207 protein-coding genes, 1 other RNA gene, 3 pseudogenes and 2 riboswitches are annotated in these 192,301 nt (G+C 47.1%); of the genes and pseudogenes, 150 read left to right on the top strand and 61 right to left on the bottom strand.

What is annotated here, in order from left to right:
- A partial coding sequence (locus KNP88_RS15830; RefSeq protein WP_214893701.1) for a hypothetical protein occupies positions 1-132 on the bottom strand: 132 nt, incomplete at its 3' end.
- 115 nt (positions 133-247) lie between these two features.
- Between KNP88_RS15830 and KNP88_RS10615 the strand changes: the two genes are divergently transcribed.
- Entirely contained in the window at positions 248-523 is a 276-nt protein-coding gene (locus tag KNP88_RS10615) for a GNAT family N-acetyltransferase (protein WP_088836754.1), read from the top strand.
- Between the two features lie 313 nt (positions 524-836).
- Here KNP88_RS10615 and KNP88_RS10610 read toward each other — a convergent pair whose 3' ends face one another.
- Together KNP88_RS10610 and KNP88_RS10605 are read right to left on the bottom strand one after the other, a co-directional pair.
- Entirely contained in the window at positions 837-1,163 is a 327-nt protein-coding gene (locus tag KNP88_RS10610) for an AzlD domain-containing protein (RefSeq protein ID WP_088836755.1), read from the bottom strand.
- Entirely contained in the window at positions 1,142-1,843 is a 702-nt protein-coding gene (locus KNP88_RS10605; RefSeq protein WP_214893693.1) for an AzlC family ABC transporter permease, read from the bottom strand. Before KNP88_RS10605 ends, KNP88_RS10610 begins: the two co-directional genes overlap by 22 nt.
- 167 nt (positions 1,844-2,010) lie before the next feature.
- On the opposite strand from KNP88_RS10605, the gene dhaK reads away from it, so the two are divergent.
- Genes dhaK through dhaM form a run of 3 tightly spaced genes read left to right on the top strand, consistent with a single transcriptional unit; the run spans position 2,011 to position 3,983 of the window.
- Entirely contained in the window at positions 2,011-2,979 is a 969-nt protein-coding gene (gene dhaK / locus KNP88_RS10600; protein ID WP_214771793.1) for a dihydroxyacetone kinase subunit DhaK, read from the top strand.
- Between the two features lie 43 nt (positions 2,980-3,022).
- Positions 3,023-3,625: a dihydroxyacetone kinase subunit DhaL gene (dhaL, locus tag KNP88_RS10595; RefSeq protein ID WP_214893691.1), complete on the top strand. Its 603-nt coding sequence runs from the start codon at positions 3,023-3,025 to the stop codon at positions 3,623-3,625.
- Positions 3,618-3,983 (top strand): dihydroxyacetone kinase phosphoryl donor subunit DhaM, encoded by a 366-nt coding sequence (gene dhaM / locus KNP88_RS10590; RefSeq protein ID WP_214893689.1) that lies wholly within the window; start codon positions 3,618-3,620, stop codon positions 3,981-3,983. Before dhaL ends, dhaM begins: the two co-directional genes overlap by 8 nt.
- A 186-nt stretch (positions 3,984-4,169) precedes the next feature.
- Here dhaM and glpK read toward each other — a convergent pair whose 3' ends face one another.
- The 4 genes from glpK to lexA form a co-directional block, all read right to left on the bottom strand.
- Positions 4,170-5,693, bottom strand: coding sequence for a glycerol kinase GlpK (gene glpK, locus KNP88_RS10585; RefSeq protein WP_214804973.1), 1,524 nt, complete (start codon positions 5,691-5,693; stop codon positions 4,170-4,172).
- A gap of 41 nt (positions 5,694-5,734) precedes the next feature.
- On the bottom strand, positions 5,735-6,436 hold the full coding sequence (locus tag KNP88_RS10580) for an MIP/aquaporin family protein (RefSeq protein ID WP_214893687.1): 702 nt from the start codon (positions 6,434-6,436) through the stop codon (positions 5,735-5,737).
- A 178-nt stretch (positions 6,437-6,614) separates the two neighbouring features.
- Positions 6,615-7,088: a metal-binding protein gene (locus tag KNP88_RS10575; RefSeq protein WP_088836760.1), complete on the bottom strand. Its 474-nt coding sequence runs from the start codon at positions 7,086-7,088 to the stop codon at positions 6,615-6,617.
- Between the two features lie 30 nt (positions 7,089-7,118).
- Entirely contained in the window at positions 7,119-7,733 is a 615-nt protein-coding gene (gene lexA, locus KNP88_RS10570) for a transcriptional repressor LexA (RefSeq protein ID WP_029333297.1), read from the bottom strand.
- Positions 7,734-7,939: 206 nt separating this feature from the next.
- On the opposite strand from lexA, the gene yneA reads away from it, so the two are divergent.
- The 7 genes from yneA (at position 7,940) to KNP88_RS10535 (ending at position 15,449) form a co-directional block, all read left to right on the top strand.
- A complete protein-coding gene (gene yneA, locus KNP88_RS10565) occupies positions 7,940-8,227 on the top strand; it encodes a cell division suppressor protein YneA (protein ID WP_029333299.1) in 288 nt (95 codons plus the stop codon).
- A gap of 46 nt (positions 8,228-8,273) precedes the next feature.
- Entirely contained in the window at positions 8,274-8,927 is a 654-nt protein-coding gene (locus tag KNP88_RS10560) for a YneB family resolvase-like protein (protein WP_214807759.1), read from the top strand.
- A 113-nt stretch (positions 8,928-9,040) separates the two neighbouring features.
- A complete protein-coding gene (locus tag KNP88_RS10555) occupies positions 9,041-9,277 on the top strand; it encodes a DUF896 domain-containing protein (protein ID WP_029333302.1) in 237 nt (78 codons plus the stop codon).
- A 207-nt stretch (positions 9,278-9,484) separates the two neighbouring features.
- On the top strand, positions 9,485-11,473 hold the full coding sequence (gene tkt / locus KNP88_RS10550) for a transketolase (protein WP_088836762.1): 1,989 nt from the start codon (positions 9,485-9,487) through the stop codon (positions 11,471-11,473).
- Positions 11,474-11,581: 108 nt separating this feature from the next.
- Positions 11,582-11,812, top strand: coding sequence for a YneF family protein (locus tag KNP88_RS10545; RefSeq protein ID WP_012370001.1), 231 nt, complete (start codon positions 11,582-11,584; stop codon positions 11,810-11,812).
- Positions 11,813-11,935: 123 nt separating this feature from the next.
- Positions 11,936-13,693, top strand: a complete 1,758-nt coding sequence (locus KNP88_RS10540; RefSeq protein ID WP_029333305.1) for an ABC transporter transmembrane domain-containing protein — start codon at positions 11,936-11,938, stop codon at positions 13,691-13,693.
- Positions 13,683-15,449, top strand: a complete 1,767-nt coding sequence (locus KNP88_RS10535) for an ABC transporter ATP-binding protein (RefSeq protein WP_214767393.1) — start codon at positions 13,683-13,685, stop codon at positions 15,447-15,449. Before KNP88_RS10540 ends, KNP88_RS10535 begins: the two co-directional genes overlap by 11 nt.
- Before the next feature lie 62 nt (positions 15,450-15,511).
- Here the strand turns inward: KNP88_RS10535 and KNP88_RS10530 are convergent, their stop codons facing one another.
- Both KNP88_RS10530 and KNP88_RS10525 read right to left on the bottom strand, forming a co-directional pair.
- Positions 15,512-16,402 carry an SH3 domain-containing protein gene (locus tag KNP88_RS10530; protein WP_214893685.1) on the bottom strand — a complete coding sequence of 297 codons (891 nt, stop codon included), beginning with the start codon at positions 16,400-16,402 and terminating at the stop codon, positions 15,512-15,514.
- Between the two features lie 448 nt (positions 16,403-16,850).
- Positions 16,851-17,045, bottom strand: coding sequence for an aspartyl-phosphate phosphatase Spo0E family protein (locus tag KNP88_RS10525; protein ID WP_029333310.1), 195 nt, complete (start codon positions 17,043-17,045; stop codon positions 16,851-16,853).
- A 211-nt stretch (positions 17,046-17,256) separates the two neighbouring features.
- Here KNP88_RS10525 and KNP88_RS10520 point away from each other — a divergent pair, with 211 nt between their 5' ends.
- Entirely contained in the window at positions 17,257-17,955 is a 699-nt protein-coding gene (locus KNP88_RS10520; protein WP_214893683.1) for a cytochrome c biogenesis CcdA family protein, read from the top strand.
- A 16-nt stretch (positions 17,956-17,971) separates the two neighbouring features.
- A complete protein-coding gene (locus KNP88_RS10515; RefSeq protein ID WP_029333313.1) occupies positions 17,972-18,454 on the top strand; it encodes a CcdC family protein in 483 nt (160 codons plus the stop codon).
- 98 nt (positions 18,455-18,552) lie between these two features.
- Here KNP88_RS10515 and KNP88_RS10510 read toward each other — a convergent pair whose 3' ends face one another.
- Positions 18,553-18,978 (bottom strand): DUF2621 family protein, encoded by a 426-nt coding sequence (locus KNP88_RS10510; protein WP_214893682.1) that lies wholly within the window; start codon positions 18,976-18,978, stop codon positions 18,553-18,555.
- A gap of 92 nt (positions 18,979-19,070) precedes the next feature.
- Here KNP88_RS10510 and KNP88_RS10505 point away from each other — a divergent pair, with 92 nt between their 5' ends.
- Complete coding sequence (locus KNP88_RS10505; protein WP_029333315.1) at positions 19,071-19,394, top strand: hypothetical protein; 324 nt, start codon at positions 19,071-19,073, stop codon at positions 19,392-19,394.
- 38 nt (positions 19,395-19,432) lie between these two features.
- Here the strand turns inward: KNP88_RS10505 and KNP88_RS10500 are convergent, their stop codons facing one another.
- From KNP88_RS10500 to KNP88_RS10490, 3 genes are all read right to left on the bottom strand, one after another.
- On the bottom strand, positions 19,433-20,737 hold the full coding sequence (locus KNP88_RS10500) for a VOC family protein (protein ID WP_214893681.1): 1,305 nt from the start codon (positions 20,735-20,737) through the stop codon (positions 19,433-19,435).
- A 24-nt stretch (positions 20,738-20,761) separates the two neighbouring features.
- Positions 20,762-21,775 carry a hypothetical protein gene (locus tag KNP88_RS10495; protein WP_029333318.1) on the bottom strand — a complete coding sequence of 338 codons (1,014 nt, stop codon included), beginning with the start codon at positions 21,773-21,775 and terminating at the stop codon, positions 20,762-20,764.
- 91 nt (positions 21,776-21,866) lie between these two features.
- The gene (locus KNP88_RS10490; RefSeq protein ID WP_159173733.1) at positions 21,867-22,307 is read right to left on the bottom strand and encodes an RrF2 family transcriptional regulator; all 441 of its coding nucleotides are present in this window, start codon (positions 22,305-22,307) and stop codon (positions 21,867-21,869) included.
- A gap of 151 nt (positions 22,308-22,458) precedes the next feature.
- Here KNP88_RS10490 and KNP88_RS10485 point away from each other — a divergent pair, with 151 nt between their 5' ends.
- The 3 genes from KNP88_RS10485 (at position 22,459) to KNP88_RS10475 (ending at position 25,169) form a co-directional block, all read left to right on the top strand.
- Positions 22,459-23,259 (top strand): hypothetical protein, encoded by an 801-nt coding sequence (locus tag KNP88_RS10485; RefSeq protein ID WP_214893680.1) that lies wholly within the window; start codon positions 22,459-22,461, stop codon positions 23,257-23,259.
- 219 nt (positions 23,260-23,478) lie between these two features.
- Positions 23,479-24,366: an ABC transporter ATP-binding protein gene (locus tag KNP88_RS10480; protein WP_214893679.1), complete on the top strand. Its 888-nt coding sequence runs from the start codon at positions 23,479-23,481 to the stop codon at positions 24,364-24,366.
- Complete coding sequence (locus KNP88_RS10475) at positions 24,363-25,169, top strand: ABC transporter permease subunit (protein ID WP_214893678.1); 807 nt, start codon at positions 24,363-24,365, stop codon at positions 25,167-25,169. Before KNP88_RS10480 ends, KNP88_RS10475 begins: the two co-directional genes overlap by 4 nt.
- 219 nt (positions 25,170-25,388) lie before the next feature.
- Here the strand turns inward: KNP88_RS10475 and KNP88_RS10470 are convergent, their stop codons facing one another.
- Positions 25,389-26,636, bottom strand: coding sequence for an MDR family MFS transporter (locus KNP88_RS10470; protein ID WP_214893677.1), 1,248 nt, complete (start codon positions 26,634-26,636; stop codon positions 25,389-25,391).
- A gap of 410 nt (positions 26,637-27,046) precedes the next feature.
- Between KNP88_RS10470 and KNP88_RS10465 the strand changes: the two genes are divergently transcribed.
- From KNP88_RS10465 to KNP88_RS10450, 4 genes are all read left to right on the top strand, one after another.
- Positions 27,047-28,630, top strand: coding sequence for a peptide chain release factor 3 (locus KNP88_RS10465; RefSeq protein WP_088836773.1), 1,584 nt, complete (start codon positions 27,047-27,049; stop codon positions 28,628-28,630).
- A gap of 133 nt (positions 28,631-28,763) precedes the next feature.
- On the top strand, positions 28,764-29,228 hold the full coding sequence (locus KNP88_RS10460) for a general stress protein (RefSeq protein WP_251137194.1): 465 nt from the start codon (positions 28,764-28,766) through the stop codon (positions 29,226-29,228).
- Positions 29,229-29,348: 120 nt separating this feature from the next.
- Entirely contained in the window at positions 29,349-30,434 is a 1,086-nt protein-coding gene (locus tag KNP88_RS10455) for an MBL fold metallo-hydrolase (RefSeq protein ID WP_214893673.1), read from the top strand.
- 286 nt (positions 30,435-30,720) lie between these two features.
- Entirely contained in the window at positions 30,721-31,374 is a 654-nt protein-coding gene (locus tag KNP88_RS10450) for a hypothetical protein (RefSeq protein WP_214893671.1), read from the top strand.
- 108 nt (positions 31,375-31,482) lie between these two features.
- Here KNP88_RS10450 and KNP88_RS10445 read toward each other — a convergent pair whose 3' ends face one another.
- The gene (locus KNP88_RS10445) at positions 31,483-32,721 is read right to left on the bottom strand and encodes a purine/pyrimidine permease (protein ID WP_214893669.1); all 1,239 of its coding nucleotides are present in this window, start codon (positions 32,719-32,721) and stop codon (positions 31,483-31,485) included.
- Positions 32,722-32,827: 106 nt separating this feature from the next.
- Between KNP88_RS10445 and KNP88_RS10440 the strand changes: the two genes are divergently transcribed.
- Both KNP88_RS10440 and KNP88_RS10435 read left to right on the top strand, forming a co-directional pair.
- Positions 32,828-33,640, top strand: a complete 813-nt coding sequence (locus tag KNP88_RS10440) for a LysR family transcriptional regulator (RefSeq protein ID WP_214804955.1) — start codon at positions 32,828-32,830, stop codon at positions 33,638-33,640.
- 71 nt (positions 33,641-33,711) lie between these two features.
- Positions 33,712-34,902: an RtcB family protein gene (locus KNP88_RS10435; protein WP_214893667.1), complete on the top strand. Its 1,191-nt coding sequence runs from the start codon at positions 33,712-33,714 to the stop codon at positions 34,900-34,902.
- A gap of 91 nt (positions 34,903-34,993) precedes the next feature.
- Here the strand turns inward: KNP88_RS10435 and KNP88_RS10430 are convergent, their stop codons facing one another.
- Both KNP88_RS10430 and KNP88_RS10425 read right to left on the bottom strand, forming a co-directional pair.
- Positions 34,994-35,527, bottom strand: a complete 534-nt coding sequence (locus KNP88_RS10430) for a DM13 domain-containing protein (RefSeq protein ID WP_214845426.1) — start codon at positions 35,525-35,527, stop codon at positions 34,994-34,996.
- Between the two features lie 102 nt (positions 35,528-35,629).
- Complete coding sequence (locus tag KNP88_RS10425) at positions 35,630-36,121, bottom strand: GNAT family N-acetyltransferase (RefSeq protein ID WP_214893665.1); 492 nt, start codon at positions 36,119-36,121, stop codon at positions 35,630-35,632.
- 114 nt (positions 36,122-36,235) lie between these two features.
- Here KNP88_RS10425 and KNP88_RS15665 point away from each other — a divergent pair, with 114 nt between their 5' ends.
- Positions 36,236-36,487: a cysteine hydrolase family protein gene (locus KNP88_RS15665; RefSeq protein WP_251137193.1), complete on the top strand. Its 252-nt coding sequence runs from the start codon at positions 36,236-36,238 to the stop codon at positions 36,485-36,487.
- Positions 36,442-36,732, top strand: a complete 291-nt coding sequence (locus KNP88_RS15660; protein ID WP_353048785.1) for an isochorismatase family protein — start codon at positions 36,442-36,444, stop codon at positions 36,730-36,732. The genes KNP88_RS15665 and KNP88_RS15660 overlap by 46 nt, the downstream gene beginning before the upstream one ends.
- A gap of 98 nt (positions 36,733-36,830) precedes the next feature.
- Here KNP88_RS15660 and KNP88_RS10415 read toward each other — a convergent pair whose 3' ends face one another.
- Positions 36,831-37,538, bottom strand: coding sequence for a hypothetical protein (locus KNP88_RS10415; protein ID WP_214893664.1), 708 nt, complete (start codon positions 37,536-37,538; stop codon positions 36,831-36,833).
- A 698-nt stretch (positions 37,539-38,236) separates the two neighbouring features.
- Positions 38,237-38,731, bottom strand: coding sequence for a hypothetical protein (locus tag KNP88_RS10410; RefSeq protein WP_214845441.1), 495 nt, complete (start codon positions 38,729-38,731; stop codon positions 38,237-38,239).
- Positions 38,732-38,986: 255 nt separating this feature from the next.
- Between KNP88_RS10410 and acnA the strand changes: the two genes are divergently transcribed.
- The 10 genes from acnA (at position 38,987) to KNP88_RS10360 (ending at position 50,158) form a co-directional block, all read left to right on the top strand.
- Complete coding sequence (acnA, locus tag KNP88_RS10405; protein WP_214893662.1) at positions 38,987-41,710, top strand: aconitate hydratase AcnA; 2,724 nt, start codon at positions 38,987-38,989, stop codon at positions 41,708-41,710.
- Between the two features lie 65 nt (positions 41,711-41,775).
- Positions 41,776-42,240, top strand: a complete 465-nt coding sequence (locus KNP88_RS10400) for a DUF3939 domain-containing protein (protein ID WP_214769732.1) — start codon at positions 41,776-41,778, stop codon at positions 42,238-42,240.
- 198 nt (positions 42,241-42,438) lie between these two features.
- Complete coding sequence (locus KNP88_RS10395; protein WP_088836791.1) at positions 42,439-43,146, top strand: hypothetical protein; 708 nt, start codon at positions 42,439-42,441, stop codon at positions 43,144-43,146.
- 76 nt (positions 43,147-43,222) lie between these two features.
- Positions 43,223-45,466 carry an AAA family ATPase gene (locus KNP88_RS10390; protein WP_214893660.1) on the top strand — a complete coding sequence of 748 codons (2,244 nt, stop codon included), beginning with the start codon at positions 43,223-43,225 and terminating at the stop codon, positions 45,464-45,466.
- Between the two features lie 12 nt (positions 45,467-45,478).
- Positions 45,479-45,913, top strand: coding sequence for an acyl-CoA thioesterase (locus KNP88_RS10385; protein WP_034801290.1), 435 nt, complete (start codon positions 45,479-45,481; stop codon positions 45,911-45,913).
- 95 nt (positions 45,914-46,008) lie between these two features.
- A complete protein-coding gene (locus KNP88_RS10380; protein ID WP_214893658.1) occupies positions 46,009-47,052 on the top strand; it encodes a M15 family metallopeptidase in 1,044 nt (347 codons plus the stop codon).
- 17 nt (positions 47,053-47,069) lie between these two features.
- Complete coding sequence (gene plsY, locus KNP88_RS10375) at positions 47,070-47,681, top strand: glycerol-3-phosphate 1-O-acyltransferase PlsY (protein WP_214767442.1); 612 nt, start codon at positions 47,070-47,072, stop codon at positions 47,679-47,681.
- Between the two features lie 205 nt (positions 47,682-47,886).
- Positions 47,887-48,651 carry a DeoR/GlpR family DNA-binding transcription regulator gene (locus KNP88_RS10370; RefSeq protein ID WP_029333368.1) on the top strand — a complete coding sequence of 255 codons (765 nt, stop codon included), beginning with the start codon at positions 47,887-47,889 and terminating at the stop codon, positions 48,649-48,651.
- 24 nt (positions 48,652-48,675) lie between these two features.
- Positions 48,676-49,335, top strand: coding sequence for a copper homeostasis protein CutC (locus KNP88_RS10365; RefSeq protein WP_214893656.1), 660 nt, complete (start codon positions 48,676-48,678; stop codon positions 49,333-49,335).
- Positions 49,336-49,525: 190 nt separating this feature from the next.
- On the top strand, positions 49,526-50,158 hold the full coding sequence (locus KNP88_RS10360; protein WP_214893654.1) for a DUF975 family protein: 633 nt from the start codon (positions 49,526-49,528) through the stop codon (positions 50,156-50,158).
- Positions 50,159-50,876: 718 nt separating this feature from the next.
- Here KNP88_RS10360 and KNP88_RS10355 read toward each other — a convergent pair.
- Both KNP88_RS10355 and KNP88_RS10350 read right to left on the bottom strand, forming a co-directional pair.
- Entirely contained in the window at positions 50,877-51,758 is an 882-nt protein-coding gene (locus KNP88_RS10355) for an NAD(P)-dependent oxidoreductase (protein ID WP_214893652.1), read from the bottom strand.
- Entirely contained in the window at positions 51,755-53,503 is a 1,749-nt protein-coding gene (locus KNP88_RS10350) for an ABC transporter ATP-binding protein (RefSeq protein WP_088836798.1), read from the bottom strand. Before KNP88_RS10350 ends, KNP88_RS10355 begins: the two co-directional genes overlap by 4 nt.
- 130 nt (positions 53,504-53,633) lie before the next feature.
- On the opposite strand from KNP88_RS10350, the gene KNP88_RS10345 reads away from it, so the two are divergent.
- The 4 genes from KNP88_RS10345 to KNP88_RS10330 all read left to right on the top strand — a co-directional run bounded on the left by KNP88_RS10345 (position 53,634) and on the right by KNP88_RS10330 (position 57,870).
- Positions 53,634-54,071, top strand: a complete 438-nt coding sequence (locus KNP88_RS10345) for a YaiI/YqxD family protein (protein WP_088836799.1) — start codon at positions 53,634-53,636, stop codon at positions 54,069-54,071.
- 70 nt (positions 54,072-54,141) lie between these two features.
- The gene (locus KNP88_RS10340) at positions 54,142-55,791 is read left to right on the top strand and encodes a sensor histidine kinase (protein WP_251132542.1); all 1,650 of its coding nucleotides are present in this window, start codon (positions 54,142-54,144) and stop codon (positions 55,789-55,791) included.
- A 19-nt stretch (positions 55,792-55,810) separates the two neighbouring features.
- Positions 55,811-57,565, top strand: a complete 1,755-nt coding sequence (locus KNP88_RS10335; RefSeq protein WP_214893650.1) for an EAL domain-containing protein — start codon at positions 55,811-55,813, stop codon at positions 57,563-57,565.
- Between the two features lie 59 nt (positions 57,566-57,624).
- Complete coding sequence (locus KNP88_RS10330; RefSeq protein WP_214845452.1) at positions 57,625-57,870, top strand: hypothetical protein; 246 nt, start codon at positions 57,625-57,627, stop codon at positions 57,868-57,870.
- 109 nt (positions 57,871-57,979) lie between these two features.
- On the opposite strand, the gene KNP88_RS10325 is transcribed toward KNP88_RS10330, so the two are convergent.
- The 3 genes from KNP88_RS10325 to KNP88_RS10315 are packed head-to-tail and all read right to left on the bottom strand — an operon-like array spanning position 57,980 to position 60,125.
- A complete protein-coding gene (locus KNP88_RS10325) occupies positions 57,980-58,549 on the bottom strand; it encodes a class I SAM-dependent methyltransferase (RefSeq protein WP_214893648.1) in 570 nt (189 codons plus the stop codon).
- Between the two features lie 24 nt (positions 58,550-58,573).
- Positions 58,574-59,548 (bottom strand): DUF4003 family protein, encoded by a 975-nt coding sequence (locus KNP88_RS10320; protein WP_214893646.1) that lies wholly within the window; start codon positions 59,546-59,548, stop codon positions 58,574-58,576.
- Positions 59,549-59,603: 55 nt separating this feature from the next.
- Positions 59,604-60,125, bottom strand: a complete 522-nt coding sequence (locus KNP88_RS10315; RefSeq protein WP_214893644.1) for a DUF1836 domain-containing protein — start codon at positions 60,123-60,125, stop codon at positions 59,604-59,606.
- A gap of 115 nt (positions 60,126-60,240) precedes the next feature.
- Between KNP88_RS10315 and trhA the strand changes: the two genes are divergently transcribed.
- The 3 genes from trhA (at position 60,241) to KNP88_RS10300 (ending at position 62,022) form a co-directional block, all read left to right on the top strand.
- The gene (trhA, locus tag KNP88_RS10310) at positions 60,241-60,888 is read left to right on the top strand and encodes a PAQR family membrane homeostasis protein TrhA (protein WP_088836805.1); all 648 of its coding nucleotides are present in this window, start codon (positions 60,241-60,243) and stop codon (positions 60,886-60,888) included.
- A 109-nt stretch (positions 60,889-60,997) separates the two neighbouring features.
- Positions 60,998-61,696, top strand: a complete 699-nt coding sequence (gene rpiA / locus KNP88_RS10305; RefSeq protein ID WP_214845454.1) for a ribose-5-phosphate isomerase RpiA — start codon at positions 60,998-61,000, stop codon at positions 61,694-61,696.
- Between the two features lie 68 nt (positions 61,697-61,764).
- A complete protein-coding gene (locus tag KNP88_RS10300) occupies positions 61,765-62,022 on the top strand; it encodes a hypothetical protein (RefSeq protein ID WP_088836807.1) in 258 nt (85 codons plus the stop codon).
- 43 nt (positions 62,023-62,065) lie between these two features.
- Here KNP88_RS10300 and KNP88_RS10295 read toward each other — a convergent pair whose 3' ends face one another.
- The 3 genes from KNP88_RS10295 to KNP88_RS10285 all read right to left on the bottom strand — a co-directional run bounded on the left by KNP88_RS10295 (position 62,066) and on the right by KNP88_RS10285 (position 63,836).
- The gene (locus KNP88_RS10295; protein WP_214767465.1) at positions 62,066-62,470 is read right to left on the bottom strand and encodes a DUF350 domain-containing protein; all 405 of its coding nucleotides are present in this window, start codon (positions 62,468-62,470) and stop codon (positions 62,066-62,068) included.
- A 12-nt stretch (positions 62,471-62,482) separates the two neighbouring features.
- Complete coding sequence (locus tag KNP88_RS10290) at positions 62,483-62,659, bottom strand: hypothetical protein (RefSeq protein ID WP_214845455.1); 177 nt, start codon at positions 62,657-62,659, stop codon at positions 62,483-62,485.
- A gap of 64 nt (positions 62,660-62,723) precedes the next feature.
- The gene (locus KNP88_RS10285; protein WP_214893642.1) at positions 62,724-63,836 is read right to left on the bottom strand and encodes a GGDEF domain-containing protein; all 1,113 of its coding nucleotides are present in this window, start codon (positions 63,834-63,836) and stop codon (positions 62,724-62,726) included.
- A gap of 287 nt (positions 63,837-64,123) precedes the next feature.
- Between KNP88_RS10285 and KNP88_RS10280 the strand changes: the two genes are divergently transcribed.
- The 3 genes from KNP88_RS10280 to KNP88_RS10270 are packed head-to-tail and all read left to right on the top strand — an operon-like array spanning position 64,124 to position 66,359.
- Positions 64,124-64,870, top strand: coding sequence for a methionine ABC transporter ATP-binding protein (locus KNP88_RS10280; RefSeq protein WP_214845456.1), 747 nt, complete (start codon positions 64,124-64,126; stop codon positions 64,868-64,870).
- On the top strand, positions 64,863-65,525 hold the full coding sequence (locus KNP88_RS10275) for a methionine ABC transporter permease (protein WP_159173698.1): 663 nt from the start codon (positions 64,863-64,865) through the stop codon (positions 65,523-65,525). The genes KNP88_RS10280 and KNP88_RS10275 overlap by 8 nt, the downstream gene beginning before the upstream one ends.
- An 18-nt stretch (positions 65,526-65,543) precedes the next feature.
- Positions 65,544-66,359, top strand: a complete 816-nt coding sequence (locus tag KNP88_RS10270; RefSeq protein ID WP_214893640.1) for a MetQ/NlpA family ABC transporter substrate-binding protein — start codon at positions 65,544-65,546, stop codon at positions 66,357-66,359.
- A gap of 159 nt (positions 66,360-66,518) precedes the next feature.
- On the opposite strand, the gene KNP88_RS10265 is transcribed toward KNP88_RS10270, so the two are convergent.
- Positions 66,519-67,463 (bottom strand): DUF2268 domain-containing putative Zn-dependent protease, encoded by a 945-nt coding sequence (locus KNP88_RS10265; RefSeq protein ID WP_214893638.1) that lies wholly within the window; start codon positions 67,461-67,463, stop codon positions 66,519-66,521.
- A gap of 149 nt (positions 67,464-67,612) precedes the next feature.
- Between KNP88_RS10265 and KNP88_RS10260 the strand changes: the two genes are divergently transcribed.
- The 3 genes from KNP88_RS10260 (at position 67,613) to KNP88_RS10250 (ending at position 69,571) form a co-directional block, all read left to right on the top strand.
- Entirely contained in the window at positions 67,613-68,353 is a 741-nt protein-coding gene (locus tag KNP88_RS10260; RefSeq protein ID WP_214893636.1) for a hypothetical protein, read from the top strand.
- A gap of 17 nt (positions 68,354-68,370) precedes the next feature.
- Positions 68,371-69,078 carry an AAA family ATPase gene (locus KNP88_RS10255; protein WP_214893634.1) on the top strand — a complete coding sequence of 236 codons (708 nt, stop codon included), beginning with the start codon at positions 68,371-68,373 and terminating at the stop codon, positions 69,076-69,078.
- A gap of 172 nt (positions 69,079-69,250) precedes the next feature.
- Positions 69,251-69,571, top strand: coding sequence for an antibiotic biosynthesis monooxygenase (locus KNP88_RS10250; RefSeq protein WP_214767482.1), 321 nt, complete (start codon positions 69,251-69,253; stop codon positions 69,569-69,571).
- 42 nt (positions 69,572-69,613) lie between these two features.
- Here KNP88_RS10250 and KNP88_RS10245 read toward each other — a convergent pair whose 3' ends face one another.
- Both KNP88_RS10245 and KNP88_RS10240 read right to left on the bottom strand, forming a co-directional pair.
- On the bottom strand, positions 69,614-70,612 hold the full coding sequence (locus KNP88_RS10245; RefSeq protein WP_214893632.1) for a FecCD family ABC transporter permease: 999 nt from the start codon (positions 70,610-70,612) through the stop codon (positions 69,614-69,616).
- Positions 70,612-71,619, bottom strand: coding sequence for a FecCD family ABC transporter permease (locus KNP88_RS10240; RefSeq protein ID WP_214893631.1), 1,008 nt, complete (start codon positions 71,617-71,619; stop codon positions 70,612-70,614). The genes KNP88_RS10245 and KNP88_RS10240 overlap by 1 nt, the downstream gene beginning before the upstream one ends.
- 104 nt (positions 71,620-71,723) lie before the next feature.
- Between KNP88_RS10240 and KNP88_RS10235 the strand changes: the two genes are divergently transcribed.
- The 9 genes from KNP88_RS10235 to KNP88_RS10195 all read left to right on the top strand — a co-directional run bounded on the left by KNP88_RS10235 (position 71,724) and on the right by KNP88_RS10195 (position 82,412).
- A complete protein-coding gene (locus tag KNP88_RS10235; RefSeq protein ID WP_214893629.1) occupies positions 71,724-73,208 on the top strand; it encodes a helix-turn-helix domain-containing protein in 1,485 nt (494 codons plus the stop codon).
- An 87-nt stretch (positions 73,209-73,295) separates the two neighbouring features.
- Positions 73,296-74,213, top strand: coding sequence for an ABC transporter substrate-binding protein (locus KNP88_RS10230; protein WP_214893627.1), 918 nt, complete (start codon positions 73,296-73,298; stop codon positions 74,211-74,213).
- Positions 74,214-74,658: 445 nt separating this feature from the next.
- Positions 74,659-76,386, top strand: a complete 1,728-nt coding sequence (locus KNP88_RS10225; protein WP_214893625.1) for an IucA/IucC family protein — start codon at positions 74,659-74,661, stop codon at positions 76,384-76,386.
- Positions 76,343-77,992 (top strand): IucA/IucC family protein, encoded by a 1,650-nt coding sequence (locus KNP88_RS10220; protein ID WP_214893623.1) that lies wholly within the window; start codon positions 76,343-76,345, stop codon positions 77,990-77,992. The genes KNP88_RS10225 and KNP88_RS10220 overlap by 44 nt, the downstream gene beginning before the upstream one ends.
- On the top strand, positions 77,979-79,187 hold the full coding sequence (locus KNP88_RS10215) for an AMP-binding protein (protein WP_214893621.1): 1,209 nt from the start codon (positions 77,979-77,981) through the stop codon (positions 79,185-79,187). Before KNP88_RS10220 ends, KNP88_RS10215 begins: the two co-directional genes overlap by 14 nt.
- Positions 79,184-79,438: a phosphopantetheine-binding protein gene (locus KNP88_RS10210; protein ID WP_214767498.1), complete on the top strand. Its 255-nt coding sequence runs from the start codon at positions 79,184-79,186 to the stop codon at positions 79,436-79,438. The genes KNP88_RS10215 and KNP88_RS10210 overlap by 4 nt, the downstream gene beginning before the upstream one ends.
- Positions 79,438-80,436 carry a DUF6005 family protein gene (locus KNP88_RS10205; protein WP_214893619.1) on the top strand — a complete coding sequence of 333 codons (999 nt, stop codon included), beginning with the start codon at positions 79,438-79,440 and terminating at the stop codon, positions 80,434-80,436. The genes KNP88_RS10210 and KNP88_RS10205 overlap by 1 nt, the downstream gene beginning before the upstream one ends.
- Entirely contained in the window at positions 80,384-81,211 is an 828-nt protein-coding gene (locus KNP88_RS10200; RefSeq protein ID WP_214893617.1) for a sugar phosphate isomerase/epimerase family protein, read from the top strand. Before KNP88_RS10205 ends, KNP88_RS10200 begins: the two co-directional genes overlap by 53 nt.
- A 94-nt stretch (positions 81,212-81,305) precedes the next feature.
- Positions 81,306-82,412: a glycerol dehydrogenase gene (locus KNP88_RS10195; RefSeq protein WP_214893615.1), complete on the top strand. Its 1,107-nt coding sequence runs from the start codon at positions 81,306-81,308 to the stop codon at positions 82,410-82,412.
- Positions 82,413-82,458: 46 nt separating this feature from the next.
- On the opposite strand, the gene KNP88_RS10190 is transcribed toward KNP88_RS10195, so the two are convergent.
- Together KNP88_RS10190 and KNP88_RS10185 are read right to left on the bottom strand one after the other, a co-directional pair.
- A complete protein-coding gene (locus KNP88_RS10190) occupies positions 82,459-83,388 on the bottom strand; it encodes a peptidoglycan DD-metalloendopeptidase family protein (RefSeq protein ID WP_088836826.1) in 930 nt (309 codons plus the stop codon).
- Between the two features lie 410 nt (positions 83,389-83,798).
- Positions 83,799-84,533 carry a peptidoglycan DD-metalloendopeptidase family protein gene (locus KNP88_RS10185; RefSeq protein WP_088836827.1) on the bottom strand — a complete coding sequence of 245 codons (735 nt, stop codon included), beginning with the start codon at positions 84,531-84,533 and terminating at the stop codon, positions 83,799-83,801.
- Positions 84,534-84,866: 333 nt separating this feature from the next.
- On the opposite strand from KNP88_RS10185, the gene KNP88_RS10180 reads away from it, so the two are divergent.
- From KNP88_RS10180 to KNP88_RS10140, 9 genes are all read left to right on the top strand, one after another.
- Positions 84,867-85,331, top strand: coding sequence for an NUDIX hydrolase (locus KNP88_RS10180; protein ID WP_214893613.1), 465 nt, complete (start codon positions 84,867-84,869; stop codon positions 85,329-85,331).
- 363 nt (positions 85,332-85,694) lie between these two features.
- On the top strand, positions 85,695-86,570 hold the full coding sequence (locus tag KNP88_RS10175; RefSeq protein WP_214893611.1) for an SDR family oxidoreductase: 876 nt from the start codon (positions 85,695-85,697) through the stop codon (positions 86,568-86,570).
- Positions 86,571-86,583: 13 nt separating this feature from the next.
- Complete coding sequence (locus tag KNP88_RS10170; protein ID WP_214893609.1) at positions 86,584-86,772, top strand: hypothetical protein; 189 nt, start codon at positions 86,584-86,586, stop codon at positions 86,770-86,772.
- 63 nt (positions 86,773-86,835) lie between these two features.
- Positions 86,836-88,845: a catalase gene (locus KNP88_RS10165; RefSeq protein ID WP_214893607.1), complete on the top strand. Its 2,010-nt coding sequence runs from the start codon at positions 86,836-86,838 to the stop codon at positions 88,843-88,845.
- A gap of 224 nt (positions 88,846-89,069) precedes the next feature.
- Entirely contained in the window at positions 89,070-89,360 is a 291-nt protein-coding gene (locus KNP88_RS10160; RefSeq protein WP_214811125.1) for a hypothetical protein, read from the top strand.
- 213 nt (positions 89,361-89,573) lie between these two features.
- Complete coding sequence (locus tag KNP88_RS10155; RefSeq protein ID WP_029333419.1) at positions 89,574-89,954, top strand: GntR family transcriptional regulator; 381 nt, start codon at positions 89,574-89,576, stop codon at positions 89,952-89,954.
- Positions 89,947-90,627, top strand: a complete 681-nt coding sequence (locus tag KNP88_RS10150; protein WP_159172669.1) for an ATP-binding cassette domain-containing protein — start codon at positions 89,947-89,949, stop codon at positions 90,625-90,627. Before KNP88_RS10155 ends, KNP88_RS10150 begins: the two co-directional genes overlap by 8 nt.
- Positions 90,624-91,436 (top strand): hypothetical protein, encoded by an 813-nt coding sequence (locus tag KNP88_RS10145; RefSeq protein ID WP_214893605.1) that lies wholly within the window; start codon positions 90,624-90,626, stop codon positions 91,434-91,436. The genes KNP88_RS10150 and KNP88_RS10145 overlap by 4 nt, the downstream gene beginning before the upstream one ends.
- Positions 91,437-91,446: 10 nt before the next feature.
- Entirely contained in the window at positions 91,447-92,532 is a 1,086-nt protein-coding gene (locus tag KNP88_RS10140; protein ID WP_214811128.1) for a hypothetical protein, read from the top strand.
- A gap of 93 nt (positions 92,533-92,625) precedes the next feature.
- On the opposite strand, the gene KNP88_RS10135 is transcribed toward KNP88_RS10140, so the two are convergent.
- Both KNP88_RS10135 and KNP88_RS10130 read right to left on the bottom strand, forming a co-directional pair.
- A complete protein-coding gene (locus KNP88_RS10135) occupies positions 92,626-93,123 on the bottom strand; it encodes a C40 family peptidase (RefSeq protein ID WP_214804889.1) in 498 nt (165 codons plus the stop codon).
- Positions 93,124-93,340: 217 nt separating this feature from the next.
- Positions 93,341-94,528: an MFS transporter gene (locus KNP88_RS10130; RefSeq protein WP_214893603.1), complete on the bottom strand. Its 1,188-nt coding sequence runs from the start codon at positions 94,526-94,528 to the stop codon at positions 93,341-93,343.
- 205 nt (positions 94,529-94,733) lie between these two features.
- Here KNP88_RS10130 and KNP88_RS10125 point away from each other — a divergent pair, with 205 nt between their 5' ends.
- From KNP88_RS10125 to KNP88_RS10065, 13 genes are all read left to right on the top strand, one after another.
- Positions 94,734-95,159: an OsmC family protein gene (locus KNP88_RS10125; protein ID WP_029333427.1), complete on the top strand. Its 426-nt coding sequence runs from the start codon at positions 94,734-94,736 to the stop codon at positions 95,157-95,159.
- Entirely contained in the window at positions 95,156-96,385 is a 1,230-nt protein-coding gene (gene nagZ, locus KNP88_RS10120) for a beta-N-acetylhexosaminidase (RefSeq protein WP_214893601.1), read from the top strand. The genes KNP88_RS10125 and nagZ overlap by 4 nt, the downstream gene beginning before the upstream one ends.
- 66 nt (positions 96,386-96,451) lie before the next feature.
- Positions 96,452-96,554, top strand: a riboswitch (TPP riboswitch).
- A gap of 89 nt (positions 96,555-96,643) precedes the next feature.
- Positions 96,644-97,234, top strand: coding sequence for a thiamine phosphate synthase (locus KNP88_RS10115; protein ID WP_214893599.1), 591 nt, complete (start codon positions 96,644-96,646; stop codon positions 97,232-97,234).
- Positions 97,231-98,235 (top strand): NAD(P)/FAD-dependent oxidoreductase, encoded by a 1,005-nt coding sequence (locus tag KNP88_RS10110; protein WP_214893597.1) that lies wholly within the window; start codon positions 97,231-97,233, stop codon positions 98,233-98,235. The genes KNP88_RS10115 and KNP88_RS10110 overlap by 4 nt, the downstream gene beginning before the upstream one ends.
- On the top strand, positions 98,219-98,422 hold the full coding sequence (gene thiS / locus KNP88_RS10105) for a sulfur carrier protein ThiS (RefSeq protein WP_214893595.1): 204 nt from the start codon (positions 98,219-98,221) through the stop codon (positions 98,420-98,422). The genes KNP88_RS10110 and thiS overlap by 17 nt, the downstream gene beginning before the upstream one ends.
- A 2-nt stretch (positions 98,423-98,424) precedes the next feature.
- Complete coding sequence (locus tag KNP88_RS10100) at positions 98,425-99,189, top strand: thiazole synthase (RefSeq protein ID WP_214893593.1); 765 nt, start codon at positions 98,425-98,427, stop codon at positions 99,187-99,189.
- On the top strand, positions 99,186-100,196 hold the full coding sequence (locus KNP88_RS10095; protein ID WP_214893591.1) for a ThiF family adenylyltransferase: 1,011 nt from the start codon (positions 99,186-99,188) through the stop codon (positions 100,194-100,196). The genes KNP88_RS10100 and KNP88_RS10095 overlap by 4 nt, the downstream gene beginning before the upstream one ends.
- Before the next feature lie 126 nt (positions 100,197-100,322).
- On the top strand, positions 100,323-100,685 hold the full coding sequence (locus KNP88_RS10090; protein WP_214893590.1) for a hypothetical protein: 363 nt from the start codon (positions 100,323-100,325) through the stop codon (positions 100,683-100,685).
- Between the two features lie 179 nt (positions 100,686-100,864).
- The gene (locus tag KNP88_RS10085) at positions 100,865-101,986 is read left to right on the top strand and encodes an exonuclease SbcCD subunit D (protein ID WP_029333435.1); all 1,122 of its coding nucleotides are present in this window, start codon (positions 100,865-100,867) and stop codon (positions 101,984-101,986) included.
- Positions 101,968-104,979: an AAA family ATPase gene (locus KNP88_RS10080; protein WP_214893589.1), complete on the top strand. Its 3,012-nt coding sequence runs from the start codon at positions 101,968-101,970 to the stop codon at positions 104,977-104,979. The genes KNP88_RS10085 and KNP88_RS10080 overlap by 19 nt, the downstream gene beginning before the upstream one ends.
- A gap of 12 nt (positions 104,980-104,991) precedes the next feature.
- A complete protein-coding gene (locus tag KNP88_RS10075; protein WP_214811144.1) occupies positions 104,992-105,783 on the top strand; it encodes an AAC(3) family N-acetyltransferase in 792 nt (263 codons plus the stop codon).
- A 59-nt stretch (positions 105,784-105,842) separates the two neighbouring features.
- Positions 105,843-106,580, top strand: coding sequence for a Bax inhibitor-1/YccA family protein (locus tag KNP88_RS10070; RefSeq protein WP_088836843.1), 738 nt, complete (start codon positions 105,843-105,845; stop codon positions 106,578-106,580).
- 600 nt (positions 106,581-107,180) lie between these two features.
- Positions 107,181-107,396: a hypothetical protein gene (locus tag KNP88_RS10065; protein WP_214767553.1), complete on the top strand. Its 216-nt coding sequence runs from the start codon at positions 107,181-107,183 to the stop codon at positions 107,394-107,396.
- 103 nt (positions 107,397-107,499) lie between these two features.
- Here the strand turns inward: KNP88_RS10065 and KNP88_RS10060 are convergent, their stop codons facing one another.
- Positions 107,500-107,805, bottom strand: a complete 306-nt coding sequence (locus KNP88_RS10060) for a hypothetical protein (RefSeq protein WP_029333444.1) — start codon at positions 107,803-107,805, stop codon at positions 107,500-107,502.
- Between the two features lie 132 nt (positions 107,806-107,937).
- Here KNP88_RS10060 and KNP88_RS10055 point away from each other — a divergent pair, with 132 nt between their 5' ends.
- The 5 genes from KNP88_RS10055 (at position 107,938) to KNP88_RS10035 (ending at position 112,593) form a co-directional block, all read left to right on the top strand.
- Positions 107,938-108,672 carry a nuclease-related domain-containing protein gene (locus KNP88_RS10055; protein ID WP_214811145.1) on the top strand — a complete coding sequence of 245 codons (735 nt, stop codon included), beginning with the start codon at positions 107,938-107,940 and terminating at the stop codon, positions 108,670-108,672.
- A gap of 42 nt (positions 108,673-108,714) precedes the next feature.
- A complete protein-coding gene (locus tag KNP88_RS10050; RefSeq protein ID WP_214893588.1) occupies positions 108,715-110,370 on the top strand; it encodes a M3 family oligoendopeptidase in 1,656 nt (551 codons plus the stop codon).
- Positions 110,371-110,401: 31 nt separating this feature from the next.
- Positions 110,402-111,004: a VanZ family protein gene (locus tag KNP88_RS10045; RefSeq protein ID WP_214893587.1), complete on the top strand. Its 603-nt coding sequence runs from the start codon at positions 110,402-110,404 to the stop codon at positions 111,002-111,004.
- A 65-nt stretch (positions 111,005-111,069) separates the two neighbouring features.
- Positions 111,070-111,492: a MarR family winged helix-turn-helix transcriptional regulator gene (locus KNP88_RS10040; protein WP_088836853.1), complete on the top strand. Its 423-nt coding sequence runs from the start codon at positions 111,070-111,072 to the stop codon at positions 111,490-111,492.
- Between the two features lie 72 nt (positions 111,493-111,564).
- Positions 111,565-112,593: an ABC transporter permease gene (locus KNP88_RS10035; protein ID WP_214769615.1), complete on the top strand. Its 1,029-nt coding sequence runs from the start codon at positions 111,565-111,567 to the stop codon at positions 112,591-112,593.
- Positions 112,594-112,636: 43 nt separating this feature from the next.
- Here the strand turns inward: KNP88_RS10035 and KNP88_RS10030 are convergent, their stop codons facing one another.
- Positions 112,637-113,278 (bottom strand): SDR family oxidoreductase, encoded by a 642-nt coding sequence (locus KNP88_RS10030; RefSeq protein WP_214893586.1) that lies wholly within the window; start codon positions 113,276-113,278, stop codon positions 112,637-112,639.
- A 207-nt stretch (positions 113,279-113,485) separates the two neighbouring features.
- Here KNP88_RS10030 and KNP88_RS10025 point away from each other — a divergent pair, with 207 nt between their 5' ends.
- From KNP88_RS10025 to KNP88_RS10000, 6 genes are all read left to right on the top strand, one after another.
- Complete coding sequence (locus tag KNP88_RS10025; protein ID WP_214893584.1) at positions 113,486-114,307, top strand: transporter substrate-binding domain-containing protein; 822 nt, start codon at positions 113,486-113,488, stop codon at positions 114,305-114,307.
- An 85-nt stretch (positions 114,308-114,392) separates the two neighbouring features.
- The gene (locus tag KNP88_RS10020) at positions 114,393-115,340 is read left to right on the top strand and encodes an ATP-binding cassette domain-containing protein (RefSeq protein ID WP_251137191.1); all 948 of its coding nucleotides are present in this window, start codon (positions 114,393-114,395) and stop codon (positions 115,338-115,340) included.
- Position 115,341: 1 nt separating this feature from the next.
- Entirely contained in the window at positions 115,342-116,109 is a 768-nt protein-coding gene (locus KNP88_RS10015) for an ABC transporter permease (RefSeq protein WP_029333453.1), read from the top strand.
- 191 nt (positions 116,110-116,300) lie between these two features.
- Entirely contained in the window at positions 116,301-117,071 is a 771-nt protein-coding gene (locus KNP88_RS10010; RefSeq protein ID WP_214893581.1) for a hypothetical protein, read from the top strand.
- Positions 117,068-118,297 (top strand): glycosyltransferase family 2 protein, encoded by a 1,230-nt coding sequence (locus tag KNP88_RS10005; RefSeq protein WP_214893579.1) that lies wholly within the window; start codon positions 117,068-117,070, stop codon positions 118,295-118,297. The genes KNP88_RS10010 and KNP88_RS10005 overlap by 4 nt, the downstream gene beginning before the upstream one ends.
- Positions 118,294-119,256 carry a glycoside transferase gene (locus tag KNP88_RS10000; protein WP_214893577.1) on the top strand — a complete coding sequence of 321 codons (963 nt, stop codon included), beginning with the start codon at positions 118,294-118,296 and terminating at the stop codon, positions 119,254-119,256. Before KNP88_RS10005 ends, KNP88_RS10000 begins: the two co-directional genes overlap by 4 nt.
- Before the next feature lie 41 nt (positions 119,257-119,297).
- Here the strand turns inward: KNP88_RS10000 and KNP88_RS09995 are convergent, their stop codons facing one another.
- The 4 genes from KNP88_RS09995 to KNP88_RS09980 all read right to left on the bottom strand — a co-directional run bounded on the left by KNP88_RS09995 (position 119,298) and on the right by KNP88_RS09980 (position 122,940).
- Complete coding sequence (locus KNP88_RS09995) at positions 119,298-120,170, bottom strand: hypothetical protein (RefSeq protein WP_214893575.1); 873 nt, start codon at positions 120,168-120,170, stop codon at positions 119,298-119,300.
- A gap of 55 nt (positions 120,171-120,225) precedes the next feature.
- Positions 120,226-120,819 carry an undecaprenyl phosphate transporter UptA gene (gene uptA, locus KNP88_RS09990; protein WP_214845496.1) on the bottom strand — a complete coding sequence of 198 codons (594 nt, stop codon included), beginning with the start codon at positions 120,817-120,819 and terminating at the stop codon, positions 120,226-120,228.
- A gap of 104 nt (positions 120,820-120,923) precedes the next feature.
- Complete coding sequence (locus tag KNP88_RS09985) at positions 120,924-122,246, bottom strand: Na+/H+ antiporter family protein (protein ID WP_214893573.1); 1,323 nt, start codon at positions 122,244-122,246, stop codon at positions 120,924-120,926.
- 142 nt (positions 122,247-122,388) lie between these two features.
- Positions 122,389-122,940: a beta-class carbonic anhydrase gene (locus KNP88_RS09980; RefSeq protein ID WP_214893571.1), complete on the bottom strand. Its 552-nt coding sequence runs from the start codon at positions 122,938-122,940 to the stop codon at positions 122,389-122,391.
- Positions 122,941-123,272: 332 nt separating this feature from the next.
- On the opposite strand from KNP88_RS09980, the gene adhE reads away from it, so the two are divergent.
- The 13 genes from adhE (at position 123,273) to KNP88_RS09915 (ending at position 141,671) form a co-directional block, all read left to right on the top strand.
- Positions 123,273-125,867: a bifunctional acetaldehyde-CoA/alcohol dehydrogenase gene (gene adhE, locus KNP88_RS09975; RefSeq protein WP_214893569.1), complete on the top strand. Its 2,595-nt coding sequence runs from the start codon at positions 123,273-123,275 to the stop codon at positions 125,865-125,867.
- A 148-nt stretch (positions 125,868-126,015) separates the two neighbouring features.
- Positions 126,016-126,116, top strand: a riboswitch (TPP riboswitch).
- 137 nt (positions 126,117-126,253) lie between these two features.
- On the top strand, positions 126,254-127,006 hold the full coding sequence (locus tag KNP88_RS09970) for a 3-oxoacyl-ACP reductase (RefSeq protein WP_214893567.1): 753 nt from the start codon (positions 126,254-126,256) through the stop codon (positions 127,004-127,006).
- A gap of 37 nt (positions 127,007-127,043) precedes the next feature.
- Complete coding sequence (locus KNP88_RS09965) at positions 127,044-128,363, top strand: LLM class flavin-dependent oxidoreductase (protein ID WP_214893565.1); 1,320 nt, start codon at positions 127,044-127,046, stop codon at positions 128,361-128,363.
- 165 nt (positions 128,364-128,528) lie between these two features.
- Positions 128,529-129,944 carry a hypothetical protein gene (locus KNP88_RS09960; protein ID WP_214893563.1) on the top strand — a complete coding sequence of 472 codons (1,416 nt, stop codon included), beginning with the start codon at positions 128,529-128,531 and terminating at the stop codon, positions 129,942-129,944.
- Between the two features lie 218 nt (positions 129,945-130,162).
- Positions 130,163-132,880 (top strand): bifunctional 2',3'-cyclic-nucleotide 2'-phosphodiesterase/3'-nucleotidase, encoded by a 2,718-nt coding sequence (locus KNP88_RS09955; RefSeq protein ID WP_214893561.1) that lies wholly within the window; start codon positions 130,163-130,165, stop codon positions 132,878-132,880.
- 85 nt (positions 132,881-132,965) lie between these two features.
- Complete coding sequence (locus KNP88_RS09950; protein WP_214893559.1) at positions 132,966-133,481, top strand: GrpB family protein; 516 nt, start codon at positions 132,966-132,968, stop codon at positions 133,479-133,481.
- Complete coding sequence (locus KNP88_RS09945) at positions 133,474-133,920, top strand: DinB family protein (RefSeq protein ID WP_214893557.1); 447 nt, start codon at positions 133,474-133,476, stop codon at positions 133,918-133,920. The genes KNP88_RS09950 and KNP88_RS09945 overlap by 8 nt, the downstream gene beginning before the upstream one ends.
- Positions 133,921-133,932: 12 nt before the next feature.
- Positions 133,933-134,802 (top strand): alpha/beta fold hydrolase, encoded by an 870-nt coding sequence (locus tag KNP88_RS09940; RefSeq protein ID WP_214893555.1) that lies wholly within the window; start codon positions 133,933-133,935, stop codon positions 134,800-134,802.
- 110 nt (positions 134,803-134,912) lie between these two features.
- Positions 134,913-136,031 carry a GTP-binding protein gene (locus KNP88_RS09935; RefSeq protein ID WP_214893553.1) on the top strand — a complete coding sequence of 373 codons (1,119 nt, stop codon included), beginning with the start codon at positions 134,913-134,915 and terminating at the stop codon, positions 136,029-136,031.
- A gap of 112 nt (positions 136,032-136,143) precedes the next feature.
- Complete coding sequence (locus KNP88_RS09930) at positions 136,144-137,667, top strand: cardiolipin synthase (protein ID WP_214893551.1); 1,524 nt, start codon at positions 136,144-136,146, stop codon at positions 137,665-137,667.
- 174 nt (positions 137,668-137,841) lie between these two features.
- Positions 137,842-140,217, top strand: coding sequence for a glycoside hydrolase family 31 protein (locus KNP88_RS09925; RefSeq protein WP_214893549.1), 2,376 nt, complete (start codon positions 137,842-137,844; stop codon positions 140,215-140,217).
- 277 nt (positions 140,218-140,494) lie between these two features.
- A complete protein-coding gene (locus KNP88_RS09920) occupies positions 140,495-141,397 on the top strand; it encodes an acyl-ACP desaturase (protein WP_088836876.1) in 903 nt (300 codons plus the stop codon).
- 19 nt (positions 141,398-141,416) lie between these two features.
- On the top strand, positions 141,417-141,671 hold the full coding sequence (locus KNP88_RS09915; RefSeq protein WP_251137189.1) for a hypothetical protein: 255 nt from the start codon (positions 141,417-141,419) through the stop codon (positions 141,669-141,671).
- A 116-nt stretch (positions 141,672-141,787) separates the two neighbouring features.
- Here KNP88_RS09915 and KNP88_RS09910 read toward each other — a convergent pair whose 3' ends face one another.
- Both KNP88_RS09910 and KNP88_RS09905 read right to left on the bottom strand, forming a co-directional pair.
- Positions 141,788-142,369, bottom strand: a complete 582-nt coding sequence (locus tag KNP88_RS09910; protein WP_029333471.1) for a DUF1643 domain-containing protein — start codon at positions 142,367-142,369, stop codon at positions 141,788-141,790.
- Between the two features lie 13 nt (positions 142,370-142,382).
- Positions 142,383-143,066, bottom strand: a complete 684-nt coding sequence (locus KNP88_RS09905; RefSeq protein ID WP_029333472.1) for a lytic transglycosylase domain-containing protein — start codon at positions 143,064-143,066, stop codon at positions 142,383-142,385.
- 315 nt (positions 143,067-143,381) lie between these two features.
- Between KNP88_RS09905 and KNP88_RS09900 the strand changes: the two genes are divergently transcribed.
- On the top strand, positions 143,382-143,804 hold the full coding sequence (locus KNP88_RS09900; protein WP_088836877.1) for a hypothetical protein: 423 nt from the start codon (positions 143,382-143,384) through the stop codon (positions 143,802-143,804).
- Positions 143,805-143,913: 109 nt separating this feature from the next.
- Here the strand turns inward: KNP88_RS09900 and KNP88_RS09895 are convergent, their stop codons facing one another.
- The 3 genes from KNP88_RS09895 to KNP88_RS09885 all read right to left on the bottom strand — a co-directional run bounded on the left by KNP88_RS09895 (position 143,914) and on the right by KNP88_RS09885 (position 145,358).
- Complete coding sequence (locus tag KNP88_RS09895; RefSeq protein WP_159172632.1) at positions 143,914-144,813, bottom strand: hypothetical protein; 900 nt, start codon at positions 144,811-144,813, stop codon at positions 143,914-143,916.
- 92 nt (positions 144,814-144,905) lie between these two features.
- The gene (locus KNP88_RS09890) at positions 144,906-145,112 is read right to left on the bottom strand and encodes a DUF2922 domain-containing protein (protein WP_029333475.1); all 207 of its coding nucleotides are present in this window, start codon (positions 145,110-145,112) and stop codon (positions 144,906-144,908) included.
- Between the two features lie 18 nt (positions 145,113-145,130).
- On the bottom strand, positions 145,131-145,358 hold the full coding sequence (locus KNP88_RS09885) for a DUF1659 domain-containing protein (protein WP_029333476.1): 228 nt from the start codon (positions 145,356-145,358) through the stop codon (positions 145,131-145,133).
- 70 nt (positions 145,359-145,428) lie between these two features.
- Here KNP88_RS09885 and KNP88_RS09880 point away from each other — a divergent pair, with 70 nt between their 5' ends.
- The 4 genes from KNP88_RS09880 to KNP88_RS09865 all read left to right on the top strand — a co-directional run bounded on the left by KNP88_RS09880 (position 145,429) and on the right by KNP88_RS09865 (position 149,061).
- Entirely contained in the window at positions 145,429-146,424 is a 996-nt protein-coding gene (locus KNP88_RS09880; RefSeq protein WP_251137188.1) for a potassium channel family protein, read from the top strand.
- 68 nt (positions 146,425-146,492) lie between these two features.
- Positions 146,493-147,185, top strand: a complete 693-nt coding sequence (locus KNP88_RS09875) for a hypothetical protein (protein ID WP_159172631.1) — start codon at positions 146,493-146,495, stop codon at positions 147,183-147,185.
- A 59-nt stretch (positions 147,186-147,244) separates the two neighbouring features.
- A complete protein-coding gene (locus tag KNP88_RS09870) occupies positions 147,245-147,658 on the top strand; it encodes a hypothetical protein (protein ID WP_088836881.1) in 414 nt (137 codons plus the stop codon).
- A 59-nt stretch (positions 147,659-147,717) separates the two neighbouring features.
- A complete protein-coding gene (locus KNP88_RS09865) occupies positions 147,718-149,061 on the top strand; it encodes a S8 family peptidase (RefSeq protein WP_214893547.1) in 1,344 nt (447 codons plus the stop codon).
- A 52-nt stretch (positions 149,062-149,113) separates the two neighbouring features.
- Here the strand turns inward: KNP88_RS09865 and KNP88_RS09860 are convergent, their stop codons facing one another.
- On the bottom strand, positions 149,114-149,566 hold the full coding sequence (locus tag KNP88_RS09860) for a hypothetical protein (RefSeq protein ID WP_235195231.1): 453 nt from the start codon (positions 149,564-149,566) through the stop codon (positions 149,114-149,116).
- 135 nt (positions 149,567-149,701) lie between these two features.
- Here KNP88_RS09860 and rnpB point away from each other — a divergent pair.
- Together rnpB and KNP88_RS09850 are read left to right on the top strand one after the other, a co-directional pair.
- An RNA gene (rnpB, locus tag KNP88_RS09855) (RNase P RNA component class B) lies at positions 149,702-150,075 on the top strand.
- A gap of 109 nt (positions 150,076-150,184) precedes the next feature.
- Positions 150,185-151,330: a THUMP domain-containing class I SAM-dependent RNA methyltransferase gene (locus tag KNP88_RS09850; RefSeq protein ID WP_088836883.1), complete on the top strand. Its 1,146-nt coding sequence runs from the start codon at positions 150,185-150,187 to the stop codon at positions 151,328-151,330.
- A 481-nt stretch (positions 151,331-151,811) separates the two neighbouring features.
- Here KNP88_RS09850 and KNP88_RS09845 read toward each other — a convergent pair whose 3' ends face one another.
- Positions 151,812-152,057 carry a hypothetical protein gene (locus KNP88_RS09845; protein WP_088836884.1) on the bottom strand — a complete coding sequence of 82 codons (246 nt, stop codon included), beginning with the start codon at positions 152,055-152,057 and terminating at the stop codon, positions 151,812-151,814.
- 363 nt (positions 152,058-152,420) lie between these two features.
- Here KNP88_RS09845 and KNP88_RS09840 point away from each other — a divergent pair, with 363 nt between their 5' ends.
- From KNP88_RS09840 to KNP88_RS09820, 5 genes are all read left to right on the top strand, one after another.
- Positions 152,421-152,705, top strand: coding sequence for a hypothetical protein (locus tag KNP88_RS09840; RefSeq protein ID WP_214893545.1), 285 nt, complete (start codon positions 152,421-152,423; stop codon positions 152,703-152,705).
- 342 nt (positions 152,706-153,047) lie between these two features.
- Positions 153,048-153,662 carry an SMI1/KNR4 family protein gene (locus KNP88_RS09835; RefSeq protein ID WP_214893543.1) on the top strand — a complete coding sequence of 205 codons (615 nt, stop codon included), beginning with the start codon at positions 153,048-153,050 and terminating at the stop codon, positions 153,660-153,662.
- Between the two features lie 66 nt (positions 153,663-153,728).
- Positions 153,729-154,016, top strand: a complete 288-nt coding sequence (locus tag KNP88_RS09830; protein ID WP_214893541.1) for a hypothetical protein — start codon at positions 153,729-153,731, stop codon at positions 154,014-154,016.
- 38 nt (positions 154,017-154,054) lie between these two features.
- On the top strand, positions 154,055-154,528 hold the full coding sequence (locus tag KNP88_RS09825) for a GNAT family N-acetyltransferase (RefSeq protein WP_214893539.1): 474 nt from the start codon (positions 154,055-154,057) through the stop codon (positions 154,526-154,528).
- A complete protein-coding gene (locus KNP88_RS09820; protein ID WP_214893537.1) occupies positions 154,525-154,929 on the top strand; it encodes a cytidine deaminase in 405 nt (134 codons plus the stop codon). Before KNP88_RS09825 ends, KNP88_RS09820 begins: the two co-directional genes overlap by 4 nt.
- 337 nt (positions 154,930-155,266) lie before the next feature.
- Here the strand turns inward: KNP88_RS09820 and KNP88_RS09815 are convergent, their stop codons facing one another.
- Complete coding sequence (locus KNP88_RS09815) at positions 155,267-155,506, bottom strand: hypothetical protein (RefSeq protein WP_214893535.1); 240 nt, start codon at positions 155,504-155,506, stop codon at positions 155,267-155,269.
- 65 nt (positions 155,507-155,571) lie between these two features.
- Complete coding sequence (locus tag KNP88_RS09810) at positions 155,572-155,901, bottom strand: hypothetical protein (RefSeq protein WP_214893534.1); 330 nt, start codon at positions 155,899-155,901, stop codon at positions 155,572-155,574.
- A gap of 167 nt (positions 155,902-156,068) precedes the next feature.
- Between KNP88_RS09810 and KNP88_RS09805 the strand changes: the two genes are divergently transcribed.
- A complete protein-coding gene (locus tag KNP88_RS09805; protein ID WP_214893533.1) occupies positions 156,069-156,686 on the top strand; it encodes a hypothetical protein in 618 nt (205 codons plus the stop codon).
- A 107-nt stretch (positions 156,687-156,793) separates the two neighbouring features.
- Here the strand turns inward: KNP88_RS09805 and KNP88_RS09800 are convergent, their stop codons facing one another.
- Complete coding sequence (locus KNP88_RS09800) at positions 156,794-157,762, bottom strand: DUF2268 domain-containing putative Zn-dependent protease (RefSeq protein WP_214893532.1); 969 nt, start codon at positions 157,760-157,762, stop codon at positions 156,794-156,796.
- A gap of 252 nt (positions 157,763-158,014) precedes the next feature.
- On the opposite strand from KNP88_RS09800, the gene KNP88_RS09795 reads away from it, so the two are divergent.
- Positions 158,015-158,233 (top strand): hypothetical protein, encoded by a 219-nt coding sequence (locus KNP88_RS09795; RefSeq protein WP_214804841.1) that lies wholly within the window; start codon positions 158,015-158,017, stop codon positions 158,231-158,233.
- Between the two features lie 73 nt (positions 158,234-158,306).
- Positions 158,307-158,783: a glutathione peroxidase gene (locus KNP88_RS09790; RefSeq protein WP_214893531.1), complete on the top strand. Its 477-nt coding sequence runs from the start codon at positions 158,307-158,309 to the stop codon at positions 158,781-158,783.
- An 83-nt stretch (positions 158,784-158,866) separates the two neighbouring features.
- Here KNP88_RS09790 and KNP88_RS09785 read toward each other — a convergent pair whose 3' ends face one another.
- Positions 158,867-159,331, bottom strand: a complete 465-nt coding sequence (locus KNP88_RS09785; RefSeq protein WP_214893530.1) for a hypothetical protein — start codon at positions 159,329-159,331, stop codon at positions 158,867-158,869.
- Positions 159,332-159,343: 12 nt separating this feature from the next.
- Positions 159,344-160,249, bottom strand: a complete 906-nt coding sequence (locus tag KNP88_RS09780; protein WP_214893529.1) for an EamA family transporter — start codon at positions 160,247-160,249, stop codon at positions 159,344-159,346.
- A gap of 170 nt (positions 160,250-160,419) precedes the next feature.
- Here KNP88_RS09780 and KNP88_RS15750 point away from each other — a divergent pair, with 170 nt between their 5' ends.
- The 4 genes from KNP88_RS15750 to KNP88_RS09760 all read left to right on the top strand — a co-directional run bounded on the left by KNP88_RS15750 (position 160,420) and on the right by KNP88_RS09760 (position 161,866).
- Positions 160,420-160,548: a hypothetical protein gene (locus KNP88_RS15750; protein WP_285801728.1), complete on the top strand. Its 129-nt coding sequence runs from the start codon at positions 160,420-160,422 to the stop codon at positions 160,546-160,548.
- A 67-nt stretch (positions 160,549-160,615) separates the two neighbouring features.
- Positions 160,616-161,032: a hypothetical protein gene (locus tag KNP88_RS09770; RefSeq protein ID WP_029333503.1), complete on the top strand. Its 417-nt coding sequence runs from the start codon at positions 160,616-160,618 to the stop codon at positions 161,030-161,032.
- Between the two features lie 19 nt (positions 161,033-161,051).
- On the top strand, positions 161,052-161,324 hold the full coding sequence (locus tag KNP88_RS09765; RefSeq protein WP_214893527.1) for a hypothetical protein: 273 nt from the start codon (positions 161,052-161,054) through the stop codon (positions 161,322-161,324).
- 314 nt (positions 161,325-161,638) lie between these two features.
- Positions 161,639-161,866, top strand: a complete 228-nt coding sequence (locus KNP88_RS09760) for a DUF2188 domain-containing protein (protein WP_214893525.1) — start codon at positions 161,639-161,641, stop codon at positions 161,864-161,866.
- A gap of 152 nt (positions 161,867-162,018) precedes the next feature.
- On the opposite strand, the gene KNP88_RS09755 is transcribed toward KNP88_RS09760, so the two are convergent.
- Positions 162,019-162,183, bottom strand: coding sequence for a hypothetical protein (locus KNP88_RS09755; protein ID WP_214893523.1), 165 nt, complete (start codon positions 162,181-162,183; stop codon positions 162,019-162,021).
- Between the two features lie 81 nt (positions 162,184-162,264).
- Between KNP88_RS09755 and KNP88_RS09750 the strand changes: the two are divergent.
- The 13 genes and pseudogenes from KNP88_RS09750 to KNP88_RS09690 all read left to right on the top strand — a co-directional run.
- Positions 162,265-162,830: pseudogene (locus KNP88_RS09750) on the top strand (helix-turn-helix domain-containing protein); the annotation flags it as partial.
- A 127-nt stretch (positions 162,831-162,957) separates the two neighbouring features.
- Positions 162,958-163,479, top strand: a complete 522-nt coding sequence (locus KNP88_RS09745; RefSeq protein WP_214893521.1) for a DUF421 domain-containing protein — start codon at positions 162,958-162,960, stop codon at positions 163,477-163,479.
- 494 nt (positions 163,480-163,973) lie between these two features.
- Positions 163,974-164,141 carry a hypothetical protein gene (locus KNP88_RS09740; protein WP_214893519.1) on the top strand — a complete coding sequence of 56 codons (168 nt, stop codon included), beginning with the start codon at positions 163,974-163,976 and terminating at the stop codon, positions 164,139-164,141.
- A gap of 14 nt (positions 164,142-164,155) precedes the next feature.
- Complete coding sequence (locus KNP88_RS09735) at positions 164,156-164,296, top strand: hypothetical protein (protein ID WP_214893517.1); 141 nt, start codon at positions 164,156-164,158, stop codon at positions 164,294-164,296.
- Positions 164,297-164,711: 415 nt separating this feature from the next.
- Positions 164,712-165,401, top strand: coding sequence for a hypothetical protein (locus tag KNP88_RS09730; RefSeq protein WP_214893515.1), 690 nt, complete (start codon positions 164,712-164,714; stop codon positions 165,399-165,401).
- Between the two features lie 66 nt (positions 165,402-165,467).
- Positions 165,468-166,151: a hypothetical protein gene (locus tag KNP88_RS09725; protein WP_214893513.1), complete on the top strand. Its 684-nt coding sequence runs from the start codon at positions 165,468-165,470 to the stop codon at positions 166,149-166,151.
- A gap of 496 nt (positions 166,152-166,647) precedes the next feature.
- On the top strand, positions 166,648-167,919 hold the full coding sequence (gene sstT, locus KNP88_RS09720; RefSeq protein WP_214893511.1) for a serine/threonine transporter SstT: 1,272 nt from the start codon (positions 166,648-166,650) through the stop codon (positions 167,917-167,919).
- Between the two features lie 329 nt (positions 167,920-168,248).
- Positions 168,249-168,506, top strand: a complete 258-nt coding sequence (locus KNP88_RS09715) for a hypothetical protein (protein WP_214801365.1) — start codon at positions 168,249-168,251, stop codon at positions 168,504-168,506.
- A 66-nt stretch (positions 168,507-168,572) separates the two neighbouring features.
- Positions 168,573-169,187, top strand: coding sequence for a hypothetical protein (locus KNP88_RS09710; RefSeq protein ID WP_214893509.1), 615 nt, complete (start codon positions 168,573-168,575; stop codon positions 169,185-169,187).
- Positions 169,188-169,204: 17 nt separating this feature from the next.
- The gene (locus KNP88_RS09705; protein ID WP_214893507.1) at positions 169,205-169,861 is read left to right on the top strand and encodes a UbiA prenyltransferase family protein; all 657 of its coding nucleotides are present in this window, start codon (positions 169,205-169,207) and stop codon (positions 169,859-169,861) included.
- 41 nt (positions 169,862-169,902) lie between these two features.
- Positions 169,903-170,652 (top strand): ankyrin repeat domain-containing protein, encoded by a 750-nt coding sequence (locus KNP88_RS09700; RefSeq protein WP_214893505.1) that lies wholly within the window; start codon positions 169,903-169,905, stop codon positions 170,650-170,652.
- 32 nt (positions 170,653-170,684) lie between these two features.
- Positions 170,685-170,915, top strand: a complete 231-nt coding sequence (locus KNP88_RS09695) for a hypothetical protein (protein WP_251137186.1) — start codon at positions 170,685-170,687, stop codon at positions 170,913-170,915.
- A gap of 106 nt (positions 170,916-171,021) precedes the next feature.
- Positions 171,022-171,876: a hypothetical protein gene (locus KNP88_RS09690; protein ID WP_214893503.1), complete on the top strand. Its 855-nt coding sequence runs from the start codon at positions 171,022-171,024 to the stop codon at positions 171,874-171,876.
- Positions 171,877-171,959: 83 nt separating this feature from the next.
- On the opposite strand, the gene KNP88_RS09685 is transcribed toward KNP88_RS09690, so the two are convergent.
- Positions 171,960-172,865 carry a TerC family protein gene (locus tag KNP88_RS09685; RefSeq protein ID WP_014970243.1) on the bottom strand — a complete coding sequence of 302 codons (906 nt, stop codon included), beginning with the start codon at positions 172,863-172,865 and terminating at the stop codon, positions 171,960-171,962.
- A 156-nt stretch (positions 172,866-173,021) separates the two neighbouring features.
- On the opposite strand from KNP88_RS09685, the gene KNP88_RS09680 reads away from it, so the two are divergent.
- Entirely contained in the window at positions 173,022-173,765 is a 744-nt protein-coding gene (locus tag KNP88_RS09680; RefSeq protein WP_214893501.1) for a class I SAM-dependent methyltransferase, read from the top strand.
- A 75-nt stretch (positions 173,766-173,840) separates the two neighbouring features.
- On the opposite strand, the pseudogene KNP88_RS09675 reads toward KNP88_RS09680, so the two are convergent.
- Positions 173,841-174,401 (bottom strand): annotated as a pseudogene (locus KNP88_RS09675) (MFS transporter); the annotation flags it as partial.
- A gap of 163 nt (positions 174,402-174,564) precedes the next feature.
- Here KNP88_RS09675 and KNP88_RS09670 point away from each other — a divergent pair.
- Both KNP88_RS09670 and paiA read left to right on the top strand, forming a co-directional pair.
- A complete protein-coding gene (locus KNP88_RS09670) occupies positions 174,565-175,017 on the top strand; it encodes a MarR family winged helix-turn-helix transcriptional regulator (protein ID WP_214893499.1) in 453 nt (150 codons plus the stop codon).
- A gap of 24 nt (positions 175,018-175,041) precedes the next feature.
- Complete coding sequence (paiA, locus tag KNP88_RS09665; protein ID WP_214893497.1) at positions 175,042-175,560, top strand: spermidine/spermine N(1)-acetyltransferase; 519 nt, start codon at positions 175,042-175,044, stop codon at positions 175,558-175,560.
- A gap of 109 nt (positions 175,561-175,669) precedes the next feature.
- On the opposite strand, the gene KNP88_RS09660 is transcribed toward paiA, so the two are convergent.
- Both KNP88_RS09660 and KNP88_RS09655 read right to left on the bottom strand, forming a co-directional pair.
- Positions 175,670-176,293, bottom strand: coding sequence for an FMN-binding negative transcriptional regulator (locus tag KNP88_RS09660; RefSeq protein WP_214893495.1), 624 nt, complete (start codon positions 176,291-176,293; stop codon positions 175,670-175,672).
- A 150-nt stretch (positions 176,294-176,443) separates the two neighbouring features.
- The gene (locus KNP88_RS09655; RefSeq protein ID WP_214893493.1) at positions 176,444-177,271 is read right to left on the bottom strand and encodes a dihydrodipicolinate synthase family protein; all 828 of its coding nucleotides are present in this window, start codon (positions 177,269-177,271) and stop codon (positions 176,444-176,446) included.
- Positions 177,272-177,502: 231 nt separating this feature from the next.
- On the opposite strand from KNP88_RS09655, the gene pdxR reads away from it, so the two are divergent.
- Positions 177,503-178,888 (top strand): MocR-like pyridoxine biosynthesis transcription factor PdxR, encoded by a 1,386-nt coding sequence (gene pdxR, locus KNP88_RS09650; RefSeq protein ID WP_214893491.1) that lies wholly within the window; start codon positions 177,503-177,505, stop codon positions 178,886-178,888.
- A gap of 37 nt (positions 178,889-178,925) precedes the next feature.
- Here pdxR and KNP88_RS09645 read toward each other — a convergent pair.
- A pseudogene (locus tag KNP88_RS09645) lies at positions 178,926-179,579 on the bottom strand (MFS transporter); the annotation flags it as partial.
- 202 nt (positions 179,580-179,781) lie between these two features.
- On the opposite strand from KNP88_RS09645, the gene KNP88_RS09640 reads away from it, so the two are divergent.
- Positions 179,782-180,111 (top strand): winged helix-turn-helix transcriptional regulator, encoded by a 330-nt coding sequence (locus tag KNP88_RS09640; RefSeq protein WP_214893489.1) that lies wholly within the window; start codon positions 179,782-179,784, stop codon positions 180,109-180,111.
- Positions 180,112-180,624: 513 nt separating this feature from the next.
- Here the strand turns inward: KNP88_RS09640 and KNP88_RS09635 are convergent.
- A complete protein-coding gene (locus KNP88_RS09635) occupies positions 180,625-180,981 on the bottom strand; it encodes a hypothetical protein (RefSeq protein WP_214893487.1) in 357 nt (118 codons plus the stop codon).
- A gap of 265 nt (positions 180,982-181,246) precedes the next feature.
- Here KNP88_RS09635 and KNP88_RS09630 point away from each other — a divergent pair, with 265 nt between their 5' ends.
- The 5 genes from KNP88_RS09630 to KNP88_RS09615 all read left to right on the top strand — a co-directional run bounded on the left by KNP88_RS09630 (position 181,247) and on the right by KNP88_RS09615 (position 187,217).
- Positions 181,247-182,119, top strand: a complete 873-nt coding sequence (locus KNP88_RS09630; RefSeq protein ID WP_251137185.1) for a type I restriction endonuclease — start codon at positions 181,247-181,249, stop codon at positions 182,117-182,119.
- Positions 182,088-182,357 carry a hypothetical protein gene (locus tag KNP88_RS15655; protein ID WP_251137184.1) on the top strand — a complete coding sequence of 90 codons (270 nt, stop codon included), beginning with the start codon at positions 182,088-182,090 and terminating at the stop codon, positions 182,355-182,357. The genes KNP88_RS09630 and KNP88_RS15655 overlap by 32 nt, the downstream gene beginning before the upstream one ends.
- Positions 182,358-182,862: 505 nt before the next feature.
- Positions 182,863-184,803: a glycoside hydrolase family 3 protein gene (locus tag KNP88_RS09625; RefSeq protein ID WP_214893485.1), complete on the top strand. Its 1,941-nt coding sequence runs from the start codon at positions 182,863-182,865 to the stop codon at positions 184,801-184,803.
- Between the two features lie 142 nt (positions 184,804-184,945).
- The gene (murQ, locus tag KNP88_RS09620) at positions 184,946-185,830 is read left to right on the top strand and encodes an N-acetylmuramic acid 6-phosphate etherase (RefSeq protein WP_214893483.1); all 885 of its coding nucleotides are present in this window, start codon (positions 184,946-184,948) and stop codon (positions 185,828-185,830) included.
- Positions 185,831-185,843: 13 nt separating this feature from the next.
- A complete protein-coding gene (locus tag KNP88_RS09615) occupies positions 185,844-187,217 on the top strand; it encodes a PTS transporter subunit EIIC (protein WP_214807988.1) in 1,374 nt (457 codons plus the stop codon).
- 91 nt (positions 187,218-187,308) lie between these two features.
- On the opposite strand, the gene KNP88_RS09610 is transcribed toward KNP88_RS09615, so the two are convergent.
- Entirely contained in the window at positions 187,309-187,797 is a 489-nt protein-coding gene (locus KNP88_RS09610) for a DUF4825 domain-containing protein (protein WP_214807990.1), read from the bottom strand.
- Between the two features lie 136 nt (positions 187,798-187,933).
- Between KNP88_RS09610 and KNP88_RS09605 the strand changes: the two genes are divergently transcribed.
- Complete coding sequence (locus tag KNP88_RS09605; protein ID WP_214893481.1) at positions 187,934-188,983, top strand: DUF871 domain-containing protein; 1,050 nt, start codon at positions 187,934-187,936, stop codon at positions 188,981-188,983.
- Positions 188,984-189,111: 128 nt separating this feature from the next.
- Here KNP88_RS09605 and KNP88_RS09600 read toward each other — a convergent pair whose 3' ends face one another.
- On the bottom strand, positions 189,112-189,978 hold the full coding sequence (locus tag KNP88_RS09600) for an alpha/beta fold hydrolase (RefSeq protein WP_214893478.1): 867 nt from the start codon (positions 189,976-189,978) through the stop codon (positions 189,112-189,114).
- 113 nt (positions 189,979-190,091) lie between these two features.
- Between KNP88_RS09600 and KNP88_RS09595 the strand changes: the two genes are divergently transcribed.
- The 4 genes from KNP88_RS09595 (at position 190,092) to KNP88_RS09580 (ending at position 192,269) form a co-directional block, all read left to right on the top strand.
- Positions 190,092-190,769: a glyoxalase gene (locus KNP88_RS09595; protein WP_214893476.1), complete on the top strand. Its 678-nt coding sequence runs from the start codon at positions 190,092-190,094 to the stop codon at positions 190,767-190,769.
- Positions 190,770-190,833: 64 nt separating this feature from the next.
- On the top strand, positions 190,834-191,193 hold the full coding sequence (locus tag KNP88_RS09590; protein ID WP_214893474.1) for a hypothetical protein: 360 nt from the start codon (positions 190,834-190,836) through the stop codon (positions 191,191-191,193).
- A gap of 154 nt (positions 191,194-191,347) precedes the next feature.
- A complete protein-coding gene (locus KNP88_RS09585; protein WP_214893472.1) occupies positions 191,348-191,734 on the top strand; it encodes a hypothetical protein in 387 nt (128 codons plus the stop codon).
- A 295-nt stretch (positions 191,735-192,029) separates the two neighbouring features.
- Positions 192,030-192,269: a hypothetical protein gene (locus KNP88_RS09580; protein ID WP_214893470.1), complete on the top strand. Its 240-nt coding sequence runs from the start codon at positions 192,030-192,032 to the stop codon at positions 192,267-192,269.
- Positions 192,270-192,301: the final 32 nt, after the last annotated feature.

The following is a 192,301-nucleotide window of genomic DNA, read 5'->3' as shown; positions in this document are numbered from 1 at the left end:
CTGTCTCCATCTGAGTAGGGTCGATTGTGTGACCCCGAAGAGTCTTGCGACTTCCCACAACGTGGACACTCCTTCTTCATAAGTTTGGATGGCATATAGTTTTTCACTAGCGGAACGCTTGAATTTGGACATAGAAAAAAGCTCCTTTCAAAAGTAAACAGTTTTTCTTATTTCAACTGTCTACTTTTTGGGGAGCATATCAATGGCTGTCCAAGTGGTGCTTTATCTTATGAACGGAGGGAAGCAAATGGAACTGAAACGAGCGGAACGTAAAATCGAAGCCCATCAGGAAGGTGCAGTGATTGGAGAAATCACCTACAGCGACACGAACAACGGCATGTGGATCATCGATCATACGTATGTCGATCCCGCGCACCGGAACCAGCAAATCGGCGAACAACTCGTTGCTGAAATCGTCAACTGGGCACGGGAAGTTAACGTCAAGCTACTGCCATTATGTCCGTTTGCGAAAAAAGAGTTTGAACATCAATCGGATTATCAGGACGTACAAGCAAATACGTGAACACAAAAATCTCCTCCAGTCTCTCAAGAACAGAGGAGATTTTTTCGAGTCATTGTTTGTGAGCCCTGACTTTCATTTTGCGAGAAACAACCATCGCACAGAAATAGGCGACGACGTACAACGCGACCAGTCCTTGTTTTAGCATATAGGGTAGATCCATTTGACTCGCGATCAGAAAAATCGCGCACAGCAATATCAAATAGGATACAAACTGCTTATTCGGCACATCAGGACCTCCTTCACTATCCATTAATTTCTATTTTAAAGATAACACAAAGGATGCATCGAAACATGTTAAAGATGAATGAAGTGCTTACAGATACAATCGTAGAAATGCCATGGTGACGACACCGGTCACGACCGTCCAGGATAGACTTTTGCTGAAAATTGCCACCGCCATCGTCGGTAGTGCTGCGAAGACATGAAGCGTCGAAATCGTCGGAAACGCGTCGTCTTGCGCGATGAGTAGATTTTGAAAAAAGAGGGCACCAAGCAGGCAGACCGGAATGAAGGAGAGCCATTCCGTTACGAGGCGTGGTAACGTCAGTCCATGAAGGACAAGAAACGGTAAGACGCGTGGAATCCAAGTGACGAGTCCACAAGCTAAAAAAAGAGCGATTAATTCTGGACGGATTTCCATCGTGTGATCACGACTCCTATACTTGCACCACCGAGCGTCGCGCAAAGAACGGCGACTTCTGGAGAAAAGTAGCGCATGGTGATGTAAAGCAATAGTAAGACGATCAGTAAGAGGCAACTGTTCACGGCAATGCGGGAACGTTCTCCTTCGAACTGTAAGTACAATAAGCCGATGAACATCGCCGTCAGGGCAAAGTCGAGACCGAAGCGCTCAGGATCAGGGAACCAACTGCCGACGAGTGCTCCGAGAACAGTTGCGACGATCCAGCTAAGGTATGCAGTCAAGTTCAGGCCATGCATGAATGACGGAGAGAGTTTGCTCTTTTGAGCAACATTCATCGCGACAGCGAACGACTCATCTGTCAGTAATGTCCCGACGCCGATCCGATCACGGATATGCCGGGTCTCAACATGCGGTGCAAGCGTCAGACTCATCAATAAGTGCCTGAGATTGACGATGAACGTCGTCAGGATGATGGCAGAAGCGGGACTATTTAATAATAAAAGACTTGTGATGATGAACTGGGCGGCACCGGCGTAAATGAAGACGGACATGAATCCGACTTCAAGAGGGGATAAACCGGAGGCACGACCGACGATGCCGGCAGAAAAGCCGATTCCGAGATAACCGAGAACAGTTGGTAAACAGGCTTTGATTCCTGCTTGGAATGAAGAAGACACGATACAATTCCTCCTTTTTTGACATGTAAGATGAGCATAGCATCCGTACTCAAAAATGGACACTAAGTGGTCAATATTTTCATATGTTTTCTTGACATAAGTTTGCTTGAATTGTGGTAAAGACTAAGTGGTAGTGCAAAAATTCGTTAGACGAAGGAGCGTTCAAGATGGATAAATTAATGCAAGATGCCAACCGATTCGTATCAGATATGGTGGAAGGTCTCGTTTTAGCTCATCCGGATTTATATGCGAAAGTCGACGGCGTCAATGTCGTAAAACGAAAAGAACCACTGAACGGAAAAGTTGCCCTCGTTTCGGGTGGCGGCAGTGGGCATGAGCCAGCCCATGCTGGTTTCATTGGTGACGGGATGTTAGCTGCAGCAGTTTGTGGAGAGGTCTTCACCTCACCGACACCAGATATGGTCCTTGAAGGGATCAAGGCAGCAGATGCTGGTAAAGGCGTACTTCTCGTCGTTAAAAACTATTCCGGGGACGTCATGAACTTTGATATGGCGAAGGAACTGGCAGAACTTGAAGAGATCGAAGTCGAGACGGTTGTCGTAAAGGATGACATCGCCATCAAAAAAGAAGAAGATCGCCGCGGTGTCGCGGGTACAGTCTTTGTCCATAAAATTGCCGGTGCGGCAGCGGCGGAAGGCAAGTCGCTTGCTGAAGTCAAAGCAATTGCCGAGAAAGTCATCGGAAGCGTGCGTTCGATTGGGATGGCACTTTCACCGTGTTACATGCCGGAAAGCGGAAAACCTGGTTTCGACTTACATGAAGATGAGATGGAAATCGGAATTGGAATCCATGGTGAAAAAGGAATCGACCGGAAACCGGTTGCGTCCGTTGAAGCAATCGTCACGGAACTGCTCGACCGACTGACAGCAGAAGTAACAGACAAAAAAGTCGCTGTCATGGTCAATGGTATGGGTGGAACGCCGGAATCGGAACTCTACATCACCTACAAGTATGTCGCGGAACAATTACAAGCAAAAGGCTACGACATCGTCCGTCCATACGTTGGAAACTATATGACATCGCTTGAGATGCACGGTTTCTCGATTACGTTACTTCCGGTCGACGACGAGCTCGTCGGTTACCTTGACGCAAAAACGAATGCAATCGGTTTTTAATCAAACTAAAAATTTTTAAAAGAAATAGAAGAGGTGGATTGAAATGAAGTTAACGACAGAACAGTTTCGTGAAAGTTTACTGAAGGCAGCAGCACAGATTGAAGCCCATAAAGATGAACTGACCGATCTTGATCGTGAAATCGGCGACGGTGATCACGGGATTAACATGTCACGTGGTTTTCAAGCCGTCCAAAAAGAATTAGAAGCACATGGTGAGTATGAAGATTTAGGTGATTTGTCAAAACAAGTTGGGATGACGTTAATCAAGACGGTCGGTGGGGCGTCTGGTCCGTTATACGGAACAGCGTTCGTCAAGTTCGCCGGAGCCTTTAAAGGGAAAAAAGAAGTGGAAGGGCAAGAACTGGCACAAGCTTTTGTTGAAGCGACGGAAGGCATCAAGATGCGTGGAAAGTCTGAATTCGGTCAGAAAACAATGGTCGACATTTGGACACCTTTCAATGAGGCCTTGAGCAAAGAGGCGGATTTAAACGCTGCACTCGAACAAGCGCTCCGTGATACAAAAGAACGTGTCGCGACGAAAGGGCGGGCTTCCTACTTTGGAGACGCGACAGTCGGCGTGCAAGATCCAGGTTCTTTATCGAGTGCACTCTTGTTACAAGAAATCGTGGAGGTGCTACATGGTTAATGTAATTCTCGTTTCACACAGTGAAAAACTGGCGACTGGTCTAAAGGAACTGCTTGCCGAAATGGCACCGGATACACCAATCCTGCTAGCGGCCGGTTTAGTGGATGGAAGCATCGGGACAGATGCTTCGCGCATTGAAGAGACGTTGAATGCGCTCGACGATGACGGTGTCATCTTGACGGATATCGGTTCTGCAACAATGAATGCGGAGTTGGCCCTTGAACTGTACAGCGGTGATAAAACGGTCCAATTCGTTGAGGCGCCGCTCGTCGAAGGGGCATTCCTCGCGGCTGTCTTAAGTGGTCAATCGAAGTCACTGACTGAAGTCGTTGACGGATTGAAAAATGAATTCGCCTAAATGATTCGCGTAAGACCGGTCTCCCTTCTAAGTCAGGTATCTGCCTGTTCGCTTAGAGGGGAGTTCTTTGGTGTGGGATTGAGAAGGTGTATGAATTAAAAGGTCAAAGACAAAAAAGAAGCGATTTCGAGTGATATCGAAATCGCTTCTTTTTAATAGAGTGGTGCAAAAGTCATCGTTATTCGATTAGACGTTTGCGTTGGCTTCTTTTTTATTCGGTGTGAAGGCCATTGTCGCTTCGACCGCTTTTTGCCATCCGGCATAACGTTTTTCGCGATCGTCTTCTTTCATTTCAGGTGTGAATTGATGGTTGAGTTTCCACTGCTTTTTGATTTCAGCTTTATCTTTCCAGTAGCCGACAGCGAGTCCAGCGAGGTAGGCTGCACCGAGTGCCGTCGTCTCATTGATTTCCGGGCGGTCAACTGGAACACCGAGAATATCCGATTGGAATTGCATCAAGAAGTCGTTCGCGACGGCTCCACCGTCGACGCGTAACGTTTTCAGTTCGATGCCGGAATCTTGCTGCATCGCTGTCAAGACGTCGCGTGTTTGGTAAGCGAGTGACTCGAGTGTTGCACGGACAAAGTGTTCTTTTTCCGTTCCGCGTGTCAATCCGAAGATGGCACCACGAACATCGCTATCCCAGTACGGTGCACCGAGACCAACGAAAGCAGGAACGACGTAGACACCGTCTGTTGAATCGACTTTCAAGGCGTAGCCTTCCGAGTCTTTCGCATGTTTCAGCATCCGGAGACCGTCACGTAACCACTGGATTGCAGAACCGGCAACGAAGATTGAACCTTCGAGTGCGTATTCCACTTTGCCGTCGACGCCCCAAGCGATCGTCGTCAGGAGTCCGTGGTCTGAAGAAACGGCTTTTTCGCCCGTATTCATCAACATGAAGCAACCTGTACCGTATGTGTTTTTCCCTTCGCCCGGTTCAAAGCACGTTTGACCGAACAAGGCAGCTTGCTGGTCACCGGCGATGCCGGCGATTGGAACTTCGAAGCCGAAGAAGTGATACGGGACTGTGTTGTCGTAGACTTCACTTGATTGACGGACTTCTGGCAACATCGATTTAGGGACAGTCAGGATTTCAAGTAACTCGTCATCCCATTGTTGTTCGTAAATGTTGTACATGAGTGTCCGTGAGGCATTCGTGTAGTCTGTGATATGTGTTTTTCCACCTGAGAGCTTCCAGACGAGCCACGTATCGATTGTACCGAAGAGCAGTTCCCCGTTCTCTGCTTGCTCACGTGCACCATCGACGTTATCTAGAATCCATTTGACTTTTGTTCCTGAGAAGTAGGCATCGATGAGTAAGCCGGTTTTATCGCGGAATTTTTGATTGAGTCCTTGTTCTTTTAGCTCATCACAAATGTCGGCCGTTTGACGCGATTGCCAGACAAGGGCATGATAAACTGGTTTTCCCGTTTCCTTGTTCCAAACGACTGTCGTTTCACGTTGGTTCGTGATTCCGATGCTCGCGATTTGACTCGGTTTGATGTCAGCCGTTCCGAGTGCATCCGCCATGACTGCTAAAATCGAACCCCAGATTTCATTTGCATCATGCTCGACCCAGCCTGGTTGTGGGAAGTATTGTTTGAATTCACGTTGAGCAGAGTTGACGATTTGACCATCATGATCGAAAATGATGGCGCGTGAGCTTGTCGTTCCTTGGTCGAGTGCTAAAATATACTTGTTTTCCATCTGTGAGTCCCCCTTGAATAGTTAAGATACCTAATGCTCAATCAAAATAGCAGTTGATAGATGAAGACGGCGATTGCGCCTCCGATGATTGGTCCGACAATCGGAATCCATGAGTAACCCCAGTCTGATGATCCCTTACCCGGAATCGGTAAGATCGCGTGGGCGATACGTGGACCAAGGTCACGGGCAGGGTTGATTGCATAACCCGTCGTACCACCGAGCGAAAGACCGATGACGACTACGAGGAGACCGACAATCAATGGATTGAGTCCGTCTGCAAACGTATTCGCTCCAAGCGCCAAGATACCAAAGACGAGAACGAATGTCCCGATGATCTCAGATACTAAGTTTGATCCCGTATGACGGATCGCTGGACCTGTCGCGAATACACCGAGTTTTGCGGCTTGATCTTCTGTCGCTTCAAAATGTTTCATGTAATGAAGCCAAACGAGTACTGCGCCAAGGAATGCTCCGACAAGTTGAGCAGCGATATAGATAGGTACATCTGCCCACGGTAAGTCAGAATTGAGCGCGAGCGACAAAGTAACCGCTGGGTTCAAGTGGGCACCACTGGATGCCGCGACGTAAACACCGGTCATAACGGCGAGACCCCAAGCGAGCGTGATGACAATCCAGCCACCATTTTCAGACTTGGTTTTCTTCAGAACGACACCGGCGACGACGCCATCCCCGAGTAGGATGAGAATCAATGTTCCCATCATCTCACTAATAAAATTACTCATGCAAAAACCCTCCCTTTGGATTAAAGCGAATAATGCCTTTCTATTTAAACCTAACCCGAATTGATAACGTTTTCAATACAAATAATTGAAATATAGGAATAGAAATTTTCAATATTTAGGTTTAAAAAAATTAGAATTGGATAATAAAAAGACTTTTTCCATGATTGAATGGAAAAAGTCAGGATCGACGTTTTTTTCGTTTCTTTTTAGGGCGGAACCAACTACTCGTATGATCAAGGATGATATGAATCGTACTTGCGGTCATTACACCGATAATAAAAGCAGGCATGACGTCAATCAATGAGTCGACCGTGCTTGCTTGAATGATTTCACTATAGAAGGCTAAAAAGAGAAGCGGAATCAATAAAGCAGCACTGTAGAGTAGGCGGATGACATCTCCGATGATTAAGCCATGCGACCAGATGGAGCGGTGCGGCATAATTTTGACGTATGGCATCCAAAGGACACGCAAAGGGCCAAAACGATAGTAAGGTTCCGATTTTAAGTCTAAGTCGGGCGAAAGCCATAATGTCCCGACGGCGATTCCGACAGCGGTCGGGAGCCAATCCGTTTGGTTCGTTGCGACCGAATAAACAACATATCCCGTGAGGGCAACGGAGTTGACCGTATCATGTACATTTCCAGAAGGCATGAAAAAAGACCAGCTCAGCTGGTCCCTCTCTTAGTGAATCGTCCGGTAAACGCCGATGACCTTGCCAAGAATCGACACGTTATCGAAATACATCGGGTCCATCGAGTCATTTTCTGGTTGAAGACGTACCTGTTGATCTTCTAAGAAGAACCGTTTGACTGTCGCTTCACTATCTTCGGTCATCGCAACGACAATCTCCCCGTTTTCTGCTGTGTTTTGTTGACGCACGATAACACGATCGCCATCAAGAATACCTGCATTAATCATCGATTCGCCATCAATCGTCAACATAAAGACGGTTTCATTTCCTACATAATGTGCAGGGAGTGGGAAATGCTCTTCTATGTTTTCAATCGCAGTGATCGGAAGTCCGGCAGTTACCTTGCCGATAACGGGGACATGGACGATCGCTTCGTTGATTTCTTCAGGTTTATCAAGCAATATTTCAATCGCGCGTGGTTTCGTCGGGTCACGGCGAATCAGTCCACGTTTTTCTAGACGATCCAAATGACCGTGTACCGTTGAGCTTGAAGCAAGACCAACAGCTTCACCAATTTCGCGAACTGAAGGTGGATAGCCCTTTAACTTCACTTCAGCGATGATGTAGTCAAGGATTTCTTGTTGACGTTTAGACATTTTCCGCATACGAATTGCCACCTCTTTCCGGATTGGTTTTTTTAGGATTTAGGAATATATGTTTCTAGAATTACTATAACATAGAACAAATGAGCGTACAAACAATTGTTCGATGTTTTTGTGTTGACCGAACACTGGTTCTGTGTTTATTATAGATTATGCGAACAATTGTTCCGAGAACATTTATTCTAATAACCTATTTGGAGGGATTCATGATGATTCATTCTATTCGTACTCATGCCTTTTCAATTCTGTTTTATACGCTCAGTTTTGCCTTCATTCTTTTTCTTTTAACACCACGACCGGATGAAAAGGTCCACCAATTACTCACGGCGTCAGTCACGGTCGATGAGAACGTAACGGTCGAACAAGTTGCAGAAGTCTACAATGATGGTTCGATGACGAACCAGGAATACATTGACTGGCTGATCAAGAACAATGAGCTCGAAACAAAACATGTCATTTCGAAAGACAAAATCGTTGTACCAATCGCACAACAATGACAGAATATAAAAGTTGTTGAATGAACGAACAGGGGTGTGAGGTACGATGAAAGTAGTAATCTACTGTCGCGTCTCGACGGAAAAAGAAGCACAAGAGAGCTCACTGGAGCGGCAAAGAGCAGAACTGTCGGGACTCGCTTTAACAAAAGGATTTGAAATCATAGATATCATCGTCGAAAAAGAAAGTGGCTATGATGTAGAGCGAGAAGGGATGTTAACCGTTCTGGATTATGTAACGCGTCATCTGGTGGAAGCGGTGCTCGTGACGGACGATACACGAATCGGACGAGGAAACGCCAAAATCGCGATTTTGCATACGTTCAAAAAACATGATGTCCAGTTGATGACGATGGAGTCAGACGGTGAATACAAACTGGCGGATGCGGAAGCAATGGTCCTCGAGATCGTTTCACTCGTTGAGGAATACCAGCGTAAGCTCCACAATGCAAAAATTGCACGCGGCATGCGACGGGCTGTCGATAATGGTTTTAGACCCGAACAAAATCTCAATCGGCAAGGCGAGAATGCCGGCCGCAGTCGAAAGGAAGTCCCGATTGAAGAAATCGTTCGATTACGTGAACTTGGTTTGACGTTTGCTGACATCGCGACGACCTTACGCGGCATGGGGCATGATATTTCGAAAGCGACGGTCAACCGGCGTTATCTTGAATATAAAGAAGTTGTCCAGTCTTATGAATGAAAGCAGGTGTTGTGTCATCTTGACGCGACAAACTTGCTTTTTTTTTTCGGGTCTTTTACAGTAAGGTTACTATTAAAGTGCTCCGCGTTGAGTCAAAGAGAAAGAGGGATATTATGTTATCACAAGAACAACTCGATCGAATTAATGAACTTGCCAATAAATCAAAAGTCGAACCGTTAACGGAAGCTGAGACGGCGGAACAAAAAGAATTAAGAACGGCCTATTTAGAAGCATTTCGTGGTTCGTTCAAAAATCAAATGATGGGCATCAAAATCGTTGATGAAGAAGGAACGGATGTTACGCCTGAAAAATTGAAGCAAGCACAAGAAGAAGAACGCAATAAACAGTAAGCAAGTTTTGTATGAACGAAAGCTGCGTCGCTCAATCCGTGAGCGAGGTAGCTTTTTTAATGGGAAAATCAGTAATGTGTATCATGAAAGTTGCTTGAAAAGGGCAATAGAGAGCGCATTCATTTTAATGTGACATACTATTTAGAAAAGTTGTATCACATTTCTGTGTGTGCTAAAATGATATAGAATTTGTGAAAAAGAGAGAGGATGATTGTTTTGACGAACATGACAACAGTAGAATTATTAGCAGTAAATACGATTCGTACCTTATCAATTGATGCAGTACAAAAAGCGAACTCGGGCCACCCGGGAATGCCGATGGGTGCAGCACCGATGGCATTTACATTATGGGCGGATCATATGAACCACAACCCTAAAAATCCAGAATGGTTTAACCGTGACCGTTTTGTACTTTCAGCAGGACACGGTTCAATGCTTCTCTACTCACTCCTCCATTTATCAGGATACGACCTCGCGATGGATGACTTGAAGTCATTCCGTCAATGGAACTCAAAAACACCGGGTCACCCGGAATACCGTCACACAGCAGGTGTCGATGCGACGACTGGTCCACTCGGGCAAGGCATCGCGATGGCCGTCGGGATGGCGATGGCAGAACGTCACCTCGAAGCGAAATACAACCGTGACGACCTAAACGTCGTCGACCACTTCACATACGGCATTTGCGGAGACGGTGACTTAATGGAAGGTGTCTCTGCAGAAGCGGCTTCACTCGCAGGACATTTAGGTCTTGGTAAACTCGTCGTCCTGTATGATTCAAACGATATCTCGCTTGATGGCGACTTGGACAAGTCATTCTCTGAAAACGTCCAACAACGTTTTGAAGCATACAACTGGCAAGTCATCCGTGTTGAAGATGGAACGGATATCGATTCGATTTCAAAAGCACTCGACGCGGCGAAAGCGGAAACAACAAAACCGACATTGATCGAAGTCAAAACGGTTATCGGATTCGGTTCGCCGAACAAATCAGGGAAATCGGCTTCACACGGTGCACCACTCGGCGATGCGGAAATCAAGTTGACGAAAGCAAGCTACGTTTGGGATCATGAAGAATTCTATGTACCGGAAGAAGTCAAAGACTTGTTCGAGGAGCGCATCGAAAAACGTGGCGCTGATACAGAAGCAGCATGGACGGAAAAAATGGAGCAATACAAAGCAGCACATCCGGAATTGCACGCTGAGCTTGTTCAAGCGATCAACAATGAATTGCCGAGCAACTGGGAAGCAGATCTTCCGACATATGATCTGACATCGAAAAAAGCAACACGTCAGACGAGTGGAGAAGTCTTAAACGCTCTTGCGAAAAACATCCCATCAATCTTCGGGGGATCAGCTGACTTAGCTGGTTCGAACAACACGATGCTAAAAGGCGAAGCTGACTTCGATATCGATCCAAGCGGCCGTAACATTTGGTTCGGTGTCCGTGAGTTCGCGATGGCAGCAGCTGTTAACGGAATGGCACTTCACGGTGGCGTCATCCCTTACGGTGCGACATTCTTCGTCTTCTCAGACTACTTGCGCCCGGCAGTCCGTCTTGCAGCATTGATGGGGATTCAATCAATCTTCGTCTTGACGCATGACTCGATCGCAGTGGGAGAAGATGGTCCGACACACGAGCCAGTCGAACACTTGATGAGTTTCCGTGCGATGCCGAACTTGACGGTCTATCGTCCGGCAGACGGAAAAGAAACGATTGCCGCTTGGAAAACAGCTGTTCAATCGAAAAACAAACCGACGTTGCTCGTTATGACACGTCAAGGTTTACCTGAACTGGAAGGCACGACAGTCGAAGGTGCTGAAAAGGGTGGTTATGTTATCGCAGGTGACGTAAACACAGCAGATACAATCTTGATGGGAACGGGTTCAGAAGTTCACTTGCTCGTCGAAGCACAAAAACAACTGGGTGAAAAGGTTGCGGTCGTTTCACTTCCATCATGGGAGTTGTTCGAAGCGCAAACAGCTGAGTACAAAGAATCTGTCTTACCAAAACGGATCACGAAACGTCTTGCGATCGAAGCAGGCGCGTCACTCGGTTGGTACAAGTACGTGGGAACAGAAGGACAAGTCATCGGAATCGATCGTTTCGGCGCATCGGCTCCAGGAGACCTTCTATTAAAAGAGTACGGCATGTCTGTCGAAAATATCTTAGAAACAGTCAAGCAACTCGGATAAGTGGAACAGGTGCGCGTTCATGCGCACCTTTTTCATGCATTATCTATGCAAACGGTTAGAATTATAGTATAGTAAAAAGCGACGTTTTAAGTTAGAGGAGGAAGCAACTTGGCTACATGGATTTGGATTTTAATTGCCCTTCTTTGCTTGGTAGCAGGTGTCGCCCTTGGTTTCTATATCGCTCGTCGATACATGATGAACTATTTGGAGCAAAACCCGCCAATCAACGAAGATATGATTAAGACATTGATGATGCAAATGGGTCAAAAGCCATCACAAAAGAAAGTTAACCAAGTGATGCGTTCAATGAGTGGTTCGATGAAATCACCTAAAAAATAAGCAGTTTCAAAAGGAGGCCCTTGTGGTCTCCTTTTTGTTTGCTATTTACTGGAAAGATGGCTAATCTAAAATGTGAGACTATTTAAAATACTCAATTGATTTGAAAAAGGGGGGGAGACTTGAATGGGAGTCTTCAAGAAATTGAGTTGGTTTTTCCGACTTGAATGGAAAGCATATAGCATCGGCATCATTTGTTTGATTTTTGTCGCAGGTCTCGAAGTGATTCCACCAAAAGTCATCGGGACGACGGTCAATGGATTAAGTGACGGTACATTGACGAAAGAGCGATTGTTTACACTCGCCGGGGTGCTCGTGTTGATCGGAGTCTCGACCTACGTCATCCGTTACTTTTGGCGTTTTTACATCTTCGGCGCATCGATCCGATTGGGCCGGTTGTTGCGGAGTCAGCTTTATGGTCACTTTTCAGATTTAGACCAATCGTTTTATAAGAAATATCGAAGTGGAGACTTAATGGCGCATGCGACGAATGATGTCCAAGCGGTTTCAATGACGGCAGGGGCAGGGATTTTGACGCTCGTCGATTCTGTGACAATGGGAAGTTTTGTCGTTGTCATGATGGTGACGACAATCAGTTGGAAACTGACGCTCGTTTCCCTTCTGCCGATGCCGTTGATGGTCTACTTGACATCGCGTTACGGAAAGATGCTGCATTCCCGTTTTCATGATGCACAGGAAGCCTTTTCTGACTTGAATGACAAAGTAGCAGAAAGTATCAGTGGCGTCCGTGTTTTAAAAGCGACGGGTGAAGTCGAGTCAGACGTGACGACATTCACATCGTTATCGGACGACGTCGTTCAAAAAAACCGTCGTGTCGCGAAAATTGATGCGTTGTTTGATCCAACGATCTTTGGACTCGTCGGTTTATCGTATATCATCGCCGTCGGATACGGAGCATATTTGTTACAACAAGGGGAAATCCGGATCGGTGACATCGTCGCCTTCACTACATACTTAGGTCTCTTGACGTGGCCGATGCTCGCATTCGGCTGGTTATTCAATATCGTCGAACGAGGACGTGCTTCGTATGATCGAATCGAACGGATGCTTGCCGTGGAGCCGGAAATTAAAGATGCGAAGGAAGCGGTGACGACCGTCGATTCACCACGACTCGATATCGCGATTGACCGTTTTATCTATGACACACAGCCGGTTCTCGAACAGATTGATGTCACACTCGAGCCTGGAAAGTCGCTCGGAATCGTCGGGCGGACAGGTGCTGGAAAGTCGACGTTTGTCCGGTTATTAACCCGCGAATATGATGTCAAACAAGGGGCTATTCGAATGGGAGGGCAAGATATTAAACAACTCCTCCGCGAAACGGTCCGGAAGCAGATCGCCGTCGTCCCGCAAGACCATTTCTTGTTCTCAGCATCGATTGCGGACAATATCGCTTTTGCGAAACCGGACGCTTCGATGGAACAAATCATGGAAGCAGCTCGTGTTGCTGCTGTCCATGACGATATTCTTGGTTTTAAAGAAGGCTACGCGACGATGGTTGGAGAACGTGGCGTGACGTTATCCGGTGGACAAAAACAACGGATTTCGATTGCCCGGGCGTTACTCGCCGACTGTCCGATTTTAGTGCTCGATGACGCGTTATCGGCCGTCGATGCGAAGACAGAAGAGGCGATCATCGATCATTTCCGCACGGCTGATAACGAACAGTCGCAAATCATCGTCGCCCATCGTTTGTCGGCCGTTTCCCATACGGACGAAATCATCGTTCTCGACGCGGGACGGATCATCGAACGGGGGACACATGAGCAGTTATTGCGGCGAAAAGGCTGGTATAAAGAAACGTATGACCATCAACAACTCGAATCATTAGTTGAACAAGGGGGTGGACCGTTTGAATCATGATATCAATGAAAAAGACGTCTTGAAGCGTCTGCTTCGGTTTGTCGGTCCCTTTAAGAAACAAGTCTTTGTGGCGTTCCTTCTCTTATTGGTCACGACGGGTGCGAAACTCGGAGGACCTTATTTAGTTAAAATCTTCATTGACAACTATGTCACGACTGGTAATTATCCAGTCCAGGAAGTCGCCTTATTATTTAGTGCCTACCTCATCTTGCATACGACAGGGATTATCGTCGATTATTTGCAAGCATTTGAATTTCAAAAAATCGCGTTAAAAGTCATTCAGCGCTTACGGATTGATGTGTTTCGTCACGTCATGCACCTGCGACTCGCTTACTTTGACCGGACACCGGCTGGGGTTTTAGTCTCGCGGATCACGAATGATACGGAAGCGATCAAGGAACTCTACATCGGCGTCCTCTCGACGTTTGTCCAAAGTGGTGTCCAATTGATCGGAACTTATATCTTCCTCTATTTCTTGGACCCGACGCTTGCGACAATCGCACTTGTCTTACTGCCTGTATTTTATTTCGTCATCTGGATCTACCGCAAGTACTCGACGAAATATTATGCAGAAGTCCGCGATTTGTTATCGAAAATCAATGCGCAGTTAAATGAATCAATCAACGGGATGGCGATCATTCAGCAATTCCGCCAAGAAAAACGATTAATGGCGGAATTTGAAGAGACGAACGTCGCCCACCAAAATGGTCGTTATAAAAACTTAAAGCTCGACAGTTGGTTACTTCGTCCGATCATTGAACTGATGCTGGCGCTTTCAATCGCGACACTCGTCACGTACTTTGGATTCTTATCATTTACGGAGACGGTTCAAGTCGGTGTCGTCTATGCCTTCATTAGTTATCTTGAACGCATTTTCCAACCCGTTCAACAAATCATGCAACGGTTGTCTGAATTCCAACAGGCGATTGTTTCGGCCGACCGTGTGTTTAAGGTTCTCGATACGGATGAGCCGGAACCGACGAAAGGGTTGCCTGGTGCAGCGAGCGTCACGGATGGACATATCGTCTTTGAAGACGTGCGGTTCAGTTATGATGGAGAGACGGAAGTCTTGAAAGGGATTACCTTTGAAGCGAAAAAAGGACAGACGATTGCCCTTGTCGGTCAGACGGGAAGCGGGAAAAGTTCAATCATCAACATCTTGATGCGGTTTTATGCCTATCAGTCGGGACGAATTTTGATTGATGGAAAACCGCTCGAACAGTTACCGGAAGATGAATTACGGCGTCACGTCGGACTTGTCCTGCAGGATTCGTTCCTCTTTACGGGAAGTGTCGCTGATAACATTCGGTTGTTTGACGATCGGATTTCGTTCGGAACCGTTGAAGAGGCGGCCCGTTTCGTTCAGGCGGATGGTTTCATTCACCAACTTGACGAGGGATACGATAGCCCGGTCGCCGAGCGCGGGGCAACGTTCTCAGCCGGAGAACGGCAATTGATTTCATTTGCACGAACGATGGCGCGTGATCCAAAAATCTTAATCTTGGATGAAGCGACAAGTTCAATCGATACGGAGACGGAAGAGAAAGTCCAGACGGCATTGAAACGAATGCGGGAAGGGCGGACGACGATTGCAATCGCTCACCGATTATCGACGATTCAGGACGCCGACTTAATTCTTGTGTTACATCAAGGGGAAGTCGTCGAACAAGGAAATCACCAAACGTTGATTGCGAAAGACGGACTCTATAAAAAAATGTATCAATTACAGTCGGGTCATGTGACTTCGATTACGTAAATGCACACAAAAAGGCCTGCCAGGCGATCTCGCCCGGCAGGTTTTGCTGTTACTTTTTTTAATTAGTAGACAGTTACTGTGACGTTTTGGCGTCCCCAGTTGATTGCTTCTTGTTGTGAACCAACGAGAAGGTCAAGTTTGTTACCTTGAATTGCGCCACCACGGTCGAGAACGATTGCTTCACCGATACCTGAAATGTGCATCCGTGTGCCAATCGGGTATTGTGAAGAAGCTGCTACGATACGCATACCATTGTACGTGATCGTGTTTGTTACATCATAACCGCTAGCAGTCAATGCACGACCGTTGTAAAGCTGGCTACCGTTGCTTGATGGATCGTTCGTGTATGCACTTACGTTCATCGTCACTTTAGTACCAGACTTCGCTGAAGTCGTTTGTTTAGTTGCAGTAGCCGGTTTAGCCGCTGGTTTTGGTGCTGGTTTTGCTTCTGCTTTAGGAGCTGGAGCTGCTGAAGTCGAAGCAGTAGAACCAGAAAGTGTAGTGTAAGCACTATGCACATAGCGCGTTTTACCATCGATTGTTGTTTTAATCCAAGAACCGACTTTACTTTCTACGTTTACTGTTTCACCTTTATACAAGTTACCTACATCTTTCGAGTTCGTAGTAGGTTGTGTCCGAACGTTTAATACTGCCGTAGTGACTGTAGCTTTTTTAAAGTCGAATGATGAGGCAGCAGTAGTATATGCGCCATGTACATAACGTTTTTGGCCATTGATGCTTGTTTTGATCCATGCACCAGAACGTCCTTCGACATTTAATGTTTGCCCTTTATATACGTTACCTACGTCTGCTGATGCTGTTGTAGGTGCTGTGCGAACGTTGAGTACTGCTGTGTCTACTTTTACCGTCTCTGAGGCAGCCTCTGTCTCTTGGGCGAATCCTACTGATAGAGCCGTTGCTGCAAGTCCTGCAGCGAAAACTGCTTTTTTCATTATTGATGTCCTCCTGACATATGCTGTGTTTACTGTTCCTACTCTACACCCCGAAACCGGGTAGTGCGTTTACAGGTCAATGTCATTAAAGTTACAAAAGAGGTCAGTGTGACAAACAGATTGCAAAAAGCGTGTTTTTGTCATTAGTAGGTCATAAAGCATGGTTTTTAAGTCGGTTCATAAGTCTTTATGCCTATATAAAGAATAAACGGAAGCAATTGTAATGTACAAAAGTCATGAATCAATCCCTTGTCTAAAAATAAGTTGAACCATCTTCTAATCAGACCGGAGGCGAAGTTTGAGAGAAGAAGGGGGGCATGACAATGAAAAAGCGATTGAACAAAAACAAACCCTCTGAATGGAAAGAGGGTTTGCTTAAAAAGGATTAGTGATCAAACAAGTACACTTAATGGAAGGTGCCACGAAATGACTGCATTGAATTTTCGTTTTATGTGAGGAGCCGCTCATTTGAAGAGCCAACGGCATAAGTTTGCATAATCCGTGTGTACTCGACTAATAACAGATCGAGTTCATGACTGAGCTTCAATACATGTGGGGAGGTGAAACTAGACCGATCTGCTTGAAGATACAGTTCGCTTCGTTTTGCTTCAATTGCTAAGGTCAGTAATTGTTGGCTTGTCATAGCAGTCTCCCTTACATTGGTGTCGTATCCATATTCTAGCAAGTGATTATTCGGAGTGCAACGAAATTTTAGTAAGATAAAGTAAATGTAATTTTTTTGTAATTTGAGAAGTCACGAATCTTTCTTATCTTTTGTGAGATAATAGGTGCTAAATGATGCGGAGTTTGGCAAAATAGAGAAGAACTTCTTCTTATAGAAAGGAGCTGCTGAAATGGAGCTCTCGTTGTGGTTAGCATTTGGGGCAGGGTTACTGTCATTCGTGTCTCCCTGTACGCTACCGTTGTATCCGGTATTTCTTTCGTACATTACCGGAGTATCTATAACGGATTTAAAAGAAAAAGGTGTCCGGGAAAGACGTTCACTTTTCCATACACTCGCCTTTTTAGTCGGGTTCGCACTCGTATTCGTCGTCCTTGGATTATCGACGTCACTCTTTGCGGACGTCTTCATCACGTATCGCGATACATTACGGATGGTTGGGGCCCTCGTAATTTTCGTCTTCGGGATCGTCTTAGTCGGTTTATGGCAGCCGACGTTCTTGATGCGTGAAAAAAAATTGAATCTTGGTGAACGCAAGGGCGGTTACATCGGTACAGTCCTCGTCGGAATCGGATTTGCGGCAGGCTGGACACCATGTACAGGTCCAATCCTTGCTGGTGTCATCGGTCTAGCGGCGACGAATCCGAGCCAAGGTATGCTCTACATGCTGTTTTATGTCCTTGGATTTTCGATTCCCTTCTTATTAATGGCCTTTTTTGTTGGACGTTCGAAACTCCTTGTCCAGTACAGTCTCAAAATGACGAAATTCGGTGGCGCCTTGATGATGGTCTTCGGAGTCATGTTGTATTTCAATGGCTTGAGTAAATTTGCGGCCTGGATGAGTGATATCGTTGGATTTACAGGATTTTAATCGAGGAAGTGATGAGATGATTTGGATATCAACAGGGGTTGCGCTCGTGATGGGGTTACTCATCAGCTTCATACGGGTGAAGGCGTCGGCGAAACCGACAAATGCCAAAAAGATTTTAATCCCTCCGTTCGCGATGTCGACCGGGATGTTGCAATTTTTATACCCGGCATCTCGTCTGACATGGACGGAGGTCGCGGAAGCATTGATTGTCGGGATGATTTTCAGTGTCTTCTTGATTAAGACGTCAAATTTTTATGAAGCAGAAGGTCAAATTTATTTGCAACGTTCAAAAGCATTTTTTATCGTCTTATTCGGAATCTTACTCGTACGGACGGTCGCAAAATTTGTGATCGGGGGTCAAATCGATATTTTTGAGACAGGTGGAATTTTCTACCTCGTCGCGTTCGGAATGATCGTCCCGTGGCGGATCGCCATGTATCTGAAGTACAAACAAGTCAAGTCGGGGATTGTTCCCGTCGAACATTTACCACAATCATGAAAAATGACCGTCTTGTCCGATTTAATGGACAAGGCGGTCATTTTTTGAATACATCACATAGAATCTCGTTCACTCAAAGTAGATTGATTCTGCCATCATTAACTTTGGAAGTAGAGTTCGTATTCACGCCAATCGATTGCGTGTTCTTTTAAGGCTTTTTTCAAAAAATTATGATCACGTTTTGGAGTCGCTGAAATATATCCTTTGACGACAAGCTCTGACGTCATGACCGATGCACGTTCTTCAAGTGCGAACTGACCGATCCGTCCGGCAATTTTCCGCCGTGCGACGTCACGAAACGCCGCCGGAACAGGCATGACGAGGGCATTCAATAACTCCATTGTCTCGTCCGTCCACAAGTGTCGTGTTTGGTCGATGTACTCATCTTCCCAATCCATCATCGATTTGCCGTCTTCTTTCGGGAGTTTTTTTAAGAACTTCCGGAACATGAAGAAGCCGCCAATCGCCATTAGTGTAATCATGATAAAGCCCCAGAGCAAAATTCCGTTCATGAACCATGCCATCCGTGACTCATCCCCCTTTCAACATCATTTATAGATTAGCATAAATGGTTTTCTCATGCTATGATGAATGACGGAGAAAGTGAGGAGAAGAGATGTTACAGCCATATGTACAATTAGATGAATCCGGACGACCGCAAAAGGGGAACTTACCCGAGACAGCAGACGGTCGCGTCGTCGAATTTTATTATGATACGAGTGGAACGGAAATCACGGTCGTATTCGTGACAATTCCTGCTTTTGATGCCAGTCGCAAGCGGGCATTTACCGTCGGGAAGACGTTTAAGACAATCTCGACTCTTGAAGATTTTACATTAGTGAAATATGACCTTATAGATCATCAGATCCTCGCGACACTTGAAATGTTCGCCGATGGATCGAAGCGCCAAATCGACGCTTCGAGATTGCTCGACTATTAAAAAAAGAAGGAGACGCGGATTGCCGCGACTCCTTCTTTTTATTTCGCGTTTAGCGTGATTTGATCATGGTCAAGCTCGGCGATCCCGCCAATCGGGAACGTAAATAAAGGTTCCGTGTGACCGAAATCCGCATTCGCGATGACGGGGATGGTTTTAAGTTGCGGGTAGAGACTGACGAGATAACGTAAATGTTCTTCCGTCATCTTCGTTGTCAGTTGGAACCGGCCGAAGACGATCCCGCGGATTTCGTCAGCGCCCGGTTGTGCCAGTAACGAAGCAAAATCACGGGCAAACGTCGCCGGATGGACTTCGTAGTCGTCTTCTAAGAAGAGGACGGCTTGACGTAAATCGGGGAAAAACGGCGTTCCTTGTAATAAGTTCAACGTACAAAGGTTCCCCCCGAGAATCCGACCACTCGCTTTTCCACTCGCTAAAACGAGGTGCCCGTCGTTCAACGACGTGACGGTCCGGCCGTCAAACGAGTCATGCCAGTTGACGCTCGGACGAACGGAGATCGCTTGGACGTCGAAGAACATTTTTTTGAAGTAGTCGAGCGTATAGGCGTCACGCGAACTGAGTACGCGTAGCATCGGTCCTGAGTAGGTGACGAGACCTGTTTTTGTGAAAATCGCATTACTGAGCGCCGTAATGTCAGAGAACCCGCAAAGAATCTTCGGGTGGGTCCGAATCAAATCGTAGTCGAGTCCCGCAAGCAATTCGTTTGAACTGAAGCCACCGCGTACGCAAAGAATCGCGTTGACGTCGCTGTCGGCGAAAGCGGCATGTAAATCGTCGATTCGGCAAGCCGGGTCGCTCGAACCGAACGGATTGACGGCGCGGGCATGTTGACTGATTGAGACGCGGAGTCCGAGCGTTTCTAACAGTTCGATGGCGTCATTGATGATTTTTTCATCGACACTCGCTAAGCTCGAAGCAGGCGCAAGGAGACGGACATGCGAACCTGCCTTTAGTTTATCCGGAGTAATCGGCGTCAACTGGCTTTCGATACACTCGATCCGGTTTCCGAACGGATCCTCCGTAAACAATCGCCGGCGCGGTGCAAGCCGATCGTCAAACGTGACCGGATGACCGGCTTTATTCAAGCGCTCGGCGACACCATCCAAGTCGGGAAACGTGAGGCCGGGATGTGCTTTTTTAGCCGGCTGAAAATTTTGTTCGATGCCAACGTGAATCGCTGCAGCGTGACTTGTAAACCAAACGCCACCCGTCGCACGGACACCGACGGGCTTTTCGACTTCTTTCATATGTAGTAGCCCGGCATAAAAAGCCCGGGTCGCATCTTCTGAAGCAGGTGGCGCAGCTAACTGAACATGATCAAGCATGACGACACTTCCTTTCGTGGTGCATCAACCGACAAATTGTGTGACCCGTTTAAGTTCACGTTCGACAAAGTCTAGATAGAAGGAACCGTCAATGCGGTGGTCAAGACTTTGGGCAATTTCATAAATATTCGAACGGAGCAATCCGAGATAGCCGGCTTCTTCTTTACGGGCTGATCGGTAAGAGGCTGCGTAATGAGCGAGTAAGAACTGAAGGTAGCCGCGATCTGTCAAAAGCGGAATCAATTGTTTTTTCTCTTCCATCGACCAGACGTAATTCGGGTTGTAATACATTTCGGCATAAAGATGATACGGTTCGTCACCACCTGTGAAGAGGGGCTTGACGCGGCGTACTTCTTGTGTGAGTTTCTCCATCCAATCGAATCGGTCCTGTTTACGACTGATGAACAATGGCAAGATGTACGGATGTGCCTGGTCCGGCATCCGTGAACAACCGCGCTCGTGTCGGATTGCTGCATACAATAGAAGTGCCCGGTCTTCGAAACCACGTTCAATCGCATACGTCATCCGGCTGAATCCTTCACACGACGGACAGTCACTCAGTTCATCGGAAGGGGCATCAATCCATTCTTCCAAGTATTGATCCGCTTGTTCTTCGTCACCAAGTTTACTGTAAATCATGAAACCGATATAATCACGGGTCCGCGCAAATCCGTTGGCGTCACAAAAGTCGCTAAAACGTTCATAATCCGCCTCTAACAAAGCGATCGAAACGTCTTCTTGTTCAGCGGCATAAATCAAATACGATTTATAGTTCCAGTACAGGTCAAGCTCCTGTTTATGTGTCAGTGTCAGTTCGTCCTTACGAATCCAGTCCATCAATAATGAAAACGAGACGAGGAACGAGCGGAAATGTCCGAGATCAAACTGGTTTTGAGAAAAGGTCCATAATGCTAAGGGGCGAAGTGAATCGTCGGTCGTATCTTCAAAAATCGTCCAAAGTGATTCGCCACGTTCGAGTGACGGATTTTCCTCTTTCAATCGAAGATATAGGCTATTGAGTTCTTCATGAGGGTTCATCTGTACCCCTCCTTTCTTATATGAGTATACCACGCAGCGGATGAGAAATCGTTGATGATGCGGGCGCAACAAAAAATGATTCCGCTACGCATCAATTGCGCGTTGGAATCATTTCAAGAATTTGTGGATGCAGTTCATTTGCCGGATGCAGTAAATCCTGGATCGTATAACTATTAAGTACCTGATGGAACGCTTCAATCGCTTCATCAAAGGCAGTTCGTGCAGGGTCAAGAGATGGATGTTCCACCATTCCCTCTTGCGGGTCCAAAAAGTGAGTCGTTGGTTCGAACAACTGCACGACGTCACCGAGATAAATTTCATCCGGAGGACTTGCTAAGCGAAATCCACCACCACGACCACGGACAGAATGAATCAGACCATTTTGTCCTAAACGATAGACGACTTTCATCAGATGATTTTTAGAAATGTCGTAACAGTCCGCTACTTCCTGGATTCGGACAAGTCGATCCGCATGTGCGCCTGCGAATAAAAGCGACCGGATCGCATAATCCGTATAACGTGTCATGCGCATATATATCACCTACTTACCCTAGATTCTAAAATGGACAGGAGAGAAGAACAAGTTTAAATGTGTTGGATGAAACAAGTATTTACTATACTTTTTTGAAGATTGTTTTTACTTAGGGGTTCGGGCATAATGAGGGGGAAAGGTAGGTCATGGTATGCATTTTGATCAAGCATTACACCTCTTACAAAAGATTGGTCCGGAAGTGGATAAACGCGGTTTCCGCATCGCGAGCCGGTTTTATGATCAGTTAGAAAAAAATCATAGCCGACAGCTTGAACAAATGGGACAGCAGGACATGCGTTTACAAAATCGTGAACTTCGGATTTTACGCCTCAGTCGCCTGTTGCATCACGTGACGAACCAACAAGAACCGAGTGAGTTGTTTAAACTCATTTTACTCGAAGAAATCAATCAAACGAAATCGTTCATTCTGTCTTACCCAGAAATCGTCAGTCAGGAGATCCTGCTCGCCGTGCAATGGGAATTTGAGCTTGAAGCGACAGACCCATTGCTCGAGGCATGGTCTGTCGTCCATCACCAACTCGTCGATACGTGTCGTCATTTTTGTAAGTATTCTTCTCGTGACGACTCGAGGCAGCTTGAAGTGCTGTTAATCGCAGAAACACATCATTTAGGTGCTGTCATTGACGAAGCAAGGTATGCTTTGACGAATCAACGGAAAACGACGCTCGTCCATTTTAACGACATGAAGGTGCTCTCGGCTAAGTTGATGATGACACTCGAAGGACTTATTCAAAAGGGACTTGTTTTCCATACTATACACCAAAATAGTACGGATGAAGGGGCGGCTGAATTTTTAGAGATGATTGCAAGCGACGACCCGATCGTATTCGTCAGTGGATCGAGTCGGTTCATTGCGGACGTCCAACAGATCCTCGAGCCGTTACCGGTTATCTTTGGTCCATTTGTCGCCGATAATGCATTGCCATCTTAATGAAGGATTGCCTGAAACGAGTTATTTTAAGTACGAGAGCGGATACCCCTGATGTTTTCGAGGGATATCCGCTTTTTTTGTCGAATTAGCGTTGCTCGTGCGCAAGCTGGTTGGAATAACGGACTTTTTCAGCTGAAAGAGGAGAACTGTTCGTTTTTCTTGAAAGGTATTAAAAGTATCAATGCCGGAGAATTCTTTCAAACTTTCAGGAGGGGTGACATGATTAACATCGAGAATCTGACGCAACAGTTTTCAAACGGAAAAGGAATTTTTGATGTCACGATCAATGTGGAGAAAGGCGAAGTATTCGGGTTTCTCGGACCGAACGGTAGCGGAAAATCAACGACGATTCGCCATTTGATGGGATATATGAAGCCGCAACGCGGGCGGGCGACGATAAAAGGGCTCGATACGTGGGCAAATCAGGCGCAAGCGCGAAGTCACGTCGGTTATTTACCCGGCGAAATGGCGTTCCTCGACGGAATGACGGGGCTTGCGTTCCTCAACATGATGGCCGGTATGCAAGGATCAGACAATCCGGACAGACGTGACGAGTTGATTAAAAAGCTCCAATTCAACCCGAACACACCGATTCGCAAGATGTCAAAAGGAATGAAGCAAAAGATTGGGATCGTCGCGACATTCATGCATGACCCGGAAATCTATATCCTCGACGAGCCGACGTCGGGACTCGATCCATTGATGCAGAACTTATTCATCGAACTCGTCCTTGAAGAAAAAGCACGTGGCAAGACCTTCTTGATGTCGTCTCATAGTTTTGCTGAAATCGAGCGGACATGCGACCGGGCAGCGATTATTCGTGACGGAAAAATCGTCGCGACAAAAAATATTCATGAGTTGCAGACGATGCAACGAAAATCATTTAACGTCACGCTCGATGAAGAAGTGGCTGTAGCCGCTCTGCTTGCTTCCGCCTTGACGACGGAGCGAATCGACGTGCGGACGGTCCGGATCGAACTCCGTGGGAATTATGATTTACTCATCCAAACGCTCGCCCCGTATCACGTCAAGAACATCAGTGCCGATGACCAAAGCTTGGAACAAATTTTTATGGATTATTATAATCAAAAGGAGTTGGGGAAATGAATCTCGCCCTTTATCGTCATATGATGCAGCTCCATCTGAAGATGTTTTTTGGTTTCGGGGTCGGCTCAGCCATTTATGTCACGTTGATTACCTCCCTTTATCCGTTGCTCGACGACAACATGGAACAGATTGACGACATGATGCAGATCTTACCGGAAGGAATGATGCGGGCATTCGGAATGGAGTCGATCAGCAACTACGGTCAATTCATCTCGGCCGAATACTATGGTCTGTTTTATCTCTTAATCCTGGGTGTCTTTAGCGTGATGGTCGCGATTCAACTCGTCGCACGGCTCGTCGATCGCGGCTCGATGGCCTATCTTTTATCGACGCAGGTTTCACGAACGAAAGTCATCGTCACACAAATGCTCGTCTTAATCAGTGGTTTAATTGTGATTCATGTTTTGACATTCGCAGGCGGGGCGCTCGCAGCACGGTTCTTAATCGATACGGACCGAATCGCACTCACTGAGTTTTTCCAAATCAACTACGTCGGGTTTTGCTTGTTCTTAGCCGTCAGCGGTTATTCGTTCTTGATTTCCTGTTTGTTCAACGATGAAAAAAATGCTTTTGCGGTCGCCGGTGGTGTAACTTTTCTATTTTACGGCATGAACATGATGGGGAAAATCGTCATGAAAATCGACTGGATTCGGCATTTTACGCCGTTTTCGCTTTATGAACCTGGAAAAATCGCCAGTGGGGAAGGAGAGGTCCTCGTCTCAGTAATCATTTTAATCTTGATTGGTCTGCTGAGCTATGGTCTTGCCATCGTCCTTTTCCGGAAACGAAACTTGCCGTTGTGACTTTTTCTTGTGTGAGACACAAGGTGATGTCCCTTGCTCCTAACAGAGAACGAGCAAGAAACGGGAGAGAAACACCGTTCAATGCAACTAAAAAGACAAGCGATTGATTTGATTAAAATCTAAATCGCTTGTCTTTTAGTTTTTTACAGGAACAGGTTAAAGCAACTATTTAGTATTTTTTTAAGTTTACTACCAACTTCTTCTTTAAGACCATTCACCTTACGCCGACTCGGACAATCGTTTCGCACGGCGAATCGAACGATCGAGTGCCAAGTAGACAAGTCCGGATAAACAACACGCGACCCCGATGGCGCCAAGCGCATAGTCGCCGTGACCGGATTCGAGGAACAACGACCCGAGGAGCGGTGCCGTTACGCCACCAATCAACCACTGCACGCTCGCGGCACCATTATACGTTCCCCGTAAGTGAACCGGCGCAATTAAAGCGATGAACGTCATTTGGACCGGTGACATGATCATTTCGCCGATGGTATAAAGGGCATAAATGACGAGTAAGAGAATGACGATGACGATATAATCCGTTCCGAGCGAGAAGAAGTAGGACGGGACGAAGGCGAGTAAAATCATGCCGAGTCCGAAGACGCTTGCGCCGAGTAACATGACTTTCCCGAACGATTTTCCGGATAGCTTCGCAGCAATCGGAAATTGGAACAGGACGACCATGATGCCGTTCAGTCCCATCAAGTACGGGAAAGGATTTTTTTCGTCCGGCAATCCCGGTAAGGCTTCTTTTAAGAAGACGGGTAACATGTTTTCGACGAGCGTGAAGCCCATCGAGATGAAGACACCAGCCGCAATGAAGATTAAAAAGACATGGTCCTTTCGTAAGACGGTCAGTGAAGAAAGTTGTGGTGTATCCACCGGATGCTCGATTTTTTTAGGTTTCGTCTCACCAATGAACAGCAGGAGGACGAGGGCATAAAGTACATAAACAATAGCCGCTCCATAGAAAATCAAGGACCGATCGATGAAGAGGACGGCACTGCCGATCAATGGACCGAACGCGGCCCCGATGTTATGTCCCATCCGTAAGAGACCAAACGATTCATTCAACCGTTCCGGTGGTGTGACATCAGCGACCATCGCGCTCGCTGCCGGGTGGAACAGAGAATTTGTCAGGCCGAGCGTCGCGTTTAAGATAAGCAACGGCCAAAATGTATCGGCAAACGTAAAACCGATTAGGGCGAGCGCATCCCCGACGATGGCGATGACCATCAACGGTTTGCGGCCGTAAATGTCGGCGAGGTGCCCTCCGAGGAACGACCCGAACAACGCGGAGATCGGACCGATCGCCATGATGACGCCGACGAGGAGGTACGAATCGAGTTGGTCGGCGTAATAGAGTACAAGAAATGGTGCAATCATGAACATCATGATGCCGGTTAACGTTTCCCCGACGAACCGGATCCAGATGTTACGGTCGAGCAGTTTTAATGAGTTGAACATAAATAAAACCCCTTATTATTCCGTTTTTAGACAATAGAAAAGACGGATACGCACAAATATGGGCATACCCGTCCTGATATAAGGGGGCAGCATGTACGTATACGCATACGCACACCCTGCTTAATTTTAAAAAAATTAAACGATTGGGTGACGTACAATGATCGCAGATGAGTTTGATACCTGAATCTGTCGCTGTGCTTGTGGCTGTTTCATGTGTACGTCTCCTCCTTCTAGTTAGTTAACTTCCTCGTCATCGTATAGAACATCAGGACGAGTTGTCAACTAAAAATCTGAAAATTAAGTCAATCATGTGAAATAGACGAACAGCTGAAAATTCGGTATGATAGACTAGTTGCGAAAAATGAGCTGGTTACAAGTATTGAATTTATCGTGAAGGGACTTAATCATACATGACAAAATTACAAACTGAAGTCGAGAAACGCCGGATTTTCGGTATCATCTCCCACCCGGATGCCGGGAAAACGACATTAACAGAAAAATTCTTACTCCACGGAGGGGCAATCCGGGAAGCAGGGTCGGTCAAAGCCCGAAAAAATTCGAAATTTGCCAAATCCGACTGGATGGAAATCGAGAAACAACGCGGAATCTCGGTCACGTCATCGGTCATGCAATTCGAATACGATAAAAAAATCGTCTCTATCATGGATACACCGGGTCACTCGGACTTCGGGGAAGATACGTACCGGATCTTGACGGCCGTCGACTCGGCAATCATGGTCATCGATGCGGCGAAAGGGATCGAGTCACAGACAAAAAAACTTTTCCAAGTCTGCCGGATGCGCGGTATTCCAATTTTTACATTCATCAACAAGATGGACCGTCAAGCACGTGATCCACTCGAATTGATGGAGGAGCTTGAAGAAGTCCTCGGGATCCCGTCTGTTGCCGTCACGTGGCCGGCAGGATCAGGACAACAGTTCGAAGGGGTCTACGACCGGGTCAACGAGAAGTTCCACTGCTTCAAACAGGACCGGAAGACGATTGAACTGGGGGAAGAAGGGCTCGCAAACGACGAACTCGCTAACTCAATCAACAACGAAATGTACGACACGCTCGTCGATGAAGTTGATTTACTCGACGGTGCCGGCAATGCCTATGACGAGGAATTGATTGCAAAAGGTGAACTGACACCGGTCTTCTTCGGTTCAGCTCTCGTCGACTTTGGTGTCACACCACTGCTCGAACACTATCTCAACTTGTCCCCGTCACCGACACCACGGGAATCGAACAAAGGGAAAATCGAACCGGCACAAGAATTCTTCAGTGGGTTCGTCTTTAAAATCCAGGCGAACATGAACCCGAACCACCGGGACCGGATTGCCTTTATTCGCATCTGTACCGGGAAATTCGACCGTGGGATGGATGTCGTCCTGACGCGGACAGGTAAGAAAATGAAATTGTCGCAATCGACGCAGTTCATGGCAGATGAGCGGGAAACGGTCAACGAAGCCTTTGCTGGAGACGTCATCGGTCTCTACGACTCGGGCAACTATCAAATTGGCGATACGATCACGAATGGTGATCCGTCACTCCAATACGAAGCCTTGCCGACATTCGCACCGGAATTATTCTTGAAGGTCTTTACGAAAAATGCCCTGAAGTCAAAACAGTTCCAAAAAGGGATTGAACAATTGGCACAAGAAGGAGCGATTCAAGTCTATAAGACGGAATACAACGAGGTTATCCTCGGTGCGATCGGTCAACTTCAGTTCGAAGTCTTCGAACACCGCCTTAAAGGCGAGTACGGCGTCGATATCTTAAAAGACGCGGCGAACTTCCAGGTCGCGAAGTGGGTCAAGGTGACAGAAATCAATGAAGTGAAGAAATTGACGGATTCACGGACAGTTCTCGTCTATGACCGTTGGGAAAACCCGGTTCTCCTCTTTGCGAATGATTTCGTCTACGAACGCTTCGTCCAAAAAAATGAAGGTACGATTACATTAGTCGATTCACCGCAACAGCTGAACGATTAATCAAATCTTGAGAGAGCTTTTCCGCGTCAGCGGAGGAGTTCTTTTTTTGCTTCGCTGTTTTGCTTCAGAAGAACATGGGTAAAAAAGGAAAGTAGTCCGATTCATACATTTTGTGAGAGGGATGGTGTTAACGATGGCGAAAAAATTCGTAGGCGTTTTTCATGATCAATCCAGCTTGGAGCAAAAAATGCATGCTTTAAAAGAACAAGGACATAAGGACTCCGACTTTTCAGTCGTCGGACGAGATGAAGCGGCCGAAGAGACATCGGGTGCGTCTTGGGTCGATGAAATGAAAGCGAAGTTCAGCAAAGAACCACCGTTACGCGAGACATTGAAACGCGTCGGGCATTCGGACGACGAAGCGGCGAAACATTATGAAGAAGTCGAGCGTGGTGGGATCGCCTTGTTCGTCAAGGAACGAGAACACCATGATCACGACCACAGTCACGATCACGATCGGGAACATATGCACGATGAAGGACATCGGCATGAGGGGAAAGTCGAAAATCCTGGCGTCAATGACTATGAATCGGAACATGAATCCGACCATGAAAAAAGTACGCGGACGAAATGGGACGCGGACGATTTGAATAAATAAGGGGCGAACACGGATTGCTTTTTTTAAAGTAACCCGTGTTTTTTGTTGGAGAAGTGTCTTCGCTACCGCCAGGAAAAAGGCGAGTGCTATACTGGAAGCACTTATTGAAGAGGTGAAAACATGAAAAAAACAGTCGCAACACTTGTAGGGCTCGGTTTACTCGGAACGGTCTTTATGACGCGTTATCCGTTATTCGGTCGCCGACCGTCTAAAGCCGATCAACAGGATTACAGACGATCCGCCCAGTTTAAAAATGGAAAGTTTCAAAATGAACTGCCATTTCAACTGAAGATGGAATGGGAGACAACAAAAAGTATCTTAAAAGATTATGGGCGGGAATTGCCATCTTTAAAACCGGTCAAGCCATTACCTGTCGTACCGTTTGAGCGACGGACGGACGGGACAGAACCGCGTGTGACCTGGTTCGGGCATTCGGCGTTCCTGCTTGAACTCGATCAACAGACGATTTTCTTTGATCCGATGCTCGGTCGTGCGCCGTCGCCATTCCCGAAACTCGGAGGCGGACGGTTCCAGACGACGGCACCGGTCGACCTTGATGCCTTGCCGCCGATCGATCTCGTCATCTATTCGCATGACCATTATGACCACTTGGATTATCATTCGGTTCTGGCATTAAAAGACCGGGTCGGCCGATTCATCGTCCCGCTTGGTGTCGCGAGCCGCCTGAAAGGCTGGGGTGTCGACGCAAGCCGGATTACGGAACTCGATTGGCACGAATCGATTGAGACGAATGGTCTTCGTCTGACGGCGACACCGGCTCGGCACTATTCGGGACGAAACGGGCTTGATCAATTTTCGACGCTTTGGGCCTCATGGGTCATCGAAGGCTCGAAAAAAGTCTTCTTCAGCGGTGACAGCGGGTATGGTCCACACTTTAAGGCAATCGGTGACCAGTACGGTCCGTTTGACTTGACGATCATGGAGTGTGGGCAATACGACACCCGTTGGTCGAGCTCGCATATGTTGCCGGAACAGACGCTTGCGGCACACCTCGATGTCAAAGGGGATGTGATGATTCCCGTTCACTGGTCGGCGTTTACACTGGCGTTTCACCCGTGGTTCGAACCGGTCGAACGGCTGTTGAAGGAAGCGGCGAAACATGACGTACCGGTCGTGACACCGATGATCGGTGAGAGCGTAACAGTTGCGAGTCAGACCCGTAAATGGTGGAGAGAAGTACGGTGAAGTGAAGTGAAACTCGTCTTTTTTCCTGTAGGAGTCAACGAAACGTGACGCTTTTTAGGTAATACCGTGATGGAAAGCCTGTCATGCAGACGGTTTAGAGCGCAATTCGTCTCGAATCGCTTTGAAGACGAGGCAAGACAGGGAAGCGCGAACGAACGGGCTCTCGATATCGCATGTTTACGCTTCATAAGAGTTTGTCTACAGCCTGAGACGAGAATGATTTTTAATCGTTCTCGTTTTTTTTTTTGTTAGATGTACTCATCTTTTTTGAAAGGGGAGATTAATTTTGAAAGAACAATTGAGTTTGTTGGATGACTTGTCTCAATATAGAAATGCTGAAGAAATGTCGACCTATTACAAGTTTATAATTACTCAAGCTAAAAGAGATTCTTCAATTTTGAAACTGTTAAGATTAAAAAAAGGTCGCTTTAAAGAATTTTGCGAAGAGTTTACTCCAGCCTATATTTTTTCAATGTCGACGTTCTTTCCTAAAGACGCACAAATAAAAGTTATTTTAGGAAACCAAGGGTACGATTTTTTGATGAAAAGATCTGACGGAACAATTGAGAAATTTGAAGTGAGTTCGTACTTAGACGGGCAAGAAGATACAAAAATTTCACAGAAATTAAATGAAGTCGGAAGATGGCAATCACGGTTAAGCAGTTTAGAGTCTCTTGAGGAGAAAAGAAATATCTTTCTTGAAAAGACAAAGCAGAATATCATCAAAAAATCTCAAAAAAACTATGACGATGTGACATTGATTTTTTCTACGACGATATTTACATTAGAACACTTTCCCGAAGATCACGAGTACTTGCTTCAGGAAAAAATTATCGGATATATAAAAGAAACAACCTTTCATGCTAAAGGCGTTTACTTGATAACAGATGATGGACATTCAATTGAACACAGTGCTGCACATATGCTTCAGATTAAATAGATTATGGTTAAAGTTTTAAATCACTGTGCTTGAATTAATTCGATACAAAAAACATCCCCGTTCTTTCGCTTATTGCGAGAGAACGGGGATGTTGTGTTTTTAGATACGTCAGCCGGCAATCCGTTCTGACTGAGTGTCACGTCGCACGCGCAACCGCTCGATGACTTCAAAGCCGAGGACGAGCATCGTGCCGATCAATAAGCCGTTACTGAAGAACGGACGTAACGTCAGTGGCAGGATTTCTGCCAGGACCGTTGATTGCAACAGAATGCTGATACCGATGACGGCACAAATCGCAAAGGCGTGTTTCCGGCGGCTGGTCGTCATGCTGCTTTCAGCCGACTGCCAGGCAATCAGGAACATATGCGGTAACGTCGCGAGCAACGCCGCACTGGCGACACTGCGCGGTAGTGTCGCGATGATGCCGATAATGCTCGGGAAAAAACCGACCAAGGCAATGACGAGTGAGGCAATCAAAAACGGTCGGCGGTCCTTACTGCCTGTCTGGGCGATAAAGCCACTCGTGATCGGCAAGGGAACCGGAACGAGCGTCGAGAACGTCGCCGCGATCAAGTGAATGATCCCTTCGATCGTCAGTCCTTGATGCAAGGCGCCTTGTTTCTGAATCGTCGCTTCGACGGCGCTGAGCGCAGCAATCAAGTTGACGATTAAAAGAATTGCAAACGGAATCGCGACGAGAAACGCACTGCCGTCAAATTGCGGCATCCCGAACGGTAAAGCGGTCGGGACGGAAAAGACACCGGATGCTTCTGGTAGTGACGGGCGACTGACCAACCAGCCGACGACAATGCCGATCATCAAAGCGAACGGACGGAGCCGTGCCGGACCAAACTGGCTCAGTCCGAGGACAAGCAGGAATGTCAGAACGCCGGCAAGACGTGTCGCTTCGACGGCGAGAACGGCACCCAGCATGACGCCGGTCAGTTGAATACATAATAAAAGCAAAAACGTGCCGCTGACGAGCGGGGTGAAGACCGGTAATAAAAAGCGGGTCCATCCTGTCACCCCGAGGAAAATCAAGACAACACCGGCAATGACGACAGCAGCCATCGCAATCGTGAAGGCCGTCTTTGAATCGACCGGCAGAGCGGCGATGACAACAAAGATACTGACCCATGAACCGGCAGGGCCGGACACGATCGGTAACCGGTGACCGAACACACCATGGAGAAAACAGGCGATCCCGCCGACAAAAAAGGATCGCTGGACAAGCGCGGCCGTTTCTACACTTGAGAGATCAAATAGGCTCGCGACGACGATCGGCAAGGCAATCGTATTGGCTAATAAGAAAATAATCCACTGAACTGTGGACGTCGTACGTTTCACAAAAATCGTCTCCTTTAAAAATCGCTGATTTCAGCATCGTATCATATGATTGATGTTATGATTCATACATATTTATGACTGAAAACATATGAAAGAGATGATGAATATGGATTTACGGCAATATCGCTATTTTTGTGCAGTCGTCGAAGAACAATCGGTCACGCGGGCAGCAGAACGCCTGCGGATGGCTCAGCCTGCCTTGACGCAACAAATTCGGAAGATGGAAGAGTTGCTTGGCGTACGGCTGATTGAACGGGCGGGACGCGGCATCCGGATTACAGCGAGCGGTGAGCGGCTCTATGAACGGGCCGTCTCACTATTGCGCTATGAAGCGGAAACGCGGATCGAAGTCAGTGACATCAAGGAAGGGCGGACCGGCATCTTACGGATCGGCGTCAATACGTTGTCCGCCGGCCGCTTGACAGGCTGGGTGCAAGAGATGAAACGCCGCCATCCGCGGATTACGCTACAAATCCATCAGGGCGAGTCTGCTGCTTTGATTGATCGTTTGAAGGATCATGCGATCGACGTGGCACTCGTCCGGCTGCCGATTGAGGCGCAAGGCGTCACGATCGAGTGGATGGAAGAGGAACCGTTTTACCGAATCCATCATCCTGATTTTCCGGATGCCGATATGATCATTCCGAGTCAGGAAGGACTGGGTGTCTTTCAGACGCTCAGCCAACAGTTCGGGGTCGTCTCACAGGAAACGTGTTCCGACGTCTTGACCTTGATTGGCCTCGTCCGGTGTGGACAAGCGGTGACGCTGTTACCGGAAAGTACGCTCCGCGAGCTCGACATGACGGGACTGGTGCAGGAACGGTTACCGGACGCGACGAGTACGACGGCTCTTGTCTGGTTGACGGAAGACGGTCAATCGGCGCTGACCCAACAATGGATCTCGATTGTCCACGAGTAAGAACGAATTGTTAAAAAAGGGATTTTATAGGATGCTTGAACAAGTGACAGGAAGGTAAGGGGGAGGATGAAATGAAGACGATTCGCGGAAAGTACGGCGAAGCGAAGATTTTTACACACAATGTCGATGACATGACGATTGAGCAAGTGACGGGGATGCTGAACGAAAACATTGCCGTCGACGGCAATGTCCGAATCATGCCCGATTGTCACGCTGGCAAGGGCTCGGTCATCGGAACGACGATGCGGATTCACGATAAAGTGGTTCCGAATCTCGTCGGTGTCGACATTGGCTGCGGCATGTTATGTACACAAATCAACCGTGAAGGAACAGCCGGCGTTGATTATGAGAAGTTGGATGCTGCGATTCAGGCACTGGTTCCGAGCGGCATGTCCGTCCGCAATCAGCCGCACCGCTTATCGGAACAGATTCCGTTTGACCAAGTGTTGGCACCGTTCAACGAAACACGCGCCCGGTTGTCGATTGGCACGTTAGGCGGCGGGAATCACTTCATCGAGCTGAACGCGGACGACGAAGATAATCTCTATCTCGTGATTCATTCCGGCAGCCGGAACCTCGGGAAGACGATTGCTGAACATTACCAAAAGCTGGCGGAAAGCTCACAATTCACTGTCGATACAGCGTCGGTCGTCGCCTCACTGAAAGATCAGGGACGGGAGCAGGACATCCAATCGACGTTGGTCGAGCTGAAGAGTCAGTTCAATGAAACAAATAAAGATTTAGCGTACGTGTCCGGTTCCGATATGGACAGCTACTTACATGACTTAAAAATCGCTCAAACGTACGCGGCACTGAACCGTCAAGCGATGACCGACGTCATTGTTGAAGCGATGGGCTGGTCGGTCACGGAACAGTTCGATACGATTCATAACTACATCGATCTCGAGCGGATGATTCTCCGCAAAGGTGCGATTTCAGCGCAAGCCGGTGAAGTCGCCATCATTCCGATGAACATGCGTGACGGTTCACTGATCGTTAAAGGAAAAGGTAATCCGGACTGGAACTATTCGGCGCCGCATGGAGCAGGACGGATCATGTCCCGTTCGAAAGCCTTTAAATCCGTTGATCTGAGAGAATTTGAAGCGACGATGCAGGACGTCTGGTCGAGTTCGGTCGTCGAATCGACACGTGATGAGTCGCCATTCGTCTATAAACCGATGGAAGAAATCATCCGGAACACGATGGATACGGTCGAGTTACTTAAAGTCATCAAGCCGGTCTATAACTTTAAAGCGAAGTGAGCCGGCAGGCGTCTGCGACTTTGAGACAGACAAAACCCCCGACCTTCTGATTGGAAATGAATCAGTGGCGGGGGAATCGGTTACATAATATTTACTCGTTGTTAGTCTTTACTACTGCCGTACCAAAGTCGGCATTGAAGGCACGGCACCAAATCACGACGGTATTGTACTTCGTGAAATCGACATCTGGAGGGACAGCATAATTTTGATTGCCGGTATTCCCTTTTAATGCTCCTAAGTTGATGCCTTCTTTTGGTTCCATACCCGGTTGAATGAGGTAGACGAATAAATCTGGACCGTTCGTCGTCTTGAAATCCTCAAACCGGAGATACTGACCGTCCTCTGCTTGAATCGTTTTGAGTGTTCCTGAGGTTTTGTAGTTTTTTTCTCCATCGACGAACATCCCGGAGAACGTAGGCTCGTCCTGATCCTGCGTACCAGGTGTCGTAGCTTCCGTTTCATCTTCAGTATCCGGTGTCTGTTCTTCCGTTTTGACGTCAGAGGAAGTCGGGGGAAGTCCTTCGTCAACTGCTTTATCAAAAAGAAGCGGCGAGACTAACCACCAACTGATTGCTAGGATACCGACGATGACGACACCAAGAAGAATCTTCGTGATTGTTTTCATGTGCCTCACTCCACTTCAGAGTTTTTTCAGTGCAGCGTTCGGACATCTGCGTCTTGTTTAAATTTTATCATAAAATGAAGATCATCCGTTCATCCGAAGACGCTAGTTACTTAGATATTTGTAAGTCTCCCCCTCATCAGCGTTGCGGAGAAAACCTGCTTTTACAAGCACGGATTGGGAGGCACGATTATCATGTTCTGTATAGGCACAGACCTGTAAAACCTTCATCTCCTGCAGTCCAAACTCGGTAACGGTCTTGACGGCTTCCGTCATATAGCCGTGACCGCGGAAGTCCGGTTTCAGGACATAGCCGATCTCAGCAATGTTGTTTTTGTAGCCGCGGCAAAAACAGCAGTTCCCGATGAATTCACCGGTCGACTTTAAATACAGTCCCCACGTGATTCCGTCCCCATTAAAGTAATCGCAGGCAATCTGACTCAAGATGTTGACTACATCAATGCTGGTTTTTGCCTGTTGACCATCATAGGCCGTAATCTCAATCATCTGGTTCGCTTCACTGAAGCGAATTTCTCTTAATAAAAGCCGTTCGCTCGTCAGTTCAGGAAAGACGTCAAAGTAGTATTTTTCTTTCATGGGGCATGCCTCTTTGAATTTGCTTCTTACTTCAAGTGTACGATATCCGATCCGGATCGGAAGCGAAACATCATCAAGACTAAAAAATCCGTTCATTGATCAGGAGGAATTCATATGCAAAAGAAAGCCTTAGTCGTCATTGATATTCAAAATGACATGACAAAAAACTACAAAGAAGTCATCGGTACAATCAATCAGTCAATCGATTGGGCAGTTGAACAGGACTTGCATGTGGTCTACATCCGGCACGAAAATTTATCAGCCAGGACACGAACGTTTAAAACCGGGACACGTGGTGCCGAGTTAGCACCCGATTTAAAATCGTTTCCGAAAATATCTTCACGAAATACAAGGGGAATGCTTTAACAAGCGAAGCGTTCGCAGCATTTATTAAGAAAAACGAGATCGCCGACTTTTATCTGACCGGTGGAGACGCGACGGCTTGTGTCAAATCAACGTGCTTTAACTTACGTAAATTGGATTACGACGTGACGGTGATTACCGACGGGATTACCAGCTATGACAAAAAGAAGCTTCCGGAGATGATTGAATACTATGCGAAAAAAGGCAGCCACATCGTTCAGTTCAATGATTTAACTTCTGTAAAATAAAATATTTTAAGAAATGAAATTATCATATTAGTAACGCTCCAGAAAATAATAGTTATGATTCATATGACAAACCATCATATATTTAAAATAGCTTGCTTTTAGTCGTTTTTTTGAATACGTATAAGTTTTCCGGTCTGATATTCAACATCTTTTAAAACTTTATATTTGATAAAATACTTTTTTTGAGGCATCTTACAGCATAAAAATTCATCAATTTTATCTTTACCACTTGTTTTTCTATTAAATTTTCTCCAGTAATATTTCTTTCCGTTTAAATCATTATGTTTTGACAGGATTTCTTCTTTTTTTATTCGTTGCTTTTCTTTATATCTACTATCCATGACATTAAATTCATCATCATTTGTCGACAAAAAACTTACCCAGTGTAGAACATTTTTATTTCTATCCCATTTAGCCCAAGGGAGCCATAATCTTTTAATAAATGTTAATTTTTTAGGGGAAATCGAACAAATAAATAATCCTTCCATACTATTATTTAAATTTTTAATTGAACATTCTTCGACGTTAAAACTGATTTTTTGTTCTGTAACTTTATGTATTTCTTTAATAATATAGTCGTAGTTATTTTCTAAAAAAACCAAAAAATCTCCTACTGTAAAAAATTCTCCAACAAATGTTTTACCTTTCTCATCTTTATTTCCATAAGTGAGTTCATTTTTGTTTAAAAGCATCAAAACAATCTTATCCATTTCATCTGAAGTCAGCTTATTTAAAGAGAAAAGTGTTCTTATACCATTAAGAAATGCATAAATTCCGCATGTCGGTCCCTTTTGTACTACTACCATAGATAATTACACATCCTTAAATTCTTATTATAGTTACTTTGTATGCACCTGATTTTTTATACACTTGTTTTTCATCTCGTCTTTTATCATTAAGATGTGTTTGATGTGTTTGATGTGTTTTTTTTGTAATTTTAATCCAAGTTAAGAATACGATGAGCAAAAAACATTAGCCATTAATCAGCATATGTATTTCTTATATGTTGGTTTTATAATCATGTTTTCCAATAGATTTAATTTTCTTTGTTATATAAGTGATGATCCTATACTAAACTTGGGTACATTCGCAATAGGGTTCAGTATTTATCTGAGTCTATAAGTTAAATCACCAATAATCGCATTTTTATAATATTATGTTTTTCCTAAAATGTTGAATTTTTCGAATGAAATATCAGCTGAAAAAATTTGACTTTATAAGATTATTGATATCTTACAGGCGTTTTGAGAATGTTAAATCATCTATCAATATCTTTTAATATACTTTCCTATTTTTTCAAAGAAGAAGAAACGTAGTCGTATTAAATATTCTGAATTCACCTTTTATACAGTATCATATTATAATATTGACTCATTTTATTTTATACTATTGCATTTAGTAATACCGATGCTAAAAAGTAAAACGAACAAGTTGCGAATAGGATTTTCAAAAATAAAAAGCCCCCGAAAAAGGGGGGGCGAAGCAAACACCTTAAATTTTTAAATCACACCGTCTCATCCGTAAACGTTTCACCCGTCCGGCGCACGGTCGCTCCGAGTTCAGCCGCCAGTGCATTGATCGCTTCTGAATCTTCATTGACTTCACTGATGATGATGACGCCATAGTGATCGGCACTGATTTGGTTCAGCGTCCGGTTAAACAAATCAAACGAATCGCGTTCGTTTTTTTCGTCCCGGTTTGCGCCGATCAAGTATCCGGCAACAGAACCGACGAGCATCCCGAATGGTCCACCGACAACACCGACTGCCATCCCGATCATTGAGCCTTTGAACGATTGATCCTGTTGCGTAAAGTCAATTGCATCGATGAACGAAAACCCGTCCGTCTCATCGCGTTTCGCTAAAACCATCTGCTCCATCTCGATTTCTTTAATCGCTTCGAGGTCCTTGATCATCTCAAAGCCAGTTTTGGCTTTTTCTAAATCGTTGAAAATAATCGTCGTAACGACGTGGGTTGCATCATTTTTATATTCTGCCATAATTTCCGCCTCCAGAAAGTTCTGATGTCGTTCTACAGTTTAGTAGTACCCGGAACGGAAGTATCGAAAACTAGAAACGTGAACTCCGCCTAAGCATATGATTGATATAACTTCTCAATTAGGCGATAAGGAAAACTTATCACAAGTCTTTTGTTCTTTCAAATTGTAACGAGACCCATATTATACTATGATAGAGCTGTACAAGTAAGCGGTATCAGGGGCTTGATGTCGTCAACACTTAAAGGGGGAATCAGCATGAAACAAACGCAATCAACGCAAGACGTGTTTGGTGCACGCCGTTCGTTTGAAGCGAACGGTAAAAATTACAACTATTACAGCCTGGAAAAATTAGAAGAACTCGGATTAACGGAAGTCAAACGTCTTCCATATTCAATCCGTGTCCTGCTTGAATCGGTTCTTCGTCAACAAGATGGTCGCTCAATCACGAAAGAACACGTCGAAAACTTGGCGAAATGGGGAACTGCCCAAGTTTCGAACGATATCGACGTCCCGTTCAAACCGTCACGCGTCATCTTGCAAGATTTCACAGGTGTTCCGACTGTCGTCGATCTCGCATCACTCCGTAAAGCGATGCAGGACCTCGGTGGAGATCCATCAGTCATCAACCCGGAAGTTCCAGTTGACCTCGTCGTCGACCACTCGGTCCAAGTCGATGCCTACGGATTTGCCGGTGCACTCGCTGAAAACATGGATTTAGAGTTTGAACGTAACGAAGAGCGTTACAAATTATTACGCTGGGCAACGACGGCATTCGACAACTACCGTGCCGTTCCACCGGCAACAGGAATCGTCCACCAAGTTAACCTCGAGTACTTGGCATCGGTCGTCCTTGAAAAAGAAACGGCAGACGGCACAGTCGACGTCTATCCGGATACACTCGTCGGAACAGACTCACATACGACGATGATCAACGGTCTTGGTGTCCTCGGATGGGGCGTCGGTGGGATCGAAGCGGAAGCCGGCATGCTCGGACAACCGTCATTCTTCCCGGTTCCTGAAGTTATCGGTGTCCGCATCACAGGTGAAATGCACCCGGGAACAACAGCAACGGACGTCGCACTTCGCGTGACGGAAATGCTCCGTCAACAAAACGTTGTCGGTAAATTCGTTGAGTTCTTCGGTCCATCACTTCACTTGATGTCATTATCTGACCGGGCGACGATCGCCAACATGGCACCAGAATACGGTGCGACATGTGGATTCTTCCCAGTCGATACAGAAACGTTGACGTACCTTCGCTTGACAGGTCGTGAAGAAGAGTTGATCGAGAAAGTTGAAAACTACTCGAAAGCAAACGGCTTGTTCTACACACCACAAAACGAAGATCCAACGTTCACGAAAACAGTGGAACTTGATCTTTCAACGATCGTTCCTGCGCTTGCTGGACCAAAACGTCCACAAGACCGGATTGACTTGACAGACGTCCACACGTCATTCGAAAAAGCGTTGACAGCGCCGCAAGGCAATGCTGGATTCGGTCTTTCTGAAGACGAAAAAGATAAAGTCGCAGTCGTCCAGTTCGAAGACGAAGCGGTCGAAATGCGTACAGGGGACCTTGCGATCGCAGCCATCACAAGCTGTACGAACACATCAAACCCGTACGTCATGATCGGTGCCGGACTCGTTGCGAAAAAAGCGATCGAGCTTGGATTGACGGTTCCAAAATACGTCAAGACATCACTTGCTCCAGGATCAAAAGTCGTAACAGACTACCTTGAGAAATCAGGACTTCAACCGTACCTTGATGAGCTCGGATTCAACACGGTCGGTTACGGCTGTACGACATGTATCGGGAACTCGGGTCCACTCGACCGTGCTGTCGAAGACGCGATCCTCGGTTCAGACCTGCTCGTCTCGTCTGTCCTCTCGGGAAACCGGAACTTTGAAGGCCGGGTTCACCCGCTCGTCAAAGCCAACTACTTGGCATCACCACCGCTCGTCGTGGCATACGCAATCGCGGGAACGGTTGATGTTGATATCATGAACGCATCACTCGGAACAGGTAAAGACGGACAAGAAGTCTTCTTCGCTGACATCTGGCCGTCACGTGACGAAATTCAGACGATCATCAACACCGTCGTCACACCACAAAGCTTCCGTGCTGAATATGATTCAGTCTTCACTGGAAACGAACGTTGGAACAACCTCGACGTTCCGACTGGCGATCAGTATGATTTCGACGAAGCATCGACATATATCCAAAACCCGCCGTTCTTCGAGAACTTGGCGAAGGAAGCGGGACATGTTGAAGCATTAAATGATCTCCGTGTGTTCGGTAAATTTGCGGATTCTGTTACGACAGACCACATTTCACCAGCCGGATCATTCTCGAAAACGACACCAGCCGGTCAATACCTCGTCAATAAAGGCGTTGCACCAAAAGACTTCAACTCGTACGGTTCACGTCGTGGTAACCACGAAATCATGATGCGCGGGACATTCGCGAACATCCGGATTCGTAACCAAGTCGCACCGGGTACAGAAGGCGGATTCACGACCTACTGGCCAACTGGTGAAACGATGGCGATGTACGATGCTGCGATGAAGTATAAAGAAGATGGCACAGGCCTCGTCATCCTCGCCGGTAAAGACTACGGTATGGGCTCGTCACGTGACTGGGCTGCAAAAGGAACGAACCTCCTCGGCGTCAAAGCCGTCATCGCCGAGAGCTTTGAGCGGATTCACCGTTCGAACCTCGTCATGATGGGTGTCTTACCACTTCAATACGTCGCAGGTACGTCTGCTGAGTCACTTGGTTTAACAGGTGAGGAAGCAATCAGTATCGCAATCGACGAATCGGTCCGTCCGCGTGACATCATCCAAGTCACAGCGACAGCTGCAGACGGAAAAGTCACGAAGTTCGAAGCGATTGCCCGCTTTGACTCGGAGGTCGACATCGATTACTACCGCCACGGTGGAATCTTACCGATGGTCCTTCGCGAACGTCTTCAAAAATAAGGGATTGTCGTTGATTGAAAAGGTGGGGGGAACCCCGCCTTTTTCTATAGGAGGGAGGCCAGCCGATGAGTCGGTTCAAAAAGTGGTTTCAGCCGAAAGAGGAAGAACCTTTACCGATTCGTGATGTTACGCTCGATGAAGTCAAACAAGCGACCCACGAATTTGAGTTGACGTTACCGAAAGGGACGAACCGGACGGTCTTACTCGACGAAGCACAGAAAATTGATTTAGACCGCCTGGCTGTCCACCTCGGTGTCCGGTCGACACAAAGCTTTTACATGTCGCGGGAGACGTTCGCGATCATGGAAGCAAAAGACCGGGACATCGTCTATGAGATGGATCACGTCCAGCTCGCCGTCGATCGCTATTTTGATAAAGAGGGTAAGTTACCATTAAAGAAGTATTCGAAAACGTTTCAAGTTGATTGTGCGATGTTGTTTGCGACAGGCTATTTACGCGAATTGCCACAGCATTCGTATTACCTCGTCGACGAATCGATGATCATCGCACGTGAACCAAAAGAAAATTAACCGAAGACGGGATGAATCGCGCGCACGTGATTCATTTCGTCTTTTTTTGTCAATTTGTATGTTCGATGAACGGAATCGTTCAAAAGTCTGCCGTATTTCCTTAGAAATCAGTTGAACTTAGACAAACCCTTTGTATTCTAGGCGTAAAACCGATACCATTAACTATGAATCGAGACTGATTAGGATGGTGTACATGGCATGACGAAACGAACGAGTACATGGATTGCTGTAGCAATCGTGGCAATGGCGATACTCCTTGCCTATAATTTTTATTTACTGAATACGACACAGACCTCTAAAGAGGATGAAGCGACTCCCGTCAAACCGTTCTATACGATGTCCCGCATCCAGTATGTCGAAAAGAAATTATCGACGAAGGAAGATGCACTGGAAGCACGGACGTACGAAGTCGTATTTGACGATCAGGGTCATTTCCGGACGGAAGTCATTGAAGGACCTTCGACAGGCACGACGGCGATTTGGGACGGTGAAATGTTCCGGGAATACGACGCTGACGGCAAGCTAGTCAATGAGACGGAAGCATCGAAAAGTGTCAGTGCGCCGCGCCCATTCTTATCGCGTGGCTTCAATGAACAAATCCTCGACTTCATCGATAAAGGTGACTTTGGTCAAATCGAGGGCGAGGCGGATATTGCCGGCAATGCAGCAGACGTCTACGTCAAAAAAGAACCGGCAAGCACGGTTCCGGATGAGTGGATTAAACAGTATCCATCGTTTTTCGATAAAGAAGACAATCAAGAAGAAGCGACATATTATGTCGCATCCGACCGTTCGAAAGTCTTAGGGGCGGAGTCACGGAATAACGGTAAGTTATTCTATTCCGTCAAAATGAAAAAAATCGAGTCGTTGGATGAATTTGATCCAGCTTGGTTAAAAATGAAGTAATCGAAAAACCGACTTGAACGTCGCACATCGTGGCGACAAAAGTCGGTTTTTTCGAGAAGTAGGAGGGACTAAAGCGATGGAAGCATTCTCGAAAGAGGAGATGTTCAAACAAATTGAAGCCTGGGAACAGGGTGAAAAAGTCGAGGAGGTCCGCGCCTTACGCTACGCACAAAGTAGTCGGCTGTTAAAAGAGACGGAAGCACTCGTCCGGATTCTCGCGCTACTCGTCGAACACCGGTACATCATGACGGGACGGATTGATGCGCTGGCAGAAAGCTGGATTCAAGAAATCAAACAACACGGTCGCTTACCGGAACGCTTGGAGCAATTGATGATTGAACAACAATTACAAGGCAGTTATCAACTGCTCGTCGCGAACACGTTCCCGACGATCCGTGAGACGGATAATGCCAATGCGAAACGATCGGCGACAAAAGATATGATTCAGCAGGCGAGTCAAATCGTACAAGAAACAGAACAAGTCGTCGAATTGACGGAACGGCTGCGGCGGATCGATGCGACGCGCTGGACGGAGTTGTTTGAGGCGGCAAAAGCGCTCCTCTTGTCGAGTGCCCGACTCGAACAGACGGCGACGGACTTTGTCAACAGTTTACAGGAACGCTTTTATTCACGCGAAGCCTTTCGGGAGATGACAGAGCTGAAGGTGACGGCGACGGAAGAATTACGCCGTGTCGTCTCACTGCTCCCGATTGAGATCAAACAAGTCGAACGCTCGGCACTCGAGGAACTCGATGCGATGATTGGACTCGAAGACATCAAGTTACGTGTCCATCAAATGTACCGTTTCTTGAAGTACCAGCAAAAACGGACGGAAGATGGTTACCGGTCGAGTGACCAGCCGTCACTGCACATGATTTTCATGGGCAACCCCGGTACCGGGAAAACGACGCTCGCTCGTCTGATGGCGAAAATCTATCATGAACTCGGACTGCTTGAACGGGCGGAAGTCGTCGAGACGGACCGGTCGTCGCTCGTCGGTGCATTCGTCGGTCAGACAGAAGAACAGGTCATGAGTAAAGTCCGGGAGGCGGTCGGTGGTGTCCTCTTCATCGATGAGGCCTATGCCTTGAAACGGTCCGGTCAAAGCGGGAATGATTACGGACAGGCGGCAATTGATACGCTCGTCGCGGCGATGACGAGCGGGGAATACGCGGGACGTTTCGCCGTTGTCCTCGCCGGTTATCCGGAAGAGATGCGTGACTTCCTAAAAGCGAATCCGGGACTCCGGAGCCGTTTTCCGGAATCGAACCATTATCTGCTCGCCGACTATACGGATCAGGAATTGCTTGAAATCGGTCGGTCGATTGCGACGTCTAACGATTATGTCCTGACGGATCAAGCGGAGCGGACGCTACTTGCGCGACTCGAGCGCGAACGGGTCGACTCGAGTTTCGGAAACGGGCGTGCCGTCCGTAACATCGTCCTCGATGCAATCTTCAAAAAGGGTGCGAGTCTCGGCGAAAGTGCGAGTCATGAAGACTTTGCCCTGCTCGAACAAGCGGATTTCGAACTCGCGGCACCGGAAGACGAGTCGATTGATGCAAGGTTAGCGTCACTCGTCGGTCTGACGGAGCTAAAAGCAGAGCTCAAACAAATCCAGGCACTGCTCTCGATGCAACAGCGGCGCCAGGAAGCAGGCTTTAAAGTCTTACCGGTCGAACTGCATGCCGTCTTTAGCGGCAACAGCGGAACGGGTAAAACGACGGTCGCCGCCCTTTATGCTGACGTTTTGCGTCAAGCGGGATATTTGAAACGTGGACATTTGAAAGTCGTCAGTCGCGCCGACCTCGTCTCCGGTTATGTCGGACAGACGGCGCAACAGACACGGGACGTCATCCGTGACGCACTCGGTGGTGTCCTCTTCATCGATGAAGCCTATTCGTTGAACGGTGGGGCGAATGATTTCGGCAAGGAAGCAATCGATACGCTCGTCGATGAGATGACGAAGCATAACGATAATCTCGTCGTCGTTCTCGCCGGTTACGAGCAACCGATGCAGACACTGCTTGCAAGCAATCCCGGTCTGAAATCACGATTTAAGCGGGAACTTCACTTCCCGAACTACGCGAAAGACGAGTTGATTGAAATCATCGTCAATTACGCGGAACGCTACGGGTATGTCTTGACGGAAGAAGCGCGTCTGGCGTTAGATGAACAGATTCAGGTCGTGCCGAACGGAAACGCCCGTGCCGCGATTACGATCGTCGAGCGGGCAATCGCGAAACAGTCCGTCCGATTGATTGACAAAGCGAGTGTCAGCGGTTCAGAATGGTCCTATCTTGAAAAAGAGGATTTTTAAGGGGGAAGCTACATGCACACGATTGAAATACCGGTTCGCTATGCGGAAACGGACATGATGGGGATCGTTTATCACTCGAACTATCTCGTTTATCTTGAAATCGCCCGGACGGAGCTGATTAAGTCGCTCGGTCTTGATTATAAGGAAATGGAAGAGGCAGGCTACGTCTCACCGGTTACGAACGTCAATCTCGACTACAAACGGTCATTGACGTATGGCGATACGGCGACAGTCTCGGTCTGGATCAGCCATTACGACGGACTTCGGACGATTTACGGTTATGAAGTCAAGAATGCGGATGGTCAACTTGCCGTCGCCGGAAAAACGACGCATGTCGTCGTCAAAAAAGAGAATTTCCGACCGATTCGTTTACCAAAGGTCTTTCCGAACTGGCATGCCATCTATGAACAGATGAGTGCTGAGGATGCACGACTCGTTTCGAACTAAGCCTAAGCCCTCAGCAGGATTTCTTGCTGGAGGGCTTTTCTATTGCGTCAATTAGAGGTAACATAGAATAGCACGAAGGAAGAGGGGAATACACGATGAAGAAAATCGTAGCAGTCAGCACGTTAGCGCTCCTCCTTGCAGGATGTAATCCTGGGGAACAAGGCGCAGAAGATGCCACTAAAACAGAAGATGCGACAAAAGAAAAAACGGATGACAACGTCGCCCAAGAAGATAAGAAGACAGACGCAGAAGTAGCGAAAGAAAAAGAAGCAGAAGAAGCAAAAAAAGAAGCGGACGCGAAAGCAGCTGCTGACAAGAAGGCTGCGGAAGAAAAAGCAGCAGAAGATAAGGCGGCAGCAGACAAGAAGGCAGCAGAAGAGAAAGCCGCTGCTGATAAAAAAGTCGCAGACGATAAAGCGACGGAAGATAAAGCAACTGAGGATAAAGCAACTGAGGATAAAAAGGATGATGGTAAAACAACATCGTCGCAAGATCCTGAGCCGGATAAAAAGTCTGAACCGGAATCAGAGACACCGGACGTCGATAAATCGGATACGAAAGCCGATTTAGGACTCAATGAACTCGTCGTCGTCAACAAGAAATACAGTCTGCCAATCGACTACAAACCGTCTGATCTCGTCGTTCCAGACATCAGCTTCTCTTATTCGGGTGTGCTCGAACAAAGTTACATGCGCGCACCTGCCGCAAAACAAATTGAGAAGATGTTCGCAGCCGCTAAAAAAGACGGCGTGACATTGAATGCGGTCAGTGGTTTCCGGTCCGGTCAACGCCAGACGGTCCTCTACAATAACTATGTCGCACGAGACGGGAAAGCAGCAGCCGATCAATATTCGGCACGTCCTGGTCACAGTGAACACCAGACAGGGCTCGTCTTCGATATTTCAGCACCGAGCGTCGGAAACGGCTTGACAGCTGAACTCGGCAACACAAAAGAAGGTAAGTGGATTGCGAACAATGCGGCGAAGTATGGTTTCATCGTTCGTTATGATAAAGGGTTCCAAGCGCGGACAGGGTATACGTATGAACCATGGCATATTCGTTACGTCGGTGTCGGTCCTGCAACACAAATCAAAAATAATGGACAGACTCTCGAAGAATATATGAAGGTCGGTCATTAATACTTTGGAGGTTGACCATGATTGAAATCATTGGGATTTTGATTCTCGGCTATCTGCTTGGATCGATACCATTTGCGTTACTTGTCGGAAAATGGGGACACGGGATAGATATCCGCCAGCACGGGAGCGGTAACTTAGGAACGACGAATACGTTTCGTGTCTTAGGTAAAAAAGCCGGGATCATCGTCTTGATTGGGGATCTCGGTAAGGGGGCGGTCGCGAGTCTCGTCCCAATTCTGCTCGCGTCAGAACTCCATCCACTCTTTGCCGGTATTGCGGCAGTCATCGGACATATTTATCCGATCTTCGCAAAGTTCAAAGGTGGAAAAGCTGTCGCGACATCAGGTGGGATGTTGCTCGTGACGAGTCCACTCTTATTCTTGATTTTGCTCGTCTCGTTCTTAACGACGCTTCGTTTCAGTCGAATGGTGTCGCTCAGCTCGATTGTCGCGGCAAGCATCGGAATCGTCGCTGCCGTGTCGATCGGCATCGTACAACACGACTGGATCGTTCCGACGTTCTTTACCGTACTTGCTTTGTTCGTCATTTTCAAACACCGCGATAACATCGGTCGGATTCGTCAAGGGACAGAGTCGAAGATTCCGTTGTTCGATAAAGAAAAGCAATAACAGTCTGACTTTAGTCCACCTTTATTCATGTCATCCGTGAATAAAGGTGGACTTTTTTTGTATGAGGGACGTGTTAATTCTGAAAAAATGAGGAATTCAACAACAATTCATAGGAAGCACACGTTTTTTTACACCGGATTTACAAGACCTTTACAGACGTTCGGTACACTAGAACTAGTACTCGTTAATGAAGGGGGAAGGTCGTGTGTCGTTACTCGGAGAAGAACGAAAAGGACAAATCATGAAATGGCTTGAAGAAGAAGGGAAAGTCATGACGAAAGATTTAATTGATCGATTGGATGTTTCAGGGGAGACCGTCCGTCGCTACCTGGAGGAACTCGAGCGGGACCGCCAACTCAAACGTGTTTATGGGGGAGCCATCTATCAAGGCGGGAAACCGGAATCGCCGATTTCCCGTCGGACGGATCAATTGTCGCGTCGTCTCGCGCGTTACGCGAAAGGCTGGCTCAGTGAATACTCCTGTATCTTTTTAGGAAAAGGGGAACCCGTCGAGCACTTATTGCCGTACTTAACGGGAACGGCGACGATTGTGACGAACTCGCTCTCGATCGCAAACCATCTGGAACAATGTCGCAAGAATGGACCGTTCAGCGGTGAAATCCGCTTACTTGGCGGAACTGTCGACACCTATGGTCAAACGGTCGGTGTCGAAGTGTTGCAAGCACTTGATTCCTATGCGTTTGATGCCTGTTTCCTTGCATTTGACGGCGCAGAAATCGAACGAGGCTTCGTTAGTGACGACATCGAGTCATCCTTGATTCAAAAAGCCGTCATCGGTTGTACGAAAGACGTCTATGCCTTTTTAGCATGTGACGAGTTTGAGGGGAACCGCAAGTATAAAGTCGCCGAGTTCCGACGGGCTAAAATCGTCCTCAGTCCTTCGACCTATCCACCATCATGGGAGATGAAGTTGTTTAATGAACGGGTGAACTGGACCGTCGTCTCGTGATACACTGATGCGGGAGGGATGTACATGTTAGAAGTAATCGTTGCAACCGTCGAAGAAGCGACGGCTGCAGAACAAGCAGGCGCAGATCGACTCGAGCTCGTATCTGCCTTATCGGAAGGTGGACTGACACCAAGTTACGGATTGATTCGTCAAGTTCTCTCGGCAGTAGAAATCCCGGTCCATGTCCTTGTCCGGCCACATAGTAAGTCATTTGTTTATTCAGAAGCGGATCAAGAAACGATCATCACCGATATCGACTTGATTCGTGAATTAGGGGCTGCCGGCATCGTCGTCGGTTCGTTGACAGCGGATGGACGGATTGATGAAGGATTCCTCGGTCGCGTCATCAAACACAAAGGGGAGCTGTCGCTGACGTTCCACCGGGCAATCGACAGCAGCCGTGATATCCACGAAGCAGCAGAGGTCTTAGCCGACTTCCCGGAAGTCGACCGCATTTTAACGTCAGGTGCTAAAGCAACGGCGCTCGAAGGACAAGCGGTCATCGCGGAACTCGTCGAACGACACGAGGAATTGACGATTTTACCGGGCTCCGGCATTACCGTCGAAGCAGCAAAAGAGTTGTTGGAAACGACGAAAGCGACCGAACTCCACGTTGGTTCAGCAGTTCTCGTTAACGGAAAAGTCGATGCATCAAGAGTATCGGCCTTGAAATCATTTCTTTAAAAAAGCATCGGTAACGAGAGGTGCATCTTCCCTGAGTGGGAGGGTGTGCCTCTCCTTTTGTTTGCTGCTGTCGTCCGTCCATCTTTCAGTAGTTTGTCACAACTTTCTCTGAAATCGAAGCACGTCCCTATTTTTTCAAGCGGGACTACGTTAAAATCAAATGGGAAAGTGAAGTGAGAAGGGGTTTATGATGACAAATTCAGCGTACAAAAAAACAGCACTCGCGACATTAAAAGGCAACTGGTTTGTTGGGCTAAGCATTTCAATCGTCTATTTTGCGATTTTTGCCTTAGCGGCCAGTCGAATGTCGTTTGATCAAGAAGACATCGGAAGTATGATGAAGTTCGTTGGCTTGAACATCGTCGTCACGATTATTTTGGCACCGGTCACGGTCGGACGGACGATTTCCTACTTACGGTTCGCTCGAGGTGAAAAAGCCGGCATCGGAACGTTGTTCGAAGGATTCGCTTCGTTGAAATCATATGTCCGGACGATTCTTTCGTACACGGTCGTCACACTGCTCGTCTATGCAGGATCATTTTTGATTTTACCGGCGATCTATTTCTATCTTGTTTACCGACTCGTCCCGTATATTCTCGTCGATCGTCCGGAACTGTCGTTTATTCAAGTATTAGGAGAGAGCCGACGGATGATGCGTGGACAGAAACGACGTTTAATCAAACTCTACATCAGCTTCATCGGTTGGGGAATTCTCGCCTTGTTGAGTACGGTCGGTGTCATCTTCCTGACGCCGTATTTCGATACGACGATGGCACATTTTTATGAGAAATTAAAAGCAGAACGACCGACAGCGGTCGAATGATTGGCACGGATGGGTCCTCTGAGAAATCGGAGGACCTTTTGAGTTGGACTGGATTTGGATGTAAGGCGATCGTTCGTGCCTTCCTGCCTTGCCTCGTTTCCCAAAGTGGTACAAATTTACTGCTATTCGCCAGGGAGCGATTCAAGACGGACGGCTCGGTTGAATCGTTCTGTTTTTCAAGAAGGCAAAGATAATATGCTCAGAGGTATGCTGTTTGTGAGTCATGTAATGGTAAATTCGGAGTAAACCGACCGTTCGCGCCTCCCTCCCTTGTCTCGTCTCCCAAGCGGCAGTGAATTTGTGCCGCTTCGCTGCGCTGCAGGGTCACAAACGCACTGCTATTCGCTAGGGAGCGATTCAAGACGGACGGCTCGGTCGAATTGTTCTATTTTCAAGAAGCCAAAGATAATATGTTCAGAATCGCTTCGCTTTTCGTGACTCCTACGGGAAAAAGCGCAAGGTCACCTTGCGCTGTCAGAGCCAGGCGAGACCCTGCTCCTTGTTCGTCAGAAGCAAGGAGCAACGGCTTGCGGCTCGCCCGAGGAAAGCACGGGAAGCAAGAAGCGATTGCCGCAACAAACAGAGTTCGCCATTTATAATTTCTACATAAAAAGCACAGGAAGCAAGAAGCGGTTGCCGCATACGATTTCTCATTAACCGATATCAATTGATCAAAAAAGGTCCACCCAACTGAATCGGGCGGACCTTTTTGTTACGGTTATTGTTGCGGTGACTTTTCAGCGAGTAATAAATAGAGTGCTTGTGTACCAGCCTCACCGTGCCCCATCGCTGCGAGCTCGTCATACAGTGATTTGACGAGCGCAAGACCCGGTGTCGAAATTCCCATCTCATCCGCCCGTTCAAGTGCCAGACGCATGTCTTTGATGAAATGTTTGACAAAAAATCCTGGTGAATAATTCTCCGCGATGACACGCGGAATCAAGTTCTCGAGTGACCAGCTGCCGGCAGAACCACTTTTAATCGTCTCGACGAACTGGGTCGGGTCGATGCCGGAGCGCGTGACGAACAATAACATCTCAGCTGTCCCGATCATCGAACCGGCAATGGCAATCTGGTTTGCGAGTTTCGCCGATTGTCCTTTTCCGGGACCACCGAATAATGAAATCGAGCGTCCCATCGCCTCAAACAATGGTTTGACGTCAGCGAAAGCCTGTTCTTGACCACCGACAAGAATCGCGAGTGTCCCGTTTTTCGCACCAAGGTCACCACCTGTGACAGGTGCATCGAGTGAAACGAGCCCGTTTGCTTGTGCCTGCTCCGCGATTTTGACGGCGAGCGCCGGGCTTGATGTCGTCATGTCGATGACGATCGTCCCGGGCGCAGCATTCGCTAAAATTCCGTCTTCACTGAAGTAAATCTGTTCGACGTCTTCCGGGTACCCGACGATTGAAATGACGACGTCTGCGCCGGTGACGGCTTCTTTAATCGTGTCGACGATCGTCGCCCCGTCCTGTTCGAGCGGTAAGCCTTTTTCTTTTGTCCGGTTATAGCCTTTGACGGCAAAACCGGCTTTCAGTAAGTTCCGCACCATTCCTTGCCCCATGACACCGAGTCCAATAAATCCTATTGTTTTCGTCATCCGTGATTCCCCCTGATTGCATCGGTCTGACCGATGAATTGTTGCGTTACGAGTTTATTATACAAAACATTCGTCTCGACGAGGGTGTCGTGTGTCCCGATGCCGGAAACCCGTCCGTCCTCAAGAACGATAATTTGATCCGCGTGACGGACTGTCGCCAGGCGGTGAGCGATGACGAACGTCGTCCGTCCGCGCATCAGACGTTCGAGTGCTTCCTGGACGACACGTTCCGATTCTGAGTCAAGGCTCGACGTCGCTTCGTCGAGTAGCAAGAGTTCCGGATCACGCAGCAAGGCACGGGCGATCGCAATCCGTTGCCGTTGTCCACCCGACAGTTTGACCCCACGTTCGCCGATTTCCGTCATGTAACCATGCGGGAACGACTCGATGAAGGCATCGGCATTCGCCATTTCTGCGGCGTCCCGAATTTCCTGTTCCGTCACGTCACGGACGAGTCCGTACAGTAAATTATCACGAATCGTTCCCGACAAGACGGGTGAATCCTGCGCGACGTAGCCGATTGCCCGGCGCCAGCTTTCAAGTCGGAACGTCTCGATGCCGTCCGGTCCGAGTGAAATATCACCTGACGTCGGTTGATAAAACCGTTCGAGCAACGCAAACAACGTCGATTTTCCAGAACCGCTTGGTCCGACGATCGCCGTCGTCTGGCCGTGCGGCAAAGAAAAGGACACGTCATGCAGTAACGTCGTCTCATCATAGCCGAACGAGAGCTGATTGAATTGAACCGCTCCGAACGGACGGGTGACGTCACGCGTTCCTTGTTGCTCCGGCTGTTCTTCGAGCAGTTCCGAAATTCGTTCTGTCGCTCCGCGTGCTTTCTGGAGCTTCGAAATGAATTCCGTCATCGTCACGAGCGGGGTCATGATTTGGAACAAGTAGAGTGAAAAGGCGACGAGCTCACCGGCAGAAATTTGATTCGTGGAGACCCGGTAAGCACCGAAGCCGATGATGATGATCAGCATCGATGTCAGCGTCACGTTGAACAGCGGTAACAGAATCGCTTGAATCCGACCTTCTTTGACGCCGAAGCCGAAGAGATTCTCAATCTTTTCGTTTCCACGGTCCATTTCGTAAGACTCGGTCGCTTGCGATTTGATGAGCCGGACTTCGCTCAACATCTCGGCGAAGAAGCCGGATAATCCGGCGAGTTCTTTTTGTGTCGCCCGGGAAATCTCATGCAGTTTCCGGACGAGCGGGATGATGATCAGTAACGTCAACGGAACGGCAATCACCATGACAAGCGTCATCTGCCAATCGAGGAAAAATAAAATCGTGATGGCCCCGATGATGGAAACGACGGATGTCAACAGGCGGACGAGCTGCTCCGACAACAACTGTTGTAACGTCGTCGCGTCATTGTTGAGGCGGGAGACGAGCTCCCCTGATTTTGTTTCATCATAAAACGGAACCGGTAGACCGAGGAGATGTTTCCACAGTAATGTCCGTAAGTTGGCGACAATGCGTTGCCCGGCAATCTGGAGCCAGTAAATCGAAAAGGCGTTACTGACGAGTTGGACGAGAAAAACGACGATGAATAAGGAAATCAGTCCGGGTGTCAGCCGATCGACCGAGAAATTATCAATCAGTGATTTCAGAAACCACGGAATCATCAGTGCCGCTAATGCCTGGATGACCGAGACGGCGACGGCTGCTGATAGCAGACCGACCGGGGGATTACTTTTTTTGAGAAGATGTAAAAATGATTTGAATGTAGCTTGCTCCATACGGGCACTTCCTTTCCTGTCTATTGTCTTGCGAAATCGGACTCGGGTCAACTTATAGCGATTCGCTTGACAGTGTTTCTGTTTCTCGCGGACACTTAGGACAGATAGGTAAACAGAGAGGAAGAGGGAAATGAAAGTATTAGTCGATGCCGATGGGTGTCCAGTCGTTGATTTGACAATCCGGTTAAGCGCCGGGGTGGACGTGTTTTTAGTCTGTGATACAGCGCATGAATTTAACCGGGCGGGGGCGACGACGATTACAATTGGACAAGGTCCGGATGCGGTCGATTATGCAATCGTCAACCGGATTTCACCGGGTGATATCATCGTCACACAAGATTATGGACTGGCGGCACTTGCCTTAGCGCGTAAAGGACGGCCGATTGACCAAAATGGACGAATCTTTACAGATGACAATATTGATTTTCTCTTGCATACGCGGCATGTCGGCCAACAAATTCGTCGGGCCGGCGGACGGACGAAGGGACCGAAAAAGCGGACGCGCCTAGAAAACGAGCAATTTGAAGTGTCCTTCCGCTCCTTACTGAAGCAAGAAGAATTCAAATGATGTATGCCCGCCTTCTCATACACGTGGTATAATTTTAGAAACGATTTTTCAGCTAGGAGGAAGAAATTCATTGAAAAAAGTCATGCGGTACCGTCCAACTAAAAAAACACGACCATATCGTTTGAAGAGTGGATCGTTTCCTTCGATCGAGCAAAGTGCGGACGTCACGACGGATCAGCAACAAATCGGTCAGCTGAAACACGACTTGCTCGCAGCCGAAGATAAATTAAAACACCGAAATGAAATCATGGAAACACTCGCGACACAAAACGTCGAATCTGCGTGCGAGACGCTTCTGTTGAAGCTGCTTCCACTCATCGGATTGACGCGTGGTGCAATCATTCTCTACCGGCGCGAACAACTCAGTCATGTCGTGACAGAGGCAGTGGAAGAGATGGAATTGATTGAAAAGGACTTAGATCAATATTCCGTTTTGCGCCGTGCATTCGTGATGCGAAAGTCCGTCCAACTGCCGATTGAAACAGGAGGATATGAGTCCGCGATTCCAATCCAGTCACCGAGTAACAACAATGTCGTCGGGTTGATTTATTTAAAGCATGAGTTCGAGCAATTTAATTTAGAACAAGTCGGAGACATCTTAGACTTGTCACGCAAGCTCGGGATGACGTTAGAGCGACACCTCTTGTTCCATCAGATGGAGCATGAAAAAATCAAGACGTACCAGTTACTCGATTCGATTCGCGAAGCAGTCCTCTACATTGAGAGTAGTGGCGAACAAATCTATGCCAACCAAGCGTTGCTCGATATGTTCCCGCCAAAACTGTTGAATCAAGCGCAAGGATTTCGGCATGCCTACGAGCGGGCGACATCGCTGTTTGAGCACGTCGACCAACCGGATGCGTTGCACGATTATATTGGTCAGCTGATGAACGGTGATATACCGGGTGAAACGATTGAACTGTCAGCATTTCGAGGCAATCTCTTGCTCAGTGCCTATGCGGAGCGGATTGCGATTGCGAACGTCGAGTGGGGCATGATGCTCGTCTTGCGCGATGTGACGAAAGATAAAGAACTCGACTTGAAGCAAGCTGAATTCGTGTCCATCGTCTCTCACGAACTGCGGACGCCGCTCTCTTCAATCATGGGATTCACAGAATTGTTGATGAAGCGTTCCCTCGACGGGCCCCGTCAAAAGAAATACCTCGAGACGATTTATTCCGAGACCGTCCGTTTGTCTGAGCTGATCCACGACATCCTCGAAATTCAAAAGGGTGAAGATTTGACGCAAGGGGCAACGAAAAGAACGATTGATTTAAAGAAACTGCTGATTGAAATGAAAACGATGTTCGAGTTAGCGAGCAGTGAACATACAGTTCGGATGGCGTTCGGTTCAGGGGCGCATCTCTTGATGGCAAGCGAAGAAAAAATGAAGCAATTGTTTACGAACTTAATCATGAATGCAATCAAATACTCACCGAATGGTGGAAACATCGAGATACGTACTGAAGTGACAGCGCAGGACGTCCGAATTGAAGTCGAAGATGAAGGAATTGGAATTCCAGATAAGGCGTTACCATTCATTTTTGATAAATTCTACCGGGCCGATAACTCGGATACCCGGAAAATTGGCGGAACAGGTCTCGGACTTGCGATTTGTAAAATGATCGTCATGGACCATGGGGGTTCGATTTCTGTTCAGTCAGAAGTTGGTGTCGGAAGTCGCTTCATCGTCGAGTTCCCGATTCATCCGATGTCATGATACGAAAGGAGGCAGCAAGATGAAAAATGCTCAAAGCCGCTACGAAGCCTTACATCCGCTCGTCGAAGAGATTTTAGGGAAACTCAGTGAAAAAATTGGCGTCAATTCGTTATTTTTCGCACTGAATGATTCAAGTAGCAACTTCATCGTCAAAGCAATCAATCAAGATCAAGAATTGATTGAAGAAGGATCGACGCATGTGTTCAACCACGTCCTTTGTAAACTGGTCATCGATGAAAATGCAGGGAAACTTCAAATCAATGAGTTGTTGACGAGTCCGTTGACGGTCGACCATCCCGTCACGAAGGCATTAGGAAACGGGAGCTTTCTTGGCGTCGCGATCAAAAACGCCGACAATGAGAAAATCGGGACGCTTTGTGCCTTTGACGATCGACCATATGACTTCTCGGCGGGCGATTTAGCATTGATTGAACATTACGCTGATATCATCAGCAAATCGATCAGTGTCGAAACATACGTCATTAAAGATGCCTTGACGGATGTGTACAATGAACGGTACATGAACCGTTTGATTTCAAGTGTGACGATTCATCCGGCATTTTTAATGGTCTTGAACCTGGATAACTTTCACGCTGTCAATGCCAAATTCGGATACCGTGTCGGCAACCGGGTTTTACAAGTCCTCGCCGACCGGCTGAAATATGTTCCGATTCCGAATCATGTCGTCGGACGGAAGGACGGCAATGAATTCATCATTCTTGCGCCGCTTGATGAACGAGAGTTTGAACAAACGGGTGCGATGTATGCCGATTACATCATGGCAGCAATCGAGGCGCCGATCGCGGACATCGGATTTGAACCGATTCATTTGACGGCGTCGTCCGGTGTCAGTTTGTTGACGGGGGATTATACGAACCGACAGACGCAAGTCTATGCGGCAGAGGCCTTGATGCAACAAGTGAAGCTCGATGGGAAAAATGGAATGCTGTTCGTCAATCAACAGCGGGAGTTCGAACAGCATCCGTTCGCTTCCGTTCTTGAAGAAGAGTTGACGCATGCGTTAGAACGCGGGCAATTCGAACTGTATTACCAGCGGATTCTTGATATGAAGCGAGGGATGACCGTTGCGGTCGAAGCCTTATTACGCTGGAACCATCCGGTGCTCGGATTCGTCAGCCCGACTGACTTCATTCCAATTGCAGAACGTATGGGGGTCTTTGGCGACATCGGTCGATTTACGATTCGCCAAGCGATTGCCGATCGCGAACGGTTCGAAGCAGAATTCGACTTACCCGTTTCGGTTGCGGTCAATCTTTCCGCGAGTCAATTTCAGTCGAATCAACTGTTAGAAGAACTCTTGTCCTTTTCGAAGCAAGCAAACTTTAAACAAGATCGTGTCGTCCTCGAGATTCGGGAAGAAGTATTGCAGACAGGACGGAAAAAAGCAATTGAGCGCCTTGAACTGTTACGAAGCGCGGGATACCGCTTGACGGTCGATCATTTCGGTAGCCATTATGCATCGCTCAATTCATTGCTTCATCTACCGGTCCAGGCGGTCAAGCTCGATCCCATCTTCACCCGACGTTTGGCTCAAAATCAGCTCGAACAGTCGATGATCCGGTCGGTCTATGCCTTGACGGAGGCGCTCGGTGTTTCGCTCGTCATTCAAGAGGTCGAGACATTATCGCAATACAAGCAGGTAGAAATGCTAGGCGAACGTTTATATGTCCAGGGGCACTATCTGCATCATCCGCAACCGCTCGATAAGTTGATTACGGACTTTGCGAAGAAAATGCAACCTCTTGATGTTTAACGGAAATCGTTCAGGGAATACTCTTAACTGTAGCTTAATTCAGTTAAGGGGGATTTCTCATGAATGAACAACACGATAAAGAAACAGATCCGATTACATCAGGTAATCAGATGACGAACGATGAAATTGCGGGACGTGATAAAGACGCGGCACCGGATACTCGCGATAAGCACGATCAAGCAAAAAACCAAAAAGCGGATGCTGAGAAATCAGACGATGCGTCCGATGAACAACCGGATCTTTCGCATGAAGCAGACGATGACTCTGACGTCGAAGCGAACGAGGAAACGAATCAAGATAACTAAGTGAGCGAATCGTATTCGTTCCACGCACTTAAAAGGCATCCACTCTTTCAGATGAGTCGATGCCTTTTTGAATGCAAATAAAGAGGTCTGGCAAACACTTCTTTTTCGTTCAATCGGGCGGAACGGGACCTCGCTTTTTTACGGCGAGCAGATGGAATGTTGCATTTGCTTCTGCATATTCGGTATATGTGTCAGCGAGCGTTTCCCATTCATAAAGAGAATCAGAAAGAATATTTTTTAATACCTGTTCGCGGTTTGTCCCTTGCAACATACAATTGACGAAGACTGCGCCTTCGCGCAACTGGTTCAAGATGTGGTTTACGAACGTCGTTTCGTTCTTTAAATCAATTTTATTGAAGTGCAGCATCGAGTCTAACAATACGACATCGATCTGTTCGGAAATCGGAAAGGCATAAGCGTTGCCGACGATGCCTTCGACAGCATAGCCCTTTACTGAAGCGTGTTGGTTGAGCTGGGTGATACCGACGACGGAATGATCGACACCCGTCACGGTATAACCCAACTGTCCGAGTAACAAGGCGTCCCGTCCTTGACCACATCCTAAATCGAGCACGTGTCCCTTCGGTTGATATTCACTGAAAAAAGAGACGAGTCCCGGATAAGGCTGTCCAAAATAATTTTCATCTAAATAATACGTATCGTACGCAACTTTTTTCATAGGAAACCTCCTGTAGGATCATCGTCAAGCATCGCTACTGCTACTCCCCGCATCGCCGTCAAATCCGCCGTCGACCATTCCGCCATCTGTCGCATGCGACGTGTCAGTAATATCGATTGGAAACAGTAAAAAGGGGACTGTTTCCGTCGCAATGTCGTCGATCGTCGGAGCGAGTTGAGCAAACAGTTGTTGCAGTGTCGGATGATTCGCGAGATAGAGCCGGACAGCCATTAAAAAAAGTAAGTCTTTTCGATGCTTGAAGTGGACATCCGAGCGGAGTTGCTCGACGATTTGATCGAGTTTTGAAGCATGTTCGGCAGGATCACCGAGTAAGGCGAGCAGACCGTGGAACGCAAGTGGGATGTGAGATTTACGATAACGTGCGCGCGACGCCCGTAATTGGTCGACATACGCCTCGAAATCGTCTTCAGGTAAAAGTGAAAATAGGAGAGCGACGATATAGGTCTGTTGGGCGCGACCAAACCGTTTCTTCAACAGATCGTAAGCATCTTCCACTCGTGCAAGAAGATGCTCGACCTCACCGCGCTTGTAACATTGGAAAAAGAAGAATGAGCCGAGTAAAGGGGAAACGATGAAACGGTGTTGTTGTTTGGCGAGTCGGTAAAGGGATAACGTCCGATGTAAGTGAGCGTCTGATGGATTAAGCCGGCTGATCAGCAGAGCGGTCGAGAAGGCATTTGCAGGATGCGTCATGCGATGCGTCGCAAAAAAACTTTGAATCGACATCATTTCCGTGATGCGCTCAAACGGAGACGCATCAAAAGCGTGGATTTTCGATGCGAGGAGCAGTGCCTGGGTCTGGTGCGAATGTAAGTGAAGTTCGATGTAATCAGTAGTCTGTTCGAGCGTCGAAAATTCTGTCGCATAATGGCCAATCGTTTGATCAAAAGCGAGTTCGATCAAGATATTGTCTTGGTAGCTAACAAAATACTGTCCTACGTCTTCGAGCTGATGCAAAAAGCGTGTGCTTTCCTCCATCACAGCCCACCCCCATCTTCATTTTCCCTATTTTACCATGAGCACCCGGTAGAAGTTAACCGTCGAGTTGATCAATCATCCGTTCGGCGGCACGTCGATAGAGATTGCTCATATGTGCAAGTGAAAGGATTTGTTGCAGCTGATCGATTGGTTCGTTTTCATCAGCCGACGCTTGCTCAGCTTTGAATGTCTCGAGATTCCGTACCGTGTTTTCCAGGTAGCTTGCATAAAAGGCTTCCAGATTAAGCGTCTCGTTTGCGACACCTTGATTCAATTCAGTCAATGTTGCTTTGATGTCATTGATTGAGACGGTTCCTTTCAGTTGATAAATCAAGCTGATTAGAATGAGATGATTCTTCGTATACTTTTTATTCGTGACGGGGAAAAAGAGTTTCTTTTTCGCGTAATTGTTAATCATTGTCTTCGTCAAAATCGTTTCGCCTTCTGTCCGCGTCGTTGCTTCAAACGTCCGTTCGAACAGTTGAATGACTTGATCCATATATAAGTCGATGTTCGGAATATCGTCTAACTGGAGTTGGCGATCGAGCGGTCGCAATTTGTCGTCATCGTGTGTCATTAAAAAAACCTCCATGAAATTTACAGGTAATGCTTTCTATTTCTCTACTATATGATAAGATATCTATATAACGCCATGTAGTATTGAAAACTACATAACTTTTGGAGGGTAACTTATGAAAACGTATATGCGCGAACCGATTAATGGATTGACTCATCTCGGGGGAGCCGTCTTTGCCTTTGTCGGACTTCTTGCTCTAGTCATCAAGGCCTCACTTGAACGGGGCGCGGCCATCGCCATTGTCGCGGCCATCATTTTCGGAGTCAGTATGATCGCCCTGTATTCCGTCTCGGCAACTTATCATATGGTACTTGCAAGTGACCGGGCGATCGCGATTTGGCGCCGCCTTGATCACTCGATGATTTATTTATTGATTGCCGGATCCTACGCACCGTTTTGTCTCATCAGTTTGAACGGACCGACCGGTTGGGTATTGTTCTCGATCGTCATGTTGATTGCCGTCTTCGGAATCACATTTAAGTTAGTCTGGTTCAACAGTCCGCGTTGGTTATCGACGACGCTTTATATCGGAATGGGCTGGATCATGGTCTTCGCGATCACGCCGCTTGCCGCAGTTCTGTCGCCAGTCGGAATCGGCTTACTGTTCCTCGGCGGAATCTTTTATACTGTCGGTGGAGTTATTTACGGATTGAAACCAAGCGCATTATCGTTCAAGCACCTTGGTTTCCACGAAATTTTCCACGTCTTTGTCTTACTTGGAAGTCTCGCACACTTCTGTTGCGTCTATTTCTTCGTCATTTAACGTTCATGAACCGGGTACGACGGAGACGTCGCACCTGGTTTTTTGATTAAAAGGCGCAGGATTCGGGAAAACTATCAGTGAACTGGAATTAGAGAATGGAGGGTGAACGATGCAAGAACAGGAGAAAGCATTGATTGCGCAAGCTGCACTCGCATATGTAAAACCCGGCATGACACTCGGTCTCGGTACGGGTTCGACGACACGCTATTTTATTGATGCTGTAGGAAAAGCAGTGGACGAAGGATTAAAAATCGAAGCGATCGCGACGTCGATTGAGACGGAAGAACAGGCCAAGCGGCTCGGAATACCTATACGTCAGTTACGTGATGTCGAACAGCTTGATCTCGTCATCGACGGGATTGACCAGATTGATGAACAGTTCCAAGTCATCAAAGGTGGCGGCGGCGCATTGTTCCGGGAAAAGCTCGTCGCGCTGCAAGCACGCGAAGTGTTGTATCTCGCAGACAGCTCGAAGTTCGTCCGCCAGTTGACGGGACCTTTAGCGGTCGAAGTCGAACCGTTCGGACAGACACACATCGAACGACTTCTTGCGGACAAAGGAATTTCCTATACACACCGCGAAACGACGGGACAACCATTCATGACGGATGGAGGCCATTTGATTTTGGATGTCGCCCTGGATCGTGTCCCGGACGTCGCCCATTTCGTACGGGAATTGAAGTCATGGAGCGGTGTCATCGAAACCGGTTATTTTGAGCGGCAACCGGATCATGTGTTGACTCTAGAACACGGAAATATCAAACTGCTTTCCCACCCAACGCTGCGGAGCGGTGGCGGAATCGTTTGAACTTGACTCAACGTAGTCGGGATAGATAAGTAGTACATTATTACTCGTTTTTTTAAGGAGGAACAGTCATGAAGCTACGGAAGCGATTTTTATTTGGAGCCGGTGTATTGGCAGGTACAGGACTTGTCATGAAAAAAATAAAATCACGCCGCCCGCCGAGTCATTTGAAGGAGTATTTGGACCACCTCGATCAAGATGAGAGTCAAGATGCGGATAAAGACGAGGATGAAGTAGGATTGACGAAGCTTGATTCGATATACAGATCAGAGTGGCAAGCGAACGGATTCCCGCGTTCGCAACAAGAACTCGATGAATTAGATAAATAAAAAAATGACAGAAGTCCGCTTCCCGGATTTCTGTCATTTTTTTTTAGTATGTAAGAGACCCGGCGATGATTAAGCCGATTGATAACGAGAGGAACAATAACAATAAACCAACGGCTTCGTTGTTGGCATCGATTTCCTTCGTCATGCTGAGACGCGGAATGAGCAGATCGGCAAGATAAAACAGGACGATTTGGAAAACGATCGCGAGAGCCCCCCACAAAACCATATCAAGGATGCTGACAGAGTTTGCGATACTTGAATAAAGCACGATTGCAAGTCCGAGGATCCGTCCGCCGAATGCATAGACGGCTGCTTTTTTACCTTGACGAATCAATTCCATTTCCTTTGATTTCGTCGTCACTTCAAACAGGACAACACCGATTGCGAGCAAGACCGTCGCTACACCGATATAGGCGAGTGTTGATAAAAACAAGTCACTGAATGCCATACCATTTCCCCCTTAAGAATGTTTCTTGTTGTTGCGGTCTTTTTTTTGCTGAATCGCGACATAAAGCTCAAGTAAAGCACCTACTAAAATCCCAGCCGATACATACAGATAAAAATTATCTCCGATAAATCCAAACAATAAACCGAGGAGAAGACCAATGAAAATGTACGGTCCTTTTGTTAACTTCATATTCTTCACCTGCCTTACTATCAAACGTAGCTGATTTTTTTGATTACGTCCATCCTTAATTGAATCACGTCGTCGTCGCGATCTCTTCTTTTACGGAATGGAGCGTGACTTGGTTTCGACCGGATTGTTTAGAAGCATACAGTGCTTGATCGGCATGGCGGACTAAATGATCAATATTTGCAGTCGTCTCTTCAAAGCTTGCGACACCAAAGGATGCCGTCACATGAAGGGTTTGACCGGTCTGTGTCGTGAAAGGGGCAGTTTCAATGCGCTCACGCAATTCTTCAGCGAGGGTCAAGACGCGCGTTAACGCAAGATTTGTGATGATGAGTGAAAATTCTTCACCGCCGTTTCGTGACAGGTAGCCAGTATCTCCGACTCCATCACGTAACCGTTTTGAGAATTGACGTAACACGTCGTCACCAGCCTCATGCCCGTACGTATCATTGACCGACTTAAAGTGATCGATGTCAATCATGACGAGGGCGACCTGCTGCTCATTGAAGATACTTTGCCGTTTAATGTCCGTTAAGTAATCTGAAAAAGCACGCGAATTGTGAAGACCCGTCAAAAAGTCGATTTGCGCTTTATGTTGGAACGTCCGTAACGCAAGCTTCGTCATCCGGATGTCTTGGATGATGAGTAAAGTCAACCAGCTACTGACGAAAGACGCAGGGGTGATGACTGACAGGATTTCGACGATTTGACCGGTATCGCGTAAGACGATGCCTAAAATGACAGCGTGCAGAAGTGTCGCATAAAGCGTCACCGTCATGAAGGTCTTTTTTGAATACAAAGGCATCAGTTTGACAATCAGGGAGATACCGACAGCGAGACTGATGATGAAAAAACATGCCGCATAAGCTGCAAAATTCGTACTGATGGTAAAGCGGTAAACGATGATGGCGACAGTCACGATGAACGTCGGCAATGGGCCAGCGAAATAGGCGGCGACAATGACCGGGATATGCCGTAAGTCGACTAAAATTCCAGGGGCCGGTTCAATCGTCATCTGCATCAACACAATCGCGAGGACACTCAAACATAGACCATATAAAATACGCAGTGACTGTTTAGAATCCTGTGTAATCGGTTGAGAAGATAATTTTCCGAGTAAGTAAAAACTACTCATTAAAAAAGTGATATTGTGAAGAACATCATAGATGATTGTTTTCATATGTCGCGGACTCCTTTTAAACCAATTATGTCTATTGTACTATAATGCCGACATCGATTTTCAAAAAAATATCATTAGTGCTTCGTCTGATCGTTAAGAAGTGGGCATATGCTCTCATGACTTCAAAAAATACAGGTGTCCTCAACAGTGAACTTGAGATGTATGTGTTTATTTGACTAAATGGTTTATTTAATTAGTGAGATAACGCGGGAAAGAAAAAAAGCATTCAGCATGACAAGGAATGGGAGCTTACGATAGAATGGAAAATGGTAAAAGGGGGAGGGCACATGATTACATTACATACGGTCAGTAAAGCATTTTCCAAACAACCCGTCATTCAATCAGTATCCTTAATGATTGAACAGGGTGAGATTCATGGCATCATCGGCGCGAGCGGAGCAGGTAAATCGACACTGCTTCGGCTGATGAACCTGCTCGAACGACCGGATGAAGGCGACATTGAGTTTGATGGCATCGATTTGCTTGCTTTACCGCACCATAAATTGCGGGGTGTTCGCCAAGACATCGGGATGATTTTTCAAAACTTTAATCTGGTCGCGAATAAGACGGTCGAGCAGAATATTTTGGTATCCCTCGAACTCGCGCGCGTGCAGAAGCAGGAGCGTTCCGCGCGGGTTCAGGACTGCCTCCGGTTCGTCGGATTGGAATCCTTTTCTGACAAGTACCCAGCCGAACTGAGCGGCGGTCAGATGCAACGTGTTGCAATTGCCCGTGCGCTTGCCAATCGGCCACGTGTACTCTTATGTGACGAACCAACGTCCTCCCTCGACCCAAGTACGACGTCGGAGATCTTACGGGTTCTTCAAAACATTAATCGGACGCTTGGTGTCACCATCGTGCTCGTCAGCCACGAAATGAACGTGATCCAGAGTATTTGCAATCGCGTCACGATTATGGAGAACGGTCAGATTCGCGATACGGTCGCGACTGAACCTGCAGGTGTTGCCGAAATCACGAGTGATGCGGGTTGGTTCTTAACGCAGCTGACCGAACGGGGGAACGCGGATGCCTGACATATTAATCGAGTACGCAGGGGAAATCAGACTTGCCATCGGACAAACGTTCGTGATGGTAGGGGTCTCGATTCTTGCTGCAGTGCTGATCGGACTGCCGGTCGGAACGTTGCTGTTTTTATCGCGGAAAAATCAGTTACTCGAAAATCGTTTCCTGTTCTCCGGTTTGAATCTGCTAGTCAACACGGTCCGCTCCTTTCCGTTTTTGTTACTTGTCGTCTTTTTGATTCCGTTTACACGGTTGATTATCGGTACAGCCATCGGGACGGCAGCAGCGACCGTTCCACTTGCGATTATCGCGATCGCCCATTATTCCCGGCTCGTCGAACAATCGTTACTTGATGTACCAAAAGGCGTCATCGAAGCAGCGATCTCAATGGGCGCGTCGACACGAGAAGTTGTCGTGAAATTTTTATTCGTTGAGGCCCGGTCCGGACTCGTTCTCGGTCTGACGACATCGATCGTCAGTTTTATCTCCTACTCGACGATCATGGGAGTGGTCGGTGGAGGGGGCATCGGAGATTTTGCCGTACGGTACGGGTATCAGCAATTCCAGACTGAGTTGATGATGTACATGATCCTGATTATGGTCATCCTCGTCCAATTGATTCAATTCATAGGTACGACAGTAGCGCGATTGATTGACAAACGTTAAAAGAAAGTAGGAAATGAAATGAAAAAACTGATGATGATGTTGACAATAGTTGTCCTGGCCTTAGCAGGTTGCGGAAATAGTGATGACAGCGATACCGGTTCTACGGAAGAGACGAAAACCTTGAAGGTCGCGTCACTGATTAAACCGATGACGGAAATTCTTGATCTCGTGAAACCACAGTTAAAGGAAGACGGGATCAACCTGGAAGTCGTCGTTCTGAGCGATAACGTTCAGCCAAACAGTGCGCTGGCAGCGAAAGAGGTCGATGCAAACTTCTTCCAACACGTTCCGTATATGGAGGAATTCAATCGGAATAACGATGCGAAGCTCGTTCCGATCGAGCCAATCTATTTTGCCAATTACGGTGTCTACTCGAAAGAATATAAATCAATCGATCAACTACCGAAGGGGGCCGTCATTGCGATGGCGAACGACGTCTCGAACATCGACCGTTCGCTGTCGTTACTCGCCCAGCATGACGCGATTAAATTGAAAAAGAAGACAGGATCTTACTATACGATGAAGGACGTCGTTGAGAATAAACAAGATTACAAGTTCAAGGAAGTGGATTTATTGATGCTCGCGCGTCTTTATGATGATGCTGACGCGGTCGTCATGACACCGGCTTATGCAGCACCGCTCGGTCTGACGCCGAAACAAGATGCACTCGTCACGGAAGGCATCGAGAATGACTTTGCGATTACCCTCGTTGCCCGGAAGGACAATCAGGATGCGGAAGCGATTCAGAAGCTTGCGAAAGCGATGACGAGTCCGGAAGTCAAAAAGTTCTTAGAAGAAAATTATGATGAAACGGCGATACCGGCTTTCAACTGATACTCAAACAAAAGTGACTTGTCGGACAATCGCTAGAACTCAGTTTAAAAATCACCCGCCTCACACGTCCGCTTGGCGTCGTGTAAAGCGGGTGATTTTTTTAAAACGATTGTTGATTAAAGCACAACAGACGGTCTGCCTGATCAACTCAAAACCGCTTCATTGTGCCGTCAATTGTTTTGCATAACCGCTTTGCTCTAAAATATCGCCTGTCGGTAGATGCGTCCATTTTTCAACGGAAGTGTCGGGATTTTTCTGAATGAAGTCGGTCATAATCGTATTTCCGATTGCATAATTCGACCAACCGGGGATCTGCAAATCAGAATTGCCGTTCTGTAAGTCTGAAAATTTGGCGTGATACGTGTTTACTTCATGCAGAACATGCTTAAAGGAATGGTCGAGCAGCGGTTCTGTCCAAGGTGGGTTGACATCTGGATAAAGACCTTTCGCAAATAAGTCCGCTTTTCCTTCCGAAATGATATTATCGGCAATCGATGAAATTCCAAGCTTTTCGAGTAAAACGGTGTGATGGTATTCATGGGCAACTGTATAGGCAAGCATCGATTGATCGACATCACGATCGATATAAAGCACTAACAGATTTTTAGCGAGTGCAATTCCTGTCACACCACCCATCCGTTTGTTATTCACGGGATTATCTGAATTAACTGGAGCGACTAGAACGACTAAATCGTTTTGGCGGGGTAACTGTTTTGATGCTTGTTGTAACGATTGTTTGATTTGTTGCTGTATCTCGGTTTGATGCTGCTGTAAGTAGGTAACATTTTCTTTTAAGTGTTTGAGATCGTTCATCGGTCGGTCGAGCGGATTATAGACACCAAGCTGTTCCGAAACCTGCTCCTGCTCACGGATACGATCGTTTTCCTTTAAAACGTATTTTTCGAACAGCGCTCCATTTTCAGTCGGAGCTTTCAGTGCTGCATCGACATATGACTGATAGACATCGTAAAGTGGGAGGATCTTAATTGTTTTATCATCTTGCGTGAAGGTAATACCCGTCGGCTTGGTTTTTTGTGCTTGCGGTTCCTCGGAGCACCCGGCGAGTAAGCTGGCCAAGACGGCACTCACGATCAATCGTTTCATTCCGATCACATCCTTTCTTTTGGTCTGTGGGAGAACGTTCGAAGAAACCATTTTTTGAAACATTTCTTCTTTTGTTAGCGTATAGTAAGATAATGTAAGAATCAATTTGATTATGGATTTTATTGGATTACACACTAGGAGGGAACCGCGTGCGGAAAAGTTATGAATTCTTTTTGCTTTACAACAAAGAAATGTTCTTCAATAAGTTTGCTTACCTCTATACGCTCGCCGTACCCCTCGTCATCATTCTCCTCAATCACTTCGACTGGTTCAAGGATTCCCCGACGTGGACGGTCTTTCAGTCGGCGATGATTCAATTCTTTGCGATCATGATTGTGTTGACTGCAATCAATGGAATTGGCATATCATTACTCAACCAACGGGAGAGCGGTTTTTTGAAGATGTATACGTTTTTGTCCGGGCAAAAATTCCCGGTCATCTTCGGGCGTCTCATGTCGCAATGGTTTTTCCTCAGTCTCAACATGTTCGCTGCCAGCCTGATGATGGCGGTTTTGTTTCATCAACCGTTGCTGAAGACTATGCTGATGACCGGATTGCTTGCGCTGATTGTCCCACTGCCGGTCTTTGCCTGTAGCCTGCTGATTGCAGCGCTCCCATTGAAGCCGGAGACGATGACACCGCTCGGGACGATTTTAATTTTTGCCGTCTTCATTTTCATCGATGTATTTGAACTGACGGATAATCGATTGCTTGCGTATTTTTCATTCCTGAATCCGGCGAATTTAATCTTGAATGAAGCCCGCTTCCTGACAGGCAGTGTCAGTGACGGGATGATGGGCTTGTCGATTCTGACAGGTATCATGGTTTATTTAGTAGTCGGCTACGTTGCCTATCAGCGGTTGTCGATTACGTCAAAAACAAATCGTTAACGGAAGGGGACGGACAGATGCAACTCGGGACAATCGATTACAGTTATGATGGAACACGGATGATTTTAGATAAAGCGGATCTTGAGCTCGATCCGGAACGGTTGAACGTCGTGATTGGTTTAAACGGTTCAGGTAAATCGACTTTGTTTGACGTCGTCGCCGGGGCGCTCCCGGCGGACGGGTTTCATCCGCCGTTTGAACGGGCGGAGATTCTTTATCAGTTGCAGCAGGCACCGCTTCCGCCGATGCTGAAAGGAAAAGATTTGGTCCGGTTGATTTTGAAAAGTGACCGGACGGAGCCGTTCCGTTCGTTATGGGATACATATGTCGCCTCGTTACGAGAACAGGAGCGAAGCCGGTTAGAGCGTCTGCAAGACTTACGGCTCGGTCAGATGTCAGCCGGTGAAAAACGCTGGCTGGTCATCCGGACGGTCTGTCATCTCGATCGTACACTCTACATCTTTGACGAGCCGACGGTCGGGCTCGACCCGGAGTCACGGCGTTTCGTCGTCGAGGCGATTGGTGCGCTACTCGACCGTCAAAAAATCGTGTTATTGTCGACGCACATACTGCATGAAGTCGCCCACCTGCCGTGCAAGATGCATTTTCTCCATCACGGAAAAATCGTCTACAGCGGCTCCTATCATGCCTTCATCGCGCGTTATGAGACCGATAATCCAGACATCGCGTTTGAGCGTTTCTTGTCGGAGCAACCAACCGCCTAAACTAACCTGTTCAAGATGCATTCGAACGCGAGTGTATCTTTTTTTTGCGTTGAATTACTCGAATTTCAAAAAAATGAAATAAATTTTAGTACGGGATTGACAAATTTAAGGAGTATAATGCTATATTGATAATGAAAATGAGATTCATTATCAATTGAGGAGAGTGAGCCATATGTTTATCCAACTGAAAACCATTCGTGTTGAGCACGGCTACGCGGAGACAATGATTGAACGATTTGCAGGAGAAGGCATCATCGAACAGCAGCCAGGATTCGTTGATTTGAGCGTTTTGAAAAAAAAGCGGACACGCGGCGATGAGGAAGTCGTGATTTTAATCCGCTGGGAATCCGAAAAGGACTGGAAAGCCTGGGAAACAAGCGATGTCCATCTCGCAGGTCATCGGGAGCGCCGTGGTCAGCCGGCACCGTCCTATATACTCGACAGCAGTCAAGTATATTATGAGATGCTCGGTCAAAAAACGAAAAGTGTGTAACATGTGACCGATTCGTTAAAATCTTGACGAATCGGTCACACTTCATTTACGAAAAAGCAATACGATAAAGTACGGTGCACCGAGAACGGCGATGACGATCCCGACCGGAATATCGGCCGGGGCCAACAGATTTTTTCCGATTAAATCAGCTAACAATACGAGCAGACTACCGACAAGCGCGGCAACCGGAATCAGACTGTAATGGTTCGGACCGACGAGTCGTCTCGCGATATGAGGGGCGAGCAGACCGATAAATGAAATCCCTCCGCCAGCCGCCACGCAGGCTCCAGCAAGAGCCGCAGCCACGAACAGAATACGTTTACGGGTACGTTCAACCTGAAGTCCTAAGGTTTGTGGCAGTGAACCGCTCAATTGCAATAAGTTCAACGAACGGCTTTGCATAAATGCGAGTGGGATGAAAAGGACGATCCAGGGCGTAAGCATGAAGACGGACGACCAATCTGCCTGCCAGATGCTTCCGGTCAGCCAGACGGTTGCTTGCTGGAAATCTCTTGGATCCATCTTCAACTGAAAAATGATTAAAAGGGCACCGCATAAAGCATTGATCCCGACGCCGACCAACAACAGGCGGGCAGGCTGTAGTGAAGTCGCTCCTGCCAGCCGATAAATCGTCCAGGCGACGAGTATTGCACCGAAAAAAGCGACGAATGGCAAAAGCGGGAGCTGATGTAAAGCGGAGCGAAAATAAAACAGGGTCATGACGACAAACAGCCCGGCCCCTGCATTAATCCCGAGAATACCCGGATCGGCCAAAGCATTGCGTGACATGCCCTGAAGCAGTGTCCCGGAAACAGCAAGACCTGATCCGATCAAGAGAGCCAGCAGCATCCGGGGCAGTCGCAGGTCAATCAAGACTAACCGTTCTGCATCCGTTCCTTGCCCGATTATGGTCCGGCTGATTGAACTGAACGAAACGGGAAGAATGCCGGTTGAGAGGCTGTATAAAAATGTAACGATAAGAAGAACACATAAGCTAACAAACGTAAAACGTGATTTTTGAAGAGCGCTCCACATATCCATCAGATCGCCAACTCCTTCCGTCGTGCAAGGTAAAGAAAATAAGGAACCCCGATTACGGCCGTAATGGCTCCAAGTGGTGTTTCAAACGGGGGATTGACCAGTCGTGCGAGTAAATCGGAGACAATGAGAAGTGTCATCCCGAATAATGCACTGACCGGCAGGAGAAGATAATAATTCGTTCCGACAAGAAAACGACTGATATGTGGAATGACAAGACCGACGAAACCTATGACACCAGCGATGGATACGGCACTCCCGGCAAGCAGGACGATACTGCAAAGTCCGAGAACCCGGACTTTCGTTAACGACGATCCAAGACCTGCCGCGACCTCTTCTCCAAGCGAGAGAACGGTCATGCTTCTCGCGATATGTAGGGAAATCGCCATACCGATTAAGACGATGGGAAGAAGAACATGGACATGTTCCCACTTAGAGCCGGATAACCCGCCGGCATACCAGAAACTTAAATCTTGGGCAACTTGATGAAACAAAGTGATGCCTGTTGAGAGCGCACCGAACAATGCACTGAGTGCGGCTCCGGCGACGGTCAACGTGACAGGTGAAAAACGGCCACGTGCAAAAACCGTAATTAGAACGATGAGCCCTGTACCAAGGGCTGCACCGCCAAAAGAGAACATCAGCGAACTGAAGAAGGAATGGGCAGAAACAAAAGCCAGGGAAATCGCGACCCCAAGACCAGCCCCGTGGGTAATGCCGAGCAGGGACGGGTCGGCCAATGCGTTACGGGTCAATCCCTGCATCATCGTTCCTGACAAAGCCAGGGCAATTCCGACAAGTCCTGCGCAGATTAAACGCGGCAGGCGGACTTCTTGAATCAATTGGTGCTGCAGGTTATTGGCATCAAACGAATGGAACGATGCGAGGACTGTATCCGAAGAAACCGGAAAAGCTCCATAAAAGAGTGATAATCCGCTACATAAGAAAAACAGAAAAAGCGTAATCAAAAGAACGATAGCTGTAGGGTGAGGGCGTGCAGATGCATCCATAATCGTCTCTCCTTTTTAAATGAGAATTATATTCATTATCAACGCGATTAAACTTACATCGAATAGCAAATTTTTGTCAAATGTTTTTTTAGGGAGCAAACACTATGGAAGTGAATTTAAAGCCATTAATCATCCAAAAATACTGGTTGCTGGAAGGGGACCGGCAACCGGTCAGTTCGGGCATCATCATTGTTGTTGTCGGCAAGGCGTTTTTATATGACGACCGCCAACGGTTACATCCGGGTGAAAGCGCCTGGGTCGATCAAACGCAGGAGGTACTGGCAGCTACGAAAGAGAGCAGTCTTGTTTATCATCTTGCCGTAACCGGAGACCGTTGCCCACTTTACCGGCAAAATCCGGAACAACTTCACGCACAGTTGCGAAGAATGAGTACGAGTCCGACGACCGTCAAGGGGATGCTACGCCAACAGCGTCTCGTTTATGAGTTGCTTGAGACATTAAGCCACGAACAGGAAAAACATGTATTCGAACAAGTGACGAAAGAATGGCTACAACAACTAGGCGATAACCGTCCCGTCAACGAACTGGCAGTGGAGCTCGGGATGTCTGTGCCGACATTTAATCGGCTGTTTAAGGAGCGATATGCCGAAACACCTAAAGCGTACTTAAATCAACTCCGCATTCGAACAGCGAAAGAGTGGATGCTGACGTCGCCGGACATGACGTTGGCACAAATCGCTCAAAAGGTTGGTTTGCAAGATGAATTTTATTTTAGCCGTTTATTCAAAAAGCGGACAGGTTCGTCTCCCACCCATTTTTTGAAGCGTGCTTCACCCCGCATCGGTATCGCCAGCCGTCTTTTATTGCAGGACCACTTGCTGGCGCTTGGTCTGCAACCGATTCTTGCTCCAAGTTATCCGACGGAATACGGTGCGAGTGGCCTACCTGTATTTTTAACCGATTTGGAAGGTACACAGTTTTATGACGCCAATCGCCCCGCACCGCGGGAAGTGTTTGAATCGATGCAACTGGATTTGATCATCAAGACACCAGATCTCGATAAACAGCATGATGTCAGCTGGTCGCCGCCAGAACACGTCCTCGAATTGCCCCGCCAGACGTGTTGGAGCGAGTATCTGCGTCTGCTGGCAATCGCAACAGATCGGGAAGAGCGCCTCGAACCGATTATGAAAGAGGTCGACCGGTTGGAACAAACCGTTCGGGAACGGATAGCGTGGCACCGGACGGGGACGTGGGCGGTAGTTTGGATTCGCCCGGACGAGGTGCGGCTTTATGGAACGGGTCAGCATACGATGCTTGATTTTTTGTTTCAAGATGTAGGGATGACAAGTGCGACCGGTTTACCGGAGACGGTTTACCAATCTGTCACATTATCAGAACTGAAAATGATTGAACCGGACAATCTATTGATTTTATGGAGCCAACAGACGGATATCGAACGGATTCAACATGATGCCGCCTGGCAAACGCTCAAAGCAGTCAGCACGCATCGCGTCTTTTGTCCGGACAGTGTTGACTGGGATCCATGGGGACCGCTCGGACGGATTCATATGTTACGCCAATTCCTGATTTACATCGAACAGGACAAACGATTGATTTGTCCATGAAAGTTGACGGGTTCGTCCATGTCGTTTTTAAGTGATAATGATTATCATTACTAATGAAGAACGAGTTTGAGAGGAGAAAAGAAAATAATGAAAAAAATCATAGGGGTAACATCAGTCCTTGCGACATGTGCAGTTTTAGCTGCATGTGGAGGGGAAGCAAGCGAACAGCCGGCTAAGCAGAAAACAGCCGTCCATACGGTCGAACATATTTTCGGGAAAACAGAAGTTCCGGATAATCCGAAGAAGGTCGTCGTCTTATCGCACGTCTCATGGGAAGGCTCACTTGTTTCAGTTGGCGTTAAACCGTATGCGGTCATGGCGTATGACAATGAGTTTCCGCCCCACTTGACGGAAGAACTGCAAGGAACGAAAACCTTACCATATGCCGACGAAATTAATCCGGAAGAAATCGTTAAGCTCAATCCGGACTTACTGATCATCAGCGACCGTTACAAACCACTTTACGATAAACTGGCAAAAACGATTCCGACTGTCGCAGTCGAAGTCGGCGGGGACTGGAAAGAAGATCATTTGAAAGTTGCGGAAGCTGTCAACAAAAAAGCGGAAGGGCAGGCAGTCATCGATGACTTGTCGGAAGAAGCGAAGAGTATCGGACAACGCATCAAGGACAGTGTCAAAGACGAAACGTTTATGGCCGTATCGGTCAATAAAAAAGATATTCGCGTTTACGGTCTGACAAATCATGCGACAAATTCATTGTTGTTTGACGATATCGGATTAACACCGACGAAAGGTTTACCAAAAGATTTCGGGGAGAACATTTCCATCGAAGGATTGGCGAAATACAATCCGGACCATATCATCGATTTGTCCTACTTCAGCAGCGGTCCTTACTACGATGAAGTAACAAACGGAAAGGTTTGGAAAGGATTAACGGCAGTTAAAAAAGATCAAGTTCATCAGCTATCAACGACATGGGGCTTTTGGGATCCGATTGAACGTGAAAAAGGGTTAAAAGAACTGGAAGACGTCTTACTGAAATAATCAATTACAGAGCAGGAAGAGGAACGGGGGAAACCTGTTTCAAACTGTAGACAAAGTGCTATCGGGAGCAAAAAGCGTCTTATTTCGTTGCTTTCCTCGGGCGAGGCGCAAGCCGTTGCTCCTTGATCCTATCGGACAACGAGCAGGGTCTTGCCTGCCTCTAACAGTGCATTAAAAACGCACTTTTTCCCGTAGGAGTCAACGAAACGTGACACTTTTAAGGTAATATCGTGACGGAAAGCCAGGTATGCAAACGATTTAGATCGCAATCTGTCTTGAATCGCTTTGAAGACGAGGCGAGACAGGGACGCGCGAACTGGTCGCTTTTCGATATAGCATGTCCACTCTTCATAAGAGTTTGTTTACACGCTGGAACGGGGAAACCCGTTTTTCTCTTTTCTTACAATGAGAATCGTTATCAATTGATGGAAGGATAGTGGCAGTCATGACAACACGACAAGAACGTATCGATGAGATTGCAACCCGGGCAACGCTCCAGGCATTTGCGAATAGTTATCTCCGTGAAGTCAAAACAGTTGATTGGTTCATTCCGAAAGAGGAGGAGAGAGAGAAGTGCGGTAAGAGTGGTTGCCGAATTGATGTGACAACAGTCTATATCCTCGAAATCCGTCATCGTTCACGCATTGGACGACATGAAATCGGGCGGATTTATCGCCAGACTCCGAGCGGATTGGTGGAAGAAGCACCTCTTGTCTTCATCATAGCGTGTTGCCAACATCTTCAACGGCTTGTACCGGGATTAACGGATTTACTATACCGGGTCCTCGATAGCCATCGGGTAATGTGTCAAATCATCACACATCAGTTGGACGAGACGACGCGAGCTCAGACATTCCTTGAACATGAACAGACAGTTCGGTTCGGACATTGGTTTCACCCGACGCCGAAAAGTCGGGTGGGAATGCATGACTGGGAACAAATCGCATATGCTCCGGACTTTAAAAACGGTTTCCAACTCGATTATTTTGCCGTCGATCGGACTTTACTGATTGAGGAAAGTGCGACGGATCGGCTGATCAGTGAGCAGATGTGCAAGCAACTCGAATCAACGGTAAAACTTTCAGCTGGGGAAGCGCTTCTGCCGGCACACCCTCTGCAAACTCAGTTTTTGTTGACGCAAACGACTGTTAAAGCATTAGTGGCACACGGACGGATTCGCCACCTCGGGCAGCTCGGTCCACTGTATTATGCGACATCTTCAATCCGGACGGTTTTACATACCGACGGCCTGCACATGTTGAAGTTTTCAATTCCCGTCCAGGTAACGAATTCACGACGAGTCAACAAACGACATGAACTAACGGCAGGGATAGTCATGAAACGTCTCGCCGGGCATTTGACGTTGCCCCGAGGATTTTCAATTACGCATGATCCGGCATACGCCACACTTTGGACGGATACGGAAGAATCCGGTTTTGAAGTAATTTACCGGGAAGCACAAGCCGACGCGGTCAATGTCGCTGCACTCGTCCAGGAACCGCTGGACAATGAACCTTCCGTTTTGATGTCGCTCGTCCTCGAAGCGAAACAAGCGGATCAGTCATTGGAAGAAGCTGCATGGGACTGGTTTGCAACGTATATCGAACTGACACTCGGGGCGTTGCTCGAGGTGTACGACAACTACGGCATCGCGCTTGAGGCACACCAACAAAACAGCCTGATTACTGTTGAACAGGGACGGCCTATCCGTTATCAGTTCCGCGATAACCAAGGGTATTATCTCGCCCTGTCCTGCGAAGAGAAATTATTGTCTTTGGAACCATCATTGGATCAGGCACGAGAACTGTTTTATGACGAGTCGACGATTGAGGAACGGTTAACGTATTACATGGTCTGGAACCATTTGGGCGGACTGCTTCACCGTTTTGACCGAGACGGACTCTTACGGGAACAGGACATGCTCGATTGGCTCGGAACTTGGCTTGATCAACGACAGCAAACATTGTCGGGTCCGGCTCAAGACTGGATTCACTATGTCCGCTCACGTCAGACGCTACCGTACAAGGCGAACTTGCTGACGCGTCTGCATGCACTCGACGAGCTGGAAGTCAGCGGGGAACGGGTCAACTTTATTGAAATCGCTAATCCATTACAACGGGAGGTCCCTCATGAGGCAAACGAGCGAACAACGTGTCTGCAAACAACTTCTTGAAGCACTTTTATTCGAACGGATCGAGCCGTTCAGTGAACATCCGCGACAAGACGGCAATGCGACGTTTCGATTCATCCGTCCCCCGTATGAACTGACGATTAACGGGAGGCGTGGGGCATTTGACCGGATTTGGCTCGAACTTTCTACAGGTGTGCTGACCAAAAACAATCAAGTTCAACCGATGACACTGGCGCAAATCATCGCGTGTTTTCAAATTAAGGATTCGCTTAGGCAAGAGCTCGAGCAAACGGTCGCGCTTGATGAGAGCTGTCCCGTCCCCATCGTTGCACGAACGCAAATGACATACAGTGCTTTAGAGCAGGCGTTAATCGAAGGACATCCGTATCATCCATGCTTCAAGTCCCGCATCGGATTTTCGCGCGCCGATCATTGGCGATATGGACCGGAGTCAGGACAGCGGTTTCGTTTACGGTTCGTCGCACTTCCGGCTACTACTGTCCACATGACACAAATGAATGGCGTGATGGAACAGGCATTCGGTCAAGCGACCCTTGAGTGCTTAAATGTACTTCTAATCCGCGCAACAAATGATTCCGCCGATTATCAAATTGTTCCGGTCCACCCGTGGCAATGGAGATGCGTCGGGATGGACGTCCTCGAGTCGGGCGGCATTGACCTTGGAGAAAGCGGTCCCCTGTTTCAAGCGACTCAATCAATCCGGACTGTTTTCCAACCAGGCGTACCGGATGCTCCGCATATTAAGCTCCCGCTTGATCTCATCCAGACGTCGGCGAGACGGACGTTTGACGTCCCGAGCATTGTTGCGGCACCGGTGTTATCCGATTGGCTGATCAGAAGAGCGGAAAAGCTTCCCGTAACGTTGCTCCGCGAATTCGCCAGTCAGGTCGTCGAGACGAAGGACGGAAAATTATCAGGGCGTATCGGATGTCTCTATCGCGACAATGTCCTGACGAATGTCACAGCTGAGGAAACAGTCATCCCTTTTACGGCGCTTGCCCTCAACGAAGCGAACGGGGAACTGTTTCTTGACCCGTGGTTCAAGAAATACGGGATGGAACAGTGGGTAAAACAGTTTCTGACCGTTTATTTACAACCGGTCTTCCGTCTCGTCGCCGAAGAAGGGCTTGCTCTCGAAGCACATGCCCAAAATAGTTTACTCGTGTTAAAAGACGGCTGGCCAACGCGACTGATTCTGCGGGATTTTCATGATAGCGTCGAATATGTCGGGAAATTTGTCCGGCATCCGGAGGAGGTACCTGATTTTAAGACCGTCCATCCCGCTTTTAATTCGCCAGTCGGGACATATTACGAAATGAAAGACGTCGAGGCATTGCGCGAGCTCGTCAGCGATACGGTATTTGTATTTCATTTGACGCAATTATCGCATCAGTTGGAGGACAAGTACGGCTTGAAAGAAACAACGTTTTTCAAATGGGCTGCCGCGGTACTCGACCGACTCGAGCTGTCGCCGGATCGCTTTGCCGTCTTAGGATTCGGCGAACCGACCATGTACACGGAGTCCCTCTTCGCGCGTAAATTCGAGATAGGGCAGTGCCGGCATCTTGTTTGCAATACATTATATACAAGGACGCAGAAGGGAAGCGAAACGCATGTTATACATTGAAGAGACGCTTTATACCGAACAAATGCTGACAGATCATCCCGTTTGCCAGTTAAGTTGGCTCGCTGACCCCGGGACTACAGTTGTTGCAGTTTGTACTAAAGACACGGCGGCCTGGATTGCCTTTTGTTTACTTATGAAAAGAACACAAGGAACGGTCGTGCCGCTTCATCCGGACTTACCGGAAGCCGGTGCACGCGATATGGCGGAACGAGCAGGGTGTGACTTTTTAATTTATGGTGATTTTCAACAACCGGTTCGATTGACGCAGGCAAAACCTCGTCCGGGAGGTATGATTCAATTCAGCTCCGGTACGACCGGAGAGGCGAAAGTGATTCACCGGACATGGTTGTCGATTGAACAAGAAGTGACAGCATACAATCAATGTTTTCCGTTACCGCATGCAACAGGAACGATTGTTGCCTGTCCGACATCACATTCATTCGGCTTGATTTGCGGTGTCATGGCGACGCTATATCGGGGGGCAGTACCCGTCATTCTCGAACATACGGCACCGCGACATGTCTTGCGTGTCTGTCGGGCACATCCGGATGCGATTTTGTATGCAGGACCGGGGCTTGTCTATCTGCTCAGTCAATTTAAGCAGCGGCTATTTGCAGTGATGATTTCCGGTATGACGTTGCCGAATAGTTGGTTTGAAGCGATTCAGGACGTGACCGATCATCTTTTACAGCAATACGGATGCTCAGAAACCGGTTGCATCGCATTACACCCTAATCCGAAAACAGCGCAGGCGATCGGCTATCCGTTACCACATCTTCAAACGGAGGCTGGAACTATAAATCAACCGGCTGAATTGCTGGTCGAATCAGATGGAACCTGGACGGGGACGAAGGATTTGGTCGGAGCGTCGGAAAACGGCGAATTGTTCTTTTTCAGCCGGTTGGACGAAATGATAAATGTATCTGGTCTATCCGTTTATCCAGCAGATGTTGAAGATGTATTACTACGTCGCGCCGACGTCAACGAAGCCGTCGTCTTTAAGAAAAGTGATCGTCTGCAAGGCGAACGAGTCTGTGTCCAGATCGTCAGTTCGGCGACCGAGGAGACATTACGTTCGTTTTGCCATGCGCATCTTGCTCCACATCAATGTCCGACTGACTGGACGTTTGTTACGGAAATAAAAAAACTGCCGAACGGAAAAATCAGTCGAATCCGACTGGGGGTGACGTCATGAGTTCCTTCCTCGACCAGCAGACATTTCATCAAATCGTCGAGGCGCAACTCGATGTCATCTTACCGATGGAAGTGACGGGACAGGAGCGGCTTCGCGATGAACTGCAACTGGATTCGATGCGATTGTTGCAGTTGCTCGTTCATTTGGAGCTTGAATACGGTCTCGTTCTAGCCGACGAGCAACTCGGACAGCTTCCACAGATGACGGTTGAAATGTTCTTAGCTGCGCTAACAAAAAAGGAGGTGCTTTGATGATAAAAGTTCACTGTCTCGTCAGTTGTGTCTGTGAAACAATCAAACGGTCGCAAGCAGATCATCATCCGTATTATTTCGGGATTTGGGACGCCGACTTTGGCTTGACGTCCGATTTTGTTTTATCGCATCATGCCCCGGAGATTAATCATGAAGCGATGCTCGAGTGGTACCGTTTACTGTACGGGATCACAGTCCATCAGTGGTATGACCGGACCCTGTCACGGGCTACGAATATCATGAACCTCGAACGACTCATGAAAACGAAACGACCGGAACAATCGATTATCGTCATGCTGGATCTCGCGCAGTTACCGGAGCGGGAAAACAAGTTTCACCATGACGTGTTTCCACATTATGTGATGCTTGAACCAACGGATGACGAAGAGACATGGCGGATGATGGACCCGGATTTTAGATATGAAGGTGAAATGGATCGCGTACGGGTCATCCAGGCAATCGATCAGCCGACTGTCGCCGGAGGGTTCTGGTTTGACGGGAGTCACGTCAAACTTCCGGATCGGGAAACGGTCGCAGCTTACTTCATGAGTGGTCTCAAGCGGCACCACCCGTTGACGGAAGCAGTCGGAAAAATTGTCTTGCATCATAAGAAAACACCAAATCGCTTACCTTCTGCGCTAAAACAACTTCCGGTCATCGCGATCCGTAAATATGCCTATGAACATGCTTTTGCTTATTTTTATGAACAGTTAGGTCTCGATTTAGGCTCTTCCGATTTCGACGGGTGGTGTGATCGAATCGAACGACTCGTCAATCAATATACTGTCATCCAGCATCGGACAATTAAATACAGTATGACGTGCGATCCAGCTGTTTTGACTGAGATTCAAGCGTTGCTCGCAGATCAGGCGATCTTAGAAGATACGATCAAACAACAGCTCATCGGATTATTTAACGAATACTGCCGGAAAGAAGGGGAAACAGATGAAAATTGCACTGTGTACCATCAGCTATCGCCATCATCTCCGCTCGTTTGACGACTTATTATCCTACGCATTGGCGGAGCAGTTTGATGCGTTAGATGTTTGGGGGGTTCATGCGAAGCATTTACAGGACGATGAAATATTGCGTTTACGCGACCATCCTATAGAGGTCAGTATGCTGAGTCATTATCTATCGTTTGACGCACCATTATCGGTGTTGCTTGAACAGACGAAAGCGCTATCCCGTATAGGACAACGAATCGGAACAAGGCGTATTCGGATTTTTGCGGGCAACAAGTCAAGTCAGCAGTTGACCGAACCGGAACGGGTCCGGCTCGTCTATCAGTTGCAGGGCGTTTGTAAGGTTCTAGATCAAAGCAAGCAACTGCTGTTAATTGAAATTCATCCAAATACGGCAGCGGACACGATTGAATCGACGGAACGGTTAGTACGCGAAGTGAACCATCCGGCTTGCCGGCTGAACTTTGATGTGTTGCATGTCGTCGAATCAGGTGCTGATCCGGTCACTGCTTACCGTCGTCTTGAACCAGTCATCGAACATCTTCACTTGAAGTCCATTGCCCGAACGGATCAATTCGAAGTCTTTAATCCGGCAAACGTATATGCGGCAGGTGGAACACGTGACGGTATGGTACCGCTGTTTGATGGAATCATTGATTACGAAAGATTTTTCGAAGAACTGAAGCAAGCGTTAACATTGAAAACGGCCAGTCTTGAATGGTTCGGTGATAGTCCGGATGAACAATTAAAAACAGATTGTCGTAAAGTACGCGATGTATTAGAAAAATCACAACTGCAGTTCATGTAATGGTCATACAGATCAGCGTTTAAGAAGCGGCGCGAACAGGGAAACACTATTGTGTACGTCATTGTTTCGTGTTTTCTCGGAAAGGATGTTGATTATGTCAGAACGTGTCTTCATCAGCCCAAGCAAGTACGTCCAAGGAAAAAACGTCATCGACCGGCTCGGTACATACGTGAGCCCGTTCGGTGACAAAGCTCTGTTGATCGCAGACGATGTCGTCTTTAAAATCGTCGGGCAACGGATTCATGACTCCTTTGAAACAGAAAAAATTGGTATCGAACAAGTCGATTTTAGCGGCGAAGCATCGCGCCATGAAGTCGAACGGATCACGAAGCAGGCGAAAGAAGCGGACGTCCGCTTTGTCGTCGGGGTCGGCGGCGGGAAGACGCTGGATACGGCGAAAGCCGTCTCAGACGAACTGACGGTGCCTGTCGTCATCGTGCCGACGATTGCTTCGACCGATGCACCGACGAGCGCGTTATCAGTCATTTATTCAGACGCCGGGATTTTTGAGAGCTATCGCTTCTATAAAAAGAATCCCGATCTTGTCCTCGTCGATACGAAGCTGATCTCGGAAGCACCGGCGCGATTCTTCGCGTCCGGGATTGCCGACGCGCTCGCGACCTGGGTCGAGGTCAGAAGTGTCATCGCATTCGGCGGGAAGACAATGGCAGGTGGTCGGCCGACGATTGCGGCAGAAGCAATCGCGAAACGCTGTGAGGAAGTCTTGTTCGAACATGGTCGACTCGCGTATGAGTCGGTTCAAGCAAAAGTCGTCACGCCGGCTCTTGAAGCAGTCGTCGAAGCGAATACGTTACTGAGTGGACTTGGTTTCGAAAGTGGGGGACTAGCCGCGGCACACGCGATTCATAACGGCTTTACAGCACTTGACGGTGACATCCACCACTTGACGCACGGGGAAAAAGTTGCATTCGGTACGCTCGTCCAGCTGGCGCTTGAGCAACACAATCAAGAAGAAATCGAGCGGTATATCGCATTTTATATGGATCTCGGGTTACCGGTCACGCTCGAAGACGTCAAACTCAAAGATGCCTCGCGCGACGACATCTTGAAAGTCGGGGAAGCGGCGACGGCAGATGGTGAGACAATCCATGATGGATTCGACGTGACGGCGGAAGAAGTGGCTGATGCGATCATCGCCGCGGACCGTTACTCGAAAGCCTATCAAGCAAAATTAAAATGAGTCAGAAAACAAACACCCCCGACCGGATGTGGTCGGGGGTGTTGTCTTATAAGTAATCGAGCGGATTGACACTGCTTGCAGCGGAGGTTGCGCTGTAGACATATGTACCACGATGAAGCTCGAAATGAAGGTGTGCTCCGAAAGCATTCCCTGTTTCGCCGACCGTTCCGATCAGTTGTCCTTGCGAGACCGTTTGACCGACAGAGACGCTCCGGCTGTTTAAGTGAGCATAGAGGCTTGTGAAGGAAGATCCGTCAATTGTATGAGTCATCATGATGTAGTTCCCGTACGCGCCGTAGTTTTTAGACGTCGTGACTTTACCGGCAGCTGTCGCATAGACGGGCGTTCCTTTTGCTGCACCATAATCGATGCCGTTATGGAACGTATAACCGTAAACGCCGCTCGCTGCCCCGTAACCTTGTGTAATCGGTCCGCTTGTCGGTGTGACGAAATCTTTTGAGGCTTTACTAGCACCTGAATTCGTTAATTTTAAGACCGCGTATTTTTTTACATAGTCGGCGTGCACATAACGCTTATCGCCATTATAAAGGAACTTAATCCAGTCGCCTTTTTTGCCGAGGTAGCGGTACGTTTCTCCACTATCGACCGAACCGACCTGCTGGCTGCTTGTCGAAGAACTTGTACGGACACGAAGGTTATCCGCCATTACCTTGATTTTATAATAACGTGTGACTGAATATTTTTTGACATAAGACGAAGAAACATAAACTTTACTTGACCCGTATAAAATTTTTGTCCAGTTGCCGGTACGCCCGAGATACTTGTAGGTTTCTCCCTTAGCAACACCCGTAATGACGCTTGATGAAGTAGAGGGGCCGGTCCGGACGCGTAAACCGTCATCCATGACTTTAACTTTATAGTAAGTTGTCGCAGCATCGACTTTCGGGACTGCAAATGTTGTCAGTCCAGCTACTGCAATGGCAGATACTGTTAAAGTCGTTAATAATTTGTTCATCTATGTATGTCCTCCTTGAAAATCAACACGATAGGTCAGTTGTTTGTTGAAAATATGTTCTACTAAATTTCATAAATGAGTATAACATTACTTAAAATGTTTAAATATTACATTAACATTTCGGAAATGTTTCAATAGAATATATTTAAGCTATCCAAAAATAACGTATGACATTTATTGGTTTTTCTATATATATCAACACATTTTAGATGTTTAAAAAATGTTCATACACTGGGGAATTAATAAAAAAGTGTGACAAGTTGAGGTCGTTTAAGATAAAGTTGAAATGGAAATAATAGTATTTTTTAAAATTTTAATTTTTGTAATTTTGATGTTTAAAAAATTTTTTAAGTTTTCAAAATAGGAATCCAAACAAAAAAGACACCTGATTAGAGGTGCCTTTCTTTGGTTTAAAGTAAGTTGAGTGGGTTGACACTACTTGCGGCTGAAGAGCTGCTGTAGACGTAGCTGCCACGATGAAGTTCGAAGTGAAGGTGAGCACCGAACGCATTACCTGTGCTACCGACTGTTCCGATCTTCGTTCCTTTTGCAATCGTTTGACCCGCATAAACTTTACGTGAATTGAGGTGGGCATAAACACTTGTGTAGGTTAAACCGTTCACCTTATGTGACATCATGATGTAGTTTCCGTACGCGCCTTGATATTTTGAGGAGATGACTTTCCCAGTGGCTGTCGCATAGACAGGAGTTCCTGTCTTCGCTCCGAAGTCGACACCGTTATGGAACGTATATCCGTAGCGGCCGCTTGCATTGCCATAGCGTTGCGTCAGAGTCCCGCTTGTCGGGCGAATGAAGCTAGACGAGACGGATGCTTTTTTTGCAGTGCTTGTTTTAGACTTGAGGCTGTACTTTTTAACGTATCCTGAGTATACGTAGCGTTTTTCTCCACCGTAGATGATTTTCGTCCAGTTTCCTTTACGTCCAAGGTACTTAAACGTTTGGCCCGAGTTGACGCCTCCGATGATTCGGTATTTTGTTGAAGGGCCGGTCCGAACGCGAAGTCCGTCTGCCATGACTTTTACTTTATAAGAAGTTCCAGCCGCTTCAACCTTACCTGTACCCGTAGCTGCAAATCCTGAAACGACAAGTGCGCTCATCGTCATAGTTGTCAAAATACGTTTCATGTTGTAAATCCTCCTGATGTGAAAACAAAGTGACGGGTTAATGAAAAATGAAATGACTGAGTCATTAAATAGGTTGTGTTGTATATAGAGTAGATTGAGTTAGTAGAATGAGTGGTGCTTTCGAACAAACCGAGTATAGCATTCGGAATTTACAAATCGATATTTCAATTTTATTTCTAAAATATCTCTAGATAATATATATTGTAATCTTTATTTTTGAATAATTACGCAATCCCTTGAGACGAGGGTTCATCCATGTCATCTGTTTGACTTTTTTATTACAAAGTCAATTATGGGGAATTGTGATATCGTATCGAAACATAACAAAGGAGTGTGAAACAGTTGGATATTAACTTTAAATTTGAGAAGCAACGATTCAATCATCGGGCGGCTGCCGTGATCGTCAAGGAAGGGTGCCTCTTAATCCATCGGAATATTCGAGATGATTTTTGGGCCTTAGCCGGAGGGCGGATTCAACTGATGGAGAGTGGGGAGACAGCGGTTGTCCGTGAAATCAAAGAAGAATTAGGATTAGAAGCACAAGTTAAACGTTTTTTGTGCGTTCACGAAAATTTCTTTACATATGAAGACGTCGCTTTTCATGAAGTCGGTTTTTATTACGAAGTCGAGTTGTTAGATGAGATCAATGTGACGACGGAAGATTTTTACGGTGTCGAGGGCGAGGAACTGATTTACCGGTTCGTCCCGATCGACGAATTGCCAACGATCGAATTCTATCCCCTACAGTTAAAAACGATGCTGAAGACAGGTGAGTGGGACCGTCTGATAAAAGAATGAATTCCTGGAGTAAGACTTGTATGCACACTTTTTTGAAGGAGATTCTGGCTGTAGACAACGGGCGATTGGGAGATTAAGCGTCTTTTTTCGTTGCTTTCCCCGAGCGAGGCGCAAGTCGTCTCGAATCGCTTAGAGCCGCGAAAAGCAATCGGTCGCGACCTTGCAGCTTTGGAGACGAGGCGAGATAAGGCAGCGCAAACGAATTGCCTCTTTTTATAGCCTGTTCACGCTTCATAAGAGTTTGTCTGTAGTCTGTTATCCCCTTTTTGAAGGGGATTTTTTTTATGGAATGACGTTTATTCATACATGGCAAGGGAATGTTAACTAAGGAAGTCAATTATCACAGTAGAGGGGATGAGTGAGATGCGCGAAAAGCAACTGAGGGATATGCATGAAGAAGCAAAAGGGCAAACACAAGATCATCAACCAGGAATTGAGTCCGAAATGAATCCTGAACCGATTTATGACGATCCCGAGTATGTCGGCTCGGGGAAGCTGAAAGGGAAAGTCGCGCTCATCACTGGCGGTGACAGCGGGATTGGTCGCGCCGTCGCGGTCGCTTACGCAAAAGAAGGCGCAAATATCGCGATCGTTTACTTAAATGAAGGACAGGACGCGGAAAAAACGAAGCAGTTAATCGAAGGGTACGGAGTTAAGGCCCTTGCATTTGCGAAAGACGTCAGCCGACCGGAAAACGCAAAACCAATCATTGATCAGGTACTTGAGGAATTCGGTCAACTGAATATTCTCGTCAACAACGCAGGAAAACAATTTCCGCAAGATGATTTTTTAGACATCACACCGGACCAGTTACAGGAGACGTTTGAAACGAACATCTTCTCGATGTTTTATTTGACGCAGGCTGCCGTGCCGCATCTGAAAGAAGAAGATACAATCATCAATACGTCGTCCGTGACGGCTTATCGCGGGGCACCGACGTTGATCGATTATTCGGCGACAAAAGGGGCGATTACGACGCTTACACGTTCGCTTGCATCGAGCCTCGTCGAAAAAGGCATTCGTGTCAATGCCGTCGCACCGGGTCCGATTTGGACACCGTTAATTCCGGCGACGTTCTCGAAAGAGAAGGTCGAAGCGCACGGGGAAGACACGTTACTGAAGCGTCGGGGACAACCTTCAGAAAATGCTCCGGCTTATGTTTACCTCGCGTCACGCGACGCAAGTTACGTCACAGGACAAACCATCCATATCAATGGCGGCGATTATATTACATCATAAGGAGGTCTTTTTTATGAAGAAGAATCCGAACGAAGTACCGGAGCACGAACCGAATCACGAACCGAATGAAGTGCCGGGAACACCACCGTCGGAAATTCCGGACACGCCGCAAGAAGATCCAATCCGTCAGCCGGAGCCGGATACGTTCCCGGAACCGACTGAAATACCGGATGCACCAGAAGAAGATCCGACACCGTATTAATGGCAGCGATGACCTAACTAGCTGATTGACACCGATTGCTTTTACTTATGGGGAGGTAACAGTATGACGAATAAAAAAGAAGAACAAATGAAGGCGCACCAAATCGATAACACGAAAAAAGCGGGACTGACGACGAATCAAGGGTTGAAAATGGCGGAAGATGAATTTTCGCTAAAGGCAGGACTACGGGGACCGACATTGATTGAAGACTTCCACTTTAGAGAGAAAATGACACACTTTGACCATGAACGGATTCCGGAACGAATCGTCCATGCTAGAGGTGTCGGGGCACATGGTGAATTTCAGGTATACGAACCGCTAGCTGAGATTACGAAAGCGGGCTTTTTGAACGATCCCTCGAAAACGACACCGGTCTTCGTCCGTTTTTCGACGGTCCAAGGGTCACGCGGTTCAGGAGATACGGTCCGTGATGTCCGTGGTTTCTCGACGAAGTTTTATACGGATGAAGGCAACTACGATTTAGTCGGGAATAACATTCCGGTATTCTTCATTCAAGATGCCATCAAGTTTCCTGATTTCGTCCATGCTGTCAAACCGGAGCCACATACGGAAGTTCCGCAAGGCGCAAGCGCGCATGATACGTTTTGGGATTTCATCGGTCAAAATCATGAGACTGCACATACGGTCATGTGGGCGATGAGTGACCGTGGAATTCCACGGAGCCTTCGGATGATGGAAGGGTTCGGCGTCCATACATTCCGACTCGTCAACGCACAAGGGAAGGCACACTTTGTTAAGTTCCACTGGAAACCAAAACTTGGTGTTCATTCGCAAGTCTGGGATGAAGCACAAAAAGCACTTGGTAAAAATCCTGATTTCCACCGCGTTGATTTATATGAAGCAATCGATAAAGGGGATTTCCCGGAGTGGGAGCTCGGACTGCAATTGATTGCGGAAGAGGATGAGTTCAAGTTTGATTTTGACATTCTCGATCCGACGAAACTATGGCCGGAGGAAGAAGTACCGGTCCGACTCGTCGGTAAAATGACATTGAACCGCAATGTCGACAATTTCTTTGCGGAAACAGAACAAGTAGCGTTCCACCCAGGACACATCGTTCCGGGAATTGATTTTTCAAATGATCCGTTGTTGCAAGGGCGGTTATTCTCATATACGGACACACAGTTGTCCCGACTCGGAGGACCGAACTTCCATCAAATCCCGATCAATCAGCCGGTTTGTCCGTACCATAACAATCAGCGGGACGGCATGCATCAGATGGCGGTCCATAAAGGACAGACGAGCTATCACAAAAACGGTTTGAATGAAAATCAGCCTGAGCCTGTCCCGGTCGAAGAAGGCGGTTTTGAACATTACCAGGAAAAAGTCGACGGCCATAAAGTGCGTGGCCGGAGTGAAAGTTTCCTCGACTTTTATTCACAGGCGAAGCTCTTTTACAACAGCATGACTGCTGTTGAACAACAACACATTCGTGATGCCTACAGCTTCGAGCTCGGAAAGTGTGAATCTGATGTCGTCAAAGCGAACGCCGTCGATTTGCTGAATCATATCGACCATGCCCTCGCGAAAGAGGTTGCGGAGAACATTGACGTTGCGGTACCGACGACGGATGAAGGGGTTCAATCAGAGAAACGCTCAGATGCCCTCAGTATGGAACATACGATTCGAAAAACGGATACGCGCAGTGTCGCCTTGTTGCTTGCAGGGGACGTGGATGCAAATCAGGTGAAGGCGTGGGTCGAAAAACTGGCGGAGCATAACATCAATTACAGCCTCATTGGTAAAAAAGCCTATACACTAGGTGAAATGAAAGTAAAAGAAACGTATGATACGGTCGATTCAAGTTTGTTTGACGCCGCATTCTTAATCAGCGCATCTTCAAAAGTAGCGGACGACGTGCTCGAATTTATCGAGAACACGTATAAACATGCTAAACCGCTGGCGTTACATCTCCATGATGACTCAGTACTCGATAAGTGCCGTGTTGAAACGGATCAGCCGGGTGTCTTCTTATTCAAAGAACATAACTTGGATCATTTTGATTCGTTCATCGAAGGCATCGCCCAAGCACGTTTTTGGGACCGGAAATAAGAATAGTCAAGGACCTCCAGCGTTGACGGGAGGTCCTTTTGACGTCGTCAAAAAAACGTATGCCTTCAATCATTATGTAGATAAGGCTATTTTTTTTGATGCAGACGCTTCAACCCTTCATAAAAGAATCGTGTAAGTCTTTAGTAAATGACAAAATAATCAAAAAAACAGGAACTTTTTAGGTAGGTATCCGTAGAATAGGTTAAACAAAGGGGGAAGTTCAGATGGAAATCATTTTGGGGATCATTGCAGTCGGGGCAGCATTTTGGTTTTTCTTCAGTTATTTACTTGGCTTCAAAAAGAAAAACATCACGATGACGTTTGACGATCGTTTTTATACGCTCGATGAGCATGTCAAAGCAATCGAGCAGAAATTAAAGCAGGACGGAAAATTAGTGGAGTACTTAGGAAATCGTCGCTTTTTAGTGAACGGGAAACGATATCTGTTCGTTGAACGGACGGTTCCGATGTCGGGCGTTCCGATGCAACAAACGATTTTAGAGTTCGAAAAATAAGTAAAAAAGGTGATTCCGACTCAGAAATGAGATCGGCATCACCTTTTTTATGTCGATAGATAATTGAGACTACCGATTCTACGAGACTGGTCAAAAAGAAATAAAATCAATAGATGGGAAATGATTGACAGTCAACTGTACTATCGATATGATACAGAAAGAAAGTGTATTACTGTTTTAATACAACGAACGGTGAAAGGTGGTCGAGGGCACGTGCAATTTGACCAAAGAAGCCCGGTTTATCTTCAAGTCGTCCGCTGGTTCAAGGAACGAATCGCGACAGAAGACTTAAAATGCGGGCAAGAAATTCCATCGCGGCGGGAAACCGCTGCGCAACTCGGAATTAATCCGAATACGGCTCAAAAAGCATACAAAGAAATGGAGGACCAGCAATTGATTACGACAGAACGAAACGTCCCGAGTAAAATCACGATGGATCAAAACATTGTAAAAAAAGTCCGGACGGAGATGTTGGACGAAGCAGTTGCGCAATTCATCGAGGCGGTCCAAGCGATTCAGATACCGCTCGGCGAAGTCGTTACGAAAGTCGAAACCGTTTATCAATCAACGGAACGGAGGAAAATTGATGCTTGAAGTCCATGGATTAAAGAAACGATATGGTCGTAAGAAACCGATTTTAGAAGGGGTTTCCTTTTCAGTTCGCCCAGACAGTATCACCTGCCTGATCGGTTTAAACGGGGAAGGGAAATCGACGATTTTAAAAGCGATTATGGGTCTTGTGCCGATCGACGCCGGAACAGTGCTGGTTGACGGTGAAGTATCGCGTGAAAAAATTGCTTTTGTTCCCGATCTTCAAACGATGCCTTCTTACATGACGATTGGAGATGCTTTGCGTTACATGAGTGATTATTATCCGGACTGGAATCCGAAGGTCGCTGAAGAATTAATGGGGCTGTTGAAGCTGTTATCGACCGACCGGATTTTAGAACTGTCAAAAGGAAATCAGGCGAAGTTCAGTTTGGTGCTCGGTTTTGCACTTGATCGTCCCTATTTGTTGCTTGACGAACCATTCGCAGGAATTGATTTATTTACGAAAGAACAAATTGCCTGGCTATTTTCGAGTCATTTCATGGAAGGACGTGCAATTTTGATGACGACGCATGAAATCGTCGAAGTCGAACATTTGATTGATCGGGTCGTCTTTTTACAGGATGGTCGGATTATCGATGAACACGATACGGAAGAAATGCGGGAAATGTACGGGAAATCAGTCCAAGACCGCATGCGGGAGGTCTATCAACGATGAAACAATATCTGATGCTGACGAATGAAGAGTTAAAACGAAGCTGGAAAATCATCGTATCGTTCATTCTTGCGATTGCGAGTATCGAAATCTTAATTGTTGTCGGACGAATCATTTACCATGAACGCCAAGTCCAAAGTTACATGAAGAGTGCAAAACTGTCTGAAGTCGAAGCGATTCAAGAAATCGGGAAATTATCGTTTGAACAAGCCAGTTCTTATTTCAGTTATATCATTATGATCGGGGTTGCGTTTGTTTTGCTATATGCGATTCAAATCTGGTATCGGGATTGGCTAGGCGAATCCAAGTACATATATCGGTTATTACTACTACCAGGTAGTCGCGCAAAAATCTTTTTCGCAAAATTTACTTCTCTCGTACTCGTGATTGTCAGTTTCCTTGGTTTACAGTGGACGGTGATTCAACTCAGTCATGGGATCTTCAACTGGTTAATTAAAGATGGGTACAGGGAGTCAGGTTCGCTCGGTCTCTCAAGGAGCCTCAATAAATTATACATGATGAACTTAATCGATTTATTTGTGCTGGTTATCTTATCGCTGTTCATCGTCAGTTTCTTGTTCCTGTTCGTTCTGCTTGAACGGTCATACGGGAAGTCAAAAGGAATGCTGTTCATCATCATTGAACTAGTTGCTTTAATAGTTATTTTAATTAGTATACAGTATAGCTTAGAAATGATTGACGGGTTGCTTCAAGAAGAATTCGGAGCAATCGTTCTGTCAGTATTTACGTTGTATTTTATTTATACAATTTGGAGAAGTTTGCGTTTGTTAAAATGGAAAATCACAGTTTAAGGAGGAAACCATGCGAAATTTTAAATTTGTACTCATTCTGACTGTCGTCAGTTTCTTGACGATTGGCATTTACGGATGGTTCATTCATTCGATGGATGAATCAGAATTTGTAATCGAGACGGTCAAAGGTGATCCGAAACAACAAGCTGTCCAGTCCATCCACGCTGAAATCTTAGATCGTGGTCTAAAGCCAATGGATTATGAGATCACGCTGAATGGTCGTGTGCAAAAAACAACACATGATTTTGTGGATCAACTCTTCAAAAATCCTTTTGACATCATCGACGCTCCCCGTGCGTTCCGCCGCTTTATTGCCCCTAATTCGGTTAATACGTTAGAGCAAGATGGTATTGTCTATGCGATGCGTCTGCAGAAAGAGGGACGATGGGAACTACAATATTTTAATCAAAAAAAACAACGCCTCTTTAAAAAAATAGTATCAGCACCAGCTGGAATCAAGTACAAAGGGGAAGTGCAATTCAATCCGTTCCAACGTTCTGGTGACAGCCTGTATGTTTATGTCGTAGATGAAGATCCAACGAATGTAGGAAATCATTTCTTTAAGTTCGACTTAAAAGCAGATACGATTCAAACAGTCGATTTACCGAAGACATCAAATGAGTACTTCAATGTTCTTGGGATTAACGGTGAGAAAATCGTTTATCAAACAGAAGGAGATATCAATGGATTGGACGCGACTAAACGAAACACGTACATCAGTGATAGAAAAACGGTTCAATCTCTGACTGCGCTAGATTCAATCGATCTGTATCAATCTGAACTCATCGAGGATGGAACAAAACTTGTTGCGCTTATAGATGCTGATCAGGAACGCTTCAAATGGATTGTATATGATATCGATAGTAAGAAGCTGACTCGTCATTCAAATGATTTTAACAAATGGCAGGGGGCTGACGGCTCAAGTACATATTTCCGACTAGAAAACGGAGTAATCTACACGGGGTTGAATACAGGGACCGGCATCTTCAACGTCCAAGTGATTGATCCATTGTCGGGAAACGTAATTTATGAAGGCAATATCAAAGATCGATTAAAGCGACAAGACATAATATTAAATGAACTCGTTGTAAAATAATTGTGATTAAGGCTGAAAACTTGTTGCATAGAGTTCGAAAAATAAGTAAAAACGCGCGGCTGACTCTGCATTGAAGTCAGCCGCGCGTTTTTGTCATTGGTACGATTTAATGAGGATGTCCTGTTTCGTATAATAACTCCATGTCAGGTCCTGGGCTTCGACCTTCTTCGTCGTCACGGCGACAAACGTGTTTTTGCCCGTATAGATCCCGACGAAGTTCGGTGTCTTTGCTTTTTTCGCCTGGACGAACAACAAGTCACCCGGCATCGCTTTTTTAAGTGTGACGGTTTTCAACGGCATGGCAGCCTGTTTTGCAACCGTCCGCTCCAGCGTCAAGCCGCTTTTTTGATAGACGTATTGCGTGAAGCCTGAAGCATCAAATCCTTTTGTCGTCGTGCCGCCTTCTTTATACGGCGTACCGATCAGTGACGTGGCGAGTTTTGCGATCGCAAGTTTCTTATTCGCGAGTGCTTTTTCGGACAACGGTTTTTTCGTCTCGACTTTTGTTGGTGTTGCGGCAGACGCAACGACTGGACTGACGGAAGCCGTTACAAGTAAGGCCGTTAATGTGATGGCATAATACGGTTTCATGAAAAAAACTCCTTTAATTAAGTTAGGGTGAAAAGCTAGTTTCAGCGTACCATGTAGATTTACAAATAAAGCAACAAGTTGGCAACGAGTCCCTAACAATCTTGTAAGGTTCGGGCTGAGAAACTACTTTTTTGAGGATACAAGGCACAAAAAAAGATTCCCTTCACGTTGCATCCTAGGAAACAAGTGAAGTGAGAATCCTTTAGTTTCAGTTCGTTTATGATGCGCGTCGGTCGAGTCGGAAGCTGACCGCAGTCAACAGTGCAGCGACCAAGGCGACGAGTCCGCCGACGAGCGCCGTGTTCATCATCGGTCCGCTCGCGTAAACAAGTCCACCGAGCGCGGAGCCGAAGGCGATCCCGACGTTACTTGCGACCGGCATCAAGGACGCAGCGAGTCCTTTTGCTTCCGGGTTGAACTTTTCCGCCAAGTCAATCAGATAGATTTGTGTCGACGTCGTCAATAAAATCGACATCAGTGACATCAAAGCGATGTTGATCAGTCCGAGCGTGACGGAGGACGTCGTGACATATAAGGCCGCCAAGACGAGCGCTTGCACGACGAACACGAACCGTAACCGACCGATTGGATTATGACTGGCAATCTTCCCGGCCAGAATGTTACTGAAAATCGAGACGACACCGTACGCGAGGAGGATCGGACTGATCCAGGCCCGCGGCAGCGCGAGTTCGAGTTCGAGGATCGGCACGAGGTACGTGTAGACGACATAGGTCGCACCAAAGCCGAACGACGGGATGAAGAAGGCAATCATGATACGTGGGTTCGCGAGCAGGCGCAGTTGATCCTTAACCGAACTTGACGCCGTCGCCTGTTGCCGTGGGACGACTTTTAAAACGGCGAGAAAAGCAACCAGTCCGAGGGCTGTCGTCAGCCAAAACGTCGCTTCAAAACCGGCGTGTTGCCCGATGAACGTGCCGATCGGGACACCGAAGACGTTCGCGAGCGTGAAGCCGCCGAAGATGAATGACACGGCGACACCGCGTTTCGCGACCGGGACGCTGTCACTCGCGACGACCATCGCAAGCGAAATCAGGACACCGGTCAGGACGGCCGTGACGATCCGTGTTGCGAGCAGAAGCGAGTAGGTGTCGGCGATGCTGCTGCAAAAATTCAAGACGACCCAGACGAAGATCAGGCTGAGCATCAATTTGCGACGCTCGAACCGTCCCGTGATCGACATCGTGACCGGTGTCCCGATCGCGAAGGCAATCGCAAAGGCGGAGACGAGTGTCCCGGCTTTCGCAATCGTAATCCCGAGGGCCGAAGCGATTTCTGATAAAATCCCGACGATGACGAATTCGCTTGTGCCTAAGACGAACGTCAGCAGGGAAAGGGTGGCGATTAAAAGCCAGTCCGTTTTACTTAAACGGGTAGTAGATGACATATCAATTCCTCAATTCTAGCGCCAAGCGGCGCGAAACTATCGTTTTTCAGAATAGCATGATTCGCGTGTCAGGTGAACGGGAATCGGATGGAAACGGAAAAGAAGAATTATTTTGAATAGCATGTCAATTTTCTTCAGGCAAGACTACGCTATAATGAAGGAGAGCGAAGCGAACCGAACTAAAAATCGAAAGGTAGTGAGGGAAATGCAAGCGACGATTACATGGAATCACAAGATGGGCTTTAGCGGCATGACGGAGTCCGGACATCAACTGGCAATGGATGCAGCACCTGAAAATAACGGGGAGAACGGCGCCCCGCGACCAACCGAGTTGTTGTTGCACGCGGTCGCCGGGTGTACGGGGATGGACATCGTCTCAATCTTAGAAAAAATGCGCTTGCCGTTAACCTCGTTTGAGATGGACATCGAAGGCGAGCGGGCGACGGAACACCCGCGCCGCTTTACGACGATCTCGATTCATTATCGTCTCGAAGGCGACTTGCCGGACGATAAAGTCCGTCGGGCCGTCTCGTTATCAAAAGACAAATACTGTTCCGTCTCGAAATCACTGAATGCTGAAATTGAAGTCTATTATTCAATCAATGGCGTCCGAAACGAGGAACCGCTTTGAAACCGATTTACGTGCTTTTAACGGCTTGCTTTTTGACGGCATGCGCGAGTGAACCGCCCCAAACCGAGACGAAACCGGAACCGAAGACGAGTCAGCAACAGCCGGTCGCTGACGAACCGACGGCTGCCGACCAGGCGGAGCAAGACATCAAACGTCAGCTCGCCAAACTCTCGACTGCTGAAAAGGTCGATCAATTGCTGTATATCGGGATCAGCGGGACAACGTTATCGGACGCGGACCGAAGTCTGTTAAGCGATCACGCGCTGGGCGGTGTCCTGTTACTCGGAGGCAATATCACGTCAGACGCCCAGCTAAAAACCTTGACGGCAGCGATTGAGGACGCACAAGCCGCCGAACCGCTCGCGTTCCTCGGTTTCGATGAAGAAGGAGGACGGGTCAGTCGTGTCCCGGATCAAGCGTTTCATTTACCTCCGAGTTTGACGCTCGGTCAGAAAAACGATCCGGCATTGATGCAAAAGACCGGACAGGCATTTGGTGCGATGTCACGGTTTTATGGATTTAATATGGATTTTGCCCCGGTTCTTGATGTCAACAGTAATCCGGCGAACCCGATCATCGGTGACCGGGCACTCAGTGCTGAGCCGGATGACGTCGCCCGGCTCGGTGTCCCGTTAATGCAGGGAATTAAGTCGGAAGACGTCGTGCCGGTCATCAAACATTTTCCCGGACACGGGGATACGACCGTCGATTCGCATGTCGGCTTACCGACCGTGACGAAGACGAAAGCGCAACTCGAGCAACTGGAACTCGTCCCGTTCAAAGCGGCAATCGATGCCGGAGCGGAGATGGTGATGGTCGCACACATTTTATTTCCGGCGCTCGACCCAGACAATCCGTCGTCGTTATCAGAGCCGGTCATGCAACAGCTGTTGCGTGAAGAGTTGAAGTTCGATGGCGTCATCGTGACGGACGACCTCGTAATGGGCGCGATCACGAAACAATATGGTCTCGCCCAAGCTGCGCGCCTCGCCCTCGAACGTGGTGCCGACATGGCGATGTTCTCGCAAGCCGGTGCTTACACGGATGTTCATGCGGCGATCATGCAGGGAATCAAGGACAAGTCACTATCACGGGCTGACCTCGACGCGAAAGTGACACGTGTCTTACGATTAAAACAAACGTATGATTTAGCAGACACGAAGCTGATTCCAACGCGTGAACAATTGACGGAACAGGTCAAAACGGTCACGGATCGGCTGAACTGACAAGTCAGACTAGAAATCAAGCGAGCGGTCATGGTAGACTACGAATGAACCAACCAACACTAAATAGTTCTACACTAGGGGAGTCTCGCAGCAGACTGAGACGGAAATATCCGGACCCTTTGAACCTGATCTAGTTCGTACTAGCGGAGGGAAGTGGCTTCTGATTATCATCCTGTCTCGGGTCTTACCTAGACATTTTTCGGACCACTCCATCATGTTCATGGGGTGGTCCTTTTTGTGTAGCAAGGAGGAGAAGGTATGCGTCCGAAGTTACATATTGTGACGACCGGGACAAAAGAGCTGACACATCTTCTAGAAGTCTTGCCGGCTGTTGTGCCTTATGTCGACATGATTCATATCCGGGAACCGGGTTGGTCGGCGGACCGACTCGTCCAATTGATCGAGGCGCTAGTATGCGCCGGTGTTCCACGTGAAAAACTAATCGTCCATGACCGGCTCGATGTCGCCCTCGTGACGAAGGCAAGTGTCCAGTTGACATCACGCAGTATTCCCGTCGCTGTCGTGCGGCGTCAATTCAGCGAGCTACAGATCGGCCGATCAATCCACTCCTTGACGGAAGCGCTTGAGACGGGCAGCGACTTCGTCATGTATGGTCATGTCTTTGCGACGGCGTCAAAACAGGACGTCGCTCCGCGCGGACTAGCGGCACTCGCGCAAATCGTCACATTTTCAAAAGTCCCCGTCATCGCGATTGGCGGGATTCAGCCGGAGAATGTCGCGGGTGTCCTTGCGACCGGCGTTGCTAGCATCGCTGTGATGTCAGGGATTCTCGGTCAGGCAAATCCGGTCGAAGCAGTCCGGTCGTATCGCGAGGTGCTTGATCAATGAAAGCAACAGAGACGTTAATCGTCGGCGCAGGCGTAATCGGTTTGACACTCGCCTACGAATTGCTCAAACGAGGACAACCGGTACGCGTGCTTGAGCAAAATCGTTCCGGTGAAGGAGCGACGCGGGCAGCAGCCGGCATGCTTGCGACGGATCATGAACTGATTCCTGCCTTACATCAACTGGCAGCAGCGAGTCGACAGCTTTATCCCGACCTCGTCCGTGAGCTGTTTAATGAGACCGGCATTGATAGTGGCTATAAAGAAAATCCCTTTCGGTTGATTCGGGGGCACGAGGAATTTCAATTTGCATCCGTCGGTCAAATCGATCCCGTCCAGTTGACGCGTTCGCTCCGTCACGCGATTAAAGCCCGCGGAGGTGTGATTGAAGAACAGACAACGGTCACGGGACTGCTCCGGTCAGGGGCGACCGTCGTCGGCGTTGCGACGAGTAACGGTAAGCGCGAAGCCAGTAACGTCGTGGTCGCAAGCGGTCGGGGATCAGAAGCGTTACTCGCGACGAGCGGTGTCAGCATCGCGACCATCCCAGTCAAAGGAGAGTGCCTCGCCGTCCGGCTTCCGGGGCATGTCTTGACGGAGACGTTGTTTAGCGATGATGTCTATCTCGTCCCGAAGTTTGACGGACGGATCATCATCGGGGCGACGGAACGACCCAGTGACGAGACGACGACGGTCAGCGTCGGTGGAATCGCACAGCTCTTACAGTCAGCGATTCGGCTGTTCCCGGCAATCGAAGAAGCGGAAATCGTGGACATCTGGTCCGGGATTCGTCCACAAACAGCGGACGGATTGCCTTATCTCGGGCAGGTCCCGGGAGTCGGGCACCTATTCGTCGCGACCGGGCATCATCGGCACGGGATATTACTCGCCCCGATCACGGCGTCCGTCCTGGCAGACGAGGTAACGGGAATCACGCCGAAATATGAGCTTCGTCCGTTTTCATTACATGAATCGAGGAGGAACACGAATGCAACTCACCATTAATGGTCAACCGTATACGCTTGACGGATCGATTTCGACAATCGACGGATTGATTCATCATCTCAATTTGACGGGAAAAATGGTCATCATCGAACAGAATCGACAGATTGTCGAGCGGACAGCATACCAAAACACACCCATTCAAACAGGCGATTCTTTTGAAATCGTCCACTTCGTAGGAGGCGGTTAATCATGTTAACGATTGGTCAAACGACATTTCAGTCGCGGTTATTACTCGGAACGGGCAAATACCCCGACGTGACGACACAGCAGCAAGCAGTCGAGGCATCGGGAGCAGACATCCTGACCTTTTCCGTGCGCCGGATGGATATCTTCGAAGCGAGTCAACCGAACTTTTTAGAGGCGCTTGATTTGAGTCAGTATCATTTATTACCGAACACGGCGGGGGCGAAGACAGCGGAAGAAGCGGTTCGGCTGGCAAAACTCGCCCGCGCGTCCGGACTGTGCGACATGGTCAAAGTCGAAGTCATCGGCTGTGATAAAACACTGTTACCGGACCCGATCGAAACGTTGCGGGCATCGGAAGAATTATTAAAAGAAGGATTCACCGTCTTACCGTATACGTCAGACGATCTGTTGTTGGCACGAAGACTGGAAGAACTCGGGTGTCAAGCCATCATGCCTGCCGCGTCCCCAATCGGATCCGGACAAGGAATCCTTAATCCACTGGCCTTAAGCTTCATCATCGAACAGATGACGGTCCCGGTCATCGTCGACGCAGGAATCGGTTCACCGACCGATGTCGCCTATGCAATGGAACTCGGCGCAGACGCCGTCTTACTTAATTCGGCTGTCGCCCATGCGAAAGACCCGGTCAAGATGGCGCAGGCGATGAAGCTTGCCGTCGAAGCGGGACGACTTGGCTTTGAAGCGGGACGGATCGAAAAGAAACGGTACGCGACGGCGAGTAGTCCCGAGACAGGGATGAGTCGATGACGGATCGTTATTCACGGCAAACCCGGTTTCGTCCGATCGGTCAGGCGGGACAGGATGAGCTGACAAAAAAACATGTTCTCCTCATCGGTATGGGGGCACTCGGAACGGCAAGTGCCGAACAACTCGTCCGGGCCGGAATCGGCAAGCTGACGATCGTCGACCGCGATTACGTCGAGTGGAGTAATCTCCAGCGGCAGCACCTTTACACGGAGGACGATGCCGCGCAGCATGTCCCGAAAGCGATCGCCGCGGAGCACCGCTTAAATGCCATCAATCAGGAAGTCGAGATTATAGCCCATGTCACCGATGTCACGCGTTACGAATTACCGCAATTGATCTCAGGTGTCGATTTGATTCTTGACGCAACCGATCACTTCGATATCCGGATGCTGATCAATGATGTGGCAGCGCAACACAAGATTCCGTGGATTTACGGCGGGTGCGTCGGGAGTTACGGCATGACCTATACGGTCCTCCCGGATGAGACCCCGTGCCTGCATTGTTTGCTCGAACATTTACCGCGCGGGCAAGCGACGTGCGAAACGGCGGGGGTGATTGGTCCGGCGATTCAACTTGTCGCCGCGTATCAAGTCGCGGAAGCCTTGAAGCTCCTCGTCGGTGCGACGGACGCGCTACGGCAGGAATTGCTCGCGTTCGACGTCTGGACGAATGAACAGAGCCGCATCAATGTCGCGTCTTTGAAGAAGGCATCATGCCCGTCCTGCGGCGAGAACCGGACCTATCCGTATTTGACGCACATGCCGGTGCAGTTTACAACATTGTGTGGACGTGACGCCATCCAGGTCCGTGGAGATGAGGCGCGTGACTTAGAACGTCTTGAACAGAATCTGAGCCCGGTCGTCAGTATCGTCGCGAAAAATCCGTACTTACTCAGTTTTAAGACGGAGACGCATCGATTCGTCGCCTTTCGTGACGGACGCGTCCTGATTCATGGGGAACAGGAACTCGTCCGTGCAAAACAGCTCTATCACGCCTTTTTTGGTTAAAAAGTCACAAAAAAATCAAACTAACATTCAAAATATATGTTTTAGATGTTTTGAAAAGAGGTAAATAAGACTTCAAGACACAAAATGGCGTTTTAGGTAGACTGAAAGCGAAGAGGAGTGATTAGGATGAAACAAGAATTCGATAAAGTGGTCCAATCATCGGACCAGACGAAGCGGACAGAACAGACAGCTGAACCGGTTCAGCAGGCGAATTGGAATCCAGATCGGTACCGGACGAACTTAAATCCGTTCTATCTGTCACCTTGTAGCGTCGAACGACGGGAAGATGTTGAAGCACATGCCAATCATCTGATCGAAGTTGAACCAGACGCGTCCCCTCTTGCCCAAATTTTCGAACAACAACAAACAGCCCATATACCGAACAAACATCGTAGCTCAAAATTCACGACAGGAATTGTAGTCGGTGCTATCATCGGAGGATCCGTCTCCATCATCACTTCTGTCAAGCGGTTGCGGCACAAACATTAAGGAAATGAATGCATGGAATGTAAAGGATAGTAAGGTCCGGTCGCGTCCGGTCTTTACTGTCTTTTTTTTGATTGCAGACGCATGCCGGATCGAAGCGTATGCGCGGACGAGAGTCGTCATTGCCGTTTAAGACGTGTTAAACTGGACTTAATATATTAGTAAAGTGAGGGTGAGGAAACATGAAGTGGATTCATACAGCGGATTGGCATTTAGGGAAAATCGTCCACGGCGAATCGATGATTGACAATCAACGGGCCGCGCTCGAAGCATTTTTAGCATTACTCGACCGGGAACGTCCGGACGCGGTGGTCATTGCGGGCGACTTATATGATCGCGCCGTCCCACCGACCGAGGCGGTCGAACTGCTCGACGCGACACTCGCGGACATCGTCCTCGACCGCGGGATTCCGGTCATCGCGATCAGCGGTAACCACGATTCGGCGGAACGGCTCAGTTTCGCGACGACCCTTCTCGAACGGTCAGGTCTGCATCTCGCCGGTAAATTAACACCGGTGATTGAACCAATCGAGATTAAAGGCGTCAAGTTTTATCCGGTCCCGTTCGCAGATCCGGCGATCGTCCGTTACGTCTATCAGGACGACACGATTCGGAATCATGACGAAGCGATGCGAAAAATCATCGAACCCTTAACAATTACAGGACCAAGCGTCCTCGTCGGTCATGCTTTCGTCATCGGTGGACTTGAGACCGACTCGGAGCGTCAACTGTCGGTCGGGACGGCAGGGCAAATCAGTGCCAGTACGTTTGCGCCGTTCACTTACACGGCACTCGGTCACCTACATAACCCGCTCGCGATCCGTTCCGAGACGATCCGGTACAGTGGATCACTTTTAAAGTATTCGTTTTCGGAAGCGAGTCACGTCAAAGGCGTTGATATCCTGACGCTCAATGACGCAGGAACGTTTGAACGTCGCTTTGAGCCGATTGCCCCGAAACGCGATTTACGGGAGGTGACGGGAACGCTCGCCGAGCTGATGGATCCGACGTTCGTCGCGACACAATCGACGGACGACTACATCAAAATCAACTTGACGGACGCGGAAGCGTTGATTGATCCGATGGGTAAGCTGAAAAAAGTTTATCCGAACATCCTGCATCTCGAGCGGACCGGTTTTACTAGGGAGAGCACACGATCCGTCCAAGCATCGCGCGACCAGGTCAAGACGGCGACGCTAACCGATTTATTCAGTGAGTTTTATGAAGCAGTCCGGGAAAAACGACCGACGGATGCGATGCAGACCGTCCTAGAGGAGGAAGCGACATGCGGCCAGAACGATTGACCTTACGGGCGTTCGGCCCGTTCGCAGAAGAACAGACGATTGATTTCACGGCACTCGCCGGACGGACGATGTTCGTCATTTCCGGTAATACGGGAGCCGGCAAAACGACGATTTTTGATGCCTTGACGTTTGCCCTTTACGGGGAGACGTCAGGCGGCGAACGGGAGATGACGGATTTACGGAGTCATTTCGCGCGCCCTGATGTCAAAACGGAAGTCGAACTGGAATTTTTACTGAAAGGTGAACGCTATCGTGTGATTCGCCAACCGAGCCAACCGCATCCCGTCAACAAAACGGACTATGCGCATGAGGCAGAACTGGCACGGTTCGACGGGACGGCGTGGCAACCGCTCGCCGTCAAAATCCCGGAAGTCAAGCAACGGGTTCAAAGTCTGCTGCAGCTCGACCATAAACAGTTTTCGCAAATTTTGCTGTTGCCGCAAAATAAATTCCGGGAGCTGTTGATGGCAGAGTCAAAAGACAAACTGCAAATCCTGAAGCAACTGTTCAAGACGGAGCAGTACGGTGAGTTCCAGCAACGCTTGCACCGGAAAGCACTCGATCTTGCTGCCGCGATCAAAGAGACAAAAACGAAACAGCTCGCAAAACTGGAGGAATTGCCGCTGGAAGTCGATTGGGTCAATCAAAATGAGACGACGATCCGGAGCGTGACGGATGAATTGTTAGCGTCGCTCGATGAAACGATCACTGCCGCCAAAACAGTCGAACAGCAGGCACGTCAAGACGTCAATCAGGTTAGCGAACGCTTCCGCCAGGCGGAACAACTCGAACATGCCTTCGTCGAACATGAACGGCTGTCGCGACTCGAGCAAGAACTCGCCGTGACGTTACCCGACATCACGCGACAAGCGAACCGGTATGAGATTGCGACACGTGCCGCGGCCATCACGGGACGATACGATGCCTTCTTGTCAGAGCAGCAGACGGTCGTCCGCCTGGAGACGGCGCAAACGCAATTGACGTCAGAACTGACGACGTTGCAAGGACGTCTTGACCAAATCACCGGTCAAGCGGAACAGTTAGCGAGTCGCGAACAAGAAATCCGCGACGGGGCCCGACGGATCGACCAAATCGAGACGGAATTGAAGCAACTGCGCGAACAGGAACACCTGCAACAAAAACAAAAAAGTTTAGCGGAGGACGTCGCACGCCTGAACCCGCAAGCATTACTGACAGAGCGTGAGACCAAACGTGCGGAACGGACCCGCATCCAAGCAGAACTCGCGGCACTGGCTGACGTCTCGGACACGCAACTGACGTTGCAGGAACGGCGCTTCAGCCTTCAGACTCTCGAACAAAAGCTGCTCGAGTGGCAACGGAGTGAAACGGAACGGCAACAATTGATTGAACGCGGGACCCGTGTCCGGAAAGAAAAGGATGAAGCGGAAGCGGCCTATGCGGAAGGGCGGCGAAAAGAACGGATGCAACTCGCGTCCGAGCTTGCTGAACATCTGCACAACGGGGAAGCGTGTCCCGTTTGCGGGAGCCGTGAGCACCCGGAACCAGCGGTGAAGACACAACTGGATGACGTCGAAGCGTTGCATCAGCTGTATTTAAAAGCGCAGACGGCCCACCAGGAATTACAGGCGACGTACCGGACAATCGTCGAACGGAAACGACAACTCGAGCACGATATCGCAACACTCGGGCAAGAACAGACGCTGCCGACGGAACTCGATTTGATTCGGACGGAAATCAACCGCCTCGTCGAAGCAGAAGCAGAACAAAAACAGCAACAAGATAAAAAACGTCAGCTCGAACAACGCTTGCGGACGCTCGAAACAGAACTTGAGACACTGACGAGTCAAATCGATCAGCAGCTCGCGGCACAAGGGAAACTCGAACTTGAGCTTGCCCGACTTGATGCATTGCTGACGAAAGCAGGCGAGCCGTCAGCGTCGAAAGGGGTTCTCGAACAGGAACAACAGACATTGCAGGCGAAACAGACACAATATGAAACCGACCGGGCGACGGTCGATCAACAAAAAAATCAACTCAATCGGGAAGTCGCAGAACGACAGGGACGCCTTCAACACATTACCGAAGAGGCGACGACACATGTTGCAGCGCGGACGCAAGCGAAGGCTGACTTGGAACAGGCCCTGTCGGAAGAGCATTTTGAGACGTTAGAACAATTCGAACAGGCGCGATTGTCCCGGCAGGAGATGCAACAACTCGCAGCGATGCTTGAAGCGGATCGTGTCAAGCGCCAGGAAGTCGCGACAGGACTCGAACGCTTGAAACAACAAATCAATGCCGCGGCACGTCCGGATCTCGCGCATTTACGGACGCTTGTCGAAACAGCGGAAGGACGCTTGGCGGAAGCGACAGACCAACGTGTCGGTGCCGAGAAGGAACACATCCATGTCAAACAGCTGATTGATGCCTGGGCGACGCTCCAACAAACGATTGAAGTCGAGGACGCCCGGTACGGGATCATCGGGGAGCTGGCACGGGTCGGAGTTGGTGAAAATGCGCAACGGATGACGTTCGAAACCTACGTCCAGACGGCGTACTTCGATGAGATTCTCCAGGCGGCGAACCGCCACTTGACGGAGATGACGTCAGGTCGCTTCCAGCTCGAGCGGAAGACGGAAGCCGGTAAAGGCTTGAAGAAGTATGGCCTTGACCTGAATGTTTTTGATGCTTATACGTCACAGACACGGCATGTCAAAACATTGTCCGGTGGCGAAAGCTTTAAAGCGTCGCTTGCGCTCGCGCTTGGTCTCTCGGAAGTCGTCCAAGAAGCGAGTGGCGGCGTTTCCCTTGAGACGATGTTCATCGATGAAGGATTCGGGACACTCGACCCTGAGTCGCTCGAACAAGCGATCGAGACGTTACTGTCGATTCAAGCGAGCGGACGGATGGTCGGGATCATCAGCCACGTCCAGGAGCTGAAGTCACGGGTTGATGCTAAAATTGAAGTCACGCAAGGAAAAACAGGCTCGACGATACAGCTTGTCGTTGAATAAGGAGTGAGACGGATGGAAGTCAATCAAATGGTAACGAAGTCGGATTTAATCCGCGACCTGAAACAGCTCGGGGTCGAGCCAGGGATGAAAGTGTTCGTGCACAGTGCGATGAAACAGATCGGCTGGGTTCCGGGCGGGGCGCAAGCGGTCATCGAAGCCGTCCAGGAAGTCGTCACCGAGACGGGCTTGATTATGATGGCGACACAAAGTACCGATAACTCGGACCCGAAAAACTGGAGCCGTCCTGCGGTACCGGAGGAGTGGTGGGAGACGGTCCGTCAAGAAATGCCGGCGTACGATAAACGGAAGACGCCGACCCGCAGCGTCGGGAAGGTGCCGGAGTTGTTCCGGACATTTCCGGATGTCGAGCGCAGCGACCACCCGATGTGGTCGGTCGCAGCCTGGGGTAAAGATGCGGCCGGGTTCGTCGCGGGCCACACGATTGAAAACGGGTTCGGTCCCGGATCACCGATTGAACGATTCATCGAGGCGGACGGTCAGATTCTGCATATCGGTTCACCGTGGGATGCGACGACGGTTTGGCATTATGCCGAGTACGGGATTGATCGTCCGGACATTGAGAGCGGGTGTAAAATCAAGCAAGGTGATGACGAAGTATTCGTTCACTATTGGCACCGCTTGATTGATAGCGACCCATTCGGTCCGATTGGCGAAGGCTTCACGGACGAACCGTTCGTGACGAGCGGAAAAATCGGTCGTGCGACGTCACACCTCGTCTCCGCCAAGGAATCGATTCCAGTCGTCATGTTCCAGTTGAGTGCTTTAAATAACTGGTTAAGCTGAAACTTTTTCGGGAACGATTCGTAATAAGACACAGAGAAATTAAAAGGAGTGAACGCAAGATGGCATCACGATTTAAAGTTAACCCAGCGCTGCGCCGAGGTTTTGAGACGGCACGGGCTGGCGAACGGTCGATGACGAAAAGTGGGACGATGAGTAAGATTTTCTTAATGCTCGCCCTCGTCACGGCAGCAGCCGGAGGAACATGGTTCTTTTTAGCCGCGAATCCGCAATTTTTATTCCCGGCTTTGATTGGCGGGATTGTTCTTGGACTGATCCTTGCTCTCGTCATCACCTTTAAACCGGCTACGGCACCTGTTCTTTCACCGGTCTATGCGCTTGTCGAAGGGGTCGCAGTCGGTGCGATTTCCTTGATGTTCGAAAGCATGTACCCAGGCATCGTCGGAAAAGCCGTCGTCGCGACGTTCGTCGTATCGTTCGCGATGTGGTTCGTCTATACGACCGGCATGATTAAAGTCACACAACGGTTCCGTTCCGCTGTCACGGCAGCAATCCTGTCGATTCTCGTCTTGTACGGTGTCAATTTCCTGCTCGCCTTGTTCGGTGTCGACCTCCCGTTCATGACAGGCAGCTCGCCGCTCGCGATCGGGATTCAGTTTGTCATCGTCATTGTCGCCTCGCTGTCACTCGTGATGGACTTCGATTTCATCTCGCGTCAAGTCGAGGCACGGGCACCGAAGTCGATGGAATGGGTCGCTGCGTTCGGTTTAATCGTGACGATCATCTGGCTGTATATCGAGTTACTCGATTTATTGTATCGTTTAGCCGCGCGTGACTAAAACCTGTTTAACGCATCGTTTCCGTTTTGACGGGGACGGTGTTTTTTTATGAAAAGTTGCTGGGTAAATGTTTTTTCTTCCCATGCTTTCCTCCGGCAAGGCGCAAGGCGGCAGGGTTGATCCATAAATTATCCCCAGACAAATCCTTGAAACGGATGTTTCCGCCATCCTCGCTTTCCATGGGCGGAAGGTAAGCCGCGGCATCCCGCATTTCATGCTCGCATGCCGGGTCTTACCTATTCCTGACAGAAGCGCGAACCGCGCTTCTTTTTCCCATAGGAGTCGAGAATGGACGTTTCCATCCCGCTTCAATCGAATAGCCGATGAGCTCACTTTTCACAAGAAGCAAAACGAGCTGCTTTGAATCTTGTTAGGGAATAAGACACGCGCAATTACAAGTTTAAAAAGACTCGTCCTGATTTAACGCAAACATTTATAAGCTTATAAGAATGGTCGGGTTTTGACATATAAGGAAGTCTATCATTTGCTTGGAAAGAATCAATCGCGTTGTCATTTTTGGATATTTTTGTAACAATGGATAGGTTGAAGAAAGTAATCGCTAACGCGTTTGACTGACAAATCGAAGAAGGGAAGAATGACATGGATTTAATCTTCATGATGAAGGAACGGCTCGGTCTATTTGCATTTTTATTCGGATTCCTACTCCTGAACGCCCTGCTCCTCGTGGCAATTTGGAAAGTAAAAGTTCAGCTGCCAAAACCGTTGTTGGTTCTGTTGACAATGTGTTGTACGTTTTTCATCTTTGCGACGATTGGTTTCATCGTCAGCACGTTATCATTTGGTTATAATTCATAATGATGTTTTAAATTATGACAATAATTGAAGTAAAGCAAATAATTTATCCACCGAATTAAACAGGCAAACTTTCCACTCACTTAGGGAAGGTTTGCCTGTCTTTTTAGTTTGATGAATCAAAATGAAGAGAATCGACATACTGCTTAGCTTCGAGTAATGAATAACCAAGTTGATTTCGGACTAGTTTAACAGCTTCCACCATCTGATCCTCTTGAAGAAGGTGTTTAACTTGATGTTGGAGTTTAACCTCATCCGCATCTACTCCTGGCATTCCAAGGTGAATTTGAATACGTTTAATTTCCTTCGTTAATTGCTGTTGCTGGATCCGCTGCTTGGCTAGTTGTTGTGAAATCGATTGCCAAATGATGGCAAGAAGCAAGACGGGCAACCATGTGAATAAAGCATCCATCAATGCCTCCACCTCCTTTTGTTCACCGTAGCATAGACTGTACCATGTAACAAATAGTGGAAAAGTCATAAGAATACGTTTATTCTTAATAAGTGGTAAATAAAGGTTTTTTAGGTGAAAGGAATGAAAAAAGTGGAAAAAATCATTGTATCGTTAATTCCGTTGTTAGTCCTCATAGGTGGTGTCATGTTCGGTGGTTTCGTCGTGACGCTCTCAAGTCTGTATTACTTACGGCGCCGCTCATTTGAACGAAGTACATATAAGCAAGTAACACAAGAACGATTCCTCAAAGCGGTCCGTGACAAAGGGCTGTGGGGCGAGTATTTGACGACACGCCAACTAGAAAAGATCGACGGATACGGAAAGTTTGTCATCAATACATATGTACCAAAAGCACGGGGGAAAGGCCTGACGGAAATCGACGTCACGTTCATTCATGAGAGCGGGATTTACGTCCTCGAATCGAAAAACTACAGCGGCTGGATTTTCGGGAAAGAAGCGGACCGCCAGTGGACACAGATGTTCAAGAATCGGTTCAAGCAAAAATTCTACAACCCGATCAAACAAAATGAACAGCACTTGAAGAGTCTTCAAAAGTTTTTGTCTGAAACGGTTGAGGCAGATGTCTTTAAATCACTGATCGTCTTCAGTGAACGGTGCGAACTGAAGAAAATCACGGTCGATTCGAGCCATGTCCATGTCATCAAGCGGAATGAGTTACGCCGGACCATCAATAAACTGGCGACGGTTAGTCGTTTGACACCAGCACAAGTCGATAACGTTTACGAGGAGCTCAAGCAACGGTCACAAGTCGATCAAATGATTAAAGACGCGCATATCGAATCGATAAAATCGTTTACGTCGTAAGTAACTGTATACATTTTAAATGCGTGAGGGGGATTGCTTTTAATGAAAGATGCTTTGAGCACACTTGAAGCTAGTTATACAACATTGATGAGGGAAGACGAGTCGGATTGTTTAGATATTGAAGCCTTTCTTGAACGTCATTCAAAAATCATTGATACATACGAAGAGCTGATTACCCAAAAGTACATTGCTTTTCAACGAGATACTGCAAACCAACTGTATGAAGAAGAACTGGATTTTGTGCAAACTAACATAAAACCGTTGTTATCGAAGTTTAAGCACGAAATGGATCAGAAGACTTTACAGTATATTGGAGATAAACCGGACTACATCAGACTGCGAGAGAAACTGAATAGTAAGCAGAAAAGTTATTCGGAATCTAATACAGCAGTACGTCTAAAAGAAGATCAACTCGTAAATCGATACTTAAAAATTACAGGTGGATTAACTTCACCGTCCAATCAAAACCAAGATCTAAACGACTTATACAATCTTTTATATGACAAAAATGAAGACGTTCGAGAGCGTGCATTTTGTAATATAGCACTTGCTTATGAGGGAATTGAACAAGACGTTAACCTGATTTTTGATCAACTCATTAATTTACGGATAAAAAAAGCTGACAATGTAGGTTTAAATGCTTTTTCTGAATATGCATTTACAGAGCTCGGGCGAACTGATTATACACCGAAAAATTGTAGAGAAATTGCCGGAGCGATTAAACAGTATTTCCTGCCAATCAAAGAGAAGCTACAAAGAGAACAGGAAAATTACTTAGGAAAGAAATATCTTTCACCTTGGGATAGCAAAGTGTCACCTTACTCTGACATAACGAATGTTTACGGTGATTCAGAAGACGTATTGCTAGAAACGGTGGGCAATATCTTAAGAAAAATTGATCCGTATTTTTACACCGTCTTCAACGAGTTACATAGCAAAAGAAACTTTGATTTAAAACCTAGAGCGAATAAAGCACCAGGTGGGTTTTCAGAATTTCTCCCGGCTTCTCGTGAATCGTTTATATTTATGAACTTGACGGGGACATTTGATGATCTTGTTATTTTAATGCATGAAATCGGTCACGCCATCCACCATGACTTAATCAAGGACATTCCGTTCAGTGAAGACAAGCGAATTACGATGGAAGTGGCAGAGTTTGCTGCGATGTCGTTAGAGCTGCTCTCAATGGAACACTGGAATCTCGCAGTCACTGATCAGTTCTCGCTCTACCAAGCTAAAATGGAACACTTCAGATTAATTGTCGAATTTCTTCCTCAAACCATCATCGTTGATCAGTTTCAAGATTGGGTCTATCATCATCCTACTCACAGCCATGAAGAGCGAAGAAAAAAATTCGAGTCGCTCACCGACATGTATGATACGGGTGTCGTCGATTGGGGGACTGTATCAGCATGGAAAGGGCAAGAGTGGATGAGCGTCATCCATATTTTCGAAACGCCGTTTTATTATATAGAGTATGCGATTGCTCAAATTGCTGCGCTCCAGCTGTTTATGAACTACAAAAAAAATCCGATGGAGACGCTTGAACGGTTCAAACGGGCGCTCGCTATGGGCAACAGTCGTTCAGTTACAGAAATTTATGAGCTTGCCGGAGTCAAATTTGATTTTTCTGAAGCGACGTTACATCCTTTGACACAGTTCATTACGAGTGAATTAGAAGCAATTCATCCTGAATGAAACAACCATTTAAGAAAGGACTACATTTTACATGCTGACCTTCGAACTTCCTTGTTTTTTGATGATTACGATCTGTTTACTTATTCTTTCTTACCGCGTCACACAAGGTGAAATTTCAGGACGACGCTTTAGTTACTGGATGATATTTTCCGTTTATCTTGCCGGCGTCGTGTCACTTACGTTATTCCCATTACCCGTTCAACGAAGTTTGATTGATGATGTAATTCGTGAACAGCATGGGGAACAGCATAACTTCATTCCGTTCAAACTGCTACTTGATACGGTAATGTCAGGACAAGGCGAAGCTTTTTTGATCCAGGTCATGGGAAATGTTCTTTTGTTTGTACCGTTAGGAATCTTTTTGTTAGTTCTCTATCCGATGATGAAGCGACGGAACGTCATCATGCTGGGGTTGTTGATGAGCGTAGGCATTGAATCGACTCAAGCGATAATAGGTCTGTTCCTCGGCTACAATTACCGTAGTTTTGACGTCGATGATTTGTGGTTGAACACATTAGGAACGGCGTTCGGCGTGCTAATCATATCTGGATTTTTGAAAAGGATCCGTTCCGCTAACCAGAAAAATAGAAACATCGACGATTCAAGAAAGGTCATTGACAACTCCTCTTCCTGACCGGTATAGTGAGTAAGTCGAAATAATAAGTAGTGCAACTAGTTATCGGAAAGAAGGGGAAGCATGTGAAGGAAGTCGATTGGTCGCTTGGCATGCAGCTGTCGCGCAGCTATCATTCATTCAAACGGGCGGCGACGAAGCGGATGGACGTGCACGGTCTGACACCGGAACAACTCTCTGTCTTAAGTGAATTGCATAAGCAAGAAGGTGTTTCCCAAAAACAGTTAGCGCTCGTGACGGAACGGGATCAAACGACAGTTGGGAAGATTCTTGATAAGCTTGTCAAAAAAGGGTTCGTCATGCGAACGTCTGATCCGAGAGATCGCCGTGCTTTCATTCTTTTGACGACAAAAGAGGGTGTCCACGTGCTTGAATTGCTTGAACCGACGCTTGATGCGTTGCAAGAACAAGCGTTTCAAGGGCTGACGAAAGCAGAGATTGAACAGTTCATTCGGACGCTTGAAACCATTCACAAAAATGTGACGTGAGTGGTTTTCTTTTTTGATTAAATAGTTGCACATGCTATTATAAGTAATGCATATAAAAAGGGGATACAAAAAATGAAGACAATGAAAGACGTATTTGCAATCACACAAACAAAAGTCGGGCTGATGTTCGCCCTCGTCGTACCGGTTCTCTTCCTCGTCGTCTGGATGACAGGGTACCAGGGTGCGACGGAACGACTGGATCAATTACGCGTCGCGGTCGTGGCGGATCAAGGCTCGGCAGATTTCTATCAACAGTTCAAAGCTGAAAGTCCATTTACCGTCTCGCAAGTCAATTCAACAGAAACCGGACTGAAGCAACTTGACCAGGGTGATGTCGAAATGGTCCTCGTCGCGGATTTGACGAATGAACAGCGTTTGACGTTCCATGTCAACCAAGCCAATGCAGAGTTCGCTAATGGAATCTTGAAACAGGGAGCGGGACAAATCGTCAATCAACTGAATGGAGACGTCCCGTTCACATCCGATATCATCATCGAACATCACGTGTCAGAATTCTCGACGTCGATGTTACCGATCATCCTTGGCTTCGTCATTTACATCGCTGTCATGACGATGGGGATTCAGTTTAATCTCGTGACGCAAATTCTTCAGAAGCAACATCAAAAGTGGTCGCTCTTTTGGAGTAAACAATTGTTGCATGGCATCGTTCTTGTCGTCGTTCCACTTGTCATGGTGACGATTGCCTTCTTGTTCTCGGATAGTGCAGCATCCTTTTTAAAAGTCTGGGGATTCCAAGTCTTATTAACAGCAGCCTGTATCAGTGTCACGCAAATGAACTTTGCGATATTTGGACCAATCGCTCCGCTCGTCAACGTCGCGTTGATTCCGTTCCAGTTGATGACGGCAGGAAATATCGTGCCACCATCGATGCTCGCACCGTTCTATCAGTCGCTCGGTCAGTTTCTTCCCGTCCCGAATGCAGTCGCAGGACTGACACGATTAATTTACTTTGATGGAGATATCTCGAAGTATGCCTTTAACCTGGTAATCATTTTAATTGTGACGTTAGGCATTACGTTGATCGTAACGGCAATCCGTCGCGAACAAGCACACATCGTTGAAGTGAAACAAGCGTCATGAAAAAACGAGCGACCTCCGGAATCGGGGTCGCTCGTTTTTCGTTTTATGCAAATACGTCAGCGATTGGTGTTTCGCCTTCGAGGAGTGTGATCGTTTGACGGGATGCCGTTTCTTGTCCGATTGAAGCAACGATGACGGCTGCGACATCTTCGCGGGCAATTGATTTTGTATCCGCATCAGACGGATCAGTCGTGACGGCACCTGTTCCGGCATCGTCCGATAAACCGCCGGGACGCAAAATCGTATAGTTGAGTTTGCTGTCACGTAACAACCGGTCGGCATAGTGTTTTGCGACGTAATACGGTTTCATGCTGTCAGACCAAGTCTCCGGCGAGTCGGCGTTCAAGGCACTGACCATGATGAATTGTTTGACGTCTTGCTGCTCTGCTGCCGCAATTGATTTAGCGGCACCGTCTAAGTCAATCAACATTGTCTTATCGGCACCGGTGTGTCCGCCGGATCCCGCTGTGAAGATGACGACGTCGCTATCTCCGAGTGCGTCCTGGATCGATGCCATGTTCTGCTCGAGATCAAGCAGGACAGGAGTCAGTCCGAGTGCTTCAAAGTCTGAAAACTGGTCAGGTGACCGCAGACCTACGCGGACTTCATGAGTTGAGTCACTCAATTGTTTGGCGACGTGCCGTCCTACTTTCCCGTTCGCTCCGATAATGAATACTTTACTCATCTTACATTCCTCCATTTCGCTTCATGATTTTTTTTTATTATGGAAGAACGGTAAGCCGGAATGCAATCGAGAGGGCTTGGCACAACGCATCGAATGGAACCGATTTGACGAAATAATCAAAAAAATCTTGGATAACATAACGCAATATGATACTGTTTTGAGTATTACACAGAAAAAAGCGTCAGACAGAGAGAGGAAGCGAGCAGAGTGAATAAAAGAGGATTAGCACTTGGAGGAAGTCTGTTGCTTTCTGGTCTATTGGCAGCAACACGATTAAAAGATGTCACCGGTTCGTTCAGTGTCGGGAAACAAAACGTCTTCATGACGAAAAAGATCGTCGTCGGGACGACCGGGGATTATAAACCGTTTACGTACTTGAACCGTCAGACGAATCAATATGAAGGGTTTGATATCGACGTCATCCGCTCGTTTGCCGAGAAAGCCGGACTGGAAGTCGAATTCGTCCCGACGACATGGGGGACGCTGACACGTGACTTACGTGCCGGGAAATTCCATATGGTCGTTGGCGGCGTCACGAAGAACATCGAACGGGAGATCGTCGGCGACTTCACGAAAAGCTATCTATCGTTTCAAAAGACACCTCTTGTCCGCGCTTCCGATCTCGATGTGTTGACATCAATCGAAACAATCAATCGTCCCGATGTGACAATCGGCTTGAATCCGGGCGGTACAAATGAACAGTTTGTCCGGCAGACGTTTGATCAGGCGCATATCGTCATGTATGCGGATAATTTGGCAATTCCGGCGGCAGTCGCAACGGGAGAAGTGGATGTGATGATCACGGATACCGTCGAAGCGATTTATTACGCATCGCTTGATGTCCGGTTAGGTGCCCCGAAAATTAAGGAAAAATGGATTCCGGCCGAAAAAAGTTATCTCATTCAAGATCGGCAAACGGAAGTCCTGGATGTCATGAATCTTTGGATGAACTCCTATGAAGGAAAACAACGGATTGCGCAATTAAAAGACAAGTGGTGTGTCGCTTCGGTCGCACACGACGTGGTATAGAGAATCAAAGCAACGGGCAAATCCATTTGGGGTTTGCCCGTTGTTGTGCTTCAAAAGGGGGTAAAGGTAATGAAGCAACGTAAAGATGGTCTTAGTGCAGAAAGGACGGATGACCGTGATTGAAGTAGAGCAGTTGACGAAGGAGTACAACGGGAAAAAAGTAGTCGACCAGATATCGTTTCACGTAAAAAAAGGAGAGATTTTTGCTTTTCTTGGACCGAACGGCGCCGGCAAGTCGACGACGGTTCAAATGCTGACGACGTTGATTGCCGTCTCGTCCGGTCACGCGACGATCAATCAATACGATATCGAACGTGATCAAAAAAACGTCCGGCTCCAAATCGGCGTCGCTCTGCAGGAAACAGGTATCGATAATGATTTGACGGGGCAGGAGTTGCTTGTACTGCAAGGAAAGTTGTTTGGTTTTTCCCAAGAGAAAGCAGTCGAACGAGCCCATGAATTATTGGAGCTTGTTGGTTTAGCAGCAGATGGCAAACGCCGGTCCGGGACGTATTCCGGCGGGATGAAGCGGCGGCTCGACTTGGCACTGACGCTCGTTCACCAACCGACCGTCCTGTTTCTCGATGAACCGACGACGGGTCTTGATCCGGCAAGCCGGTTACAGATTTGGACGGAAGTCCGGCGCTTGAATGAAGAATACGGGACGACGATTTTCTTGACGACACAATACTTGGAAGAAGCGGATCAGCTGGCGGACCGGATCGCGATCATCAATGACGGCAAGTTGATCGCCGAAGGAACAGCGGCAGAACTGAAAGCGATGAACGGAGCTGAACGAATTGAAGTTGTCCTTGAAGACGAATCCGCCAGTGAAGCGTTTCGAGCGGCATTTTCGGGACGGATTGAAAAAGAGACCGTTCTCCTGCCGTCGGATGGAACAGAGACGCTCAAACAAGTCGTCCGCTATTTGGATGACCATCAGCTGACAGCACGATCGCTTGTCGTCAAACAGCCGTCACTCGATGATGTTTTCATTCAGTTGACCGGTCAAGCGTATAAGGAGGACAAGTGACATGTGGCGGGAAACCTTGATTTTGACAAAACGCAGTTTACTCGTGACGTTACGGAATCCGTTCTCATTCATCCCGAATTTAATCATCAGCGTTTTTTTCCTGCTCGTCTATACGAGCGGATTATCCGGCATCTCGAGTCTGCCCCAGTTCGGCGGCGTTGATTACTTGAACTTCATTTTGCCGGTCTCAATCGTCTCCGGTGCAGTCGGCGGGGCAGGGGGTGCCGGGCAGGCGCTCGTCAAAGATATCGAGAGCGGTTACTTCGCACGGTTGCTGTTGACGCCGGTTTCGCGGACAGCCATCGTCCTCGGACCGATGCTTGCCGGGATGTTGCAATTGTTCGTCCAAACACTGTTGATTTTCGGGATGGGCTTTTTACTTGGATTATCGATTCCTGCTGGAGCTGCAGGTTTTTTCTTGACGATCGTCCTTGCGCTCGGCTTCGGACTTGCCTTTGCCGGCTATTCGGTCGGGGTCGCCCTGAAAACACGCAATGCACAGGCGGCGCAAGCCGGAACGTTGCTGTTCTTCCCGCTGATTTTCTTGTCGACGACGTTCGTCCCGAAAGAGTTGATTGAAGCGGAATGGTTAAAAATCGCGGCGACACTCAATCCGACGACGTACATCATGGAAGGGATGCGTGCCGTTTTATTACGTGAGACGATTGACTGGAGTGTCTATACGCAAGGGGTGCTTGTCGCGGCCGTTCTCAGTCTTGCGATGGTCGTGTTTGCGGCACTGAATGCACGGGGAGCGTTAAAAAAATGATTTGATCAGCAAAATATAAATCTCGCCTACATCGAATAAATATTTATTCGATGTAGGCGAGATTTTTTGTAAAAATTAACATCAAATGTACGTTTTTAAAAAATTAGTATACTAAACCCATAAATGCCTTTAAAATAAATTAATGTCAGTAATAATTAATTGATAAAAATTTTCAGGCTGGGAGATACCTTATGAAGAAATATGGTTTTTCATTACTTATTTTGATTGCTCTGTTAACTTGCTCTATTTATGTATTGTATGTATCGAATGAAGAATCAAGAATTTCAATTTCAGCTATACTAGTGTTGCCTGTTTTAGTATTAATGACTGCACTAAATGGACGGAAAAATTTTGTGATTCTTGTTACTTATGTATTGTCGCTAGGTTTTGTTTATCTTCTTATTACCTGGTTTGTAAAGTCTTCAAATGAAACTCAGCTCTTTTATATTTTTGAACATCTTTTATCCTCTATAATCGTGTTTTTATATTGGTTATTGCTTCGACAACTCAGAGGGGTCTTCGAAGAAAATCAAGTACTAGAAAACCGTGTTAAAATTCTTGAGGGTTATTCTGAAACACCTCAACTCCTGTCTTATAGTGAATTTTTAGATAGAACGGATTTTTTAATTACTGGAGCAAATCGACGGAATGAACTAAATTATTTAATCCACATCCACCTTAATCCTTCCACTTTAAATAAGAAAACGATTATCCAAACACTAACAGTTGCCGGATTAAATGTATTTCGCGCAAATTATGATGTAATGTCACAACGTAACAAAACAGAGTTTATTATATTTTTGCAAAATACTACGGAAAAAGGTGCTACTATTGCCTGGTCACGTTATTTAGAAAACCTCCGTACCGATTTTACCTCGATCGAATATCCGTTCGAAGCAAAAATTATTCTAGTCGAAGAATCTGTGGAGAGTTCATTGGAAAAAATTGAGGTGGCGCAATGAATCTTTTATTAAACGGGATTATGGCTATTTTTTGGTTGATGCTTATTTATTATTCTTTTTTAACAGTCGCCGGAATTGTTGATAGATTTTCGAAATCGAAAGTTAAAACCATGACAGACTATCCCTCTGTAGCTATCTTAATTCCTGCACACAATGAGGGAATTGTAATGAGACAAACACTAGAAGCGATGATGACAATTGATTATGCAGGTCAACTTGATGTTTTTCTGCTCGATGATCAATCAATTGATGATACGAAGACTATTGCTCTAGAGTTTACTCAAATGTTTAGTCGGATTCATTACATTCCTGTTCCTAAAGGTGAACCGATTGGTAAATCAAGAGTATTAAATTATGGATTAAAAATCACTGACTCGGAATATTTTTTAATTTACGATGCTGATAATCAACCTAAACCAGATGCTGTTACAAAATTAGTAGAGGCTGCCTTTCAAACTGAAGGTGCCTGTGGCGCAGTAGGTGTTGTAAAAACGATTAATGCGAATACGAATATACTTACAAGAATGATTGCCATAGAGTTTCAAGTATTTCAATTAATTATGCAAAGCGGCCGATGGAAAGCTTTTAATACCGGTTCACTAGCCGGGACGAACATGTTATTAAAAAGAAGTGTTATTGAAGAATTAGGTGGATATGATCCGTATGCACTAGCTGAAGATGCAGAATTAACTATGCGGATAACAGCACTTGGTTACAAACTACCTGTCGTATACGAGTCAGAGACATGGGAGCAAGAACCTGAAAACTTGAAAGTGTATATGAAACAACGAACACGTTGGATGTTAGGGAATATATATTTATTGGAAAAAGCATTTGTGACTAAAGAATTTTGGAAGGGACGTACACTTGTCCATTCATTGCAACATATCTTGACCTACCTTTTATTTATTTTCTTACTGCTTATTTCAGACACAGTCTTGATACTAGGGTTGTTTGGCTACGCTTTTGATGAAGTGAGCACCCCATTAATCATGTTTTGGTTTATGACTTATTTAGTCTATACTATTCAAATTTTAGCAGCACAAGAATTAGAAAAAACTGCGACACCACTTAATGTATTGATTGGCCTGATAATGTATTTTACATATGCTCAATTATTTGTCGTACTTTTATTCCGAGGTGTTTTTGCATATGTGAAAAGTAAGCTCAATAATGAAGTGATTGTATGGGATAAAACGAAACGTGTCAAAGTAGAGCAATCATGAAACGAATTATCTTAGGTGTTATCGTAATTATACTGTGTATAGCTGCTGGAGGCGTTTACTTTACTATGAAAAATCAAGATGAAATCGTGAATCAAATTGAAAATTCCTACATGGAAAAAGGTCTGATTCGTGATTATGATAAAGTCGAATCTATGCATCTCGCTGAAAGTATTGGACAGTATATAACTTATTTAGTTGAAATCAATGACGAAAAACGATTCGAGGAACAGGTGAAAGTATTAGAAAACAATTTCTTTGTTAACGAATCAGATAATCTATTTATTAAGTGGGAATTAAATAATAAAACTTCAACTAATGCCATCGTAGATGATTTTAGAATAAGTAATGCATTACATTTAGCTGCTAAAGTGTTTGAAAAGCAAAAATACAAAGAAATTGCTACAAAGATTGACGATAGCGTTAAAAAAAATATGATTCGGTCAAACGTTTTGATTGATTTTTACGATTGGAAGTTTCAAGAAAAGGCGAAAACGCTCCATATTAATTATTTGGATAGTCAATCAGTAAAGCGATTGGGTCAATTTGATGAGATGAAAAAAATTGTTCTAGAATCTAAAAGAAGTGGACCGTTTTTTTCAGAAATATATTTTCCGGATAAACAAACATATCAGTTCGCGAATGATGCTGAAGTTAATATGATTGATCAAGTTTTAATAGCAATTGCTTATAAGGAACTGACTGGTAGGAAGGATAAATCTTTCGATCAATTCATCAGTAACGAATTATTAAAAGGTAAAATCTATACGCGTTATGATTTAAAAACAGGAGCTCCAAAATCTAATGATGAATCGAGCACAGTATATGCAATGTTGCTTTCGTATTTAGACGGTGACTTAAAAAATAAGACTGAGCAACGTCTGAAAACAATCGACTTAACCAATGCTAAAACTACACATGTATTTGATTATTTAAATGCTGCGATTGAATCAAATCGTTAATCAAAAGTACCTCGATGACTTCAAATCATCGAGGTACTTTTTTACGCGTCAAAAATCATATCACTTAAAGCACCTGTGTAAAGGCGCGTTTCTGTCGTTAAGACAATTTGATTCTTCCGCATCTTGATGGTTCCGGACAAGCGTTCATCCTGCTCCGACATGAAGGACATCCGTCCTTGCTCGACATACCGTTTTCCTTGTTGCTGTAAGACGTGGGTCTGCGTATTATCCGTCGAGACGAGATAGTCCTTATAGATAGCAAAATCCGTGAACGGCCGTTTCGGTGCGAGGAACGCCTGACTCGTTCCTCCTTGCAGTTGAACGATCCGGTAGTCGGAGTAATAAAAGAACCAGACATCATTCGCTGACGAGACGTTCATTGCGTAACAGTCATCGATGGGATAGTCGCGATTTTTAAAGACGACTTTCCCCTGGTCGTTAAAAGCGACGAGACCGAACGATCCAACTGAATTGGTCGCGGCGTCAGCAAAGACGCCTTCATCGAAATAGCTGACCCAAATGTGGTCACGCTCATCGACTTGGACATTTTGAATTCCGTCGTCGAGACAATAACTGTCAATCAGATGACCGACTTGATCGTAAATAAAAGCATTCGGTAACCATGATCCGTCGACATCGTCGTCGCACCGTGAGGCGACGAGCAGGATCCGTCCGTCGGAAAACGATTCGACATAACTGAATTCAACGTCTTCCTGGGCGATGATGATTGTATTGCGCCACTGGTCATGGATCCGATGGACATGCAAGACGGGGCGGTGCCGTTTTTCATCGTAGATTTGTTCGACGAGTAGAATATGACCGGCAATCGTCAGTCCCGTCGCGATATGCGTTCCACGGATATGTGAGGCAGTGACACGATCCAGATGCATGGTTACGGTTTTCGATGTCTCCAATAGATATCACTCCTTTTAAAAAAAGCCTGTCGCAGTAGGACAGGCTGTAAACAGATTACGTCGTACGTTGGCGTTTCTTGAGGGCGACGTACAAGACGATCATGACGACCGCTGCGATTAAGATGCCGTTCGTATAGGGAGCGGCGACGTCTTTAATCGAGCGCCAGTTCGTTCCGAGCGTCTCACCGAGATAGAGAAATAAAATCGACCACGGGATGATTGCGAGAATCGTGTAGATTGAGAACTTTGTTTGATCCATTTTGGCGAGACCTGCCGGAATGGAAATCGCATGGCGGACGACGGGGATGAATCGTGCCCCGAAGATGACACCTTGTCCGTATTTGACGAACCAACGTTCCGCGAGATCAAGATGGTGTTCCGTAATCAATACATATTTTCCGTACTTCAAGATGAGGGGACGACCGCCGTAACGGGCGAACCAGTATAAAAACAATTGCGAGAACAATCCACCGATGACGGCGGCGACGATAGCGAGTGGCCAGCCGATCGTTCCTTGAGAAATCATGAACCCACCATAGGATAAGACGATCTCACTCGGGATGATTTCAATCATCAAGCCAAGCGCGATTCCGAAATAACCTAAGTCAGCTAAATATAGTAAGACGGTATTGACGACGCTAGATAACACGTTCCACACTCCTTTAATTGCACTTCATCCCTTCATTTTAGAGAAGTCCGCGCGAAATGAAAAGAAAAAAATCATCCCGTCGTTAATACGAGATGATTTCTTCATTAAAGAATGACGGCAGCGATTGTACCGAAAATCAGCAATGGTAAGTTGTAGTGTAAGAATGTCGGAATGACCGTTTCACGCATATGATCGTGTTGTCCGTCAGCATTCAATCCGCTCGTCGGTCCGAGTGTTGAATCACTTGCCGGACTACCGGCGTCACCGAGTGCACCGGCTGTTCCGATGATGGCAATTGTCGCCTCGAGACTGAATCCGTACTGGATGCAAAGCGGGACGAAAATGGCGGCGATGACCGGAATCGTCGAGAAACTTGAACCGATTCCGACCGTGACGAGAAGTCCGATCGATAACATGACGAAGGCAGCGACGAGCTGCGAATCCCCCATCAACGATTTTGAGTTTTCGACGAGTGGTTCGATATCACCTGTCTCACGTAAAACGTTTGAGAAGCCGTTCGCTGAAATCATGACGAATCCGATGAACGACATCATCCGCATACCGCGTGTGATGACATCGTCTGCTTCACTGAAGCGGACGAGTCGTAACACGAGGAAGAGCAGGAGGCCGGTTGTCGCGGCGATGATCATCGATTCCGTCGTCAACTGGACGACGAGCGTCGCGATGACGACAATTGAACTCAGTAATAATTTGGATTTCGTGACGACGGGAATCTCGTAATCGTCCGGTGCGATGTTCCGCATCTCATATTCACGCGGTTTCCGGTAATTGTATAGACCGAGTAACAATCCGAACAACATCCCGAGCGCCGGGATTGCCATCGCTTTGATGACCGATGCGCCAGCGGTGTCCATCCCGTTTTCTTGTAAGTTCGGTAACAGAATCTGATTGAGATAGATATCACCGAAACCAATTGGTAAAAACATATACGGTGTGACGAGACCAAACGTCATGATGATGGCCATCCGGCGCCGGTCAATCTTCAAATCATTGAACAGACCGAGTAACGGCGGGATGATGATCGGAATGAAGGCGATGTGAATCGGCAAGACGTTTTGTGAACTGATTGCGAGTAATAAAATCGCGAACATGATGAACCCTTTTAACTTCTTGACCGATGTCGCATCGGCACTTCCTTTTGAGCGAGCGATTAAACTGTGCGCAAGCGCGTCCGGCAAACCTGTTTTCGACAGGGCGACGGCGAACGCACCAAGCAAGGCATAACTGAGGGCAATTTCTGCGCCGGCTCCAAGGCCGCCCGAAAAGCTTTCAATCGTTTTCGTTAAACCAAGACCACCGAGCAATCCACCGACGAGAGCGCTGATGACCATCGCGAGGACGATGTGGACACGGAAGATGGCTAAGACGAATAACAGGATGACAGCTAAAACAACAGCATTGAACATAACTTTAAAACCACACTTTCTTTTGGTATCACTGTACTATACTAAAGTATCATACAGACCGTTCTTTTTGCTGTCAAGAAAAAAACATGAAAAGGCACGACCGGTGTCGGTCGTACCTCCTTTCTACTATATAAAGACAGGTTTAGCAATCGACGCGGTCGAGTTTCCCTGTCCCGGGGTCGATGACGAGTCCATGGACGTTCGTGCCCGGTGGTAACAACGGATGGTTTTTAATCAGACCGACGGAATGGCCGACGTTTTCTTCGACTGACGTAAACCCGCGTAACCATTGTTTCAAGTCGACGCCGGATGCTTCGAGTGTCTTTAGGACTTGCGGATTGATGCCGCGTCCTTCCATCTCGGCAATCATGTTTGCCGGATCGATCGTACTCATGCCGCAGTCGTGGTGACCGATGACGATGACTTCTTCCGCCCCGAGTGCGTACAAGGCGACGAGGATCGAGCGCATGACGGAACCGAATGGGTGTGACAGAACGGCCCCTGCATTTTTAATGATCTTCGCATCGCCGTTTTTTAGACCGAGCGCGTGCGGGAGGAGTTCCGTCAAGCGGGCATCCATACACGTTAAGATCACGACCTTTTTATCAGGGAATTTATCCGAGATGAATTGTTCGTATTGTTTTTCTTCGACGAATTGTTCGTTGAACGCAAGCATTTGATTGACGATTGTCATGAAACTTCCTCCTTCAAAACAAATAAATATGTATCTTTTAATAGATTACACGATGTTTTGTCCGTCAGACAAGCAAAGAAAATAGGTGCTGTGAGAAAAGTCACAGGCAAGGGATTCAAAAAAGATGCCTTGTCCGACAACACCTTTTGAGAATGAGAACGTTTTCAATGATGTGAAATAGTTCACAGGATGGTCATGCACAAATCATCAAAAAGGCGGTATGATTGATTTGTGAAGGAAAGCACAAACTATTGAATATCAGCTTGGCATTCCTAACATCTAGTAGGGAAATGCAGACTCAGATTCGTTCCAAAATAGGGAGGAAACCAAACATGGCTGTCAAAGAAAAAATCAAACAAGACGTATCACCTGTCGAACAAACAATCAATAAAATCGTCGCAAAAGGTCAAACCGCATTACAAGAATTATTAACATTTGATCAAGAGAAAATCGATACGATCGTCCGTGACATGGCGCTTGCCGGTCTCGAACGTCACGTTGAACTGGCACGACTCGCCGTAGAAGAAACAGGACGTGGTGTCTTTGAAGATAAAATGATTAAAAATATGTTTGCGACGGAATATATCTATAACAGTCTCCGTGAAGAAAAAACGGTCGGCATCTTAGAAGAAGATGTTCAAAACGGACTAACATATATCGCAGAACCGGTCGGTGTCGTCTGTGGCGTCACACCTGTGACGAATCCGACATCAACGACGATGTTCAAAGCGTTGATCGCGATTAAAACACGAAACCCGATCATCTTCGCCTTCCACCCGTCAGCGCAAAACTGCTCACTCGAAGCAGCGAAAACATTACGTGACGCGGCTGTCAAAGCAGGCGCACCGCGTGACTGCATCCAGTGGGTCGAACAACCGTCACTCGAAGCAACAAAAGTCTTGATGAACCATACGGATATCGCGATGGTCCTTGCGACCGGCGGAGCCGGCATGGTCAAATCAGCCTATTCAACAGGTAAGCCGGCACTCGGTGTCGGACCAGGGAACGTCCCATGTTACATCGAAAAAACAGCGAAAATCAAACGTGCCGTCAGTGACCTTGTCCTCTCAAAAACGTTTGATAACGGCATGATTTGTGCATCGGAGCAAGCGGTCATCATCGATCAGGAAATCTACGCGGAAGTTCGGGCGGAGATGGAAGCACTCGGTTGCTACTTCTGTACAGTAGATGAGAAAAAACGTCTCGAAGCGCTCGTCATCAAAACCGATACATGTGCCGTCAATGCCGACATCGTCGGGAAACCAGCAACCTGGATCGCAGCAAAAGCCGGCATCGATGTCCCGAGCAACACCGTCATGCTCGTCGCGGAACTTGAAAAAGTCGGCTCAGAAGAACCCCTCTCACACGAAAAACTAAGCCCTGTCCTTGGTGCGTATAGCGTCCAGTCAACGGAAGATGCGTTCCATGTCGCCGAACGGATGCTTGAAATCGGTGGCCTCGGTCATACGGCAGTCATCCACACGACGAATGACGACTTGATGACGGCATTCGGAATGCGGATGAAAGCCTGCCGGATTCTCGTCAACAGCCCGTCAGCACACGGTGGGATTGGTGATCTGTATAACGAATTGACACCATCACTGACACTCGGTTGCGGCTCTTACGGGAAAAACTCCGTCTCTGAAAACGTAACGGCGAAACATCTACTCAATGTCAAGAAGGTGGCGAGACGACGCGTGAACATGCAGTGGTTCAAAGTACCGGAAAAGATTTTCTTTGAAAAAAATTCAGTCCAATACTTGAAATCGATTCAAGATGTCTCACGTGCGTTGATCGTCACCGATCAAGCGATGGTCGAGTTCGGCTACGCGGATAAAGTCATCCGCAACTTACCGGCAGGCGTCAGCTACCGGATCTTCGACCAAGTCGAACCGGATCCATCGGTTGCAACGGTTCAGACAGGAGCGCAAGCGATGCGCGACTTCAAACCGGACTTGATCATCGCCCTCGGTGGCGGATCAGCGATGGATGCAGCGAAAGGCATGTGGCTCTTCTACGAGCAACCGAACGAAACGTTCTCGAACTTACGTCAAAAGTTCCTCGATATCCGGAAACGGGCCTATAAATTCCCGGCGCTCGGTAACAAAGCGAAGTTCGTCGCCATTCCGACGACGTCCGGAACAGGATCTGAAGTCACACCGTTTACCGTCATCACGGATAAAGAGAAAAACGTCAAGTATCCGATTGCTGACTATGCGTTAACACCAGATGTCGCGATCATCGATCCGGAATTCGTCATGACGGTCCCGGCATCAATCACGGCGGACACCGGAATGGACGTCCTGACACATGCGACAGAAGCCTTCGTCTCCGTCCTCGCGAACGACTATACGGATGGACTGGCGCTAAAAGCGATCAAGATGATCTTCGACTACTTGCCACGCGCTTATGCGAATGGTGACGATGCCGAAGCACGCGAAAAAGTTCACAATGCGTCAACGATGGCCGGAATGGCGTTTGCCAATGCCTTCCTCGGGATTAACCATTCGATCGCACACAAAATCGGTGGGGAGTTCCACACGCCACACGGTCGGACGAATGCAATTCTGATGCCACACGTCATCCGTTACAATGCAGCGAAACCGACGAAACTTGCTTCGTTCCCGAAATATGAATCATTCATCGCTGATGAACGGTACGCAGAAATCGCACGTTATCTCGGACTACCGGCAGCGACGACGGAACAAGGTGTCGAATCACTAATCCAAGCGATCACAGAACTCGGACAACAGTTGAACATCAAAATGTCGTTCAAAGCCCAAGGCATCAAAAAAGCCGACTTTGAAGCAAAACTCGATAAGATGGCAGTCGATGCATTCGAGGATCAATGTACGACAGCGAATCCGAAAATGCCGCTCGTGACGGAACTTCGGAACATCATGGAACTTGCCTACGAAGGCGTATAACAGAGAAATAAATCATGGCAATCAAAAGAGCCTTGCTTCCGGTCGACGGAGGCAAGGCTTTCGTTCGTAATCGAAAGAGACACCGACAAAACTGTCCTGTCATTATTGACAGATATTTCTAAGACCGCTAAAGTGAAGGTAACTTGAATAGAATCACTAGGGGTGTTACTAAACTGAGATGAGTAGATACTCAAACCCTTTGAACCTGAACTAGTTCGTACTAGCGTAGGGAAGTGTAGACTCTAATAAACAAGCGAAGACCAGTCTGTCGGTTTTTTGTTATGTGATTATTTAGACGTGCGCAACTTTCCTTTTGGAGAGTTGCGCTTTTTTTGTTTACGACTTCGCTATTTAAGTTGCAAAAGACGATGAAGGAGTGGAAGACAGTGAACAGAACAGTGTTAGTGACGGGAAGCAGTCGGGGACTTGGCGCGACGATTGCAAGAGTATTGGTGAACAACGGGTTTAAAGTTGTGATTAATTATTATAAGAGCAAGGATGCGGCAGAGGACCTCGTAAATGAGCTCGGTGCAGAACATGCCATTGCCCTGTATGCGGATGTCACGAAGCGACAAGACGTCGAGACATTGATGCAGTTAGCGACAGCTCATTACGGACAAATCGATGTCGTAATCAATAATGCCTTAGTCGATTTTAAGTTCGATCCACGCGCTCAAAAATCATTCATCGATTTGGAATGGGAAGATTATCAAAAACAGTTGGATGGCACGTTGAAAGCAGCGTTCCACGTCGTGCAAAGTGTCCTGCCGCAGTTCATTGAACGAAATAGCGGCACCATCATCAGCATCGGCACGAATCTGTATCAAAACCCGGTAGTTCCTTATCACGAATATACGACGGCAAAAGCAGGGTTGATCGGCTTTACGCGTAATCTTGCATCAGAGCTAGGACAGTACGGCATAAACGTGAATGTCGTCTCCGGCGGCTTGTTGAAAGTGACGGATGCCAGCGCTGTGACGACTGCTGAAGTATTCGAATTGATTGCCCAATCAACTCCGTTAAAAAGAGTGACGACGCCGGAAGAGGTGGCGCAATTGGTCGCCTTTTTAGCGTCAGAAGCCGCCTCTGGCATTACCGGTCAAAATCTAACCGTAGATGGCGGATTGACGATGAACTGATGTCAGCGCTCAGGAGAAAGGAGTCAGGGACCTAAAGATGACGAAAACAAAGCAGTTAAACATCGGTGTTTTATTGTACGGCTGTGGCCATCATCAAGCGGCATGGTTAATGCCGGATTCTGCGATTGAAGAAATCGGGGAAAGCGGTTATTATCAGCGATTGGCTCAACTAGCGGAAGCGGGTTGCCTGGATGCTGTATTTTTTGCTGACAATCAATCTTTTCCTGCTGCAAATGCAACTGAACTACCGGCCTTTTGGCTCGATCCTGTAATCAATTTAACCGCTATTTCTCAAGTAACCCGTCATATCGGGTTAGTTTCAACGATATCGAGTACGTTTTCAAATCCGTATACAGCGGCGAGACAACTGTTAAGCCTTGATCACGTGACGAACGGGCGTGTCGGCTGGAACCTGGTTACGTCGATGACGGACTGGGAAGCGTTAAATCATAGTATGGATGCGCTCCCTGCAAGGGACGAACGGTATCAAAAGGCGGATGAATTTGCGTCTGTAATGGAAAAATTATTTTTATCCTGGGATCGAGCTGATTTCCTTTCGAGCCGGACGGACAACCGGTTGATTGATCCTGAAAAGATTCAACCGATCCATCATAGCGGGACATACTTCAACGTAAAAGGTCCTTCGTCTACACCGCGTAGTCCTCAAGGGAAGCCGGTGGCAATGCAGGCGGGTGCATCTGCCCAAGGGATTGCACTTACATCGAAGCACGCGGATGCCGTCTATTCGGTGTCGTGGAATGTAAAGCAAGCGAAAGCATTCCGGGAAAGTCTACAGAAACAAATCAAAGAAAGTGAGTCACCGGAGCGGCAGATTAAAATCTTTCCAGGATTGGTTACATACGTCGGTCGAACACGGGAAGAGGCGCTGGCGAAGAAAGCCGAACTGGATGAAAAATTACCGGTCGCGAATGCCTTGAAGCAACTGAGTTTCTTTTTGCAACAGGACTGTTCTGATTGGGATCTTGACAAAGCGGTGCCGTCCTTACCGCCTGTCGATGCGTTTTCAGGACCGGTCGGACGCTATAAAACGATTCTTGAAATCATCGATGATACAAAGCCTACACTAAGAGAACTGTTAGGTTATCTGGCAGCTGGTGGGGGACACCTGACACTGATAGGTACACCGGAAGAAATCGTCGATCAGATGGAGCTGTGGTTTGAAATGGGTATCGCAGACGGATTTAATCTGATGCCGCCGTCACTCCCGTCAAGCTTAGAGGATTTTGTAGACCTGATCGTTCCTGAACTGCAAAAAAGAGGATTGTTTAGAGAAGCCTATCAAGGGACTACGCTTCGGGAACATTTTGGTTTAGATCAGGTGGGGAGTCGGACGTGAAAAAAATCGTAAACTAAGCGTTCTTGCCAATCAGAGTCGGAGTCAGGGAAGTAGCCCGTTCGTCATGAACGGGCTACTTTTTATATTTACTGCAGAAGATTCGTTTTCAAATCACCCGGAACAGGAATAACTATACAAACAATCTAGTCAAGGGGAGGCGCTTTTATGGAGCGGAGGCAACAGCGAAAGGAACGCTCGCATATGTTACGCAATATCTTGTTTGGTATAGGACTCGCTTGTATTGGTTTTCTCGTCCTGTTCGGTGTCATGACCGTTCTCGTCCAACAAATCGAGAAATCTGCCGATTACCAGGCGTTCGTGGAACTGATGCAGGACGCGGACGTCTCGTGGACGACACTCGAATTGACCCTCGTGTTCCTCCTGTTTTTCATCAGCGGAATGGCTGTCACGTTGCCGGAAGCCGTCAAAGAGGGATTGACGAATCAACTGATTGGCGCAAATGATACGGGGAACATCTTGTCGATTTTCGGAATCGATCTCAATCAAGTCTTGGAACCGCTATCCTTCCGCGCCGAATACGGCAGTCCCTTTTTATCGATTTTCGGAATCGGTCTATTCCTAATCTTATTCTTAGTTTTACGGATCGGCGCAACGCGTGTGACCTGGACGATTCGAACAGTCAGCTTTTTAGCGGCGAGTTTCGTCTTGTTTGCATTTACGTTCAACATAGCACTCGGGATTGATGTGCTGACAATTGATCAAGCGACCGTCTGGAACGGAATCTTCATTTTACTCTTTTTGACAGGTCTATTTTATCTCGCGTTTTATCCACGACAACTGTCCGGTATGTCAGCCGCCGCCCGTGCTGCGATCATTATCCTGATGGTCGCAAGTAGTGCACAACTGTTCTTTACGGTGACGGATGAAGCGAAATATGAGGGGGACGCCTCGACCCGGACCTGGTTGACTGTTTCGAGTTTAAACGCAGGCAGTGACGGCTGGTATGATTTGATGCACGGCAGTCAAGTGACCTACAAGGCAAATGTCCTTGGTGCAAGATTAAATGTCCCGGTGACGTTTTTGAACGGGGAAACCGACGTGACGCGGTTGAAACAATCGATGGAGGACGTCGTCAACCGAATCGACGCCGAGCGCGTCACGAATCAATTGTTGACCGTCATCGGTGGCGAACGTCCCGATTTATCGAATACACGTTTGACGCTTGACGCAGTCGATTACGGGACAGCGCGAAATGTCGTCCTTGCGATGGACGCCCGGTCGGCCGGGCAAACGGCGGCCGCTGATCAAGTTGAACAGGACAAGCCGTTCCCGTTTTGGCTGTTCCTGGTTGTCCCGTTCGCCGTCTATCTCCTTGTCAGCATCCGGGCCTTTAACAAATTATACGATCCCGTCGTTTTCGCTGTGGCGACCGGTTTGATTAGCTGGTTCATCTGTTCGCTGACGGGAACATCGTTTGCACTCTTATGGCAGGACGAGGCTCTCGTCCGGTTCAGTCAAGAGACGGCGACAGTGACGACGATTCTTTATGCGACGGTCCTCGCTTTGATTGGTGGATTCATCGGGTACGCGTTAAAGCGACAGCATCATGGTGATAGATGATAGATGAAAGGTGAAAACCGTTTCCCGTAAATTCGGGGAGCGGTTTTCTTTTTTACAAGTAAATTTGTAAAGGTTCAAGGTTAATGTAAAGCCAGTTTGTGGAATTAGTTAAGAAGGTTAAATAAGACGGATGTCCGACCTATTCAAAGAAGCTATAAGCTACAATCAAAGCGTGTTAAATTAATTGAGCAGTCATTTATTTCTTAGGGGGAAACCAGATGAAACAGGCTACAAAAATTATTATCGCTACCACGTTGATCGCACCGATGTTAGCACCCGTCATCCAAGTCAAAACACTCGCAGCAGATGACAGTGTCGTCAAACTACGTTTTCTAGAAACAACGGATTTACATACGAACTCGATGAATTATGATTACTTCAAAGACGCGCAAGATGAGTCAATCGGTCTCGTCAAAGCAGCGACGGTCATCAAACAGCAACAAAACGTCGTCGGCGAAACGAACAGCTTCCTGTTCGATAACGGGGACACACTCCAAGGCACGCCGTTCGGGGATTATGTCAAAAATCAGTACGATCAAGGCAACAAAGGCAAACACCCGATGTATGAATTAATGGAATACCTCGGTTACGACGCCGTCACGCTCGGTAACCATGAGTTCAACTTCGGACTCGACTTCCTGAAGTCAGCGATGAGTGCTTCAAGCGGTTCAATCAAGTTCGTCAACTCAAACGTCCTCGACGCCGTGACGAAACAACCAATCGTCGCGGAATACAATGAAGACGGAAAAGACTATCAAATCATTGAACGGCAAGTGATGGATCAAAACAATCAACCGAAAACAATCAAAGTCGGCGTCTTCGGTGTCGTCACACCACAAATCATGGCGTGGGACGCGGGGAACTTAACCGGTAAAGTGACGGCGGAAGCCATCATCCCGGTCGCTAAAGCGACGGCGAAAAAACTAAAAGACGCTGGTGCAGACGTCGTCGTTGCGTTGGCCCACTCCGGAATCGGGGATACGATCGACCAAAAAGACGGCGATGAGAACGTCGGGTATGCGTTATCGAAGCTGGCCGACATCGATGTCTTGATGACCGGTCACCAGCACGGAAAATTCCCGGCAGCTGACTCGGCATTCAATAAGTTACCGAACGTCGATGCCGAAAAAGGGCTGATTAACGGAAAACCGGTCGTCATGGCGAACACGCAAGGGAAAAATGTCGGTGTCATCGATCTGCAATTAAAACAAGTCGACGGCAAGTGGACGATCGATACGTCATCTGCGAAGCTCGCTGACGTCACGAAAGAGACGGTCGCTGATGCCGGTGCGGTCAAACTGATCGAGAAGTCGCATCAAGGAACACTCGACTATATCCGTCAGGAAGTCGGAACGATCAACGACGATATCCAAAGTTTCTTTGCACTCGTCCAGGATGACGATTCCGTCCAGTTCGTCACGAACGCTCAAAAATGGTACGTCGAAAAACAGTTAAAAGACAATGCGGAACTCGCGAAATATAAAGACTTGCCACTCTTATCTGCCGGTGCACCATTCAAAACGGGCGGACGCAATCAAGTCAATGCGGCAGATTACACGTTGATTAAAAAAGGCCCGATCGCACTGAAGAACGTCGCCGATCTATATGTCTATCCGAACACGCTTGAAGTCGTCAAGGTGACGGGCAAAGACGTCAAGAACTGGCTCGAGATGTCTGCCGGTCAGTTTAATGAAGTATCAGGTGAACAAACCGATTTATTGAACAAGGATTTCCGCAGCTACAACTTCGATATCCTCGACGGATTGACGTATGAAATCGACATTACGAAACCGGCGAAGTATGACTACAATGGCGTCGTCGTCAACGCGGATGCGAGTCGTGTCCAAAACATCAAGTACGAAGGCAAGGAAATCACGGAGGAGCAGGAATTCCTCGTCGCGACAAACAACTACCGTGCAGGCAGTGCGTCGTTCCCGGGTCTTGGTGGTGGAAAAAACATCGTCTACAAGTCAGCGTACGAAACACGGAACGTCATCTCAGACTTCATCCAAGCCAAACAGCCGGTCGACTATAAGGCCGATGCGAACTGGTCGCTTGTTGCCAGTAAACCAATGACGGTCAACTTCGATTCAGCGGAAGCGGCAGCAACATATACGAAACGTTACGAAGGGATCACGAATACAGGCGTGACACGTGCCGGTGAAACAGGAACGTTCCTGAAGTTCGAAATGAACGTGCCGATGAAAAACTTCAATGTTAACGTCGCAACCGTCAAACCGGGAGCGAAAGTCGTCACAGGAACAGCTGTTGCCGGAGCGAAGATTACGGTCAAACTCGGAACGACGGTTCTCGGAACGGCGACTGCTGACGAAACAGGAAAGTATGCGGTAACGGTTCGTCCGGTCAAGCTCCGTGACAAACTGACGGTCGTCTCGGAACTCGGATTCATGAAGAAATCAGCAACCGTCACGGTCGGAACAGGCTTCGTCGCGACACCGGCAATCGATAAAAAATCAGCCGTCTACGGTTCGACGGTCTTGACGGGTAAAGCGACAGCAGGACTTGATGTCACGCTGTACAAAGGGTCGACAAAAATTGCCAAAGCAAAAACGACAGCGAGCGGCTTTAAGATTCCAGTCAAAAACGGTTTGACGACAGGGACATACACGGTCAAATCGACGGATATCTCGCACAAAGTCACGAAAAAAGCATCATTCACGATTAAAAACACCTACCCGGTCAAAAAATGGACAGGTAAAAAGACGTTGACGGGCAAAGTCGAAAAACGTCAAATCGTCCGTCTGTTCGAAAAAACAAGCAGCGGCTATCGATTGATTGCTCAAGACGTCGCCGACAACCACGGCAACTACGTCTTGAAAATGCGGACGGGTCTTGCGACAGGTTCGTACAAGATGAATGTCTATACGGCATCGGATCGTCTCGATCAATCCCGTTACTTCATCACGAAAAAATAACCGAACGAAAACGACCTCGCACGCTTGAGGTCGTTTTGTTTTGCTTAAAGAACTGGCATACTAAATAACAGAGGAGAGGATTGGTATGAGACAAGTCATCGTTACACCGTATCAAGAGGTATGGGCAGAAATGTTCGAAACGGAAGCGGCACAACTGCGGGCGATTTTCGGGCAACGGTTGCGCGGCATCAATCATATCGGCAGTACGTCGGTCGCGGGACTGTCGGCAAAACCGATCATCGACATCTTACCGGTCGTCGATACGCTGGGTGAGATTGAGTCGTTCGACACGGCGATGGAAGCACTCGGTTACGAAGTCATGGGCGAGTTCGGCATGCCGGGACGGCGTTACTACCGCAAGGGCGGCGATGCGCGGACGCATCACATCCATCTCTATGCGGACGGCAGTCCGGAAATCAGGCGTCATGTCGTCTTTCGCGATTACTTACGACAGCATCCGCAAGAAGCGACAGCTTACAGCGACATCAAGGAACAACTGGCGAAGCAGCATCCGGTCGACATCAGTGCCTACATCGCCGGTAAGGATGCGTTCGTCAAAGAAATGGAACATCGGGCGTTCACGTGGTGGTCCCGTGGATGAGTGGCAACAGGCGTTACAACGGCACGTCGCCGTTGGTGTCCGGACGACAAGCCGATTGATGGAAGTGATTCAACCGGACGATTGGCAGAAGCAGCCGATTTCGGGGAAGCGGTCCGTGTATGAAGTCGCCGCCCATCTTGCCGTGTTGCTCGAAGCGGATTTGCGGATTGCGACCGGCGCGACGGCAGAAGAGATGGCGCAGTTTTATGCGATTCCGGTGCCGACCGGTCAGCTTGTCGACCGCTTGGACCAGTCGTGGCAGTATTATCAAGACCGGCTGGCAGGTGGTTTTGCGACGGAACCGACCTACTGGGGCGTCAGAGACAGTTCGTCCGGTTGGTTGATGGAAGCAGCCGTCCACTTGTATCATCACCGGTCACAATTATTTGATTACTTAAATCTGCTCGGGTACGATATCGAGCTGGCGTTATTTGAATAAGGGGGGATTAAAGTGGAACGGATTGTTGAGACGGTTGACGGACGGTTTGACACCCGCTTGACGGGAACGGGCGAAGTCACATTCATCCTTGATCACGGGATGATGTCGAACCACCACCAGTGGGGCTGGTTGCGCGGCGAGTTATTGCAGCTCGGACGTGTCTTTGAATATTCACGGCTCGGGTACGGCAAGTCCTCGCGCGGCAAAACGAAACGATTTTTTAGTCAGCAGGCGGCTGAACTCGGACGCGTCCTGGACGTACTCACAATCGACGGACCGTTTCTGTTCATCGGTCATTCGCTCGGTGCCTATATCTCGCTCGAACTCGGGCGCCGTCGCCCGGACGAGACGGTTGGCATCGTCTTGCTCGATCCGTCACATCCGGAAGTCGATGTTGAACTACCGGACTGGTATGAGCGGATGCAGGAAAAGTGGAACCGTTTTTTGTATGTCCTCAGTCATATCCGTCCTCTCGCCTGGTTGATTCCGGACAATCTTGGGGCGCGGATGTTCAAAAGCCTTCCGGAAGCGGACCGTGTCCCCCTGTGGCGACAGTTGAGCCGGACGCATCACTGGCGGGGCACGCTTGACGAGTGGGACACCGTCGCACACAACAATCAGCAGATTCTGCAGCTCGTCCCGCATGTGACGCCGCCGGTTCTTGTATTGTCAGCTTCCGATTGGGCGGGCGGGATGCCTGAAAAATGGCTGAACAAAGATTTGACGAAACGGATCAATGCAGCTCATGAACGGTTTGCCGATAGTTTGCCGGATGCGAGATTCCATCTGATTGCGAATACGAACCATTACACGATTGCCGGTTTTTCAAAAGAGGCTGCCGAAAGAATCGTCCAGTTGATCCGGACGACGTTTTTTGAATGAACGGACGGTCGTTGTCGTGACTTTTTTAATTTTTCGGGACTTGACAGTCTAAATCGGAATCGTTACTATTTAAAACGTAATCATTACGATTTATAAAGGAGACGATTTACATGTCACGCATTCCGATCACGGTCCTGTCCGGTTATCTTGGTGCAGGAAAAACAACAGTCTTGAATCACTTATTACATAATCGGGCAGGGCGGAAGCTCGCTATCATCGTCAACGATATGAGTGAAGTAAATATCGATGCGGCATTGATTGAAAAGGCCGGCTTTTCACAGACGGAGGAGTCGTTCGTGACGTTATCGAACGGTTGCATCTGTTGTACGCTTCGTGATGATCTATTAGTTGAAGTCCGTCGCCTCGTCGACCAAGGCGATTTGGATGGCATCGTCATCGAATCAAGCGGGATCTCGGAACCGATTCCGGTTGCCCAAACGTTTACGTACGTCGATGAAGACAGCCGAATCGATTTGACGGACGCGACGAAAATCAATGCGATGGTGACGGTCATCGACGGGTACAGTTTCCTGAAAGATTTTGAGTCCGGCGAATCACTAATTGAACGGCAACAGGCAGTTGACGAGTCGGACGTCCGGGAAGTCGTTGACTTGCTCGTCGACCAGGTCGAGTTTGCGGATATCCTTCTCTTGAACAAGGTGGACCGACTGACGGCGGAAGAACGTCTCGAAGTCATCCGTTATTTGAAAGCACTGAACCCGGTGGCGAAACTGATCGAGACGACCTACGGACAAGTCGACCCGGCAGCAATTCTTGATGTCGATTTATTTGATTTTGAGCAGGCGGCAGGAAGTGCCGGTTGGATCCGTGAGCTCAATGCCGAGGAACATGTCCCGGAGACGGAAGAATACGGGATTCAATCCTTTGTTTATCGGCGGGAGGTCCCGTTTCATCCGGAGCGCCTGCTTGCGTTGATTGAGACGTGGCCGGAAACAATCGTCCGCGCGAAAGGATTTTTGTTCCTCGCGACACGACCGGAAGTGGCACTCTTGTTTCATCAGGCAGGATATGCGTCGAATATGGAATACGCCGGACGGTTCGAGACGCAAGCGGATCGCCGGACGGAACTCGTCCTGATCGGGATTGGTTTGGATCAAAAACGGCTTGAAGCACAATTCGATGCCTGCCTCGTTCAGCGGGATGAAACTGATTGGGCCTCGCTCGCCGATCCGCTTCCGGGTCGCGCGATGTACGATGAAGTTTTTTAAATTCAGGTCAACTTTTGAAGAAATCACATCTGTGGTTTCTTTTTTTGCTATATTTTTAAAGGAGACAGGGAAATAACGATAAGAGAGTATGTTTCATAGAGGGGGAAGTAAAGTGCGCAATCGGGTTTTACAGTTCGCGCTCGTGTTTTTAGTCGCTGGAGGTATCATTTGGACATTGTATCAATTGGATTACCTCTATTTTGTATTAACGATTTCCGCGGTCGTCGTGCCGCTCGCCGTCATCATGATCATCTTCATCGAAAATCGGACGGCAGAATCGACGATTGCCTGGTTTCTAGTCTTAATCTTTTTACCGATTCTCGGGGTCATCATCTGGATGATGTTCGGTCGGAACCCGCGTCGCCGTCGTCGGAACCGCCGGTCGCATGATGAGCGGATGTTACTCAAACAAGCGACCCGGCCGGTCCGTTCGCTTGCCGTCAGTGAATTGCCGGCAAATCACCTGAAGCTCGCCAACACGATTCGAAACTTCGGTGGCGGTGGGGTCGATGTCCATACGGCAAGTAAAATTTTGACGAACGGAACGGGGACGTTCCCGGCGATTCTTGAGGCGATCCGGAGTGCGAAGCATCACGTCCACATCCAGTATTACATCTACCGCAACGATGAGACGGGGAAGGCGATCCGTGAAGCATTGATTGAACGGCTAGAAGCCGGGGTCGAAGTCCGCTTCATGTACGACGGGCTCGGCAGTTATATGCTCGGGGAAGGATTTTTACGTCCGCTCCGTGACGCCGGAGCAAAAATCGCCGCGTATGATCCGATTTCGAGTCCCTTATTCATCTTCACGGCGAACTTCCGGAATCACCGGAAAATCGTCGTCATCGACGGCAAAGTCGGCTTTACCGGTGGATTGAACGTCGGCGATGAATACGATGGTAAAAACAAGAAATTTGGATTTTGGCGCGATACGCACCTTCGACTCGAAGGGCGTGCCGTCAAGGAGTTGCAGGCGACGTTTTTGGATGATTGGATTTATGCGCATCTTGAAGGGACGGATACATGGGAGACATTCGGTGGCGAGGACGGATTAGCACGCTACTTCCCGAAACATGACGCAAAGACAGACGGGGCGGTGCAAGTCGTCACGAGTGGACCGACGTCAAAAGATCCGGCGATCCGTAATGCCCTGATTGCAGCAATCATCTCTGCCCAGCGCTCGATTTGGATTGCGACGCCCTATTTGATTCCGGACAATGAAACGATGACATTGCTGCGGCTTGCGGCACGGGCCGGGCTCGACGTCCGGATTTTGACGCCGGGACGAGGGGACAGCTTCACGTCGTATTACGGGACACGCTCTTATTTCGGACCATTGCTCAAAGACGGAGTGAAAATTTATACGTATAACCGTCACTTCATCCATGCGAAAATCGTGTTGATTGATGGCAAGATCGGCGTCGTCGGGACGGCGAACATGGATATTCGCAGTTTCGTCCTCAACTACGAAATCATGGCGTTTCTCTATGATACGGAAAGTGCATCGAAGCTTGAGCGGGACTTCATCGATGACTTCGAAGTTTCGATTCAGTTGTCGTCCAATGATTATGTCAAGCGGTCGCTTCGTTTCCGTCTGTTCGAGTCATTCTCGCGGCTGATTTCGCCCTTATTATAAAAAGCAGAGTTCGTAGTCCCGTCGATAATGCATTGGCGAGACTACTTTTTTTGAATAATGGATTAGTTGGAACTTGAAACGGGAACAAACAGTTTTATACACTTAGGGTGTACATCGGTTGCACTACTTACTTTTTGGAAGGAAGTGAAAAGGACGATTTCGTCCTGATCCCGTATGCGAACAATTGACGAATCCCATTTCTATACGCGAGACATGAAACCACTGGCACGACCGGAAGCGATCATTCAAGGTGATCATTACCGCTTCACGATTTTGACGAGTTGGATGATTCGGATGGAATACGCGGAGGATGGTCGCTTTGAGGACCGGCCGACGCAAACGGTCTGGAACCGCGATTTTCCCGTCCCGTCATTCCGAATCGTTGAAGACGATACGGAATTGCAAATCATCACGGAACATGTGCACCTCCACTATACGAAAGGTCCGTTCGCTGAGAATACGTTATATGTCGACGTGCTCGGGAACTTCAGTACGTACTACAGCCGCTATACATTCGGCGGACCGCTCCGGACGCTCAAAGGGACGGCGCGGACACTCGACCATGCGGACGGGGAGATTCCGCTAGAAGAAGGAATCATCTCCCGCCAAGGGTACGCGGCGATTGACGACTCGGCTTCGTTCGTCCTGACAGAAGATCATTTCGTCGAGCCGCGCCAAGACGGGGCAAAAGATATTTATTACTTCGGTTATGGTCATGACTATAAACAAGCGTTGAAGGACTTCTATCATTTAACAGGACCGACGCCGATGTTGCCGCGTCAAGTTCTCGGGAACTGGTGGAGCCGTTACTGGCGCTATAACGAAAAAGAATACAAAGACTTGATGACACGTTTCAAAAAAGAAGACGTCCCGTTTTCCGTCAGCGTCATCGACATGGATTGGCACGTGACCGACATTCCGGAAAAATACGGGAGCGGTTGGACCGGCTATACGTGGAACCGCGACTTGTTCCCCGATCCGAGAGGCTTCCTGAAATGGTTGAAGGATGATGACCGGATGGTGACGCTCAACCTGCACCCGGCGGACGGTGTTCGCGGGTTTGAAGAGGCTTATGAAGCGATGGCTGTCGCGATGGGACTTGATCCGGATACGGAAGACCGGATTCCGTTTGATTTTTCCGACAAGATGTTCATCGAAAACTACTTCACGAAACTGCATCACCCGCATGAGGCGGACGGCGTCGACTTTTGGTGGATCGACTGGCAACAGGGGGCGAACTCGAAGATTAAAGGGCTCGACCCGCTCTGGATGCTTAATCATTACCATGCGCTCGATATCGCCCGTGACGGCAATCGTCCGTTAATCTTCTCACGCTACGCAGGACCCGGCAGTCACCGTTATCCGGTCGGGTTCTCCGGTGACACGATCATCTCATGGGCATCACTCAAGTTCCAGCCGTACTTCACGGCGACGGCGTCGAACATCGGCTACGGTTGGTGGAGTCACGATATCGGCGGACACCAACGCGGTGAAAAAGATGATGAGTTGTCGACGCGCTGGCTCCAATATGGTGTCTTCAGCCCGATCATGCGTTTGCACAGTACGATGAGCATCTTTAACGGGAAGGAACCGTGGCGGTATTCGGTCGAGGCGGAACAAGTCATGAAACGATATTTACGGTTGCGTCATCAACTCGTGCCGTATATCTACACGATGAATGCCCGCAATCATTTTGACGGATTGCCGCTCGTCTCACCGATGTATTATGAGCATCCGGAAGACGAACTTGCGTATGCCGTCCCGAACCAGTATTATTTCGGAACGGAAATGATGGTCGCACCGATCGTCGAACCGATGAATCAGAAATTACACGTCGCGGCGACGACGGCGTGGTTGCCGGACGGGGAATGGTTCGATTTCTTCTCCGGTCACCGTTATACAGGCGGGAAACAAATGCGTCTGTTCCGAAAGCTTGACGAACAGGCGGTTCTCGCGAAAGCAGGCGCGATCATTCCGCTCGGTCGACATGTCGAGCACTCGAACGCCTTGCATAATCCGGAACACCTCGATGTTCACGTATTCCCTGGCGCCTCGAACCAATTCACGCTGTTTGAGGATGACAGTGTCGGTGTCGCCCACCGGGACGGGGAAAACGTCGAGACATCGTTCGAACTCGACTGGGTCGCCCGGACGATGACGATCGCAGCACCAATCGGAAAACAGGAACTGTTGCCTGAAAAACGGGTCATCACCGTGATTTTACGTGGTGTCAACGAAGGGTATATCGTCCGTGACGGAGAAACGTTACCGGGCGAATATGACCCGAAAAAACAATCGTTGACGGTTTCGCTCGGTGAAGTGACGGAAACGGTCACGTTATCGCTCCAAGTCGAAATGTCAACGAACGATAACCGGATGGAACGCTTATATGAGTTCCTCGATCAGGCGGAAATCGGCTACGACTTGAAGGACCGTCTCTATCGTCTGTTGACGCAACGTCTTGAGCCGATCAATTTGATGCATCAGCTCCAGGCACTGGATCTTGAGAAGGATCTCGTCGACTGTTTACTTGAATTGATGCTGTACTGACGCGAAAATGAACGACAGGATGAATAGTATTCAAATCATGTTAGCGATTTTTCTCAAGTGAGTCATAAGCCTGTATGCATGGATTTTTAAAAAATCTGTGAATGCAGGTTTTTTTTCTTGGATAGGACGGCGTCTCACTTTATAATGTCTACAGTAGCTAATACGACCTGCTCCTTAAAATGTTATAGCCATAAACAAGTTTGATTTAAATCATTATAATGGTTAAATACATTTAAATGGGTTAAGGTTAAAAAAACATCTTAAAGGAGACATGATCATGTTAAATTCAGATTTAGATATTCGTTTAGAACCGCGCATTCAAGAATTATATCGATTACATAAGGAACGCTCTGCACATATCGACTGGAGCTATCACGAATTCATTCCTTGGGACAAGGCGATGTCATTTAAACGGGTTCCTTGGGAGGAAAGTCAAGTCACGCTTCCGGAAGGTGTCATCGTTGCGGTGGAAACGGCCTTGCTGACAGAAGTGAATTTACCTTGGTACACGTCGCATTTGGATTACACCTTTAAAAACTCGATGGAGGTCATCAATGATTTCGTCCGTACGTGGACGGCGGAGGAAGATCAGCATTCGAGCTTACTCGAAACGTATTTACTCGTGACACGAAACGTCAATCCGACACGGTTGCATCAATTAAGAAGACGCGTCGTTGAAAGTGGTTGGTTCCCGGACTTTACGAATCCTTTAGCGACAATGGCCTATACGTCGTTGCAGGAACTTGCGACACTCGTTTTCTATAACAACGTCGCGAGAGTGGCAGGGGCGCATGACAAAGACTTGGCGACGCTGCTTCGCCGTTTGGCGAAAGACGAAGCCCTTCATTATGCGTTCTATCGCGACACGGTGAAGGCACACCTGGAACTCGATCCGAACTTCATCGTGTTCTTTGAAGATGTCATCATTAACTTCTCGATGCCGGGTGCCGTCATGCCGGACTTTACCGAGCGTATGAAAACCATCGCCGTCGATACGAATTACGGACCACTCCAATACTTCGACCAAGTATTAGATGTCGTCGTGAAATACTGGGATATCGAGAACTTGGAACCGACGAGTGAAGAAGCCAAACAATCTCAGGCGAACATCATGAAATATCATGGACGTCTAAAACGAATCAAAGAACGCCAATTAGGAAAAAGTAAGCAAGATGTCTGAAAAGGGGAGCGGAATGAACATGACGTGCGAAATATGTGGAAAAGAAACGAATAACCAAGTCAGTTATCTGGAACTGGAGACGTGGGAATTTAAATCTTTAAAGACAGATGAAAAAGACTTTCATGCGGTTTGTTACAGCTGTTTTGATAAACATACGAACCAGTTCATCGACCAAGAAATGGATCTTGAATTGAGAAAAAAACGTTCGCAGATGGTGAATAAAGAAGTCGAAGCAGAAATCGAGGCTATTCTGGAAGTCGAAGTCGAAAAGTGATTCGAACCGCTTTACCGATGAGACAAGACAGCATCCAGACGTAAATGCTTTAATCGTCCTAAAAAAGGTGTTCTCCCGTGTGTATGATCCGGGAAGAACACCTTTTTGTTGACGCATTATTTACGCCGCAGTTTTTTCGCTTTTTGTTGCATCTCACGATACGTAATCATCGGACTGTCGTCGACGGTCAGACGCAAGTGGTTCGGTTCGCCTTTAGAAGTGATGCCGGAGCAGTATAATATGTCGGCATATTCGTTGAACAAATCTTCGAATGCAGGCAAGTGATGCATCAAGCGACCGGGGGAGCCCCATCCGCATAAGACAACACCATTTTTGGCACGGACTTGCTGTAACGTCTGTTCGACGAATTGGTAGTTGATTTCGTCATAGCTCGCCTGAGCGAACGGTAAATCTTCACTGACGAGTAAATCAGGCATCAAGCTGATGATATCGTATTGTTTAACGGGAGCACTGACGTGTTTCTTCATCAAGTTATACGCCCGTTGTGTCGTCGTCCCGGACAAGAAGGCGTCCGTCGTCCGCGGTGTATAAATCATCGCGGCGACGTGCGTTCCTTCCTCGATGTCGTCAAAGATGTAGCTTCGCAAATAACGTTTCGTCTTGTCTGCATCAAATGTCGTCTTGACGCGAATCGACGATTCCTCGATCTGAAGTGATGAAAGATCGGGTTGTGTCATGGTGGTGCCTCCTTTAATTGAGTAAACGTGAGCTGACGCGAAGAAGTAGGGCGAGTGTCTTTTGTTTGAAGTCGAGGTCGTTCGCATCAATCGTCTCGACTTGCTGTTGGTAGTTATCATATTGTGCGAGGACGTCGACGACATATTGTTCACTGCGATTGTATTCAAACAGTGCGGACTCGAGCGTCTGGCGTTCAGATGTTTTCGTGACGTCATGCTGGTTGAGGTACTTCGCTGCCGTATGGGCGCTATCCGTCAGGTTCGTCGGATCGGCTTTGCCGTCCTGGTCAGCATCGACCCCAAGACCGCCATACTTTTCAATTGCTTCCGGATCCGTCAAATCAATCCCGTCGTGCTCGATGTCACCGAGCGACGTACCACCTTCATATCCCCAACCGACCCATGTTTTCGGCATGAATTGGAATGGACCGATGGCGCCGACGGACGACTGCATCGCGGAAGAGTTCGAAAAAATCGTCTCGACCCGATGGATTGCTGCTAACAGCTTCCAATCGATTTCATAACGGTCACCGGCTTGTTCGTAGATGTCGATGTTCTCGGCAGGGACGCCGTATTGCCCGTAATAGGTGCGATACAATTCATTTTGGACACGTTCCCGATTCTGCCAGTAGACGAAGCTGCCGGCGATGAGGACGAACAGTACGAACAAGATGCTAACTCGTAAAAACTTTCGCATAATGTTCTCTCCTCTTTCGATGATTCCACTGAATGGTATCACATTTTTAGTGGGGCTAGTAGCTATTTCTTTACGGGACGGATGGTGTCGCAGGATTCGATCATTTTTTGCCGATTTGCGTCCAGGCGGTTAAAAAAAGCAAGACGCGGGGAATGTTGTTAATTACTGACATCGTCAACAGCGGAAAAGTTTGTTAGACTAAACGTCAGACGAAGGTATCGTTCAGTTTCATTAGTTTGTCACTTGCACGAAAGGTCAATCGGCTTGTAGAATAAGAGAGTAAACGCTTACACATCAAAGGAGATGGACGAAACCATGCGAACGATCACTTCCACTGGCGAACGAAAGAAAACGAGTTGGATTTTGAACATCGGTAGTCAGCCAAAGTTAAAGACGGACGGAGTGATTGAAACGTCGATGGATCATGAGCGACGCATCCTCTTTCAGCAATGGTCGATTCCGACGACGGAGACGTTAATTTTTCGGTTTAAGCAACAATTCCCGAACCATCTCTGCGAGAACGGGTATGATGTGTATGGAGCGGCTGCTTTTGATGAGCAGGTCGTAGAACTGATTTCGAATTGGTTCGTCGAACTCGTCACGGTCCTGACGGCGATTCAACGGACAAAAGGGATTCATCATGTTCATATTAAAGGCGGCGTCGCGAAACGAACGGACTTTTTACCGACGATCCGCAGAACGTGTCGGGCCCTCGAGTCGACGCTCGACATCACTTAATTTCAAAATGCCGCTACCTCGAAGTAAGTGTTCGACGGTAGCGGCATTTTTTTGTTTCGGAAAATCGGTTTCATTTAATAGGTATTTCATGCGTGAGAGTCGAAAGAGGTTACGTACGCGAATCGAGATTCTTTTCGACGGAGCGGCAGGCACGGAGTAACGCGTCCTTGAAGAAGCGATCTTCCTGTGAAGCCAGTTGGCGTGTCGCATCTTCGTCGCCACGCAGTGACTTGCCGAGCATTTGGATGACCTTGACCCAGCGGCGGACATGGTCGAGTTGGGGACGGCCCATTGCGACATAGACCGTGAACCAGTCATTTTGATCGCGGCGGATCATCCGTTGGAACAAGGATTTCGCTAAATCGACTTCTTCTGTCGAAGGCAGCTCGTTCGTTTCGAAAAACTGACGTAAGCCCCGGATGGCCGTCACGTATGCCGCGAGGACTTCAGCCGACGGTTGGTGTTTTCCGTAGTCGGAAGTCGACAAGTGGATCAAGGCCGGTTTTTTCTCGATGCCCGTCACCCAAGCTGCTATCGTTTTACTGCCTTTGAGCGCTTGGCGGTTCGCGACGGGAAGTTTTGCCGTGACTTGTCCGACTTTCCCGATGACGGTCACTTTACTGTTGCGTTCCTGAATCTCCGTGACCTTCATCTCGACGGTGTCACCCATCTCGAACGGGATTGCTTTCGGTTGGAGCTTCTCTCCGGCAGAGAGGGGGGAGCGTTTACGGATCATCCGTAATGCTTCCTGCTCCATCCGGTCGTCGAGCGACCATAAGTGTTCCGGAGGGACGTTACGGAAACGGCGGCGCCGCACCTTGATGTATTGATCAAGCGACTCCGCTGCTTGTTGACGGGTCGCGTCACCGGTCGCGACCGGTCCGATGATGTCTCGGAGCGTGATCGACTCGAGTCGTTCCATAATTCCTTCGAATGGAATCAGTTCCATTACATAGAGACTACAGACGACGAGTTCGCATTCGCGAGGGGTAAGAGGGCGTTTGGCCATAAATTGACTTCCTTTCCAGCTGGTTGATAACACTAGTATACCAAAAAAAAGTCATCATCACCTCAATCGGTGATGATGACAACTGGTGCGTGTTAGAGGACGTAGGCGGATTCCGAGCTGTTTTGCAGTTCGGCTTCACGCAGTTTGATGATGCCGTTATAAAACGGATCGTGTGCGACCATCAAGTTGCCGAGGGCTTTGACCTCAGCGACCGTCGTGTCTGCTTTCGCACCGGATAACCGAAGGCGAAACGGTTTGTTCGTCGATGTGTCGAACGTCAATAAAATGGTATGTTCCATGAGAATCCTCCTTTAAGATTAGGCGTTGAGTAGAGCGTAGTCACGACTGATTTCACTGTGTGTGTATGTTCCTGTAATCATTGCGCCGATGGCTTGACCGATTGCAGCGACAGCTTCAGGAGCTAAGTCTGGACGGAGTCCGTTGAAGCGACGACGGGCGATGAGGGCATCTCCGTTCGGTGAAACTTTATCCGCTCGTTCGAAGACGACGACGAGACTCGTTTTGATTTCTTCCGCTTGTGTCATGTGTATCACCTCCTTCGCCCCTATTAACAGGGTGCGAAGAGATATTGTTCGAAAGGAAGTGAAAAAAAGGATGATTTGGTTTCGATTTTTACGAAAGATGTCCTTTTTAAAGATGCGGACGTTAGGCTATGCGTCGTTTTTCTTTGTGTTCGGCGTCGCCTTGCTGATGTATCTCGTCGAACCGGAGACGTTCGGCTCGTATTTCCGTGCCGTCTACTGGACGATGACGACCGTCGTCACGGTCGGATACGGTGATTTCTTCCCGAATACGGATTTTGGGCGGATGATGACGATTTTTGTATTCATTTTCGGGATCGGGATCGTCGGGAGTTTAATTTCGAAGCTCGTTGACGGAGTCCAAGTGATCCGCGATCAAAAAGAGAGAGGGTTGTTGCAAGTGAAAGAGTCAGGCCATACGATCGTCTTCGGCTACAGCCGCCGGTCGAAACATGTCATCGAGGAACTGCTCGAGACGACGGATGTCATCCTCGTCGATGATTTGGAGCGGGAACCATTCAGTCACGAACGGTTCCACTATGTCAACGGGGACCCGGCACTCGCCTCGACGTTACAACGGGCGAACGTTAAACAGGCGGCGCGTGCAATCGTCCTCGCCGATCATTCAATGCCACCGGCGCTGGCGGACGGCCGGACGCTGCTGATTGCTTCGAGTATCGAACGCGCGAATCCAGATATTTATACAATCGTCGAGATGATGCTTGAAGAACATCTCGACAGCTTTGAACAAATCAAGGTCGACGAAGTCATTCTCGGGGACGAAACGATTTCCCGGATGGCGATTCTCGCCTCCCATCACCCGGGCGTGACGAAAGTCGTGACGAACTTATTGACGAAACACGGGGACGGAATGTTCTCGATTCCGGTACGGCTGGAGTGGACGACGTACCGTGAAGCGTTCCATGCGATGCTCGAAGAAGGTGTGACGATTTTGTCCGACGGAAAGCGACTCGACCTGAACCGGCGGCTCGACGAAACGATTCCGTCCGGCTCATTGTTGATCGTGTTATGTGGAGAAGAAACAGCTAAACGGATTGGTGCTTTTTAAAGAAGAGGATTACATTTATTTCTTTTCGGGTATAGTAAATAAATTTACTATGTAGAGGAGAATTTATTATGACGAACGAACAACCAGAGTGGATTCAAGAATTATTTGAGACTGTCGATCAAGGAGATTTGAAAGATGTCCCGAAATTACTTTATATGGCGCTAACATTAGAACCAAGTTATTTCACGAAAGCAGTCAGTCGACTCAACCAGCGGCTGGAAGTCGAAACGCTCCGTGACGTATCGGAGCTGTTGACGGTGTATCGTCAATTCTTCATCTCGGCGAACCCGTCGGAAGAATATTGGACGGTCGCCTGGAATGAATTGATTCAAACGATGCACCACTTCATCGACCGGACGGAAGCACAACAACTCTTTAAAGAGCACGTCGATTTAATCGACTGGTGGTCAAGTGAATCGTTGTTATCGTTACCGAGCTGGTTGACGGTCCTCGATTTAGCGGAACGTATTGATGCGCTCGATCAATTCAGCAGCTACTTGCCGGACATTTTTGAAAGTTACGCTCTTGAGACGGCGAAAGACGAGCCGTTTGCGCGGCTTGCCTGGTATGCCCTCGCAAGTCAGCAACAAGCGTTGCTTGAGCCACACCGGGCGCGCATCGCCGAGTCGGAAGCGACTGAAATCCGCTCGCTCCAAAAGTCTGATTTACTCGATCAAATTGATACGACGCGCGTCCATGTGTTAAAGTCTAAGAACAACGAACCGATTGAATTGATGTTTGATCGAAAATGGACATTATAAGGCAGTGAACAGCAAGTCACATCAAGAAACTACACGAATTTAATCCAAGGGGTGTAGTGATGATACACGTCAATGTACCGAGCGGTGACTACATCGTTCTAGTTGAAATCAATCGCGAAGTATTACTTTGTCAGACGTTAGAAGACGCGGATCAAGCTCAGCGCGACCGCTATGAACTGGTCGGGAGAATGAGTGAACGCCTCCCGGCAGAAGTAATCGGTCCCTCGATTGCGGATTTCGTCAGATTTTCAACGGGTTTCATTGGCGAATCTGTAATATGGAACGAGGATGAAGAAGCGTTTTTTTGTCAGCAGTTTGAGACATTTGACGGTTCTCCGCTCGGAGAAGACTTGACGGGGATTGACGCCGCGCGTTGGCGCGCCGTCCTGGCACGGTACTATGCGTATGTCACGATTGGGAAAATCACTTCATTTGAAGTCAGCGAAGAATCAGGTGGCACTGTTCCTTTTTAAGTCCGTTGAATCAGCAAATCAATCGAATCGGCGTGTGTTAACAGAAGGGCAGGGTCCATATGAAAAAGCAACTTGTATCACTCACTGTCGCGCTTGCGGTCGGTCTACCGACGACGGCATTCGCTAGTTCCCAATATGTCCAGTACGATCCGACGTTCACTGACCAACAAAAACAAACCTGGTTAAAAGACCAAGGCCTAAAAGAAGTACGTCCGCTGAAACAGGACGGATTTTCGCTCGTCGAGCCACTCGCACACTTCGATGCGGATGAAGTCAAAGTTGACTTGATTCCCGTCACGGATGTCGAGAAGGCGACCGATTCGGCACAATTGCAACAAACATATCTTGATCAATCACGCATCCCTACTTACTGGAAGTACAGTCATGGGAAATCAGATATCCGCGTCGCAATCATCGATGACGCGATCGATACGAAACACTCGGAATTCAAGAACGTCATCTATAAGACGACGACGATTTCCGGAATCCGTAAACCGGATGATCACGGGACGCATGTCGCCGGAATCGTCGCAGCTGCAGAAGACGGAAAAGGCATCGTCGGTGTCGCTTCCGGTGTCAAGCTGATCGGCGCGGACGTCTTTGACGGTGATTATGCCAGTTCGATTGATATCGGTGACGGGATTTTGTATGCGATCGCGCAAGGCGCGGACGTCATCAATCTGTCGCTCGGTCAATATGAATTTGATCCGTACATGGAAAAAGCAATCAAGAAGGCGGAAGCGAATAACATCATTGTCGTCGGCGCTGCCGGCAACGACGGTCGCAATAAATTGCTCTTCCCGGCGTCGATGTCGTCGGTCGTCGCCGTCGGTTCGGTCGGAACGCTCGGTCGGGCATCGACATTTTCGAACTACGGACGTGGACTGAACATCATGGCACCGGGGGAGGGCGTCTACTCGACGATTGTCGGGAACAAATACGGCTACCTCGACGGAACGTCGATGGCGACACCGATCGTCAGTGGCGTCATGGCGCTTGCGAAGTCAAAGAACCCGTTCATTTCGAACCATACGCTCCGCAGTAAGCTTTATGCGGCCGCATCGAAAAAATCAGGCGATACGTCGCTTCATTACGGGAAAGGCCGTCTGAATGCCGGGATGCTGGCGAAAGTACCGGCTCCGATTTCGAAAATCTCGTTGCCGTCCGTCATTAAACCGAACCAGACGTTTTCGTTCTATTTTAATGAGTATTCGAGTGCGTCGACCCGGACCCGTCTGTATAAGGACGGTGCCGTCGTCAAAACGTTTTCCGACTCGAACTTACGCAACGGGCTTCACAAATTTTCCTACAAGCTAAAGGACAAAGGGACGTACAAACTCGTCTTCACGACGTCTGCCGGCCGCCATACACGAACGGTCGAACGTGTCCTGACGGTTAAATAATCAAATAAAAAAAGCCAATTCCTCATGTGAGGAACTGGCTCGAAGAAAGGACTCAAAGATCTTGCTTTGGGTCTTTTCCTTTTTTATAAACAGGAGTCGGCACGGTGAGCGTCTCACCTGTCCACTCGATTTTAGCTTCCATTTTATACCCGGTATCATCCTCATGGACAAACGAGAGGCGTCCCGAATCAATTAGTTGATACAAACCGAATTCAACCTGTTCCGCCCATGAGCGTAATGTCATCGCTTCATCATAGAGTGGAATTTGTTGCGGGAATCGTTCGTTCATCAAAAGAATATCGTGTTGGTCGAAATGATAGCTTCGTTTTGATAACGCATCCGGTTGTTTGACGTTAAATGGCTCGAACGCATGGATGAGTTCTCCTTTACGATAAAAGGCAAAGATGCCGTTGCGGAGATGCAGCGCCTTGATTTCATCGATTTCGATCAAGAACGTCAGCTTCCGGACGGTACGCTGGTTCGTACCAGAGCGTCGTTTTTTCATAGTACATGCCCCCTTCTGAACCATTGTACTATACCGCGAAATCACGTGAACACGCAACTTTTTCGATTGTCCTTTTTGAAAATAAACCTTGCGGGAAACAGGGGAGTGCGCTACACTGTTAAGCAGTGACTATGTTGGTTCGGACAATTGCGGGGCACTTCGGTGCTTTGAGGAAAGTCCATGCTCGCACAACCTGCGATGGTTGTAGTGATCGTGCTACACGAAAAGATAAGTGTAGGCAGCGTCGTGCTGACGGCAGAAGGAACGCCTAAGTCTTCGGATACGGCCGAAACTTCTTGAAAGTGCCACAGTGACGGAGCCTTACTGGAAACAGTAAGGGTGGAACGAGGTAAACCCCACGAGCGAGAAACCCAAATTTGGTAGGGGAATTTCTGGAGCGGAACTGAACGCGAAGGAGAGCGTATGTAAATACGGAGATAGATGATTGTCGCCCACGTGTGAGGGTCAAACCGTTTGCAACACTAGGGAACAGAACATGGCTTACAGGACCACATAGGCTGTTATTTTTACTTTGAACGAGAGTCCAGGTCCAACTGGGCTCTTTTTTTATTGAAATGATTTTGGAAATCTTAAAAACAGGTAGGAGCGTGAACAATCATGGCAAAACGTTTAGTCATCGCGACGGCAGCGATGGGCATCGAGGCATTGGTCGCAAAAGAAGTCCGCGATTTAGGATATGAGTGTACGGTCGAAGACGGAAAAGTTTACATCGACTGTGAGATGGAAGACATTCCACGTTTGAACTTGTGGCTCCGGACGGCAGACCGAGTCAAACTGGTCGTCGCGGAATTTAAGGCGACGTCGTTCGAAAAATTATTTGATCAAGTCAAAGACCTCCCGTGGAGCGAACTGCTCCCGTGGGAAGCGAACTACGTCGTCAACGGCCGCTCAGTCAAATCGAAGTTGTTCTCGATCCGTGACTGTCAGAAAATCACGGAAAAAGCGATCGTCTCGCATATGCAGGAAGCGTACAACAAAGGCGACGAATGGCTGCCGAAAACAGGAGCGAGCTTCCCGATTGAAGTCGCGCTCTTAAAAGACATCGCGACGCTGACGATCGATACGTCAGGCGACGCCCTCCACAAACGCGGCTACCGTGAGTTTCACTCCGCGGCACCGCTGAAAGAGACGATGGCAGCGGCAATGCTGATGCTGACGAACTGGAAGCCGGACATGCCGCTCTACGACGTCTTTACGGGTTCCGGAACGCTGGCAATCGAAGCGGCGATGATCGGACGCAATATAGCACCCGGGATCAACCGTGAGTTCGTCTCGCAGGAATGGGCAGCGATTCCGAAAAAAGCCTGGTTCGACGCAATCAAGGAAGCAAACGAAAAAGCCGAGTGGGACAAGCCGCTCAAAATCTATGCCAACGATACGGATCCGGAGATGGTCAAGCTCGCGAAACAAAACGCTGAGCTCGCGGACGTCCGGGACGCAATCAACGTCATGCAACGGGACGCAGCCGACTTCAAGCCGAAGGAAGACTTTGGTGTCATCATCGGCAACCCGCCGTACGGGGAACGTCTCGAGGACGCACGTGAAGTCCATCAGTTGTACCGGAAAGTCGGTAATGCCTTTAAGGAATTCCCGTATTACAGTGTCTATATGATCACGTCATACGTCGAGTTCGAAAAAGCGTTCGGCCGCCCGGCGACGAAACGTCGTAAGCTGTATAACGGGAACATTGAAGTTCAGTTTTATCAATACTACGGATTGCGCCGGAAACGTCCGCAAGCGTAAGTCGCTCCTGTTGTTTTATTGAAATTTGACTGATATAAGTCAGTCCAAAAACTATGTTTGTGACGGACGTTTCCGCCATCCTCGCTTTCCATGGGCGGAAGGTAAGCCGCGACAGTCCGCATTTCGATGCGGTCATGCCGGGTCTTCCCTCTTCCTGACGGAAACGCGAATCACGTTTCCTTTTCCCATAGGAGTCGAGGATGAACGTTTCCGTCCTCCATCAATCAAATGGCCGATAATCCCACTTTTCACGGGAATATCGGCCATTTTGGTACAAATTCGTAGTGTTCATAGCGGTTTAGTCTGTGACTGAATCACGCATGATAAAGCACGGATTCAGAGATATCCTCCCACATGAGTCAGCCTCAAGAGTTTTCCCGTGAACTGCTCAACAGAGCGTTTTTTGTGTATTCAGTTAGGTATTGTGTTTAATCATACAATTCGTCATACAAAAAAAGCCGTCAAATCGACGGCTAAGCTGTTACCATTCATATCCTTCTTCACTATAAGATCCATCCGAATTGAAGAAGCGTTCTTCTGCTTTACCGCTTGACGTATTCGTATAGATGACATATACATCGAGGTCATCGTGCTGATCCGCCATTTTTTTAGCAGCTTTACGAGCATCGGCTTCATTCGTAAACGTTTCCGTCATAGTTGCTTTTTGATGCTTCTCTACACCATTTTCCTCATAACCTTCGACTGTCCAGACTTTTTTTGATGACATAACCAACATCCTTTCATTGCAGAGCGAGTTGTGTAACGCTTTGCTGTTTATCATTATGCTTGGTTTCATTAAAATTAGTCAAATCATTATCTTTATACGGATAGAGAACAGCATCCAATTAAGTATTTCAGATGGAAGACGGAAAACGATTGTTCTCTTACACGAGAAGAATCGTTTTTTAGCTTTACTTAATTTAGGTGCTCGCTTACATTTTTGTAATCATCAGAAATATCAAATCATTCTTCGTTTTAATATGGTAAATTATTGATGTTGGCAAATGGTTGAAGAAACCTGCCTGGATGTATGAAAAGGCGTTTGACTGTTGAAGATTTTAAAATATGCTCGACTAAGGGAGGAAGAAGAATGGATTTTCTATGGATGGGTTTACTTTATGCCGGCATACTCGGAGTGCAGTATGTATTATCGAGTCAAAAGAATGTGTATTTAGGGGCAATTGTTCCGTTGCTTTTTGTAGCGGGAATGACTTGGCGGTATGTTAACGTAGAGTCCGTCAGTACAATGCACTACCTGCTAATCACAGGGTTTGGTTTGCTTTGTTTGGTAGCGGAATGGGGGAAAGGCCGAGAGGTGTTTCGAAAAAATCAGGAAAAAGACTTAGAGCGCATGAGAATACAGGATTTGAAGTGAGTAAATCCTGTATCATGATTCGACGTTATGGTTCTTTTAAACGCTGTATTATTTAGTTGCCTTCGCTTTAATTAAGTATTTCATTGTGAGTGCAAGATCGATGATGAGATACAAGATCCCGTAAATCCGATTAAGCTTGGTAATCATACACTCCAAAGTAGTCCATCACCACTCACTCAAAGCCCTCCTTCTAAAGATAGAATAGGTAATAAATGTAATTAAGGTATTGCGTTGATCATATCATAAAATCTGTAACCTAGTATCTTTATTTCCAACTAAAGGTATAAAATGAAGGTAATGTTTTTGATGTAATAGGAATTCAAAAAAGTAGGAGCGTATCAAATGAAACCAATTGAAAGAACGTTGATTTTGCTCAAACAAATGTTCAAAGATGAACCGAGATTTATTATGGGGAGATACGGAAGAAATGGATGGGCCACTTGCACCTTCCATACACCGTTAACTTCTAAAGAGATTGATTCACACTTCCTGAAAGATACGTTTTCTTTACCAAGGGACTACAAACATTTTTTAACGTTACATAATGGATGCGGTTTATTTGAAACAGAATCTGATTTAATCCTAGAATTGTTTCCTCTTGAGGAAATGCTCGAAATGTCGGAAGAGCACCATTCAGAAGACGGTATCCTCTCAGAAGGAAACTACTGGATCATAGGTCAAATAGATGAGAAATGGATTTTAATTGATAAAAATCAATGTACAGATGCAGAAGACTCCTTTAAAAAACCATATATCACGGTCGTGCATCCATCAGATGGTCTGGACACTGCAGTTGCGTTAAATTTAAATTTCGAATGTTTTTTAGAACGTGCTATCATCGCGCAAGGCGACTACTTTTGGGAGTGGTCAGAAGACACTGAACTAACTGTAACGTATGGTGATGTTTCGACGTATGAAGAAATCGACGAAACACTTTATCTCGAAGATAAGAAATAAAATATTTGATTGATTGTCGAAAGGAATAACAATAGGAAACACAACAAGGAGAGGAGGAATTGTGTCATGTGGCTACTGTTTGGGATACTTGCCATCTTCGCGACGGCGGTGAATCTGATTTTGTACTTCATCGGCAAGGACTATAAGCTGGCGATGGCTGCCGGGTTATCGCTTACGGCGCTCACACTGTGTGCGGAATACAGTCAACTGGCGAGCTGGGTCGAAGCGGAGGACTGGGCGGCCTTGGCAGACGTTGTTCCCGGAATGGAACGCGCCTGGTGGTTCTTAACGATTGTGTCGATTGGACTGAATCTGACACCACTGTTACTCGAATACAGAAAAAACCGATCCTGATTGATGCATAAATTCCTTTTGAAGGGAGGTCGCTTGCAATGACCTATACCTATTTACCACTGACACAACATCAGGCGGAACAGATTGCGTATGACTGGCAATATGAGGGTGACTTTGCGTTCTACGATATGCCGAATGATCAGGAGGACCTGGCGGAATTTTTGGATCCGGACAAACGGAAAGAACATTACTATGCGGTGATGGACGGTACGCAACTGATCGGATTTTTTGTGTTCGAACCCGGACAGGGCAGCCTTGAATTGGCGTTAGGGATGCGACCCGATTTGACGGGACGAGGAAACGGAACGGCCTTTTTGGAATCCGGTCTTGCCTTTGCGATCAAGCAGTATCAACCACGTCACATTGAATTAGCCGTCGCGACGTTTAACGAACGGGCAATCCGGCTGTACACTAAAAGTGGTTTTGAAACGGTCGAGCAGTTTCATCAGGCAACGAACGGTGGAAGCTATGAATTTGTCAAAATGCGTCTGCATACAGGAGTGATGAAATGAACATCGAACAGCAGTTATTTGAGGCAGCAAAAGAATTAATCGAAACGAGGTATCCGAACGGATGGGGCGGAGCGGCAGCGATGGCGACCGATGACGGACGGATCTTGACGAGTGTCGCACCGGAAGTCGTGAATGCGTCGACTGAATTGTGCATCGAGACTGGCGCCATCCTCGAAGCACACAAGTTGAACTGTCGGATCACACATACAATTTGTGTCGTGCGTGACGATGAACAGGCACCGTTTAAGATTTTGAGTCCATGCGGTGTCTGCCAGGAGCATCTGTTTTACTTTGGTGCGGACGTCAAAGCTGCCGTCACAAATCCCGAGCAAGCACTGGTCTTTAAAGCACTCCATGAGTTGCAGCCGTACCATTGGTTGAGAGCATATCAAACTGAATGACGACGCGTGAGGGAACAAGAGGATGAAACCGGAACGTATCAAAGATCATTAAGAAACATCCATATTAGAAGGTGGGGTTGAAATTGTTACATTTATCAAGTTTTTTGGCGGTGGTATTAGGTATCGGATGTGGTCTGACTGCTCTTGCAGTCTACGTCCTAAAGAAGAATTTGAAAAGCTGAACTTTCGAGTAGTCCTACTTTAATAATGAAAATCAGCTTGATTGATAAAAAGAGGAGTGTACACATAAACTGTTGCCCACTCCTCTTTCGTTACGTTATGTGCCGTTAAATAAGATTCGGCTATGTAGAAAAATCGTCATCGATATTTTCCGTTCTTAAATAAAGACAATCAGCGAAAATCCAATCAGGATGTTGATGAAACTGAGGACATCCGTTGTTTTCGTATAAATCGATCTCCCCTTTTTCTTCGCTTTGTCATTGAAAAACATCAAAACGACAGCAAACAGTGTTGTTAAGCCAAGCGGGGCGTTAAGAAAACTGTCAGAATAGGTGAATGAGTTTGTAATGATATAGAGGGTATTCAGTATGGAAAGATAAAACAAGGTTTTTTGCATAGAATCAGCTCTTTCTTTTTCCGATTTTTAGCGATACAATCATTTACAAAATTTGAACGTTCTTCTTAATCCGATAATTTGATAGCAGTTAAGCTGAAGCGTGGTTTAAACTGTATGTCAACTTCCGTTTTTCCTGAATTGCCTCTGATTTTTAAACACTCATTTTCATTTCTAATTGATTCTATATGATATAATTCAAAATCGAAGAGCGTCCAATTGTACATATCATTACTTAGACTGATGATGCATTTATTTTCAGATTGTGAGATATACAGTAATATCTGAAACCCGAGATTATCGATTTTACTATACATATAGAACCCTGCTCCTTCCTGATAGAGTTCTTCAGGTTCTGATTCGAACAATTCAAGCAGTTCGTATTCATCATAAAACATGTTTTTCTACTCCTTCATTTTGTATGTGTTGTATATAGGTACCACGGTGATGACTTTCATGAGGATTTCGTCCTTAATGTTTAGAAGTAGGCAGATTTGTGGCTAGTTTTGATAAAACTAATGAATCAAGCAAGGTTTCTTTGCTTGACTCATTCTGGAGGTTCCAAATGACAATCGAAGTAATTAAAAATATAAGGGTGTTGTTTCGCGAAGAAGCGAAACGACCAGTTCCATTGTTGGACTATCTTGAACTAAACGATTTACGAATCGATGAACTTCTGAAAGAGGAAGATCGGAATGGTGAATTTATTATTGAATTCGAGCTAGAACAAGACACCATCACGTTGTCTTACGAAATGCATGAGCTGGAAGAAACATCACAAGTCGAATACATCGTGTATTTCATTTGTAAGTGGAAATGGATTTGGCAATGGTATTCGAAACGATTTTTAGAACACGACATACCATTTGACGTTTATCCGACAATCATCGATTACGCGAAAGCCCGCATACGTCCACTCGAATTAATGGAAGAAACGGTTCAAGAATTAGAGGGATATACAAAAGAAGGCTTACTCTTTTATTATGGCTCAGGACCGTTCGATGACTTTGAGAAGGCCGATCAAAATCTGGATCAAATTTTAGAATATGATGAAATGAACAGCAAAGAAACCATGCGAGAACAGGGACTTTATTTTGACCCGGAGATGGAAAGATGGATTCAGATTCCGGCTTCTCTCGACATCATCGAAAAGACAATTCGGCCATTATCAAACGTAATGTAAGGACGGACTTGACGATTAAGAAAGCATCCTGCAACGATATTTTTTTGTATTCACCGAACCTGACTCAATTGAATCTGTGCTCTTTTCACTACTATTTTGCTTACGCATCACTCAAGAAGATCCTGGTACTTGTAGCCTTTTAAAATATCGTGTTGATTTGCAAATGTCCAGTCCGATATGGAACGGTCAGGATTCGTTTTAAAGTAATGATCCATGACATCCCGTCCTAAGATGTAGTTACTCCATTGGGGAATGTCCTTTTGGTGGTTACCGCCTACAACTTCTTCATAAGTAGCTTCACCGCTCTCAATCAGACTTGCTACATGTTTCTTGGTCTTGTCATCCATCGGGACGTTCCATGGCGTTGAAACGTCTTTGACGACACGATCGGCAAAGGCATCGGCCTTGCCTTCGGTGATGATTGAATCAAGAATCGCATTCATTTTATATTCAGGTGTATCATGAAGGATCAAGTGATGGTATTCATGCGCGATTGAATAGGCAAGTATATTTTTATCGAAGTTTGTATCGAGATACAGAATGAACGTGTCTTTATATGCTGCGCCGAATACTCCCTTCATGGATTCACTCATAGAAAAATACTCCGAGTTGGCAGGTGCGATGAAAATCGTACTTTTCTTTTTAGGAAGTACCTTATTTGCAGCGGTATAGTTTTTTATGATGATGTCTTTGATTTCGTCATGGTGTTTCATCAATTCGTTTGTCCGATCCACCAGATCTTGCTCGTAAGCAGTTGATTGCAACATGAAGTAGCCTTTTAAACTGGTCGTATCAAAGTTTTCTTTCTTTCCGATCTCATCTATGTAACCAAGAACATATTTTGCGTAATTTTTTACATCCATTTCTGAAGTATCGGCTTTAAGAGATGCCTTCAAATACGTTTGATATGGCGTGTACAGCGGCACGATGTTTAATTCACTATCCTTACCGATTTTCACAGTTTCCGATTTGAATTCTTTACTTTCAGAATGTGTCACTGCTTTTTCTTTTTCATCTGAACATGCGGATAACAGAAGGAACGGGACACAGAGCAAAGGAACGATTACTTTTTTCAACGGGATGACCTCCATCAGTGTTTATTATTTTGTCAATATGTAGGAATGAATGCTTCAGTGAGCGTAAGTTCAATGTAGTGAAGCGACATCACTTTATACGGGAGACCGTTGCATAAGGTTTCGATAATTCCTTTTATTTACAAAAAATATGATGTATCAAATTGTTTTGAATACTAATCGTATAAGAAATTACCGAAATCGTGAAACCTGCTTTGAGAAGAAGAAGTAGAAGAGAGCAAAGGGGATGATGAGATGGTACGCTGTACGAATTGTGACTACAAGTGGAAGACGAAAGATGTACTCGCTGTCGGTTTTGCGAAGCATGGCAAGCCATGCCCGAACTGTGGCGAGAAGCAGTATCTTTCAAAAGATACGCAGCATTATCTGTCGCTCGGATACGTCAGCCTGTTTTTTTTACTGATCATGCCGTTCGTCATTAAGCTGAGTGACCGGGAAGAATCTGTCTGGTAAGCAGGTCGCCGCGTGTTCAAAAAAGACGGAGTTTTTCTAGCGGCGTATACTTATGGAAAAGGGGCGCGACGAGATGCCATCGCTTTATGAGATTGAAGTACAAGCTGCAGACGGACAGACCGTTTCATTACAAGATTACGCGGGAGAGGTACTTCTCATCGTCAATACAGCGAGCAAATGCGGGCTCGCCGGTCAGCTCGGAGACTTGCAACGGTTGTACGACACGTATGCCGAGCAAGGCGTTCAGGTGCTTGGTTTTCCATGTGACCAGTTCAACCGTCAGGAATTCGCCAATCAAGCGGAAACAATGCAGTTTTGTCAGCGGAACTACGGCGTGACGTTCCCGATGTTTCAGAAGATTGACGTCAACGGACCGACGGAACACCGGTTGTATACGTACTTGAAACAGCAACAGGGTGGACTATTGTCGTCGAACATCAAGTGGAACTTCACGAAGTTTCTTGTTGATCGGCAAGGGCGGGTCGTTAAGCGGTTTGCCCCGGTCGATTCAATCCAGACGATTGAAAAAACACTGGCGCGCTATGTATAATGAAACCACGTCCTGTCCGGCGCAAGCCGTCGGACAGGCGTATCGCATCACCCTACCTTTGGCGAGGTAGGGCTTTTTTTATGTCAACTCTGCTTTGGCAGATTAAAAGAATGTCTGACGGTAAAATCACTCATCTTATGACCAAGGTCCGTAAAGACCGGCGGACGCGGGGACAGGACATGAAAGTCTTGTTCGAATGCCCGGATGGCGTAGTGGGTCCAGTCTCGCGACGGATCCCGCTTCAAGCCCATCCAGGCCGTCGCAAAGGTCAGAAGTGCCGAGTCCTGATACAGGGTGAGCGGAACCGTACTGAACTCCAGTCCGTCATCCAGTTCATGCAAATCCGACGACCGGAGTAAGACACAATCTGCTTCAAACAACAGTTCAAAATAATTGCAGGAATAGTCACCGATGAGCACCATGATTTCGTCCGTATGGCCGCGAAAATAAAGTGCTAACCGATCGCTGTTTTTCTCATCTATGACTAAGTGATCAAGTGCAATCTGATAGTCTTCCCGGTAGAACAGTTTCTCGAATGTGATGTGCATGACTACTCCTCCTTAAGAGTGATTTTCCTTGGCGAGTTCGAGGATATCCGGCTGCCGCACCCGACGTGACGACCAGATGAGTAATCCGATGCCGCAGAATAAAAGTAAAATGCCGATCCACGACAACAGACTGAGCGTTTCCCCGAGGACAAAGACACCGAGTAATGCAGCGGTCAACGGTTCACCAAGCGACAGCGTGACGGCAGTCGAAGACGAGACATACGCGAGCCCTTTTGCGAACAAGAGGTAGGCAAGACCGGTCGCAAAAACTCCGAGATGCAGACTGATACCGGCACCGCGCAAACTGAAGACCCACGACAGGTCGAACAGGAACAGGAGCGGCGACAACAGGACGGCGCTGAGCGTAAAGACGACGGCGACGACCGACAGCGGCGGATGGGTTTTCACCAGATCCCGGCTGACGAACGTGTATGCGGCAAAGGAGAGTCCGGCACCAAGAGCGAGCAAAATGCCGAGCGGATTGACCGAAACTGCCGCTTGATTCATGACGAGCAACAAACAACCGGCGATCGACAGTAATGTCGACAGCCACCAAATCGTACCGGGACGGTTTTTTAGGGCCAACCATTCAATCACTCCGGAAAAAATCGGTGCACTGCCGATCGCGACGACCGTTCCGACGGCGACACCGGTCATGAGGACGGCAGAAAAAAATAACGGTTGATAGGCGGCCATGCTAACAGCGGCAAGAAAGATTGGCTGTAGCGGCCAAACTTTCAGCGTCAACTTTCCCGTCAGTAAGACGAGACACAGTAAAAATAATCCGCCGACCGCTAATCGGACGGCGCCGATCGCAATCGGATGAGCCGCTTCCGGCGCAAAGGCTTGTGACGTGCCGGTCGTGCCCCACAGCATTGCTGCGAGTAGAATCAGCAGCATCGAAGATTGTTTCTGCATGGTTCACCTCCAAATGAATCGGTGACTGATGTGATACAGGCACCGTTATGATTAGAAAAAGAATACCACAGAAACAGGAAGGATGAATCACCCAAATTATTGGTAAAATGGTAGAATCGAGGAAGGCATATCAGTAAGCCTCAGATAGAGATACAAAAAGGATGGAGATCATGAATCAAATTGCTGCAGTACTGGGTGGATTGAAACGAAAAATTGATCACGGATCGACATTCATTCAACGGAAGTATAACGAAATCGGTCAAGCAAAATTTAATTTGCCCGAACCGATGAACGGCTAATTATTTGTCACACTCTTTACTGGGCTGGGAATAAGCCAGAATCACGTTTGAAAAGGAGCATCATGAAATGAAAAAATTACTCATCGTCCCGTTATTGTTCAGTTTAGGCGGATGCATGTCCCTCGATACGAAACCGAGCAGTACAACAGTCGAAAACCGTGTTCAAGGCAGTGTCAAAGAGGGATTTACGTTTGAATACAAACTGTCGAATACAGGTGATTATCCTATTAAAGTCGCCTCCCGTGCCGGACATTTGTTGAACGTGCAAGTGCGCAAGCACGATACGCAAAAAATCGTCTACGATTCGTACCAAGAAGTCGAGCCAAAACGATTGTCAAAAGAAGTTCAACCGCATACAACGGTGACACTGAAGAAAACCGTTGAAGCCGGTGCCATTCCAGCGGGTGTGTACGACATTGACTACATCGTCCGTGACAACATAGGGGAAGCTACAGCCGGCGACGGCGAAATCCGATTAAAATAATTCAATCCAGGAGGAATACGTGTTGAAGAATCCAAATTACCGTTACGGTACGTGGGCATTGATTGTCAGCTTTTTCTTGTTTTTCATCGTTCAACTATTCAGTGCCTATATTGAACTTTCACCGGATTATGCAAGTGAGGAACTCGGGGCGTATCATTTGATGTACTTCCCGGTAACTGCCCTTGCTATTGGCAGTTTCCTGTTGATCAACGGGTGGTGGCAAGAAGATGTAAAGCGGCAGGCAAAAAAGCAGGAACAACTGGAAGCAAAAAAGACGATGGAGAAAATTTAATTTCTTAGACGGGTGAAATGAATAGATAAGGAATGTCCGATGTTTAGGGAGGATAACAGTGGCTGAAATTGTATGTAAGAGTTTTTTCAAATACTGAAATGATTCCATTTCCAAAAATATCTTAACACTTGTCGGGCGATGGTTGGTCAATTTTGTGAATCCCAATCAGCGGGCTGCAGTCTTTTAGAAAAGTAAGCGAGAGGAAAGACATGCAACATTACCGCGAGTTTTCCCTGAATAAAAATTCAACTTAAAGGGTACTTTCTATAAAAGCATTTTTTTCAAGAGAATTTTTAACGATGGGAAGTGAACTCATGACGAAAAAAAATCAGCATGTCACGCCACATCCGGATGGTGGTTATCAAGTCAAAGCAGCAGGGGCCTCCAAAGCCACAAAACGTTTTTCGACGCAAAAAGAAGCTATTGCCGCAGGTCGTGAAATTGCGAAGAAGCAACAGGTAGAATTAATCATTCATAACAAAGAAGGTCAAATCCGCGAGCGGGATTCTTACGGGAACGATCCTTTTCCGCCACGTGGATGACCGAAGTTTGGTAGAACTGCACAATAAAGCACGTCCATACATACTGGACGTGCTTTATTGTGCAATATTTTTCGTGTATGAACTCCTTTGAGTGCGCTACTTAAAGTTAAGAAATACTACAAAGATGAGAGCTCATGGTGCATGAAAGGAAATTACTTTGTTAACACGGGTGAAATGACTGTAGACACCGTATCTAGTCCTTCAGCCGTCACCCGAAGTCCTTTGACGTTCGTGACGTTGATTTCAAAATCGACAGGGTCTGCACCAAATATATTCGTATATCGACCAAGTTCTTTACCATTATTATCAGAAAGCACAACGCGTGAAGCTCGAGTGAAAGTGGGAGATGAATCGCCACCCTCTCTTTCGGGTATATACGTTGCAAGGAGAGGAACATCATGTTGACACACAAGGCCTACAACTTCAGAATATACCCGACAAAAGAACAGGAAATCCTGATAGCGAAGACCATTGGTTGTTCGCGCTTCATCTTCAATCACTTCTTATTGAAGTGGGATGAGACATACAAAATGACAGGAAAAGGACTGTCTTACGGTTCTTGTTCGGAAGAAATTCCGATGTTGAAGCAGGCGTTCGACTGGTTGAAAGAAGTTGATAGCACGTCTATTCAAACGAACGTCAAACATCTTGACGGTGCTTTTGACCGCTTCTTCAAGAAGCTGAACGAACGGCCACGCTTCAAGTCAAAGTGCAACCCTGTTCAATCGTATAGGACGAACATTCAGGGCAAGTCTCAACTTCCCGAAGACGGGCTCATCCGTCGGCGTCGATGTCGGACTCAAGACCTTCGCCATCCTGTCGAATGGCACGGTGTACAAGAATGACCGTTTTTTTTCGTTCGCTTGAGAAAAAGCTGGCGCGTGAGCAACGCAAGCTTTCTCGTCGTCAACGGTTGGCCTTGGACAAGAAAGGAAAACTTTCCGCATGCTCGAATACACAGAGGAATGGTACGGCAAGACCTTAACCACTAAGCGAAGCGTAGGTAGAGGTAGTTCAATTTGAGCCTTTCCACTACAGACTGAACTAACGGTTCAGTAGCATGAAATTTTGAAAAGACAGGGGATGACTAAATGTTTTCAATAACAATAGAGAGTTTTATACGCATTACCACTGTAGGATTTTTAGCTTATATCAGTCTAATAATTTTTTTACGAATTTCTGGGAAGCGGACATTAACTAAGTTGAACGCTTTCGATTTAGTGATTACAGTCGCACTTGGTTCTACTTTATCTACTATTTTACTTAGTAAGGATGTCAGTTTATTAGAAGGATTGACTGCACTTACTCTATTAATTTTAATGCAATTCATAATGACATTCATAGCTGTTCGTTTTGAAAAATTCAATAAACTCATTAAGTCAGAACCACGATTGCTATATTTAAGAGGCGAATTTCTTGAAAGGGCTATGAAAAAAGAAAGAATCAGCAAGAACGAAATCTTACAAGCTATGCGTAATAAAGGAATCGGGGGATTAGAGGAGGTGAAAGCTGTTGTTCTTGAAACAGACGGTAGCTTATCAATTATTAAAGGAGAACTAGAGGATACTTTATCACATGTACAGTCAAATATAGCGAGCCGAAACAAGTCTTGAAATTTAAGCTAAAAACGATTTTTTTACATTCTATATTAAGAAGACACAAGTAAAGCCTTTGCTATGCAACTCTTTTTCTTTTGTATGTATTCCTTTTCTTTGACAAGTTCATTGTGGATTTTTCAGCTAGATGTAGGTAACGAAGGAATGAAAAGTAAAAGATTTCCTCCGTCTATCCTCACTAAAGGAGCATAATTTCAAAAGAAGCAGTTGTCATGACTCGTCCAGTTCCTCCACTTGGATTCATAAAAAGAGAAAAATAACCAGAAAATTAATATGGAGAAAGTTTCTGTTAAAGCGATGATACATGAATTGATTGAACTGGAATTGGTCGAGAACTGTCCTTTAGACATCAGGTCGTTCATTGAATCGAAATCAGAATGGACGATTGAGTACTTCAAAGGACTCAAGCATCGGCAGTGGAGGTCGGTATGTTAATGCAATCGGAGGATTGTTGAAATCCGGACAGACGTTTTCGGTCGTTGAGATTTCGTTTGGTTTGGACGTTATTTTTTTATGCTTTTGAACAGGCGTATCGCATCAGTAAATATGTAACAACGGACCTGTACATCATTCCGGTCGGTACGATCCCGCAAGCAATGAAATTGGCCGTCCGTTTGAGAAAAGCGGGACGCCCGGTCGAAGTGGAACTATCCGGGTAGAAGTCAATAGAGCGATGGAGCGGGTCAACCGGGAAAACATTCCGGAAGTCATTGTCCTTGGCGAAGACGAGCTTCAAAACGGTTTCTTTGACATCAAAGACACGATGACGGGGACAACAACACTCGTCAAGTATCCCGTCGGCACTCTTTCGTAAGGCATTAGAAACAAAAAACGCAGATGCTCTGTTTTTAAGTGAACAGGAGGATCTGCGCTTTTTACATAAAATGCTTCCGTTTATATAGTTTATCTTCAAGTCGTCTCCAAATCCGGGTACCGAGATAGATATTACCAATTGCAACAATGAACAGAATAACGAGCATGATAAGAGCGCTCTTATCCACAGCTAGGCGCGGTTAAAAAACCGTAAAGACGGCAATCAGCAGAAGCGGTAGGGTAATGCAGAGCTAGACAGAAAAAAATCGCTTTCCACATCAAGCTCATCCTTTCAAGGTGAATCTATCATGTAGTATATCAAAGAATAGACTTTATATTAGAAAAAATGGAAACCTTAGACATGTTCCGTTATTCTTTATAGGTAGTGCACATTTTTTTCCGGTAAGGAGCATAAAATGATAGAAGTCCTGATTATAGAAGAACCTGTTACCACAAATTTCATAGAAGATTTAGTGCATCCCCATCGGTTTGATGGAGGTTTACCTGTTGTGCATCGTTTAAGCGGAGAAGGACACGTCGAAGAAGGTCGAGATTTTTTAATGGCATTCTTAACGCATCAAGCGGTCTTTCCGTTGTATGTGCATTTTGTCGACGAGTATGAACTGTCTGAAGACTTTACGACCTTTTTTCAACAACATCAGATTGACTATACGGTTGACGACTGTGGCGGCAACTTGAAATCTTACGGGTATAAACGGTACAACTATTATTCTTGTATTACGGCAAAAATCCAAAATATTGCTGACTTGCGGCTTGTATTAAACAAAACGTACTGGCTCGCATCTGAAAATGTATTCTACTGCATCAGTCATTCAGATTCTTTAATGTTTGAATGGGGAGATTTCTTAGAATGGGGCGTCAAAAGAAGACGATCCATCGCTGTATTTGATTTTAATGCTTCAAAGACCTACATCACCACTGATTATGACGGGGTAGGATTTTGTATCCTCAGCCGGAATACGCAGTATGCTTCTCTTGCTAGACTGATCGCCAGTTTGCCGGATCAAATGGTTGTTACGCAAGTCAACGATGAAATAATAGAAGATGAGATATTACATACAGAGGATCAAGAGAAAGACATTTAAATTTCGTCTTCTGCATCATTTGCACTTTAGAGAATAAAAAAGCTGTGTCTCAGTAAGGAGAACAAAATGGCAGAAATCATGATTACGGAAGAAAAGATTATCGAAAAGGATGCGATGAACTTAAGATACCCGTTTGAAATGAGTGGAGAGTTGAAGACAGCTTATTTCATTGATGTAAGCCGAATTGAAAAAGACGAAGCAGATGAAAACAAAGAGTTTTTAATCGAATTCTTAATCCATCAACAGGTGTTTCCACTCTATATCAGTTTCGTGGATGAGTATGGACTACATGAAGAACATGACGCGTTTTTCAAGCAAAATAAGCTTTCATATGTCGTATTGGATTTAGATACACAGTTTCGAAGTGGAGAGGTGAAAGTCCGTTATAAGGAATACCATCCGTGTTATACGATTACTGTTCAAAATGCAGAAGAACTGCGTCTTGTCCTGAACAAAACCTACTGGCTGGCATCGGAAAATCTGTTTTATACGATCTCGTACTCGGATAACTTGTCATTTAAATTAGGGGAGACAAAATGGTGGCGATTAAAACTGATCCGTCCGATTGGTGTGCTGACCATGCATCCAAACATGACCTGTTTTAAGATTGCCCACGATGGCAACGGTTTTTACCTGCTGTCAAACGATGAAAGCTATATACCAATCGAACACCTGATGCCCCGGTTTCCGAAAGGGACCGTCATTTCGCAAATTAATGATGACTGGTTACTAGATGACGAAACCGATTAATCCTGGTACACGTAAAAGAAGGTTGAAACTGAACATGGAGGAATGAGAGTGGAGCACGTTTTGTATGATCTGTGTATAGCTACCTGTATCGGAACGGTCGTGGCCTTTTTGTTTAATCGGTTGCAATCAAATAGTTTTGTCCGGACAATCAGCATCAGTCTGACTGGCTTGTTATTGGTTCTGGTAAATTGAAGTACAATATCTAACGGGAAAAGAAGAAAAGTCTAGGGAGACGTCTCGCCATGAGATGTCCTCCTTTTTTATTGATGCAAACGATTGCAATCATATTCGATTAAAGCAGCAGATTAAATGAATCGTTTCTCTTGCAAAAAACTAGTTTTTATTTCTTAGGTTTTGTGTAAAAATAGAGGACAACAAACTGAGAGAATTTTTAGAAAAATGAACGAATAGATTATCTGATTTTTTGGATAAAAGAGAAAATCGTCGTTTTTCAAATTCTAAATAATTTATTTGCTTTAAGCCTGGAGGGGAAAGTATGAAAGTGTTGAAGATGTGGAACCAAATCAGTTTAGTGAAACAAATTGCAATCGGCTTGATTCTTGGTATTATTTTAGCTGTATCGATTCCTGAAGCCGCAAAATCCTTAACGATTTTTGGGACACTGTTTGTTTCCGCGTTGAAGGGAGTTGCACCGGTCCTGGTCTTCTTCCTCGTCATGGCGTCGATTGCCCAGCATAAAAAAGGACAGCAGACGAACATGAAGTCAATCGTCTTTTTGTATCTTCTCGGTACGTTCTTAGCAGCAATCGTGGCAGTCGTGTTTAGCTTCCTGTTCCCGGTAGATATTACTCTGACTCAAAATACAGAAGAACTGACTGCTCCAGGGAATGCCGTCGAAGTTCTCCGGACGCTCGTTTTGAACATCGTCGACAATCCAGTCAACGCGTTAATCAATGCGAACTACATCGGTATTCTAGCATGGGCCATCGTCTTAGGGTTAGCGCTTAAAAATGCTTCGGATACGACGAAGACGTTCATCTCGAATTTCTCGGACGCAATCGCTAAAGTGGTCGGATGGATCATCAAGCTCGCTCCGCTCGGTATCATGGGGCTTGTCATCGGAGCGATCACGGAAAATGGTCTCAGCTCTTTGCTTAGTTACCTCAATTTATTACTCGTCTTGATTGGTTCTATGCTCGCTGTTGCACTGATCATCAATCCGCTGATTGTATTCATCAATGTTCGTCAAAATCCTTATCCGCTTGTCTTCAAGTGTCTTCGTGAGAGCGGCATTACGGCTTTCTTCACACGGAGCTCGGCAGCAAACATTCCGGTCAACATGGAACTCTGTAAGAAGCTTGGCCTTGATAAAGAAACATACGGGATTTCCATTCCGCTCGGTGCTACAATTAACATGGGCGGCGCGGCAATTACGATTTCCGTCTTAACGCTCGCAGCGGTAAATACGTTAGGCATCCAAGTCGATCTTCCGACAGCGATCATCTTAAGCGTCCTGGCTGCGGTCTGTGCGTGCGGGGCTTCCGGTGTCGCAGGCGGATCACTCCTCCTGATTCCGCTCGCATGTAGTCTATTCGGTATTTCAAATGATATAGCGATGCAGGTTGTAGCCGTCGGTTTCATTATCGGAGTCTTGCAAGATTCGTTTGAGACAGGTCTTAACTCTTCGACAGACGTTCTGTTTACGGCGACAGCTGAATTCAAAAAACGTTTAAAAGAAGGGAAACAACTGTCAATCAACCGATCGGTCATGGCTGCAGAAACAACTGAAAAAGTCGTCAATAGCTGATTCGATTGTAAATAGTATCGGTGATGCTACAAAAAAGGTTAAAACCACCCGAATGGGATGTGTTTTAACCTTTTTTCTTTAGACGGATCGGCCAGCCTTGATTGACATGGATGTCGTATTCCAAGAATGGGTGTTGACAGGGCCGCTCAACGTTAGCGTGAGGAAATGGTATCGGTAGGGAGCATCATCTGCATGAGTTAAATATTTGGGTTTTTTTTCATAAATGAAACTTAATAAAGGAAAATATCGTATTTGTTAGTAGTATAATGTTTTTATGAAACGAACCGAGCTACTAATAGAACACGATACATATCTTGGAGGAAATATTTATGACCTTACCATTCATCGGTCTTGTTGCCGGTCTCTTCTTATTGATAGTAGGAACGTACTTCATCCGGTCGAAGCATGCGAAGCAGACGCCGTTAGAGGGACATGGGAGTTACGTCGACAACATCGATTCATTCGTTCTTGGCATCCTACTCTCAATCGGAACGATCATTTTTTGTTCGTTGACCGTCAGACAGTATGGTTATATATGTATCGCAGGAGGACTGTTCGTACTGTACTATGTCAATTCTGTCTGGTAAACGATCGAGATGAGGAATTGACTCATCTTGGAAGTAGTACATAAAGCGGAGTAAAGGGAGAGCACGATGATTCAATTATTAAAACAAATCGACGATCAAGTGCACCACATCGTCTATCACCAGGAAGGACGAACGTTGTTTTACCGGGAAGGGATTGCCAGTAAGGAGAAGCAAGAGGGAAGTGACGAACTAGTCCAGGTCAATGTTGAAGCAGCGACCGTGGTAGTCAAATGTCGGCACGTAATAGCAGCATATCGGCAAAAGAAAGAATGGATTCGCCTAAAGAAAGCGGATGGCTACTTCAAGTCAGATTTCCCTTCGTCAAAAACGATGGACAAATGGATTGAACGTCGCAGTAAAAAACGGAAAGTATTTGTCGCACTGTTCACGATGCTTTGTGGACTGTCATCACTGACGGGAGTGTTGCCCGTCCCAGGTTATATTCCGTTATTTTATCTCCCGTGGGTTTGGCCGATGGATGAAGGGAAATCGAGCCGTGCCCGTTTCTATCGCTGGTACGGAGCCATCATGCTGATTCCCTTGGGCGGCACGTCAAAAGACTACTTAAACACGATTAATCTTTCGATCAGCGGTACGGTGTGCCTCGTCTCCGGTTTTCTCTTACTGTTGCATGTGATTCAAACGCTAAAAGAAGAAGAGACGAAGAAAGTTACTCTATGAAGGACGAGGCGAAACAAATGATTTATTTGAAACGGGAAAACGGTCGGCAGGTTGACCACTGGGTCTGTTACCGAATTGGTCGGACGCTGCATCAGGGTTTTATCCAGGAGAACGAAAGCGGTCAATCGAATGACGGCGAAATGACGAAAGAACGGTATCCGCTGTACATCGGCATGCAAAAAAGAATGCGGCACTTGGCGGAAGAAAAGAAAGCACTTGGCTTTCGGTCGTTGACAGCGGAAGAGGAAGCAGCAATCGTCAACGGTGACGAAGGAATCGATTCAACCTTTCTTAAGCAGGCGATTCGTTATGCCTGGTTGATGCTTTTAATGGGTATTTTACTGTTCGTCAGTCCCTATACGATTCCGAACGTCGTGGCATTCAGCTTAAGTTTATATGTCTGGTGGGGGATTTATGGGAAAACCGGTATTCCGAAAATTGTGCGCAAGTATTTCCACCTGACGCTTTTTATCCTGACACTGTTACAAGTTCTGTCAGTCTTCGGACTGAAAAATGTCCTGCAACCGGTTTATGCGACTAGCTGCATTCTGTCGTCAATTGTTCTTCTTTTACTAGTTGTAAAGCATTACTTGTACCCTTCAAAGAAAGCAAATGAAGGTGCACCGACGATTGAAACCAGTCCGTTGCAAGAGTATTCAGAAGAAGATTGGTGATTGCATTCAATTTTTACAATATCTAAAAAGGGGAAATCAGCTTGCCTAAAAAATCACTGCAGGACCATGCTTTTTACGGAAACATCAAAAAGGTAAAAAAGTGTATCGACCGCGGGGACGATCTGGATGCACTGGATGAAGAAGGAAATTCGGCATTGCACTGGGCAATCGAGGAAGGGAATGACGACATCGTCACGCTGTTACTTGACCACCGGGCAGACATCAACCGACGGAGCCGGGACGGGTTAATGCCGTTGCACCTTGCGTTGTATGAAAACCGGTCCGCTATCGCGATGCAACTGATTGACCGTGGTGCCGCTCTTGATTTTGACGGACACGGATTCACGGCGGTGCACTTCATCGCCGCGCGCTCTGGCAACAAACGAGTCTTGCGTCGTTTACTTGAAGATCAGGCACGTGTTGACTGGCAGACGGACGACGGAGCAGGATATACACCTCTGCATTATGCGGCGCAGGAAGGAAAAACAAAGAAGATTGTCATGTTGGCAGCGGCGGGAGCTGATGTCAATCGCATCGAAATGAACGGATTCACACCATTGCACCTCGCAGCGGGAGAAGGGCATGTCAAAGTGGTGGAAGCGTTACTGGCGGCAGGAGCAGACATCGAAATCGAAAATACGTTAGACGCTAACAATACAGCGCTGATGCTCGCCAGTCAGTATGGTATTGACGGACATGCTGGCACACGGTGCAGAGCGGGATCATCAGGATGCAAAAGGGCGAACGGCGCTCGCCTTTGCATTGAAACTCCGGTATCCGGAAATCATTAAGCTGTTACAAACCATACATAGGAGGAAATAAGATGAAAAAATGGATTGGTCTCATCATTATTGTACAAACGATCTTGTTTGGCATGCTGATTATTCAACTCGACAAGATGACAGACACGATTGCAGAAGCAGGAGCATATATCGCTACGAATGACGGGGATCTTGCTTGGGGAGGCGGCCTTCCGGTAATGGATTATGTCTTATTTGGCATCTTAATCATTGTCGGGATTTTTCTCCTCATCCCGGAAGAAAAATTAAAGTAAAAACGGTTAAAAAAGTTGTAGGTCGATTCAAATGTCTGATGATAAAATAAGAGATGGAATATTTATCCTGATATTGACTTAATTTTATTTAAAAGGGTGGGTTCATATGAAAAAAGTAACATTTCGGAATGTGTTAGCAAGCGGTGTCGTGACAGCGCTTGTATTGACAGGGGCTTCCTTTCAGGGGGGAGTCGCGGATGCAGCGACAAAAACAAAGACGACTCAAGTCGTGAAGAAGAAGACGGATTATAAAAAATATCGTGCGAAACAACTGAAAGCTGTTGCTTCATACGATAGCACCCTCTTTCACATGGATCGATTCGGCGGCTTCAAGGTGCCGGACTATGTGACTGATCCTGTCTACCGTGCACAAGTCGAACGGTATAATAAAAAAGTCGAGTCGTATAAAAAAGACCATGCAGCTGCGGTCAAAGAAGTCAAAGCACTAAAAAAATTCATTCCTGAAGTAAACACGGCGAAGGAGAAAAAGATAACGGATCGACGTGTCGCGGCCTTAAAGAAAGAGACGGCACGCTTGAAGGCGAAATCAAAAGCGTTGTTGAAACAGGGCCAAGCTCTGTACAAAGTCATCACAGACTATGAGCAACAACAAGTTCTCTCATTTGAAAGCCAGTACGGTTCGATCAGCAAATCGTTGACGCTGATCAGCTACCGGGACTATCTCACGCGCTTGGACAACTATTTAACGGAAAACCATTACAGCAAGGATGCAAAAGCGGATATTATCGACCTTAACAGTGAACGGATGTTAAACGCACGGGAAGAATCGTCAGAACGGTTGGGGGACACGCGTGGCAAGATGTTCCTGTTGATTTACGCCGGTAAATTCGAAGAAGCGAACGAACTCTTTACGTATGCGAAAGACACAATCGTCGTCAAGGAAAACGCCCGATTAGACGCGTTGTACACGAAAATCATTGAACGGTATATGAAGAAGTAAATATAAAACAGCATCCTGCCGGGGTGCTGTTTTTACGTAAACAAACAGGAAAGGAAGAATCATTCTCCCTTTCCTGTCATCGGTTATTTTCCTGGCTTTGTTTTATAGAAACTGTAGAAGACGCTGATCAGGATGACGAGGACGATCGTACCAAGCGACATCCAGATCGGCATTTTGTAGACATCACCGAGAATCATCTTCGCTCCGATGAAGACGAGCATGAAGCTGAGTCCGTGCTTCAGGTAGTAGAAGCGGTCGATCAGGTTCGCGAGGACGAAGTAGAGACTGCGGAGTCCGAGGATTGCCATGATGTTGGCGTAGAAGATGATGAACGGGTCACGCGAATAGGCAAAGCTTGCTGCGACCGAGTCGACGGCGAAGACGATATCCGAGATTTCGATAAAGATCAACGCGATCAACAGCGGTGTGAAGAACAATTTGCCGTTGATCCGCTGCGTAAACTTACCGGACGAGATGTCTTGCGTAATCGGCAAACGTTTTTCAAGCCAACGGACCGTCTTGTTCTCTTCAAGCGACGTTTCCTGCCCGATGTTCTTAAACATCATGTAACCGGTGTAGACGAGGAACGCACCGAAGATGTAGTAGACCCAAGCAAAGTTATCAAGAAGCGACACTCCGGCGACGATGAAGATGACGCGGAAGAGGATGGCACCGAGAATGCCCCAAAACAGGACTTTGTGCTGATACTTCAACGGAATCGCAAAGTACGCAAAGACGAGTGAGAAGACGAAGACGTTATCAATCGCAAGTGCCTTTTCGATGAAATAGACGCTCGTGTACTCAATTGCAGCGTCGCTGCCTTGCGCATAAAATAACCAACCGCCAAAGGCGACGGCGAGTCCGATCCAGACGAACGTCCACGTCCAGGCTTCGCGGAGCGAGACCTCATGGGCTTTCCTGTGAAACACGCCAAGGTCCAATGCGAGCATGATGAAGACGATCGCTAAAAATACAATCAATAGTGTCAACAGCGCTTCCTCCTTTAAAGTGTGTTCTGTTCATATTTCAATTATAGGTTCAAATGAACTTAAAGTAAAGAGAGAAGTGTGCTGCTTTTGTTTAAAAAATCAGTCAGACACTTTTTCGCCTTAAAATCAAAAGGAACGTCAAAAGGGGAGACTGGTATGGAAAAAACAAGTGCCATCAACAAAACCGCCTGGGAATACCGGGCTTATGAATTTTGGAATCAACGCGACGGGACGCCGACGGACAAGGCGAAAGCAATCCTGGCAGATCCGAAAGCGAGCCTGAAGAAACATCAGCATTATTTTGGGGAAGTGATTGGCAAGCGGATTGCCAACTTGTGCGGCTCGAACGGACGCAAAGCGGTTCCGCTGGCGTTACTCGGTGCTGATGTCACGGTCTTCGACATCTCGGAAGAAAACCGCCGTTATGCGCTTGAGCTTGCCGCCTGTGCCGGGACGCAACTCGAGTATATCGTTGGAGATATCTATGAAATTAATTTGAAGACGTACCGGCATCAGTTCGATATCTTGTATCTTGAAGGCGGGACATTACATTATTTTCATGAACTGGAGGCATTCACGTCGATTTTGTTTGCCTTGCTCAAGCCGGGCGGCAAGCTGATTTTAAGCGACTATCACCCGATCAAACATTGTATTGATGAAGACACGTACATCCCGCGTTATTTCGATCAGGATGTGTACGAAGACAAAATCGCCTATCAATCACATTTTGATCCGGCTGAACAAACGGAGTTTCCGAAGGTGATGTTGCGGCACTATACGATGAGTGAGATCGTAAACACGGTCATCCGAATCGGCTTCACCCTCGCACAACTGGACGAACATCGGGGCTGGAACGGCGAAAACATCCCGTGGGAATTCACACTCGTCGCGACGACATAAAACCCAGCGTCCATTTACGGATGCTGGGTTTGTTTGACGATTATCGGTTTTTGTCGTAAATATGAAAGTTCATTTTTACAGGCGTTCAAGACGACGGGAGACGGCAGTCAGGATGACGGCGAGGATGACCATGATGCCACCGACCCACGGTGTGTGGACGAGTCCGATCGTGTCGGCGACAAGTCCGCCGATCGTCGCACCGAGGGCGATCCCGATATTGAAAGCGGCGATGTTCAACGCGGACGCGACATCGACCGCTGCCGGGACATATTTTTCAGCGAGCTGAACGATATAGAGCTGGAGTCCCGGGACATTCATGAACGCAAGCAGTCCCATCAGGATGATGCCGAGGATGCCGGCGACTTTAAACGGAATCATGAACGACATCGCAATCATGACGATCGCGTGGACGATGAACATATAGAACAACGCTTTGATCGGGTTGCCGTTGGCGAGTTTTCCACCGACGGCGTTGCCGATCGCGACCGCGATTCCGTAGACGAGCAGGATGATGCTGATCAGGCTCGGACTGATTTTCGTCACGTCCTGCATGATCGGCGTCAAGTAGGTGAAGGCGACGAACGTTCCACCGTACCCGAGGGCGGTGATCAGGAAACCGAGCATTAAACGACCGTTTTATATAAATCAAAATTCACATTATCAATTGTAAGCAAACAGATATACCTTTTGAAATCCGCTCTCATTATTTTTATTGCATTTGCAACTAAATTGAGATAAATTCTTTATAGACCTCTTTTTTGTTGCAAATGCAACCATCACTTTTGAAAGGAGATTTGTTATGACAAATATTTTGCGCGAAATCGGAATGATAGCGCGTGCTTTAGATTCTATTAGCAACATCGAATTTAAAGAGCATAATCTGACTAAGGGTCAATACTTGTATGTAATGCGGATTTGTGAGAACCCTGGAATTATTCAGGAACAATTGATAAATATGATCAAGGTCGATCGTTCGACTGCTACTCGAGCCATTCAAAAATTAGAAATGAACGGATTCATTGAAAAGCAAATTGATCCGAAAAATAAAAAGAACAAAAGACTCTTTCCTACTCCAAAAGGTGAAAGTATTTACCCTTTCATCAAGAGTGAGAATACGCATTCGAGTCAGATTGCCTTGCAAGATTTTTCCGAAGACGAAAAAGAAATGGCATTCAATTTGTTACAACGCATTCGGAACAATGTCGAGAAGGACTGGGAATTCGTTAAAAAAGGGAACAAGCGAAACTATTAAAAATTGAAGGAGCGATTGATTGCCATGACAACGATGATAAAAAAATGTACCCAAGAAGAACTTCCGAAACTCCAAAACATTAGCATCACGACTTTTACAGAGACATTCCAAGAGCAAAATTCTCCAGAACACCTGCAGGCTTACTTAGAGAAGGCTTATAATTTGAAACAATTAGGACAGGAAGTAGCCAACCCTTCTTCTCAATTCTTTTTTGTTTCTGTCAATGAAGAAGTTGCCGGGTATCTGAAGGTCAATACAGATGACGCGCAGACCGAAGCAATGGGCAGTGATTTTCTTGAAGTGGAACGGATTTATATCAAGAAGGCATTTCAAAAGCATGGGCTTGGGAAGCTGCTGATGGATAAAGCAGTTGAAATTGCGATGGAACAGCAAAAAAAGAATATTTGGTTAGGTGTCTGGGAAGACAATGAGAATGCCCTCGCATTTTATCAGAAAAAAGGATTTGTACAAACCGGTTCCCATTCTTTCTTTATGGGTGATGATGAACAGATTGATTTGATCATGGTTCGGACGCTCTATTAATTGTTGAGAGAAAAAATGATCACTATCCACAATTAAAACATTAAAAAGGAAAAGGTACTGCTCTGAAAGTTTTTCCAAAGCAATACCTTTTTATCATGTCATGATTAGTTTATAGCGAACCCTTTAAGTTTTTATTCATCGCATTTGCTACTTGTTTTGAGTTCGGATCTTTTTCGTTTCGTAACTTCTCCACGATATTCCGATAATCCTTTTCATTCCTATTCTGACTCATTTTAAAGGCGGCCTGGACCTCCTTTACATGAATCTTAAATCCAACAATTCCCTTCATTTCTTTTTCCAGCAACTCAGGAGATAGGGATTCGAAAGAAATCGGGTTCTCACGGTGTCCTTCATACTTATTCAATAGCTTTGTTAGATCCTGTTTTAAGGCTTCTTCTTTTAAAATGCTGGCAGAACCATAAACATGGACTGCTTGATAGTTCCATGTCGGTACATTCTCCTCTCCATACCAAGAGGAAGAGACGTAAGCATGCGGGCCCTGGAATATGACTAAAACATCTCCAGATGTTTCAAACGTCCGCCATTGAGGATTTCCGTAAGCAACATGACCGGTTATATAGTAATCCTTTTCTTCCTTAATCAATTGTAATGGTACATGGGTCGCGATGGGTCTTCCTTTTCTTGTTGAGACAAGTGTGCCAAATGAATGGTGTTGAATAAATTCACGAATCTCCTCAAAATCTGTTACCTTATAATATTTTGGAATATACATGATGATACGCTCCTTCTATAAGTGATGTAAAAAAATAAGATATATACGAAGATCTACCTCAAAATAAAATCGTAGTTTCAGAAGTCCAATGTATACTCTTGAAAAAATCTAAAGTGTGCTTAAAATTTAGAGGTGATCTCTTCATATGAGTCAAATGTTTCCTATCGGACTTCTACAGATACCCATCGGAGTTCCGTTTTGATTAATGTGTTTCTTCAAATTCACAATTGCATTACCGTCATATATCTCTTTTAAGATGCTATCTACCGTTTTAGTTTCTTGTTCACTCCGCCTTTGATTTTTCATCAATTGTTGAAACCAATGACTAATTTCTAAGGGATAAGCATTTCCCGCTATGGAAGAAAGACGGTCATATCCATAGGTTACTTTTTCTTCAGCATTTTCTTCTCCACCCATATAAAAGTATATATCCTTGCGATGCATACCGTTTTTTATTCGTTCGATTTTTTCTTTATTACCAACGTCTTTTATTCCGACCATCAATTCTTCTTTGCTCAATTCAATGATACTCTTCTCAGATAAATCAAATCCTGTTCTTCTTGGGTTGTTATACAAAATAGCAAGTTTATTGGCAAGTTGTATAATTTTTTTTGTATAAATCACTGCTTCTTCTTGGGAAGGTATAATGTACGGCGGGTATCCGATCAAGATACCGGATAATCTAGTGTGACGAATATTCTCGGCTAACTTCTCAGCTTCTTTTTGCCGGATTGAAGATATCCCAAATATAATTTCCATATTTGTAATAAATTCTTCCTCTATTTCTATTGCATTTATCAGCTCAATCTTCTCCTGGAGATTTAGGCTGTGTTGCTCGCCAGTACTACCAGAGACGAGAACAGACTTAATTCCTTGCTCATAGAGATTTTTTATATGACTTATAGTTCCTTGAATATTCAAGGATTCGTCTTCTAAAAAAGCTGTTGGCACTGCAATATGTATCGTTTCAGTTAGCATCGTATGACTTCCTTTCCATTTCCTACACAGGTCAAGATATTTTCTTAACTCAAAAGTTTTAGATCAGATTTTCATTCAACTCATTAGAGTTTTTAGAGATAAGATAAAACAAAAAACCATTCAATATTCGGTAGTAACATCAGGATTGCTTGCTACAAAGATTCTACTATGCAAGTTGACATCTAAAAAGGTACAGTTAAGAACAATTAAACATGTCAAGGAGTATTGAAAATGAAAAATATGATATTTGTTCTAAATGAGGGTTCCCCTAAGTACGAGCAAATATACGAGCAGCTTAAGTCTTATATTGAGTGTGGCGATCTTCCTTCACACAATCGGTTACCCTCTATTCGGCAATTAGCTGATTCCCTTCAGACTAGTCGTAACACCACCTTAACGGCTTATGAACAGCTCGTGGCGGAAGGCTATGTTCGTGGAGAAGGACGGAAAGGATACTATGTCAACGAACTAGAGCCGCGTTTAATTCAAAAACAAGAGATTCCTAGCCTTATTAATAAAAGCCTGAAAAAAAATGAAGTAGCTGTCAGAATTGATTTTAGAGCAGGAGCTGTCGATCAAACCCACTTTCCTTTAAAAATTTGGCGAAAATTATCAAATCAAGTTCTTACATTATCAGATTGTTTTAAATATGGTGAAGTCTTCGGAGAAATGGATCTACGCCAGCAAATTTCCATCTATTTATTCCAATCACGTGGTGTAAAAATAGAACCAGATGCCATTGTCATCGGTAGCAGTACACAACAGTTATTAATCTATCTTGGTCAAATTCTGAAGGCGGAGTACGAAGGTGTTATTGTTGAAGATCCGGGTTACGACGGAGCGAAGGAGGCTTTTCAATTTCATAGTTATAAAATTGAGACATTGCCGATTGACGAGAGAGGTGCTGACTTTTCTGAACTAGAAAAAATGAAATCAAAATTGATTTACGTCACTCCATCTCATCAAAGTCCACTAGGCGTAAGTATGTCAATCCAGCAAAGACAGTTGCTCATCCATTGGGCGAATAAAGTTAAGGGGTTCATTATTGAAGATGATTATGACAGTGAATTCCGTTACACACAGCAACCATTTCCAGCGTTGGCCGCTATCGATTCATCAAGAGTTGTTTACTTAGGGAATTTTTCTAAATCTTTGCTTCCAGGAATCAGATTGAGTTACATGGTACTCCCCCACTTACTAGTAGAACGATACAAAAGTAATTTTCTTAACTTTGAGAGTACCGTCTCACTACAACACCAATTAACAATGTCGAGATTTATGGATTTAGGTGAATGGGATCGCCATATTAAGCGAATGAGGTTAGTTTATAAGCGGAAAATGCAGTGTTTAGTTTCGGCTTTACGATGTCACTTCAATCAAAGTATCTCTATTATCGGGGAACAGTCGGGTTTGTACGTGTTAGTCAAGGTACATTTGAATTGTTCAGAAAAATGGTTGATTGATCGTGCTTCTATCTACGGGGTTAAAGTGTACGCGACTTCTATTTATTTCATTGATAACCATCCCTCGGAACCTATTATTAAATTAGGCTTTAGCAACCTTTCTTACGAAAATATTGAAGAGGGTGTGAAGCTGTTGAAGGAAGCGTGGACTTAAACTTAGTGAGAAATCATGAGGAAAGAACCATTTATTCTAAACGACCGTTCGTCAACAATTTAAACATGTCGGAAAACTTCGCTGGTGGAGATTGTTTCAAGTCTTTTGGAATTAAGAAGAAACTGGCGATGATTGAGACAAGACCTAATGCGGCGACTGCGAAGAACGTCGCGCGCCAACCGAACGCTTGACCGATGAACGTACCAAGCGGGACGCCGGTAACCGTTGCGACCGTCAGTCCGGTGAACATCAAGGCGATGGTACTGGCTTTTTTATCTGCCGGTACGAGCTGAACGGCAATCGTCGCACCAATCGAGAAGAAGACACCGTGCGAGAATGCGGTGATAAAACGGACGACAATCAACAGTTCAAAACTGGGAGCGACGGCAGAGACGAGATTACCTGCTATAAAGACGACCATCAATGCCATCAGTAACGTTTTCCGGTTCATCCGGTTCGTTAGGGCAGTCAAAATCGGAGCACCGACGGCGACGCCGATCGCGTAACCGGAAATGATCAGTCCGGCCAGAGTGATGCCGATATTTAAGTCGCTGGCGATGGCAGCAAGTAATCCGACCGGGACGAATTCTGTTGTTCCGATGCCGAAAGCGCTGATTGCAAGGGCAAGCAGGGCGAGGCGACCGTTTTTAGGAACCTGTTCCTGTTCGGAACGGGGGTTTAATTGATTCATGATAATTCCTCCTAAGGTTGAAATGAATAAAAAACAGCTTGTTGCCGGCAGACCGGGCCCAGTCTGCTTGATGAAAAGGAGAAGCTTCTGCATCCCATCATAGAGTGGCAAGTTGAATTAAGGAAGTACGCACTTTCAAGTACCATAGGCACTAAAAAGTACCTGTCCCGCTGTACTCCAAGAATCGAAAGGAAGAATCAGCATGGCCTATAACATTCCGGTCGAAGCGACGCTGCAAGTCATCGGAGGCAAATGGAAAGTCGTCATCATGTGCCATCTCATCAAAGGGGAACGCCGGACAAGTGAATTGAAAAAGCTGATGCCGAACATCACGCAAAAAATGTTGACGCAGCAATTGCGCGAGCTTGAACAGGATGGTGTCATCATCCGGACCGTCTACGAACAAGTCCCACCGAAAGTCATCTATTCCTTATCCGACTACGGTTGGTCATTGCGTCCGATTCTCGACGCCATGTGTGCGTGGGGCGAAGGACATATCGATTTGACGGGCGAGGAAGTCGAGACTTCTTAAAGCGGACTATCATACTGCACAGCAAAACGACCGTCCTGATTTCAGGCGGTCGTTTTTGTTAGTCCGATTGGAGTGTTTGACCGTGCGAAAAGAATTAGAGGTTAAAAAGGCGAATTCCTTATTAAGGAAATTCACTTCTTAATAGGAGGTAGTCGGTTTGGATAGTCTGTTTATGCTGTCTGTCGATGCCTGGTTTTACATTTATTTTGCAATTGGAGCAGTGGTTGTTTTTCTCATCGGTTGCGGGATTGCCAAGAAAACATAAAAGCAGGATAGCGGCTTTTCGTTTATCCTGCTGATGAGCGTGGTGTTGTTTGCGGCTCTAACTTACTGGTTCAACGGTGCGGCTAAAGAAGTGTTCACAGGAACATTACCTTGGCTGATCAATCTCATATTCGGCGGCGTACTTCTGATCATGTTCCTTGCCGGTTCGAAAATGATGTTCAAAAGAATATAAAGGTCAGTCGCAATCGACGGACTGTTCCTTTCATAGGACCGTCCGTATGTACGTGGTTAAAGAGGGTAACGACTCCCTCGTCGTTCGATGACGAGAATGTGATCCGTGATCTCTTCCGGTTCGTCGTCGAACGGATCATACGTGATTCGTTCGGACAACCGGATTTCGTATTGCTCCAAACCCTCGATGGTTTGCAAATAGTCCGGCAATCTTTCGGTCGGTTCCGTTAAAATTGAATCGGTAAACGGAAAATTATCGTCGTTCGGATTATTTGTATGGATAAAAACGGCGTCCAATCCTGCATCCAGCCGGGACAGTTCGATCCAGAGCTGATACGGCTGCCCCCACGTTTGAAGGGCGGCGTTTAACTCATCCATCAGATGGAACAGTGCCTGGACATGTGCTTTTCGCATTTTAAGGTGACCGTTCCCGCGTCCGTCAAAATCAAGATGGACATGCCAAAAATCGAACCAGCTGTCGGTACTGAAATCGAGTTATGTAATTATCATTTTTACACGTCAAACTAAGTTAAATAAAGCGAATCGGATAATTTCTGATTAAATATCGTTAATTTCTGTTTTTACTTGGTGGTAAATGGAAAGTCCTATATAATGTGAATTAACATTAGTTCACTTTAAATACATTTTTAATGAACTATGAAATGAGGAGGTTTTTACATTGGAAAAATTTTCTTCAGATATTCGTTTGGTCTCTCAAAGGATTCAGCAAATTCAACATTCGATTTCTACCGAAGAAGCTACTAAAACCGCTTTAATTATGCCGTTTTTTCAAACGTTGGGTTATGACGTATTTAATCCGGCAGAGTTCACTCCGGAGTATATTGCTGACGTCGGAATAAAAAAGGGTGAAAAGGTTGATTATGCAATCATGGATCAGGGACAGCCGACTATTCTTATTGAAGCTAAATCAATCCGAGAACCTCTCACGAAACATGATTCGCAACTGTTTAGGTACTATGGAACGACGCAAGCTAAGTTTGCTATTTTAACGAATGGCGATACTTATCGATTCTACACGGATTTAGAAACACCCAACGTAATGGATACTGTTCCATTCTTTGAAATTACACTGTCTACCATTAAGGATAATGAAATCAAAGAGCTGTACAAATTTAAAAAACAAGAATTTAACGTCAACACGATTCTCTCTACAGCAGAGGAACTAAAATATTTAAGTGCGATTAAAGAACAGTTAAAAACACAATCACAGTTACCGAGCGACGAGTTTATTAGATTACTGATTCAAGACTGCTATCAAGGGATTAAAACGCAAACTGTGGTTGATAAGTTTAGACCTATCGTTTCGAAAGCGTTTACACAGTTCATGAATGAGAATATGAATGAACGAATCAAACATGTGATTTCAGGAGACTCGGAATCATCGACGGTTTCTGTTCCTTCCTCATCAGAGTTAGAAGCAGAAAATAGCATCGATGAACCGGGTATAGATATTCCATCACAGCCTTCGATTGAAACCACACAAGAGGAAATTGAGGGGTATGCGGTATGCGACCGTAAAGGTGTTACTTGAATCGACAGTCGATAAAAATCGAATTTTTTATCGGGATAACGCGAGCTACTTTAACATTCTGATTGATGATAGTAATCGGAAATGGGTCTGTCGTTTGCACCTTAATTCATTAACAAATAAATATATAACTTTCCGTGATGAACCGAATGTGCGACATAAAATTAATGAAGTATATGAAATCGAACAATATAAAGAGCGCTTATCAGATATCGTCAACGAAATCATTGCTTCAACTTAATTTCCTTATTTAGATGTCTGTCTTCACAGAATTTATGGCTAGGAAGCCCGCTGCTTCAGTGGTTGGAATGTCAGTTACAATTCTTACTTTTGATAGCGAGGGCATTGACGTGATTTCCGATATGAATCGCTTTTAAGAGAAAGGGTAACCAAAACCAGCCCTGTATCGTAGCGTAGCGGCGTACAAGATTGGCGCTAAGAGGCGATTTGAGAAAAGAATGAAATGAGCGGCTAAACATTCATGAACACCAGATTTTTAATTGTTCTACAACCTGCCTACCTTTAGCGAGGTAGGTTTTTTTATTTCATTTCAGTAATTTTGTTTTAATTTGATTACGCTTTCAATTAAAACATTGTTTCTTAAATGAGGACTTGCTATACTGTTGGTGAACACGGGGAACTTGCGCACGAATCACGGATCAACGAGCGATGTACAGTCAAAACGATGTTTTTATATTACATTGTCTTATAACGGTCAATGATTTCATTAAAGGGGAGCTGAGCACATGGGACAGAAACTCAACTGGACGGCAACACTCGGATTGACGACGGCGCTACTCGCTGCGTCGCTACCGATGCAACCGGTCGCGGCCGAAACGACACCATCCGTCACGGAGCGGGTCGATGCACAACTCGGTCAGATGACACTCGAACAGAAAATCGGACAAATGATCATGCCGGATTTCCGGCTGTGGGACGGGGTTAACCATACGCAGCTGGCACCGGAAGTCGGACGGGTCATCGACCGGTTTGATTTAGGCGGCGTCATCTTGTTTGCGGAAAATGTCAGTGCAACGGAGCAGACGACGAAACTGGTCCATGACTTGCAGGAAGTCATCAAAAGTGACGCGAGTAACGACATTCCGCTGTTCGTGACGATTGACCAGGAAGGCGGCATCGTCACACGCCTCGGGACGGGGACGAACTTACCGGGCAACATGGCAATCGGGGCGACCCGCAGTCCGGCTTATGCGGAAGCGGCAGGCGGTATCATCGGGTCCGAGTTGAAGGCCCTCGGCATCAACGTCAACTTTGGTCCGGTCCTAGACGTCAACAACAACCCGGGCAATCCGGTCATCGGCGTCCGCTCGTTTTCGAGTGATCCACAGCTGGTTGGGGAACTCGGTTCGGCAATGACACGCGGCATCCAGGAGCAAGGTGTCGTTGCGACAGCAAAACACTTCCCGGGACACGGGGATACGGCGGTCGATTCGCATTACGGTCTGCCGGTCGTCGACAAATCACTTGAAGCATTACAACAGCTTGAACTGATTCCGTTTAAACGGGCGATTGCGGAAGGCATCGACATGATCATGACGGCACATATCGGCATGCCGCAAATCGAGGATGAAGTCGTCGAGTCCAAACAAGGGACGTTCCCGTTACCGGCGACGTTGTCGGATGACGTCATCACCGGTGTCCTGCGCGAAGAACTCGGCTATGACGGACTTGTCGTCACCGATGCCTTGAACATGCAGGCGATTGCCGACAACTTCACGGAGTCGGAAGCCGTCATCAAGACGTTTCAGGCCGGGGGCGATATCGCCTTGATGCCGACGATTTTAAGATCTGCGAACGATGTGACGAAACTGGAAACGATCTTTGACGATGTGATTGCAGCCGTTGAAGCCGGTCAATTATCGGAAGCAACGATTGACGCATCCGTCGAACGAATTTTGACGTTAAAAGCAACGCGCGGCATTTGGAACGAAACAGTCGACGCGGCGACGCTCGACGAAAAACTCGTACAAGCAAAAACGGTCGTCGGCAGTCCGGAGCATAAAGCACTTGAACGAGAAATGACGGAAGCCGCGGTCACGCTCGTCAAGAATGATAAGAAAACACTGCCGCTCAAACCAAAGAAAGGCGAGACGATCCTCGTCCTGTCACCGGCAAAAGATCAGACGGACAGTATGGTCAAGACGATCCGGTCGCTTGAGAAAAACGCCGGTAACCTGAAACACGTCAACATCGTGACAGAAAATTATACGGCGTCGACGCCGCACCTGGAGCAAAACCAGGTCTTGCAAGAAAAGCTGGATGCGGCGGACTACATCATCGTCGGCTCAAACGTCAACAACAGTGACAAGCTGAAAGCGACGGCGGCGGATCATTATGTACCGGCGGAAGTCTTCCGTCAGGCAAAACGGACCAACACACCGTCCGTCCTGCTCAGTCTCCGGAATCCGTATGATGTCGCCGTGCAACCGGATGCGAAAGCGCAACTCCTTGTCTACGGTTTCAAGGGCGATCCAAACGGGCCCGACTCGGAAGCCGGGAACACGAAATCGGCCGGACCGAATTTACCGGCAGGAATCCGTGCCATCTTTGGTGAAGTGAAACCACAGGGAAAACTGCCGGTCGATGTCCCGAAATTTGAGGACGGTCTGTTTAAAGAGGCGCTTCATCTCGAGTTTGGAGACGGGTTCCGGAACTGGAACCGGTAAGTGTGAAGGGAATAGGTGAGCTCAATCAATCGGATTGGGCTTTCGCTATTGACTTTTTTTGCAATAAAATTTTAATGATCTGTTAAGTGGAGTAAACTAAAGTTTTTTAAGGGTTACATAGTGAGTAGAGAGGGTGTTGACGATGTTAGATAAATTAGCGACAGAACGACGAAACGCACGAACGATGCACCTGGACGACATGGCGGTCGAAGAGGTTCTGCGTGTCATGAATGAAGAAGATACGACAGTTGCGAGTATCATCCGACAAGAGATTCCGGTGATTGCAGAAGTCGTCAAACAGGTCATTACGTCGTTTCAGGCCGGTGGGCGCCTGATCTACATTGGAGCCGGGACGAGCGGACGACTCGGTGTCCTCGACGCGGCGGAATGTGTGCCGACGTTCGGTGTCTCGCCGGACATGGTCGTCGGACTGATTGCGGGTGGGGAACGGGCACTGATTCAAGCCGTCGAAGGGGCGGAAGACAGTCAGACGCTTGCCGTCGAAGATTTACAGGCATTTAAAGTAAACGTAAACGACACCGTCATCGGCATCGCGGCGAGCGGACGGACGCCGTATGTCATCGGCGGACTGGATTATGCACACGAAGTCGGTGCGACGACGGCTGCCCTGTCCTGTAACAAACAAGCGGTCATCAGTAAGCACGCGCAGTACAAGATTGAAGTCGAAACCGGACCGGAAGTCTTGACCGGTTCGACTCGACTCAAAGCAGGCACGGCACAAAAACTTGTCCTGAACATGATTTCGACGGCGGCGATGATCGGCGTCGGAAAGGTCTATCAAAACTTGATGGTCGACGTCCAGTCGACGAACGAAAAGTTAGAAGTCCGTGCGAAACGGATGATTGTCGAAGCGACCGGAGTTGACGGAGAGACGGCAGCGCGTACTTTCACTTCGGCGAACGGTCACGTCAAGACGGCGATCGTGATGATTTTAGCCGACATATCGTATGATGAAGCAGTCGAACGCTTGCACCGCGCAAACGGATTCGTCCGTGATGCACTTTAAGGGGGGATAAAAGATGAAAAAAGAAGAAATTTTGGCGGAAGCCATCCTCGCACAGGTCGGGGGAACGGATAACATTCGGCAACTCGCCCACTGCATGACACGGGTCCGGTTGTCGCTGAAAGACCCGACGAAAGCAGACATCGAGGCACTTAAACAAATCGACGGTGTCATGGGTGTCATCGATGACGAGACGTTGCAACTGGTCGTCGGACCGGGGACCGTCAACCGGGTCGCGGATCATCTCAGCCGCACGACAGGACTTGCAATCGGTGAGGAATCGGTCGACGAAAACTTGACGTTCGAGGAACGGGCCGCGATCGAACGGCAAAAAGTTAAAGAGAAACAAAAGTCCCCGTTCAAGCGCTTCTTACGCCGGATCGGGAACATCTTCATCCCGCTCATCCCGGGACTGGTCGCATCCGGAATCATCAACGGCGGAGCGAACTTCGCGAAGAATGCCGGAGTCGATGCAACAGTGACCTGGATGCAGATTCTATTGTTACTCGGAAGTACCGTCTTTGCCTACCTAGCGATCCTCGTCGGCTGGAATACGGCGAAGGAGTTTGGCGGCACACCTGTCCTCGGAGCGATTGCCGGCGGGATTTTATTTAATCCGTTACTCGTCGACATCGTTATTTACGGGGAACCGCTCGTCGTCGGTCGGGGCGGACTGTTTGGTGTCATCTTTGCCGCCTGGCTGATGACCTATCTTGAAAAACACATCCGCCGCTTCATGCCGGTCTCAATCGATATCATCTTTACACCGCTGTTTACGGTCTTGATTGTCGGCTTTACGGCACTTTATGCAATCATGCCGGTCGCCGGCATCTTGTCCGACGGCATCATGTTAGGCATCAATGCAACGCTTGAAGTCGGTGGACCACTCGCCGGTGCCGTGCTCGCCGGATTCTTCCTGCCGCTCGTCATGGTCGGTCTCCACCATGGCTTGACACCGATTCATTTGGAGCTCCTGAACACGATTGGAGATACGCCACTCCTACCGATTCTCGCAATGGCAGGTGCGGGTCAAGTCGGGGCGGCACTGGCGATTTTCGTCAAGACACGCAATCAGCGTTTACGTAACATTATTAAAGGGGCGATTCCGGTCGGTTTCCTCGGGATCGGTGAGCCGTTACTGTACGGGGTCACGTTACCACTCGGTCGTCCATTCTTGACGGCGTGTATGGGAGCAGCTGTCGGCGGAGCTTTCCAGGCGACGATGAAGACGACGGCACTTGGAATCGGTGTATCCGGTCTGTCGTTGACACCGTTGATTGATAACGGGATGTACCTGACGTATATCGCTGGTCTCGTCATCTCATACGCGGCAGGGTTCCTGTTTACGTATTGGTTTGGCTTTAAGGAGGAAATGGCAGACGGGATTTAACGGGGATAGAGGATTTCAGAAGAAATAAAAAGATGGAAGATCACGTTTGAGGTGATGTTCCATCTTTTTTTGACTCCCGGCCCATTCAAAATCAATGAGCAAAAAACTGATTCACTGATTTATCGGACTTCAGCTGATTCCGGATCAGCTTTTTCAAGTCCTGTTCCTGTTCGATTGTGCTGAGTTGCGTGTTGTACCACCCATCAAGCTGTTCCCGCGTCACCTTGAAGGTATAGTCCGGGAACGAAAAGGTGATGTGGTCGACATTATCGACAAGTGCAAAGAGATAGGTTGCATTATACAAGACCGTTTCTTTGATTTCTTGTTCGACTTCTTCTGTCTCAATTTCTTTATAGTCTAAAGTGATTCCGTACGGTGTTTGTTTGGTTTCAAGAGCGATCTGTCGCAACTCTTGATGGTGTGCCAATTGCTTGACGATCGTTCCGACAGCACTGTTATCGCCGACATAAGTATGTTTGTAGTGGAACAGGTCCACCTTTGAATCAGCACGTTGGCTGTAGCCGTTCCAAATCAGTACGAGGCAGACAATCGACAGCAATGGGATTAAAATTCGTTTCATTGATAATCGCTCCTTTAAGTATCTCCTCCTCATGGTATCATAATTTGTAGAATACCTCCTAAAAAATTCTTATATTGGGACTTTAGTAACAATTCGTCAAGAGTGAACATCTAGTCAATCAAGAGGAGTGAAGCAGATGAAAGGACTCGCCATTTATTTAAGTGAACCGTTGACTGATGAGGCGAAAGACAACATCCGACAGATGCGGACAATTGGTTTTACCTCAATCTTTACCTCATTACATATTCCGGAAGACGACCCGACGCTGTATACGGAGCGCTTGCGGGACCTCGGGGCGCTCGCTCGGGAGCTCGAGATGGAACTCGTCGCGGATATCGCACCAAGTTCGCTTGCCGCACTCGGCAAGACGTGGGACGATGCTGCTAGCTTAATCGAATGGGGCGTGACCGGTCTGCGGGTCGATTATGGCATCACGCCGAAGCAGGTCGCGGACTTGTCAAAACAGATGATTGTCGCCTTAAACGCTAGTACATTGACGGCAGAAGAGCTCGCTGCGATGAAAGCAGAGGGGCTTGTCCTTGAGCAGGTCGAGGCGTGGCACAACTTTTATCCGCGACCGGAAACGGGGCTTGACCGAGACTGGTTCCACGATAAAAACCGCTGGCTCCGTGAACAGGGAATCCGTGTCCAAGCATTCATTCCGGGAGACGGACAACGGCGTGGTCCGCTTCATGCCACGTTACCGACGCTCGAAGACCACCGCAGGAGATCACCGTTTGCCTGTTATCTCGAGCTTCAAGCATCCGTCGACCGGATTCTGATCGGAGACCCGGGTTTGTTGGCGAGCACGATGAAACAGTTTGCTGCCTATCAGGAGGGAATCATTGTCCTCCGGGCGACGGGTCAAAGCGATGATCCGTTGTTGACGCGCGTACAGACGAACCGGTTGGATCCGGCACGCGACGTCATCCGGTCCGTCGAGTCGCGTAGCTCCGGGCACCCAGGCAATGGATGGCTTGAACCCGCGACCGTATCAGACCGGCCTGTCGGCTCGATCACGATCGACAATCTTAAGTACGGACGGTACGCCGGCGAATTGCAAGTCACGAAACGGAATCTTGCTGCCGACGAACGGGTCAATGTCGTCGGTCGCGTGATTGAAGCGGATTGGCCGTTGCTGCAACAGATTGGACCCGGTGGACGCTTTCAAATCGAATGGTGCTGATCGTTGATGCATAACAAGCGGTCGCACTTAAAATAAACAGCAGAAGAGACGTCCATGCCTTGCATATGCTCGGCGTGGGACGTCTCTTGTTGTTTATGTGCAAGCTATCATGATTAGCTCCATGTCATCTATCTCGTGAAGGGGGCGGAAACATCATCCGTTGACCAGTTTTTCCGAATCACTTCAAGGACGACCTCCGGATCATCCCAGTGCAAGATGTGGGAAGTCGACGGAGCAGATATTACCGTCCCACCGGTTTTCTCCTGCCAGATGGCAATCGCTTCTTGGCGGAACGGTTCATCCGAGACGGGTAACGTCGCCCGCAGCAACAGCACGTTTTTCCCCGGGACGTCGTCAAGGAAGTCGAGAATTTCGTCCTGATACATTGCCGCCAGGATCGCACGCGCCGTTTTCGCACGGGCATGCCAGTAATATCGTCCGTCCTGCATCCGGACGAAATCTTGTCCGGCCAAGTCAAGTAACGGCGACCGGCGCATCTTCGGTCCATAGACAGCGACGTCTAAAAACGCTTCGAGTGTCGCAACCGATTCTTCGAAGTCGGTCTCGTAAAAGGCAGCTTCTTGCTCGAGCGGTGTGCCGCGCAATCGTTTACTCTGATACCCGCCGTCAATCAAAATCGAGCCGCGGACCCGTTCCGGCTGTTCCTTCTGATAAAAGAGCGCGATGAAACTGCCCCAGGAGTGCGAGAGGAAATAAAAATCTTCAATATGTAAGTGTTCAAACAGTTGGTTCAGCCAATCGGAAAAGCGGGCAAACCGGTAGTCGTTTTCGTCTGCGAACGGTTCCGTTTTTCCGTGACCCGGGGCGTCAATCGAAACAATCCGGTAGTCATGTTTCAAGGCATCAGCCAGTTCAATGAAGCTGAGGCTTGTTCCGCCGAGGCCGTGCAGGCAAAAAATCACCGGACGGTCCGGTTCGCCCCATTCGGTGACCTGTGTAGAGGTACCTGCGCATTCAATGTTATACCGTTTCATTTGACTTCCTCCGTTTCGATAGGTGAGTTCTTACTTTTTAACCATTATTATACATCATTTATTGTATACTGAAGCTAAGAAATTGAATGAAAACACTATGGAGGGAACGTGGAATGAAAATTACAGTGGCAACACTTTGGACGGATCAGGTAAAACCGATGCAGGACTTTTACACTGGGACACTCAGTTTTCCGCTCGTCGAGGAGACGGAAACATCCTTTACGGTCCAAATCGGAACGAGTCAGCTTCGATTTGAACTGGACACGACGCAGCAAGCGAAACAATATCACTTTGCGTTCAATATTCCGGGGGATGCGTTTCAGCTGGCGAAGAATTGGTTGCGGCAACGCCTCCCGTTATTGATCGAGGACGGTGCGGACGAAATTTATTTTGAAAACATCGATGCGCATTCCGTCTACTTTTACGATCCGGACGAGAACGTCGTCGAATTGATTGCCCGCCATGCCGTCAATCCGGATAAGTCGCTTTCAACGTTTAGCGTACAGGATATACTCGATATCGGGGAAATGAACGTGACGACGCCGGACGTCGCCGGTGTCGGGGCAAGATTTGCTGAACTGGGTATCGTTCGGCGGGATTGTCAGCCGATCAAACCGGATTTCCTGAACTTTCTCGGAGAAGCGGAAGACGGAACCCATCTGTTGCTCGGGCGCGCCGGACGGCCGTGGTTATTTTCACCGAAAATAGCGCTGACGAGTCCGCTCGAGTTAGAGATCGATAATCAGATGCATGTCCGACTTGATCGGGAGGGTGTGCTGCATCGTAAATAAGAGGTAGAACGGTGTCTACGCGATTAAAAATATGTTAATGACGTCTAAAAGAGGAGAGTGAATCATGAAAAGAGTCAATGTGTTCAGGCGTTTTCTAGCTGCTGCTTTTCTATTGTATGGAGGATACTTAGCTGTATTTGAAGTACCGGACACGCTTAGCATCGCTTTAATTTTAGCGGGGATTACCCAGTTAACGGTTGATTTAGTTTTTCCGAAGAACGATCCGGTTGATGAGAAGCAACGGTCCGTCCAGTCGAAAAGTGGCAGTACATCTTATGCTTTAAGTATTCTGTATGCGTTCGCTCTCTTAGCGCTCGTTCACTTTAATCTCATTCAACATGTCATGACGGCGTTATTGATCATGTTTAGTTTGCAAATGCTTACGTACCCGGCAATGCTGTTCTTATATAAACGTGTTATGTAGGAGAACAACATGCGCTTTATGTATTTTCCTTCAGAAAGCGTGAGGAACAAGAAGCTTGGGTCGCTTAAAAGTGTTCTCGACCATTTCATGAAAAATCACTATCGCTTTATTATTTGTGACGTATTGTAGGTTCAACTGCAGGAAAGGACAGCCGATGACGAACTTTTGGAAAGTAAACGGCAAGTGGCGGGTCGGACGAATGGTTTTAATCGGGATATTGCTCGTGTTGATCTCGTGTTTTTTTTATACTTTTCATCAGAAAATCCTGCGTCAATTATACTTGGAGGACCAACTCGAACAGCAGTACGGACTGGAAAAAGACGAGTATCAAATAAAAAGTTATTTCTCGAAGTTTGGTTACGACTATATTCTCGTCTTACATGACGAACCTCGGACATCGTATGACTTTAACGTTCGAGAAACTAACGGAGATTACTATGCAGTATACTTAGGACACAACTTTTTAGATCCATCCGAAGCGTCTATTGATTTCCGGGAGCCGAAACACCCCGAGTTCGAACAGTTTAAAGATGAACCGTAAACGTATAGGAGGTTGCAACGCAAACGTTTCAAAACAGGAGAAATCCAAATGAGGCACGACTCTAACTGGCTCAATCAGCCGAATAAAATCGACAGGCAGCACCCATTGAAATTTACTACACACAGAAGGCGGTACCGAATTTTGGCACAATACGTATTATACGTTTAACCGGATGACTGGTCACGCCTTGCTTCAACCGATTCCGTCAGCATCGTTCTTATGTCGGATTGAAGTGAAGTGAATTTACAACCGCCCGCGCAATCGCGACAAATCCGAAGCCGCCAGCAGTCTCGATATGGTCAATAAGGCGATGATTTTGAAGCTGTTATGTGAGTTAAAAGAAACATATGACCGGGCGTATTTTTTCATTACACATGATGTCCAAGCACAAGCACTCAGCAATCAATTCGTCGGCAACTATCCGAAGCTTGGGTCCTTTGTACAAGCGACGGATCACTATGTTTATGCTATAAAAGATGCGATGCTTGCGACGTATCCTAGGAAACGGAAGAGTCGAAAGCAGACACCTGTATAAAGGTGTCTGCTTTTTTGTAAGTTATGTAAAGG

The organism is Exiguobacterium sp. H66, from assembly GCF_018618705.1.
GTDB classification, from domain to species: domain Bacteria; phylum Bacillota; class Bacilli; order Exiguobacteriales; family Exiguobacteriaceae; genus Exiguobacterium_A; species Exiguobacterium_A oxidotolerans.
This window is presented reverse-complemented; position numbering and strand designations above follow the sequence as displayed.

Coding starts and splice junctions, on each gene's coding strand:
- KNP88_RS09860 (WP_235195231.1), bottom strand. CDS start 149,566: ATGAAAAAACGACGCTCTGGTACGAACCAGCGTACCGTCCGGAAGCTG.
- KNP88_RS09780 (WP_214893529.1), bottom strand. CDS start 160,249: ATGCAGAAACAATCTTCGATGCTGCTGATTCTACTCGCAGCAATGCTG.
- KNP88_RS09600 (WP_214893478.1), bottom strand. CDS start 189,978: ATGAAACGGTATAACATTGAATGCGCAGGTACCTCTACACAGGTCACC.
- KNP88_RS10215 (WP_214893621.1), top strand. CDS start 77,979: ATGTTATACATTGAAGAGACGCTTTATACCGAACAAATGCTGACAGAT.
- KNP88_RS10195 (WP_214893615.1), top strand. CDS start 81,306: ATGTCAGAACGTGTCTTCATCAGCCCAAGCAAGTACGTCCAAGGAAAA.
- KNP88_RS09605 (WP_214893481.1), top strand. CDS start 187,934: ATGAAAGGACTCGCCATTTATTTAAGTGAACCGTTGACTGATGAGGCG.
- KNP88_RS09785 (WP_214893530.1), bottom strand. CDS start 159,331: ATGCACATCACATTCGAGAAACTGTTCTACCGGGAAGACTATCAGATT.
- KNP88_RS10095 (WP_214893591.1), top strand. CDS start 99,186: ATGACGGATCGTTATTCACGGCAAACCCGGTTTCGTCCGATCGGTCAG.
- KNP88_RS09955 (WP_214893561.1), top strand. CDS start 130,163: ATGAAACAGGCTACAAAAATTATTATCGCTACCACGTTGATCGCACCG.
- KNP88_RS10245 (WP_214893632.1), bottom strand. CDS start 70,612: ATGGATATGTGGAGCGCTCTTCAAAAATCACGTTTTACGTTTGTTAGC.
- KNP88_RS09840 (WP_214893545.1), top strand. CDS start 152,421: ATGGATTTTCTATGGATGGGTTTACTTTATGCCGGCATACTCGGAGTG.
- KNP88_RS10520 (WP_214893683.1), top strand. CDS start 17,257: ATGGAGCTCTCGTTGTGGTTAGCATTTGGGGCAGGGTTACTGTCATTC.
- KNP88_RS09705 (WP_214893507.1), top strand. CDS start 169,205: ATGATTTATTTGAAACGGGAAAACGGTCGGCAGGTTGACCACTGGGTC.
- KNP88_RS09865 (WP_214893547.1), top strand. CDS start 147,718: ATGAAAAAGCAACTTGTATCACTCACTGTCGCGCTTGCGGTCGGTCTA.
- KNP88_RS10495 (WP_029333318.1), bottom strand. CDS start 21,775: ATGAACCCTCATGAAGAACTCAATAGCCTATATCTTCGATTGAAAGAG.
- KNP88_RS09745 (WP_214893521.1), top strand. CDS start 162,958: ATGTTTTCAATAACAATAGAGAGTTTTATACGCATTACCACTGTAGGA.
- KNP88_RS10200 (WP_214893617.1), top strand. CDS start 80,384: ATGAAAATTGCACTGTGTACCATCAGCTATCGCCATCATCTCCGCTCG.
- acnA (WP_214893662.1), top strand. CDS start 38,987: ATGAAACAAACGCAATCAACGCAAGACGTGTTTGGTGCACGCCGTTCG.
- KNP88_RS10230 (WP_214893627.1), top strand. CDS start 73,296: ATGAAAAAAATCATAGGGGTAACATCAGTCCTTGCGACATGTGCAGTT.
- KNP88_RS09715 (WP_214801365.1), top strand. CDS start 168,249: ATGACCTTACCATTCATCGGTCTTGTTGCCGGTCTCTTCTTATTGATA.
- KNP88_RS10400 (WP_214769732.1), top strand. CDS start 41,776: ATGAGTCGGTTCAAAAAGTGGTTTCAGCCGAAAGAGGAAGAACCTTTA.
- KNP88_RS09965 (WP_214893565.1), top strand. CDS start 127,044: ATGACGAAAACAAAGCAGTTAAACATCGGTGTTTTATTGTACGGCTGT.
- KNP88_RS09925 (WP_214893549.1), top strand. CDS start 137,842: ATGCGAACAATTGACGAATCCCATTTCTATACGCGAGACATGAAACCA.
- KNP88_RS10580 (WP_214893687.1), bottom strand. CDS start 6,436: ATGAGTAATTTTATTAGTGAGATGATGGGAACATTGATTCTCATCCTA.
- plsY (WP_214767442.1), top strand. CDS start 47,070: ATGATTGAAATCATTGGGATTTTGATTCTCGGCTATCTGCTTGGATCG.
- KNP88_RS09885 (WP_029333476.1), bottom strand. CDS start 145,358: ATGACACAAGCGGAAGAAATCAAAACGAGTCTCGTCGTCGTCTTCGAA.
- KNP88_RS10125 (WP_029333427.1), top strand. CDS start 94,734: ATGCAAGCGACGATTACATGGAATCACAAGATGGGCTTTAGCGGCATG.
- KNP88_RS10225 (WP_214893625.1), top strand. CDS start 74,659: ATGACAACACGACAAGAACGTATCGATGAGATTGCAACCCGGGCAACG.
- KNP88_RS10315 (WP_214893644.1), bottom strand. CDS start 60,125: ATGACACACGATGACGACAAATTGCGACCGCTCGATCGCCAACTCCAG.
- KNP88_RS10440 (WP_214804955.1), top strand. CDS start 32,828: ATGGATTTACGGCAATATCGCTATTTTTGTGCAGTCGTCGAAGAACAA.
- KNP88_RS10390 (WP_214893660.1), top strand. CDS start 43,223: ATGGAAGCATTCTCGAAAGAGGAGATGTTCAAACAAATTGAAGCCTGG.
- KNP88_RS10455 (WP_214893673.1), top strand. CDS start 29,349: ATGAAAAAAACAGTCGCAACACTTGTAGGGCTCGGTTTACTCGGAACG.
- KNP88_RS09595 (WP_214893476.1), top strand. CDS start 190,092: ATGAAAATTACAGTGGCAACACTTTGGACGGATCAGGTAAAACCGATG.
- KNP88_RS09935 (WP_214893553.1), top strand. CDS start 134,913: ATGTCACGCATTCCGATCACGGTCCTGTCCGGTTATCTTGGTGCAGGA.
- KNP88_RS10385 (WP_034801290.1), top strand. CDS start 45,479: ATGCACACGATTGAAATACCGGTTCGCTATGCGGAAACGGACATGATG.
- KNP88_RS10210 (WP_214767498.1), top strand. CDS start 79,184: ATGAGTTCCTTCCTCGACCAGCAGACATTTCATCAAATCGTCGAGGCG.
- KNP88_RS10500 (WP_214893681.1), bottom strand. CDS start 20,737: ATGCTTGATCATGTTCAGTTAGCTGCGCCACCTGCTTCAGAAGATGCG.
- KNP88_RS10075 (WP_214811144.1), top strand. CDS start 104,992: ATGGAAGTCAATCAAATGGTAACGAAGTCGGATTTAATCCGCGACCTG.
- KNP88_RS10480 (WP_214893679.1), top strand. CDS start 23,479: ATGATTAACATCGAGAATCTGACGCAACAGTTTTCAAACGGAAAAGGA.
- KNP88_RS09895 (WP_159172632.1), bottom strand. CDS start 144,813: ATGGCCAAACGCCCTCTTACCCCTCGCGAATGCGAACTCGTCGTCTGT.
- thiS (WP_214893595.1), top strand. CDS start 98,219: ATGCAACTCACCATTAATGGTCAACCGTATACGCTTGACGGATCGATT.
- KNP88_RS09810 (WP_214893534.1), bottom strand. CDS start 155,901: ATGTTTTATGATGAATACGAACTGCTTGAATTGTTCGAATCAGAACCT.
- KNP88_RS15655 (WP_251137184.1), top strand. CDS start 182,088: ATGCGGTATGCGACCGTAAAGGTGTTACTTGAATCGACAGTCGATAAA.
- KNP88_RS10110 (WP_214893597.1), top strand. CDS start 97,231: ATGAAAGCAACAGAGACGTTAATCGTCGGCGCAGGCGTAATCGGTTTG.
- KNP88_RS10255 (WP_214893634.1), top strand. CDS start 68,371: ATGCAACTCGGGACAATCGATTACAGTTATGATGGAACACGGATGATT.
- KNP88_RS09690 (WP_214893503.1), top strand. CDS start 171,022: ATGAAAAAAGTAACATTTCGGAATGTGTTAGCAAGCGGTGTCGTGACA.
- tkt (WP_088836762.1), top strand. CDS start 9,485: ATGATTGTTTTGACGAACATGACAACAGTAGAATTATTAGCAGTAAAT.
- KNP88_RS09730 (WP_214893515.1), top strand. CDS start 164,712: ATGATAGAAGTCCTGATTATAGAAGAACCTGTTACCACAAATTTCATA.
- KNP88_RS10250 (WP_214767482.1), top strand. CDS start 69,251: ATGTTTATCCAACTGAAAACCATTCGTGTTGAGCACGGCTACGCGGAG.
- KNP88_RS09890 (WP_029333475.1), bottom strand. CDS start 145,112: ATGGAACATACCATTTTATTGACGTTCGACACATCGACGAACAAACCG.
- KNP88_RS09585 (WP_214893472.1), top strand. CDS start 191,348: ATGACGAACTTTTGGAAAGTAAACGGCAAGTGGCGGGTCGGACGAATG.
- KNP88_RS10010 (WP_214893581.1), top strand. CDS start 116,301: ATGAAGAAATATGGTTTTTCATTACTTATTTTGATTGCTCTGTTAACT.
- KNP88_RS09845 (WP_088836884.1), bottom strand. CDS start 152,057: ATGTCATCAAAAAAAGTCTGGACAGTCGAAGGTTATGAGGAAAATGGT.
- KNP88_RS09835 (WP_214893543.1), top strand. CDS start 153,048: ATGAAACCAATTGAAAGAACGTTGATTTTGCTCAAACAAATGTTCAAA.
- KNP88_RS09875 (WP_159172631.1), top strand. CDS start 146,493: ATGACGAACGAACAACCAGAGTGGATTCAAGAATTATTTGAGACTGTC.
- trhA (WP_088836805.1), top strand. CDS start 60,241: ATGAAAACGTATATGCGCGAACCGATTAATGGATTGACTCATCTCGGG.
- KNP88_RS09610 (WP_214807990.1), bottom strand. CDS start 187,797: ATGAAACGAATTTTAATCCCATTGCTGTCGATTGTCTGCCTCGTACTG.
- KNP88_RS10050 (WP_214893588.1), top strand. CDS start 108,715: ATGAAAGATGCTTTGAGCACACTTGAAGCTAGTTATACAACATTGATG.
- KNP88_RS10205 (WP_214893619.1), top strand. CDS start 79,438: ATGATAAAAGTTCACTGTCTCGTCAGTTGTGTCTGTGAAACAATCAAA.
- KNP88_RS09625 (WP_214893485.1), top strand. CDS start 182,863: ATGGGACAGAAACTCAACTGGACGGCAACACTCGGATTGACGACGGCG.
- KNP88_RS10510 (WP_214893682.1), bottom strand. CDS start 18,978: ATGGCATGGTTCATGAACGGAATTTTGCTCTGGGGCTTTATCATGATT.
- rpiA (WP_214845454.1), top strand. CDS start 60,998: ATGCAAGAACAGGAGAAAGCATTGATTGCGCAAGCTGCACTCGCATAT.
- KNP88_RS10065 (WP_214767553.1), top strand. CDS start 107,181: ATGGATTTAATCTTCATGATGAAGGAACGGCTCGGTCTATTTGCATTT.
- KNP88_RS10360 (WP_214893654.1), top strand. CDS start 49,526: ATGACAAATTCAGCGTACAAAAAAACAGCACTCGCGACATTAAAAGGC.
- KNP88_RS09635 (WP_214893487.1), bottom strand. CDS start 180,981: ATGCGAAAAGCACATGTCCAGGCACTGTTCCATCTGATGGATGAGTTA.
- dhaM (WP_214893689.1), top strand. CDS start 3,618: ATGGTTAATGTAATTCTCGTTTCACACAGTGAAAAACTGGCGACTGGT.
- KNP88_RS10415 (WP_214893664.1), bottom strand. CDS start 37,538: ATGGTAGTAGTACAAAAGGGACCGACATGCGGAATTTATGCATTTCTT.
- KNP88_RS10085 (WP_029333435.1), top strand. CDS start 100,865: ATGAAGTGGATTCATACAGCGGATTGGCATTTAGGGAAAATCGTCCAC.
- KNP88_RS10470 (WP_214893677.1), bottom strand. CDS start 26,636: ATGTTCAACTCATTAAAACTGCTCGACCGTAACATCTGGATCCGGTTC.
- KNP88_RS10240 (WP_214893631.1), bottom strand. CDS start 71,619: ATGGATGCATCTGCACGCCCTCACCCTACAGCTATCGTTCTTTTGATT.
- KNP88_RS09915 (WP_251137189.1), top strand. CDS start 141,417: ATGACGTGCGAAATATGTGGAAAAGAAACGAATAACCAAGTCAGTTAT.
- KNP88_RS09805 (WP_214893533.1), top strand. CDS start 156,069: ATGACAATCGAAGTAATTAAAAATATAAGGGTGTTGTTTCGCGAAGAA.
- KNP88_RS10020 (WP_251137191.1), top strand. CDS start 114,393: ATGGTCTTAGTGCAGAAAGGACGGATGACCGTGATTGAAGTAGAGCAG.
- KNP88_RS10410 (WP_214845441.1), bottom strand. CDS start 38,731: ATGGCAGAATATAAAAATGATGCAACCCACGTCGTTACGACGATTATT.
- KNP88_RS10175 (WP_214893611.1), top strand. CDS start 85,695: ATGCGCGAAAAGCAACTGAGGGATATGCATGAAGAAGCAAAAGGGCAA.
- KNP88_RS10490 (WP_159173733.1), bottom strand. CDS start 22,307: ATGCGCATGACACGTTATACGGATTATGCGATCCGGTCGCTTTTATTC.
- lexA (WP_029333297.1), bottom strand. CDS start 7,733: ATGCGGAAAATGTCTAAACGTCAACAAGAAATCCTTGACTACATCATC.
- KNP88_RS10045 (WP_214893587.1), top strand. CDS start 110,402: ATGCTGACCTTCGAACTTCCTTGTTTTTTGATGATTACGATCTGTTTA.
- KNP88_RS10015 (WP_029333453.1), top strand. CDS start 115,342: ATGTGGCGGGAAACCTTGATTTTGACAAAACGCAGTTTACTCGTGACG.
- KNP88_RS10330 (WP_214845452.1), top strand. CDS start 57,625: ATGAATGAACAACACGATAAAGAAACAGATCCGATTACATCAGGTAAT.
- KNP88_RS10280 (WP_214845456.1), top strand. CDS start 64,124: ATGATTACATTACATACGGTCAGTAAAGCATTTTCCAAACAACCCGTC.
- KNP88_RS09960 (WP_214893563.1), top strand. CDS start 128,529: ATGGAGCGGAGGCAACAGCGAAAGGAACGCTCGCATATGTTACGCAAT.
- KNP88_RS10160 (WP_214811125.1), top strand. CDS start 89,070: ATGGAAATCATTTTGGGGATCATTGCAGTCGGGGCAGCATTTTGGTTT.
- KNP88_RS10350 (WP_088836798.1), bottom strand. CDS start 53,503: ATGGAGCAAGCTACATTCAAATCATTTTTACATCTTCTCAAAAAAAGT.
- KNP88_RS09760 (WP_214893525.1), top strand. CDS start 161,639: ATGACGAAAAAAAATCAGCATGTCACGCCACATCCGGATGGTGGTTAT.
- KNP88_RS10345 (WP_088836799.1), top strand. CDS start 53,634: ATGAAAGTATTAGTCGATGCCGATGGGTGTCCAGTCGTTGATTTGACA.
- KNP88_RS09825 (WP_214893539.1), top strand. CDS start 154,055: ATGACCTATACCTATTTACCACTGACACAACATCAGGCGGAACAGATT.
- KNP88_RS10150 (WP_159172669.1), top strand. CDS start 89,947: ATGCTTGAAGTCCATGGATTAAAGAAACGATATGGTCGTAAGAAACCG.
- KNP88_RS10515 (WP_029333313.1), top strand. CDS start 17,972: ATGATTTGGATATCAACAGGGGTTGCGCTCGTGATGGGGTTACTCATC.
- KNP88_RS10395 (WP_088836791.1), top strand. CDS start 42,439: ATGACGAAACGAACGAGTACATGGATTGCTGTAGCAATCGTGGCAATG.
- KNP88_RS09790 (WP_214893531.1), top strand. CDS start 158,307: ATGCCATCGCTTTATGAGATTGAAGTACAAGCTGCAGACGGACAGACC.
- KNP88_RS10560 (WP_214807759.1), top strand. CDS start 8,274: ATGAAAGTAGTAATCTACTGTCGCGTCTCGACGGAAAAAGAAGCACAA.
- KNP88_RS09770 (WP_029333503.1), top strand. CDS start 160,616: ATGAAAAAATTACTCATCGTCCCGTTATTGTTCAGTTTAGGCGGATGC.
- KNP88_RS09795 (WP_214804841.1), top strand. CDS start 158,015: ATGGTACGCTGTACGAATTGTGACTACAAGTGGAAGACGAAAGATGTA.
- KNP88_RS10080 (WP_214893589.1), top strand. CDS start 101,968: ATGCGGCCAGAACGATTGACCTTACGGGCGTTCGGCCCGTTCGCAGAA.
- KNP88_RS10380 (WP_214893658.1), top strand. CDS start 46,009: ATGAAGAAAATCGTAGCAGTCAGCACGTTAGCGCTCCTCCTTGCAGGA.
- KNP88_RS10190 (WP_088836826.1), bottom strand. CDS start 83,388: ATGAACAAATTATTAACGACTTTAACAGTATCTGCCATTGCAGTAGCT.
- KNP88_RS09735 (WP_214893517.1), top strand. CDS start 164,156: ATGGAGCGGGTCAACCGGGAAAACATTCCGGAAGTCATTGTCCTTGGC.
- KNP88_RS10575 (WP_088836760.1), bottom strand. CDS start 7,088: ATGCCTTCTGGAAATGTACATGATACGGTCAACTCCGTTGCCCTCACG.
- KNP88_RS10235 (WP_214893629.1), top strand. CDS start 71,724: ATGGAAGTGAATTTAAAGCCATTAATCATCCAAAAATACTGGTTGCTG.
- KNP88_RS09980 (WP_214893571.1), bottom strand. CDS start 122,940: ATGACAATCGTCAATCAAATGCTTGCGTTCAACGAACAATTCGTCGAA.
- glpK (WP_214804973.1), bottom strand. CDS start 5,693: ATGGAAAACAAGTATATTTTAGCACTCGACCAAGGAACGACAAGCTCA.
- KNP88_RS10285 (WP_214893642.1), bottom strand. CDS start 63,836: ATGAAAACAATCATCTATGATGTTCTTCACAATATCACTTTTTTAATG.
- KNP88_RS10295 (WP_214767465.1), bottom strand. CDS start 62,470: ATGGCATTCAGTGACTTGTTTTTATCAACACTCGCCTATATCGGTGTA.
- KNP88_RS10525 (WP_029333310.1), bottom strand. CDS start 17,045: ATGACAAGCCAACAATTACTGACCTTAGCAATTGAAGCAAAACGAAGC.
- KNP88_RS10220 (WP_214893623.1), top strand. CDS start 76,343: ATGAGGCAAACGAGCGAACAACGTGTCTGCAAACAACTTCTTGAAGCA.
- KNP88_RS10325 (WP_214893648.1), bottom strand. CDS start 58,549: ATGAAAAAAGTTGCGTACGATACGTATTATTTAGATGAAAATTATTTT.
- KNP88_RS09905 (WP_029333472.1), bottom strand. CDS start 143,066: ATGCGAAAGTTTTTACGAGTTAGCATCTTGTTCGTACTGTTCGTCCTC.
- KNP88_RS10465 (WP_088836773.1), top strand. CDS start 27,047: ATGACAAAATTACAAACTGAAGTCGAGAAACGCCGGATTTTCGGTATC.
- yneA (WP_029333299.1), top strand. CDS start 7,940: ATGATTCATTCTATTCGTACTCATGCCTTTTCAATTCTGTTTTATACG.
- KNP88_RS09710 (WP_214893509.1), top strand. CDS start 168,573: ATGATTCAATTATTAAAACAAATCGACGATCAAGTGCACCACATCGTC.
- KNP88_RS10290 (WP_214845455.1), bottom strand. CDS start 62,659: ATGAAGTTAACAAAAGGACCGTACATTTTCATTGGTCTTCTCCTCGGT.
- KNP88_RS10115 (WP_214893599.1), top strand. CDS start 96,644: ATGCGTCCGAAGTTACATATTGTGACGACCGGGACAAAAGAGCTGACA.
- KNP88_RS09870 (WP_088836881.1), top strand. CDS start 147,245: ATGATACACGTCAATGTACCGAGCGGTGACTACATCGTTCTAGTTGAA.
- KNP88_RS10335 (WP_214893650.1), top strand. CDS start 55,811: ATGAAAAATGCTCAAAGCCGCTACGAAGCCTTACATCCGCTCGTCGAA.
- KNP88_RS10185 (WP_088836827.1), bottom strand. CDS start 84,533: ATGAAACGTATTTTGACAACTATGACGATGAGCGCACTTGTCGTTTCA.
- KNP88_RS10070 (WP_088836843.1), top strand. CDS start 105,843: ATGGCATCACGATTTAAAGTTAACCCAGCGCTGCGCCGAGGTTTTGAG.
- KNP88_RS09820 (WP_214893537.1), top strand. CDS start 154,525: ATGAACATCGAACAGCAGTTATTTGAGGCAGCAAAAGAATTAATCGAA.
- KNP88_RS10005 (WP_214893579.1), top strand. CDS start 117,068: ATGAATCTTTTATTAAACGGGATTATGGCTATTTTTTGGTTGATGCTT.
- KNP88_RS09920 (WP_088836876.1), top strand. CDS start 140,495: ATGTTAAATTCAGATTTAGATATTCGTTTAGAACCGCGCATTCAAGAA.
- KNP88_RS09590 (WP_214893474.1), top strand. CDS start 190,834: ATGAAAAGAGTCAATGTGTTCAGGCGTTTTCTAGCTGCTGCTTTTCTA.
- KNP88_RS09670 (WP_214893499.1), top strand. CDS start 174,565: ATGACAAATATTTTGCGCGAAATCGGAATGATAGCGCGTGCTTTAGAT.
- KNP88_RS10165 (WP_214893607.1), top strand. CDS start 86,836: ATGACGAATAAAAAAGAAGAACAAATGAAGGCGCACCAAATCGATAAC.
- KNP88_RS09815 (WP_214893535.1), bottom strand. CDS start 155,506: ATGCAAAAAACCTTGTTTTATCTTTCCATACTGAATACCCTCTATATC.
- KNP88_RS10425 (WP_214893665.1), bottom strand. CDS start 36,121: ATGAAAGAAAAATACTACTTTGACGTCTTTCCTGAACTGACGAGCGAA.
- sstT (WP_214893511.1), top strand. CDS start 166,648: ATGAAAGTGTTGAAGATGTGGAACCAAATCAGTTTAGTGAAACAAATT.
- murQ (WP_214893483.1), top strand. CDS start 184,946: ATGTTAGATAAATTAGCGACAGAACGACGAAACGCACGAACGATGCAC.
- pdxR (WP_214893491.1), top strand. CDS start 177,503: ATGAAAAATATGATATTTGTTCTAAATGAGGGTTCCCCTAAGTACGAG.
- KNP88_RS10090 (WP_214893590.1), top strand. CDS start 100,323: ATGAAACAAGAATTCGATAAAGTGGTCCAATCATCGGACCAGACGAAG.
- KNP88_RS10505 (WP_029333315.1), top strand. CDS start 19,071: ATGTTACAGCCATATGTACAATTAGATGAATCCGGACGACCGCAAAAG.
- KNP88_RS09880 (WP_251137188.1), top strand. CDS start 145,429: ATGATTTGGTTTCGATTTTTACGAAAGATGTCCTTTTTAAAGATGCGG.
- KNP88_RS10615 (WP_088836754.1), top strand. CDS start 248: ATGGAACTGAAACGAGCGGAACGTAAAATCGAAGCCCATCAGGAAGGT.
- KNP88_RS15750 (WP_285801728.1), top strand. CDS start 160,420: ATGAATCAAATTGCTGCAGTACTGGGTGGATTGAAACGAAAAATTGAT.
- KNP88_RS10030 (WP_214893586.1), bottom strand. CDS start 113,278: ATGAGTAAAGTATTCATTATCGGAGCGAACGGGAAAGTAGGACGGCAC.
- KNP88_RS10460 (WP_251137194.1), top strand. CDS start 28,764: ATGGCGAAAAAATTCGTAGGCGTTTTTCATGATCAATCCAGCTTGGAG.
- KNP88_RS10100 (WP_214893593.1), top strand. CDS start 98,425: ATGTTAACGATTGGTCAAACGACATTTCAGTCGCGGTTATTACTCGGA.
- KNP88_RS10475 (WP_214893678.1), top strand. CDS start 24,363: ATGAATCTCGCCCTTTATCGTCATATGATGCAGCTCCATCTGAAGATG.
- KNP88_RS10275 (WP_159173698.1), top strand. CDS start 64,863: ATGCCTGACATATTAATCGAGTACGCAGGGGAAATCAGACTTGCCATC.
- KNP88_RS09850 (WP_088836883.1), top strand. CDS start 150,185: ATGGCAAAACGTTTAGTCATCGCGACGGCAGCGATGGGCATCGAGGCA.
- paiA (WP_214893497.1), top strand. CDS start 175,042: ATGACAACGATGATAAAAAAATGTACCCAAGAAGAACTTCCGAAACTC.
- KNP88_RS10140 (WP_214811128.1), top strand. CDS start 91,447: ATGCGAAATTTTAAATTTGTACTCATTCTGACTGTCGTCAGTTTCTTG.
- KNP88_RS10485 (WP_214893680.1), top strand. CDS start 22,459: ATGCATTTTGATCAAGCATTACACCTCTTACAAAAGATTGGTCCGGAA.
- KNP88_RS09640 (WP_214893489.1), top strand. CDS start 179,782: ATGGCCTATAACATTCCGGTCGAAGCGACGCTGCAAGTCATCGGAGGC.
- KNP88_RS10365 (WP_214893656.1), top strand. CDS start 48,676: ATGTTAGAAGTAATCGTTGCAACCGTCGAAGAAGCGACGGCTGCAGAA.
- KNP88_RS10265 (WP_214893638.1), bottom strand. CDS start 67,463: ATGAAACGATTGATCGTGAGTGCCGTCTTGGCCAGCTTACTCGCCGGG.
- KNP88_RS10320 (WP_214893646.1), bottom strand. CDS start 59,548: ATGGAGGAAAGCACACGCTTTTTGCATCAGCTCGAAGACGTAGGACAG.
- dhaK (WP_214771793.1), top strand. CDS start 2,011: ATGGATAAATTAATGCAAGATGCCAACCGATTCGTATCAGATATGGTG.
- KNP88_RS09615 (WP_214807988.1), top strand. CDS start 185,844: ATGAAAAAAGAAGAAATTTTGGCGGAAGCCATCCTCGCACAGGTCGGG.
- KNP88_RS09830 (WP_214893541.1), top strand. CDS start 153,729: ATGTGGCTACTGTTTGGGATACTTGCCATCTTCGCGACGGCGGTGAAT.
- KNP88_RS09680 (WP_214893501.1), top strand. CDS start 173,022: ATGGAAAAAACAAGTGCCATCAACAAAACCGCCTGGGAATACCGGGCT.
- KNP88_RS10060 (WP_029333444.1), bottom strand. CDS start 107,805: ATGGATGCTTTATTCACATGGTTGCCCGTCTTGCTTCTTGCCATCATT.
- KNP88_RS10170 (WP_214893609.1), top strand. CDS start 86,584: ATGAAGAAGAATCCGAACGAAGTACCGGAGCACGAACCGAATCACGAA.
- KNP88_RS10035 (WP_214769615.1), top strand. CDS start 111,565: ATGAAGACAATGAAAGACGTATTTGCAATCACACAAACAAAAGTCGGG.
- KNP88_RS09910 (WP_029333471.1), bottom strand. CDS start 142,369: ATGACACAACCCGATCTTTCATCACTTCAGATCGAGGAATCGTCGATT.
- KNP88_RS10135 (WP_214804889.1), bottom strand. CDS start 93,123: ATGAAACCGTATTATGCCATCACATTAACGGCCTTACTTGTAACGGCT.
- KNP88_RS09950 (WP_214893559.1), top strand. CDS start 132,966: ATGAGACAAGTCATCGTTACACCGTATCAAGAGGTATGGGCAGAAATG.
- KNP88_RS10430 (WP_214845426.1), bottom strand. CDS start 35,527: ATGAAAACAATCACGAAGATTCTTCTTGGTGTCGTCATCGTCGGTATC.
- KNP88_RS10000 (WP_214893577.1), top strand. CDS start 118,294: ATGAAACGAATTATCTTAGGTGTTATCGTAATTATACTGTGTATAGCT.
- KNP88_RS09660 (WP_214893495.1), bottom strand. CDS start 176,293: ATGTATATTCCAAAATATTATAAGGTAACAGATTTTGAGGAGATTCGT.
- dhaL (WP_214893691.1), top strand. CDS start 3,023: ATGAAGTTAACGACAGAACAGTTTCGTGAAAGTTTACTGAAGGCAGCA.
- KNP88_RS10530 (WP_214893685.1), bottom strand. CDS start 16,402: ATGAAAAAAGCAGTTTTCGCTGCAGGACTTGCAGCAACGGCTCTATCA.
- KNP88_RS09580 (WP_214893470.1), top strand. CDS start 192,030: ATGGTCAATAAGGCGATGATTTTGAAGCTGTTATGTGAGTTAAAAGAA.
- KNP88_RS09900 (WP_088836877.1), top strand. CDS start 143,382: ATGCGAACGATCACTTCCACTGGCGAACGAAAGAAAACGAGTTGGATT.
- KNP88_RS10145 (WP_214893605.1), top strand. CDS start 90,624: ATGAAACAATATCTGATGCTGACGAATGAAGAGTTAAAACGAAGCTGG.
- KNP88_RS10610 (WP_088836755.1), bottom strand. CDS start 1,163: ATGGAAATCCGTCCAGAATTAATCGCTCTTTTTTTAGCTTGTGGACTC.
- KNP88_RS10130 (WP_214893603.1), bottom strand. CDS start 94,528: ATGTCATCTACTACCCGTTTAAGTAAAACGGACTGGCTTTTAATCGCC.
- KNP88_RS10355 (WP_214893652.1), bottom strand. CDS start 51,758: ATGACGAAAACAATAGGATTTATTGGACTCGGTGTCATGGGGCAAGGA.
- adhE (WP_214893569.1), top strand. CDS start 123,273: ATGGCTGTCAAAGAAAAAATCAAACAAGACGTATCACCTGTCGAACAA.
- KNP88_RS09985 (WP_214893573.1), bottom strand. CDS start 122,246: ATGTTCAATGCTGTTGTTTTAGCTGTCATCCTGTTATTCGTCTTAGCC.
- KNP88_RS09695 (WP_251137186.1), top strand. CDS start 170,685: ATGAAAAAATGGATTGGTCTCATCATTATTGTACAAACGATCTTGTTT.
- KNP88_RS10300 (WP_088836807.1), top strand. CDS start 61,765: ATGAAGCTACGGAAGCGATTTTTATTTGGAGCCGGTGTATTGGCAGGT.
- KNP88_RS09655 (WP_214893493.1), bottom strand. CDS start 177,271: ATGCTAACTGAAACGATACATATTGCAGTGCCAACAGCTTTTTTAGAA.
- KNP88_RS10555 (WP_029333302.1), top strand. CDS start 9,041: ATGTTATCACAAGAACAACTCGATCGAATTAATGAACTTGCCAATAAA.
- KNP88_RS10270 (WP_214893640.1), top strand. CDS start 65,544: ATGAAAAAACTGATGATGATGTTGACAATAGTTGTCCTGGCCTTAGCA.
- KNP88_RS10435 (WP_214893667.1), top strand. CDS start 33,712: ATGAAGACGATTCGCGGAAAGTACGGCGAAGCGAAGATTTTTACACAC.
- KNP88_RS15665 (WP_251137193.1), top strand. CDS start 36,236: ATGCAAAAGAAAGCCTTAGTCGTCATTGATATTCAAAATGACATGACA.
- KNP88_RS10540 (WP_029333305.1), top strand. CDS start 11,936: ATGGGAGTCTTCAAGAAATTGAGTTGGTTTTTCCGACTTGAATGGAAA.
- KNP88_RS09725 (WP_214893513.1), top strand. CDS start 165,468: ATGGCAGAAATCATGATTACGGAAGAAAAGATTATCGAAAAGGATGCG.